The following is a 227,420-nucleotide window of genomic DNA, read 5'->3' as shown; positions in this document are numbered from 1 at the left end:
CGACGCCATCGGCGCCCGGCACACCGAGCGGGCGCCGTTCCTGCCGCAGGCCGTCCCGGCCGAGGTGGTCGACCGGCTGCAGGCCACCGCCGGCGCGTCCCGGGTCTGGGTGAAGCGGATCAGCGGGGAGGACGAGGAGGTCACCACGACCTTCCTGCTGTCCCGCGCCGAGGAGGTCGAGCAGCGCGAGCCCGAGTACCTCGCCGAGCTGCAGCGGTGGATGCGCTCGGACCCGACCGCCCCCGACGGGATCCCGGTCGGGGCGGTGCCCGGGGAGGACCCGTCGACCCGGCCGTCGAACTGGCTGGTCCGCGACTTCGTGGTGGGCTCCCGCCCCGCCGACCGGTCGCACGCCTCCGACCTCGACCCCGACGCCCCGCCACCGCCGGTCGAGCGCCCGACCGTCGTACTCATGGGCACCGACGGCGACGACCGGCAGGCGTGGCTCACCGCCGGGCGGGCGCTCGGCCGGGTGCTGCTGGAGGTGACCGCCGCCGGGCTCGCGGCCTCCCCGCTGACCCAGGCGCTGGACTGGCCGGCCACCCGCACGCAGTTGCGCTCGCGGCTGTCTCTGGTCGGCCACCCGCAGATGCTGATGCGGCTCGGGTACCCGTCCGGGGACCGCAGCCCGACGACCAACCGCCGGCCGGTCACGGAGGTGCTCACCTTCGCCTGACCTATCGGCCTTGACTGATATCAGCGGAGGCTGAACACTCCTCCCGTGCACGCGTTCGACGTCCTGGGCGACCCGGTCCGGCGGCGGATCCTCGAGCTGCTCGCCGACGGCGAGCTCTCGGCCGGGGAGGTCACCGCTGTCGTCCGCCGGGAGTTCGGGATCACCCAGCCGGCCGTGTCCGGGCACCTGAGGGTGCTCCGGGAGAACGGCTTCGCCCGGGTCCGCGCCGAGGGAGCGCGGCGGCTGTACGCCGTCGAGCCCGCCCCGCTGCAGGACGTCGACCGGTGGCTCGAGCGGTTCCGCCGCACCTGGGACCGGCACCTCGACGCACTCGCCACCGAGCTCGCGCGGGGGGAGCGCGAGCGCCGCCTGCGCGCGAACCAGCCCCAGGACCGTCCACCCGAGGAGGAACCGTGAGAGACCTGCTGGCCGAGATCGCCGACACCGCCCGCGAGGTCGCCCGCCGGGGCGGGGGCGACGACGAGCTGGTGGCCGTCACCGTGCGCCGCGAGTACCCGGCCGCGCCCGGGGACGTGTGGGAGGCGGTCACCGACCCGGCCCGCCTGGCCCGCTGGTTCGCGCCGGTCACCGGCGACCTGCGGGCGGGCGGCACCTTCGCCGTCGAGGGCAACGCCGACGGGGAGATCCGCGAGTGCACGCCGCCGTCGACCCTGGTCCTCACCTGGGGCGGGCCGGTCAGCGTCGTCACCGTCTCGTTGACCCCGGCCGGTGGGGGCACCGTCCTGGCGCTCGAGCACACCGTCCCCCTGGCCTTCGCGGGCAGCGGCGCCGGCGCGCTGTTCGTGGGCCCGGGCTGGGACGTCGCGCTGCTCGGCCTGGCGCTGCACCTGCGCGGGGAGGACGTCGGCGACCCGGTCGCGTGGGAGGCGGGCGAGGGCGTGCGGCGCTTCAACGCCGCGTCGGTGGACGCGTGGGTGGACACGGTGACGGCGTCCGGCACGGCCGGCGCCGAGGAGGTCGCCGGTGCCGCCGCCGCGGCGCGGGCGCAGTTCGCCCCGGAGCCCTCGGCCGGCTGAGCCCGGCGGCGCGGTCCCCGGCTGGCCGGGGACCGCGCCGTCGGCCACAGTGGGGCGCCCGCACCCCCCACCCGGAAGGCCCCCCGTGCGCCCCACCGACGACGGCGGTTCCCAGCTCGCGGAGTTCGGCTACCGGCAGCACCTGGACCGCAGCATCGGCCGGTTCTCCAGCTTCGCCGCCGGCGTCAGCTACATCTCGATCCTCACCGGCACGTTCCAGCTCTTCTACTTCGGCTTCGGCGCCGGCGGCCCGGCGTACGTGTGGTCGTGGCCGATGGTCTTCGCCGGACAGCTGATGGTCGCGCTGTGCTTCGCCGAGCTCGCGGCCCGCTACCCCGTGGCCGGGTCGCTCTACAACTGGACCAAGCGCCTCGGCAGCGCGACGACGTCGTGGCTGGCCGGCTGGGTGATGCTCACCGCCTCGGTCGTCACCCTGGCCGCGACCGCGCTGGCCTACCAGATCACGCTGCCGCAGCTGTGGTCGGGCTTCCAGCTGGTCGGCGACGGGACCGGCACCTACGACGTCGCCGTCAACGCCGTCGTGCTGGGCGGCCTGCTGATCACGTTCACCACGCTGGTCAACGCGTTCGGCGTGCGGCTGATGGCGCGGATCAACAGCGCCGGGGTCTTCATCGAGCTGGTGGCCGCGGTGCTGATCGTCGTCGTCCTGGCCGTCGCGATCACCCGCGGGCCGCAGGACGTGCTGCTCGACACCGGCGGCCGGGGCGAGGGGCAGCCGCTGGGCTACCTCGGCGCGTTCCTCGTCGCGGCGCTCGCGTCGGGCTACGTCATGTACGGCTTCGACACCGCCAGCTCGCTCGGCGAGGAGACGATCGACCCGGGCCGCACCGCGCCGCGGGCGATCCTGCGGGCGATCACCGCGTCCTTCGTGCTCGGCGGGCTGATCCTGCTGTTCGGGCTCATGGCCGCCCCCGACCTCACCGACCCACAGCTGTCCTCCAGCGGCGGGGGCCTGCAGTACGTCCTGCTGTCGGTGGCCGGCACCGGGCTGGGGAAGGCGTTCCTCGTCTGCATCGTCGTCGCGGTCACCGTCTGCTGCCTCGCGGTGCACACCGCGGCGATCCGGATGACCTTCGCCATGGCCCGCGACAACGCGCTGCCCGCCGCCGCCCGGCTCGCGCACGTCGACCCGCGGCGGCGCACCCCGGTCGTCCCCGCCGTGCTGGTCGGCCTGCTCGCCGTCGGGGTGCTGCTGCTCAACGTGCGCCAGCCACAGGTGTTCACCGCGCTGACCAGCATCGCCGTGGTGATGATCTACCTGGCCTACCTGCTGGTGACCGGGCCGATGCTGGTCGCCCGGCTGCGCGGGCGCTGGCCCCGGCCGGCGCCGGGCCGGTTCTCCCTCGGCCGCCTGGGCCTGCCGGTCAACGTGCTCGCGGTGCTGTGGGGCGCCGGGATGGCGGTCAACCTGGCCTGGCCGCGGCGGGAGGTCTACAACGCCACCGGGGAACCGCACTGGTACCTGCAGTGGGCCGCGCCGGTGTTCATCGGCGCGATCGTCGCGGTCGGCCTGGCGTGGTACCTGCTGCGCCAGCGGCGGCGCACCGGGGTGCTGCCCGAGCACGCCGCCGTCATCGACGCGACGCCGCCGCCCGCGCCCGCCTGAGACCCCGGGCCGACCCGCCGGCCACCCCGCGCAGCAGCCGCACCCGCTGCGGGGCGGGCAGCGCGGCGAACACCCGGGCCATCGCCGCGGCGACGGCGGCCGGCGGCGAGCCGACGTCCAGGTAGGCCGCCCAGGACCGCTCGGGCAGCGCGAAGAACGCGGCGAAGAAGGCGTCGGTGGCGCGGGTGTCCAGCGGCAGCAGCACCTCCAGGCCCAGGCCCAGCAGCGCCGCCGTCGCCCGGGGGCGGGCCCGCCGCACCACCGCGCGCGGGTCCCCGCCGGCCGCGAGCGCGGCCGCGACCCGCGGGCCCAGCCGCAGCGAGGACGCGACGCTGTAGCCGGTGGCCGGGTGCACCAGCCCCGCGGACGCGCCGAGCGGGGTCCCCGGTCCGGCGGCCCGCGGCGGGGCGTCCAGGGGGATCGCCACCCGCTCGGGCTCCCCGGCCGGGCGCAGGCCGCGGGCGGCGAGGAACCGGCCCAGCCCGGCTCGCAGGTCCGGCAGCGGCACCGGCGGGCGGGCGGCCAGCGAGGTCGCCTCGAGCAGCACGGTGCCGTCGTCGAGGGCCAGGCCGTAGAGGAACGCCGGCGGGGCGGCGGGGTCGGCCAGCGCCGTCCAGTCCATGAGCAGCGCCCCGCCGGGCGGGACGACGTCGTCGACGGGGCCGGCCACCACCTCGCCCCAGGCCCGCTGCTGCGCCGTCCCCGGGCCGCCACCGCGCGCGTCGAGGACCGCGCGGGCGGCCAGCCGGCGCCCGTCGCCGAGGACGGCGACCTCCCCGACGTCCCCGGCCCCCACCGCCGCCACCCGGCCGGTCACCACCTCGCCGCCCGCGGTGTGCAGCCGGTCGAGCAGGGCGGCGGTGACGACGTCGTTGCGCAGCCGCGCGTAGCCGCGGGTCAGCCGCCGCTCCCCGCCGGCCGCGGTGCGCACGACGGTGGGGGCGTACGCGGCCGCGACGGCGGCCGGGTCCAGCCCGAGCGGGGCGGCCGCGGCCGCGAGCTCGTCGGCCCACAGGCAGTAGGTGGCCGGCCACGGGCGGACCGCCGGCGCCACCAGCACCGTCCGCAGCCCCGCGGCGGCGCAGGCGGCGGCCACCGACAGCCCGGCCGGCCCGGCCCCGGCGACGACGACGTCGGCAGCGGGCGGGGACACCGCGGCAGACCACCACACCCGCCCGCTCCCCGCCACACCCGGGCGTCGGTCCGGTCCCCGCCGGGTACCCGGGGGCCGAGCGTCCGAGGAGGGACGGTCGTGCCCGGTGAGGTCCCCGTCGACGTGCCCGCACCCGGGGCGGTGCTGGCCGGGGACCTCGCCGTGCCACCGGCCGCCCGCGGGGTGGTGCTGTTCGCGCACGGCAGCGGCAGCAGCCGGCACAGCCCGCGCAACCGGCAGGTGGCGGCCGCGCTGCAGCGGGCGGGCTGGGCCACCCTGCTGCTGGACCTGCTCACGCCCGCCGAGGAGGAGGTCGACGACCGCACCCGCGAGCTGCGCTTCGACGTCGGCCTGCTGGCCGGGCGGCTGACCGCGGCCCTCGACCGGCTGGGCCGCGCGGCGGTGACCGCCGGGCTGCAGCCGGCGCTGTTCGGCGCGAGCACCGGGGCGGCCGCGGCCCTCCTCACCGCCGCCGACCGGCCCGGCCGGGTGGGAGCGGTGGTGTCCCGCGGCGGCCGGCCGGACCTGGCCGGGGAGGCGCTGACCCGGGTGCGGGCGCCCACGCTGCTCGTCGTCGGCGGTGCCGACCGGCAGGTGCTCGCGCTCAACCGGGACGCCGCCGCGCAGCTGGGCGGGCCGTCCGAGCTCGCCGTCGTCCCCGGGGCGACCCACCTGTTCCCCGAGCCCGGCGCACTGGAGCAGGTCGTCGACCGCACGCTGCGCTGGCTGGACCGCTGGCTGCCGGGCCCTCAGGCGGGGTCGCCGTCCACGTAGACCCAGCGGCCGCCGACCCGGCGGAACCGGCTGTGCTCGGCCTGCACGCGCGCCTCCCCGCCGGCACGCGAGTGCGCGCGGAAGGTCACCGTGCCCTCGGCGTCGAGCAGGCCGCCGCCGGTGGTGGCCAGCACCTCCAGGCCGGTCCAGCGCACCGCCGGGTCGAGCTCCAGCGCTCGCGGCCGGGTGGCCGGGTCCCACGTCTCCTCCACGTAGGCGGCGTCGCCGACGGCGAAGGCGCTGTAGCGCGAGCGCATGAGCTGCTCGGCGGTGGCCGCGGCCGCCGTCCCGTCGTGGAGGCGGCCGCAGCACTCCGCGTAGGCCAGGCCGGTGCCGCAGGGGCAGCGCTTCGGGCTCACGCCCTCAGTCTTCAGCGATCCAGACGGCCGTGTCCGGCGGCAGCGCGACCGAGCGGGCCGAGGTGTGCACGCCCGGGCCGGACTCGAGCAGCACCTGGCCGCGCGAGCGGACCAGCGCGGTGTCGGTGCCCATGTTGACCACGCAGCGGACGGTGCGGCCGCCGCCGGTGCAGCGCACGGTGAGGACGTCGCCGCGGGTGCTCACGGTCGCCTCGCCGGTGCCCAGCGCCGGGTGCTCGGCGCGGACGGCCAGCGCCTGCCGGTAGAGGTGCAGCACCGAACCGGAGTCGCGGGTCTGCCGGGAGACGGCGTGCCGCTTCCACTCCGCCGGCACCGGCAGCCACGGCCTGGCCGAGCGGTCGCGGGAGAAGCCGACGCCGGTGGTGGCGTTCCACGGCATCGGGACGCGGCAGCCGTCGCGGCCGGCGCGCTCACCGCCGCTGCGGAAGAAGATCGGGTCCTGCTTGGCCTCGTCGGGGACGTGCGCCTGGGGCAGGCCGAGCTCGTCGCCCGCGTAGACGTAGGCCGAGCCGGGCAGTGACAGCAGCAGCAGCGCCGCCGCGCGCGCCCGGGCCAGGCCGGTCTCCCCGCCGCCGAAGCGGGTGACCATGCGGTCCTTGTCGTGGTTGCCGAGCACCCACGACACGGGCGCACCCACCTGGCCGAACGCGTCCAGCGCGCTGCCGATCGCCTCGGCGAAGGCCGGGGTGTCCCACTTCGACTTGAGCAGCCGGAACGACAGCGACTGGTGCAGCTCGTCGGGCCGCGAGTAGAGGGCGACCTCGTCGAGGTCGGCCAGGCAGACCTCGCCGACGAGCATGGTGTCCGGGTACTCGTCGCAGATCGCCCGCCAGCGACGCCACACGTCGTGCACCTCGGGCTGGTTCCACGTCATGGCCTGCTCGGGGCCGTGGCCGAACAGGGTGGGGGAGTACTCGCCCGGGTTGTCGCGCAGGCCGGCGTCCTTGTAGAGGCCGTAGGCGACGTCGACGCGGAAGCCGCTCACCCCGCGGTCGAGCCAGAAGCGCAGGGTCCGCTCGAAGTCCTCGGCCACCACCGGGTCGCGCCAGTTGAGGTCGGGCTGCTCGGGGGCGAACAGGTGCAGGTACCAGCGGCCGTCCGGGGTGCGCGACCAGGCCGGCCCGCCGAACAGCGAGCGCCAGTTGTTCGGCGGCTCCTCCGACGGCGGCGCGAAGTGGTAGCGGGAGGCCTCGGGGCAGTCGGGGTCGGCCAGCGCCGCCTGGAACCAGGGGTGCCGGTCGGAGGTGTGGTTGGGGACGACGTCGAGCACGACGCGCAGGCCCAGCCGGCGGGCGTCGGCCACCAGCGCCTCGACGTCGGACACGTCGCCGTACTCGGGGTCCACCGCCCGGTAGTCGACGACGTCGTACCCGCCGTCGGCGCCGCCCGAGGGGTAGTGCGGGTTGATCCACAGCGCGTCGACGCCGAGCCACGACAGGTAGGGCAGGCGGGCGCGCAGGCCCGCGAGGTCGCCGATGCCGTCACCGTTGCCGTCGGCGAACGAGCGCAGGTAGACCTGGTAGACCACGGCCGAGCGCCACCAGGGCTGCTCCTCGGTCGCCGGCGGGGGAACGGGCCGGGACCACGGCTGCTGCGCGGCGGCGTTGCCGGCAGCGACGAGTCGAGCGGACATGCGCCCAGGATCGGCACTCACGGTCGTCGAGAGTGACCATCCCGCCGCCAAAGGGTGACGTGCCCGTCGTCACATCTCGCCGAACGCGCAGGTACGCGGGCTGTCACGTGTCCTCCCACACACGCGGATGGGGGAGCGGCTCGTCCGTGTTGCACCACCCGTCCCACGAGTCACGAGCCGCCGTCAGCCCGGCGGCAGGGAGTACCCGCACCATGTCCAGCACCCCGGCTGACCGAGCCGCCTGCTTCCGCCACCCCCGGCACGTCTGGATCGCCAGCTGCCCCGACTGCACCGCCTGGCACCTCGCCGGCCTCCGCGCCGGCGCCGAGGACCGCCCCGCGGCGCCCCGCCCCCGCGCCACGCGCGGTGACCGGGCGACCACCGCCGCCTAGGACCTGTGCACACGAGCGCCCCTCCGGCCCCCGGCCGGAGGGGCGCTCGCGCGTCCGGGCGCGGACGGCGAGGGGACGCCGGGCGACTGGGGTCGAGAACCGGCCGAGGGTTCCGATACTCCGCAGGAGCGCTTGTTCGATCATCCTCCAGCGACGCAGGAGTGTCCCTCGTGACCCACCCCGACGGGGTTCTGCCGAACCCCTCCGACGACGGCCGGCCCGGCTTCGGGCACCAGCCCGGCTTCCCGCCCCCGGTCGACGACCGGCCCACGGCCGCCTACGCCTTCCCGCCGCCTCCGCAGCAGTTCGGCACTCCCGCGCACGTCGCCGTCACGCAGCAGTTCGGCGCCCCTCAGCAGTTCGGTGCCTCCCAGCCGTACGACGTCACGCAGCAGTTCGGCGCCCCCCAGCCGTTCGGCGCGGCGCAGCCCCCGCCGCCGTACCCGGCGCAGCCCGGGCCCTGGCAGCCGCCCGTCCCGCCCGGCGCGGGGCTGCCGACGCCTCCGGCCCGCCCCTGGTTCAAGCGGAAGCGGTACTCGATCCCGGCCGGCGTGCTGGCGCTCGCCGTGCTCGGCGCGGCCGTGGCGCCGGAGGAGGGCACCGACAGCACCTCGGCGGCCGCCGGCGCCAGCACGTCCGCGGCGGAGACGTCGGCGCCCGCCTCGACGCCGGCTCCTGCCCCGACGCCGCAGGTGGAGGAGGTCGCCCCGACCTCCGCGCCCACGACCGCCGCTCCGACGACTCCCGCACCGGTCCGCACGCCGGCCCCTGCGCCTGCGCCGGCCCCTGCTCCGGCTCCGGCTCCGGCCCCTGCGCCGGCCCCGGCTCCCGACCTGACCCTCGGCCAGCGGAACGCCCGCGAGTCCGCCAGTGACTACCTCGACTTCACCTCGTTCTCGCGGTCCGGCCTGATCGAGCAGCTGGAGTTCGAGGGATACTCGAACGGCGACGCCACCTGGGCCGTCGACAGCCTGGACGTGGACTGGAACGAGCAGGCCGCCCGGTCCGCCCGGGAGTACCTCGAGTTCACCTCGTTCTCGCGCTCCGGGCTCGTCGAGCAGCTGGAGTTCGAGGGCTTCACCCCGGAGCAGGCCGAGTACGGGGTCAGCCAGGCGGGGTTCTGACCCGGGTGACCCCTCCGAGCGCCCCTCCGGCTCCCGGCCGGAGGGGCGCTCGCGCGTGCGGCGGGTAGGAGGCGACTGGTTCACTGGTCGTTGAGCGCTTGACGACCGAGTGCTCGACGACAGGGGCGCCCGCCCCGGGAGGAGGACCGCCGTGCACCTCGGCGTCGACAGCTTCGTGGCGGCGGTGACCGACCCACGGACGGGCCGGCTCGTGGGTCCCGAGGAGCGGATGGCCCACCTGCTCGAGGAGATCGAGCTGGCCGACCGGGTCGGGCTGTACTCCTTCGGCATCGGCGAGCACCACCGCCCCGAGTACTACGACTCCGCGCCGCCGGTCATCCTCGCCGCGGCCGCCGCCCGCACCGAGCGGATCCGGCTCGGCAGCGCCGTCGCGGTGCTGTCGGCGGCCGACCCGGTCCGGGTGTTCCAGCAGTTCGCCACCCTCGACCTGATCAGCCGCGGGCGGATCGACCTCGTCGTCGGCCGCGGCTCGTTCACCGAGGCGTTCCCGCTGTTCGGCCTGTCGCTGGCCGACTACGACGAGCTGTTCGACGAGAAGCTGGACCTGCTGCTGCGCATCCGCTCGTCCGAGCACGTCACCTGGTCCGGCCGGCACCGGCCGGCGCTCACCGGCCAGGGCGTCTACCCGCGCCCGCTGCAGGACCCGCTGCCGATCTGGGTGGGCGTGGGCGGCACCCCGACGTCGTTCGTCCGGGCCGGGCTGCTCGGCCTGCCGCTCATGGTCGCGATCATCGGTGGCGAGCCGCGGCAGTTCGCGCCGCTGGTCGACCTGTACCGGCAGGCCGGCGCGCAGGCCGGGCACGCACCCGAGCGGCTCCAGGTCGGGCTGCACGTGTTCGGCTACGTCGCCGACAGCATCCGGGCCGCCGCGGACACGATCTACCCGGGCTGGCACGAGATGTTCACCAAGGTCTCCCGCGAGCGCGGCTTCCGGGCGCCCACCCGCGCGCAGTTCGACGCCACCAGCGGGCCCGACGGCGCCTTCTTCATGGGCGACCCCGACACCGTGGCCGAGAAGCTGCTGCGGATCTCCGCCCAGCTCGGCGGGGTGGACCGGGTCTCCATCCAGATGACCAACCCGCGCCTGGCCCACGAGGACCTGCTGCGCGGCATCGAGCTGCTGGGCACCGAGGTCGCCCCGAAGGTCGCCGCGGGCTGATCGGGGTCGGGTCCGGGTGCGGTTCCGGGCCTTCCCCGATGTGCCGCTGGGCCCGGCGGCGGAGCCTCGTGCCATGACGACTCCGACCTCGTACACCGGGACCCGGCCGCCGCTGCGGCGCAGCTCCACCGAGCGCATGCTCGGCGGCGTCTGCGGCGGGCTGGCCGCCTACACCGGCGTCGACGCGGTGCTGTGGCGCGCCGCCGCCGTCGCCCTGACCCTCGCCGGCGGCGCCGGTCTGGTGCTCTACGCCGTGCTGTGGGTGCTCACCCCCACCGAGCCCCTGCCGCCCGGCGCGGAGCCGCGCCCGGTCGACCGGTTCGTCGACAAGCTGGCCGGCCGCCTCGACCGGGCCGGCTGACCCCCCTCAGCCCCCGGGCGGGAACAGCGTCGCCAGCCCGACCCGCGAGCGCAGCCCGCGCTTGCGGTAGACGCTGCTCAGGTGGTGCTCCACGGTCTTCGGGCTGAGGAACAGCGCTGCGGCGACCTCCGCGTTCGAGGCGCCCCGCGCCGCCAGGACGGCGATCCGCGTCTCCTGCGCGGTGAGGGGCTCCTCGGGCAGCGGCCGGCGCGGACGCGCGGTCCGCCCGGTGGCGCGCAGCTCGTCCTCGGCCCGCTGCGCCCAGGCGGTGAGGTCCAGCGCGGCGAAGGCGTCGGCCGCCGCGGCGAGCTCCTCCCGCGCCCGCGTCCGCTGTCCCGAGCGGCGCAGCCGCGCTCCGAACAGCAGCCGCGTGCGCGGGGTCTCGAAGGGGTCGGGTGCCAGCGCGTGGGCGGCGAGCGCCCGCTCGAACAGCGCCGCCGCGGCGTCGTCGTCGGGGCAGGGGAGGGCACGGCAGCGGGCCACCAGCGCGGCGGTCTGCGGCAGCGGCGACCGCGACACCCGCTCGTACTCGCCGGCGAGCTCCGCGGCCTCGGCGGCCCGTCCCAGCCCCGTCCATGCCTCGACCAGCAGCGGCGCCACCCCCAGCGGCTCGCCGAGCGGGCCGACCCCGCCGTCGGCGGCCAGCCGCGCCTCCAGCACCCGCGCGACCGTGGCGAGGTCGCCGCGGCACAGCGCGCAGAACGCCTCGTGGACCGGGAGGTGCGCCGCGACGGCGGCCGTGCCGGCGCGGGTGACCAGCGCGCGGGCGCGGTCCAGGTGCGCCGCCGCCTCCGCGTGCCGCCCGCGCATGGCGGCCTCCGACGCGAGCAGCTCCAGGGCCGGTGCGGCGTCGGCGACGTAGCCCAGCTGCTCGGCGAGCTCGACCGCCTCGCCGGCGTCGGCGTAGGCGCCCGCGTGGTCGCCGAGCATCCAGGCGCGGCCGTGGGCGGTCATCGCCAGGACCGCGACCAGCACGCCCAGCGCCCCCACCTCCCGGGCCTCGCGGACCCGCCGCTCGACGACGGGCACGGCGGCCAGCGGGTCGGCCAGCCAGCCCACCGCGATGACCAGGAGCGGCAGCAGCCGGGGCTCGGCGCGCAGCTCCGGCTCCGCCTCCACGCCCTCCAGCGCCCGGCGCAGCCGCGGCCGGCCGCGGTCGGGGTCGCCGGCGTGGAGGGCGGCGACCCCGGTGACCCACGCGGCGAGCACCCGCTGCAGCGGGTCACCGGCGTCCGCGGCGGCCGTGATCCGCCGCGCCGTCGCCTGCATGCCGTCCACGTCGCCGAGCCGGTGCTGGACGACGGTGAGGTCGGTGAGCACCCAGGCGGCGGTGCGGCCGGTGGCGAGGTCGGCGGCCGCACGCAGCAGGTCGCCCGCGGCGGGCACCGAGCCGGCGTCCTGCTCCAGGCGACCCAGGACGTGCAGCACGTCCGCCCGCGCGGCCGCCGGCGCCGCGCCGCGCAGGACGGCACCGGCCAGCGCCCGCGCGCGGGCGGCGTCCCCGCCGACGGCGGCGTCCCGGACGGCGGCCGCCAGCAGTCCCGCGGCCCGGGTGGCGTCCCCGGTCAGCGCGGCCGCGCGCTCCAGCGCCGCCGACGACGCCGCGTACCCGCGCCGCGCCCGGGCCCGGTCGGCGGCCGCGGCCAGTTCGCCGGCCAGCGCCTCGTCGCGGCCGGCGGCGGCCAGGGCGCGGTGCCACACCACGGCGAGGTCGTCGCCGGCCCGGGCGGTCCCGGCCAGCAGGCGGTGCGCACGGCGGCGCTCGGCGGGCGTCGCGCGGCGCCACACCAGGCTGCGCAGCAGCGGGTGCCGGAAGGCCAGGGCGTCCCCGTCGCGCACGACGACGCCCCGCTGCTCCGCGGCGTCCAGGGCCGCGGCGGGGTCGGTGCCCGACCGGGCGAGCGCCGCGGCCACCGCGGCGGCGCTGCCGTCGTAGGCGGCGGCCAGCAGCAGCAGCGCCTCCCGCGCCCCGGCCGGCAGCGCGGCCAGCTCCGGCTCGAGCGCCCCGGCCAGCGCCGGGCCGGCCGGCAGATCGACGGGCAGCGGCTCGGTGCCCGCGCGCTGCGCCGGGGGCAGCGCCGCGGCCACCTCCAGCAGCGCGAGCGGGACCCCGCCGACGCGGTCGACCAGCCGGTGCGCCACGGTGGGGGCGACGGTGCCGGCGAGCAGCGCGCGGGCGGCGTCGGCGGGCAGGGCGGCCACCGGGAGGACCTCGGCGCCGGGCAGCGGGTCGGGATCCGGCCGCCGCGCCACCAGCACCGCGACCCGGTCCCCGTGCACCCGGCGCGCGGCGAACAGCAGCGCGGCCGCGGACTCCGCGTCGGCCCACTGCAGGTCGTCGACCAGGACGAGCACCGGCGCGGTCGCCGCGGCGGCGGCAAGCAGGGAGAGGGTGCCGGCCGCGACCAGGTGCCGCTCGCCCGGGACGTCGGCCGGCCCCCAGCCCAGCGCCGCGGCGAGCGCCGCCGCCTGCCCGGGCGGGACCTCCGGCAGCAGGGGGCGCAGCGGACCGAGCAGCTCCAGCAGGACGGCCTGCGGCAGCGTCGCCTCCGACTCGATCCCGCGGGCGCGCAGCACCGTCCACCCGGCGGCCCGCGCGGCCGCGGCCTCCAGCAGGGCGGTCTTGCCGACGCCGGCCTCGCCCTCGACGACCAGCAGGCCGGGCCGGCCCGCGCGGGCGTCGGCGAGGAGCCGGTCGACGCGCGCGAGCTCCGCCGCCCGGCCCACGAGGTCGCGGGTTTCCCCCGACGCGACGGCACCGCTCCCGGTCCGAGGCTCGTCCGGCAGCCGCTCCGAGGGAGGACGCCATGACCCCGATCCCGACCCCGGCCCGTCAGCCGTCGCCCACCGGCGCCCGGCTGCGGTGGATGGCCTGCTGGTTCGGCGCCCCGCTGGACCCCCGGCTGCTGCCCTGGCGGACACCGCGCTGACCCGCCGCTCAGCCGGCCCGCACGGCGGGGGCGGGCAGGATGCCCCGGCGCTGCGCCTCGAGGACCGCGGTGAGCCGGTCGTGGACGCCGAGCTTCCGGTACAGCCGCGCGGCGTGCGTGGTGACCGTGCGGGTCGAGCAGCCCAGCCGGTGCGCCGTCGCGGTCGCCGTCAGCCCCTCCGCGAGGCACAGCAGGACCGCCGTCTCCCGGCAGGTGAGTCCCGCCTCGCGGGCGTGCTCACCGCCGCCGCCGTCGACGCCGTCCCCGTCCTGCCAGGCCCGCACCGTCCGCACGTGCCGGTCCAGCGCCCGCAGCACCGGCGCGACGCCGCCGAGCAGCGCGAGGTCCGCCGCGGTGAAGTCGCGGCGGGGCCGGCCGAAGGCGAACCCGCAGACCTCGGCCGGGCCGCCGCGCAGCGGCAGGCTGACCACCTGGTCCCAGCCGCACACCGCGGCGATGACGCCCCGGGCGGGGGACCGGCGCCAGCTCTGCCAGCCGCCGGCCGCCTCCTGCGCGGTCGCGGGCGTGAGGTCCCCGGCCGCGGCGGCGGTCAGCAGGGGGTGCACCGAGCGCATGCGGTGCGTGGCGTCGACCAGCAGCTCCAGCTGCCCGGCGCCGAGGCCGGTGGCGGTGATCTCGGTGGCGCCGGTGCGCCAGTCGGTGCGCTGCAGCACCGCGGCGGGCGCCTCCAGGCGGGGGCACAGGACGGCGAACACGGGGCCCGCGGGCAGCTGCGGGCCGACCATGCCGTCGAGCAGGCCCACCACCAGGTCGGTGAGCTCCCGGACCACAGGCTCCACGGCCCGCCTCCGACCATCCTGGGCGGGTCCCCGCCGGTCCCGCGTCGGTCGCGTGTGCAGCCCTCTGTGCAGGACGAGCGTGACCGCTGCCGAGGGCCGGCGTCAACGGAGATCCCCGCGCCGTCAAGGGGGTGCCGCGCCCGGCCGCCTACGCAGAAGTGCGTACAGACGGTGCCGATCGGCCGTCCCTAGCGTCCGTGCCGCACCACCGGACCGACTACCAGGGGGAACCGTGTCTCTCCTCGTGCTGCACATGCGGTGGAACGACGTCGAGCCGGCGCAGTACGAGGTGCTGCGCCGCGCCCTGCCGGAGGACGTCGACCGTCCACTGCACTGCCTGTCCCGCCGGCACGTCCGGCAGCCCCGGTCGGTGATGGTCTACGAGGTCTGGGAGGACGCCCGGGCCGCCGAGGACGAGCTGACCCGCATCCGCGCCCTGGTCGACGCCGGTCCCGAGCAGCCGCAGCGCGTCGTGTTCGTGCTGCCGGACGTGTTCGCCGCGGGCTTCGGCCGCCGGCCGGCCCGCCCGGCGCCCGCGTCGGAGGTCGTCAGCGTGCCGGTGGTCCCGGCGCCGCGGCAGCCGGAGTCCCCGGTCACGGCGCCGCGGCAGCCGGAGTCCCCGGTCACGGCGCCGACGGCCTGAGCGCCGGGACCTCCGCCGGGGGCCGCCCCCGCAGGTGCTCGGCGAACCAGGCGTCGGTCCGGGCCCAGGCGTCGGCCGCGGCGGCGGGGTCCGGCCGGATCCGCAGCACGTCCCGCAGCAGCGGGCGCAGCACCCGCGGGCCGACCGGCGCGTCGTGCAGGAAGCCGTGCCCGACGCCGGGGTACTCGCGCACGTCGTGCCGGACGCCCACCCGCGTCAGCACCGTCGTGAGCTCCGCGGCGGTGCCGCGCAGCCCCGGGTCGCGGCCGCCGTAGCCGGCCACCACGGGGCAGGCGCCGAGCAGCGCGGTGTGCGGGTCCCGCGGCAGCCGCGCGTAGAAGACCGCGGCCGCGTCGAAGCCGCGGGCCGCCAGGTGCAGCGCCAGCCCGCCGCCGACGCTGGACCCCAGCACGCCGACCCGGCCGGTGCAGTCGAGCCGCGCGGCCAGGTGCGCCCGGGCCGCCTCGGCGTCGGCGAACGGGCGCCCGTGCCCGGCGTCCACCGCGCGGAACGTCGGGACCAGGGCGCGGCGCGCGCCGCCGTCGGTGAACAGGTCCGGCACCAGGGTCAGGTGGCCGGCGGCGGCCATCCGCTGCGCCTGCCGTCGCACCACGCCGTCGACGCCGAAGGCCTCGTGCAGGAGCACCAGGCCCGGCCACGGGCCGGGGCCGTCGGGCACGGCGAGCACCCCGCGCAGCCCGGGCGTGCCGCCCGGTCCCGGGGGGATCGCGACGTCGGTCAGGGCGATGCGCTGGAGATCGGTCACGGGCGGCCTCCCCGGGGGCTCCGGTCGGTGCGGCCGATGCTGGCAGACGGGAGGGCGTCAGGGGTTGGCGCGCGCCGCCGGGTGTGGGGGGATGCCGGGCATGACGCGCGCGATCGTGGTGGGCGGCGGGGTGGCGGGACCGGTGGCGGCCATGGCGCTGCAGCGGGTGGGGATCGAGGCGACCGTGCACGAGGCCCACCCGGCTCCCGAGGGCGACGTCGGTGCGTGGCTCGGCGTGCAGGTCAACGGCCTCGACGCCCTGGCGGCGGTCGGCGCCGAGGACGCCGTCCGCGCGGCGGCGTTCCCCACGCCGACCATCGAGTTCCGCAGCGGGACGGGGCGGGTCCTGGCCGCCCTGCCCACCGGGAACCCGTCGGGCGGGCGCGACGCGGGTGTCTCCCTGCGCCGCTCGGACCTCTACCGGGCGCTGCACGCGGAGGCCCTCCGGCGCGGCATCGAGGTCCGGTACGGCTCCCGCCTGACCGCGGCGCACGACACCGGCGACGCCGTCACCGCGGAGTTCGCCGACGGCCGCACCGCGACCGCGGACCTGCTCGTCGGCGCGGACGGCGTCCGGTCGACGGTGCGCACCCTGGTCGACCCCGGCGGCCCGCCGCCCCGCTTCGTGCCGGTCCTCAACACCGCCGGGTACTCCGCGCACGTGCCGGACGGCGCCGAGGTGGGCCGGCTGACCATGGTGTTCGGCCGCCGCGCGTTCGCCGGGTACCTCGCCGCGCCGGACGGCGGGACCTGGTGGTTCGCCAACCCGCCGGTGACCAGCGAGCCGCCGGACGGCGAGGTCGCCGGCACGCCCGACCCGCGCTGGCGGGCCCTGCTCTACGACCTGTTCCGCGGCGACCGGTCCCCGCTGGTGGACCTGGTGGAGGCCACCCCCGGGCCGCTGCGCGGGTGGACCACGTACGACGTCCCCACCCTGCGCCGCTGGTCCCGCGGGCGCACGGTCCTGGTCGGGGACGCCGCGCACGCGACCTCGCCGGCCGCCGGGCAGGGGTCCTCGCTGGCGATGGAGGACGCCGTCGTGCTCGCCCGGTGCCTGCGCGACCTCCCGGTCGACGACGCCCTGCGCGCCTTCGAGCACCGGCGGCGGGCGCGGGCCGAGCGGGTGGTCGCCCAGGCGTGGCGGCGGAGCAGCGCGGCGCCGCCGCCGGCCCCGGGGCGCGCCGTCCGCGACGCGGTCCTGCCGCTGGTCCTGCGCCGCCGCGACCCGGCGGCGTGGGTGCGGACGCACCGGGTGGAGCCGCTCGCCGCCGCCGGGGCCGGGTGACCGCCGTCACCCGATCGGACCGCCGTCGTTGAGCCCGGAGTCCTACCCCCCGGCCCCGATGGAGTGGTCCGTGCGCCGACTGCTGACCGTCCTGCTCGCCGCGCTCGCCGGCGTGCTCCTCGTCGTCCCCCCGGCCTCGGCCGCGCCCCCAGGACCGCTGCGCTACGTCGCGCTCGGCGACTCCTACAGCGCGGCCTCCGGCGTCCTGCCCCCGGACCCCACCGCCGCGCCGCAGTGCCTGCGGTCCACCCGCAACTACCCGCACCTGATCACGCAGGCGACCGGCGCCCAGCTGACCGACGTCACCTGCGGCGGCGCGGACACCTCCGACTTCACCGGCGCGCAGCACCCCGGGGTGCCGCCGCAGCTGCAGGCGCTGTCCCCGGACACCCAGCTGGTCACCATGACCATCGGCGGCAACGACAGCGGGGTGTTCATCGAGTCGATCCTGCGCTGCGGCACCGCCGGGCTGCTGACGCTGGGCCGCGGCAGCCCGTGCCGCGACACCTACGGCACCTCGTTCGAGGACACCGTCCGCACCACCACCTACCCGGCGCTGGTGCAGGCGCTGTCGGCGGTGCGCGAGGCCGCGCCGCGGGCCCGGGTCGCGATCCTCGGCTACCCGGCGATCCTCCCGCCGACCGGCGGCTGCTTCGACCGGATGCCGATCGCCGAGGGCGACGTCCCCTACCTGCACGCCCTGCAGACCACGCTCAACGACGCCGTCCGGCGCGCGGCGGCGGCCACGGGCGTCACCTACGTCGACCTCACCCGCGCCTCGGCCGGGCACGACGCCTGTCAGCCGATCGGCGTCCGCTGGGTGGAGCCGGTGCTGCAGGGCACCAACGCGGTGATCGTGCACCCGAACGCGCTCGGCGAGGCGGAGATGGCCGCGCGGGCGATGCAGGTGCTGCGCCTGGGCTGACCCGGCGCCGGTGCCCCGCCGGCGACCGGGCCGCGTGGCCCGCCGCCGGCGGGGTACGGGGCGGGGCACCACGCACCCGAGGAGGACCGATGAGCGAGACCGACCCGACCCCGCAGGCCGGCCCGGAGGACGAGGGCTCGCAGGCGAGCGTCGGCCCGGACGTCGCCCACGCCGGTGGCGGTCGCACCGCGGGCGAGACCTCGGTCGACGACGCGATCGGCGCGGAGGCCGACCCGCCGCGCTGAGCCGCCTCCGGTGGGCCGTACGCCGACGGAGGGACCCGCCCACCGGGCGGGGTGGGGCGGGCACGTGGACGTGCGCCGGCTGGTGATGGGCGACTGGACGCCGGTGCTGAGGGACGGCATCGACGTCCTGCGGCTGGTGCTGCTCGCGGGCGGGGTCGCCTACGCGCTGGCCGGCCGGGCCGGGGACGCGGCGGTCCTGCTGTTCCTCGGGGCGGTGACCGTCCTGGCGCGGCTGGTCGACCTGCCGCGGGTGTACGACCTCGCGCTGACCGTGGGGATGGTCCTGCAGGGGTTCGGCGAGACGCTGGGCCTCTACGACCGGTTCGTCCGCTTCGACGACCTGGTGCACGTCGTGCTGCCGATGCTCACCGCGCCCGTCGTCTACATCGCGCTCGCCCGCCTCGACGTCGTCCCCGACCCCCGCGACGAGACCCACCTGCGCCACTACGTCGGGATCGCGGTCGTGACGACGGCGCTCGGCGTCACGGTCGGGGCGCTGTGGGAGGTGTACGAGTGGCGGTCCGACGCCTGGTTCGGCACGGGGCTGTCGGAGGGCAACGACGACACCAACGGCGACCTCGTCCGCGACACCCTCGGTTCCCTGGTCGGTGCGGCGCTGCTGGTGGTGTGGGCGCGCTTCGGCTGGGGATCGGTCCGCCGGATCCGGGGGGTGAACACCCACGAGGAGGTCAGTGCCTGAGCGGCACCCGTGCACTGCGCTCTCGCGCCGGCGGCTGCTCCTGACGGCGGGCCGGGTCGCCGGGGCGGCCCTCCTGGGTGGTTGCGCGGCCCGGTTCCCCGGAGTACCCGGCACCGACGGGGCCGCCCACCTGACCGCCCGCCCGACCGCTCCACCGGACCTCCCGCCGCCGCCCCCGGGCACCTCCGCCCTCGGCCTGGAGGAGACGCGCGACCCCCTGCTGCACGTCCCCGCCGGCGGGGTCGCCGGCCCGGCGACGCTCGTCGTCGTGCTGCACGGCGCGGGCGGGAACGCGGAGGCCGGCCTGGGGTTGCTGCGGTCGCCGGCCGACGAGCGCGGCCTGGTGCTGCTCGCCCCCACCTCCCGGGGCTCCACCTGGGACGCCGTGCAGGGGGGCTTCGGGCCCGACGTCGCCGGGATCGACCGCGCGCTGACCGCCGTCCTCCGGCGGGTGCCGGTCGACCCCGGCCGGGTCGCCGTCGCGGGCTTCTCCGACGGCGCGTCCTACGCGCTGGGACTGGGGCTGGCCAACGGCCGGCTGTTCCGGCGGGTCGTCGCCTTCTCCCCGGGGTCCGTGCCGCCGGCGACGCGCACGGGACAGCCGTCGGTCTTCGTGTCCCACGGGACCGGCGACGAGGTCCTCCCCGTCGAGCGGACCAGCCGCGAGATCGTCCCCGCCCTCCGCGCCGACGGGTACGACGTCACCTATCGCGAGTTCGACGGCGGCCACGGGGTCCCGCCCGACGTCGCCCGCGAGGCGGTCGACTGGCTCGGCGGAGCTGGGAGGTGACGGGGTCCGCCCCGGGGGGAGCGGGGAAGCCGCTGCCCGACGTCGTGGCCCCCGGCCTCGACGTCCTGTTCTGCGGCATCAACCCGTCGCTGCTGTCGGCCGAGCGCGGCCACCACTTCGCCCGCCCGGGCAACCGGTTCTGGCCCGCGCTGCACCTGGCCGGGCTCACCCCGCGCCGGCTGGCGCCGGAGGAGGACCGCGAGCTGCTGCGGTACGGGCTCGGGGTGACCAACCTGGTGGACCGGCCGACGCGGACGGCGGCCGAGCTGACGGCCGAGGAGCTGCGCGCGGGCGCGGCGGCGCTGGCCGGCCTGGTCGCGCGCTGCCGGCCGCGGGTGCTGGCGGTCCTCGGGCTCACCGCCTGGCGGCTCGCCACCGGCGCGCCCCGCGCGGGCTGGGCCGCCAGCCGGTGGCGATCGGCGGCGCCGAGACCTGGGTGCTGCCCAACCCGAGCGGGCTGAACGCGCACTTCCAGCTGCCCGACCTCGCCCGGCTGTACGCCGGGCTGCGGCCGCCGGCCGGCTAGTGGACCGGGTCGGCGGCGCGGGTCTCCGTGGCGAGCCGGCCCACCATCGCCACCGCCTCGCCGCGGTCGAGGACCGCGCCCTCGGCCAGCGCGGTGTCGTACTCGACCTCGTCGAGGGCCTCGCGGGTGGCGGTGACGTAGCGCTGCCCGTCCATCGGGTCCATCCGCAGCGGGTCGTAGCCGACCTGCCGGGCGACGGCCTGCACCGCGCCGAGCAGCACCGCGGCGGTGCGCGGCCGGCCCGCGGCGGTGACCGCGCCGACGGCGGCCAGCAGCCCGGCGAGGGTGCCGGTGGCGTCGCCCTCGCGGTGGGTCAGCTCGAGCATCGCCCACAGGTCGGCCAGCGCCTCCGCGGCCCGGCCGACGTCGGTGAGCGCCTTCGCCCGGATCCACAGCACCGAGGAGTGCGCCCACGAGTGGCCCAGCCGCAGCGCGAGCCGCTCGGCGCGGCCGAGGTGCTCCAGCGCGCCGTCGAGGTCGCCGGCGGCCCGCGAGAACTGGCCGAGGGTCATCGCGATCTCGACCTGCACCCACTCGATGCCCGACGCCTGCGCCAGCGCCAGGCCGCGGGCGATGTCCGCCGCGACCTCGCCGTCGGGGTCGGGCTGACCGAGCAGCGCCCGGACGAAGCCGCGGAGCACCAGGGCGAGGGGCAGCACCGGGTCGGCGTCGTCGGCGGTCTCGGCGATCTCGCTGGTCCGCGCCCACAGCGAGGGCACGTCGCCGGACAGGTAGGCCAGCAGCGCGTCGGCGAGCAGCGCGCCGCTGCGGACGCCGGCCGGCGCGCCGGGGGTGGCGTCCAGCGCGGCGGCCAGCCAGCGGCGGCCCTCCTGCACGTGGCCGCGGCGGTACCAGTACCAGCCCAGCGCCCCGCCGATCCGCAGCGCGGCCTCGCCCTGCCCGGTGCCCAGCGCGTGCCCGAGCGCCGCCCGCAGCGCCGGCTGCTCGGCGTCGAGCCGGCGGGCGCTCTCGGTCCACTGCGGGCTGCGCAGCGTCGGCTCCAGCCGCTCGGTGAGCGCCACGGCGAAGCCGGTGAGCCGGTCGCGCAGCCGCCGGGACGCCGCCTCGTCCAGCGCCTGCTCGGCGTACTGGCGCAGCGTCTCGAGCATCCGGTAGCGCCCGGCGGCGTGGTCGAGCTCGACCAGCGACTTGGCCACCAGCACCCGCAGCAGCTCCAGCGCCCGGCCGTCGACCTCCGGCCCGGCCACGGCCTCGACCAGGTCCGGGCCGAAGGTGCCGGGCAGCACCGAGACGGCCTGGAAGACGGCGAGCTCGGCGGGGGCGAGCAGGTCCACGCTCCACTGCACGGTGGCCGCGAGCGTGCGCTGGTGCGGCACCGCGGTGCGCCAGCCGCCCGACAGCAGGGCGAACCGGTCGTCGACCCGGCCGGCGACCTCGGCCAGCGGGAGGGTGGTGAGGCAGGCGGCGGCCAGTTCGACCGCCAGCGGCAGGCCGTCGAGGGCGGCGACCAGCTCGCGGACGTGGCCCAGGTCCTCCGCGGAGGGGTCGGCCAGGTGGGGGGCGGCCAGCCGGGCGCGGTCGAGGAACAGCCGCTCGGCGTCGCTGCCGGGCGCGTCGGCGGGCATCGGGCCGCAGGGCAGCACCGCCTCGCCCGGCAGCCCGAGCGGCTCGCGGGAGGTGGCCAGCACCTGCAGCTCGGGGCAGCGGGGGAGCAGGGCGGCGCACACCGCGGCGGCGGCGTCGACGACGTGCTCGCAGTTGTCCAGGACCAGCAGCAGCGGCCGGTCCTGCAGGGCGGTGGCGACGGCGCCCAGTGGGTCCCCGCCGGCCAGCGTCACGCCCAGCACGGTGGCCACCTGCCCGGCGACCAGCTCGGGGTCCTCGACGCCGGCCAGCTCGACCAGCGCGGCCGGCGGCGACCCGGCCGGCCGGCGGCGCGCGGCCTCCAGCGCCAGCCGCGTCTTGCCGCTGCCGCCGGGCCCGACCAGGGTGACCAGCCGCTGCCCGGACAGCGCGGCGGCCAGCCGGCCGAGCTCGGCGGTGCGGCCGACGAAGGCGGTGAGCGGGACCGGCAGGGGGCCCAGCGCCCGCACCGCCGGCGGCGCCGCGGGAGCCGGCGCGGGCTCCGGCGCCGGGGCGGCGGGCGCGGGCGCCGGGACGGGCCCGGCCAGCGCCGGGTCCTGGCGGAGGATCTGCTCGTACAGCGACTGCAGCGGCCGGCCCGGGTCGACGCCCAGCCCGTCGGCCAGCAGCCGGCGGCCCTCGTCGTAGACCTCGAGCGCCTCGGCCTGCCGGCCGCTGCGGTACAGCGCCAGCATCAGCGAGGCGCGCAGCCCCTCGCGCAGCGGCTCGGCGCGCAGCAGCTCCCGGACGTCGTCGACGATCTCGGCGTGCCGGCCCAGCCGCAGGTCCAGCTCGGCGGCCAGCTCCCGGGCCGCCAGCCGCAGCTGCTCGAGCCGCTCGGACTCCTCGGCGGCGAAGGTGGCCGCGACGTCGGCGTAGGCCGGGCCGCGCCACAGCGCCAGCCCCTCGGCCACCGCCGCGCGGGCGCCCTCGGCGTCACCGCGGGCGGCGAGGTCGCGGGCCGTGCGCAGCAGCTGGGCGAAGCGGAACGCGTCGACGTCCTCGGGGGCGACCTCGAGGCGGTACCCGGGCTCGCGGGTGACCAGGAGCGTCCAGCGGCCGCCGGTGACGTCGGGCTCGAGCTCCCGGCGCAGCCGGGACACGATCGACTGCAGGGTTGCCGACACGGCGGTGGGCGGCTGGCCGCTCCACACGCGGTCGACGAGCAGGTCGACGGGCACGGTCCGCCCGGCGTCGACCAGCAGCGCGGCCAGGACGGCGCGGTGGCGCGGGGACTGCGGGGCGAGGAGCTGCCCGTCGCGCCAGACCTCCACGGGTCCCAGCACGCGGTACGAGGTGGCGGTCATCGCCGCGCAGGCTAGGGGCCCGGGCGCGCCCGCGGGGGTGACCGCGACGCCCCGTGACCTGCCGGTGACCTCCCGGGAGCGCGCGTGACCTGCTGCCCAAGCGGCCGCCAAGGGGACACCAAGGACCGCCGACCACCCTCCGGGTGCACCGATCCCCGCACCTGGAGACGCCCCGTGAGCACCTTGTCCGTCCCCTCGCCGCCCTCGGACCGCACCGTGGACCCACGGCCGGCCGTCCTGCCGCCCGACCTGGCCGCCGCCCTGCGCGCCCGCCTCTCACCGGCGGCCGGACTCGCCGACGGGGCGGTGGTGCGGGTCGCGGAGGACACCGACGTCGTGGCCGCGCTGCGGCTGGCCGGCCGGCACGGGGTGGCCGTGGCCGTCGGGGCGCCCGGCCGCAGCGGCGACGGCGCCCGCGCGCTGCTGGTGGACCCCGCGGGGCTGGCCGGGGTGAGCGTGTCGCCCGCCGGCTGGGCGCGGGTCGGCGCCGGCGTGCGCTGGCGGGACCTGGCCGCGGCGGCCGCCGGGCACGGGCTGACCCCGATCACCGGGTCCTCGGCCGCGGAGCGGGTCGCGGACACGGTCACCGGCGGCGGCGTCGGCCCGCTGGCCCGGACCTACGGCCTGGCCGGGGACCGGGTGCGGGCGGTGGAGGTGGTCACCGGTGACGGCGTGCTGCGCCGGGTCACCCCCACCGACGGCGCCGACCTGTACTGGGGCGTCCGCGGCGGCGGCGCGACGCTCGGCGTGGTCACCGCGGTGGAGGTGGACCTGCTCGCCGCCGGGCCGCGGTGGGGCGGTGAGCTGCGCTGGTCCGCGGCGGACGGCGCGCGGGTGGCGGAGGCGTGGCGGACCTGGTCGGCGGCGCTGCCGCCGCAGGCGGGCACCTCGCTGGCCCTCACCCGGCCGGCGCGGGGCGAGGCGTCGGTGGCGGTCCGGTTCGCCTGGGCCGGCGAGGCCGACGACGGCGATGGGCTGCTCGACGTGCTGCGCGCGGCCGCACCACCGCTGGCGGCCGACCTGGCGCCGCGGGGACCGGCGGGCCTGGCCGCGCCCGCGCTGGAGGCGGGGGTGGAGTCCTCGCTGCTGCTCGACCGGCTCTCCGACGGCGCGGTCGCGGGGCTGCTGCGCGCGGCGGGCGGGAGCCGGCCGCGCACGGTCGAGGTGCGGCTGCTCGGCGGCGCGCTCGGCTGGGTGCCGCAGCAGCCCAGCGCGGTCTGCCACCGCGACGCGCGGCTGGCGGTGCGGGTGGCCGGCGGCGCCGGCGCGGAGGACCGGGCGGCCACCCGGGCCTGCGCGGAGGAGCTGGCCGCCGCGCTCGGCGGCGACCTCGGCGGCCGGGTCCCGGCGCACGGCTGGGGGACGGCGCCGGACGTGCTGGCCCGCACCCCCACGCCCGCCGTCCGGGAGCGGTTGGCCGCGCTGGCCGCCACCACCGACCCGCACCGCATCCTCGAGGGCGCGGCGGGCCGGCGGGCGTGACCGGCGGGGCGGGGAGACCGGGCCTCCCCGCCCCGGTCGCTCAGCGGGTCCCGGGCCGCGCGGGCGTCCCGGCGTTGAACACCTGCAGCGTGTAGGCGTCGAAGCGCCGCAGCCAGCCGCGCAGGTCGCGGCGCGGAGTCGTGCTCGTGGTCGTGCTCATGGCGTCTCCTCGAGGTGGGTCCGGGGGACGTCGTCGTCCGTCGGCCGCGGGTGCGGCCGTCTCCCACGGTCCCCGCCGCGCGTGAAGCCCAGGTGAACGGAGGCCGTGACGCTCGTCGCGTCAGACCGCCCGGCCGGCCAGGGACCGCCGCACCGGCTCGGACGGGCGCAGCACGACCTCGCGACCGCGCCCCGCCGCCGCCTCGAGGACGCCGGCGACGAGCTCGCGGCCCGAGGCCGACAGGGCGGTCACCGAGCGCGCGTCGACGACGTCGACGCGCACCGGCTCCAGGCCGTAGCAGCGCCAGAACGCCTCCACGGCGTCGACGTCGACGACCCCGGCCAGGCAGAGGACCCGCCCGCCGGAGGTGTTGAGCAGGCGGACCACCCCGCGGCGGGCGGCTGCGGACGGGACCACCCGCCCAGTGCGCGCGCGGGCCCGGCTACCGGCCCGCACCCGCCGGCTCCGCCGTCACGCCGGGCGCCGGCTCGGAGGCGAAGTCGGCCTGCCACAGGTCGGGGCCGAAGACCTCGTACTGGATGTCGCGGGCGGGCACGCCCCGGTCGATGAGGCTGCTGCGGACCGCGCGCATGAACGGCAGGGGCCCGCAGAGGTAGTAGGCGGCGCCCTCGGGCAGCTCGACGTCGTCGAGGTCCATGGTGCCGTCGTGCACGCCGTCCACGGGCAGCGTGGTCTGCGCGCCGCGCTCGTACCAGACGTGTGCCGCGGCGTCCGGCAGCGTGCGGAGGTCCTCAAGGACCTGGTGCCGCAGCGCGAAGGACTCCTCGTCCAGGTCGGCGTGCAGCAGCGTGACGGGCAGCGAGGAGCCCGCCGTGGCCAGGTGGGACAGCATCCCGGCCATCGGGGTGATCCCGATGCCGGCGCTGGCGAAGACGACCGGCCGGCCGGAGTCGTCGAGGACGACGTCGCCGAAGGGTGCGGACAGCGTCAGCCGGTCGCCGACCTGCACCCGGTCGCACAGGTGGTTGGAGACCTCGCCGTCGGGCTTGTCGCCGCCGCGCACCCGCTTGACGGAGAACTGGCGGTGCTGGCCGTCGTCGGCGCGGGTGAGGCTGTACTGGCGGGGCTGGCGCACGCCGTCGGGCATCGGCACCTGCACGGTGCAGTACTGGCCGGGCAGCGACGTCTTCACCAGCCGGTCGTCGACCCGGCGGACCCGGAAGGTGACGACGTCGGCGGTCTCCTGGACCTTCTCCGCCACCTCCCACTCCCGCCACACCGTCTCCGGGCGCACACCCCGGGCGCTGTAGAGACCGCGCTCCTGGTGGATCAGCGCGTAGGCCATCAGCCAGTACACCTCGTCCCAGGCCGCGGCCACCTCGGGGGTGACCGCGTCCCCGAGCACGTCGACGATCGCCCAGAACAGGTGCTCGTGGACGACGTCGTACTGGGCGGGGGTGATCCCGAGCGAGACGTGCTTGTGCGCGATCCGCGACAGCAGCTGCTCGGGGAGCTGCTCCGGCGTCTTCACCAGGGTGCTCGCGAACACGGCGACGGAGCCGGCCAGCGCGACCTGCTGCTCCCCGGTGGCCTGGTTGCCGCGGTTGAAGACGCCGTCGAACAACTCGGGGTGGGCGCCGAACAGGTGCCGGTAGAAGCGCCGGGCGATCTCCTGGACGTTGTCGGCGACCACCGGCAGGGTCGCCTCGATCACGGGTCGGGATCGGTCAGACAGCATGGGGTCCTCCTCGGCCGGCCGACGGGCGAACGGTGAGCTGCGGAGTTCCCCGTGTCCGGGCCCGCCCGTCGTCGCCGTCCGCGGGGAGGGGTACCCCGACGGCGCCCCCGCGACCGACCCTGCCAGGAGCGGGTCCCGAAATCGACCGGAGCGGTGCCGGAGAGGTCTAGCCGCCGTCCGGAGGCCTCGCTAGTGTGCGCCAGGTCACAGGCCGAGCCGACGGCACACGGGGGGCGATCGTGGACATCCCTGCCATGCGAGCGAGCTTCGCCAAGGCCGCGGCCGTCGGGGACGAGGCGCCGCTGTGGTTCTACTCGCACCTGTTCCTCGCCCATCCCGAGACCCGGCAGATGTTCCCGGTCTCGATGGCACACCAGCGCGACCGGCTCTTCGCCGCGCTCGGCGAGGTGGTGGCGCGGGTCGACGACCTCGACTCCCTCGTGCCGATCCTGCAGCAGCTCGGCCGCGACCACCGCAAGTTCGGGACGGTGGCCGAGCACTACCCCGCGGTGGGGGCGAGCCTGCTGGCCACGCTCGCGCACTTCGACGAGGACTGGAACGACGCGCTGGCCGCGGACTGGACGGCGGCCTACGAGCTGGTCGCCTCGGTGATGGTCGCGGCCGCTGAGGAGATCGCCGACGAGCCGCCGTGGTGGGACGCCGAGGTCACGGCGCACGAGCGGCGCACCGTCGACACCGCCGTCCTGCGGCTGCGGACGAAGATCCCGCTGTCCTACCGCCCCGGGGAGTCGATCTCCCTGGAGACCGAGCTGCGGCCGCGGCTGTGGCGCTACTACTCGCCGGCCAACGCCTGCCGGCCCGACGGCGAGCTGGAGATCCACGCGAGGGCCCAGGCCGGCGGGCCGGTCAGCACCGCCCTGGTGCGGCAGGTCGACGTCGGGGACGTCCTGCGGCTGGGGCCCCCCGTGGACCACATGCGGTTCGATCCCGACTCCGATCGCGACCTGCTGCTGGTGGCAGGGGGGACGGGGCTCGCGCCGCTCAAGGCGATCGTCGACCACGTCGCCCGCAGCGGCCCGCCCCGGCGGGTGGACCTCTTCGTCGGCGTCCGCGCCGAGAGCGACCTGTACGACCGGGCGGACCTGGCACGGCTCGAGCGGGAGAACCCGTGGCTCACCGTCACCGCCGCCGTCTCCGAGGACGGGGACTCCGGACTGGCGCACGGCGACGTCGGCGAGGTGGTGGCGCGGTCCGGGCCGTGGGGCAGTCGCGAGGCCTACGTCGCCGGTCCCCCGGCGATGGTCGAGGACACCGTCGAGCGGCTGCTGCGGCACGGCCTGCCCCGGGACCGCATCCGCACCGAGGTGTTCGCCCCCAGCCGTCCCGGACCCGATGTCGATGGAGAGGTGACGTCATGACGACCCAGCAGGTGGCCCCCGACGGCCGGCGGCTGACTCCCGCGGACGTGCGCGAGGTGCGGTTCACCCGGTCGTCGATGCTGCACCCGGGCTACAGCGACGCCGAGGTCGACCGGTTCCTGGACCGGGTGGGCGACGAGCTGGCCCGCCTGCACGCGGAGAAGGTCGAGCTGCGCGGCCGGGTGCAGGAGCTGCAGGCCCAGGTGGGCGAGGAGAGGCCCCGGGAGGAGCCGACGGCGCAGGCGGTGAGCCTGCTCGCGGTCGCCCAGCAGACCGCGGACCAGTACGTGGCCGAGGCGGAGACGTTCAGCCGGGTGATGGTCAGCGAGGCGCAGCAGCAGTACGACGAGCAGCTGCGGTCCGCGCGCGAGAAGGTCGGCGCGATGATCCAGGCCGCCCACGAGGCCGCGGCCCGGATCGTCGCCGAGGGCGACGCGCCGGCTGCCGCGGGGGACGCCCGTACCGCCGAGGAGCTGCAGGAGCAGGTGGCCTACCTGCAGGCGTTCGGCCAGGCGTGCCGGACGCAGCTGCGGTCCTACCTGGAGGCGCTGATCGGCGAGGTGGAGCGGGCCTGGGGCCACGCCGACCCGACGGCCGTGCCGGTGGTGGACCCCCGGGCCCCGGCGACCCGGCCGGCTCGGTCACCCGGCGCCCCGGCTCCCGGGGCCGGGCCCGCCCCGGCCCAGGAACCGCCCACGGTCGAGGCCGCCGCGGTGCTGCTCGGCGAGCAGTCGCTGGGACCGGGGTCCGCCAACGGTGCCCCTGGACAGGTGTCGGACACCGGAGCCACCCTCGACCGGCCCTGATCCCGGCCCCGACGGTCCGCGAGACCGTCGGCGCGGTCGGGGAGACTGCGGCGGTGGACCGGGTCCTGCTGCGCCGCCGCGGGGACGCGGTCGCGGTGCACGAGGCCGACGGCGCGGTCGCCGAGGTCCCCGCTGAAGGCCTGGGCGCGCTGGTGCGGGAGCGCGAGCGGGCCGGCGTCCGGTGGGTGTGGGACGACACCACCCGCTGGTACCCGGCGCTGCTGGCCGCCGGCGTCCGCGTGGCGCGCTGCACCGACCTGCGGCTGTGCGCCGCCGTGCTGCGCGGCTCGCCGCACGCCGGTCCCGGGCCGGCGGCCGACCCGGGCTGGGCGGCGCTGGAGCCGGTGACCGCGGACGACCCGGCGCTGTTCGCCCTGGCCGACCCCGCCGACGCGCTCGACCCGGTCGCCGAGGACCGCCGCCAGCAGGCCGTGCTCGCCGCCTCCCCGCAGCGCGCGCGGCTGGGCCTGCTGCTGGCCGCCGAGTCCTCCGGCGCGCTGGCCGCCGCGGAGATGACGCACGCCGGGATGCCGTGGCGCGCCGACGTGCACGACGCGCTGCTCACCGGGCTGCTCGGCCCGCGCCCGGCGGCGGGCCTGCGGCCGGCGGTGCTGGAGGCGCTGGCCGGGGAGGTCCGCGCCGCGCTCGGCGCCCCTGACCTCAACCCCGACTCGCCGGCCGCGCTGTTGCGGGCGCTGCAGGTGGCCGGGCTGCCGGTCGAGGACACCCGCTCGTGGACGCTGGAGCGGGTCGAGCACCCGGTCGTCGCGCCCCTGCTGGAGTACAAGCGGCTGGCCCGGCTGCTCGCGGCCAACGGCTGGAGCTGGCTGGACGCCTGGGTGCGCGGCGGCCAGTTCCGCCCGGTCTACCTGCCCGGCGGGGTGGTCACCGGGCGGTGGGCGTCGTCGGGCGGGGGCGCGCTGTCGGTGCCCGTGCAGGTGCGTCCGGCCGCCGTGGCCGACGACGGGTGGGCCCTGGTGGTGGCCGACGTCGCCCAGCTGGAGCCGCGGGTGCTCGCCGGCATGAGCGCCGACACCGCGCTGGCCGCCGCGGCCCGCTCGCGGGACCTGTACGCCGGCATGGTCGACGCCGGGGTGGTGGCCACCCGCGCCGAGGCCAAGGTCGGGGTGCTGGGCGCGCTCTACGGCGGGACCCGCGGCGAGAGCGGCCGGATGGTGCCGCGGCTGGCCCGCCGCTACCCGCGGGCGATCGGGCTGGTGGAGGAGGCGGCGCGGGCGGGGGAGCGCGGCGCGGTGGTGTCCACCCTGCTCGGCCGCGGCTCCCCTCCGCCGGGCGCCGCGTGGGCGGAGCGGGACGCCGACCTCGGGGAGGCGCCGGAGCCCCGCGGCCGCGACTCCGACCGCGCCCGGCGCGCGTGGGGGCGGTTCACCCGCAACTTCGTCGTGCAGGGCACCGGCGCGGAGTGGGCGCTGTGCTGGCTGGCCGACCTGCGCAACCGGCTCTGGCAGCTGGGGGAGGGGCAGCTGGGGGAGGGGCGGCTGGAGGAGCTGCCGCACCTGGCGTTCTTCCTGCACGACGAGGTCGTCGTGCACACCCCGGCCGACCTGGCCGAGGACGTCGTCGCCGCGGTCCGGGCCGCCGCGGCCACCGCCGGGCGGCTGCTGTTCGGTGAGTTCCCGCTGGACTTCCCGCTCGACGTCGCGGTCGTGCGGTCCTGGGCCGACGCCGGCTGAGCGTCGGGCGGTGGCTGTCAGGCGGCGTTGGTCAGACGGCGGCGCTGGTCTCGAGCAGGCGCCGCAGCGCCTCCTCGAAGTACTCCTCGTAGAGGTCGCGGACGAGGTCGGTGCGGTCCTCGGCGACGGCGGCGTTGACCCGCCGGACGTAGTGCTCGTGCAGCGTGGTCATCGAGGTGTCCACGGCGGTCTCCCTGGAGGTCGGCTGCCTCCAGTGTCCGCCGGTGCGGGACGGCGTGGTCGCAGGTCGGACTGCTCGTTCGGTCACACGCGCGGCCCTCCCGCCCGGCCCAGCGCGGTGGCAGGGTGGGCTGGCCCCGGACAGCGCCGTCCGTCCCGCCCGCACCCCAGGAGCCCACCGTGGACCGCGACCTCTACGGCACCGACGGCACCGACCCCGAGGAGGCCACCGGCCTGCTCGAGGCCGAGGACACCCTCGAGGACCCCCGCCGGCCGCGCGACCTGGACACCGGCTGGTCGCCGCCGGAGCGGCCCTGGGGCGTGGACGACTGGGGCACCACCGAGCGGGAGGAGGCCACCGGCGAGAGCCTCGCCGGGCGGCTGGCCCGGGAGCTGCCGGACCGGTCCTGGGACGACGACGGTCCCGACGGCCTCGGTGACCTCGCCGGCGGCGACGGCGAGCTGCTCGACGACGAGGTCGGCGACGCCCGCGCGGGCCGGCTGACCGAGGTCGGCGACGACGGCGTCGTCGACCGGGAGGACGAGCTGCTGGGCGAGGACCTGGGCATCGACGGCGGGGCGGCGTCGGCCGAGGAGGCGGCGGTGCACCTGGTGCGCCGCGGGGACGAGTAGGGCCTCCCGGACGGGGCTGACCGCCTCCTCGAGGGCGCTGGCGGCCGGGCTACCGGAGCACGGAGTCGGCGACGACCGGGGCGAGGGCGGCGGCCTTCACGATGTGGGTCTGGCCGTCGAGGACGCGGTGGGCGGCGCCGGGCACGACGTCGGCGAGCGCGCGGTTGGCCTCCTGCATGCCCGCCGGTGACCTGCTGCCGCACACGACGAGGGTGGGCACGCGGGCGGCGGCGAAGTCCTCCGCAGGGAGCGGTGCGCCGGTGCCGTGCCGGGCGATCGCGCTGATGTCGAAGGGCAGGGTGTGCGCGACCGCGGTGAGCTTGCGCCACACCGGGAGCAGGCGCACGACGACCCGCGCCGCTACGGGTGTCCCGACCTGAGCCATGAACATCGACACCGCCCGGCCGCGGTGCCCCGCCTCGACCGCGGCACGCAGCTGGTCGGCGAAACCAGGGGGCAACGGCGTGCCCGACCCGGGCACGGTGAACGGCACCTCGTAGGTGACCAGGTGCGTGAGCGGCACCCCGCGCTGCGCGGCCGCCAGCGCGATGGCTCCACCCGAGGACAGGGCCACCGCCGCCGCGGACCCGCCGGCTGCCGCCACCACGGCGGCGAGGTCGTCGACCTCGCGCTGCAGGTCGTAGGGGGCGCCGGCGGCGGCGTCGGTGCTGTCGCCCCGGCCGCGCCGGTCGTAGGTGTACACGGTGAACCGGTCGGCCAGCGCCGCGGCGAGCTCGGCGGACGGCCCGAAGGCGCGCGAGCAGAGCGCGCCGTCGACCACGACGATCGCGGGGCCGCTGCCGCGCCGGTCGTAGGCGATGCGCGTGCCGTCGCGCGACGTCGTCGTGCCGGTCGTGCCCGTCGTCCGGGCGGCGCTCGGGGTGCTCTGCTGCCTGCTCATCGGTCCTCCCCGGGGTGCGGACCCACGCCGGGCGGCTCTGCGCGTCCGAGGTGGTGCGGCGGTGGTGTGAGGTGTCGTCCGTAGGACGCCCGGGGCGGCACGAACTCATCGGTGCGGAACGAGAGGTCTGCCGCCCGTGTGCGCCGCCGGCGGGCTGCCACAGTGGGCACGTGGCCAGGGAGCGGTTCGCGCACGACGCGGTGCTGTCGATGGGACCCGGCGCGGACGACCGTGCACCGGGCGGCGCCATCACCGTCGCACTGTGCGGCAGCTGGGAACACGAGCCGCCGTGCCCGCTCGCTCCGCACCACACCCGGGCCGAGCGGGCGGGGGACGAGGTCCGGCTGCGGGTGCTCTTCGCCGCCGAGCCGGACGACGAACCGTGGGTGCGGGCCGCGATCGACGGCGCGCTGGCCGCGGGCACGGGCGCGACCCCGGAGGGCGGGACCACCTCGTGGCGGCTCGTCCGCTCGTCGGCGTCGGTGGTCCGGCCGGAGGAGCAGGAGCACGCTGACCGTCTGGCGCAGCGCTGAGCTCGCTGGCGCAGGAACGACGCCACATCTGATCGAGCGCTGCCACGTGAACGGTCGGTGCGGCAGGCGCGTACGCAGCGAAGTCCCTCGGGAGCCGCCCCCACCGAGGCACGCAGGACGAGGACTGGAGACCGCCCCCGGCCCGAGTCCGTGGTCGACCGTCAGTGCACCGGAGTGGCGTCGACAGCTCGATTCCCGGCTGTCTCCGTCAGCGGCCACAAGAGGCCCGGGCCCGAGCCAGGCGGCGCCACGGCACGGGCGGGCGGACCGGTCCCCGTGAGCGCAGGTCGGTCCGACAGGCCCGAGGTCTCGCAGCGACCGTTCGCCGACGGTCTCGCGCCCATCAGCCTCCCGAGATGACGAGCCTGCCCGAGTACGTGCCGCCGGGCACGCCGAGGACGCTCTGACTCCGGGTCACGGCGTGGACGTCCGAGAACGCTCCCGTTCCCGAGATGCTGACCGATGTCGCTGAGCATCGACCCGTCGTGAACTCGCAGACGAGGAGTGCGCGGCTGGTGGTAGTTCCCACGCCGTCGATGATGCCTGGGGCCGTGCCAGTCACGACCTGCTCGCCCTGGCACCTGAAGAACTTCGCGTCGACCTGCACGCACCGGTAGTTCGCAGTACCCGTTGCGTTGAAGCTGCCGCTCAGGGTCACCGCGTTCGAGAACTCGAAGAAGGCCGCGTTGCCCGGACCTTCTGGCATCGTGCCGCCCGTCAACACAGTCGTGTACCTACCGCTGATCTCGACCGGCGGCGCCGCCGCAGCGGAGCCTGTCAGCTGCGGCGCGAAGAGCAGACCGAGTGCGATGGCGGCTGAAGCCATTGATCGACGTCGCACGGGAACCCCTTGCGTGGACGCACGGGAGGGCCTCTCGGGCACAGACACCCGTGAGCACGGTAGCGACGACGGGTGGGCCTGTGGACGTCTCGGGACGTCCCCGAGCGTGCGGCGACAGCGACGGTGCGCCGCCACCCCGAGGACAGCGACGTCGGTCGTGCTCGGCTGCCTCACCGACTGCGGCACGGCCTGGTCGTCGTGCCGGTCGTGGTCCTCGGCGGTAGCGCCGACTCGGCCGTCAGACCTGGGTCGAGGACCAACACCACGCATGCCGGAACCGCGGCCTGGCCGTCGAGGACGGTGTGGCACGCAGGACGCGACCTAGTCCCTCCTCCGTCGGGGGCCGAGGCGGGCGGCCAGGGCCTCCTCGGTCAGGACCGCCTGCTCGGTCGTGCCGCGGCCGAGCTCCCGGCCCGCGGCGTCGACCGCGCGGCACGCGCAGGTCAGCCGGTTGCCGCGGACGCCGGTGGCGCGGGCGGTCACCCGGACGTGGTCGCCCACCCACGCCGGCGCCCGGTGCTCGACCGCCACCGCGGTGCCGACGCCGGCCTCGCCCGGCTCCAGGTGGCCGAGCAGCAGCTTCCGCCCGGCCTCCTCGAAGTGCTTGGCCATCGCGTAGGTCGCGTAGACCGGGTGCACCGGGCCCAGCTCGTCGAAGTCGACGGTCATCGCCGCGGTGACGACGACGTCGAGGACCGCGGTCTCGCCGACGGCGACCGGGCGCACGGGGGTCAGGCGTCGAAGTCGACGGTGACGGCGTCCGACCGCGGCAGCGACTGGCAGGTCAGGACGTAGCCGGCGTCGACCTCGGCGGGCTCCAGCGCGTAGTTCCGGCGCATCTCCACCTCGCCGTCGGTCACCCGCGCCCGGCAGGTGCCGCAGACGCCGCCCTTGCAGGCGAACGGCAGGTCCGAGCGCACCCGCTGCGCGGAGTCCAGGACGGGGACGTCGCGGGGCAGCGCCAGCGTCGTCGAACGGCCGTCCAGCACCACCGTGACCTGCGCGCTCGGGCCCGCCACCGTCTCCTCGTCGCCGCGCACCGGCTCGGGCGGGACGTCGTCGACGTAGAACAGCTCCTGGTGCACGCGCGCGTCCGGCACGCCGAGCTCGCGCAGCAGCGCGCGGGCGTCGGTGACCATCCCGTGCGGGCCGCACAGCCACCAGTGGTCCACGCGCTCGGCGTCGACGAGCGCGCCGACCAGCGTGCGCAGCCGGTCGCCGTCGAGCCGGCCGCTGGTCAGCTCGGTGTCGCGCGGCTCGCGGGACAGCACGTGCACCAGCTGCAGCCGGGGGCCGAAGCGGTCCTTCAGGTCGGCGAGCTCGTCGGCGAACATCACCGTGTTGGTCCGCCGGTTGCCGTAGAGGACGGTGACGGTCGACTCGCCGTCGCGCAGCACGGTGCTCGCCAGGCTCAGCGCCGGGGTGATCCCGGAGCCGGCGACGACGAACACGTGGTCGGCCGGCCGCGACAGGTCGGCGGTGAAGGTGCCCGACGGCGGCAGCACCTCGATCGCGTCGCCGGGCCGCACCTCGTGCACCAGCCAGGAGGAGAAGAAGCCGCCGGGCACCTCGCGGACGCCGACCCGCGGCGGGGCGCCCACCGGCGCGCAGATCGAGTAGGACCGCCGCTCGTCGCGGTCGCCGTCGACCCGCCGCAGGGTGAGCGCCTGACCGGGGCGGAACGCGTAGTCCTCGGCGAGGTCCTCGGGGACGTCGAAGGTGACCGCGACCGCGTCGTCGGTGAGCCGCTCGACGCTCGCGACCCGGAGCGGGTGGAACCGCGGACGGCGGCGGGCCGGTGCGCTCACTCAGATCTCCTTCACGTGCTCGAACGGCTCGCCGCAGGCCCGGCAGCGGCGCAGCGCCTTGCACGCCGTCGCGCCGAACTCGCTGATCTCGACGGTGTCGGGGGAGCCGCACAGCGGGCAGGCCGCCGTCCGGCGGGTCGGGCCGAGCTGCAGCGGGATCGGCCCCTCGGGGCGGACCGGCGCCTTGCCGGGCGGCGCGATGCCGGCCGCGGCGAGCTTGCGGCGGCCCTCCTCGGTGATCCAGTCGGTGCTCCACGCGGGGGAGAGCACGGTGCGCACCTCGACGTCGTCGAACCCGGCCGCGTGCAGCGCGTGCAGCAGGTCCGCGCGCATGACGCCCATGGCGGGGCAGCCGGTGTAGGTCGGGGTGATGTCGACGACGACGGTGTCCTCGTGCACGCGGACGTCGCGCAGCACCCCGAGGTCGGCGAGCGTGAGCGTCGGCAGCTCCGGGTCGGTCACGGTCTCGGCGACCGCCCGCGGGTCGGCAGAGACGGCCATCTCTGCCGTCACCAGGTCGCCGCCGGGTGCTGCCGGGCCAGGCCCTGGAGGCCGGCGAGCAGCTCGGCCAGCTCGGGGCCGTGCTCGCCGACCCGGCCGCGCGGCGGCGCGTCGGCCGGCCAGGCGGGCACGGTCAGCGTCGCCCGCACCAGCACGGTGGTGAGCACGCCGCGCACCTCGTCGCGGACGGCGGCCGGGTCGACGGCCACGCCCGCGGCGACCAGCCGGGCCTCGACGTCGGTGGCGGTGAACAGGTCCGCGAGGTGCGGCCACACCGCGTCGACGCCGGCCTGCGCGCGGCGGTGCGACTCGGCCGTCCCGTCGCCCAGGCGCAGCACCCAGCGGGCGGCGTGGTCGCGGTGGTAGGTCAGCTCGTGCACGCCCTTGGCGGCGATCGCGGCGAGGACCGGGTCGCGGGAGTCCCGCAGCCGGGCGAACACCGCCAGCCGGACGGCGGACGCCGCGAGCAGCCGGACCATCGTGCGCGCGAAGTCGCCGTTCTCCGCCGCGACCAGGCCGGTGCAGCGGAACTCGCCGGGGTCGCGGAAGTAGGCGAGCGCGTCCTCGTCGGGGATGCTCGCCGTCGCCCGCTCGCGGGACCGGCCGAGGACGCCGGCCGATCCGGCGCGGGCCAGCAGCAGCCGGGCCTGGCCGAGCAGGTCCAGCCCGACGTTGCCGAACGCGACCTCCTCCTCGAGCTCGGGCGCGGCGGTGATCCACTGGGTCAGCCGCTGGGCGAGCACCAGCGCGTCGTCGCCGAGCATCAGGCAGTAGGCGCCCAGGTCGGCGGGGTCGACGCCGTCGGGGACGGTGGTGTCCACCCCGGCCAGCGGGTCGTCGAACCCGGTGCCGAACGCCCAGTGCCCGGCGTCGTCGTGCGCGTTGGTCAGCGCGTCGTAGACCGTCTCCTCGTGCACGGGAACCCTTCCGGCCCCCTCTCAGGGCCCCGCCGCCCGAGGAACGAGGGTGGTGGGGGGAGAGGGGGTCCTCCTACATGTGGGGGACGTTCTCCGGGATCTCGTAGAACGTCGGGTGCCGGTAGACCTTGTCGCCGCTCGGGGCGAACATCGGGTCCTTCTCGTCCGGGCTGGACGCGGTGATGGCGGCGGCCCTGACCACCCAGATGCTCACGCCCTCGTTGCGCCGGGTGTAGAGGTCGCGGGCGGCGTGGACGGCCATCTCGTCGTCAGCGGCGTGCAGCGAGCCGACGTGCACGTGGTTGAGGCCGCGCTTGCCGCGCACGAACACCTCGTACAGCGGCCAGTCGCGGCGGCTGACCGACGGCGCCGGTGTCGTCGGCACCTCCGGCCCGGTGGGGACCGCGCCGTGCCCGCCCTCGGCGGTCAGGTCGGTGCTCACGCGTGCTTCCCCGCGTACGCCGTGGCCGCCTCGGTCACCCACGCGTTGTCGTCGCGGGCGGCGCGGCGGCGGGCGATCCGGACGGCGTTCATCGGCCCCTCCCCGCTGATCACCCGCTTGAGCTCCGACCAGTCGATCGGGCCGTGCCGCCAGTGCCCGCTCTCCTCGTCGAAGGTCAGGTCCGGGTCGGGGAGCGTGACGCCGAGGACCTGGGCCTGCGGCACGGTCATGTCCACGAACCGCCGGCGCAGCTCGTCGTTGGTGTGCCGCTTGATGCCCCACGCCATCGACTGCGCGGTGTTGGGGCTGTCGTCGTCGGGCGGGCCGAACATCATCAGCGACGGCCACCACCACCGGTCGACGGCGTCCTGCACCATCGCCCGCTGCTCGTCGGTGCCGCGCATCATGGTCAGCAGCAGCTCGTAGCCCTGCCGCTGGTGGAACGACTCCTCCTTGCAGATGCGGATCATCGCCCGGGCGTAGGGCCCGTAGGAGGAGCGGCACAGCGGCACCTGGTTGCAGATCGCCGCGCCGTCGACCAGCCAGCCGATCACGCCGACGTCGGCGTAGGTCGGCGTCGGGTAGTTGAAGATCGAGCTGTACTTCTGCCTCCGCTCGATGAGCTTGTCGGTGAGGTCGGCCCGGTCGGCGCCGAGCGTCTCCGCCGCCGAGTACAGGTACATCCCGTGGCCGGCCTCGTCCTGCACCTTGGCCAGCAGGATCGCCTTGCGGCGCAGGCTGGGGGCGGCGAGCAGCCAGTCGCCCTCGGGCTGCATCCCGATGATCTCCGAGTGCGCGTGCTGGGCGATCTGGCGCACCAGCGTCCTGCGGTACCCCTCGGGCATCCAGTCGCGCGGCTCGATCCGCCGGTCGGCGGCGACCGTCGCCTCGAACTGCTCCTGCAGGGCGGTCTCGTCGACGGCGGCGCGGTCCACGACGGGTGCGGCCATGGCCTTCCTCCCATTTACTGACCGAGCGGTCAGGAATAGTGTGACCCACGGCACCGGGAGAGACAAGCGCGGAACGAGGACGGCGATGACGACCACGACGGCGCAGCGGCTGGGCGAGGCACCGGACCCCGCGACCCTGGACCCCGCCGAGCGGATGGGGGTCGACGAGCTGCGGGCGCTGCAGCTCGAGCGGCTGCGGTGGTCGCTGCGGCACGCCTACGACGACGTGCCCCACTACCGCCGCGCCTTCGACGCCGCCGGCGTGCACCCCGACGACTGCCGGGAGCTCGCCGACCTGGCCCGCTTCCCGACGACGAGCAAGGCCGACCTGCGCGAGAACTACCCGTTCGGGATGTTCGCCGTCCCGCGCGAGCAGGTGCGCCGCGTGCACGCCTCGTCCGGCACGACCGGCAAGCCGACCGTCGTCGGCTACACCGGGCGCGACCTCGCGACCTGGGCCGCGGTCATGGCCCGCTCCATCCGCGCCGCCGGCGGGCGGCCCGGCGACGTGCTGCACAACGCCTACGGCTACGGCCTGTTCACCGGCGGCCTCGGCGCCCACTACGGCGCGGAGGCGCTCGGCTGCACCGTCGTCCCCGTCTCCGGCGGCATGACGCCGCGCCAGGTGCAGCTGATCACCGACTTCGCGCCCCGGGTGGTCATGGTGACGCCCAGCTACATGCTCACCGTCGTCGACGAGTTCGAGAAACAGGGGCTGGACCCGCGGGCCTCCAGCCTGGAGATCGGCATCTTCGGCGCCGAGCCGTGGACCGAGCAGATGCGCCGCGAGATGGAGGACCGCCTGGACATCCACGCCGTCGACATCTACGGGCTGTCCGAGGTGATGGGGCCGGGTGTCGCGCAGGAGTGCGTGGAGACCAAGGACGGCCTGCACGTGTGGGAGGACCACTTCTACCCGGAGGTCATCGACCCGGTCACCGGCGAGGTGCTGCCCGAGGGCGAGGAGGGCGAGCTCGTGTTCACCTCGCTCACCAAGGAGGCCGTGCCGGTCGTCCGCTACCGCACCCGCGACCTCACCCGGCTGCTGCCCGGGACGGCGCGGCCGGGCATGCGGCGGATGCAGAAGGTCACCGGCCGCACCGACGACATGGTGATCCTGCGCGGCGTGAACCTGTTCCCCACCCAGATCGAGGAGGTCGTGCTGCGGACGCCGGGCCTGTCGCCGCACTTCGCCCTCGAGCTGGTCACCCGCGGCCGGATGGACCACCTGGTCTGCCGGGTGGAGGCGCGGCCGGACTGCCCGCCCGAGCGCCGGGAGCCCGCGGCCGCGGAGGTCGCGACGGGGGTCAAGGACACCGTGGGCTGCACCATCGAGGTGCTCGTCGTCGACCCGGAGACGCTGCCGCGGTCGATGGGCAAACTGCAGCGCATGACCGACAACCGCGACCGCCCGTGACGGACGCGCGGGTCCGCCGGGGGCGCCCCGGGCACTCGCTGGACTCGCTGCTCGACGTCGCGGTCGCGGTGTTCAACGAGCGCGGCTACGACGCCACCAGCATGGACGAGCTGGCCGGCCGGCTCGGCGTCACCAAGTCGGCGATCTACCACCACGTGCCCGGCAAGGTCCAGCTGCTGCGGCTGGCGCTGGACCGGGCGCTGGACGCGCTGTTCGCCGTCACCGAGGAGCCCGGCGCGCGCACCGGCCGGGCGATCGACCGGCTCGAGCACGTCGTGCGCGGCTCGGTGCGGGTGCTGGCCGCCGAGCTGCCGTTCGTCACCCTGCTGCTGCGGGTGCGCGGCAACTCCCCGGTGGAGCAGGCCGCGCTGCAGCGCCGGCGGGAGTTCGACGCGATCGTCACCGACCTGGTGCGCGCCGCGGAGGAGGAGGGCGACGTGCGCCCCGACGTCGACCCCGCCGTCACCAGCCGGCTGCTGTTCGGCACCGTCAACTCGCTGACCGAGTGGTACCGGCCCGGCGGCAGCCTGTCCCCGGACGCGCTGGCCGACGCGCTGGTCCGGACGACGTTCGAGGGCCTGCGCGCCCGTCCCTGACGGGCGCGGGCGGGCCTCAGCCCTCGCCGCCGAGCTCGGCGTACTCCCAGTCCGCGAGCAGGCGCCGGTCCTCCTCGAGGTCGGCGGGCTCGTCCACGGGCGGCCCGACGGTGACGTCGGCCGTCGGCCCCCCGGGGGGCTGCAGTGCGGTCGGGTCCGGGTACTGCCACTGGTCGCTCATGGCGGGGTCCCTCGGTCGCCGCCCGGCGGGACCGCCGGGACGGAGGTGGAGGCCGGGTGTTCGGCCGGGGGAGCGGGGGCCGGGACGCGGGCTCCCCGACGACAGCTGCCCGCGCGGCCCCGTGCCCCGGGAGGCTACGCGCGGTCGGGCTCCGGCGCGCCGGTCCGAGGTCCCTGGTCGCCGCCGTCCCGCCCGGCGAGGCGGGCGCGCAGGTCCTCGACCTCGGCGGTCAGCGCGCCGACGCGCTCCGCGGCCTCCCGTGCCGTGGCCTCGGCCTCGCCGGCGCGGCGGGTGGCGGCCTCGGCCCGCTCCGCGCTGCGCGCCACCCCGGTCAGCGCCTCGCGCAGGCCCTGCTCGGCCGCGGCTGCGCGGTCGGCCGCCTCCCGCGCGAGCGTCCGGGCGTCCTGCTCGGCGCGCCGGGCGGCGTCCCGGTCCCGCTCGGCGTCGCGGGCCTGCACCCGGGCGGCCGCGCCGGCGGCGCGCGCCTCGTCCCGGGCGGCCGCCGCCTCGTCGCGCTCCCGCGTCCGCGCCGCCAGATCCGCGGTGAGGGCGCGCTCGGTGACGTCCCACCGGGCGCGGGCCTCGACGAGCGCGTCGTGCTCCCGGGCGGCGTCCGCGCGGGCCCGCCGCCCGTCCTCCCGCGCCGCCGCGGCGTCCCGCTCGGCGGCCCGCTGCCGGTCGGCGGCCTCCTCGGCCTCCCGCAGGGCGGCGTCCCGCTCCTCGCCGGCCCGGTCGCGCGCCGCCTCCGCCTCCGCCCGGGCGGTCTCCGCCGCCCGGCGTGCCGCGTCCGCCTGCGCGACCCGGCGCGCGGCCTCCGCCTCCGCCGCGGCGACCCGGTCCCCGGCGTCGGCGCGGGCGGCCGCGGCGTCCCGCTCGGCCGCCTGCCGCGCCTCCTCGGACCCGGCACGCTGCGCCTCGGCGGCGCGGGCGCGCTCCTCGGCGTCGAGGCGGGCGGCGTGCGCGGCGTCGACGTCGGCCGAGGCGCGGGCGAGCCGGGCCTCCACGGACGACTCGTCGCGGTACTGCTCCAGCGCCTCGGTCGCGGCGGTGAGCAGCGCGGCCTGGGCCTCGGCCGTCCGGGCCGCCTCCCGGGTGGCGTCGGCCCAGCGGCCCACCAGCTGCCGGACCCGACCCTCGGGCGGCAGGTCCTGGACGAGGGCGGCGGTGGTCGCCGCCAGGCGGGCTGCCGCCGAGCCGGCCGCGCGGGCGCGGGCCTGCCGCGCCGACTCGGGGTTGTGGTCGGGCCGCTCGCAGAACCGGGGGGAGGGCCCGCTGCGCCCGGGGGTGCGCGGCCGGGGCGGTGCCGGACAGCCGGGATAGGCGCACGTGGAGGTGGCCGCCTCGGCGGCAGGCTCCGTCATGCCCGTGACGATAGATGGACGCCGCCCATCCATGTATCGGTGGCGGTGTGGAGATCCGCGGCATCACTTCCGAGAAGCCCCTACTCTGCGAAGTGAAATCCGGCGGCGGACGGAGGTGCCCGGCATGGCCGTCCCGGCCGGTCCACACCCGGAGGAGCGGGGCGTCGTCCCCGCGACGGACCTGACGGCGGTCGGCACCTACCTGGCCGCGTCCCTGGCCGAGAGCACCCGGGCGGCCTACGCCCGCGACCTCGCCGCCTGGGCCGAGTGGTGCCGCGGCCGGTCGCTGCCGTCCGCGCTGCCGGCCGACCCGCTCGCCGTCGCCGCCTGGCTCGCCGCGATGGCCGACGCCGGCCACAGCCCGCGCTACGTCGCCCGCCGGCTGTCCGCGCTCAACGACGCCTCGCGCACCGCCGGGCACGCCCCACCCGGGGACAGCGAGGGGGTGCGCCGCACGCTGAGCGGCATCCGCCGCACCGCCGCCCGCGCCGGCGTCCGGCCGCGGCGGGCCCGCGCGCTGGACACCGCGACCGTCCGGGCGCTGGTCGAGGACCTGCCCGACACCCTCGCCGGCGTCCGGGACCGGGCGCTGGTCCTCGTCGGCTACGCCCTGGGCCTGCGCGCCTCCGACCTGGTCGGGCTGCGCATCGAGGACCTCGCCCCGGCCGGGCACGGCGGCCTCGACGTCCTCCTCCGCTACTCCAAGACCGACCAGAAGGGCGCGGGGGAGACCCTCGCCCTCGCGCCGGGCGTGCGCGCGGCCACCTGCCCGGTCCGCGCCGCCCGGGCCTGGCTGGCCGCCCTGGCCGAGCAGGGCGTCACCTCCGGCCCGCTGTTCCGGTCGGTGGGCAAGGGGCGGACCCCGCGGCTGGGCGCCGGCGCGCTGACCACCCGCAGCGTCGACCTGGTCCTCGAGAGGGCCGCCGAGCGCGCCGGGGTGCCCACCGAGGGGCTGTCCCCGCACTCGCTGCGCCGCGGCTTCGCCACCACCGCCTACGCCCGCGGCGTGCCGGAGAAGGAGATCAGCCGCACCGGCCGCTGGCGGTCGCTGGTCGTCCGCACCTACGACGACTCCAGCCGCTGGGCCGACCCCGCCTCCGGTGCGCTCGGCCTCTGAGGGACTCCACGTGGTGGTGCCGCCGGAGTCAGGCGAGGGCGGCCCGGCCGGGCAGGACCGGCAGCCGGAAGGTGGCGATCCGGTGGAGGAAGACGGCGGGGACGGCGACCGTGTGGTCCATCCCGACGCCGACGAGCCCCGCGATGAGCGCGGCCTCGAGGGCGCCCAGCCCGCCCGGCGTCGGTGGGGCCGGGCATCGCCGGCTCCTCCGCACGCCGGGGGCAGGGCTCGCGGCGGGCCGCGGTGTGGCCCGCCGGGCGGGGGCGGGGACCGGACCGCGACGTCCCCTCGACGGGGCGCGGGCGTACTACCGTTCCCCTGCTGCGGCACCACGTCGGGACGCAGGACCGCCCCGGTGCCGGAGCGGGGTGCCGGGTGATGGCGATGAGGACTCCAGCAGCAGCTCCCCTGGCGGTGCTCCTCCTGGTGGCCGCGTGCGGCGGCTCCGGGGGCGACGACGCGGAGGCCGCGGCCACCACGGTGGCCGGCGCGCCGACGCTGCAGGGCAGCGTCGGGACCGAGGACTCGCCGGACGCCTTCGAGATCGCCCTGGTCGACGAGGACGGCGCGCCGGTGACCGAGCTGCCCGCCGGCGAGTACAACGTCGTCGTCACCGACCACAGCGACGTCCACGACTTCCACCTCGACGGCGGGGACGGCGCGGTCGACGAGAAGACCGGCGTGCTCGGCACCGGCGAGACCGTCTGGGTGCTGGACCTCCAGCCGGGCGAGTACCGCTACCTGTGCGATCCGCACCCGAGCATGAACGGGACGTTCACCGTCACCTGACCGGACGGCGGGAGCGCTGTTCGGGCCCCGGCGATCCTCCTAGACTCCGCGCCCAACGGCCGCCAGCCACTCCACCGGGAGGTGGGCCCGTGGACGCCCCGTCCGGCCCGGTCACCAGCCGCCGCGTGCACCCCCCACCGGTGCCGCGGGACGAGCCGTGAGCCGCCCCGCCCTGCTCGCCGTCGACGACGACGGCCCGGTGCTGGCCGCGGTCGAGCGGGACCTGCGGGAGCGCTACGGCGAGCAGTACCAGGTGTACGCGGCGTCCTCCGGGGACCAGGCGCTGGACCTGCTGCGCCGGCTGCGGCTGCGCGAGGAGCCGGTGGCGCTGCTGCTGGTCGACCAGCGGATGCCCGGGATGAGCGGCGTCGAGCTGCTGGCCGCCAGCCGGCGGCTCTACCCGGACGCCCGGCGGGTGCTGCTCACCGCCTACGCCGACACCGACGCCGCGATCAAGGCGATCAACGACGCCGACGTCCAGCACTACCTGCTCAAGCCCTGGGACCCGCCGGAGGACCGGCTCTACCCGGTGCTCGACGACCTGCTCCAGACCTGGCGCCGGCCGCCGCCGGTGGCCAACCTGCGCCTGGTCGGCGACCGCTGGTCGCAGGCCAGCCACGCGGTCCGCGAGTTCCTCACCCGCAACCTGGTGCCCTACCGCTGGCTCGACGTCGAGACCGACCCGCAGGCCCGCGAGCTGCTCGAGGTGGCCGGCATCGACGCCGGCTCGCTGCCGGCCCTCGTGCTCGACGACGGCGAGGTGCTCGTGCAGCCGGACCTGCACGAGGTCGGCGCGCGGATCGGGCTGCGGGCGCGGGCCGAGCGCGCCGCCTACGACCTCGTGGTGGTGGGCGCCGGGCCGGCCGGGCTGGCCGCCGCGGTGTACGGCGCCTCCGAGGGCCTGGCCACGCTGGTGCTGGAGAGCAACGCGCCCGGCGGGCAGGCCGGCACGAGCAGCCGGATCGAGAACTACCTCGGCTTCCCGGTCGGGCTCTCCGGCGCCGACCTCACGCTGCGGGCCCGGGAGCAGGCCGTCCGCTTCGGCGCGGAGATCCTGGTGCCGTCGGAGGTGGTCGGGGTGCGCCGGGCCGACCCGTACACGGTGGTGCGCCTGGACGACGGCGGCGAGGTCAGCGCCGGCACGCTGATCGTCGCCACCGGCGTCGAGTACCGCACCCTCGACGTCCCCGGCGCCGCCGGGCTCACCGGCGTCGGCGTCTACTACGGCGCCGGGCGGGCCGAGGGCGTGGACCACGCGGGCGGCCACGTGTTCGTCGTCGGCGCCGGCAACTCGGCCGGGCAGGCCGCGCTGTTCCTCTCCACGTTCGCCTCGTCGGTGACGCTGCTGGTCCGGGGCGGGGACCTGGCCGGCTCCATGTCCCGCTACCTGGTCGACCGGCTGGCCGCCTCGGAGAAGGTCGCCGTCGAGTACCACACGCAGGTGACCGGCGCGCTGGGCACGCGGCGGCTGGAGGGCCTGCGGCTGCGGACCGGGACCGAGGAGCGCGAGGTCGCCGCCGACGCGCTGTTCGTCTTCATCGGGCAGGCGCCGCGCACCGCGTGGCTGGACGGCCTGGTCCGCCGCGACGACGGGGGGTTCGTGCTCACCGGCATGGACGTCGGCACCTGGGCGCCGGAGTGGCCGCTGTCGACCCCGCCGCTGCCGCTGGAGACGTCGGTGCCGGGGGTGTTCGCCGCCGGCGACGTGCGGCACGGGTCGGGCAACCGGATCGCCGCGGCCGTGGGGGAGGGCGCGATGGCGGTCCGCTTCGCCCACCAGCGGCTGGGCGCCCGGTGACCCGCACGGCCCCAGGCGCCGCGGACGCCGACGTCGCCGCGGCGCTGCGCCGCTCGCGGCTGTTCGAGCACCTCCCGGAGGACGACCTCGCCGCCCTGGCCGACGCCAGCAGCGGCGTCGACCTGGCCGCGGGGGAGGTGCTCATGGCCGAGGGCTCGCCGCCGGAGGCCATGTACGTGGTGCTGGAGGGCGACCTCGAGGTCAGCCGGGAGGTCGGCGGCTCCGAGGTGCTGCTCAACGTGTGCGGCGTCGGCGACCTCGTCGGCGAGCTCGGGCTGGCGCACCGCCGGCCCCGCTCGGCCACCGTGCGGGCGCGGACCCGCAGCCGCGTCCAGCGGATCGGCGCCGACGCGCTGGACCGGCTGCTCACCCACCCCGCGTCGGCCCGGGCGATGCTGCTGGCCGCCACCCGGCGGCTGGACCGCGAGGAGGGCCTGGTCCGCCAGCACGAGCGGATGGCCGCGCTCGGCGCCCTGTCGGCGGGCCTGCTGCACGAGCTCAACAACCCGGCGGCCGCCGTCCAGCGCGGCGTCGCCCGGCTCCGGGCCCTGCTGTCCGGCGACGACGACCCCGACGCCCCGCTGCGCGCACTCGCCGGCGCGGTGCCCGTGCCGGACGACCCGCTGGCGCGCGGGGACGCCGAGCGGGCGCTCGCCGACGTCCTCGACGCGGCCGGCGTCGACCGCGGCTGGGCGGTCGCCCCCGACCTCGTGCGGCTGGGCGTGGACCCGGCGGCCCTGGCCGGCGAGCTGGCCGGGCTACCGGCCGCCGGGCGCGGCCGGGCGGTGCGCGGGCTGGCCCGCTCGGCCGAGGTCGCCGCCCTGCTGGAGGAGGTCTCGGCCGGCGCCGACCAGCTGTCCCGGATCGTCTCCGGGGTGCGCCCGCTGGCCTACTCCTCCGACCAGTCGCTGGCCGACGTCGACGTGCACGCGAGCCTGGAGCAGGCGCTGGTGCTGCTGCGCCACGCGGTGCCCCCCGGCGTCCGGGTGGTCGTGGACCTGGACCCGCGGCCGCAGACGGTGCAGGGCTGGGCCGCGGACCTCGCGCTGGTGTGGACGAACCTGCTCGACAACGCGCTCGCCGCGGTGGACCCGGACGGCACCGTGACGGTGCGGACCCGCGGGGAGGACGACGCCGTGGTGGTCGACGTGGAGGACACCGGTCCGCCGGTGCCCCCGGAGGTGCTCGCGCGCGCGTTCGACCCGTTCTTCACCACCAAGCCGGTCGGCCAGGGCACCGGGCTGGGCCTGGCGACGTCGCTGGCGGTGGTCGCGCAGAAGCACCGCGGCCGGCTGACGCTGACCTCCGAGGACGGCGTGACCCGGGCGCGGGTGGTGCTGCCGCGCCGCCGCTGAGCGCCGGTCAGCCGGCCGGCAGCGCGTCGGCCGCGGCCGTCTCGGGGGTCACCGTCGTGGCCGGCAGGTCCGCGCGCGCCTCCGCGACGAGGGTGCGCCAGTCCTCCGGCCGGACCTCCGCCGGCAGGCGGGCGAGGTCGAGGGCGGCGCGCAGCCGGGACAGCCGGGCGCCCTGCGCCGTCGCGGTCCACAGCGCCTCGGTCAGGTCGGCCGCCGCCCGGGCGGGGTCGCCGCCGCGGGCGAGCGTGGACCGGGCCCGCTGGCGCAGCAGCTCCGGCAGGTGCAGGTCCTCGCCGCTGTCCCTGGCCGCGGCGAACGCCGCGGCCAGGTGCTCGTCGGCCCGGTCCGGCTCGCCGGCCTCCTCGTCCAGCCGGGCGAGGAGGGCCAGGTGGCAGGCGGCGAAGGCCCGCTGGCCGATGAGCTCCAGGGCCGCGAGGGACTCCTCGAGGAACACCCGGTCCGGGGCGCCGCCGGGGGTCCCGGTGGCGGCCCAGGCCGAGCCGAGCGCCGTCCACAGGGCGTAACCGTGCTCCCGGCCGATGGCGACGGCCTCCTGACCCAGGCGCCGGGCCTCCCCGTCGTCGCCGAGCAGCCGACGGACCCAGGCACCCCAGGCCACCCGGGCGAAGGCGCGGCTGTACGGGCCGTGCGGAGGACCGAGCGCCTCGGCCCCCCGGACGGCCTGCTGCTGCACGCGCTCGCCCTCGGCCACCTCACCGCGCGCGGTGAGCACGGCGGCGAGGGCGGCGGCCACGCCGGAGACCGGGTCGTTGGGCAGCGGCCAGATCGGGGAGACCGGTCGTCCGGCGGGCCGGGCGGCGAAGCCGGCCAGCGCCCGCTCCAGGTGCTCCTGGGCCGTGACCAGGTGCCCCCGGTAGAACTCGTGGACGCCCGTGACCGCGTCCAGCTCCGGCCCGAAGGCGGCGAACGCGGGCTCGCGGACCATGGCGGTGAGCTGGTCGAGCACGCCGCGCCCGGTGGTCAGCCGGCCGCTGGTGAGCCAGTACGCCCACAACGCGATCAGCGCGGGCAGCGCCTCCGGGCGCCCGAGCCGGGTGGCGAGCTCCTGCGCCCGCCGGTAGTCGGACTCCACCTCGGGATCCGCATAGCCCCGCATCGCGCTCCTGGACAGGCCGCGCAGCATCCGGGCGCCCAGCTCGGCCGCGTCTCGGTCCTCGGACGGGGGCAGGGGGGCCACCAGCTCCAGCGCCCGGGTGAGCAGCCGCGCCGCCTCGGCGTGGGCGCCCCGGGCCTGCTCGGACTGCGCGGCCTCGACGTAGCGGCCCGCGGCGGGCATCGCCGCACCCGCCAGGTCCAGGTGCTGGGCGATCAGTGCCGGCTCGGCACCGCGCGCGGCCAGCGCCTCCGCGACCGCGGCGTGGGTGCGGCGGCGCACGTCGAGCACCTGGGTCTCGTAGGCCGCGTCGCGCATCAGCGCGTGCCGGAACCGGTAGGCGCCCGTCGCCAGCCCCGCCGGCTCGACGACGCCGAGGTCGGCGAGCACCGTCATCTGCTCGGCCACGACGTCCGGGTCGCCCACCGCCGCGGCGACGGTCGCCGGGTCGAAGGTGGGCCCGATCGTGGCGGCGGCCTGGACCACCCGCAGGTCGACCCCGGGCGCCTTGAGCCGCCAGGTCAGCAGCTCCTGCAGCCGCAGCGGGATCGGCTCGGCGCGCCGCGCCTCCATGCCGGAGCGGGTGAGCTCCTCGACGAACAGCGGGATCCCCTCGGCGTGCTCGACGATCGCCGACCGCACCGCGTCGTCGAGGTCCCGGCCCGCCGTGAGGTTGCCGACCAGCCGGTCGGCGGCCCGGTCGTCGAGCCGCCCGAGCGGGACCACGCGGGCGGCGCCCCGCCACGGGACCGCCGTCTCGTCGCGGCTGGTGGCGAGCACCAGCAGGCCCGGCGGGCGGCGCGCGGCGAGGCGGCCCAGCAGGTCGACGGTGGAGGGGTCGGCCCAGTGCAGGTCCTCGGCCACGAGCAGGTGCGGCCGCCGGACGGCGGCCGCGGCCATCCAGTCGACGAGCCGGTCGAGGGTCTCGTCGAGGAGGGCGCCGGGGTCCAGCTCGGGCGCCGGGAACTCCGGCGTCGGGGGCAGCCCGGCCAGCGGGCCGATCAGCGGGACGACGGCCGCCGGGTCCAGCCCGAGGGACTCCAGGTGCGCGACCAGCGGGCGCAGCCGGTCCCCGCCCTCGCCGGCCCGGCTCACCAGGCGCTCGATCATCCGCGCGATCGGCCAGAGCGAGACGTTGGCGTGGTAGGGCAGGCAGGCGGCGCCGACCACCCGGCCGCCGCTGGCCTCCACCCGGTCGAGGACCTCCGCCGCCAGCCGCGACTTGCCGATGCCCGGCTCGCCGACGACGAGGAACGCGGCGCCGGTGTCGCCCCGCCGCACGGCGTCCCACGCGCCCAGCAGGCGGGCGCGGGGCTCGTCCCGGCCGACCAGCCCGGCCTTGCGGTACCGCTCGGACTGGAAGCGGGCCGCGGCGTAGCGGGGCCGGTCGACGCGGAACACCTCGACCGGCCGGCTGATCCCCTTGAGCGCGCGCTCGCCCAGGGACTGCAGGTAGAAGTCGGCGTCGACCAGCTGCTGGGTGACGTCGCTGATCACCACCGTGCCGGGGTCGGCGGTCTGCTGGACCCGCGCGGCGAGGTTGGGCACCAGGCCGACGACGGAGTCCCGCTCGGCGACGGCGCCGTCGTCGACCAGGTCGGTGACCACCACCCGGCCGGTGTGGATCCCGACCCGGACGTCGAGGGCCACGCCGAACCGGTCGGTCAGCCGCGCCCGGGCGTCGTGCAGCGCCACCACCAGGTCCAGGCCCGCGAGCACCGCCCGCCGGGCGTCGTCCTCGTGCGGGACCGGGTGGCCGAAGCCGGCGAGGATGCCGTCGCCGGAGTAGTGCATGAGGGTGCCGCCGTACCGGTCGACGGCCTCGCGCGCCGCCGCGCGGTAGACGGCGAACAGGTCCCGCAGCTGCTCGGGCTCCACCTGCTCGGACAGCAGCGTGGACCCGACCAGGTCCGAGAACAGCAGGGTCATCAGCGCCCGCTCGCCGGCCGGGCCGACCTGGCGGCCGGCCACCCGCTGCAGGACGAGCGCGGCGCGCCGGTTGTCGGGGTCGACCGCGCGCACCTCCTCGGCCGTGGTGCGCGCGGGCTCCAGGTCCCCGGCGGCCAGCGACGCCTCGGCGGCGGTGAGCAGCCGCTCCAGCAGGCGCGCGAGCCGGGTCTCGGCCGAGAGCGCCACCCCGGCGGTCACGCCCGGCCGCCCGGGGGACCGGGGAGCGGTGGCGTCATGGGGACCCGCCTCGCTGCACGCGTCGAGCATCGCTGGGTGGAGCACTGCCGGGTTCGAGCATCGGCAGGACGGCCCGCCGCGCCGTAGAGGCGTAGGTCCCGAGGGCGGTACCGGACGGGGACGGAAGTCCGGTGACAGCCCCCGGCGCCGGTGCTCCAATGGGGCGCGCACGGGGGCGGAGCGACCACGGAGGTCCGCGGTGGACCCTGCCCCCACGGCCGTGCGGCGGCCCGCGACCGGGCGGCGCGAGCTGCTGCCGGCCATGCGGGCGCTGCTGCTGGCCTTCAGCGTCCTCACCGCGCTCGGCTTCGTCGCGCTGTTCGTCCTGTCGACGCGGACCAGCGAGAGCTTCGCGTGGACCATCCAGCCGCCGGCGACCGCGGCCTTCCTCGGCGCCGGCTACGCGGCCGGCTTCACCCTGGTGGTGCTGTCGCTGCGCGACCCGGTGTGGGCGCACAGCCGGGTGCCGGTGCTCACCATCCTGGTGTTCACCGTGCTCACGCTGGTCGCCACGCTGGTGCACGTCGACCGGTTCCACTTCCAGGCCGAGTTCGCCGCGGCGCCGGCCCTCGCCCGCGGCGCCGCCTGGTTCTGGACCGCCGTCTACGTGGTCATCCCGCTGGCGATGCTCGTCGTCCTGCCGGTCCAGGAGCGGGCGCCGGGCACCGACCCGCCGCGGACCCGGCCGGTGCCGATGGTCCTGCGGGCGGCGCTGGCGGTGGAGTCGGTGGTCCTGCTGGCCGTCGGCGCCGCGATCTCGGTCGCGCCGTCGTCGGCGACGACGCTGTGGCCCTGGACGCTCACCCCGCTCACCGCCCGGGTGGTGGGCGCCTGGCTGGTCGCCTTCGGCGTCGCCACCGCGCTGGCCGCGCTGGCCGGGGACCTCGAGCGGCTGCGCACCGCGACGATCGCCTACACCGTGTTCGGCGTCCTGGAGCTCGTGGTCGTCCTGCTGCACCACGGCGACGTCGCGTGGGACCGGCCGGCGGCCTGGCTGTACGTCGCCGTCGCGGCCGCGATCGCGCTCACCGGCGCGACCGGCTGGCGCCTGGCCCCGCGACCCGGGGGGCTCCACCGCTCCTGAGGGTCGCGGCCCTCGTGGCCGCTGCCGGGCTGCTCGCGGCGTGCACCTCCTCCGCCGGTGGTGACGGGGACGAGGCCGCACCGACGGCCGCGGCCGCGCTCGAGGAGCAGGTCGCCCGCAGCGAGGCGCTGCTCCAGGAGGTCCTCGCCGCCGACGAGCCGGGCTGCTCCGCGGCGGTCGGGATCGACGGCGAGGTGGTCTGGGCGGCCGCCCGGGGCCTGGCCGACACGGGGACGGGACGCCCGCTCACCACGGAGACCACGTTCGACGTCGGCTCGGTGGGCAAGCAGTTCACCGCGACGGCGGTCCTCCTGCTCGAGCAGGACGGCGTGCTGTCGCTGGAGGACCCGGTGTCCCGGTGGCTGCCGGACCTCCCGGCCTGGGCGGACGAGGTGACCCTCGACCAGCTGGTGCACCACACCAGCGGCATCCCCGACTTCCTCGCCGACCTCGAGGCGGCCGGGATCGGGGTGACCGACCGGGTGACGCAGGAGCAGGCGGTCCAGGCGATCGCCGCCCACCCGGAGCTGCCCGGGACGGGGGGCTTCGCGTACTCCAACTCCAACTACGTCCTGCTGGCCGAGGTCGTCCGGGCGGCGTCCGGTCAGCCCCTGCCGGAGTTCCTGCGCGCCCGCGTCTTCGAGCCCCTCGGTCTCGCCATGGTGGTCGACCCGTCCGCGACCGACCCCGACGCCGCCGACCCGTCCGCGGCGCGCGGACACGTGAAGGACACCGCCACCGGACCGTGGCGGCCGGCCGGCTCGCGGTTCGAGCTGGTCGGCCCGGGCTCGGTCCGGACGACGCCGTCGGAGCTGGTGCGCTGGGCCGACGAGTACCGCACCGGCCGCCTCGGCGGCGAGGACCTGCTCGCGGCCCGGCTCGAGGACCCCGCGCCGGTCAACGCGGCGCTGGACTACGGCGCGGGCCTCTTCGTCACCCGGGCCGGGGCGGTGGAGCACGAGGGCAGCTGGGCCGGGTTCCGCAGCGTCTTCCGCGTCTCGGCCGACCGGCACACCGCGGTGGCGGTCACCTGCAACGGCGACGAGCCGGGCGTGGCCGACGTCGACCGGATCTGGCGGGTCCTGCCCGGCGTGTGGCTCTGAGCCCCGGCCGCCGGGCGGGCGGCCGGGGCCGCGGGCCTCAGGCCCGGCCGAACAGCTTGCGGTCGTACCAGGCCGACAGCACCGGGTAGCGGGCCGGCAGCAGCCGGACCAGCCGGTCGACCAGGACGGCGTCCTTCCCGACCCGCACCCGCGGCTTCCCGGCCTCGACGCCGTCGACGACGATCCGCGCCGCCTGCTCCGCGGGCATCGTCAGCAGCTTCTCGTTGTAGACGCGGTTGCGGGTCAGCTCCGCGGGGGAGAGCTCGAGGCCCTGCGCCTGCGCCTCGGCCACCGTCGCCGACGCGATGTTGGTCTTCACCCCGCCCGGGTGGACGACGGTGACCTGCACCGGGTGCCCGCCGGCGATCATCTCGGTGCGCACCACCTCGGTGAACCCGCGGACGGCGAACTTGCTCGCGCAGTACGCCGACAGCGTGGGCTGGGCCATGAACCCGTTGAGGCTGGAGACGTTGACGACGTGCCCGTCGCCGGAGGCGATCAGGTGCGGCAGGAACGCCTTGGTGCCGTTGATGACGCCGTGCAGGTTGACCCCGAGCGTGCGGTCGTAGGTCTCCCAGTCGGTGTCGAGCACCGAGCGGCCGCCGCCGGAGATGCCGGCGTTGTTGTAGACCTGGTGCACCACGCCGAAGTGCGCGGCCACCGCCTCGGCGTAGGCGACGACGGCCGCCCGGTCGCTGACGTCGAGCCGCGCGGTGTGCACCTCCGCGCCCAGCGCCTTCGCCCGGTCGGCGGTCTGGCCCAGGCCCAGCTCGTCGACGTCGGACAGCGCCAGCCGCGCCCCCCGCTTGGCCAGCTCGAAGGCCAGCTGCCGGCCGATGCCGGACCCGGCGCCGGTGACGACGGCGACCTTGCCGCGCACGCTGCTCATCGGTTCTCTCCCGTCAGGTGGGCGCCCGCTCCGCGGGCGGTGTCGCTGCGGCCCGCTCCGCGGGCGGTGTCACTGCGGCCCGCTCCGCGGGCGAGGTCGGTGGTGAGCTCGACGAGCCGGTCGACGACGCCCGGCGCGAGGTGGTGGCCCATGCCGGGGATCTCGACGTGCCGGGCGCCGGCGATCGCGTCGGCGGTGGCCCGCCCGCCGCTGGGGTGGACCATCCGGTCGACGTCGCCGTGGACGACCAGCGTCGGCGCGGTGATGCGCGCCAGGTCGGCGGTGCGGTCGCCCGAGGCCTGGATGGCGCCGATCTGGCGGGCCACCTCCCGCGAGCGGTCGCCGCCGCCGCGCTCCCACACCGCGGCCGCCCAGGCGCGCTCGAGGTCGTCGTCGGGCGGGAAGCCGGGGCCGCCGATGTGGCCGAGCATCGCCAGGTGCCGCTCGACCGACTCCTGGACGGTGCGCGGCGCGGCCTTCGCCAGCCGCAGGATCGTGGAGCGGGCCGGCTGCCCGACCCGGCGCGACCCGGTGGTCGAGAAGATCGAGGTCAGGCTGGCCACCCGGTGCGGGTGCCGGGCCGCGACCACCTGGGCGATCATCCCGCCCATCGACATGCCGACCAGGTGCACCCGGCCGAGGCCGAGGGTGTCGAGGACGCCGACGGTGTCGGCGGCCATGTCGGTGAGGTCGTAGGCGTCCGGCCGGGGCCGGGCCAGCAGCTGCCGCGCGCGGCCCGGCGGCGGGGTGGCGATGCGGCCGGACCGGCCGGCGTCGCGGTTGTCCAGCCGGACCACCCGGAAGCCGCGGCCGGTGAACCCGTCGACCATGCGCCGCGGCCACGAGGTGAGGTCCAGCCCGAGGCCGGCGACCAGCACCAGCGGCTCGCCGTCGTCCGGGCCGTCGACGCGGTAGCAGATCCGCGGGCCGGCCGGCAGGTCGGCGAAGCGGTCCTCCCCGGTGGCCGCCGGGCGGGCCGGCGCCTCGGCGGCGGTCACGCGGGCACCGCCTCGGCGGCGGTCACGCGGTCGGCCGCCCGGGTGAGCCGGAGCTCGGGGTCGACGACGCTGTCGGCCCGGAGCAGCTTGACGTCGGAGTGGTAGTCCATCGAGGTCAGCCACGGCATCCGGTCGCCCTGCCGCGGCAGCTGGCCGACGGCGCGCTGGATGTAGCCGGCGGCGAAGTCGAGGAAGGGCCGGGTGGGCATGGCCGGGTCGGCGAGCACCGGCCGCGCGGTGTCCAGGCCGCGCTCGTCCATGTGCCGCAGCAGCCGGACGAAGTGCTCGCAGAGCAGGCCGACCTTCAGCGTCCAGGACGAGTTGGTGTAGCCGATCGCGTAGGCGAGGTTCGGCACCCCGGACAGCATCATGCCCTTGTAGGAGACCGTCTCCGACAGTGTCACCGGCGCGCCGTCGACGGTGATCGCGACCCCGCCGAAGGCCTGCACGTTGAGCCCGGTCGCGGTCACGATCACGTCGGCGTCCAGGTGCCGCCCGGAGGCGAGCTGGATGCCGGTCTCGTCGAAGGTGACGACCCGGTCGGTGACGACGTCGGCCCGGCCCTCGCGGATGGCGCGGAACAGGTCGCCGTTCGGGACGGCGCACAGCCGCTGGTCCCACGGGTCGTACGGCGGGTTGAAGTGCGTGTCGACGTCGAAGCCCTCGGGCAGCTGCTTGGTGTTGACCCAGCGGATGACCCTGCGGGCGGCCTTCGGGTGCTTCTGGCAGAAGCTCCAGATCGCGCGCTGCTGGGCGATGTTCTTGCGGCGGGTCAGCGCGTAGCCGCGCTCGTCGCCGAACCACTTCCGCAGCAGCGCGGCGACCTTGTCCTCGCGCGGCACCGGCAGCACGTAGGTGGGGGTGCGCTGCAGCATCGTCACCGACGCGGCCGTGTCGGCGATGGCCGGCACGATCGTCACGGCGGTGGCACCGGAGCCGACGACGACGACCCGCTTGCCGGTGAGGTCGAGGTCCTCGGGCCAGGCCTGCGGGTGCACGATCCGGCCGCGGAAGCGGTCGCGGCCCTCGAAGACCGGGGTGAAGCCCTCGTCGTAGCGGTAGTAGCCGCCGGCGCAGAACACCCAGCCGGCGGTCAGCTGCAGCCGCTCACCGGTGTCGGTGCGCTCGACGTCGACCGTCCAGCGGGCGTCCTCGCTGGACCACGCCACCGCCAGCACCCGGTGGTGGTAGCGGATCTTCTCGTCCAGGCCGTTCTCGGTGGCGGTCTCCCGCAGGTAGGCCAGGATCTTCGGGGCGTCGGCGATCGCCTGGCGGTCCCGCCACGGCTTGAACTCGTAGCCGAAGGTGGACAGGTCGGAGTCCGAGCGGATGCCGGGATAGCGGAACAGGTCCCACGTGCCGCCGGAGGCGCCGCGCGCCTCGAGGATCGCGAAGCTCTTCGCGGGCAGCTCGGTGGTCAGGTACCGGCCGGCGCCGATGCCGGAGATCCCGGCGCCGACGATCAGCACGTCGAGGTGCTCGACCGGCGTCTGCGTGGTGGTCAATGCGGTGCTCCGTCCTCGGGACACGGGTGCAGCGGCCCACGACACTGCGTGGTCCCGGTCACCCGGTGCAATGACGAACTGCACCGCCCCGATACTGGGGCGGTGCAGAGTGCTCCAGGGAGCGTCGAGTGGCCGGCCGTCTCGCCCCGCACGCGGGAGCTGTTCCGCCGGGGCGCGGAGGTGGCGCTGGACCCCCGCGCCGACTGGATCGAGGAGCTGCACCGGGCGTCGCTGGGCACCGAGCGGATGCGCCCGGTCGCCGAGGACCCCGTGCTCGCCGCCGCCACCCGCCGGGCCAACCTCGCGAACCTGCTGCACTGGGCGGCGGCCAACGTGCAGCACCCCGGCCGGCGGGTGCCGGCCAACACCGGCGGGGAGGTGCTGGACGCCGCCCGCGACCTGGTCCGGCGCGGGCTGGACCAGAGCGGGCTGGACGCCTACCGGACGGCGCAGGGCGTGGCCTGGCGGCGGTGGATGGAGATCTGCTTCGAGCTGACCGGCGACCCGGCCGAGCTGCGCGAGCTGCTCGACGTCTCGGCGCTGTCGATCACCACGTTCATCGACGACACGGTCGCGGCCCTGTCCGAGCGGATGGCCGCCGAGCGGGCCGAGCTGACCCGCGGCGCGCACGCCGAGCGCCGGGCCACGGTCACCCTGCTGCTGGAGGGCGCGCCGATCGGCCGGGCCCGCGCGGAGGCGCAGCTGGGCTACGGGCTGACCGGGCCGCACACCGCCGCCGTCGTGTGGACCGGGTCGGGCAGCGCCGCGCCGGGCCAGCTGGAGGCCGCCGCGGAGGCGGTGATGCGGGCGGCGGGGGCGACCCGGCGGCTGACCGTCGTCGCCAGCGCGGCCGCGCTGTGGGTGTGGCTGCCGGTGGGGACCGCGCCGCGGGCGGCGGAGCTGGCCGGGCCGCTGGCCGCGCACCCCGACGTCCGGGTGGCGGTGGGCCGGCCGGGCCGCGACGTCGACGGGTTCCGCCGCAGCCACCTCGACGCGGCGACGGCGCAGCGGATGCTGGCGCGGCTGACCTCCCCGCAGCAGGTGGCCCGCTTCGAGGACGTGCAGCTGGTGTCGCTGCTGACCACCGAGCCGACCCAGCTCGAGGAGTTCCTGGCCGGCACCCTGGGCCGGCTGGCGACCGCCGACGCCGACACCCGCCAGGCGGTGCTGACCTACGTGCGGGAGCTGGGCAACGCCTCCCGCACCGCCGAGCGGCTCTACACCCACCGCAACACCGTGCTGCGCCGGCTGGCCCGCGCCGACGAGCTGCTGCCCCGGCCGCTGGCCGAGAACGTCCTCGGCGTGGCCGCGGCGCTGGAGGTGCTGCGCTGGCGCGGCGCGGCGGACTGACGGGATGCGGACGACCGTGGACCGGTACCCGGTCGTGACTCCGGTCACATTCGGGTGGACGATGGGTGGACAGCAGGTGTCGTGCAGGGGGGAGCCCGCCGATGCGCGTCCTCCACCGCGCCGCCACCGCCCGGCGCGCCCTCGCCTCCACGGCGCGCCTCGCGGTGACCGGCGCGCAGGTCGCCGCCGCGCCGGCCGTGCTCACCGCCGGCCTGCTCGGCGTCTCCACCCGCGCCGCGGTGCGCACGGCGGAGGGCCTGACCAGCCGGATCGCCGGCCGCCCGGTCGACCTCACCCAGGCCGCCGTCTCCGGCGTCCGGGCCGCCGGCACGCTGCTCACCGGCGCCGACCCGCTGCCCACCGGCCGGCTGCGGGAGCTCGCGCGGGTCGCCGCCGGCATGTTCGAGCCCGACGGCGGGCGGCACACGCCGCGGGTGTGGGCCGACGCCGGCCTGGTGCAGGTCGAGCTGCCCGAGTGCGCCCCCGGCGCGCCGCCCGACGCCGGCCGCACGCTGCGCGCCCGCCTCGAGCGGCTCGACGGCGTGCAGTGGGCCACGGTCAACGAGGTCCTCGGCCGGGCACTGGTCGCCGTCGACACGCGGCGGGTGGGCGTGGACGACGTCCTCGGCACGGTGCGCACGCTCCAGGATGCCGGCGACCGGCGGGACGTCCTGCGCGAGGCGGCCGACCACCCCGCCGACCTCGAGCCGCTGCTGGCCACGGCGACCGCGCTGGCGGTGGACGCGCTCGGCGTGCTCACCGCGCTCACCGCCCGGGCGCTGCCCGTCCCGGCCCTGTCGCGGCACGCCACGCTCGCGGTCACGCTCATCGACACCCAGGACTGGATGACCGAGCTGCTCGCCCGGCGGATCGGCCGGTACGGCACCCGGCTGGTCCTCGAGGGGCTCTCCGCCGTGCTGCACTCGGCCACCCAGAGCCCGGTCATCCCCGCGCTCAACGCGGCCGCCTCCGCCCAGCAGGTGCTCGAGGTCCGCGCCCGGCGGCAGGTGTGGCGGCGCCGGGAGGAGCAGCTGTGCCGGCCCGAGCCGGACGGGGCCGAGCCGGAGGACGCGGCCCCGGCGGCCCGCGCCGGGGAGCGGCCGGTGCCGCTCCCGCCCGGCGTCGTCGACCGCTACCAGGGCCGGATGGGCCCGACGACGACCGGCGCCGTCCTGGCCGTCCTCGCCCTGACCGGCCGCCCCGCCCGCGCCGCCGACCTGGTCAAGGCACTCACGCCCAAGGCCGCGCTGGCCGGACGCGAGTCCTTCGCCGCCACGCTCGACTGGCTGCTGTGCCGCGCCGGCGTGCTGCCCCTGGACGGCACGGCCTACCGCCGGCTCGACCGCGTGGACTGCGTGGTGGTCGACGGGGCGACCCTGTGCACCGGCCCGCCGGTCGTCCTGGAGGCCACCGCGGAGGCCGGCGGGTGGGATCCCGCCGCCGTCTGGACGGCCGCGGCGCGGCTGCTGGCCGACGGCCGCGGCGCGGACGGCACCCGGCTCGGCCCGCCGCGGGAGGCGCCGGACGCGCCGGGGGCCGCCCTGCGCACGCTGTACGCCGGGCGCCGGCGGGTGGGCACCGTGCTGGTCGCCCCCGAGCTCGACCCGCACGCCGAGGCGCTGCTCACCACCGCCGCCGGCACCGGCGCGCGCCTGGTGCTCACCCCGCACGCCGGCACCCGGGAGATCGCCGGCGTGGCCGGGGAGGTGGCGCCCGCGGACGAGCCGCCGGTCGCCGTCGTCCGCCGGCTCCAGGCCGACGGGCACGGGGTGCTGCTGGTCTCCTCCGGCGACGCGGCCGCGCTGCTGGCCGCCGACGTCGCGGTGGCCCCCGTGCGGCCGGACCGGGCGCCCGCCTGGGCGGCGGACCTGGTGACCGGGGCCGGCCTGGCCGACGCCTGCCGGGTGGTGCGGGCCGTGACCGACGCGCGGCGGCTGACCCGCCGGTCGGTGCAGAGCGCGGTCACCGGCAACGTGCTGGGCGGGCTGCTGGCCGCCGTCGGCTCGGCCCGCGGCGGGCAGCGGCGGGCGACGACCCCGGGCAAGACCGCGGCGCTGTGGACGATGCTCGACGGCACCGTGACGGCGGTCCGCGCCGCCCGCCGCCCCCCGCCGCCCCCGTCGGTGCACACGCCGTGGCACGCCCTCGACCCCGACGACGTCCTGCGCCGGCTGGCGGACCTGCCCCGGGACGACGACGCCCCACCCGGCCCGCTGACCCGCGCCTGGCGGCGGGGGACCGGCACGGCCGCGGTCCGGGTGCCGCTCCGGTTCGGCCGCACCGTCGCCGCGGAGCTGTCCGACCCGCTCACCCCGGTCCTGGGCGCCGGCGCCGGCGCCACCGCCGTGCTCGGCGAGACCGCGGACGCGTTCCTGGTCGGCGGGGTGACGGTCGGCAACGCGCTGCTCGGGGCGGCGCAGCGGATGCGCGCGGAGACGGCGCTGGCCTCGCTGCTGCTGCAGCAGGACGCTCCCGTCCGCCGCGAGGCCGACGGCGGCGCGGAGGAGGTGCCGGCGAGCGCGCTGCGGGTGGGCGACGTGGTCCTCGTCGGGTCCGGCGACGTGGTGACCGCCGACGCGCGGCTGCTGGCCGCCGAGGACCTCGAGGCCGACGAGTCCAGCCTGACCGGCGAGTCGCTGGCGGTGGCCAAGTCGGTGGCGGCGACACCGGGCGCCGAGGTGCCCGACCGGCGCTGCATGCTCTTCGACGGCACGACCGTCGTCGCCGGCAGCGGCCGCGCGGTCGTCGTCGCCGTCGGGCCGGCCACCCAGGCGGGCCGGGCGGCGCGGGCGGCCGGGCGCGGGGCGCCGCCGGCCGGCGTCCAGGCCCGGCTGGCCGAGCTCACCCGCTCGGTGCTGCCGCTGACGCTGGCCGGCGGCGGGACCGTGGCCGCGCTCGGCGTGCTGTGGCGGCGGCCGCTGCGCGAGGCGGTCAGCTCCGGGGTGGCGGTCGCCGTCGCGGCCGTCCCCGAGGGGCTGCCGCTGGTCGCGACCGTCGCCCAGCAGGCGGCGGCCCGGCGGCTGTCGCGGGACGGGGTCGTGGTGCGCAGCGCCCGGGTGCTGGAGGCGCTCGGCCGGGTGGACACCGTCTGCTTCGACAAGACCGGCACGCTCACCGAGAACCGGCTGCGGGTGGCCCGGCTGCTGCCGCTCGGGGACGACGACGGGGACGAGGAGGGCCTGCTGCGCCTGGCCGCTGCCGGGATCGGGGCCGGCGACACCGACGCGCACGAGACCGACCGCGCCGTCGACGCCGCCGCCACCGAGCGCGGTGTCGCCGGCGACGGCGAGCCGGAGGCCTCGGTGCCCTTCGCCACCGGGCGCGGGTTCTCGGCGGCGCTGCGCTCGGGCCGGCTGGTGGTCAAGGGCGCGCCGGAGGTCGTGCTGCGGCTGTGCACCGACCCGGGCGACGCCGCGGACCGGGTGCGGGAGCTGGCGTGCGACGGGCTGCGGGTGCTCGCCGTCGCCGACCGCGCGGTGGACGGCCGGCCCGACGACCTCGAGGCGGCGGCGACCGGGCTGACCCTGCGGGGCCTGGTGGGCCTGGCCGACACGGTGCGCGGCTCCTCGGCCGCGGCGGTCGAGCAGCTGGCCGCGGCGGGCGTCCGGGTGCTCGTGGCCACCGGCGACCACCCGGAGACCGCCGCCGCGATCGCTGCCGAGGCCGGGGTCCCCGGTGCCGGCCGGGTGGTCACCGGCGCACGGCTGGCGCGGGCGTCGGAGTCCGAGCGGACCGCGCTGGTGCGTGAGGCAGCGGTGTTCGCCCGGCTGACGCCGGAGCAGAAGGTGCTGCTCGTGGGCGCCCTGCGCCGCGCCGGCGCCACGCTGGCCATGACCGGCGACGGCATCAACGACGCCGCCGCGATCCGGCTGGCCGACGTGGGGGTCGGCGTCGCCGGCGCCGAGTCGCCCGCCGCCCGCAGCGCGGCCGACCTGGTCATCACCGACCGGGACCTGACCCGGCTGGTCGACGCCGTCGCCGAGGGCCGCGCGCTGTGGTCCCGCGTCCGGGACGCCGTCGCCATCCTCGTCGGGGGCAACGCCGGCGAGGTCGCGTTCACCGTGCTCGGCTCCGCGCTGGGCGGCCGGGCGCCGCTGGGCACCCGGCAGCTGCTGCTGGTCAACCTGCTCACCGACATGTTCCCGGCGCTCGCCGTCGCCGTGGCCCGGCCGTCCGCGGCCGCCCCGGCCTCGGACGACGGGCCGCTGGCCGGCCACCCGCTCGCGCCGGTGCTGCTCGCCGGCCCGTACCGCGGCTTCGCCGACGCGGTGCGCCGCCTGGTCGCCGTCCGGGGGCTGGCCACCACCGCCGGCGCGACCGGCGCGTGGGCCACCGGCCGCGTCACCGGCCCGCGCCGGCGGGCCAGCACGATGGGGCTCGCCGCGCTGATCGCCACCCAGCTCGGGCAGACCGCCTGGGCCGGGCGGCGCAGCCCGCTGGTGCTGGCGACCGCGGCCGGGTCGCTGGCCGCCCTGGCCGCGGTCGTGCAGACGCCCGGGCTCAGCCGGTTCTTCGGCTGCACCCCGCTGGACCCGCTGGCCTGGCTGGTCGTCCTCGGCTGGGCCGCGGCCGGCACCGCCGGCGCGGAGGTCGTCCCCGCCCTGGTGCGCCGGCGGGCGGGTCAGGACGCGACGCGCTCCGGCGCCCCCGACCGGGAGGACCGGGTCATCGCCCAGCCGGCCAGCGCGGCCACCGGGAACATCAGCACGCCGTAGACCGCCGCGGGGACGGCCAGCTCCACGCTGCCGAGGACGCTGATCGCCACCGTGATCGCCAGCGTGCTGTTGTGCACGCCGATCTCGAAGGCGCAGGCGACCGCCTGCCGGTGGCCGACGCCCAGCGCGCGCGGCACGGCGAACCCGGCCAGCAGGCTCAGCGCGCAGAAGGCGAGCGCGACCAGCCCGACCTCCCGCAGGTACCCGGCCACGTTCTCCCGCTCCGCGACGACGGTCCCGGCGATCACCAGCGCGAGCACGACCGCGGACAGCACCCGCACCGGCCGGTCCGTGCGCTCGGCGAACGCCGGCGCCGCCCGCCGCACGAGCATGCCGAGCGCCACCGGCACCAGCACGATCGCGAACACCTGCACGGTCTTGCCGAACTGCAGCCCGATCGACCCGGCGCCGGGCGGGTCGAAGACGGACACGGCGAGGTTGGTCACCAGCGGCAGCGTGACGACGGCGAGCAGCGAGTTGACCGCCGTCAGCGAGACGTTGAGCGCGACGTCGCCGCGGAACAGGTGGCTGAACAGGTTCGCCGTCGTCCCGCCGGGCGAGGCGGCGAGCAGCACCATCCCCACCGCGAGCACGGGCTCCAGGCCGGCGGCGACGACGAGGCCGAGGCACAGGGCCGGCAGCACCAGCAGCTGCAGGCCGAGGGCGACGACGGCGGCGCGCGGCCGGCGGGTGACCCGGACGAAGTCGTCCACGGTGAGCGACAGCCCCAGCCCGAACATGATCACGGCCAGGGCGGCCGGCAGGGCGACGGTGCTGAGGGTCGAGTCCACGGGCGACCTCCGGAACGGCCGCGGCCCCGTTGCCGCGGATCGCCCGGATCCTGGCGGACCGGGGGCCGGCCGGGCGAGCACCGGCACGCGACCGGGGACCGGCGGTGCGCGGTTCGGTGGTTGACCGGCCCCCCGGCCGGGAACCGACACAGGGTCGGCCGCCCGGCGGGGGGAGCGGTCGCGGAGCTCCCGGTGGGGGCCGGAGAGGCGGAGCGCACCCCGCGGCGTCGGACGGGACGGAGTCACGCAGTGACCACGGTGGAGCAGGGGAGACGGACCCTGGGGGACCGCTACGAGCTGCAGGAACTCATCGCCACGGGTGGCATGGGCCAGGTGTGGCGGGGCCGGGACCACCTGCTGGCCCGGCCGGTCGCGGTCAAGGTGCTGCGCAGCGAGTACGCCGACGACCCGACGTTCCTCGCCCGCTTCCGCAACGAGGCCCGGCACGCCGCCGCGCTCACCCACCCGAACATCGCCGCCGTCCTGGACTACGGCGAGGGCACCGACGACGCCACCGGCGAGCACCTCGCCTACCTGGTGATGGAGCTCGTCGAGGGCGCGCCGCTGTCGACCCTCATCCAGACCGAGGGCCCGCTGGACACCGACGCCGCGATGTCCGTGCTGCGCCAGGCCGCGGCCGGCCTCGCCGAGGCGCACCGCCACGGGGTGGTGCACCGCGACGTGAAGCCCTCGAACATCCTCGTCCGGCCCGACGGGCGGGTGAAGCTCACCGACTTCGGCATCGCCTGGTCGGCCGAGTGCGTGCCGCTCACCCAGACCGGCCAGGTCATCGGCACCGCGCAGTACATGTCCCCGGAGCAGGCCGCCGGGGAGCGGGTCAGCCCGGCCAGCGACGTCTACGCCCTCGGCCTGGTCGGCTACGAGTCGCTGACCGGCCACGCCGCCTTCACCGGCACCAACCCGGTCACCGTCGCGCTCAAGCAGGTCCGCGAGCAGCCCCAGCCCCTGCCCGAGGACCTGCCGCCCGACGTCCGGGAGCTCATCGGTGCCGCGCTCACCAAGGACCCCGGCGCCCGCCTGCCCGACGGTGCCGCTTTCCTGTCCGCCGTCGAGGAGACGCTCGACCACCAGGCCGCCCCGGTGCCGCCCACCCGCCCGGTGGCGGCCGCCGCCCCCGCGCCCGAGGCGGCCCCCGCCCCCGCGCCCGTCGTCGGGCCGGAGCCGCACCGGCGCCGGCGGGCACTGGTCCTGCTGCCGCTGCTCCTCGTCGTGCTCGTCGCCGGCGGCGTGCTGTTCACCGTGACCCGCGCCGGCGACGCGCCGGTGGCCGACGCGGCCGAGACGCAGCAGGCCGGGATCGTGCTGCGGGCCGCGGACTACGTCGGCCGCCCGGTGGCCGAGGTCGCCGACGACCTGACCGCCCTCGGCCTCACCGTCGGGCAGCGCAGCGAGCAGACCGCGGACGCGGCCCCGGGCACCGTCGTCCGGCTGGACCCGGTGGACGTGGAGCTCGCCGCCGGCGACCGGGTGCAGGTGTTCGTCGCCGTCGCCCCCGACACCGCGGTGCCCGAGCCGGAGACGACCGCCGGTGGCGCCGGTCCCGGCTCGCCCGGCGAGGCCGCGCCGGAGTCCCCGGCGGCGACCCCCGAGGCGCCCTCCGGGGACAGCGGCACCCCCGAGGCCACGACGCCGGAGGCGACGAGCCCGGAGGCCGGGACCCCGGGGGCTCCCGCCCCGGAGGCCACGACCCCGGAGGCCACGACCCCGGAGGCCACCACGCCCGAGGCCACGACCGCGGAGGGCACCGGGTCCGCGGGCGCGACGCCGGAGGGCACCCCGGAGGCGACCGGGACCCAGCCGTTGGGCGGCACGACGCCGGAGCCTCCCGCGCCGGCGACCGGGACGCCCGGGGACACCGCCGCGCCCACCACCGAGGAGCCCCCGGCCCCCGACGCGGGGACGACGTCGACGGGCGAGGCGCCGGCGACCTCCCCGGCACCGGACGCCGGCACCGCCCCCCCGACCGCTCCTGGCGAGCCGGCCCGGGACGGCTCCCCGGCGGGCGCCGCGGGGTGACTCCGGGGCTAGGGTCCGACGCCATGTCGACGAGGTCGCGGGGCGTGCCGGCGGGGAGCGTGCGGGAGCTGGGCCTGCCCGCGCGGGCGGTGGGCGCGCTGACCCGCGCCGGCGTCACCACCGTCGAGGAGCTGTCCGCGCTGACCCGCCGCGAGCTGGCCGCCGTCCCGGGGCTGGGGCCGGCGATGGTGGCCGCCGTCCGCGCGGTCGTCCCCGAGCCGGTGGCGGTGGGCCTGTGGCCGCTGCCCGACGAGGACGACGCGCCGCCGTCCCCGGCGATCCCGTCGTTCGACTCGCTGCGCGCCCCGCGCCGCCGCACCGCGTTCGACGTCCTCGTGCCCGAGGAGGACCCGGGGGAGCCCGTGCCGTCGGCAGCGCTGCCGGCGGACGGGGCGACCGGCGGGACCCCGGCCGACGACGAGGAGCCGACCCCCGCCGGGCCGCCCTCCGCGGCCGCCCCGGCGCCGCGGCCGGCCGAGTGGGCCGACCTGGCCGCCCTCGGCGCGCGCGGCGTCCGGGCCGCCGCGGTCCTGCCCTGGCGGGTGACCGGGTGGTGGCTGCGCCTGCCGCTGCGCGTCGCCGGGCGGCTGCTCACCCGCCCCTGACCGGGACGTGGTCCGCGCCACGGAACACGGCCGCGGTTTGTCACGGACGCATAACGGCCGTTACCGTGGCCGAGGCCGTCCGGCCCCGTCCCCGCCAGGGGACCCGGGCGGTCGCCGCCGAGTCGCCCCCTGGGCGAGCCGGGGACCCACCGCAGCACTGGGGTGAATCCCGCACCGGACCCGTGCGTCCGGGCGGGTAGGGCCGCTTCCCGCCCGAACCCGTCAGCTAACTCGGTAGGCGGCTGACGGGAGACCTGCAGCCATGCCCTCGAGCACCACCCCCGGCCGCCCCGGCGCGGCCGTGAACCGTTCCCACCGCCGCCGTCCGCTGGCCGCGCACCGCCGTCCGGGTCTGTACCTGGGCGTCGCCGCCGCCGGCGCGGTCCTGGTCAACGTCCTGGTCGGCTCGCAGCCGGCCGCCACCGCCGAGGCCGGGACGGCGAGCGAGTCGGTCGCCGTCGCCGAGGCGCTGGGGCTGTCGGCGCAGTCCGGCCCGGTGGCCGCCACCACCCCGCCGGACCTCGCGCCGCTCGAGGACCTCGCCGCGACCCGCAGCTCGCGGGAGGCCGCCGAGACCGCGGCGCAGCAGTCGCAGGCCGCCGCCGACCAGGCCACCGTCGACCGGCAGCGGGCCGAGGCCGAGGCCGCCGCCCGCGCCGCCGCCGAAGCCGCCGCTGCCGCAGAGGCCGCCGCTGCCGCAGAGGCCGCCGCCGCTGCCGAGGCCGCCGCTGCCGCCGAGGCCGCCGAGGCCACGGAGACCGCCGCGGCCGCCGGGACCACCACGGCCACGGACGAGGAGGAGGCCGGCCCCGCGGAGACCGCGGGCACCACCGCCGTCTCGGTCGTCGCCCGGATCACCAACAGCGCCGGTCCCGTCGAGTCGCAGGTGCAGGCCGCCGCGAACGCCGTGGTCAGCAACGTGCCGGGGGCGGACTCGATCACGCTCGGCGGCACCCGCGCCAGCGCGGCCGACCCGGGCGGCCACCCCTCCGGCAAGGCGCTGGACTACATGGTCATGAGCGACGCCGCCCTCGGCGACGCGATCGTCGCCTACCACCGCGCGCACTGGGACGAGCTCGGCGTCGACTACCTGATCTGGGAGCAGCGGATGCTGTCGTCGCCGAACGGGTCGTGGCAGACGATGGAGGACCGCGGCGGCACGACGGCCAACCACTACGACCACGTGCACGTCAACTACCGCTGACCGCCCTCAGCGCTCGCCCGGGTAGGGCGGCGCGCTGTCGGCGACCACCGCGCCGCGCTTCCCGAGCGGCCGCTCGGGGCCCACGGTCGAGTCCCGGGCGGTCTGCCGCTCGGTCTCGGCGTTCACGACCGCGCCGACGATCACGAGGAAGACCGTCGTCCAGAGCCAGAACATGCTGATGGCGACGCCGGCGAGCGACCCGTACGTCGCGGAGTAGTCGCCCAGGCTCCGGACGTAGCTGAAGAAGCCGATCGTCGTCGCCAGCCACAGCCCGGTGGTCAGCACCGCCCCGGGGGTGATCCACCGCCACCGGGCCTGCGCGCGGTCGGGACCGAAGCGGTAGAGCACGGCGAGCACCGTGCTCATGAGCACCGCGGCGAGCACCCAGGTCACCACGGGGGCGACGTCGCGGACGGCGCCCGGTGCCCCGGCGAGCGCACTCGAGACCTCGCCGGCACCGGCGATGATCCCGCCGAGCAGGACCGCACCGCCGAGCACGAGGACGAGGGCCAGCGCGCTGCGGCGGAGGAAGCCCCGCGTCTCGGTCTCGTGGTAGGCGAGGGTCAGCCCGTCGAGGAGGTAGGTCATCGCGGTCGTCGCCGTCCACAGCGCCGCGGCCAGGCCGCCGAGCCCGCGCCAGGTGTTCACGTGCGTGGAGGCGGTGGTGATCGTGGTCAGCTGGTCGACCACCAGCGACCGCAGGTCCTCCGGCAGCATCCCCGCCACCCCGGACAGCTGGTGCAGCGCGTCCTCGGGGGTGTTGACGACGCCGTACACGGACACCGCCGTGACCAGCACCGGAGCGACCGACAGCAGCGCGAAGAACGCCACCGCCGACGCCTGCACCATGAGCCGGTCGCTCAGCACGTGCCGCGCGACGCGGCGCAGCACCCGGCGCCAGTCGCGGGCGGTGAGCCGGTGCGGCGAGTGGGCGTCGGTCGCCGTCACACGGCCGGGCGGCTCCTCGTCCCGGGTGTGCGCCATGCCTGATCGCACCGCCGGACGCCACCGGCCGCAACGCGGCTCCCCGGACCCGGCGCCGGCGTCCGCCCCGGCGTCGGGGAGGCTGGCCGTCCGTGACCGCATCGGGACCCGCGCGTGACTGACCTGCTCCTCCCGGAGGGTCTGACGCCCTCCCTGCTCGCCCTCGTGCTCGTCGCCGCGCTGGCCGCCGGCTGGGTGGACGCCGTCGTCGGCGGCGGCGGGCTGATCCAGCTGCCCGCGCTGCTGCTGGTACCGGGCCTGGCCCCGGTGCAGGCGCTGGCCACCAACAAGTTGGCGTCGGTGTTCGGCACCACCACCAGCGCGGTCACCTACCAGCGGCGGGTGCACCCGGACCTGCGGACCGCGCTGCCCATGGCCGCGGTCGCCCTGGTCGGCTCGTTCTGCGGGGCGTCGGTGGCGGCGCTGCTGCCGGCCGCGGTGTTCAAGCCGGTGATCGTCGTGGCGCTGGTCGGCATCGCGCTGTTCACCGCGTTCCGCCCGGCGCTGGGGGAGGTGACGGCGCTGCGGCACACCGGGCGCCGCCACCACGGCACCGCGCTCGCCGTCGGGGCGGTGATCGGGTTCTACGACGGCGTCCTCGGCCCCGGCACCGGCTCGTTCCTCGTGTTCGCCCTGGTGTCCCTGCTGGGCTACGACTTCCTCAACGCCAGCGCCAAGGCCAAGATCGTCAACGTCGCGACCAACGTGGGCGCGCTGGCGTTCTTCGTGCCGCACGGGTCGGTGGTCTGGGGCCTGGGCCTGTGCCTGGGCGCGGCCAACACGCTCGGTGGCTACGTCGGCTCCCGGACGGCGACCTCCCGCGGCACCGGCTTCATCCGGGTCGTGTTCCTCGTCGTGGTCACCGCGCTCGTCGTCCGGCTGGGCTGGGACGTGTGGACGGAGAACGTGCGCTGACCGGCCCGGTCGTGCTCCGGGGCCCTTGTCCCGGCGGGGGCGACGCGTCAGCCTGGGACGCCGGTGCAGGCACGGTGCCGGTGCGCGCGAGCCCGATCGACAGGCGGCAGCGGATGGAACCCGTCGCACCGCGGACGCCGGACCCCGCCGAGGAGGTCCGCCCGGGTACCCGGTGGCTGCTGACGGCCTTCCTGGGGCTCACCCTGCTCGCCGTCTCCGAGCTGCTCCTGCTCGCCGACGTCGCCGACCGCTTCTGGGCCTGGTCGATCCGCACCGAGGCGACCGCCGCGTTCCTCGGCGCCGCCTACACCGCCGGCGCGGTGCTGTCGGTGCTCTCCCTCCGGGAGGACCGGTGGAGCCGGATCCGGGTCCCGGTGCTCACGGTCACCCTGTTCACCGTCCTCACCTGCGCCGCGACGCTGATCCACACCCACCGGCTGCACCTGCTCACCGGCGGGCCGGTCGCCCGGGCGGCGGCCTGGATCTGGCTGGCCGTCTACCTCGTCGTCCCGGCGCTGTGCCTGGCGGTGGTCCTCGGGCAGGAGGTCCGCCGGGGCGGGCGCCTGCCCGTGCGGCTGCCGATGCCGGCCCGGCTGACCGGGCTGCTGCTCGTCGAGGGGGTGCTGCTGGCCGCGGCGGGCGGGGTCCTGTTCGCCGGCGGGCTCACCGTGCACCACCACGTGGAGACCGTCGCGTCGTTCTGGCCGTGGGAGATCACGCCGCTGAGCTCGCAGGTGATCGGCGCCTGGCTGCTCGCCCTCGGGTTCGCCGCGGCGCTGTCGGTCCGGGAGCGGGACCTGGACCGGCTGGGGGTCGCGGCGGTCACCTACACCGTGTTCGGTGCGCTCGAGCTCGTGGTGGTGCTCTGGTACCGCCGGGACGTCGAGGCCGGCGACCCGTGGCTGTGGGCCTGGGTGGCCCTGCTGGTCGCGGTCGTGGGCACCGGCGCGGCCGGGATCCGGGCCGCCCGTCCCGCGCGGGCGCGCCGGCCGGGCGCGCCGGTGCGGTGACCGGGTCCCCGCCCCGGGGGGGAGCGGGGACCCGGCCGGGGTCAGGTCCCCCGCAGCTCGCGGCGGAGGATCTTGCCGGTGACCGTCTTCGGCAGTTCGTCGAGCACGACCACGCTGCGCGGGTACTTGTAGGCGGCCATCCGCTCCCTGCAGTGCGCGATCAGCTCCTCCGGGGTGGTGCCGGCCCCCGGCTTCAGGCTGACGAACGCCTTGACCGTCTCCCCGCGCTTCTCGTCGGGCACCCCGACGACGGCGGACTCGCGGACGGCGGGGTGCTCGGCCAGGACGTCCTCGACCTCGCGCGGCCACACCTTGTAGCCCGACGCGTTGATCATGTCCTTCTTGCGGTCGACGATGAACACCCAGCCCTGCGGGTCCATGAAGCCGACGTCGCCGCTCCTGAGCGCCCCGCCGGGCAGGTTGGCCGCCGTCTCCTCGGGCTTGCCCCAGTAACCGGCCACCACCTGCGGGCCCTCGGCCACGATCTCGCCGACCTCGCCGAGCGGCAGGTCCTGCCCGTCGTCGCCCTGGATGCGGACGATCGTGTTCGGCGCCGGCACGCCGACCGACAGCGCGCCCGAGGTCGGGTCCACCGGCGAGGGTGACCCGAACGGCGTCACCGTCATCGGCGACGTCGTCTCGGTGAGGCCGTAGGCGTTGTGCACCTGCTTGCCGGTGGCCTCGAAGAACCCGCGCTCCGCGGCCGGGGAGATCGCCGCCCCGCCGGAGTAGATCGACGTGAACGAGTCGAAGTGCTCCTTGGAGAACCCCGGGGCGTTGAGCAGCGCGCTGAACGCGGTGATCGCGCCGATGGTGAACGTCGGCCGGTGCTCGAGGAACGCGTCGAGCACCACCTGCGGCTCGAACCGGTAGGCCAGCACCAGCGGCGCCGGCACCAGCATGCTCACCGCCACGTGGCCGATCAGGCCGGTGATGTGGAACAGCGGCGCGATGCCGAAGATCGCGCCGTCCCGCCCGGCGTGCACCCAGTCCCGGTAGACCTGCGCCGTGAACACGACGTTGCGGTGGGTGTTCATCGCGCCCTTGGGCACGCCCGTCGTCCCCGACGTGTAGGTCAGGAACGCGACGTCGTCGGGGCCGAGCTCCACCGGCGGCGGGGTCTGCCCGCGGTACCGCTCGACGAACTCGAGCAGGTCGGTGGTGCCCTCGTGCCGCTGCCGGGTGACGCCGGCGAACAGCCGCTCGTCGTCGCGGGTCTGCAGGTCCAGCCCGCTGGTGGTGAGCACCAGGCGGACGTCGGTGCCCGGGACGACGTCGCGGGCGACCTCGTCGTAGAGGGTGTCCAGGCACAGCAGCACCGTCGCGCCGGAGTCGGCCAGCAGGTAGGACAGCTCCCGCGCCCGGCTCATCGGGTTGATCGACACCATGACGCCGCCGGCCTTCCAGGTGGCGACCATGGCCATGACGAACTGCGGCACGTTCTGCAGGTAGACCGCCAGCCGGTCACCCGGCCGGAAGCCCGACTCCAGCAGCCCGGCGGCCATCGCGTCAGTCAGGGCGTCGAGGTCCCGGCGGACGACGGTGCCGTCGAAGTACCGCAGCGCGTCGCCGTCGGGGTCGCGCTGCACGCCGGCGCGGAACATCGACAGCGCGTCGCCGAACTCGATGTCGTAGTCCGGCGGCTGGTCGCCGTAGAGCGCCAACCAGGGGCGGTCGTCGTAGACGCTCACGAGGGCCTCACTTGAGGACGACGGGGTTGACCGGCGAGCCGCTGCCCTTGTGCACCTTGAGCGGCGCGGCGACGTAGAGGCCCTCGTACTGCCCGTCCTCGGCCGAGTCGGCGGCCAGCGCCTCCAGGTCGGCGATCTCGGTGAGGGTGACGCCGAGGTTGCGCATGAGCGCGTTGTGCAGCACCAGCGCGACGCCGTTGTTCGGGTCGGTGGTGACCTCGTTGGCGATCGTGTCGGTGACCAGGTTGGGGATCTCCATGTCCTGGAACCACTGCACCAGCTCCGGGCTGTAGACCAGGCCGGGCTCGTTGAAGCCGTCGTAGAAGGCGTCGCCCTGCTCGAAGAACAGCTGCAGGAAGTTGGTCCGGATGATCAGGATGTCCCGCTTCCGGATCTCCACGCCCTGCTCCTTCGCGCAGGCCAGCAGGTCCTCGTGGGTGAACGTCTCGCCCTTGTCGAGGGTGGGCTTGCCGCGGAAGCGCGCCATGTCGAGCAGCACGCCACGGCCGACGACGCCGCGCTGGGCGATCGGCTCGACGCTGGCCTTGTCCAGCCCGCCGACGGTGGTGCGGGCGTCGTAGCCGTTCCAGATCTTGCCGCCGTACCAGACGTGGCCGAGGCCGTCGTACTGCGTGGAGCCCTGCAGGAAGGCGTTGATCTTGTCGTCGGCGTAGTGCAGGCCGCCGGGGTACTGCGGCGCGTCGTCGGAGTCCCAGGTGGACTCGTCGAGGATCTGGGTGCGCTCGGCGGGGGAGCGGCCGGGCCACACGGGGTCGCCCTTCGGGTCGCCGATCAGCCGCTGCAGCGTGAAGACCTTGCCCTGCCGGACCAGCCCGACGGCGGCCAGCACCTGCTCGGGGCCGAGGTAGTTGAGGGCGCCGACCTCGTCGTCGTCGCCCCACTTGCCCCAGTTGGTGGGGGAGTCGGCGAGCAGGTCGTCGAGGGCGGGGACGGCGGTGGTCTCGGGTTCTGCGGTCACGGCTGACCTCCAGGGGGAAGGTTGGTGGGCGCACCCGACCCTGCCTCGCTGTGGTCCCGGCCACAAGGAGGGTGCAACGATCCGTGCAACCGGGATCCGCCCGAGCCGAGGAGGCCGACATGACCGCCGAGTCCGTGTTCACCTACGGGGCGCCGCAGCTGAAGTTCGGCAGCGGGGCGTCGGAGGAGATCGGGTACGACCTCAGCCGCTTCGGCGTGCGGCGGGTCCTGGTGGTCACCGACGCCGGCGTGTCGGCCACCGGCCTGCCGCAGCGGGTCGCCGACCAGATGGGCCGCTTCGGCATCGAGGCGCGGATCTACGACGGCGTGCACGTCGAGCCGACCGACGTCAGCCTGACCGAGGCGATCGAGGCGGCCCGCGACTCCGGGCCGTGGGACGCGTTCGTCGCCGTCGGCGGCGGGTCGAGCATCGACACCGCCAAGGCGATCAACCTGCTCACCACCAACCCCGGCGAGCTGCTGGACTACGTCAACGTGCCGGTGGGGAAGGGGCAGGCGCCGACCGAGCAGCTCAAGCCGCTGGTCGCCGTCCCGACGACGACCGGCACCGGGTCGGAGAGCACGACGATCTGCGTGATGGACGTGCTGGCGCAGCGGGTGAAGACCGGCATCAGCCACGCGCGGCTGCGGCCCACCCTCGCCGTCATCGACCCCGACCTCACCGTCACCCAGCCGCCCGGGGTCACCGCCGCGGCCGGGATGGACATCCTGTGCCACGCGCTGGAGAGCTACACCGCGCGCTGGTACACGACCTACGACCGCAAGGCCCCCGAGCAGCGGGTGCCCTACTGCGGGTCCAACCCGATCTCGGACATGTGGTCGGAGAAGGCGCTCTCGTTGCTGGCCGGCTCCTTCCGGCGGGCGGTGCGGCACGGCGACGACACGCAGGCGCGGGGGGACATGGCGATGGCCGCCACCTTCGCCGGCATGGGCTTCGGCAACGCCGGGGTGCACGTCCCGCACGCCAACGCCTACCCGATCGCCGGGCAGGTGAAGGACTTCCACCCGAAGGACTACCCGGCCGGCGAGCCGATGGTGCCGCACGGCATGTCGGTGGCGCTGACCGCGCCGGAGGCCTTCCGGTTCACCTTCGAGGCGTCGCCGGAGCGGCACGTCCGGGCCGCGCAGCTGCTCGCCCCCAACGCCGGGCAGCCCGACGACCCGGCCGAGTTCCTGCCCACCGTGCTCACCGACCTGATGCGCGACATCGACATCCCCAACGGCATCGCCGCGGTCGGCTTCGACGAGGGCGACGTCGACGACCTCGTCGAGGGCACGATGAAGCAGCAGCGGCTGCTGGCCACCTGCCCGCGGGAGGTCACCGCCGAGGACGTCGCCGGCATCTTCCGCCGCTCGATGTCGCTCTGGTGAGCCCCGTCAGCCCGGCCGGCCCGCCGGGACGATCGTCTTGGTGACCTGCGCCGAGGCGACGAGGGCGCCGTCCACCGTCGCCTCGGAGCGCAGGAACGCCACCGCGCGGCCGCGGCGCAGCACCGAGCCGGTGACGTCGACCCGCGCGCCGGCGCGCACCGGCCGCAGCAGCGACGCGGTGAGGTCGTGGGTGACCGCGTGCTCGCCGTCGCCCAGGGAGGGCAGCAGCGCGAGGAAGGCCGCGACGTCGAGGAAGGTGTAGACGACGCCGCCGTGCAGCAGCGCGGCCTGGTTCTGCGCGGCGGCGCCGACGGGGAACCAGATGCCGGCGGTCGGATCGGCGGGGTCGCGCAGCTGCATGCCCAGGTGCCGGTGCAGCGGGATGTCGAGGACCGCCTGCACCCGCGCGGCGGCCACCTCCGGCGAGCTCACGCGCGCGCCAGCAGGTCGAGCACCCGGCGGGTGAGCAGCGCGGCCGCCTCCGGGTCGTGGGAGGGCAGCGTGCGGTCGGCGAAGTAGTGCCGGTCGCCGGGGTAGAGGAACACCTCGGCGTCGTCGGCCTGCTCCGCGAGCGCCCGGGCGGCGTCGAGGTCGCCCTCGTCGACGAACAGCGGGTCGGCGTCCATGCCGTGCACCTGCACCGGGACGCCGGCCGGCCAGGAGCCGAACTCCTCCGCCGGGAGGCACGAGTAGAGGAGCACCGCGCCGCGGGCGCCGGGCCGGGTCTGCGCCAGCCGCTGCGCCGGGAGCACGCCGAGCGACATGCCCGCGTAGACCAGGTCCTCGGGGAGGTCCGCCACGGCGCGGGCGCCGCGGTCCACCACCTCGCCGAGGCCGACCTCCCGCGCGTGGGCGACGCCGTCCCCGACCGAGCCGAACGTGCGGCCCTCGAACAGGTCGGGGGTGTGCACCGTGTGCCCGGCCGCGCGCAGGTCGTCGGCGAACGCCGTGACGCCGGGCGTCAGCCCCAGTGCGTGGTGGAACAGCACGACCTCGGCCACGGGCGGCTCCTTCGTCGGGCGGTGGTCCGGCGTCGGACCGTAACCCGCGGGTCCGGCGCCGCCCCGCTCGGGCCGTCAGGCGCTGAGCGGCATGCTGCGGCGGGCCAGGCGCACCCGCCGGCGCTCGCGCTCGGACAGCCCGCCCCAGATGCCGAAGCGCTCGTCGTTGGCCAGCGCGTACTCCAGGCACTCGGTGCGGACGTCGCAGCCGGCGCACACGCGCTTGGCCTCGCGGGTCGAGCCGCCCTTCTCCGGGAAGAAGGCCTCGGGGTCGGTCTCGGCGCACAGCGCGTCCAGCCGCCAGGTGGCGTCGCCGCCGGACAGGACGCTCCAGGCCGAGCCGGCGAGGGCGTCGGGCTGCGCGGAGGACTCGGTGATCAGGCTGAGGCGGGAGAACGGCACGGGGAGCTCCTCGGGGTCTCGGAGGTGGCGCGACCCGTGCGTGACGGACGGGTACGCCCTGACTGCTGACAGTGACGTTACGGACTCCCCGCCGCGTCGCGCACCGTCAGAACATTCGCGGAACCCGGCCGTCCGGTTGTCAGATCATGCCGGAGACGGGGCGGCGCGAAGTCCTTCCGCGGGAACTGTCGATCTGGTGCGGTGCTGCGTGTCGTAGAGGTGGAGGGCCCGGCAGGCGGGCCCCCGGAGCCCGGAGGACACCATGACGAAGTACCTGGTCCTGATCTACGAGGACGAGGCGCAGTACGCCACCGCGACCCCCGACGTCTACGGCGAGATCACGGCCGAGCACGACGCCTTCTCCGCGGGTGTGGAGCGGCACGGCGCGAAGCTGCTCGGCGGCGAGGCGCTGGAGCCGACGACGACGGCGACCAGCGTGCGCGGCGGCGAGGTCACCGACGGCCCGTTCGCCGAGACCAAGGAGGCCCTCGGCGGCTACTACCTCATCGACGCCCCCGACCTCGACACCGCGCTGGCCGTCGCGCGGACGGTGCCGGCCCGCTTCGGCGGCGTCGAGGTCCGCCCGGTGATGACCTTCGACTGACCGGTGTCCTCCCCGACCGCCGGCCCCCTCGGCCCCGCCGTCGCGGCCGCGGTCGCCGACGCGCACCGTCGCGAGTGGGCCTTCGTGCTCGCCGCGACGGTGCGCGTCACCCGCGACCTCGACCTCGCCGAGGAGTGCGTCCAGGACGCCTTCGCCGCGGCGCTGACCGACTGGGCCGCGCACGGCGTCCCCGCCCGGCCCGGCGCCTGGCTGACCACGACGGCGCGGCGGCGGGCGCTCAACGTGCTGCGGCACCACGGCGTCGAGCGCCGGCACCTGCCCTTGCTCGTCGAGGAGGACCGTGTCGACGGCGGGATCGCGCCTGCCCTCGTCGACGAGGCGCACGGCTACCCCGACGACCGGCTGCGGCTGGTGGTCACCTGCTGCCACCCCGCGCTGGACCGCCCGGCGCAGGTGGCGCTCACCCTGCGCCTGGTGTGCGGGCTGAGCACCGCCGAGGTCGCCCGCGCCTTCCTCGTCCCGACGGCGACGATGGCCGCGCGGATCACCCGCGCCAAGAAGAAGATCGCCGTCGCCCGCATCCCGTACCGGGTGCCGCCGGCCGCGGAGCTGCCCGAGCGGGTCGACGCCGTCCTGTCGGTGGTGCACCTGCTGTTCACCACCGGCCACACCACCCCGGCCGGGGAGGACCTGGTGCGCCGGGACCTGGTGGAGCGCGCGGTCGGGCTGGCCCGGATGCTGCGCCGGCTGCTGCCGGGCGACCCGGCGGTGGCCGGGCTGCTCGCGCTGCTGCTGCTCACCGACGCCCGCCGCGAGACGCGCACCGGCGCCGACGGCCGGCTGCTGCTGCTCGAGGAGCAGGACCGCACGCGCTGGGACCGGGCCGCCATCGCCGAGGGCGTCGCGCTGGTCCGCGAGGCGCTGCGCGCCCGGCCGCCGTCGCGGTACGCGCTGCAGGCGGCGATCGCCGCGGTGCACGCCGAGTCGCCGTCGTGGGCCGACACCGACTGGGCGGAGATCGCCGCGCTCTACGGCGTCCTCACCGCGGTGTGGCCCTCACCGGTGGTGGCGCTCAACCGGGCGGTCGCCGTCGGGTTCGCGTCCGGGCCCGCGGCGGGCCTGGCCGCCCTCGACGAACTGGCCGCCGAGCCGCAGCTGGCCGGCTACGGCTACCTGCCGGCGGCCCGCGCGGACCTGCTGCGTCGCCTCGGCCGGGTGGCCGAGGCCCGCGACGCGTACACCGAGGCGCTGCTGCTGACCGAGAACGCCGTCGAGCGGGAGTTCCTCGCCGGCCGGCTGCGCGAGCTGGGCTGAGCGGTCAGGCGAACGCGGCGACCGTGCGGTCCAGGTAGTCGTTGCGGAACGCGCCGCGCGGGTCGTAGCGGCGCACCAGCGCCCGGAAGTCGGCCATCCGCGGGTAGAGCCCGGCCAGCTCCGCGGCCTCCGTGGTGAACAGCTTGCCCCAGTGCGGGCGGGCGCTGAACGGGCGCAGCGCGGCCTCGATCGCCGGCAGCACCGCGGTGACGGCGGGCTGGTCGGGCAGCCAGGTGAAGTGCAGCGCCATGACGTCGCCGCCGGACGCCGGGCTCAGCCACAGCTCGTCGCCGGCGACGGTGCGGATCTCGCTGACCTGCAGCAGCGGCGCGACCCGGTCGGCGAGCCCGCGCAGCGCCTCGACGGCGGCGCGGCCGTGCCGGCGGGGGACGAACCACTCGCTCTGCAGCTCGTCGCCCTTGCTCGGGGTGAACTCGGCGCGGAAGTGCGGGAGCCGCTCGTGCCACTCGCCGGGGACGCCGAGCTGCTGGGTGAGGTTCTCGACCGGGGTGTCCGGGAGCATGTGCGTCGGCTCGGTGGCCGCGCGGGCGCCGAAGAAGTCCTCGGGTGCGGCGGGGTCCTCGGGCCGGGACTTGACCCACACCGAGGTGACCCGGTGCCAGTCGGTGAAGACGCTGACGCTGTAGGCGGCGTCGGCGACGGCGTCGAGGTCGGCGAACAGCCGGTCCCAGGTCATGTCGACGTACACGGTGTTGGCGACGTCGAAGGTCGGCTGGAACCGCAGCGCCACCCGGGTGACGACGCCGAGCGCGCCCAGGTGCACGACCGCGCCGGGCAGGTCGGCGTCGTCCTCGCCGAGGACGACGACCGCGCCGTCGGAGCGCACCAGCTCCAGCCCCGCGACCGACGTCGCGAGCGAGCCGTTGCGGTTCCCCGAGCCGTGGGTGCCGGTGGCGGTGGCGCCGGCGACGGTGATGTGCGGCAGCGACGCCAGGTTGTGCAGCGCCCGCCCGGAGCCGGCCAGCTCGCGCACCAGCTCGCTGTAGCGCATCCCGGCCGGTACCCACAGCACGCCGCCGTCGTCGTCGGCCCGGGCGACCTCGACCCCGGTGTCCAGGTCGTCGAGGACCACGAGGTCGGCGGTCGTGTCGGCGATGTCGTTGAAGCAGTGCCGGGAGCCCAGCGCCTTGACCCGCTCGCTGCCGGCGACGACCTCCTGCACCTCGGCCACCGTCCGCGGCCGGTGCACCCGCGCGGCGCGGTAGGTGAGGTTGCCGGCCCAGGTGCGCAACGGGGTCTCCACCGGCGGCACGCTACGCGGCCTCCTCAGCGGGCGAGGTCGGCGGCGGGGGACCGCGCCGGGGTGAGGGAGACCGGCAGCGACTCCCAGCCGCGCAGGATGACCGTGCTCCGGCGGTGCCCGGCGCCGGCGGCGGCGAGGTCGGGGAACCGCTCGAACAGCGCCTGCAGCGCCACCTCGCCCTCCATCCGCGCCAGGGCGGCGCCCAGGCAGAAGTGGATGCCGCTGGAGAACGCGACGTGGTCGCGGGCGTTGCGGCGGGTGACGTCGAAGACGTGCGGGTCGTCGAACACCCGCGGGTCGCGGTTGGCCGCGGCGAGGACGAGCAGCACCAGGTCGCCCTCGGCGATCGGCACGCCGTGCACCTCGGTGGCCCGCCTGGCCCGCCGGCCGGTCCGCTGCACCGGCGACTCCAGCCGCAGCACCTCGTCGACGGCGTTCGGCCACAGCGACGGGTCCTCGGCGAGCAGCCGGCGCTGGTCGGGGTGGGCGAACAGCAGCGCGGCGCCGTTGCTCACCAGGTTGACCGTCGTCTCGAAGCCGGCGCCGAACACCAGCGCGGCGGTGGCCATGAGCTCCTGCTCGGTGAGCGCGGCGCCGTCGTCGTCGGCCGTGGTGACGAGGTTCGACAGCAGGTCCTCGCCGGGCTCGCGGCGCAGCCGGCGCAGGTGGCCGCGGAACCAGGCGTCGAGCTCGCCGAGGTTGCGCTCGACCTCGCGGTGGGTGCGCCAGGACAGGCCCATGTCCAGGCTCGGCGTGGCGCCGTCGGCCCAGGCGAGGAACTGCTCGCGCATGGCCACCGGGACGCCGAGCACCTCGGAGATGACCGTGACCGGCAGCAGGCTGGCGTAGCGGGCGACGAGGTCGGCCCGCCCGCCGGTGGCCGCGGCCTCGCGCTCGAGGTCGTCGAGCAGGTCGTGCGCGATCTCGCCGGTGCGCTCGCGCAGCCGGGCCACCGCCCGGGCGGTGAAGGCGCGGCTGACCAGCCGGCGGTAGCGGGTGTGGTCGGGCGGGTCGACGGCGAGCATCGACGGCGGGTCGATCGGCCCGACGCTGGGCCGCGGGCCGGCCAGGCGCAGCGCCAGCCGCAGCACCGGCGGCAGGCCCTCGGTGCGGTTGCCGCCGATCTGGCCGAAGTCGTCGCTGCGCAGGACGTCGGTGCAGACGTCGTGGTGCACGCTGACCCGCGCGAACGCGCCGCCGGCGAACGGCGCGGGCGTGCGCAGCCGCTCGTAGTGGGCGTAGGGGTCCTCGCGCACCACCGGGTCGCGGAGGACCTCGGCGTCGGGGTTGCCGGCCCGGGCCCGCGCCTGGATCGCCAGCCGCATCGCGCCGTGTGTCGCGGCCCAGCGGACCGCACTGCGCACCGTCACGTCCTCAGCCCCTCCGGGGTGCCGTCGCCGGCCTCGTCGCCGACGACGGTGCACATCCTGTGACACGGAGCCCACAGGTACCAGTACCGACCCGTATCAGCGGCCGAGGTGCGCCCGGATCGCCGCGACGACCATCCGGTGGTCCTCCAGCTGGGGCAGGCCGGACACCACCACGACGCCGACCGGGCCGACGTCGCGCACGAGCACTGGCACGGCGCCGCCGTGCGCGGCGTAGCGCCGCGGGTCCAGCCCGGAGGACTCCTCGAAGGTGGTGCCGCGCTCGATCCACGACTGCCGGACGTACAGCGAGCTGTGCCCGAAGCGGTGCACGGTCCGGGCCTTGCGCGCGATCCAGTCCGCGTTGTCCGGGGTCGCGCCGGTCAGGGCGGCGGAGAACAGCCGGTGCCCGTTGCGCCGGATCTCGACCGCGACCGGCGCGTCGGCGCGGCGGGCGGTGGCCACGAGCGCCGAGCCGAGGTCCCAGGCGTCGTCGTTGGTGAAGGTCGGGAACCGCAGCTCCTCCTCCTCGGCGGCGAGCTCGGCGACGGTCGGGAAGCCGCTCACGACTCCTGCCCCCCGACGACGACGTTCCACGGCCGGACCGTCCAGCCGGTCACCAGGCCGTGGACGACGTACGGGTCGGACTCGGCGAAGCGCTCCACGACCTCGCGGTCGACCGTCCAGACCAGCACGGCCCGGTCGAACGGGTCGGGCAGCGCGCCGGCCAGCAGCAGCTCACCCCGCTCGTGCGCCGCGCGGGCGAGCGCGAGGTGGTCCTCCCGCAGCGCCGCCCGCCGCTCCAGGTAGTCGTCGGCGAGGGAGTACTCGAGCAGCAGGTACATGGCCGCCACTCTCACACGGGGGCGTGCCCGCCGGGCGTCCCGCGGTCCGGTTGCGGGCCCGGGGACGACGGGACCCCCGCGGCCGGGGGCCGTGGGGGTCCGTGGTGGTGCGGCGGGAGGACGCGGCGCGGTCGCGCCGCGTGCTCCCGGTGGTGCTCAGATCGCGCGGACGTTCTCCGCCTGGGGGCCCTTCTGGCCCTGGGTGACGTCGAACTCGACGCGCTGCGCCTCGTCCAGCGACCGGTAGCCGGAGCCGCTGATCGCCGAGAAGTGGCAGAAGACGTCGGGGCCGCCGCCGTCCTGCTCGATGAAGCCGAAGCCCTTCTCCGCGTTGAACCACTTCACGGTGCCCTGGGTCATGTCGTTCTCTCTTCCGTGCTGGGGTGTCGGTCCGGCAGGTGCCGGCGCCGGGTCGCCGCACCGACCGGCAGGACCGAGAGGAACGTCAGGCAGAGACGACTGCGGACGTCCGAGAACGAAGCAGAGGCACGACAGCGACCGGAGGGGACTGTACCGGCTCCCGGCGGGGGGACGGCGGCCGTCCCGCCGTCGTCACCAGCGGAGCGGGTCGGTCAGCCGGGACTGCGCCGTGCGGCAGACCCGGCAGTTCCCCCAGGTGAGCAGGGACAGCGGTGTGGTGAGGGAGCCGCACTCGGGGCAGTCCACCGGTTCGCCGGACCGGGCCCGCGCGTCGCGCATCTCACTCGCGCGTCGCTCGTGGACGGTCTCGTCGCCCCGGCAGGGGCATCCGAGGTGGGTTTCGGCGCAGCGTCCGCGGTGTGTGGGAACGGGACCTCCTCCGGTCCGCCCCGACGCTACCGGTCACGGACCCTCCCCGGGTGTGTCCCGCGGCCGCCATCCGGTCCGGGAGGGTGGCGGTGCAGGCCGTCCGCGACCATCGGGTCGTGCGCTCCGGACCGCGGGCGGCGCTGGTCGTCGTCGTCCTGTTGGCTGTGGTCGTGGGCCTGCTGTGGACGTTCCAGCGGCGCCTCGTCTACCTCCCCGACGACGGCCCCCTGCCGGCCGCGGCCGTCGCGGTCCCCGGCGCCCGGGACGTCGGGCTGACCACCGCCGACGGCCTGACCCTGGGCGCCTGGTTCGTCCCCGGGCCGGACGCCGGCGCACCCGCCGTCCTGGTGGCGAACGGCAACGGCGGGCACCGCGGGCTGCGCGCGCCGCTGGCCCGGGCGCTGGCGGACGCCGGGCTGGCGGTGCTGCTGTTCGACTACCGCGGCTACGGCGGCAACCCGGGCAGCCCGAGCGAGGAGGGCCTGGCACTCGACGTCCGGGCGGCGCGGACCTGGCTGCTCGAGGAGGCCGGCGTGCCCGCCGGCCGGCTCCTCTACTACGGCGAGAGCCTGGGGGCGGCGGTGGTGACCGAGCTGGCCGAGGAGCACCCGCCCGCCGGGCTGGTGCTCCGGTCGCCGTTCACCGACCTGGCCGCCGTCGGCGCCGAGCACTACCCGTTCCTGCCGGTGCGGCTGCTGCTGCGCGACCGCTACCCGGTCGCCGAGCGGGTCGCCCGGGTGCGGGTGCCGACGACGGTCGTCCTCGGCACCGCGGACACGATCGTGCCGCCGGCGCAGAGCCGGCGGGTGGCCGGCGCGGCCGCCGGTCTCCACCGGCTGGTGGAGGTCCCCGGCGCGGACCACAACGACCTCGTCCTGCTCGACGGCGCGGCGCTGGTGGGCGCCGTGGTCGAGCTGGCCGCGCTCACCGCGGGGGAGTGAGTCAGCGCGGCTCGTCCGGCAGGACGCTGCCGACCAGCCGCCGCCCCACCCAGTGCAGGACCTCGTCCTCGGGCGCGGGGGCCCCGGGATCCGGGTCCCAGCCGTCCGCGGACAGGTACGTCTCCCACAGGTGCACCTGGGCCTGCCAGTAGCGGGTCACCGCCCGCCGGACCCGGCCCGCCGTGCTCGGGGTCAGGATGTCCATGCCCCAGGATCGGTCGCCGCGCCGTGCCGCGACAGGGGTGTCCCTGCCGGGGACCGCAGCGGTCCTGCCGGATCCGGCTCAGGGGCTGGCCGGGGCGTCGGTGGTCGTCTCCCCGGTGGTCGTGCCGCCGGGGGTCGTGGTGCCGCTGCTCGCCGAGGTCTCGGCCGGCGCCGTGGTCGGGGCGGGCGCCGTGGTCGGGGCGGGCGCCGTGGTCGGGGCGGGCGCCGTGGTCTCGGCGGGCGTCGTGGTCGGGGCGGGCGCCGTGGTCTCGGCGGGCGTCGTGGTCGGGGCCGGTGGCGTCGTGGTCTCCGCCGTCGGGGTGGTCGTCTCCGCCGGTGCGGGAGTGGGCCCGGCCGTCGGCGTCGTCGTGGTGGCGGCCGGGGGCGTGGTGGGCGCCGGGGGCGTGGTGGGCGCCGGGGTCGTCGGCGTCCTGGTGGGTGCGGCGGCCGTCGTCTCCGGAGTCTGCTCGGGGGTCTCGGTCAGGGCCGGGGGCACGACCGCGGCCGGGGCGCGGGACTGCTGGGGCCGGGCGGTCTGCGGCGCCCCGGTGAGCGCCGCGGGGGCGGTGCCCGCCATGGGGGCGTCGATGGCCCGCGACAGCGTGTGGGTGAGCAGGACGACCCCGCCGAACACGCCCAGCACCACGCCGCCGGCCAGCAGCGCCTCCACGCCGCGGGGCAGGCGGCGGGTCGGCACCGCCACGGACACCCGCGCCACGCTCACGACCGGCCGGCGCGGCGGCGCGACCGGGCCCGCCCGCCCGGCACGGTGCTGGGCCGTGTGCCGGGAGGGCGCGAGCACGCCGCACAGCAGCGCGCCGCCGAGCAGCACCGCGGCACCGATCAGCAGCGCGGTGGCGTAGCCCGCGCCGAACGCGTCCCGGGCCCCGCCGGCCACCGCGGCGCCGTCGGCACCCGACCGGCCGGCCACCTCGACCGCCTGCGCCAGCCCCGCCCCGGCCCACTCGCGCGCCTGCGCGGGCAGGCCGGAGACCACGGGGACCAGCTCGTCCCGGTAGACGGCGAGCAGCACGCTGGCCGCCACCGCGCCGCCGAGGGCGCCGCCCACCTCGCGGGTCACGTCGTTGACCGCCGCGGCGAGCGTGCGCCGGTCGGCGGGCAGCCCCTCGATGATCAGCGCCGTGCCCGGGGTGAGGGCCAGGCCGAAGCCGACCCCGAACACGAACAGCGCCGCGGCGAAGTGCCACAGCGGCGCGTCGCCGTCGGCCTGGCGGGCGAGCAGGAACAGCGCGGCGCCCATCTGGGCCAGCCCCCACGCCGCGACGGTGCGGGCGCCGAGCCGGCGCAGCAGCACGGGCGCGAGCTGCGCGGTCGGGCCGATGCCCAGCGCCATCGGCGCCAGCCACAGCGCCGCCTGCAGGGGCGAGAGGCCGTGCACGTACTGCAGCCACTGCGGCGCGAGGAAGAACAGCCCGAAGGCGGCGAAGAACTGCAGGAAGACGGCGATGCTGCCGGCGGACAGGCCGCGGTGGCGGAACAGCCGGACGTCGAGCATGGGGTGCCGGCTGCGCAGCTCGTGCACGGTGAACAGGAGCAGGCACAGCCCGCCGGCGGCGAGGGCGGTGAGCGTCGTCCGGTCGGTCCACCCGCGCTCGGGACCCTCGATGACGCCCCAGACGACGCCGCCCAGGCCGGCGAGGGCGAGGAGCCCGCCGAGCGGGTCCAGCGGCAGGTCCGGGTTCCGCGACGCCGGGACGACGACCAGGCACAGCAGCAGCACCAGCCCGGACAGCGCGCCGAACGCCACCTGCACGCTGCCCCACCAGGCGAACTCGAGCAGCACGCCGGCGAGCACCAGCCCGAGCAGCGCGCCCGCGCCGGAGACCGCGGCCCACACGCCGATCGCTGCGGCGCGGCGCTCGGCGGGGTAGGCGTCGACGAGCACCGACAGCGTGGCCGGCATGACCGCCGCCGCCCCGACGCCGGCCAGGCCGCGCAGCACGACCAGCTGGACCGGGTCGGTGACCAGCCCGGACGCCGCGCTGCAGGCGGCGAACACCGCGAGCCCGAGCAGCAGCGCGCCGCGCCGGCCGAAGCGGTCGGCGGCGATGCCCAGCGGCAGCAGCAGCGCGGCGAACGTCAGGGCGTAGACGTTGACCGCCCAGGTCAGCTCGGTCTGGGTGGCGCCGGTGGCGCGGGCGAGCTCCGGCAGGGCCAGGGCCAGCGACGAGCCGGCGCCGATGACCAGGGCCAGGGCCGCGCACATGACGGCGAGCAGCGCGCCGAGCCCGCCCCGGACTCCTCGAGCGTCGGGCATGCTGTGGCTCCAGACGATCGCCTGATACGCCCGTCTCAGGGCGGTGACCCAGGATGGAGGGGCCGTGACCGGGACCGCAACCCCCGCACGGTTGCTGGACGCGGCCGAGGAGCTGCTCGCGACCGCCGGTGCGGCGGGCACCTCGGTGCGTGACGTGCTGCGGCGGGCCGGCGTCGCCAACGCCGCCGCGGTCGGCTACTACTTCGGCGGCAAGGACGGGCTGGTCGCCGCGGTGGAGCGCCGGGTGGTGGACGGTGTCGTCGCCGACCGGGAGCGGGTGCTGGCGGGCCTGGGCGGGGACGCCGGCGTGGAGGCGCTCGTCGACGGCTGGGTGCGGCCGATCGTGGCGCTGCGCTGCGCGGGCCGGGGCCGGTACGCCGCGCGGGTGTTCACCCGGATCTTCGACCAGTCCCCGGACCGCTGGGAGGCCAACGGCGCGGCGGCGGTGCGCGCGACGGCCGGGCGGTACTGCGCCGCCCTCGCGCCGCTGCTCCCGCACCTGGACGCGCGCGAGCTCGCCTGGCGCTGGCAGTGCGTCACCGCGACGACGGACTTCTACGCGATCGGCGCCCTCGACTTCGGCGAGCCGGCCCCCGGCCCGGACGACGTCGACGCGCACGTGCGCCGCCTCGTCGTCCCGGGCGCCGCGCTGCTGCGGGCCGACCCGGCCGGCTGAGTCAGAACGTCACCGGGAGCGCGTCGACGCCGTACACGAACGACAGCCGGCGGAAGGCGAGCCGCTCGGGCGGGACGGCGAGGGCGAGGTCCGGGAACCGCCGGAGCAGCGCGGGCAGGACGATCCGCAGCTCCAGCCGGGCCAGCTCGGCGCCGACGCAGCGGTGGATGCCGTGGCCGAAGGCGAGGTGCCCGCCGCGGGTCGGCCGCCCGGGGGCGAGCGCGCCGGGGTGCGCGCCGGCCCAGGCCGGGTCGCGGTTGGCGGCGCTCAGCGAGACCAGGACGGCGTCGCCGGCCCGCAGCCGGTGCCCGGCGACCTCGGTGTCCTGCCGGGCGAAGCGGGGGAAGGCCACCTGCACCACCGAGAGCAGCCGCAGCAGCTCGTCCACCACCGTCTCGACGTCCCGGCGCGAGCCCTCGCGCACCGGCGCCGCGGCGGCCGGGTCGCGCAGCAGGACCAGCGTGCCGAGCGAGATCGTCGAGGCCGTCGTCTCGAACCCGCCGGTGACGATCCCGTCCGCCAGGCCGGCCAGGTCGGCGTCGGAGACGGCATCGCCGTGCTCGCGGACGATCCGCCCGAGCAGCCCGTCGCCGGGGTCCCGGCGCTGCCGCGCGACCGCGTCGAACAGCAGCCGGCGCTGCGCGGACACCGCGCCGAACGCGCCGGCGGTGCCGCGGGCGGCGTCGAAGCGCCGGGTGGCCAGCCGGGTGACCAGCTGCTCGTCGGGACGGTCGAGGCCGAGGAGGTCGCAGACGGTCCGCATCGGGACCGGGCCGGAGACGTGCCGGGCGAGGTCGGCCGGCGGTCCGGCCGCGGCCAGCTCGTCGAGCTGCCGGGCCACGGTCGCCTCGATCGCCGGCTCGAGGCGCTGCAGGCGGGCCCGGGTGAACTCGGGGGCGACCAGGCCGCGCAGCCGGGTGTGGTCGGGCGGGTCGGTGAACCCCAGGCCGCCGACGTCGTCGGCCGTGGCCGGGCCGGTGCCGCTGAACAGGTGGCGGACGTCGGTGCTGAAGCCGTCGCGGTCGGCGAGCACCGCGCGGGCCTCCGCGGCGCCGGTCACCAGGAGCACGGAGAGGTCGAACGGCAGGTCCAGGCGCCGCACCGGCCCGCCGTCGCGGAGCTCGGGCACCGGGTCGACGTCGACCCGCCGGAGCGGGACCGTCGCGGCGGCCGGGAGGAACGTCAGGCGGGAGAGGTCCAGCCCGCGGCGGCGGACGCGGCGCAGCGCCAGGCGGCCGAGCCAGCTCCGGACGCGCGCCGCCGGACCGCGGCGGGGAGGGGGCGGAGCGGAGGGCTGGGGGAGGTCGAGGGTGCACTCGGGAGCGGACACGGCGCCTCGTCGTCGGGCCACGGGGGTGGAGCCAGGCGGGACGTGACCTCGGACCCGCCGGGCAGCTCGAGCCTCGCGACGGCGCCGCGCGCGGACCATCGGGTGACGCCCCCGAAAGCGCTGGTCGCACTGGGGGTGTCCCCGGACGGGGGCCCCCGGGAGCGGTGGCGCGGTCCTGTCACACCCGCGCGGCAGCATCGGCCCATGACCGGTCCGGTGCGTGTGCAGCTCTCCCGGGCGCGCGGCTGGCGGAAGCCGCCGAACACCGTCGTCGTCGCGCGGCCCTCGCGCTGGGGCAACCCGTTCCGGGTGGGGGAGACCTACCTGTGGCTGCCCGGCGACGACGAGAGCGCGTGGCCGCTGCCGACCGCGCGGGAGCCGGGGGTGCAGGAGGACGGCAGCCGCGTCGTCCGCTGCGCCGACCGCGCCACCGCGATCGAGTGGTTCCGCCGCTGGGCCGCCTCCGGTGACCTCGCCGCCCAGGCCCGCCGGCAGCTGCGCGGGCGCAACCTCGCCTGCTGGTGCCCCGCCGGCGAGCCCTGCCACGCCGACGTGCTGCTGGAGCTGGCCAACCAGGTGCCGGCCCTGCGCTGACCTCGCGCGGCGTCGCGTCCTGTGGCTTGCTGGGCGCATGGACCTGCGCACCCTCGGCCGCAGCGGCTGTGCCGTCTCCTCCCTCGCGCTCGGCACGATGACCTTCGGCGCGGAGACCGACGAGGCGGGGGCGCACGAGCAGCTCGACGTGTTCGTCGAGGCGGGCGGCACGCTCGTCGACACCGCCGACGTCTACTCCGCCGGCGCGTCCGAGGAGATCGTGGGGCGCTGGCTGGCCTCGCGCCCGGCCGACGTCCGCGACCGCGTCGTCCTCGCCACCAAGGGCCGCTTCCCGATGGGCGAGGACGCCAACGCGCTCGGCACCTCGCGCCGGCACCTGCGCCGGGCGCTGCACGACTCGCTGCGCCGCCTCGGCGTCGACTCCGTCGACCTGTACCAGCTGCACGCGTGGGACCCGCTCACGCCGCTGGAGGAGACGCTGCGCTTCCTGGACGACGCCGTGTCCGCGGGGGAGATCGGCTACCCGGGGCTGTCCAACTTCACCGGCTGGCAGGTGCAGCGGGCCGTGGACGTGGCCGAGCGCGCACACCTCGCCGTCCCGGTGACCCTGCAGCCGTCGTACAGCCTGCTGGTGCGGGACGTCGAGGCCGAGATCGTGCCCGCCTGCCTGGCCAACGACCTGGGGCTGCTGCCCTGGGGCCCGCTGGGCGGCGGGTGGCTGTCGGGCAAGTACACCCGCGACCAGCGGCCCGCCGGGGCGACGCGGCTCGGCGAGGACCCGGCGCGCGGGATGGAGGCCTACGACCGGGTCGCCGCGCGGGAGCGGACGTGGGACGTGCTGTCCGCGGTGCAGGACGTCGCGGAGGCCCGCGGCGTGACGATGCCGCAGGTGGCGCTCGCCTGGCTGCTGGCCCGGCCGGGCGTCAGCTCGGTGATCCTCGGGGCACGTACGACCGAGCAGCTGCGCGGCAACCTGGGCGCCGCCGGCCTCGTCCTCACCGAGGAGGAGACCGCGCGGCTCGACGCCGTCAGCGACCCGGGCTGGGCCGACTACCCCTACGGCGAGATCGGCGCGGAGCAGCGCAGCCGCTCGCTGGGCTGACACGGGCGCGCGTCCACCTCGGGCGGTCAGGCGGCGGGGGCGAGGAGTGGGGCGGGGACGGTGATCTCGGTGCCGTCCGGGCGGTAGGTGCGCCAAGTGCCGCTCGGATGTCGTTCGACGCGGAAGCCGTGGTGCACCTTCGTGTGATGGCGCTCGCACAGCAGGGCTGATTGTCGAGGCTGGTGTCGCCGCCGTCGATCCAGTGCACGAGGTGGTGCACGTCGCACCACCACGTCGGGGCGCCGCAGCCGGCGAACACGCACCCGCCGTCGCGGAGTTCGGCGGCGCGGCGGATGTGCCGGCTCATCAGCCGCTGCTCCCGGCCGAGGTCGAGGGGTGCGCCGTCGGGGCCGAACACCACCCGGGAGACGGCGCCGTCGCAGGCCAACCAGCGGGCGCGGGCGGCGGAGATGGTCGCGCCGAAGCCCATCCGCCCGGCGTTCGGGCCGCCGTGCGGGTCGACCAGGTCCTCCAGGTCGATCACGACAGCGACCTGGGGCTTGTGCCCGCGCAGCATCGGCAGGCTCCCGGACGCCAGCACGTTGTCGGCCACCTGCACCAGGGCGTCCCCCAGGCGCTGGGCGCGGGTGCGCTCGTCCCCGGCGGGGCGGTCGGCCTGCACGTGCGCCTCGAGGGCGGTCTGCAGCTTCTCCCCGCCGACCGCGTCGAGGTGGCCGCGGATGGCCAGCGAGCCGTCGGCGTGCCGGGACAGCGTCAACGACCGGCCCTCGGTGGGGTCGGGTTCGGGCCCGTCGGGGTCGAGGTCGGTGCAGTAGTGCTGCACCACCTGCACCAGGTCGGCGTGCGCGCGCTCGATCGCCACGCCGGTGAGGACCGCGTCGATGACCGCCAGGTCCACCCCCGCCGCCGCAGCCGTCACCAGCCGCTCGGGTGTCACCGCCGTCGCCGCGACGGCGACCTGCTCGGCGGACACCAGACCGGCGTCGTGCGCCTCGGCCAGCGCCGGCAGGTGTTCCAGCGCGCGGCCGTTGCGCACCAGCCGCGACGCCTCCGCCGTGGACAGCCGGCAGTGCCCGCGCAACCAGGAGGCCATCGACCTCAGCCCGTCCCGCTCCGGCGCCTGCTGGTTCGCCGCATCACGGACCAGGCGCGTCAGCCGGGCGTCCTCACGGTTGCGCCGGGCGACCGCCGCGGCGACGTCGTCGAGGACGTCCCCGCCACTCAGCTCACCCGAACACATGATCGAAGTCTCGTCGATCAGAGAGCCCCGCGCAGCCTGAATCCCCAGGTCAGCAGCCTGTCCGCAGATTCCGCCGAGGGTTGGCATCTCACCCCCGGGCGGTGGAGCGCAGCTCCCACCACAGCCAGGCGGCGAGCGCGAGCGGCACCGCCACGAACGCGGCCAGTGCCGGGACGGTGCCGAACACCGAGCCCAGCCACGCGAGCAGCAGCGGGGTGCCGAAGCCGACGTAGGCGAAGGCGTAGAAGGCGCTGTTCATCGCCCCGCGGGTGTGCGGCGGCGCGAGCTGCGCGGTCAGCGTCAGCCCCGCCGTCAGGCACAGCCCGCCCCCGGCGCCCATCAGCGCCGCGGCCGGCAGCAGCAGCGGCTCGAAGGTGGTCGCCACCGCCACCACGCCGAGGGCGAGGCCGACGGCGCCGAGCGTCATCCCGAGCGGACCGCCGCCGCCCCCGGCCCGCCGCCCGAGCCGCGCCGCGACCGCGCTCGCCGCCAGCGCCAGCCCGCCCACCAGCCCGGCGTACGCGACGCCGACGCCGTCGGGCACCACCAGCAGCGGCAGCACGGTCGCCGCCACCGCGGGGAAGGCGAACACGCCCGTGGCGGTCGGCGCGAGCACCGCGCGGAACGGCCGCCGCGCCTCCGGCGGCAGGCCGAGGGTCATCAGCCGGCCCGGCCGGCGCTCCCGCACGGTCTCCGGCACGGTCAGCAGCGCGGCCAGCCCCACCAGCAGGACGGCGACGTGCACGAGGTAGGGCAGCGTCGTCGGCGCCGGGCCGTACTCGGCGAGCACCCCGCTCATCGCGGGCGCGATCGCGAAGCCCAGCGACGTCGACACCGCACCGCGGGTGGCCGCCGACTGCTGGCCGGCGGGCCCGGCCAGGTCCTGCAGCCACGCGTTGGCCACCGAGAACACGACGCCGGACACCGCGCCCTGCAGCAGCCGCCCCGCGTACAGCAGCGGCAGGTGCTCGGCCGCGGGCACGAACAGCAGCGAGACCAGCCCGGCCAGCACCGCGAACGGGAGGACGACGGTGCGCCGGCCGAACCGGTCCGAGGCGGCCCCGGACACCGTCAGCGCGGCGATCAGGCCGATCGCGTAGCAGCCGAAGACGGCGGTGAGGTCGGCGTCGGACAGCCCGAGGGTGCGGCGGTAGACCAGCAGCAGCGGCGTCGGGACGTTGGTGCCCAGGGCGACGGTGAACAGCCCGAAGGTGAGGGCGTCCAGCCGCCGCCCGACCTGCTCCGTCGCAGCGTCCGGCACCCGGCGGACGCTACCGGTCCGCTGCCACGATGGGCGTCCGGCGACGAGAGGAGCAGGACCCGTGTCCCTGCACCGCCACTACCCGCCCGACCTCTACCGCGGCACCACCGGCGAGGCCACCGCCTGGCTGCGCCGCACCGACACGCCGCCGGACACCGTCTCGGCCGCCGGCATCACCTGCGAGTTCCTCGCCACCGGGGACCAGACGACCGGCCGGTTCGGCCTCTACCGGTGGACCTTCGGCGCCGACGCGTCCGGCCCCGGCCCGCACTTCCACCGCTCGATCTCCGAGCAGTTCTACGTCCTGCGCGGCGAGGTGGAGCTCTACGACGGGCGGAGCTGGGTGACCGCGGGCGCGGGCGACTTCCTCTACGTCCCCGAGGGCGGGGTGCACGGGTTCCGCGGCGGCGACCACGCCTCGATGCTGCTGATGTTCGCGCCGGGCGGGCCGCGCGAGGAGTACTTCCGGACGCTCGCCCGGGGTGCGCAGATGACGCCGGAGGAGCGGGCGGAGTTCATGCTCCGCCACGACACGTACTGGGTCTGACGGGCCGGCCGCCGCCGGGGGCGGCCGGCCCGCCGTCTCAGCCGCGGAGCAGCTCGCCGAAGCGCGCGCAGCTCTCGTCGATCGCGGCCTGCGCGGCCGGGGACCAGGCGCCCATGTCGAAGAAGCCGTGGATCATCCCGTCGTAGCGGCGCACGTCGGCGGCCACGCCCGCGGCCTCGAGCGCCTCGCCGTAGGCCTCGCCCTCGTCGCGCAGCGGGTCGTACTCGGCGGTGACCACCAGCGCCGGCGGCAGGCCGGCCAGGTCGGCGGCGTGCAGCGGGGACAGCCGCGGGTCGCGGGCGTCCTCCCAGGTCCCGGCGTAGTGGCCGTGGAACCAGTCCATCGTGTCCTGCTCGAGGAAGTAGCCCTTGCCGTTCTCCACCCGGGACGGGTACTCGCCGGCGACGTCGACCGACGGGTAGACGAGGAACTGCGCGGCGGTCTTCGTGCCCTCGTCGCGGAGGACCTGGGCGACGACGGCGGCCAGGTTGCCGCCGGCGCTGTCGCCGGCCAGCCCGAGCCGCGGGTCGCCGCCGAGCTCGTCCAGGTGCTGCGCCACCCAGCGCGCCGCGGCGACGGCGTCCTCGGCGGCGGCGGGGAACGGGTGCTCGGGGGCGAGCCGGTAGTCGACGGCGACGACCACGGCCCCGGCGCCGCGGCAGATGCTGCGGGCCATGTTGTCGTGGGTGTCGAGGTCGCCGATCACCCAGCCGCCGCCGTGGAAGAACACGACCGTGGGGAACGGACCCTCGCCCTCGGGCCGGTACACCCGCGCCCGCAGGTCGCCCTCGGGGCCGGGGACGGTGCGGTCCTCGGCGCTCGCCACCGGCACCACGTGCTCGGGCGAGCGCGCGCCGTGCGTGAGGGCCAGGTACTGGGCGCGGCCGGCCTCGGGCGTGCCCTCCCACATGGGCGGCGCACCGGACTGGGCGAGCAGGGACAGCAGGGCGGCGATGTGCGGGTCGACCGGCACGGGGCAACTCCAGACGGCGTCGTCGGGTGGGGGCGGGGTCGTGTGACCCCGGCCACGGACGGTACCGAGCCGGGACGGCTACAGGTCCCGGCGGGAGAACGCCATCCCCGCGAGCCCCAGGACGACGGCGACCCACAGCGCCGCCCACGCCAGGTAGGTGGCGGTGAGCGGGGCCTCGCCGAAGAACGGCGACCCCCCGAGCTCGGTGAACTGCCCGACCAGCGTCGGGTCCTGGAAGGCGTTCATCGCCCCGCGCCACAGCCCGTCGGTGGGCAGCAGCATCCGCGACACCGCGCCTACCCGCGCGACGCCCTCGTTGCCCAGCGCGTCGCCGATCCCGCCGACGACGCCGGCGATCCAGGTGGCGCCGAACAGGCCGACCGCGACGACGCCCGAGGCCATCGGCGAGATCACCGTGGACAGCAGCAGCGCCAGGGTGAGCAGCACCGCGGTCTGTGCGGCGAGCAGCGCGAGCCCCACCAGCGGCCGCGGCGGCCAGTAGCCGACCGTCACCCGGACGACGACGAACTGCGCCAGGCCCGCCAGCGCGACGAACGCGCTGCCGAACGCCACCAGCCCCAGCCACTTGCCCACCAGCACCGCCGAGCGGCGGACCGGCCGGGCCAGCACCGCCAGCGCCGCGCCGGACTCCACCTCCCCGGAGACGGTGGGGCCGGCGAGGAACGCCGTCCCCAGCGCGGCGATGAGGCTGAACCCGAACATCACCAGGTTGAGCACGGTCGAGGCGGCGATCCGGGCCTCGCCGCTGGTCAACCCGCCGAACTCGGCGTCGAGCCGGGCGAAGCCCCACGCGGACAGCCCCAGCAGCGCCAGCGTGAGCACGGCGAGGGAGCGCAGCACCTTCCGCCGCGCGGCCTCGCGCAGGGTCAGGCCGGCGATCGTCAGCACGACGCGGGCGGTGCTCACCGCTGCGCCGCCGATCCCGAGCGGAGGACGTCGAGCAGCCGCTCCTCCAGGCTGATCCGCCCCGGCTCCACCGCGTGCACCCGGACGCCGAGCGCGACCAGGTCGGCGACCAGCGCCGGCACCGCGGCGTCGGCGTCCTCGGGCAGCGCGACGGTGAACCGGTCGCCGCTGCGGGTCAGCCGGCCGGTGGCGGCCAGCCGGGCCTCGGCGCGGGCGTCGACGCCGTCGAGCCGCAGCCGCACCTCCCGCTGCCCCAGCAGCTCGGCCAGCGTCCCCGCCGCCGCGACCCGCCCCCTGTCGAGGATGACCACGCGGTCGCAGACCCGCTCCACTTCGCCGATCAGGTGCGAGTTGAGCAGCACCGCGACCCCGCGCTCGCGCAGGGACAGCACGACGTCGCGGACGTCGACGCGGCCGATCGGGTCCAGCGCACTGGTCGGCTCGTCGAGCACCACCAGCTCCGGGCGGGCCACCAGCGCCACGGCCAGCCCCAGCCGCTGCTGCATGCCCTTGGAGAAGCCGCCCACCCGGTCGCCGGCGCGGTCGGCCAGGCCGACCAGCGCCAGGGCGTCGCGCTGCCCGGCCGCCGGCACCGCCGCGCCGGACAGCCGCACGTGCAGGGCCAGCACCTCCGCCGCGCTCAGCCACGGCTGGTAGCGGAACAGCTCGGGCAGGTAGCCGACGCGGGCCCGCGCCTGCGGGTCGCGCCCCGGCCGCCCGAGCAGCAGGACCTCCCCGGCGTCGGGCCGGACGAGGCCGAGCAGCATCTTGATGACGCTGGTCTTGCCCGCGCCGTTGGGCCCGAGCAGGCCGAGCACCTCGCCGCGGCCGACGGTGAACGAGACCCCGTCGACCGCGGTCCGCCGTCCGTACCGCTTGCGCAGCCCCTGGCACCACACCGCCGGCGACGGCGGCAGGTCCGCCAGCAGCCGCTCCGCGGCGGCGGTCGGGGAGGTCACTCCCCGAGACCCCGGGCGACGGCGAGCACCTCGTCGGCGCCCAGCGACCCGGCCACCGCGGTGACGACGCCGTCGGTCACCCACACCACGCCGGCGACCGAGCCGTCCCGCGAGGTGAGCACCGTGGCCTCCTCGCCGTCGACGTCGGCGGTCGAGCTGGTCGCCAGGCCCGCCGGCACCGGCAGCGGCAGCGTCCTGCCGTCACCGGAGAAGGACCGCAGCTGCGCGGCGAGGTCCTCGGGCAGGCCGGGCAGGGACAGCAGGTAGTCGCGGGCGGTCGCGAACGGGACGCCCGAGGACTCGGCGGTGGGGGCCACCACCCGGGCGACGACGAGGCCCGGCGCGCCGCTGCCGCTGGACCAGACCGCGGCGACGCCGGGGCCGGCGGTCAGCCGGAACCGGCCGCCGTCGAGCCCGGCCGGCGGGGGCGGCAGCGTCTCGCCGGACGCCGCGGCCGCCTGCGCCGCGCGCTCGGCGGAGAAGGTGAACTCCACCGCTGCCCGGTCGCCGACCTGGTAGGCCGGGTCGCCGCCCACCCCGCCGGGGAGCTCCCCGACCGCCGGGACGGCGAGCCCGGTGACGTCCTCCGCGGCGGCGGCGTCGGCCACCGGGCGCACGTCGGGCTCCTCCAGCACCTGCACGGTGCCGTAGGCGGACAGGTCGGGCAGCGCCACCAGGTCGGCCTGGGTGACGGTGACCGGCGCGATCTCCTCGGTGCGGAAGACCTGCAGCCAGTCCGTCGCGGCGGCGACGCCGCCCCCGGCCAGCAGGGCGACCACGCCGGCGGCGGCCACGAGCGGGCTGCGCAGCCGGGCGCGCCGGCGGCGGGCCGGGGCGGGGGCGGCCGCGCGGCGGCGCTCGTCCCGGGCGACCGCGGACGACAGGCGGTGCCAGGCGGCCCCGGTGTCGGGGGCGGTGCCCGGGGACAGGACCGCGGAGACGGCGGCGGCGTCGCGCTGGGCGGCGGCCAGGCCGGTCAGGCACGTCGCGCAGCCGGCGACGTGCTCGCGGTCGGCGTCGGGGACACCGGCCGGCTCGTCCACGAGCCGGCGCAGCGTGCCCTCAGTCGGATGACGCACGGCGGGTCAACTCCTCGCGCAGGGCGGACTCGGCGCGTCGCACGGTCGTGCCGACGCTGCCGGGGGACAGGTCGAGGGCGGCGGCGACCTCGGCGTAGCTGAGGCCGCTGTGCCGCAGGACGAGCGCGACGGCCTGGCGGCGGGGGAGCCGGGCCAGGGCCGCCCGCACGCGGCGGCGCTCGTCGAGGGTGACGACGTCGTCGGCGACGTCGGGCACCGCGGGGCCGGGGCCGCCGGCCGCCTCCTCGCGGGTGGTGCGGCGGCGGCCGGAGCGGAGGTGGTTGAGGGCGGTGTGGGCCGCGGCGACCGAGAGCCAGCCCGGCGCCTCGCCCGCCGGCACCGTCGTGCGGGCGAAGGAGAGGAACACCTCCTGGGCGACGTCCTCGGCGCCGTCCCGGGAGCCGAGCACCCGGGCGGCGACGCCGACCACGCGCGGGTAGGAGGCGCGGAAGACCTGCTCGAGGTCGGCGCGGACCGCTCCTCGTCCCGACACGGCCCCGCCGTCCTCCCGATCCGCCCGGCCCGCGCGCCGGCTCCGGCCGGCCCGGGACAGGACGGCCGGCACGGCGGCCGCCGGTGCGGGGACACCGTGCCTCATCGCGCTCACGTCCAGGTAGCACCGCCGCGCCCGCGGATGTGACAGCGGCGGTCCGGGTTCCCCCGGCGGGGGGTGCGCGGGAGGATCGGCCGGCACTCCGGGCGAGGGGAGTACCGGGTGGACGACGTCGTGGTGATCGACACCCTGGCCGCGGTCACGGCCGTCTCCCTGCTCGCCGCCGTCCTCGTCGGGCTGTTCCCGCGGCTGCCGGTGCCCCAGGTGGTGCTGCTGCTCGCCGGCGGGATGCTGCTGGGCCCGCACGTCCTCGACGTCGGCACGGCGCAGGACGTGCGGGTGCTCGCCGACGTCGGGCTGGGCTTCGTCTTCCTGCTCGCCGGCTACGAGCTCGACCCGCGGCTGTTCCGGGAGGACGCCGGCCGCCGCGCCCTGCTCGGCTGGACGGTGTCCCTGCTGCTGGCGCTCGGCGTGGTGGGCCTGCTGTCCGCCGGGGACGTCGTGGAGGCGTTCCTCCCGGTGGCGCTCGGCCTGACCACCACCGCCCTGGGGACGCTGCTCCCGGTGCTGCGGGAGAAGGGGCTGCTCGGCGGCCGGCTCGGGCGGTACCTGCTGGCCGCGGGCGGCGTCGGGGAACTGCTGCCGGTCCTCGCGATCGCGGTGTTCCTGGGCAGCCAGGGCCGGGTCGCCGCGCTCGTGTCGCTGGGCGCGGTCGCCGCGCTCGCCGTCGCCCTCGCCCTGCTGCGCCGCGGCATCCGGGACGGCGGCCGGCTCGCCCGGGTCGTCGCCGCGGGCCAGGACGCGACCGCGCAGATCACGCTGCGCGCCACCGTGCTGCTGCTGATCACGCTGATCGCGGTCACCGAGCAGTTCCACCTGGACGCGGTGCTCGGGGCCTTCCTCGCCGGGATGGTGCTGCGGCGCTGGGTCGGCGGGGCGGCGCCCCAGCTGGAGGCCAAGCTCGACGCGGTCGGCTACGGCTTCTTCGTGCCGGTGTTCTTCGTGGCCTCGGGCATGGCGCTGGACCTCGGCTCGATCGCCGACGCGCCGCTGCGGCTGGTGCTGTTCCTCGCGCTGATGCTCGCCGTGCGGGGCGGCCCGGCGCTGCTGGTCTACCGCCGGGTGCTGCCGCTGCGTCAGCGCACGCAGACCGCCCTGGTCAGCGCCACCGCGCTGCCCGTGCTGGTCGCGCTCACCGAGATCGGCCTGCGCAGCGGCCACATGCTCCCGGAGAACGCCGCGGCGCTGGTCGGCGCCGGCGTGGTCACCGTGCTGCTGTTCCCGGCGCTGGCCGTCGCCCTGGACCGGCGGGCGGCCACCCCGGCGCCCGTCCCGGCCTCCGGGGGCGCGGCCGGCCCCGCGTGAGGCGCCCCGGCCGGTGGCGCCCCGGTCAGTGCCGTCCGGGACGCCGGACGGGCAGGCGCACCCGGAGCACCGTCTCGCCGGGCCGCAGGTCGATGTCGATGTCGCCGCCGTGCCGGTCGACGATCCGCCGGGAGATGTCCAGGCCCAGCCCGGTGCCCTCGCCGACGCCCCGCGTCGTGAAGAAGGGGTCGAAGGCGTGCGCCCGGACCTCGGGGGTCATCCCGGCGCCGGTGTCGCCGACCTCCACGACCACCGCGTCCCGGTCCACCCGCGTGGACACCCGCAGCGTGCCGCGGTCGCCCATCGCGTGCAGGGCGTTGTCGACCAGGTGGGTCCACACCTGGTTGAGCTCGGCGGCGCGCGCCTCGATGCGCGGCACGCCGGGCCCGTGGTCCCGGACGACGGTCACGCCGGGCGGCACCCGCGGGGCGAGCATCGCCAGGGTGCTCTCCAGGCCCTCGGCCAGGTCGGTCTCCCGCACGGCGGCCCGGTCGAGCTGGGAGTAGGACCGCACCGCCGCCACCAGGTCGGAGATGCGCCGGGTGGACTCCTTGACCTCCGCCAGCAGCCCGCCCGCCTCCAGGGTGCTCGCCACCCACTCCAGCGCGGGCTCGAGCCGGTCGGCCCCGACGACGCCGGCCACCCGCTCGCCCCAGGCCACGTCGGCGCCCGCCCCGCCGAGCGCGGGGGCCAGCGCCCACTCCCGCGCCACCCCCTGCCGGGACAGCCAGTCGGCGAGGGCGTCCTCCCGGTCGGCGACCTCCAGCGGGTCCCCGCCGGGCCCGCTCCCCAGCTCCTGGCGGAGGGTGTCCAGCCGGGTGAGCTCGTCGGCGGTGACGGGGGCGGCGGCCAGCCGGCGCAGCGACGACAGCATCGCCTCGTGCGCCTCGGCGAGGGCGTCGACCGCCCGGGTCGCGGCCGCGGCCGGGTTGTTGAGCTCGTGCGCGAGCCCGGCGGCCAGCGTCCCGAGCGCGGCGAGGGCCTCCCGCTGCCGGGCCATCGTCTCGTAGTTGCGCGCCGACCGGGACACGCCCTCGGTCAGGTACAGCCCCAGCGGGAAGCGGCTGGTCCACAGCTCCCGCAGCGCGCCGGCCGGCACGCGCAGCACCCGCCCGTCCGTGGCCGCCCGGCCGGTGGCGAGGTAGACGCCGTGCTCGTCCCAGGCCCGGAAGCCGCCGGCCCAGCGGCCGGGCACGTCCATGACCCCGAGCCGGGTCTCCTCCGACCCGAGGTGGCGGACCAGGTCGATGCTGCCCTCCAGCAGCACCCACCAGGACTCCGCGGGGGCGTTCTCCACGAACAGGACGTCGCCGCCGGTGAAGGGCACCTCGGTGCCGACGGCGGCCAGGGTGCGCAGCTGGTCGTCGTCGGTGCCGGCGAACAGCCCGATCCCGCGCAGGGCGGGGACGGCGGGATCGGTGGTCTCGGTCATCCGGGCGACCTCCAGACGCCCGGTCCGCCCGGGCGTGCCCGGAGCATGCCGGGCCCGCCGGGGCCCCGACAGGCCCCCGGGCGCGCCGACCTCAGCCGGTGAGGACGGCCCAGCCGTGCGCGGGCAGCCCGACGTCGCCGCGGCCCACCGACGCGCTGCCCGCCTGCACCGACCCCGCGCCCGGGGCGGGCACGCGCACCGCGGCGTCGGCGAGGTTGAGCGCGACCAGCAGCCGCTGCCCGTCCCCGGCGACGGCGTACACCAGCTGCTCGTTGGCCACGTGCACCTGCTCGGGCGCCGCGGTGTGCAGCCAGCGGTGCCGGCGGCGCAGGCCGACCAGCTCCCGGTGCAGCGCGAACGTCGGCGCGCCGAGCGGCGAGAGCCCGGACGGGTCGGCGGGGAAGGGCGGGCGGACGGCGTCGTCGCCCCCGGCGCGGTGCTCCTTCACCCCGCGGAAGGCGTGCTCGTCGCCGGACCACACCGCCGGCGTCCCACCCACGGTGAACAGCACCGCGAGCGCGTGCGGGAGGTGGCGCACGTCGGGGAGCTGGCTGGCGATGCGGGTGACGTCGTGGTTGCCCACGAACGTCCACGGCACGAAGGAGCGCAGGAAGCCGGCGTGCCGCTGCAGCGACCAGGCCAGCTCGAACAGGTTGCGCTCGGCGACGCCGTGCCAGACCGCCTGCCACAGCTCGTACTGGGTGACCGCGTCCAGCCCGCCCTCGGCCACCAGCCGCGGGTAGTCACCGTGGATGACCTCCCCGACGACGTAGGCCCGCGGGTGGCGGGCGCGCACGGCGGGCAGGACCCGCGCCCAGAACGACGGCGGGACGGCGTAGGCGGCGTCCAGGCGCCAGCCGTCGGCGCCGCGGTCCAGCCAGTGCGTCATCACGCGGGTCACCAGGTCCGCGACGGCGGGGGAGGAGTGGTCGAGCTCGACGAGCAGGTCGTGGCCCTCGAAGACGTCGGCGCCCGGCGCGGTGCCCGGCGTCCAGTCCGGCGGCCAGTGCAGCCGGAACCAGTCCGCCGTCGGGGCGTCCGGTCCCTGCTCGAGGACGGCGCGGAACGCGGGGTGGTCGCGGCCGACGTGGTTGAACACCCCGTCGAGCAGCACCCGGACGCCGCGCTCGTGCGCCGCGGCGAGCAGCGCGTCGAGGTCGGCGTCGTCGCCCAGGCGCGGGTCGACGCGGAAGTGGTCGACGGTGTCGTAGCCGTGGGTGCCGCTGGCGAACACCGGCCCGAGCGCCAGGCCGTTGCAGCCCAGCGCCAGCAGGTGGTCCAGCCAGCGCTGCAGGTGGGGCAGGCGGTGCCGCAGCTGCCCGGGCGGGAGGGCGGCCGGCTCCGCGCCGGTGAAGGACAGGGGGTGCACCTGCCACCAGATCGCGTCGGTCACCCAGTCCGGCACGGCGCTCCTCCCGCGGTCCGCGGCCCCGGGCGGGACCCCCGCCACCCTCCCCGAGCGGGCGCGGTCCCGCAGTCCGGGCGGCGGCTCAGCCGCGGGCCGCGCGCCCGCCGGTGGCGCGGACGAGCAGGTCGGCGGCCGGTGTCCGGCCGAGCTCCGCGAGCAGGTCCGCGGCCTCCCCGTCGAGGCGCACCGCCAGCCGGGCCCGGCCGGCCCACGTGCCGCGCTGCCGCAGCAGCGCCCGGCCCAGCGACCACGCGCGGAACTCCCCGACCAGGCCGCGGGCGTCCGCCGCCGGCGCGGCCGCGACCCGCTGCCGGGCCCGCCGCAGCGCCTCGTCCCGGTCCAGCACGGCCGCGACGTCGCCGGGCAGGTCGGGCCGGGCGGCGACCGCCGCCCGCACGTGCACCAGCGGCGTCGCCGCGACCTCGCCGAGCGCGGCGGCGGGACCGCCGAGCGCGGCGGCCAGCCGGCCCGCGGCGGGGGAGGCGTCGTCGAGGACGGACCGGACCAGCCGCACGACCTGGCCGCCCGCCCAGGGGGAGGCGTCCTCGGCGTGCTCGGCGACGGCGAGCACCAGCGCCGTGGCGGCGACGTCGTCCCCGCGCCAGAGCCCGTGCCGGCCGGCCCACTCCCAGGGGTCCTCGGCGGGGTACCAGCGGGGGGAGGGGCGGTGCGGCGTCACCCGGTCCCATCGGCCGCCCGGACGGGGGAGCTGGAGCCCCCGACGGCGCCCGTCCCCCCGTCGTGGGAGGTGACGGCCCGCAGACCGTGCAGGCGCGCGAGGCGCCGCTCGGTGCGCGCGACGGCGGCCCGGACGACCGGCGCGCGCCGGGGGTGTGCGCGGGCGGTGGCGCTGTCGGGACCGTGCCGGCCGAGCACGTCGGCGAAGCGGTCCTCGACGTCGACGGTGCGGCCGTCGGCGGCCGTGGTCTGGTCGGCGTAGGTCAGCGCGTCGGCCAGCGGCCCGGCGGCACACCCGCCGGGGTCGAGGTCCCGCACCAGCTCCCCGAGCCCGCGCTCGTCGGCGACGAAGCGGGCGCCGGAGTGCTGGGCGACCAGCCCGACGACCACGGGGTTCCAGCCGCGGTCGCGCAGGTACACGGCGCCGTCGAGCGGGTGGAAGCCCGTGCGCCGGACCTCCGGGGCGTAGCCGATGTCGTGCAGCCACGCGGCGGCCAGCAGCAGCGGCCGGTCGGCGGGGGCGACCGCGGCCGCCGCCTCCTCCGCGCGCCGCGCCACCCCCTGCTCGTGCCGCCAGCGCGTCCCCGTGTCCCCCAGCAGCCGGGCGGCCAGCCGGTGCGCGGCCGCGACGAGCAGCGGGGACGGGAGGCGCGCCGGGGCGGTCCCGGCGCGGACCGTCCCGGACGTCTCCTCACGCAGTGGCACGGGTCCTCCCCGGTCGGGTGTCGCGCGCACCGACCCTCCTCCGGCGTCGCCCGCCGGCGCCTCGTCCGCGGGGGACGGCCGGGTCACCGCCGCTGCGCGGCGTGCCGGTACTCGAGGAGGGCGTTGAGGTTGGCCTCGGCCTGCGCCCGCAGCTCGAGGGCCAGTTCGAGGGCCCTCGCGTCGCCCGGCCGCCCGCAGGCGCGCCGCGCGTTCCGGAGCTCGGCCAGTGCCCGCACGATGAGGGAGTCGAGGACGGTGAAGCGGTCCGGGGTCGGCGCCAGGGTGGGCATGGCGGACCTCCCGCCGGTCGTCGCGGCCCGGGGCTGCCGGGGCCGGGGCGCACGGGGCACGGCGTCCCGGTCACCCCGAGCCTGCCGCGCGGTCCGGCGGCGGTCATCGTCCGCCAGGGACGACCGGGGCCGGTGGCCGGTCGTAGACGACCGAGGTCCGCAGCACCAGGTCCTGCACCGACCGGTTGCCCCGGCTGACCAGCACCCAGAGCAGCCCGACGGGGAACGCCACGCACAGCACCGCCCGCACCGCGGACCGTCCCCAGCCCAGCCGGTCCCCGCGGTCGTCGCCGACCCGCAGCCCGAGCAGCCGGTCCCCGTAGGTCCGCCCGGCGTCGGCCCAGGTGACGGTGAGGTAGACCGCCAGCACCCCGAGCGTCCAGGACAGCAGCGTCGACGACGACGGTGCGGGGAAGGAGAAGCGGGCCGGGTCCAGGAGGAACCGGGCGGCCGCGACCGCCGCGTAGCCGCCGACCACCAGCAGCGCGACCACCAGCAGGTCCACCACGTTGGCCAGCGCGCGGGTGACCAGGCCGGCGCGACCGCCCCGCGGTTCCGCGCGCTCCTCCGGCGCCGGTGCCGGGAGTCCGGCCCGCGCGCCCCGACGCTCCTCGGCCCGGGTCACGACGACGGCTCCGGACCGGCGGGGCCGCGGACGCCGTCGCCCGCCGCGGTCCGCCGCGCGTGCCGGCGCAGCAGCCGGTCGACGACCCGCTCCACCGCCCGGTCGGCGTCGGCGCCCTGGTCGCGCACGGAGCGCACCACCTCCGAGGTCACCGAGCCGGTCGAGGCGCGCAGCAGGCCGGGCAGGTCGATGACCTCGACCACGTACCGCGCCAGGCCGGCGAGGTCCATGCGGAGGGCCGCGGCGTCGAGGTCGAGGCGCGCGGCCGCGCGGTCGAGGTCCACCCGGTCCACCGCGGCGTCGAGGTCGACGCGCGCCACGGCGCGGTCCAGGTCCACCCGGTCGACCACGTCGTCGACGTCGACCCGGTCGAGCACCCGGCCGACGTCGATGCGGTCGGCGACGGCGTCGAGGTCGACGCGGGCCACGGCGCGGTCGAGGTCGACCCGTGCCACGACGGCGTCGAGGTCGACCCGGTCGAGCACCCGGCCGACGTCGATGCGGTCGGCCACCGCGTCGACGTCGACCCGGCCGACCGCGGCGTCGAGGTCGACACGGGCCACGGCGCGGTCGAGGTCCACGCGTGCCACGACGGCGTCGAGGTCGACCCGGTCCAGCACGCGGCCGACGTCGACCCGGTCGGCCACCGCGTCCACGTCGATCAGGGCCGCCAGGCGGTCGAGGTCCACGAACTCGCCGACCAGTGCCGGGACGTCGAGGCGGGCGAGCAGGCCCCGGGCCACCGCCGGGACCACGCGGTCGGCCGCCCCGGCCAGCGCGCGCGCCGTCGCCGCCACCGGGTGGGCGAGCGCCCCCGGGGCGAGCCCGGGCCGCGGCAGCCGCGCGGCGACGGCGCGGCGGCGGGTGGCGGCGCGGTCGGCGAGGAGACGGGCCAGCGCGGCGGTCACCTCGAGCACCGCGACCGCCGCCTGCACCACGTCCCGGACCGCGCCGTCGGCGTCGAACCGGTCCGGTGGCTGGGAGACCGGCGGTGCCCCGGCCGGCCGCAGCCCCTCGGCCGGTGGACCGGCGGGGTTCACGGCCACCGGGGGACGCCGCCCGCTGTCAGGACCATGCGCCCTCCCGCCCTCGGAGCCGCCAGCGTCCGGCAGGGGCCCGGGCCGTCCCTCATCCGGAATGGATGAACCCGTCCCTCTGCGGGGAGCGGGAGGCTCCGGTGACCTCCGCCTCGCCACGGCGGGTTCCGTGGACGGGGAGGCCGGTGACCTTCGGCTCTGAGGTCCCGCAGGCAGGACGGTCAGGCTGGGGAAGGGGCCGGTCACTCGTCCGGCCCGGTGAGGCGCCCAGAGGGAGGCTCCGGAACGGGGGACGGCCTGCACCGCACGCGAGAGGACGCGCCATGGCGAGTCTGTCACCGATCCACGCGACCGGGTCGGGGACGGCGGCGCACGCCCCTGCGCGCTCCGGCCCGGCCCTGCTGGCGTCCAAGCTGACCCCGCCCGAGCCGGGGGAGGCCACCGTCCTGCGGCCGCGGCTGACCACCGCGCTGTCCCGGGCGGTGCAGCGGTCGCCCCTGACCCTGGTCAGCGGGCCGGCGGGGTCGGGCAAGACGGTGCTGGCGGCCTCGTGGGCACGCAGCCGGCCGGACGACGACCCGGTCGCCTGGCTCACCGTCGACGACTACGACGACGCGGCGGCGTTCTGGAGCTACGTCGTCGGTGCGCTGGAGTCGGTGGGGCTCGCGCGCGCCGGCCTGTCGTCCCTCGAGCCGGGGGAGCCGGAGCCGCCGGGGTTCGTCCCGTCCCTGGCCGGCCGGGTGGCCGCGCTGCCCCGGCCGGTGACGCTGGTGGTCGACGACGCCGACCACGTGCGGGACCGGTCGATCGGCACCGGGCTGGACCTGCTGGTCCGGCACTCCGGGGGCAGGCTGCGGCTGGTGCTGTGCGCCCGCGCGGACCCCCCGGTGCCGCTGCACCAGTACCGGCTGGCCGGGACCGTCTCGGAGATCCGCGCGGACGAGCTGGCCTTCACCGTGGACGAGACCCGGGAGCTGTTCGCCGCCATGGGCGTGCCGGTGTCGCCGGAGGTCGCCCGGAGGCTCCACGGGGAGGCGCAGGGGTGGGCGGTCGGCCTGCGGCTGGCGGGCGCCGCCCTCGCGCAGGGGGCGTCCCCCGAGCACCTGGTGACCTCGCTCGCCCAGGACGACGGCAGCGTGGCGCAGTACCTGTTCGCGGAGGTGCTGCAGCGGCAGCCGGCCCCGGTGCGGAGGTTCATGCTGCGGGTCAGCGTGACCGCCGAGCTGTGGCCCGACCTGGTGGACCGGCTGTGCGGGCGGCCGATCGGCCGGCGGGTCCTCGCGGGCCTCGCGCGGGCCAACGCGTTCGTCGAGGCCGCGCCCGGCGCGCCCGGCGGGTACCGGGTGCACCCGCTGTTCCGGGAGATGCTGCAGGCCCAGCTGGCCTACGACCACCCCGGCGACGTCGCCGCCCTGCACCGCACCTGCGCGGCCTGGTACGCCGCGGCCGGCCGGGTGCCCGAGGCGGTCGGTCACGCCGCCGCCGCGGAGGACTGGCCGGTGGTCGCGCGGCTGCTGGTCGACGACCTGCTCGTCGCGCGCCTGCTGGCGCACGGCACCGACGCCGCCCTGGACGGGGTGCGCGCGCTGCCCGAGCGGTTCCGCGGCCCCGACGCCGCCGTGCTCCGGACCGCGGTCGCCCTGACCGACGGGGCCGCGCCGGCGGCCGCCGACCTCGCCGACGTCGCGGCGGCCCGCGGGGAGGGCTCCCGGCCGGCGCTGCGCGCCTCGGCCGCGCTCGCCTCCCTGGCGACCGCCGCCGCCTCCGGGGTCCCCGCCGGCGCCCGGCTCGCCGAGGCCGACACCGCGGCCCCGCTGCTGGCCGCGCTCCGGGACGAGGACCGGCAGGACGGCGCGGCGGTGCTGGGCGCCCTGCGCGCGTCGGCGGCCCTCGGCACGGACGAGCCGACCGGGCAGCTGGCCGCCGGTCTGCGCACCGCGGCAGCCGCGGCCCAGGCGGCGGGCTCGCGGCACCTGCGCAGCGGCACCGTCGCCTCCCTCGGCCTGCTCGAGGCCCTGGAGGGCCGGCTCAACCACGCCGTCGAGCTGGCCGGCGAGTCGGAGCGGCTCGCGGCCCAGGAGGGCCGGGACGACGCCACGCGGGAGCCGGCGTCGGCGACCGCGCTCGCGTGGACGCACCTGCGCCGCTACGACCTCCCCGCGGCCCGCGAGTGGCTGGGCCGGGCGCACGCCCGCACGCGGTCCCGGGGCGACGGCACGGCCGGCGCCACCCACGCGGAGCCGCTCCTCGCGGTGCTGCAGAGCCAGCTGCTGCGGCTGCGGCACGAGTACGACGCGGCGGAGCGGTGCCTGGGGCCGCACCTGCGGGGGCCGCGCCTGCCCCGGTGGGTGGCCGAGCCGGTGATCAGCGAGGTGGTCCGGCTCGCGGTCGCCCGCGGGCACGTCACCGAGGGGCTGTCGATGCTCCGGGAGACCCGGGCCGACGAGCCGTGGAGCCGGCGGCTGCGCGCGACGGTGGACCTCCTGTCCGGGGACCCCACGGCGGTGACGCCGACCGAGCCGACGGGGACCCGGGCGCCGGCCGCCGTCGTCGAGGCCCGGGTCATCCGCGCCTGCCAGCTGCTGGAGGGCGGCCACGCGCCCGCCGCGGTGGACGAGCTCGCCGAGGCCCTGGAGCTCGCCCGGCCCGAACTGCTGCGCTGGCCGTTCATCGACACCCCGCCCCAGGCCCGGCGGCTGCTGCGCACGCAGACCCGGCTGCAGGGGCCCGCCGCCTGGCTGAACCCGTCGGCGACCACCCCGCCGCGCCCGGGCGGGACCCGTGCGGCGGCGCCCCGGGCGGTGCCGGACGTGGTCCAGGAGCTCAGCGAGCGGGAGACCGAGGTGCTGCGGCACCTGGCGGGGATGCTGTCCACGGCGGAGATCGCGGCGACCATGTTCATCTCGGTGAACACCGTCCGCACGCACATCCGCAGCATCCTGCGCAAGCTCGCCGTCAGCCGGCGCAACCAGGCGGTCCGGCGGGCCCGCGAGCTCGGCCTGGTCTGACCGACGGGCGCCGCCGGCGGGTGCCGGGTCATGCGGAGCGGACGATGCCCACCCGCTCGCCGCGGCCCCACGCTGCTGCCGCACACGCCCCGGTCCCGCCCGTCGCACGGGCCACCGGGTCCCGGGGCCGGACCGAGGAGGAGAGGCAACGTGACAGACACCTCGCGCGCTGACGCGACGTCGACGAGCACGTCGGTGCCGCGGCCGCGCTACGAGCAGCAACCCCTCGAGGAGCGGCCCAGCGGCTGGGCGGGCTGGGTCGTCTTCGCCGGCGTCATGCTCGTCATGCTCGGCACGTTCCAGATCATCCAGGGGCTCATCGCCGTCTTCGACGACGGCTTCTACCTGGTCGCGGACTCAGGCCTGGCCGTGAACGTCGACTACGACGTCTGGGGCTGGACGCACATGATCATCGGCGCCATCGGGATCGCGGCGGGGCTCGGCCTCCTGGCGGGCAACATGGCCGCCCGCGTGGTCGGCGTCTGCATCGCGTTCCTGAGCGCGCTGGTGAACCTCGCGTTCATCGCCGCGTACCCGGTGTGGTCGGTCCTCATGATCACGATCGACGTCATCGTGATCTACGCGATCATCGTCCACGGGCGGGAGCTGAAGTCCGACTACCGCTGACCGCCGCTCCGCGCGGGGGTGCCCGCCCCGGAGGCGGGTGCCCCCGCGCCGTCGTGCGGATCGTCCGCGCGGGGGGACGTGGACCGGCGGCCCCCGCGCCGACGCTGGGTCGACCGCCGTCCACCCGCACCCCCTGGGGCAGAGATGACCACGGACCTCCAGCAGCCGACCGACCCCGACCTCGACCAGATGGGACCGGTCGACTACCTCGTCGTCGCCTTCCCGGCCGACCGCATGACCGGCGAGGCCCTGCCGCTGCTGGTCGACCTCGTCGACCGCGGCGTCATCCGCATCCTGGACCTCGTGTTCCTGCGGAAGGACGCCGACGGCACCGTCACGGCCCTGGAGCAGACCGACCTCCGGCGGATGCAGGTCCTCGAGGCGGCGCTGTTCGACGGCGTGCGCTCCGGCCTCCTCGGCGACGACGACCTCGCCGAGGCCGCCGCGGCGCTGGACCCGGGCACCGCGGCGGGCATCCTCGTCTACGAGAACGTCTGGGCGGCGCCGTTCGCCCGCGCGCTGCGGCGCTCCGGCGGCCAGCTGGTCGCCTCCGGCCACGTCCCGGTCCAGGCGATCCTGGCGGCGCTCGACGCCCTCGAGGCGGAGCAGCCGGCCCCAGCCGAGCGGACCTGAGCACGCGCCCGGCCGCTCAGGGCCGGGTGCTCCACTCCCGCTCGGCGGCGGTCCAGCCCTCCGTCCACTGACGGTCCCGGCGGGAGTCCAGGGACCAGCACAGGACCACGTACAGCATCCCCGTCACCAGCGGCACGCCGACGAGGACCAGACCCCCCGTCGCCACTGCCGCCGCCGGGATGGTGGCGGGGTCGAGCGGTTCCCGGGTGACCCTGCCGCCGGCGTCCACCCACACGGACACCTCCGTCCCGGCCGGGGCGCCGGGGCGCACGTGCAGGACGCCCTCGCGCGGCTCCCCGTACGGCCCCGGCCAGGTGGCGGGCGCCGGCACCGCCCCGGCCACGCGGTCCCCGGCCTCCTCCAGGTGGTCCACGCCGGGCGCGTCCTCGAGCAGCACGGCGCGCACGAGGTGCCGCTCGGCGGCCTGCGCCGCCGCCTGCGCCTCGAGGGAGTGCCGCGTGCCGGACGTGGCGGCCACCGCCAGGGGTGCGGCGGCCAGCAGGGCGAGGACGACGGCGAGCCGGCCGAGCACCTGGAGCCGGTCGGTGCCGCGCTTGAGCGGCCCCGAGCCCAGGGTGAACCACCGGACGGGGTGCAGCGGGCCGTCCACGGCGGGTCCCGGGGGTCACGCGGGCGGCGCGGGCGCCGGGCGCGGCGGGTGGGGGAGCAGGAAGGCGGCCACCCACCCCACGACGGCGAACCCGCCGACCACCACGATGGCGGTGAGGAACGGGGGGTTGCCCGCGGCGGCCGCGCCCACGAGCACCGAGCCGGCGATCGCGACGCCGAGCGAGGACCCGAGGTTGGAGACGCTGCGCGAGACCCCGGAGATGTCGCCCTGCACGTGCTCCGGCCACGCCGACTGCACCACGTTGACCGACGCGGTCAGCATCGCGCCGACGCCGAAGCCCATGAGGAACAGCCCGGGCCAGAACGTCCAGATCGCGGAGTCCTGGCGGGCCAGCGCCAGCAGCAGCGCGAGCCCCGCGACGGTGAGCGTGAAGCCGGCCCGGATCAACAGACGCTGCGGGTGCCGGCTGGCCATCCGCTGCGCCGCGCCGGAGGACAGCAGGATGCCCACGGTGGCCGGCACCAGCATCAGCCCGGTCTGCACGGCCGAGTAGCCCCGCTCCTGCTGCAGGAAGACCGAGATCACGAAGAACGAGCCCTGCATGACCAGCCACTGCACGGTCTGGGTGGTCAGCCCCAGGTTCGACGTGCGGTTGCGGAACAGCGACGGCGAGACCAGCGGCGTGCGGCCGTGCCGCTCGCGGTTCTGCGCGTGGAGGAGGAAGACGGCCAGGAACACGCCGCCGAGGGCGACCAGGACCCACACCCGGGACGAGGTCCAGCCCTGGGTCCCGGTCTGCAGGATCCCGAAGACGACGAGGAACAGCCCGGCGGCCGACAGGACGGCGCCCAGCAGGTCGAAGCGCGGGCGCTGCGCCGGCAGCGGCGGGTCGTCGATCCGGCGGGCCAGCAGCACGATCAGGGCCACGACCACGGCCTGCAGCACGAACGACGCCCGCCAGCTCACGTAGCTGGTGATCAGGCCGCCGATCAGCGGCCCGGCGGCGGCACCCAGCCCCGCGGCGCCGCTGACGACTCCGAACCACTTGGCGCGGGTCTTCACGTCGTCGAACACGACGGTGATGAGGATGTAGATCGGCGGGATGAGCAGCGCCGACCCGATCCCCTCGAGGAGCGAGTAGCCGACGGTCAGCAGGAGCAGCCCCGGCGCGAGCGCGGCCAGCAGGGCGCCGGCTCCGTACACGAGCAGGCCGAGGACGAAGCAGCGCTTGCGGCCCCAGATGTCGGTGAGCTTGCTACCGGGGATCATCAGCGCCGCCATCGTCAGCGTGAACAGCGTGATGGTGGTCTGGATCCCCGCGACGTCGGTGTCGAGGTCGTCGGCGATCGTGCTGATCGCGACGTTCATGTTCGACGCCGCGTAGCTGGCGATGAACTGCGCGAGGGCGAGCGGCAGGACGACCGCCCCGGCCGTCGCGGTGGCCGCCGCGCCTGCGGCGCCGGTCCTGGTCACGGGAGGACCTCCGGGTGGGGATCGGCGCCGCGGCGGACGGGGTCAGGACGTGCGCTGCTCGGGGATGGCGTCGGCCAGCGCCTCCGCGCCCAGGACGGCGCGCAGGATGTTGCCGGCGGCCGCGGTGATGCGCGGGGTGCCCACCAGCGGGGCGATGGCGACGAGCACGGCCTGCGCCTGCTCGACGGTGACGCCCGAGTCCTGGGCCATGCCGAGGGTGACCGCGTAGGACGCCGGCGGCGCCCCGACGGCCACGAGCACGGCCAGGCGGACGAGCAGGTACGTGTCGGGATCCAGGCCGGAGCGCTCGAGCGCGTCGAGGTTCATGGCGAGGACGGTCTCGATGACCGGGGCGTCCCCCCGGGCGAGGCCGTCGAGGGTGTCGTCAGGGACGGTCTGGGTCATGGCTCCTCCTGGGATGCCTTCGGCGGGGGGTGGACCAGCGGTGCCCAGCCTCGGCACGGCGGGCGCCGCCGGACCTCCCCCTGCGCGGACGACCCGGCCGGCTCAGCGGGCGCCGACGACGTGTGGCACCCGCCCGTCGAGGGCCGCGTCGAGGGTGACGGCCGCGTCGATGAGGGCCAGGTGGGTGAACGCCTGCGGGAAGTTGCCGATCTGCTCGCCGGTGAGGGCGATCTCCTCGGAGTACAGGCCCACGTGGTTGCCGTAGGTCAGCATCTTCTCGAAGGCGGTGCGGGCGTCGTCGAGCCGGCCGGCGCGGGTGAGCGCGTCGACGTAGGCGAACGTGCACAGCGAGAACGTCCCCTCCGACCCGCGCAGCCCGTCGGGGGAGGCCTCGGGGTCGTAGCGGTAGACCAGGCTGTCGGTCACCAGCTCGCGGTCCATCGCCCGCAGGGTCGACTCCCACATCGGGTCGCGGCCGTCGATGAACCCGACGGTGGGCATCCGCAGCAGCGCGGAGTCCAGGACGTCGGTGTCGTAGTGCTGGACGAAGGCGTTGCGGCCGGTGTGGAAGCCGCGGTCGAGCACCTGGCGGTAGACGGCGTCCCGTGCGGCGGTCCAGCGCTCGAGCGAGGCGGGCCGGCCGTGCTCGGTCGCCAGCCGGATGCCGCGGTCGAAGGCCACCCAGCTCATCACCCGCCCGTAGGTGAACGGCTCGCGCCCGCCGCGGGTCTCCCAGATGCCCTCCTCCGGCTGGTCCCAGTTGTCGGCCAGCCAGTCGAGCACCCGGGTGACCGCCGCCCAGCCCTGCGCGGGCAGCGGCAGGCCGGCCCGGATGCCGCTGTAGAGGCTGTCCAGCGCCTCGCCGTAGATGTCGAGCTGCAGCTGCTCGGCCGCGCCGTTGCCGATGCGCACCGGCGCCGAGCCGCGGTAGCCGCGCCAGTGCTCGAGCACGTCCTCCTTGAGGTCGGAGGAGCCGTCGATCCGGTACATGATGTTGAGCGGCCCGCTGTCGCTGCCGGCGCGCTCGCGGATCCGGTCGCCGAGCCAGCGGCCGAAGTACGCCGCCTCCTCGCGCATCCCCAGCCGCAGGAGCGCGTGGACGGAGAACGACGCGTCCCGCACCCAGGTGAAGCGGTAGTCCCAGTTGCGCTCCCCGCCGACCTGCTCGGGCAGGCCCGCCGTCGGGGCCGCCACGATGCCGCCGCTGGGCGCGTAGGTCATCAGCTTCAGCGTGATCGCCGACCGCTGGACGTCCTCGCGCCAGCGGCCGGTGTAGGTCGACCGCTCCACCCACCGCCGCCAGAAGGCGACGGTCTCGGCGAGCAGCGCGCGGACCTCGGACGGGCGGATCTCCCGGGGCCGGACGCCCTCGCCGGTCTGGAGCACGACGCCGCGCAGCTGGCCCGCCTCGAGGGTCAGCGTGGCGTGCACGTCGGTGCCGTCCAGGCTGGCCTGCCCGAGCCGCTCGTCGTCGGGCTCCCGGACCAGGTGCAGGGTGAGCTGCGCGCCGTCGGAGGCGAAGACGGCCCCGCCGGCGGAGGCCTCGACCCGGTGGGCGTGCCGGCCGTAGTCGAAGCGGGGCGCGACGTCGACGTCGAAGGTCATCCGCCCGCGGACGCACTGGATCACACGCACGATGCGGTGGTCGTCGGTGGGGGCGGTACCGGCCGGCGGCATGAAGTCGAGGACCTGCCCCATGCCGCCCGGGGTGAAGAAGCGGGTCACGAGGACGGCGGTGTCGGGCAGGTACATCTGCGAGGACGTGTACTCGGTGCCGGCCGGGCGGATCCGAAAGTGCCCGCCGCGCTCGTCGTCCAGGAGGGCGCCGAAGACGCTGGGGGAGTCGAACCGCGGGAAGCAGAACCAGTCGATCGACCCGTCGGTGGTGACCAGCGCGGCGGTCTGCAGGTCGCCGATGATCCCGTGTTCGGCGATGGCCGTCTCGGGCCGGGCGGTCGTGGGCGGGAGGGTGTCGGTCATGGCGGCGACCGTGCTGCCGGGCGCGGGCGGTCGCCTCATCCCCGGTGGGTGATGAGCCCTGCACCCCGTACCCCCCAGGGTGGGACGCCGTCGGCGGGCGCCCCGCCCCTGCACGGCAGGGAGGTGGGTCCCGTGCGCCGCTTCGCCACCGGACTGCTGCTGCTCGTCAGCACCGTCGCCCTCGTCCTGGCGAGCACGTCGCTGTGGCTCCGCCAGAACGTGGTCGACACGCAGGCGTTCGTGACCAACGTGGAGACGGTCGTGGACCTCCCGCAGGTGGAGGCCCGCGTCACCGAGCAGGTCACCACGACGGTGATGGCCACCACCGAGGTGCAGACCGCCATCGACGACGTCGTCGCGGCGCTGCCCGAGCGGCTGCAGACGTACCGGTCGACGGTGGAGGGCGGCGTCAGCTCGCTCGTGTCGGCCGGCGTGAGCCGGCTGCTGGCCTCCGACCCGTTCCGGCCGCTGACCCAGGCCGCGCTCACCTCCGCGCACGACCAGCTGGTCGCCGGCGAGGCGGTGCGGTTCACGCTCGGGCAGGCGAAGGACCGCATCCCCGCCTCGCTCCGGGACGGCCTGGCCGGCCAGGTCCTCGACCTCGTGCCCGACGACGTCGGCGTCACCCTGCTGACCCCGGCGCAGAACCCGGAGGTCTACAACGCCGTCGACCTGCTCCGGTCGGTCTGGTGGTGGCTGGGCCTGGTGTCGCTCGGGACGCTCGCGGGTGCGCTCGCCGTCTCCCGCCACCGGCGCGGCACCCTGCGGGCGTGGGCGGTGACCACGGCGGTCCTCACCCTGCTGGTCCTGCTCGCCCTGCGGATCGGCCGCGGCCTGGTGGTCCAGGGAGCCCGACCGGACAACCGGGACGCCGTCGGCGCGGTGTACGACGTCTTCGCCGGCGACCTGCGGTCCTGGACGCTGTGGCTGCTGGGCGGCGCCGTGCTCCTCGGCGTGCTGACCGTCGTGTGGGGCCGGCTCGGCCTCGTCGCCGGCGTGCGGCGGGGCACGGCGTCGGCCCGGGACGAGCTGCGGCGCCGCCGCGAGCGGGCGCGGGCGGCCCGGACGGCCACCGCCGGGGAGCCGGCCGACGGCACCGAGCCCGGGGCCGTGGTCACCGCCCGGGAGCCCTGGACGCGGCGGACCGTCGCCTGGACGCGCGCGTTCGCCGACGGTCTGGACCTGCCCGGCCGGACCGCCCGGTGGGGCGCGGCGGTGCGCGACCACCTCGGCCCGGCGCGGTGGGCCGGCATCACCCTCGGTGCCGTGGTGCTGCTCCTCTGGCCGTCGCCGACCCTGTCGGTGCTGATCTGGGTCGCCGCCCTAGTGGCGCTGTGGATCGGTGCCCTGGAGTGGCTGAGCGGCCGCGCGCCGGCCGCGGCCCCGGGCGTGCCGGGACCGGGCGTCCCCGCCGCGGACGGGGTGCCGGCCGGGGTCCCGGCCCCCCGCCCGGGACCGGAGGCGGGCGGCGTGCTGGTCGGTGCCGCCGCCACGGCAGCGGGGACGACGGCAGCGGGGACGACGGCAGCGGGGACGGCGGCGGCAGCCGGGACGGCCGGTGGGCCCGAGGCAGCGGGGCCGCTGCCCGCGCCGGCGCCGGCCCCCGAGGCCGAGCGGCTGGTCCCGGCCCTGCCCCCCGAGGCGATCTCCACGCTCGAGGACCGGCTCGACCTGCTGCTGCGCCTCGGCGCCGCCCGCGACGCCGGCGTGCTGTCCGAGGAGGAGTTCCTCCGGGTGAAGAGCCGGCTGCTGGCCTCGTGAGCGGGCCGGGTCAGCCGTCCCCGCCGGGGGCCGGGCCGCCCGACTGGGTCGCCCGGCGGCGGTCCACCGCGCCGAGGAACAGCTTGAGCACGAGCCCGATGAGCACCAGGTCGCCGACCATCAGCACGGTGGTGAGGACCCGGGCGACGGTGCTGACCGCGCTGATGTCCCCGAAGCCCACCGTGGCGAACACGGTGACCACGAAGTAGACGCCGTCGACGCGGTCCAGCGGCTCGGTGAACGCCCGCGGGTCGCTGCCGGACAGCTGCACGAAGACGGTCGCGAACAGCAGCAGGAACAGCGGCAGCGACAGCGCGATGCCCTCGACCGCCTGCAGCCCCGGGTGCCGGGAACGCAGGATCGCCCGCACCTGCACGACGACCAGCACCCCGACGGCGAGGACCCCGGCACCGAGCGCGAGGACCGTGCCCACGGTGAACGCCCGGTCGAGGGGGAGCAGGGCGTAGACGACGAGCAGCCCCGCCGTCGTGAACAGCGTCCGCGCGGCACCCCGCAGCAGCGGGCCGCGCCCGGGCAGGCCGTGCGGCGACGCCGCCGGCCCGGCGGTGGCGCCGGGTGGCCGGTCGGTGCTCGCCGGGCCTCCCACGTGCGCAGCGTCCCGGTGCCCGTCCGCGACGCGGATCACCCGGCCCGGGTGACCCGGGTCAGACGTCGCGCTGCACGGGCACCCGGCCCGCGGCGGCCGCGTCGGCCAGCTGGCGGTGGTCGCCCTCGGTGACGTCGGCGCACGCCTCCGCGTAGTCGGCGAGCGCGCGCTCGAACGCCGGCGACGAGCCCAGGTAGCCGGCGATCGCGATGCGGTCGCCGGTGCGGGCGTGCGCCCGGGCCAGGCACCAGGCGCACACCGCACCGTAGAGCTCGAGCCCCTCCGGGCGCAGGTCGCCGAGCTCGACCGACCCCTTCCAGTCCCGCAGCTGCCGGATGTAGAAGTCCCGGTCCACGCCGTCGACGCCGGCGGTCTGCTCCCAGCCGAGGAAGACGTCGCTGGCCTGCTGCATGAGGCGCTGGCCGGCCACCACCCGCTCGCCCTGGTGGGTGTAGCGGCTGGACCCGACGAACTCGGCGTGCACCGAGGGGCCGGCCTCCTTGACCTGCAGCAGCAGCGGGTCGTCGTCGTCGCGACCGACGAGCAGCACGACCCAGCAGCGGGTGCCCACGCTGCCCACCCCGACGACCTTGCGGGCCATGTCGACGAACGCGTACCGCTCCAGGAGGGTGCGGCGGTCCACCTGCAGCGAGCTCCGGTACTGCCGGATCAGGCCGTGGAAGGCGCCGGCCGGGTCCGGACCCTCCGCCCCGGGCACGAGGTCGCGCAGCGGCATCAGCAGCGGCGGCTCGGCCTTGATCCGCAGCCGGCCGTCGGCCACCTCGGTCAGCTTGCCGAACGCCTGCAGGCTGTCGCGGGTCCGCGCCTTCTCGAGGGCGCGGGTCAGCCGCTTGCGCCCGCCCGCCCCCAGCATCGGGGCGAGGTCGCGCTGCAGCGCGTCGGCGTCGAGGCTCGCGTACCAGACCTCGATGTCCCGCTGGCCGGCGAACTCCGCCATCGCCGTCCGGTAGCGCGCGCCGGCGGCGACGGTGACCGCCCGGCGCTGCTTGTGCGACAGGCCGTTCTCCCGGGCGGCGAGCTCCAGGCTGGCGACCAGCCGCTGGACGTCGTGCTCGAAGGGGCCCGGCAGGGTCTCGTCGAAGTCGTTGGTGTCGAACAGCAGCCGCCGCTCGGGCGAGCCGAACAGCCCGAAGTTGGCGGCGTGCGCGTCCCCGCACATCTGCACGGTCAGGCCCGAGCGGGACGCGCCGGCCTGGTCGGCCGCCATGACGCGGGCGGCGCCGCGGTAGTAGGCGAACGGGGACGCGAGCATCCGCCCGTAGCGGATTGGCACCAGCTCGGGCACCCGGTCCGCCGCCTGCTCCACGAGCAGGGTGAGCGGGTCGCGGGTGCGCGTGGCCCGCGGGGACTCGGCGAGCGCGTCGAGCGGGGCGCCGGCGCGCAGCGCCTTCCCCGCGGCCCGCCGCTGCTGCGGCGTGGGGCGCGGCGGCCGGCTGGCCCCGTGCGGGGGCCGGTCCTCGACGGCGACCGCCGTCCCGGTCAGCACCTCGTTCCCGTCGAGCACGGTGCCGCCGCCTCCGCGGCGCGCCTCCCGGGTCGGGGTCGTGGTCCGGGCCGTCCGGCGTGCGGCTGCGCCTGTGCTCATGGCCCGACGGTGCCGGGCCGGACCACGCGGTGGCCTCATCCGGCGGGGATGAGGCCGTCCCGGCCCCGGACGGCGACCCTCGGCGCCGGAACGCAGCCGGGAGGAGTACCGCGATGAGCACCGACCTGTCCCGTCCCTCCGTGACCGCCCCGCCCCGGCGCAGTGGCGCACGCGTGGTGGTCGGGCTGCTCGGCCTGGCCGTCGTGGTCCTCGGGGTCGTGCTGCTGGCCAACCCGGTCGCCGCCGCGCGCAGCCTCGCCCTGCTCGTCGGGCTCTCGTTCGTCGCCGGGGGGCTGCTGGAGATCGCCGTCGGGTGGGACTCCGGGCGCTCCCGCGGGGCCTCGGTGCTGCTCGGCGCCGTCCTCGTGGTCGGCGGCGTCCTGGCCGCGGTCTGGCCCGGCGTGACGCTCTGGACGCTGGTGCTGGTCACCGCGTTGTCGCTGCTCGTCCACGGCGCCGGCCGCATCGCCCTCGCCGTCGTCGGGAGGGACCGGGTCGACGGGCGGGGCTGGCTGGCCGCGCTCGGCGTCGTCGACGTCGTCGTCGGCGTGCTGGCCCTCACCTGGCCGGAGGCCACGGTCCTGGTGCTGTGCGTCCTGTTCGGCGTCCAGGTGCTGTTCCTCGGCCTGGCGCTGGTGGCCGTCGCCTTCCTGCGCCCCGCCGGCGGAGCGGCCGTCGGCCGGTGACCCGCAGGACAACCAGCCCTGCCCGCCCCGCACACGGGGGACGGGAACGAGAGGGACAGGACCGAGAGAACAGGAGCCGACATGCCAGGACTGCTCCGCGGCGTCGCGCGCACGGCCGTCGTCGCAGGCACGGCCAGTGCCGTGTCCGGCCGCGTCCGGCGGCGTCAGGCCAACCGGTGGGCGCAGCAGGACGCGGTCGCCGCGCCGCAGCCGCAGCCGGCGGCCGCGTCGGTGCCCCCGCCGCGCACCGACACCGACACCAAGCTCGCCCAGCTGCGCGAGCTGGGCCGGCTGCACGACTCGGGCGTCCTGGACGACGCCGAGTTCGCCCTCCAGAAGAGCCGGATCCTCGACTCCTGACACCCGGGCCGCCGGTCCGGTGCACCCATCCCGAGGAGGAAGTACATGGCCACCATGACCGTCTGGACGTTCCCCACCGCCGGCGGCGCCGAGCGGGCCCAGGCCACGCTCGCCGACCTGCAGCGCCGGGAGCTGATCCGGATCCACGACGCCGCGATCGTCACCTACCCCGAGGGGGCGCGGAAGCCGAAGACCCGTCAGCTGAACAACCTGGCCGGTGCCGGCGCCCTGGGCGGCGCGTTCTGGGGGATGCTGTTCGGCCTGATCTTCCTCGTCCCGCTGCTCGGCATGGCGGTCGGCGCGGCGATGGGTGCCCTCACCGGCAGCATGACCGACGTCGGCATCGACGACGCCTTCATCCGCCGGATGCGCGAGGAGATCCGGCCCGGGACCTCGGCGCTGTTCGTCCTCTCCTCGGACGCGGTCGTGGACCGGGTCCGGGAGGCGTTCGCGGGCCAGGAGATGACCCTGGTGGAGAGCAACCTCAGCAACGACCAGGAGGCCAAGCTGCGCGAGGTCTTCGCCGACACCGAGGCGCCGGCGCCCGCGACGACGGGCTGAGCGCTCCCCGGGACGGGGCCCGGCCGCACACCGCGGCCGGGTCCCGTCGCGTCCGCGGTCAGTGCACGAGCGCCTTCAGCGCGATGAGACCGGCGCCGACGAGGGCGACGAGCGTGCCCCTGACCAGCGCCCGGAAGGTGGACCCGCCGGCCAGCCGCACACCCCAGTAGCCGTAGAACCCGATCAGGCCCACCCCGGACCACTTGGCGACGGTGAACGCGGTGCCGGTCGTGAGCACGCCGAGCGCGGCGAGCAGGAAGAAGACGGCGGGGAACACCACGCCGAACCCGACCGCCGCGGCGTCCTCGGTCATGTGCACGACCTCGGGGCGGGTGACCCGCCGCCGCGCGCGGGTCTCGGTGCCCACCACGTCGCTGTAGACCTCGGCGAGGCCCACGGCCAGGGCGGTCCCCAGCAGCCACACGGCCATGACGCCGGGCGAGGGCGGGTGCTGCTCGACCGCGACGACCAGCGCCAGGCCGATGATCGAGCCGTACACGACCCGGCCGACCTGCCGGGAGCCCAGGTGCGCCTCGAGTCCGGCTCGCATGCGCCGCAGCGTGGGGGCCGCCCGCCGGGCCGCACATCGTCCGCCCGGTGCGATCCCGGCCGCGCGGGAGGCCCCTAGCGTCGGCGCCCCCCAGGTGCGCGCGGAGCCCGACATGACGACCGAACCGGCTGTCCGAGACGCCTCCGTGACGCCTGCCGTCCCCGCACCGCGCCCGGCCCCCGAGGAGGGGCCCCCGCGCCGGCCCGGCCGCCGGTGGCTGCGGTGGCTGCCGCGGTACCGGTGGAGCGGCCTGGCCGGGGCCGTGCTGCTCGGCTGCCTGTCGCTGACGCCGTCGCTGCTGCCGCGCGGCTGGCTCATCCAGGGCCTGGTCGCGGGCATCACCGCGGTGATCGGCTACGGGCTGGGGACCGGCCTCGCCTGGTTCGTCGCGGAGGCCACCGACCGCCGGATGTCCGCGCGGTTCCGGCGCCGCGCCTGGCAGGTGCTGGCCGTGGCCGGGACGGTGCTGGTCGTGGTCTCGCTGTGGCTCGGCGCGCGCTGGCAGCGCGAGGTCCACCTGCTCATGGGGCTCGACCCGCCGCGCGGGTACTCCTCCGCCGGCATCGTCGGCGTGGCGGTGCTGCTCTTCGTGGTCCTGGTCGCCCTGGGCCGGGGCGTCCGGTGGCTGGGCCGCGGGCTGGTGCGGCTGCTGGGCCGCGTCCTCCCGCGGCGCCTGGCCAGGCCGCTCGGTGTCGTGGCGGTCGGGGCGCTGGTGGTGTTCCTGGTCAACGGCGTGCTGTTCCAGGGGCTGGTCGAGGCCGCGAACTCCGCGTTCAGCGTGCAGGACGACGAGACGGGGGAGGGCGCCGTCCGGCCCACCGGCGCCGAGCGCTCCGGGGGGCCGGGCTCGCTGCTGCGGTGGGAGGAGCTCGGCCGGCAGGGGCGGATCTTCGTGGGGTCCGGCCCGACGCCGGAGGACCTCGCCGCGTTCTCGGGGCGGCCGGCCCTCCCGCCGGTGCGCGTGTACGCCGGGCTGGCGTCGGCCGAGGACGTCGAGGAGCGCGCGGACCTCGCCGTCCGGGACCTGGAACGGGCCGGCGGCTTCGACCGGGCGGTGCTCGCCGTGGTCACCACCACCGGGACCGGCTGGGTCGACCCCGCGGCCGGCGCGGCGCTGGAGCACGTGTTCAACGGGGACACCGCGATGGTGTCCATGCAGTACTCCTACCTGCCGAGCTGGCTGTCCTTCCTCGTCGACCAGGCCAAGGCGCGGGACGCCGGGCGGGCGCTGTTCGACGCGGTGTACGGCACCTGGTCCCGGCTGCCGGTGGCCGAGCGGCCGGACCTGCTGGTGCTCGGCGAGAGCCTCGGCAGCTTCGGCGGAGAGGCCGCGTTCAGCGGCCTGGCCGACATCCAGAACCGGGCCGCCGGGGTGGTCTGGGCCGGGCCGCCGAACTTCAACGCGCTGTGGCGGGACCTGGTCGCCGACCGGGACGAGGGGTCGCCGGAGTGGCGCCCGGTGCTCGACGGCGGGCGGACCGCACGGTTCGCCGACGAGCCCGCCGACCTGGCCGCGCCGCCCGCGCCGTGGGGGGACTCCCGGATCGTCTACCTGCAGAACGCCTCGGACCCCATCGTCTGGTGGTCCCCGCAGCTGCTGCTGACCCGGCCGAGCTGGCTGGAGGGGCCGCGGGCGCCGGACGTGTCGGAGGCCATGACGTGGCTGCCCTTCGTCACCTTCTGGCAGGTGACCGCCGACATGGCGTTCTCGACCGGGGCCCCGGACGGGCACGGCCACCGGTACACGGCCGACTACGCCGACGCCTGGGCCGCGGTCGCGCAGCCGCCCGGGTGGACCGACGCCGACACCGCGCGGCTGCGGCCGCTGCTCGCCCGGTACTGACCGGCCGGCGCGGGTCCGTGACGGCGTCCGCCCGCGACCGGCTGCGCAGCGGGACCGTCGTCGCGGTGGTCGCCCTGCTGGCCGTGGCCGGCCCGCTCCTGCGGCCGCCGTGGTGGGTGCGCGGCCTCACCGGCGCCGCCCTGCTCGCGGGGGCGCGGCTGTCCGGGCTCGGCTGGCCGGAGCTCGGCCTGGGCCGCGACCGGCTGGCGGCGGGCTGCAGGTGGGCGCTCGGGGCGGTGGGCGTCGTCGGCGCCGTCTACCTCGTGGGCGTCCTGGTCCCACCGATCCGGCCGGCGTTCCTGGACGAGCGCTACGACCTCCCGCTGCCCGGCCTGCTGGCGAAGGTGCTCCTCAGCATCCCGCTGGGCACGGTGGTCCTCGAGGAGGTCGCGTTCCGCTCGGTGCTCTGGGCGGCGCTGGCCCGGCACTGCCGGCCGTGGCAGGTGCTGGTCACCACCGCGGCGCTGTTCGGCCTGTGGCACGTCCCGACCGTGCTGGCCGCCGAGGGCGGCGACCGCGGCCTCCCCGCCGGCGTGGTGGTGGGCACCGTCGCGGTGACCACCGCGGGCGGCCTGGTGTTCGGCGAGCTGCGCCGGCGCAGCGGCAGCGTCGTCGCCGCGGCCGGCGCGCACTGGGCGACCAACGCGCTCGGCGTCCTCACCGGGCCCCTCGCGCGGCGGCTGGACGCCGCGGCAGGCGGGGGCCCGGGCCTCGTCCTCGGCGGGTGAGGCCCGGGACCGCTCCGTGCCGGGACCGTGGCACGGTCCCGGCACATCCGTCCCCGGGGCGAGGAGGCACGAGATGAGCGTGGTCGCCGAGCCGCTCTCGGCGGACGACGGCGCCGTTCCCGGCGCGGACGCGGTCCTCGGCCCGCTCGTCGCCCGGCTGTCGCAGGAGTACGGCGCCGATCCCGTCGAGGTCCGGGCGCGGGCGGTGGCCGCGTTCGCGGCGTTCGCCGGGGCCCGGGTGCAGGCCTTCGTCCCGATCCTGGTGGAGAAGCGGCTCCGTGAGCGCTACCGCGTCCGGCGGACGGCCGGCTGACCCGGCCGGCTCCCGCCGGACGGGGAGGGCCGGGACGCCGGTCCCGCCCGGGCTCCGGGCGCTGCGCGGCTACCGCCGGGCCTGGCTGCCCCGCGACGTCGCCGCCGGGGTGGTGCTGACCACGCTGCTCGTGCCGCAGGGCATGGCCTACGCCGAGCTGGCGGGGCTGCCGGCGATCACCGGCCTGTACACGACCATCACCTGCCTGCTGGCGTACGCCGTGTTCGGCCCGTCCCGCATCCTGGTCCTCGGGCCCGACTCCTCGCTCGGCCCGATGATCGCGGCGACCGTCCTCCCGCTGGTGGTCGCGGGCGGGGACCCGGAGCGGGCGGTCGCGCTGGCGTCGGTGCTCGCCCTGATGGTCGGGGTGGTGATGGTCGTGGCCGGCTGGACCGGCCTCGGCTTCGTCGCCGACCTGCTGTCGAAGCCGACCATGATCGGCTACATGAACGGGCTGGCCCTGACCATCCTGGTCGGCCAGCTGCCCAAGCTGCTCGGGTTCTCGGTGGACGCCGACGGCGTCGTCGGCGAGGCGGCCGGCTTCGTGGAGGGCGTGGCGCAGGGGCAGGCGGTGCCGGCCGCGGCGGCGGTCGGGCTGGGCGGGGTCGTGCTGGTCCTCGTGCTGCAGCGGTGGTGGCCCAAGGTGCCGGCCGTGCTGGTCATGGTCGTGCTGGCCATCGCCGCCAGCGCGGCGTTCGACCTCGGGGAGCGCGGGGTCGACCTGGTCGGGGAGCTGCCGCAGGGTTTCCCGCCGCTGACGATCCCGTCGGTCGGCTGGTCCGACCTCGGCGTGCTCATCGCCGGCGCGCTGGCGATCGCGCTGGTCTCCCTGGCCGACACCATCTCGACGGCGTCGTCGTTCGCGCAGCGCACCGGCCAGGAGGTGCACGGCGGGCAGGAGATGGTCGGCATCGGGACGGCGAACCTGGCCGCCGGGCTGTTCCAGGGCTTCCCCGTGAGCACCAGCGCCTCGCGCACCGCCGTCGCCGAGCGGGCCGGCGCCCGCACCCAGCTGACCGGCGTCACCGGCGCCGCGCTGGTGCTCGTCATGATCGTCTTCCTGCCCGGCCTCTTCCGCGACCTGCCGCAGGCGGCGCTGGCGGCGGTCGTCATCACCGCGTCCCTGTCGCTGGCCGACCTGCCGGGCACCGTCCGGCTGTGGCGCCAGCGCCGCGTCGAGTTCACCCTCTCGCTGGTCGCCTTCGCCGGCGTGGCGCTGCTCGGGGTGCTGCCCGGCATCGCGGTCGCCGTCGGCCTGTCGATCCTCAACGTGTTCCGCCGGGCCTGGCACCCCTACGAGACCGAGCTGGGCCGGGTCGCCGGCCTGCCCGGCTACCACGACGTGCACTCCTACCCGGAGGCCGGCCGGCTCCCGGGCCTGGTCATCTACCGGTTCGACGCGCCGCTGTTCTTCGCCAACGCCAAGACCTTCCGGGACGAGGTGACCGCGCTGGCCCGCTCCGAGCCCGCGCCCCGGTGGGTCGTCGTCGCGGCCGAGCCGGTCACCGACGTCGACACCACCGCCGCGGACGTGCTGTTCGAGCTGGACCGGACGCTCGCCGGCCGCGGGCAGAGCCTGGTGTTCGCCGAGCTCAAGGACCCGGTGCGCCGCAAGATCGAGCGCTACGGCCTCGCCCGCGAGATCGGCGCGCGGGACTTCTTCCCGACGATCGGGGCCGCGGTCCGGGCCTTCCAGCAGGAGACCGGCGCCGACTGGCCGGACGCCGGCCCGCCCGACGCCTCCCCGCCGTCGCGCGTCCCCGGCCCGCGGGACGCGCCGCCGGACGCGGGCCGCGGCAGCGGCGCTCAGCCGTCCGTGCCGGGTGCCTGAGGGGCCCGGTCCGCGCCGACCGGTGCCGGCCGGGCCGGGGGAGCGGCCGGCTCCACCCGGGGCGGCCGGCCCCGGGCCAGGGACCACAGCGACGACCACTGCACGCGGGCCCGCGGCGCGCGGACGCCGGGGCGGTCCCGCGGCAACCGGACCCGCAGCACCCCCGGGCGGACCGTGCACCGCACCGGCGTGGCCAGCCGCACCGTCTCGCCGTCGATGCCGACGGGGACCTCGGGCACGTCGGCGGTGACCAGCACCTCCCGCGCCTCCGTCGTCCGGATGCCCCGCTGGTGGGCGCCGCGCAGCAGCTCGACGGCCTGCCGCGCGCTGTCGACCCGGATCGCGATCACGCCGAGCACGCCGCGGTCCAGGCGGGACCGGCGGCCGATCCCGGCGAGGTCGGACTCGTCGTAGGAGCCGTTGCTGACCAGCACCGCCTGGGGCCCGTCGACCACCAGCGACCCCGCCTCGGCGCGCAGCTGCGCCCCGCGCCGCCGGCTGAGGAGGTCGGGCAGCGCCGCGAGGGTGGTGCCGGCCTTGTCCTCCCGGTACCCGGGGTCCTCGACGATCTCGGCGTACGCGCCGAAGGACGCGTTGTTCACGAACGGCCGCCCGTTGACCGCGCCCAGGTCGATCCGCGCCTCCACGCCGTCGCGCAGCGCGTCGAGGCAGCGGGACGGGTCCTCCCGGTCCAGGCCGAGGTCGAGCGCGAAGTGGTTGCGGGTGCCGGCGCTGATCACGAGGAACGGCACGCCGTGCTCGGCGGCGACGTCGGCCACCAGCGCCTGCGTGCCGTCGCCACCGGCCACGCCCAGCAGGTCCGCGCCGCGGGCGAGCGCGTCGCGGGCGAGCTGCTGCACGTCGGTCCCCGGCCGGTCCAGCAGCGCCACCTCCGCGCCGAGCTCCTCCGCCCGCTCCCGCAGCGCGAACCGGCCGACCTTGCCGCCCCCGGACCGCGGGTTCATCACGAGGAACGGGTGGCGGGGCGGCGGCACCTCGGTGACCGGCAGCGCCCACGCCGAGGGGTCCGGCCGCAGCGCGGCGCGCGCGGTGCCCAGCGCGGCGGCCCAGAGCAGCGCGGCCAGGACGGCGGACAGCACCAGGTCCTCGACGAGGAAGACGACGACGAGCGCGAGCGGGGCCGCCACCACCAGCGCGAGGGCGAACCAGCGCTTGACCCGGCCGTGGCGCAGGAACCAGAAGACCCCGGCGACGACGGCGACGGCGGTCCCCACCACGAGTGCCATCAGCCACAGGCCGCGTCCGTTGGCGGACTCCAGCAGCACGAGCAGGGCGGCGGCGGCCAGCGCCAGCGCGCCACGGGCCTCCCACCGTCGGGTCCGCGAGGTCTCCACGGCGCACCTCCTCCGGCCGGCGTGGGGGCATGCTGCCCGGCGCGGGGCGGTCCGGGCTCACCCTCCGGGGACGGTTCCCCGGCCAGGGGTGGCGCCGCGAGCCCGGTGTACCGAAACTGGAACGGCCCCGCCGGGCCGGCGACGGAGGGCCTCCGGTCCGTGGCGCGCCGGCCCGGCGGCGGTCTGCGGGGGGAAGGACGGGGTGGCGTGGCGGCGAGCGCGGCGGACCTGCGGCGGCGGTGGGCGGCGGGGGAGCCCGCGCACGGGCTGTGGAGCCTGCTGCCCGGCGCGGTCACCGGCGAGCTGCTGGCGCGCACCGGCGCCGACCACGTCGTCGTGGACCTGCAGCACGGCGCCACCGCCGAGGCCGACCTGCCGGGGACCGCGGCGGCGATCGCCGCCGCGGGCGCGGTGCCGCTGGTCCGGACCCGCAGCCCCGCCTTCGCCGACGTCGGCCGCCCGCTCGACCTCGGCGCCCGCGGCGTGATCGTGCCGAACGTCCGCGACGCCGCGCACGCCCGCGAGGTGGTGGCCGCCACCCGCTACGCGCCGGCCGGGACCCGGTCGATCGGGCGGCTGTCGGGCGGAGCCGACGAGCCCCTGGTCGTGCTCATGGTGGAGACGGCCACCGCGCTCGAGGACCTCGACGCCCTGCTCGCCGTCGAGGGGCTGGACGGCGTGTACGTCGGCCCCGGCGACCTGTCCCTGTCGCTCGGCCTGACGGGGGAGGAGCACCGTGCGGAGCTGCGCGGCGTGCTGTCCTCGGTCGTGGCGCGGGCGGTCGCCGCGGGCGTCCCCGTGGGCGTGCACGCCTACAGCGGGCAGGAGGCCGCGGGGTTCGCCGCCGAGGGCGCCACGATCGTCACGGTCGCCGTCGACGCCGCCGTGCTCGGCGAGGCGGCGGCGGGCCACCTCGGGGCCGCCCGCCGGGGGGCCGACCCCCGCTGACCGGGCCGTCCCCGCCGCGACGGGATACTCGTCCCGGCGGGGTCCGGCGGGCGGTCCCCGGTCGAGGAGGTCCCCGGAGTGCCCAGAGCCCTGCTGCTGGAGAACATCGACCCGGTGGCAGCCGACCTGCTGCGGGAGGCCGGCTACCAGGTGGAGTCCCTCCGGGGAGCGCTGGACGAGGCCGACCTGGTCGACGCGCTGGACGGCGTCGACCTGCTCGGGATCCGGTCCAAGACCCAGGTGACCGCCGAGGTCGTGCGCGCCCGGCCCGGCCTCGCGGCGGTCGGCGCCTTCTGCATCGGCACCAACCAGATCGACCTCGCGGCGGCCGCGACCGCGGGGATCGCGGTGTTCAACGCGCCGTACTCCAACACCCGCAGCGTGGTGGAGATGGCGATCGCGGAGATCGTCATCCTGGCGCGCCGGCTGGTCGACCGGGACCGCGCGCTGCACGCCGGCACCTGGGACAAGTCGGCCGCCGGCAGCCACGAGATCCGCGGCCGCACGCTCGGCATCGTCGGCTACGGCAACATCGGCAGCCAGCTGTCGGTGCTCGCCGAGGCGCTGGGCATGCGGGTGCTGTTCTACGACCTCGAGGACAAGCTGGCGCTCGGCAACGCGGAGCGCTGCGACAGCCTGGAGGAGCTGCTCGAGCGGGCGGAGACGGTGACGCTGCACGTCGACGGGCGGGCCGGCAACGCCGGGCTGTTCGGCGCCGAGCAGTTCGCCCGGATGCGCCGGCGCAGCCTGTTCCTCAACCTCTCCCGCGGGTTCGTCGTCGACCACGAGGCGCTGCGCGAGCACGTCCTGTCCGGCCACATCGCCGGGGCCGCGGTCGACGTGTTCCCCGAGGAGCCGCGCGAGCAGGGCGACCCGTTCGACTCGGTGCTGCGCGGCCTGCCCAACGTCATCCTCACGCCGCACGTCGGCGGGTCGACGCAGGAGGCGCAGCACGACATCGGGCGGTTCGTCGCCGGCAAGCTCGTCGACTACACGACCACGGGGACGACGACGCTGAGCGTCAACCTGCCGACCGTGGCCCTGCACGGGTCGTCGGCGGCCCGGTTCGCGCTGCTGCACCGCAACGTGCCCGGGGTCCTCGCCCGCGTCGACGCGCTGGTCGGCGAGCACGGCCTCAACGTCGACGGCCAGGTGCTGGCCACCCGCGGCGAGCTCGGGTACGCGGTCACCGACGTGAGCGCCGAGCTGCCGGCGGACCTGCTGGCCGCGCTGCGCGCCCTGCCGGAGACCGTCCGGCTCACCACCGTGGGACGCCGGCCCCGCTGAGCCCCGTGGACGCGGAACGGCCCCCCGGCTGAGCCGGGGGGCCGTCCTCGTGCGGCAGGTCAGCCGTTGACGCGGACCTGCATGAACCCGTTGTGAGCGCTGGTGCTCACCACGGTGATGCGGGTGCCGGTCTCCGGCACGTCCACGCCGGTCCAGCCGTTGGCGTCGGGCTGATCACCCGGGGCCACGTACCAGTCCTGCGTGTCGTCGAAGGTCGGCACGGCGGGCAGCCCGCCGTAGGTGCCGGCGATGCCGGTGTCCGGGTCGTGCAGCGTGATCCGGTCCGTCGTCTGCCGCCCGAAGGTGGAGTCGTAGGACTGGATGCGCGGCCGGAACGACTCGCCGTCGGTGCGGTCCGTGCCCTCGTCGTCGGTCGGCTCGTAGAGCAGGCCCGGGTGGGCGTCGACCGGCAGGATCAGCCCGGCACCCGGGTGGGCGCCGACGTTGTTGTCCGCGTACTGGGTGTTCCAGTAGCTGATCAGCAGGCCGTCCTGGTACGGCAGCCGCTCGGCCCAGTCCGGGCGCGCCGGGTCCCCGAAGTTGTACGGGCCGGTCTGCAGGCCGGCGTCGTAGCCGGTGTAGGCGCGGTTCTCGGCGATGTAGGCGTTGAAGAACGACTGCGTCGCCGAGCCCGTGGTGGTGGTGAACCCGTCCAGGGTCCAGGCCGTCACCGGGGTGCCGTCGATGGCCACGGCGTCGACCAGGAAGCCGGGCTCGGTGGCGGCGCCGTCGGTCCAGTAGCGGAAGCCCACCTGGGCGCCCGCCGGGACGCCGGTCAGGTCCGCCGACAGGTCGACCCACTCGCCGTCGGTGCTGCCGGTGATGCCCTGGCCGAAGTTCTGGCCGTTGGGGTCGGTCGCCGTCGACAGGTTCGTCGGCAGCGGGGTGAAGGACTTCCCACCGTCGGTGGTGTAGACGGCGTAGGCGTAGTCCCAGTCCTGCTCGATCTGGTAGCTCACCTTGGCGGTGAGCGTCCCCGCGACGGCGGGCAGCGTGGTCAGCATCGAGTGGTCCAGGTCGTCACCCTGGCCCGAGTACCAGAAGTCGGAGCCCTCGAACGGGGCGCCGACGGTCGTGGTGACCTCGCGGTTCGGCAGCAGCACGATCAGCGCCTGCGCCTGCTTGGTGGTGGCGGTCGACGGGCCGAGGCGGGTGTCGGCCCGGGCGCCCGGCGCCACGACCTCGTAGTCCAGCCAGCCCAACTGGAACTTCTCCCACGCGCCCATGTGGATCGGCTTGGTGCCGATGCCGTCGGCCGGCTGGCCGCTGTTGCCGTAGGAGCCGGAGGACATGAGCGTCCAGAAGGCGGTGCTGTTCTCGGCGCCGCCGCTGTTGCCGGAGGTGTCGTAGAGGTCCGGCAGGCCGAGGTCGTGGCCGAACTCGTGGGCGAAGACGCCGACGCCGCCGTTCTCCGGCTCGACGGTGTAGTCGCCGATCCAGTACTTCGACTCGCCGACCCGCGTGCCGCCGAGCGGGTTCACCGCGCCGTCGACGGTCGGGCCGCCGGCGCCGATGCGGGTGCTCTGGTTGTACCAGCGGTGCGACCAGATGGCGTCCTCGCCGAGGGCGCCGCCGCCGACCTCCTCGCCCATGCCGGAGTGCACGGCCTGGAAGTGGTCGATGTAGCCGTCGGCCTCGTCGAAGTCGCCGTCGCCGTCGTGGTCGTAGCGGTCCCAGACGTCGAACTGCGAGAGGTACTCGTCGATGTCCTCGGTGGTCCTGCCCGAGGCCAGCTGGTCGGCGTACCAGGTGTTGACGGTCTCGTTGACGAACTCCCACGGGCGCCGGCCGTCGTCGCCCTCGCCGTAGTAGGCGGCGGGGTGGTCGTCGAGCGTGACCCAGTCCTCGACCTGACCGGTGACGGTGTAGCGGCCCGAGGACAGCTCCTCGTAGAAGTTCGCGACCGAGTTGACCCCGTCCGCGGAGCTGTAGAGCAGCTGGTCGAAGTAGGGCTGGGAGAAGTCCTCGGCCCAGATCGTGGTGTTGTCCTCGCTCCGGTCGGGCTCGGGGATCTGGTTGTGCGGCAGGGTCTCGAACTCGCCGAGCACGGTCCAGATGGCGTCGCTGTCCTCCTGGGCCAGCTCGACGTACTGGCCCTTGGCGACCTCGACGACCTTGTTGTCGCCGGTCGGCGTGGCCTGGCCGGAGACGACCTGCTCGAGGGCCTCCTGGCGCAGCTCGCGCTGCTTGTCACCCAGCGGGTTGGGCAGGTCGTGCGCCCGGGCGGGGGCCGCGCCGGGGTCCTCCTGTGGTGGTGCCGCGTTCGCGGTCGTGGGCAGGGCGACCGCGACCAGCGCGGCACCCACGACCAGGGGAAGAGCTCTCTTCTTCAAGGACCGTCTCCCATGTCGGACGAGGACTGCCGACCACCGGTGGGGAACCACCGGCGATCACTCTCTGGCAGCCCGCGAAGACGTTAGGTAGCAGGAGTAACTATGTCGACAATTCGTGACCAGATAGTGACGAACGAGACTGCTCAGTCCGTGCGACACGCCCTTGACCTGCGGTGATGGGCGCGCTACGGCGTGTCGCCCGTTGCGCTCAGTGTTGCGCCAACTTCCGCTTTGCGAAGAGCGCAAGTCTCGCTAGGTTGTGGCGCACGGCACAGACCACCTCGGATCGCCGGGCCCGTCCGGGCGCTCCTGAGTGCGACGTGCGCCGTCACTCCCGAGAGGACCGATCGACCCAGTGAGAGACCTGCGACACCTGACGCGAGCCGTGCTGTTGGCCGCCCTGTCCGCACTCCTGTTCGTGGGCCTCGTCGGCCCGGCGAACGCCGCCCCCTCCACCCAGTCCCCGGGGAGTTCCTCCGACTGCGCCGGGCGCGGCGTCCCGGCGAGCAAGATCTCGATCCAGCTCTGGACGTTCGCCGAGTACATCGGCTTCGGGTCCGACGCGGCCACCGTGGAGCGCCTCGAGCACGTCCTCGGTGAGCTCAGTGAGATGGGCTACCGCAACGTCGAGCCGTTCACCCTGAACGGCCTGAGTGCCGAGCAGTACCGCGACCTGCTCCACGAGTACGGCCTCAAGGCCTCGGCCCGGCACGTCGACGTCGGCACGCCGGCGAACCCCTCCGACATCGAGCAGATCCTCGAGGAGAACCGGGTCCTCGGCATCAAGTACTTCGGGTCGGGCGGCACCCCGCGCCTCACGACCGAGGCCCAGTGGATCGCCTACGCCCAGTACCTGGACACGGTGGGCGAGCAGGCCCGCAAGGCCGGCCAGACGCTGATGGTGCACAACCACAACTGGGAGTTCGAGACCGTCTTCGGCGACCGGACCGCCTACGACATCCTGATGACGTACACCGACCCGCGGAACGTCGTCTTCCAGCTCGACCTGTACTGGGCGACCTTCGCAGGCGCCGACCCGGTCGAGCTGATCGAGCAGTACGGCAACCGGATCCAGCTGTTCCACGTCAAGGACATGCGGGCATCCGACCGTCGCATCGAGATCGTGGGGCGCGGCACCATCGAGTTCCCGGAGATCTTCGCCGCCGGCGGCGGGAGCACGAAGTACTTCGTCGTCGAGCACGACCCGCGCTTCGGCGACCCGACGTTCAACCCGTTCCAGGCCGCGCAGGAGGGCTTCGCCTACCTCGCCTGTGTGACCTACTGACGCACGGCATCTGACGCTCGACGAGGGGCGGTCCCGGACTCCCGGGGCCGCCCCTCCGCGCGTCCCGGCGCCAGCCAGGAGACGACGGCGGTCGTCCCGCACACCGCCAGCCCGACGACCGCGACGGCCACGTACCCGCTGTCGCCCGGTGCGGCGCCGGGGCCGGGCGTCGCCGCGCCGAGCAGGGTGGCGGTCAGTGCGCTGCCGAGCGCGAAGCCGACGTAGCGCAGGACCTGGTTGAGGCTCGTGGCGCTGCCGGTCTCCGACGCCGGCACCGCGGCGACCACGAGCGCGGGGAACGCCGCGAACGACGCGCCCACCCCGAGCCCGGCGACGGCCGTGACGGCGAACAGCTGCCACAGGTCGGTGCGGGTCAGCCCGAACAGCACGAACGCGCCGGCCTGCACGAGCGCGGCGACCGGGAGCACCAGGTGCTGCCGCCCGCGGTCGGCCAGCACCCGGGCGAGCCTGCCCCCGAGCACGCTGGCCGCCGAGAACGGCAGCAGCACCAGCCCGGCCACGAGCAGCGAGGCGCCGAAGCCCGGGCCGGGGGAGGCCGGCGTCTGGGCGAGGACGGGCACCGAGGACAGCAGCAGGTAGTTGGACAGGCCGACCAGCAGCGCCGCGACGTGGGCGGTGAGCGCGAGCCGCCCGCGGGCCAGCCGCAGGTCGACCAGCGGCGCCGGAGTCCGCGCCTCCCAGACCGCCCAGCAGGCCAGTGCCGCGACCGCGCCGCCGGCCGGCAGCCACGACGCCGGGGAGGTCCAGCCCTCCGTCTCGGCCTCGCCGAGCGCGACGAGCAGCCCGGCCAGTCCGGCGCCCAGCAGGAGCGCGCCGACGACGTCGAGCGGCCGCCGCGTCGTGGTCGCGGCCGACGGGAGGACCGCGGCCGCGGCCAGCAGCGCGGCGAGGCTGACCGCGGCGCCGGCCCAGAAGGCGGCGTGCACCCCGCCGAGCTCGGCCACCAGCCCGGCCAGCGGGTAGCCGAGGCCCACGCCGGCGACGACGGTGAGCGACAGCGCGGCGATCGTCGAGCGGGACCGCTCGCCGGTGAGTGCCTCGCGGGCGGTGGCGATGGCGAGCGGCGTCAGCCCGAGCCCGAGGCCCTGCAGCGCGCGGCCGGCGACCAGCCACCCCAGGCCGAGGGGGAGGGCCGCCAGCACCCCGCCGGCGGTCACCACGCCCAGCACGGCGAGGACGACGCGGCGCCGGTGCGGCCCGTCGCCGAGCCGGCCCACCACGGGCGTGGCCACCGCGCCGACCAGCAGCGTGGCGGTCAGCGACCACTGGGCGTCGGGCAGGTCGGCGTCCATCGTGGCGGCGATCGCGGGGACCAGCGGCGCGCCCAGGCTGCTGATGACGGCGACGACCGTCCCCACGAAGACCAGGACGGGCACCAGGGCGCGCGGCGGGCGGGGCGGCGTCATGACCTCCAGGGTCCCAGGTGGTTGCTCTCCGCAACGGATGATGCCGGTCGCGCTGCCGGCGCCGGCCCCCCTTGTCCCGGGCCGGGCGGGCCCCGACGATCCATTCCCTGCGACACGCACACCTGGACGGTCGGCGGGGCGATGAGCCATGGACCTGCACCACACGGTCACCCACGGGAAGCACTACCGGCGGCGGTCCCGCCGGCGAGGGGTCGCGCTGGGCCTCGGGGCGGTGGTCCTCGCCGCGGTCGTGGTCGGCGCGCTCCTGTGGTCCGGGGGCTCCGGGTCCCCCGAGCCGCAGGCGGGGGCGGCCGCGACCTCGGCCGGCGGGCACGCGCACGACGGGGACGACGGCGCGCCGTCGTCGGGTGCCCCTGCGTCGTCCGGGGCGTCCGCGCCGGCGGCGAGCGCCGCCGAGCCCGGGGTCGGCCCGGCGGTCCGGGTGGGTTCGTCGCCGCACCACCTCGCGGTCACCCCTGACGGACGCGCCGCCTACGTCGCCGACCCTGCCGCCGGTGCCGTCCTCCGCATCGACCCCGCCACCGCCGAGGTGACGGCGACCATCCCGGTGCCGCAGGCGCCGCCGCAGATGGTCACCACGTCCCCGGACGGGACGCGCGTCTTCGTGTCCGCCTACGACGAGGAGTTCTCCGCCGACGTCGTGGTCACCATCGACACCGCCACCGACACGGTGATCAGCGCCGTGCCGGTGGGTCGCGGCCCGTACGCCATGGCCACCGACCCCGACGGCCGGCTGCTCTACGTGTCCTACTACGACGAGGGGCACCTCGACGTCTTCGACGCCGCCACCGGGGCACTCGTGGACCGGGTCGACGTCGCGCGGTCCCCGCACGGGGTCGCCGTCGCGCCCGACCGCGGGGCCGTCTACGTCACCAGCCACTTCGCCGACGTCGTGACCGCGCTGTCCCTCGGGGACCACCGGGTCCTGGCCACCATCCCCGTCGGCGACGGGCCGCACGGCCTGGAGACCTCGCCGGACGGGACGCGGATCGCGGTGGTCGGCTACATCAGCGACGACGTCACGATCATCGACGCGGCGACGGACGCCGTGGTGGCCACCGTGCCCGGCGTGGGCGTGGGGCCCCAGGACGTCACCTGGGCCCCGGACGGCCGCCACCTCTACACCGCCAACGTGGAGGACGGCACCGTGGCGGTGGTCGACGCCGCCACCGGCGCCGTCACCGCGCGGATCCGCACCGGGGCCGACCCGACGAGCGTCACGGTGACCCCGGACGGGCGCCGGCTGCTCGTCACCAACTCCGGCGACGGCACGGTCCGCGTCCTCGACGTCGCCGGCGCCTGACCGCGCCCGGCACCGGCGGCGGCGGGCGGAACCGGACAGTGCCGTATCACCGGCAGGTCACGGTCCCTGCCCGGCCGGAGCCGCGATCTTGACGTTCCCCCTATCGTCCGTGCGCATGTGGCACACATCACACGGGGTGCTCCGGGAGCCGGTGGCGCCGTGCTGACCGTCGACCGGCTGCAGGTGAGCTACGGCGGCGTCGTCCAGGCCGTCCGGGGCGTGTCGATGGAGGTCCCCGACGGCTCGGTCGTGGCCGTGCTCGGGAGCAACGGCGCGGGCAAGACGACGCTGCTGCGCACCGTCTCCGGCACGCTGCGGCTGCACAGCGGCCGGGTCGACGCCGGCACGGTGCGCTTCGAGGACACCGACCTCACCCGCCGCGACGCCGGCCAGATCGTGCGCCGGGGCGTGGTCCAGGTGCCGGAGGGGCGGCGGATCTTCGGCCGGCTCACCGTCGAGGAGAACCTGCGCGCCGGCGGCATGGGCAACCGCGACCGCGCCGCCAAGGCCCGGGCCGTCACCCGCGTGCACGACCTGTTCCCGGTGCTGCGCGACCGCGCCGGGCAGCGGGCCGGGCTGCTGTCCGGCGGGGAGCAGCAGATGCTCGCCATCGGCCGCGCGCTCATGGCCAGCCCGCGGCTGCTGCTGCTCGACGAGCCGTCCCTGGGCCTGGCGCCCCGCGTCATCGGCCAGATCGGCGAGGTGATCGCCGAGATCAACCGGCAGGGGACGGCGGTGCTGCTGGTCGAGCAGAACGCGACGATGGCCCTCGGCGTCGCCGACCGCGCCTACGTCCTCGACGTCGGCGAGGTGTCCCTGTCCGGCGACGCCCGCGAGCTCGCCGCCACCGACGAGGTGCAGCGGCTCTACCTCGGGCACACCGGCGCCGACCCGGCCGCCGAGCGCGTCGAGCGGGCTCCCCGCCGCACCCTGTCGCGGTGGACGGCGTGACCGCGGCGACCACCCGGGACGACGTCCCGCCGGTCGAGGTCGACGGCGTCAGCGTCGCCTTCGGCGCGATCAAGGCGCTCAACGACGTCTCGTTCACCGTCGCCCCGGGCGCCATCCACGCCGTCATCGGGCCCAACGGCGCCGGCAAGTCGACGCTGTTCAACGTCCTCTCCGGGGTCTACCGGGCCAGCGCCGGGGAGGTCCGGTTCGGCGAGGCCCGCCTGAGCGCGATGCGGCCGTTCCAGATCGCCGGCGTCGGCGTGGCCCGCGCGTTCCAGAACATCGCGCTGTCGGGCACGCAGACGGTGGCCGAGAACCTCATGCTCGGCCGCCACCACCTCACGAAGGCGGGCTTCCTCTCCTCGGGGCTGCGGCTGCCGCGGGCCACCCGGGAGGGGCGGGTCCACGGCGAGCGCATCCGCGAGATCGCCGAGTTCCTCGACCTCGGCGCCAAGCTGCACACCCCCGTCGGGGTGCTGTCCTACGGCGACCAGAAGCGGGTCGAGGTGGCCCGGGCGCTGTGCATCGAGCCCCGGCTGCTGCTGCTCGACGAGCCGGTCGCCGGGATGAACGCACAGGAGACCGACCGGATGGCCGACGCCATCCGGGAGATCCGCTCGGCGCTGGGGATCTCGGTCATCCTCGTCGAGCACGACATGGGGATGGTCATGTCGCTGGCCGACCGGGTGACCGTCCTCGACTTCGGCCGCCGCATCGCCGACGGCACCCCGGCGCAGGTCCAGTCCGACCCCGAGGTCATCCGCGCCTACCTCGGCTCGGGCACCGAGGTCGGCCCCGCGGAGGCCGCCGGCCACCACACCGCCGGCCAGCACCCCGCCGCCCAGCCCACCGCCGAGCAGTCCACCGCCGCCCAGCCCACCGCCGAGCAGTCCACCGCCCACGGCGCCACCGCCACCGACGCCCCGGGGAGCCGGCCGTGACCCAGTTCCTGTCCCTGCTGCTCAACGGCATCTCGCTGGGCGCCATCTACGCGCTCATCGCGCTCGGCTTCGTGATCATCTTCAAGGCCAGCGAGGTGGTCAGCTTCACCCACGGGTCGCTGCTGCTGCTCGGCGCCTACACGATCGCCCGGCTGTCGGGCCCGATCGGCTTCCTGCCCGCGGTGCTCGTCGGCGTCGGGTTCACGGCGCTGGCGGCGTTCCTCGTCGAGCGGCTGGTCATCAACCAGCTCCGCGGCGCCCCGGTGATCAGCCTGGCCATCGTCACCATCGGCGTCGACATCATCATCCTGACGGAGCTGATCCGGCGGATCGGCCCGGACATCCTCAACGTCCCGCACCCGTGGGGCAGCGACTCGGTGCGCATCGGCAGCGTCGGCATCAGCGAGAACCGGCTGATCGCCATGGGCGTCGCGGGCGTCCTGATCGTCGCGTTCTTCGTCGCCTTCAAGTACTCCAGCTGGGGCGTGGCGATGCGGGCCTCGGCCGAGGACGGCGAGGCGGCCGCGCTGATGGGCATCCGGCAGGGCCGGGTGTCGGCGCTGGCCTGGATCGTCGCCGGCGTCCTCGCCGCGGTCGCGGCGCTTTTCCTCGTCGGCGCCCCCACCCCGGGCGTGAGCGCGGCGGCCTACACGGTCGCGCTGCGCGCGTTCCCCGCGGCGATCCTCGGCGGCCTGGACTCCACCGGCGGCGCGCTGGTCGGCGGGCTGCTCATCGGGATCACCGAGGCGCTGGTGGCCGGCTACCAGGAGGAGCTGTCGTTCCTCGGCCGCGGCTTCGGCGAGGTCGCACCCTACGTCGTGATGATCATCGTGCTGCTGGTCCGCCCCTCCGGCCTGTTCGGGACCAAGGAGCTGACACGTGTCTGACACCCTCTCCGCCCCCACCGGGGCCCGGCGCACCGCGGCCGCGGACACGTCCGGGGCCGGCCGCTCCCCGCTGCAGCGGTGGCTCCGGCCGGCGCTGCTCGTGGCGGCCCTCGTCGTGCTGCTGGTGCTCCCGCTGTACGTGGAGGAGTTCTGGCTGCGCACCGGCTTCGCCGTCGCCGGCGCGATCGTCGGCGCGATCGGGCTGAACCTGCTGGTCGGCACCAGCGGTCAGCTGTCGCTGGCGCACGCGTTCTTCCTCGCCGTCGGCGCCACCACCTACACCTACGTCTCCGGCGAGTCCGGCGGCCTGGGCACCCGGGCGGCGCTGCGCGGCCTGGAGCTGCCGCCGATCGTCGGCATGGTGCTCGGCGTGCTGCTCGCCGGGCTGGCCGGGCTGCTGTTCAGCCCGATCGCGGCCCGGCTGCGCGGCATCTACCTCGGCGTCGCCTCGCTCGGGCTGGTGTTCATCGGGGTGCACGTGCTCAACACCTGGACGCCGGTGACCGGCGGCTTCAACGGCCGCAACGTGCCGGAGTTCTCGCTGTTCGGGTTCAGCTTCGGCAACGACGACCCGCTGCTGTTCGTCCTCGGCGTCCCGTTCCGGGAGGCCGAGCGGCTCTGGTACCTGGGCCTGGTCCTGGCGCTGGCCGCCTACGTGTTCGCCCGCAACCTGCTGCGCAGCCGGCCCGGCCGGGCGCTGGAGACGCTGCGCGACAGCGAGGTCGCCGCCTCGGTCATGGGCGTCAACGTGCAGGCCTACAAGGCGCGGGTGTTCCTGGTCAGCTCCATGTACGCCGGGCTGTCCGGGGTCATGTACGCCCTGTCCATCGGCAGCATCGCGCCGGAGTCCTTCGGGCTGATCGTCTCCATCCAGTACCTGGCGATGATCGTGCTCGGCGGGCTCGGCTCGGTGGGCGGCGCGGCGCTGGGCGCGCTGTTCGTCACCGCCCTGCCGCTGGTGTTCCAGCAGTACGCGGACGTGCTGCCGGTCGTGAGCGCCCCCGGTGAGGGCGGTGTGAACGCCGCGCTCGCCGCCCGCTACCTGTTCGGCCTGGCGATCATCCTCGTCGTCCTGTTCGAGCCCGGCGGCCTGGCCGGGCTCGCGCACCGCTTCCGCCGCCGGGGACGCAGACCCGGCCGCGGATCCCCGAGCGCCACACCGGGCTCGGGTGCGAGCACCACCGTCCCCGACCGGTCAGAACCACCAGCGCAAGGGAGCAGCAGCAGATGAGAGCAGGCACGCGTCTCCGGGGAGCCACCGTCCTGGCCGCCGTCGCCGTCGTCGCGGCGAGCGGTTGCAGCACCAAGGCGCCGGACAGCGGGGGCGGCGGGGGAGGAGGCGGCGGCGGCGAGGACGTCACCACCGACGTCGGGATCGAGGGCACCACCATCCGGCTCGGCGTGCTCACCGACCTGACCGGCGTGTTCGCCGCGCTCGGCCAGGACATCACCAACGCCAACACCCTGTACTGGCAGGACAACCAGGTCTGCGACACCTACGACGTCGAGCTCGACGTCCAGGACACCAACTACGTGCCGCAGACCGGCGTGCAGCTCTACAGCGGCATGAAGGACAGCATCCTCGCGATGCAGCAGACGATCGGCTCGCCGATCAACACCGCGCTGGCGGCGGACTACGAGGCCGACACCATCGTCAACTTCCCGTCGGCCTGGGCGCGCACGCTCACCGAGATCCCGGGCACCGGCGTCCTCGGCGCCACCTACGACGTGGAGATCGCCAACGGCTACCAGTACCTGTTCGACCAGGGGCTGCTGCAGGACGGCGCCACCGTCGGGCACATCTACTTCGAGGGCGAGTACGGCGAGAACGGCCTGGCCGGCAGCGAGGCCGTCGCGGAGGCCCGCGGCATCGAGGTGATCCCGGCGCAGATCAAGTCCACCGACCAGGACATGTCCGCGCAGGTCACCCAGTTCGCCTCGGCCGGCGTCGACGCGATCGTGCTGACCGTGGCGCCGCCGCAGACCGCCTCGGTGGCCGCGGTGGCGCAGGCAGCGGGCCTCGACGTGCCGATCCTGGGCAGCAACCCGGTGTTCGCGCCGGGCCTGCTGCAGGGGGCGTCGGCGCAGTGGCTCAAGGACCACCTCTACGTGGCCTCCCCGGTCACCTCGTGGGCCTCGCAGCCCGAGCTGCTCGAGGAGTACCAGGCCGCCTACCCCGAAGCGACCAACCCCAGCCCCGGCGCGATCTTCGGCTACGCGATGGGCAACGTGATGAACCAGGTGCTCGACAGCGCCTGCGAGAGCGGCGACCTGACCCGCGAGGGCGTGCTCACCGCGTTCGGCGAGCTGGAGGACGTCGACACCGGCGGGCTGCTGGTGCCGATCAACGGGTTCGAGCCCGGGGTGTCGCCCAGCACGCAGAGCATCATCCTGCGGCCGGCCGACGTCCCCGGCGGCGCCGAGGTCGTCCAGGAGGCGTTCGAGGGCGAGCTCGCCGCCCAGCTGGCCGGCTGAACCGGCGGACCCGCACCCGGCGCCCGTCCCCTCCGGGGGCGGGCGCCGGGTGCGTCCTCGCCGGCGGCCAGCCGTGGGGGAGCATGCGTCCGTGACGGCAGAGCACGACGACGCCCCTCCCGCGCCGGTGTCCCCGGCCGACGGCACCCCGCGGCTGCTGCGGACCGGGTCGGGGCCGGTCAGCTGCGTCGACGGCGGGAGCGGGACGCCCGCGGTCGTGTTCGTCGGCGGCGCGGGCGGTACGGCGGTGACCTGGGAGCCGGTCCGCGCGCGGGTGGCCGGGACGACCCGGGCCCTGGCGTTCGACCGGCCGGGCTACGGGGAGAGCCCGCGGCGCCGCGGCGGCCCGGTCACCTCGCCCCGGCGGCTGGCCGCGGAGCTCTCCGACGTCCTCGCGGCGGCGGGGACCCCGACCCCCGTGGTGCTGGTCGCGCACTCCTTCGGCGGCTTCGTCGCGCGCGCGTTCGCGGCCGCGCACCCGGAGGCGGTCGCGGGGCTCGTGCTGGTGGACGCCACGCACGAGGAGGAGTGGACCGACCGCTACCCGGAGGCGCACCGCCGAGGCCTGGCCCTCGCGGCCCGCTCCCTCGGCGCCCTCGCCGCGGCCTCGGCCGTGGGTGTGCCGCAGCTGCTGGCCCGGCTGCCGTTCGTGCCGCTGGGGAGCGTGGACCGGCTGCCGCAGCCGTACCGCGCGCGGGCGCGCCGGCTAGGGGCCCGCCGCGGCAGCCTGCGCACCGCCGCGGCGGAGTTCGCCGGCATGGAGGCGGCCGCCCGGGAGATGGCCGGCGTCGGCGGTCTCGGCGACCTGCCGCTCGTCGTCGTCGCGCACGGCCGGCCCGGGCCCGTCGCGCCCGGGGTGTCCGCGGCGGAGGCCGCGGAGATCGAGCGGCTGGCGCAGGCCTCCCAGCGCTCGCTCGCCGCACTGTCCACCCGCGGCCGGCTCGTCGTCGCCGACACCGGGCACGACGTCCACGTGGACGCCCCGGAGGTCGTCGTCCGCGCGGTGCTCGACCTGCTGGACCAGCTGCGGCGGTGAGGGAACGGCCTACAGGCCCAGCCGCTTGGCGATGACCTCGTTCATGATCTCGGTGGTCCCGCCGCCGATGCCGAGGATGCGGGCGTCGCGGTAGTGCCGCTCCACCTCCGACTCCCGCATGTAGCCCAGCCCGCCGAACACCTGCACCGCCTGGTCGACGACGGAGTCGCAGGCGGCCACGGCGGTGTTCTTGGCCATCGACACCTCGCTCACGACGTCCTCGCCGGCGAGCCAGCGCTGCGTCACCGCGCGGGTGTAGGTGCGGGCGACGTCGACCTCCCGGGCCATCTCGGCGAGCTTGTGCCGGATGACCTGGCGGGAGGACAGCGGCCGGCCGAACGTCTCCCGCCGCCGCACCCAGTCCAGCGCCAGGTCCAGGCAGCGCGCCGCGGTGGCGTAGGCCTGCACCGCCAGGCTCAGCCGCTCGGACTGGAACTGCCGCATGATCTGCACGAAGCCGCTGTTCTCCGGCCCGACCAGGTTCGCCGCCGGCACCCGGACGCCGGTGAAGGACAGCTCGGCGGTGTCCGAGCAGCGCCAGCCCATCTTGTCCAGCCGCCGGCCGACGGTGAACCCCGGCGTGCCCTTGTCGATCACCAGCAGCGAGATGCCGGCGTGGCCCGGGCCGCCGGTGCGGACGGCCGTGGTGACGAAGTCCGCGCGCACGCCGCTGGTGATGTAGGTCTTCGCGCCGTCGACCACGTACTCGTCCCCGTCGCGGACCGCCCGGGTCCGCAGCGCCGCGACGTCGGAGCCGGCGTCGGGCTCGGTGACGCCGAGGGACCCGATGAGCTCGCCGGCCAGGGTCGGGCGGACGTAGCGGTCGACCAGCGCCGGGGAGCCGTCGGCCACCACGTGCGGCAGCGCGATCCCGTGGGTGAACAGGCCCGCCGCGACGCCGGTCGACCCGCCGCCGAGCAGCAGCTCCTCGGTGACGATCGCCGAGTCGATCGCGTCGCCGCCCCCGCCGCCGACCTCCTCCGGGAACGCGACGCCGAGCAGCCCGGCGGCGGCCGCCCGGCGGTGCAGCTCCCGCGGCAGCTCGCCGGCGGTCTCCCACTCCTCGACGTGCGGCGCGATCTCGCGGGCGACGAAGTCCCGGGCCAGCCGCCGCAGCGCGACCCGCTCGGGCGTGGTCCACGGGTCGGCGGCGAGCGCGGCCGTCGTCACCGCTGCACGGCCTCCTCGGCGCCGCCGTACTCCTTGCGCAGCGTCGTCTTGAGCACCTTGCCCGTGGCGTTGCGCGGCAGCTCGGGCACGAACTCCACCCGGGTCGGGCACTTGAAGTGGGCCAGCCGCTCCCGCGCGTGGCCCAGCAGGTCCTCGGCCGTGGCCTCGGCGCCCTCGCCCAGGGCGACGACGGCGACCGGCGTCTCGCCCCAGCGCGGGTCGGGCACCCCGACGACGGCGACCTCGCGCACCGCCGGGTGCCGGTAGAGCACCTGCTCGACCTCGATCGGGTACACGTTCTCGCCGCCCGAGATGATCATGTCCTTCTTGCGGTCGACCAGGGTGACGAAGCCCTCGGCGTCCATCCGGCCCAGGTCGCCGGTGTGGAACCAGCCGTTGCGGAACGCCTCCGCCGTCGCCTCGGGCAGCCCCCAGTAGCCGGCGAACACGTTGGGCCCGCGCACCACCAGCTCGCCGACGACGTCGGTGGCGACGTCCCGGTCGTCCTCGTCGACGATCCGCGCCTCGACGTGCATGAGCGCCCGGCCGATCGACCCGGCCTTCTCCTTGACGTGGTCGGCGTCGAGGATCGACACCGCCGGCGCGGTCTCGGTCATGCCGAAGCCCTCCTGGAAGGGCAGGCCCTTGCCCTGGAAGAACTCGATGACCGGCAGCGGGCACGGCGCGCCGCCGGTGACGGCCAGCTCCAGCGCCGACAGGTCGTGCCGGTCGAAGTCGGGGACCGCGGTCAGCGCGGCCCACATCGCCGGGACGAGGAACTGCACGGTCGCCCGCGACCGCGCCATCGCCTCGAGGGTCTGCGACGGGTCGAACGACGGCAGCACGACGTTGGTGCCGCCCAGGTACAGCAGCGGCAGCGTGTGCACCCCGAGCCCGCCGATGTGGAACATCGGCGCGACCGTCACGGTCACGTCGCTCTCCTTGAGCCCGCGGCCGAAGGACAGGACGTTGACGACGTTCCAGAAGTGGTTGTCGTGGGTGAGCATCGCGCCCTTGGGGCGGCCGGTCGTTCCGGAGGTGTACATCAGGCAGGACAGGTCGCTGCCGGCGACGTCGGTGCCCAGCGCCCGCGGCTCGCCGGAGGCCAGCAGCGGCTCGAAGGCGAGCTCGCCGTCGCCCGCCTCGCCGTCGGCGACGACCCGGTGGCGCACGCGGACGCCCTGGGCGCCCAGCGCGGCGCGGGCGACCGGCGCCAGGGGCCCGGACCAGACGAAGACGTCGGCGCCGGAGTCGGCGAGCAGGTAGCTGACCTCCGGCGGCGCCAATCGGAGGTTCATCGGCACGAAGACCGCGCCGAGCTTGGCCGTGGCGAACATGGTCTCGAGGAACGCGGGGCTGTTGAGCAGCAGCCCGGCCACCCGGTCGCCCTGGCGGACGCCGAGGTCGCGCAGCGCGCGGGCGAGGGAGTCGGTGCGCCGGTCGAAGTCGGTGTAGGTGAGCCGCCGCTCCCCGAACACCAGGGCGGTGCGGTCCCCGGAGAGGAACGCCCGCCGCGTCGGCCAGCTGCCGATGCCCCTGTCCATGTCTGCCCTCTCCCGCGCTGCTGTGGCCTGGGTCACGGAGTCTGTCGAGGACCTGACGCGGTCGTCAACTGCCCGCGGCGTGTGTCAGGCTGCCCGGGGCCCGAGGACGCGGAGGTGGGCGATGACCGGCACGCAGGCCGGCGCGGGGCAGGACCAGCTCCCCGTGACCGACCGGGGACGGCGCACCCGTGCCGCGCTGCTGCAGGCCGGCCGGGAGCTGTTCGAGGAGCGCGGGTTCGCCGACGTCCGGATCGACGCGGTGTCCGAGCGGGCCGGCGTCTCGCACGGCACCTTCTACACCTGGTTCGACTCCAAGGAGTCGCTGCTGCGGGCGATCGTCGCGGTCGTGGTCGAGGACCTGTTCACCGCCACCGCGGTGGGCCCGCGGCTGCCGGCCGACGCCCCCTACGAGCGGATCGAGGCGGCCAACCGGCTGTACCTGACCGCGGTCACCCGGCACGCCCGGATCCTGCGCGTCCTGGACTCGCTGGCCGACACCCGCGAGGAGTTCCGGCGGCTGCGGGTCGACGTCCGGGAGGCCTTCGTGCGGCGCGGCATGGAGGGCCTGGAGCGGCTGCAGGAGCTGGGCCTGGCCGACGCCTCCCTGCCGCCGCGCGCCACCGCCAGCGCGCTCGGCGCGATGGTCGAGTCGTTCGCGCACCTGTGGCAGGACCCGGTGGAGGACCTCGACGAGGACGCCGCCGTCGAGGTGCTCACCCGGCTGTGGGCCGGCGCCATCGGCCTGCCGCGCTCGGCCTGGCCCGACGGCGGCCGCCCCTCCTGACGCTCAGGGAGCCCAGGAGGGGCGGCGCCTCTCCAGCAGCGCGGCGATGCCCTCGCGCGCCTCGGCCGAGCCGAACCGCTCCGCCGACAGCGCGGCCATCCGGTCGAGGTCCTCCTGCAGGTCGGCGCCGGGCAGCTCGCGCAGCAGCCGCTTGGTGACGGCGAGCGCCTCCGGTGCGCCGAGTGCCAGCTGCGCCACCAGGGCGTCGACCGTGGCGTCGAGGTCGCCGTCGGCCACGGCGCGGTCGAGCAGGCCGGCCTCGCGGGCGCGGGCGCCGTCGAAGGGCTCGCCGGTGAGGAAGAGCTCGCGCGCCGCCCGCGGGTCCATCCGGCGCAGGCAGGGGACGGCGATGACCGCCGGCGCGACCCCGATGCGGACCTCGCTGAAGCCGAACGTCGCCCCGGCGAGGCCCACGGCGAGGTCGCAGGCCGCGATCAGCCCGAGGCCCCCGGCGCGGGCGGCGCCGTCGACCCGCGCCACCACGGGCTTCGGCCCCTCCATCAGCAGGGTGAGGACCTCCGGCAGGCCGACCGGCCCGGGACCGCCGCCGGCCCGCTGCTCCTTGAGGTCGGCGCCGGAGCAGAACACCGGCCCGGCGCCGGTCAGCACCAGCACCCGCACCGCGTCGTCGGCGAGCGCCTCCTGCAGCGCGGCGTGCAGCTGCTCGAGCAGGGCGCGGGACAGCGCGTTGCGGTTGGTGGGGGAGTCCAGCGTCACCACCGCCGCCGGCCCGCGGCGGGCGAGGGTGACCAGGGGCGCGTCAGCCACGGAACTCGTCGCGCAGCTCGTGCTTCTGGATCTTGCCGGTGGCGGTCTTCGGCAGCCCGGTGCGGACCTCGATCCGCTTGGGCACCTGGAATCCGGCCAGGTGCGCCCGGCAGTGGGCGAGCAGCCGTTCCGCCAGCGCGGCGGGGTCGGCGTCCGGGTCGGCCGGCACGACGACGCCGGTGACCGCCTCGCCCCAGCGGTCGTCCGGGACGCCGATCACCGCGGCCTCGACGATCTCCGGGGACGCCAGCAGCACCCGCTCCACCTCGACGGAGGAGACGTTCTCCCCGCCGGTCTTGACCATGTCCTTGACCCGGTCGGTGAACCAGACGACGCCCTCGTCGTCGAGGTGGCCGACGTCGCCGGAGTGGAACCAGCCGTGCGCGAACGCGGCGGTGTTGGCCGCCGGGTTGTTCCAGTAACCGCTCATCACGTGCGGGCCGCGGTAGACGATCTCCCCGGTCTCCCCCGGCGGCAGCAGCCGGCCCGCCGGGTCCATGACCCGGGTGTCCACGGTGACCGTCGACGGCCCCCACGACGCCGCCTTCGTCTCCTGGTGCGAGGGCCACTGGAACACCGTCGCCGGCACGCACTCGGTCTGCCCCGAGCCCAGCAGCACCTTGGCGTTCGGGAACGCGGCGGCGATCGCGGTGATCCGCTCCTGCGGCATCGGGGCCATCGCGTAGATGCACAGCTGCACCGACGACAGGTCCCGCGTCCGGATGCCCGGGGTGGCGAGCAGCGCGGCGTACATCATCGGCAGCAGCATCAGGTGGGTCGCCCGGCGGCGCTCGACCACCTCGAGGAAGGCCTCGGGGTCGAAGCCGCCGGGCAGGACCGCGGTGCCGCCGGTGAGCAGGACCGGCAGCAGCAGGGTGTCCAGCGCGGTGGTGTGGAACAGCGGCAGCACGATCGGCAGCACGGAGAACTCGTCGCCGCGCCGGTGGCCGACCTGCAGCGCGTTGCTCAGCACGCCGACGTGCACCGCCAGGTGGCTGGTCAGCACGCCCTTGGGCCGCGCGGTGGTGCCCGAGGTGTACAGGCAGTGCACGGTGTCGCGGTCGTCGACGAGCACCTGCACCGGCGTCGGGTCGGCGGCGACGTCGTCCCAGCGCAGCACGTCCCGCCCGGCGACCTGCGCCGGGGCGTCCCCGGTGACGACGACCCGGGTGACCGCGGGCAGCCCGGGCAGCACGGCCTCGAGCAGCGGCAGGAACACCGGGTCGGCGACGACGGTCTCCGTGCCGGAGTCGGCGAGGATCCACCCGACGTCCTCCGGCGCCAGCATCAGGTTGACCGGCAGCGCGACCAGCCCGGCCTTGGCGCAGCCGAAGAAGCTCGCCGCGAACCGCCACGAGTTGCCCAGCAGGAAGGCGACCGGCTCCTGGTGCCGCACGCCGGCGTCGAGCAGGCCGCGGCCGAACGCCTCGGCGGCGGCGTCGAGGCGGGCGTAGGTCACCTCCTCCTCACCGTCGACGATCGCGGTGCGGCCGGCGAACAGCTGCGCGGAACGGGTGAGCAGGTCGCCCACCGAGAACCGGGTGGCGAGGTTCAGCTCCAGGGGGTCGATCCCGGACAGGTCAGGACGCACCGCGGTCTCCTCCGCTCTCGGGGACTGTCGGGGTGACGACCGCGAGCACCGCGCCCGTCTCCACCTGCGCGCCCACGTCGGCGTGCAGGGAGGTGACCACCCCGTCGGCCGGTGCGACCACGGGGTGCTCCATCTTCATGGCCTCGAGGACCAGCACCAGCTGCCCGGCGCGGACCTCGTCGCCCTCGGCCACGGCCACCCGGGTGACCGCGCCGGGCATGCCGGCGGTGAGCGAGCCGGGCGCCACCGCGGCGGACGGCTCGGGGAACCGCGGCAGCTCGGTGAGCGCCGTGGCGCCGTCCGGGCCGTCGACGAAGCTGCGGTCGCCGTCGACGTGCACCTCGTAGGTGCCGCGCAGCCCGCCGGTCTCGACGGCGAGCCGGACCCGGCCGGGCCCGGTGACCTCCGTGCCGAGGACGGCGAGGTCCACCGGCTCGCCGTCGACGTCGGCGGTGACGCCGTCGCGGTGCAGCCGGTAGTGCACGGTGCCGGCGTCGAAGGCGGTGGTCTGCGGCACCGTCGGGTTGTTGCGCCAGCCCGAGGGCAGGCCGGCCAGCGCCGGCGCGGCCGCCCGCCGCAGCGCCGCCCCGGCCAGCGCGGCGGCGACGGCGTGCACGCGGCGGCCGGCGTCGTCGACCAGCGGTGCGGCCAGGACGTCGAGGCCGTGCCGGTCGAGGAAGCCGGTGTCGGTCTCCCCGGCGAGGAAGGCCCCCGACCGCAGCACCCGCACGAGCAGGTCGCGGTTGGTGGTCAGCCCGTGCAGCCGGGCCCGGGCGAGCGCGCCGGCCAGCGCCAGCGCCGCCGAGGTGCGGTCCGGCGCCCAGGCGACGACCTTGGCGAGCATCGGGTCGTAGTGCACGCCGACCTCGTCGCCCGTGCGGAAGCCGCTGTCCAGCCGGATGCCCGGCCCGGGCGGCGTGCGGAACTCCGCGTCGGCGGGGAGCGCGAACTCCGCCAGCCGGCCCGACTGCGGCAGCCAGTCGCGCGCCGGGTCCTCGGCGTACAGGCGCACCTCGATCGCGGCGCCGGACAGCGTGGGGGAGACCGCCTCCGGGGGCAGCGGGCGGCCGGCGGCGACGTCGAACTGCAGCCGGACCAGGTCCAGGCCGGTGACCGCCTCGGTGACCGGGTGCTCGACCTGCAGCCGGGTGTTCATCTCGAGGAACCAGAAGTCGCCGCCCTCGTCGAGCAGGAACTCCACGGTGCCCGCACCGACGTAGCCGATCGCCCGCGCGGCGGCCACCGCGGCGTCCTGCAGCCGCTGCCGCAGCTCCGGCCCGACGGCGGGGGAGGGCGCTTCCTCGACCACCTTCTGGTGCCGGCGCTGGATGGAGCACTCCCGCTCGAACAGCGCCACCGTGGTCCCGTGCCGGTCGCCGAACACCTGCACCTCGACGTGCCGCGGCCGCTCGACCAGCCGCTCGAGGAACACCGTGCCGTCGCCGAACGCCGACGCCGCCTCACGGCCGGCGCCCTCCACCGCCTCGGCGAGCTCCGCGGGCCCGCGGACGGTCCGCATGCCGCGCCCGCCGCCGCCGAAGGACGCCTTCACCAGCAGCGGGTAGCCGACCTCCCCGGCGGCCTTCTCCAGGGTGTCCCCGGACAGGCCGGTGGCGTCGACGCTCGGCAGCACCGGCACCCCGGCCCGGCCCATGAGCTCCTTGGCGGCGAGCTTGCTGCCCATCGCCTCCACGGCGCCGGGGTCCGGCCCGACGAACACCAGCCCGGCGTCCTCCACCGCCCGGGCGAAGTCCGCGTTCTCCGATAGGAAGCCGTAGCCGGGGTGCACGCAGTCCGCGCCGGCGCGCAGCGCCGCGGCCACCACGAGGTCGGCGCGCAGGTAGGTCTCGGAGGGCGTGTTCCCGGGCAGCCGGACCGCGACGTCGGCCTCGGCCACGAACGGCGCCCCGGCGTCGGCGTCGGAGTGGACGGCGACCGTGCGCAGGCCCATCGCCCGGGCGGTGCGGAATACCCGCCGGGCGATCTCGCCGCGGTTGGCGACCAGCACGCTGGTGAGCGGGCGGCTCACAGCCGGAACACCCCCCATCCGTCGTGCAGTCCTCTCACCGGGGCGTTGTGGATGGCCGAGAGGGCGAGGCCGAGGACGGTGCGGGTGTCGCGGGGGTCGATGATCCCGTCGTCGTAGAGCCGGCCGGAGAGGAACAGCGCCAGCGACTCGGCCTCGATCTGCTGCTCCACCGCCGCGCGCATGGCGGCCGCGGCCTCCTCGTCGTAGTCGCGGCCGCGGGCCCGGGCGCTGGCCCGGCCGACGATGTCCAGCACGCCGGCCAGCTGCGCCGGGCCCATGACCGCGCTCTTGGCGTTGGGCCAGGTGAACAGGAAGCGGGGCTCGTAGGCGCGGCCGCACATGCCGTAGTTGCCCGCGCCGTAGGAGGCGCCGATGTTCACGGTGAGGTGCGGGACGGTGCTGTTGGAGACCGCGTTGATCATCTGCGAGCCGGCCTTGATGATCCCGTCCTGCTCGTACTCGGTGCCGACCATGTAGCCGGTGGTGTTCTGCAGGAACAGCAGCGGGGTGTCGGTCTGGTTGGCCAGCTGGATGAACTGCGCGGCCTTCTCGGCGTCCTGCCGGAACAGCACGCCGCGGGCGTTGGCCAGCACGCCGACCGGGTAGCCGTGGATGCTCGCCCACCCGGTGACCAGCGAGGTGCCGTACAGCGGCTTGTGCTCGTCGAACCGGCTGCCGTCGACGACGCGGGCGAGGACGTCGCGCGGGTCCAGCGGCTGCCGCAGGTCGGCGGGGGCGAGGTCGAGCAGCTCCCCGGGGTCGTGCAGCGGCGGGTCGGCCGGCCGGGAGGGGCCGGGGCCCTGCTTGCGCCAGTTGAGGTTCCGCACGATCCGCCGGCCGATCCGGATGGCGTCGACCTCGTCGACGGCGAGGTGGTCGGCGCTGCCGGAGACCCGCGCGTGCATCGCCGCGCCGCCGAGGGACTCCTCGTCGGCCTCCTCGCCGGTGGCCATCTTCACCAGCGGCGGCCCGGCGAGGAACACCTTGCTGCGGTCCTCGATCATCACGACGTGGTCGCTCATCCCGGGCACGTACGCGCCGCCGGCGGTGCTGTTGCCGAAGACCAGCGCGATGGTCGGGATGCCCGCGGCGGAGAGCCGGGTGAGGTCGCGGAAGCCGCGGCCGCCGGGGATGAAGATCTCCGACTGGGTGGGCAGGTCGGCGCCGCCGGACTCCACCAGGCTGACGAACGGCAGCCGGTTGGTGCGCGCGATGTCGTGCGCCCGGGCGGACTTGCGCAGCGTGTACGGGTTGGACGTGCCGCCGCGGACGGTCGGGTCGTTGGCCGACACCACGACCTCGACGCCCTCGACGACGCCGATGCCGGTGACCGTGCTCGCCCCGACCGGGAAGTCGGTGCCCCACGCGGCGTAGGGGGACAGCTCCAGGAACGGGCTGTCGCGGTCCAGCAGCAGCTCGATCCGCTCGCGGGCGGTGAGCTTGCCGCGCTGCCGGTGCCGGGCCAGCGCCTTCTCGCCGCCGCCGGCGGTGGCCAGGCGGAGCTGCTCCTCCAGCTCGGCCAGCCGCTCCAGCATCGCGGCGCGGTTGCCCGCGGCGCGCTCGTCCAGGACCGTCATCCGTCTCCCTCCGGGGGCAGCAGGCGCTCGGGGACGTCGACCACGCGGGAGCGCAGCCACTCGCCCACGGCCTTGGCCTGCGGGTCGAACCGGGTCCCCGCGGCGACGCCGTCGCCGAGCAGCCCGGGCAGCTGGAACAGCAGCGCCCGCAGCCCGGGCAGCAGCTCGCGGGTGACCGGCAGCGCGGCGGCCTCGGGGAGCAGCGCGCGCAGCCGGTCGGGGGTGAGGAAGGCGGCCAGCCAGGCGAAGCCGTCCTCGTCGCGGGCCCAGACGCCGAGGGTGGCCGCGCCGCCCTTGTCGCCGCTGCGGGCGCCGGCGACCCGGCCCAGCGGCACCCGGCGGGTCGGGCCGCCGTCGGTCCAGGCGGGCGGCCCGGCGGGATCCGGGACGTCGGCGGCCGCCGCGGCGGGGACGGCCGACGGCAGCGTCTCGGTGGTCCCGTCGGGCAGCCCGACCACCTGCGGGACCTCGCCGGCCGGCACCCAGGCGGCGGAGTAGACGCCGTACGGGGACGGGCTCGGCGGCGCCGAGGTGGCGTGGAAGCCGGGGATGCTGGCCAGGCCCAGCTCGATGACCGGCACCGTGAACGCCTTGCCGACGCGGCGGCGGTCGCGGTCCTTGACCGTGACGTGCAGCAGCGCCGCGGCCTCCTCCTGCACGCCGGCGTCGGGGGAGTCGGTGCGGGCCAGGGTGACGGTGACGTCCTCGATGCCCTCGAGCGCCGGGGCGAGCTGGCGGCGCAGCAGCCCCGCCTTGCGCTCGACCTCCAGCCCGGTCAGCGGCAGCGTCATCGCGTTGCGGAAGCCGCCGAGCCGGTTGACCGCGACCTTGAGCACCCCCTCCGGCGGCAGCCCGCGCGCGCCGGAGACCTCCACCCGGTCGGGGCCGGCCTGCCGCAGCCGCAGCGTGTCGAAGCGGGTGACGACGTCGGGCCCGCCGTAGCGGCTGCCGGTGAGCTCGTAGAGCAGCTGCTCGGTGACCGTCCCGACCGTCACCGCGCCGCCGGTGCCGGGGTGCTTGGTGATCACCGACGTGCCGTCGGCGGCGATCTCGGCGAGCGGGAAGCCGACGTGGTCGAGCGCGGCGGGGTCGGCGTCGAGGAGCTCGGCGAAGAAGCTGTAGTTGCCGCCGGTGGCCTGCGCGCCGCACTCGAGCACGTGCCCGGCCACGGTGGCGCCGGCCAGGGCGTCGAGGTCGGCCGCGCCCCAGTCGTCGCCGCCCCAGCCGTGGTGCCAGGCGGCCGGGCCGACGACGAGGCTCGCGTCGGTCACCCGGCCGGTGACGACGACGTCGGCGCCGGCCTGCAGCGCCCGCACGATGCCGCGGCAGCCGAGGTAGGCGTTGGCGGTGAGCGCGTCGTCGACGTCGCGGTCGCCGGGCGGGCGGTCGCCGGCGCGCAGCCGGCCGCGCAGCTCGCCGAGGCGGGGGAGCAGGTCGTCCCCGCTCACGGTCGCGACCCGCACCGGGAGCCCGAGCCGCTCCCCGAGCGCCGTGACCGCGGCGGCGAGGCCCCGCGGGTTGAGCCCGCCGGCGTTGGCGACGATCCGGACGCCGCGCTCCAGCGCGGTGCCCAGGCACTCCTCCAGCTGGGACAGGAAGCTGCGCGCCCAGCCCGCCGCGGGGTCCTCGGCCTTCTGCCGGCCGAGGATGAGCATGGTCAGCTCGGCCAGGTAGTCGCCGGTGAGGACGTCGACCTGCCCGCCGTCGAGCATCTCCCGCATCGCCGCGTGCCGGTCGCCGTAGAAGCCCGACACGTTGGCCACCCGCAGCGGCGCGGTCACCGCAGGGGCTCCCGCCCGGCGCCGGGCGGGCCGGCGAAGGCCTGCGCGATGCCCGCCCACTCCTGCGCGGCCGGCCCGGTGACCTCGAGGTCCAGGTCGTCGCGGTGCCGGCGCTGGGTGACCAGCAGGCAGAAGTCCAGCGCGGTCCCACGGACGACGTCGGCGGCGCCGTCGGGCCCCCAGGTCCACGCCTCGCCGCCGGGGCCGGTCAGCTCGACCCGCACCGGGCGGTCGGGCACCGGCAGGCCGCGGACGGCGTGGGCGAACGGCCGCGCGCGCACGCCGATCTCGGCGACCGACCGCAGCCGGGCGGTCGGCTCCCGCGTCTGGCCGAGCGCGTCGACGACGTCCTGCCCGTGCGCCCAGGTCTCCATCAGCCGGGCGGTGACGAACGACGCCGGGCTCATCGGCGGCCCGAACCACGGCACCCGCACGCCGGGGTCGGCCGCGCGCAGGGCGCCGGCGAGCGCCGCCCGGCCGGACCGCCAGGCGGACAGCACGTCGGCCGGGGCATCGGCGCGGCCCTCGCGGGTCAGCCGCTCCACGTAGTCGCCCGCGCCCTCCCCGAGGCCGGCCACCAGCGCGCGGAAGCCGTCGGGGTCGGTGACGGCGAGCAGCGCGTCCCGGTCGAAGAACCGCAGGTGGTTGACGGTGTCGCGGACGTCCCAGCCGGCCGCGGGGGTGGGGGTCAGCCAGGCGGCGTCGTCGAGCGGGGCGACGCGCGCGTCGAGGTCGGCGGACTCCGCCTCGAGGTCGTCGACCAGCGCCTGCAGCAGCGGGGCGCCGCTCACGCGTCGAACCCGTCCATCCGGGCGAGCACCTGCAGCATGACCTCGTCGGCGCCCCCGCCGATCGAGGCCAGCCGGCTGTCCCGGAAGAACCGGGCGGTCCAGGTCTCCTCCATGTAGCCCGTGCCGCCGTGGAACTGCAGGCACGCGTCGGCCACCTCGCGCAGCAGCCGGCCGGCGGTCAGCTTGGCCACCGTGGCCGCCCGGGTGGTGTCCTCGCCGTCCACGTACGCCTGCGCGCACGCGTAGTTGTGCGACTGCAGCAGGTCGACCTGCGCCGAGAGCTCGGTCAGCCGGAAGACGACGTACTGGTTGGCCGCGAGCGGCCGGCCGAACGCCTGCCGCTGCTGCAGGTACTCGCGGGTGCGCTCCAGCGCGTGCCGGCAGCTGCCCACCGCGCCGTAGGCGGCGAACATCCGCTCGACGACGAACTGCGCCATCTGCTGCTGGAAGCCGCGGCCGACCGTGCCGATCGTGTTCGACACCGGCACCCGCACGTCGTCGAAGAACAGCTCGGCGGTGTCGGAGGAGCGGTTGCCCAGCTTGTCCAGCTTCCGGGAGACGGAGAACCCCGGGGTGTCGGTGGGGACGACGATCTGGCTCATCCCGCGGTGGCCGCCCTCGTCGGAGGTGCGGGCCAGCAGGCACAGCCAGTCGGCCTGGGTGCCGTTGGTGATGTAGAGCTTGCTGCCGTTGATGACCCACTCGTCGCCGTCCTGCACCGCGCGGGTGCGCAGCCCGGCGACGTCGGAGCCGGCGCCGGGCTCCGTGACGGCGATCGAGCAGACCGCGGTGCCGCGGATGGCCGGCTCCAGGTAGCGGCGCTTGAGCTCGTCGCTGCCGAACTCGTGCAGCGACGGCGTGGCCATCATCGTCTGCACGCCGATCGCCATCGGGACCCCGGCGCAGCCGGACCGGTGCAGCTCCTCGCACAGGATGACGCTGAACAGGTGGTCGGCGCCCTGCCCGCCGTACTCGGGGTCGTACTCCAGGCCCAGCAGGCCGAGCTCCCCGAGCTTCGGAAACAGCTCGTGCGCCGGGAAGGTGCCGGCCCGCTCCCACTCGTCGACGTGCGGGGCGATCTCCCGCTCGACGACGTCGCGCACCGTCTTCCGGAACGCGGTGTGCTCGCTGGTGAAGCGCATGGGGACCCCCGGCGGAGGCGGCGCGGCGCGGGCCGCGGCCGGACTTGACGTTGGCGTCAGGTCTATCAGGATGGTGTGACCTGCACAACGATCGGAGGGCGCCGTGAGGCTGGGGCTGTCGCTGGGCTACTGGGGCGCCGGCCCGCCGCCGGGTCAGGCGGAGCTGGTCGCGCTCGCCGAGGACCTCGGCTTCGACTCGGTGTGGACGGCGGAGGCCTACGGGTCCGACGCGCTCACCCCGCTGGCGTGGCTGGGCAGCCGGACGACGCGGCTGCGGCTGGGCACCGGCGTCGTCCAGGTGTCGGCGCGCACCCCGACCGCCACCGCCATGGCCGCGCTGACGCTGGACCACCTCTCCGGCGGCCGCTTCGTGCTCGGCCTCGGCGTCTCCGGCCCCCAGGTGGTCGAGGGCTGGTACGGCCAGCCCTACCCGCGGCCGCTGGCCCGGACCCGCGAGTACGTGGCGGTGCTGCGGCAGGCCTTCGCCCGCGAGGTGGTCCGCCTCGACGGCGAGCAGGTCCGCATCCCGTTCCCCGGCGGCACCGGCCTGGGCAAGGCGCTGCGGCCGACCGTCCACCCGCTGCGGGCCGACCTCCCGGTGCTGCTCGCCGCGGAGGGCCCGAAGAACGTCGCCCTGGCCGCGGAGGTCGCCGACGGCTGGATCCCGCTGTTCTACTCGCCGCACGACGACGCCCACTACCGCGCGGCGCTCGCCGAGGGCTTCGCCCGGCCGGGCGCCCGCCGGACCGCGGACGACTTCGAGGTGGCCTGCACCGTGCCGGTGGAGGTCGACGACGACGTCGACGCCGCGGCCGACCGGGTGCGCCCGATGCTCGCCCTCTACGTCGGCGGGATGGGCGCGCGCGGGGTGAACTTCCACTACGAGGTCTTCGCCCGGATGGGGTTCGAGGCCGAGTGCGCCCGCATCCAGGAGCTCTACCTGTCCGGCGCGAAGGCCGAGGCGGTCGCGGCCGTGCCGCTCGCGATGGTCGAGAAGGTGGCCCTCGTCGGGCCGCGCGCCAAGATCGCCGACGACCTCGCGGCGTGGGAGGCGTCGCTGGTCACCACGATGCTCGTCTCCGGGTCGCCGGAGACACTGCGGACGATGGCCGAGCTGGCCGGCTGAGTGGCGGTCCGCCGTCCGGGTGCCACGATGCGGGGCGTGGCAGCGACCGGCGGCACCGCGTTCGTCCTCGGCGGCGGGGGAGTGCTCGGCGCGGCCGAGGTCGGCATGCTGCAGGCGCTGCTCGAGCGCGGCGTCCGGCCCGACCTGGTCGTGGGCACCTCGGTGGGCGCGATCAACGGCGCGGTCGTCGCCGCCGACCCGACGCCGGCCGCGGTGGACCGGCTGCGCGCGGTGTGGCAGGAGCTGGCCTCCCGGCGGGTGTTCGCCGGGTCGGTGCTCGGCCGGGTCGGCACGCTGGTCCGGACCCGCACGCACCTGCACCCGCGCGAGCCGCTGCGCGAGATGCTCGAGGACGCGCTGCCGGTCCGGACGTTCGAGGAGCTGCGCGTCCCGTTCCAGTGCGTGGCGGCGAGCATCGAGCGGGCGGCCGAGCACTGGTTCACCGACGGCGACCTGGTCGACGCGGTGCTCGCCTCCTGTGCCGTCCCCGGGCTGCTGCCGCCGGTGGAGATCGACGGCGAGCACTACCTCGACGGCGGCCTGGTGCACAGCATCCCGGTCGGCCGCGCGGTGACCCTCGGCGCCGCGACCGTCCACGTGCTGCACGTCGGGCGGATCGACCGGCCGCTGTCCCCGCCGTCCCGGCCGTGGGAGGTCGCCACGGTCGCCTTCGAGATCGCCCGCCGGCACCGGTTCACCGCCGACCTCGCCTCGCTGCCGGAGGGGGTCACGGTGCACGTGCTGCCCGCCGGGGACCCGGACCCGCCGGGGGCGGCCAACCTGCGCTACCGCGACTTCTCCGGCGTGCCGGCCCGCATCGAGCGGGCCCGCGCCGCGGCGGGGGAGTACCTGGACCGGGTCGCCGCCGGCCGGGGCGGGGTGGTCTGAGGTGCTGCCCCCGCGCCGCGTCCGCCGGGTCGCCGGCCCGTTGCTGGTGGGGGTGCTCGCGGTCGCCGTCCTGCTGCTGCCGGTGCTCGTCGTCGCGGCGGTGCTCGTCTCGTTCTTCCTGCCCGGGCGGCTGCGCGCGCTGCGGCTGCTGGGCTTCGGGCTGGTCTACCTCGGCCTGGAGGTGGCCGGGCTGGCCGCCGCGGCGGTGCTGTGGGTGGCGAGCGGCTTCGGCCGCCGGCTGGACTCCCCGCGCTCCCGGGCGGCGCACTACACGGTGCTGCGGGTGCTGCTCGACGTCCTCATGCGGACCGCGCAGCGGCTGTTCGCGCTGCGGCTGGTCACCGACGGCAACTCGTGGTCGCCGCTGGACGACGGCGTGCCCGGCTCGACCAACGCCATGGTGGTGCTCTCCCGGCACGCCGGCCCGGGCGACTCGTTCCTGCTGGTGCACACGCTGATGAACCGCGACCACCTGCGCCAGCCGCGGATCGTGCTCAAGGACGTGCTGCAGCTGGACCCGCTGGTCGACGTCTACCTCAACCGGCTGCCCAACTCCTTCGTCTCCGGCGACCCGGCGGCCGGGCGGAGCCCGGAGGAGGCCATCGGCGACCTCGCCCGCGACCTCGGCGAGGAGGACGCGCTGCTGATCTTCCCCGAGGGCGCGAACTACACCCCGCGGCGCAAGGTGCGGGCGCTCCAGCGGCTGCGCGAGCGCGGGCTGCTGGCGGCGGTGCGGCGGGCCGAGGCGATGCGCAACGTGCTGCCCCCGCGCCCGGGCGGCGTCGTCGCGGCGCTGCAGGCCGCTCCCCACGCCGACGTCGTCCTCGTCGCGCACACCGGGCTGGAGCACCTGAGCACGGCCCGGGACGTGTGGCGGGGGCTGCCCATCGACAAGACGCTGCACCTGCGGTGGTGGTTCATCCCGGCCGCGGAGGTGCCGCGCGGCGAGGCGGAGCTGACCGACTGGCTCTACCGCTGGTGGGAGACCATCGACGACTGGATCAGCACGACCTCGGCGACGGTCAGATGACCGATGCCCCGCCGGGCGCGGGGCAACGAGCGTGGGGGGCGGAGCCCGCACTCCCGAGGAGGTCGTCGTGACCGGTGCCCCTCCCGTCCCCACCGTCGTGCTGGTGCACGGCGCGTTCGCCGACAGCTCCGGGTGGAACGGCGTGATCGCGCGCCTGTTCGCGGCCGGCGTCCGCGCGCAGGCGGTGCCCAACCCCCTGCGCGGGATCCCCGCCGACACCGAGTACGTCGCCGCCGCGCTGGAGCAGGTCCCGGGCCCGGTGCTCGCCGTCGGGCACTCCTACGGGGGCGCGGTCGTCACCAACGCCGCCGCCCGCGCCGGCAACGTCGTCGGCCTCGTCTACGTCGCGGGGTTCGCGCCCGACGAGGGTGAGCTCATCGCCGACGTCGAGGGCGGGTCGGTCGACAGCGTCCTGATGACCGCCCTCGAGGAGCGCTCCTACCCGACCCCGGAGGGGCCGCAGACCGAGTGGGCGATCCGCGCCGACCGCTTCCACGAGGCCTTCGCCGCGGACCTGCCCTCCCAGATGACCGCCGTCATGGCCGCGACCCAGCGCCCGGTGTCGGCGCTCGGCTTCACCGTGCCGAACGGCACCCCCGCCTGGCGCACCCTGCCGTCGTGGGCCGTCATCCCGACCGGCGACCGTGCCGCCGGCACCGACGTGCTGCGCGCCATGGCCCGGCGGGCCGGCGCGGACGTCGTCGAGACCGAGGGCTCGCACGCGATCATGATCTCGCAGCCCCAGGTGGTGGCCGACGTGATCCTGCGGGCGCTGGACAGCCTCGCCCGCGGCGTCCCCACGCCGGTCCCGGCCGGCGTCTGACCCCGGCCGGCGCGGGGCTCCCGTGGACGGCGCTCCGGACGCGGTCGGGCTGCGGGCCGCCGACGACCTGGCCGGCAGGCTCACGCGGACCGAGGTGCAGCGCGGGCCGTCGTCGGTGCCGGGCCGGGAGATCGTGCAGGTGCTCACCGAGATCCCGGCGGGCGTGGCGTCCGGCTGGCACACCCACCCCGGCGAGGAGGTCGGCTACCTCCTCGCCGGCACGGTGGAGATGCGGATCCGCGGTCGGGACACGCTGCTCCTGCGCGCCGGCGACGGCTTCCTGATCCTGCCGCGGACCCCGCACGACGCCCGGGACCTCGGCCCGGGCACCGGCCGGATGCTGTCGACCTACCTGGTCGAGGTCGGGCAGCCCCTCGCGACGCTCACCGGGGACCCGCCCGACCCGGCCTGACCGGGGCCGGCGGCGCGGTGGCCCCCGGGGACGGTCAGCCGCCGAAGCGCTCGAGCCGGATCGCGGACGGGTCGTGGCCGAGGTCGACCAGCGCCGTGGCGACGTCCTCGACGAAGTACGTCGGGCCGCAGACGAACGTGCGCGGCCGCACCCCCGGGCCGAACGCCCGCTCCGCCAGCAGCGCGCGGTCGACCCGGCCGGTCGGTCCCGTCCACCCGGCCGGCGCACCGCGGGTCAGGGTCACCGTGGTCTCCGGCCCGAGCGACCCCTGGCCGAGGAGGTCGTCGGCGCTGCGCGCGGAGTACAGGAGGCGGACCGGCGTCGTCCCGCCGGTGCGGCGCCGGTGCTCGAGCATCGACAGGAACGGCGCTACGCCCGCACCGCCGGCCACCAGCTGCACCGGCCGGCGCTCGCCGCGCTCGGAGTCCGCGCGCGCCGACCACACGAAGTACCCGCCGATGGGGCCGCGCAGCTCCAGCACGTCGCCCGCGCGCAGCTCGTCGGTCAGGTAGGGGGACACCTCGCCGTCGGGCAGCCGCTCCACGAGCAGGGAGACCTCCTGCTCCTCGGGCGCGGAGGCGATCGAGTAGCTGCGCTCCACCGTGTAGCCGTCCTCCGCGGTGAGGCGGAGGTCGACGTGCTGGCCCGGGAGGTGCCCGGTCCAGCCGGGCACCTCGAAGGACAGCCGTCGCACCCGGGCCGTCTCGGCGACGCCGCCGGTCAGCGTCGCCGGCAGCCAGGTCAGTCGCCGCTGTACCGCTGTTCCAGCCACGGGTCACCGCGGTCGTGGTAGCCGAACGTCTCCCAGAAGCCGGGCTCGTCGACCCGGCTCAGCGCGAACCCGCGCAGCCACTTGGCGCTCTTCCAGAAGTACAGGTGGGGCACCAGCAGCCGGGCCGGCCCGCCGTGCTCCGGGGGCAGCGGCTCGCCCTCGTAGGTGTCGACCACCCAGGCCCGGCCGCCGGTGACGTCGGCGAGCGGCAGGTTCGTCGTGTACCCGCCGTCGCAGAACGCCAGCACGAACGCGGCCGCCGGCGGCAGGTCGGCCAGCAGCGTGTCGACGGCGACGCCCTCCCACCGGGTGCCGAACTTCGACCACTTGGTGACGCAGTGGATGTCGACCGAGACCGCCTCGCGCGGCAGCGCCCGGAACTCCTCCCAGGTCCACCGGCGCACGCCGTCGACCTCGCCCTGGACGGTGAGGTCCCACTCGGCCAGGGGCGTCCGCGGGGTCGGCCCGGCCGAGAGCACGGGGAAGGCGTCGCCGACGTCGTACTGCCCGGGGGGCAGCCGGTCGGTCGGGGTCGCGGCCGAGGCGCGGTGGCCGAACCCGCGGGAGATCAGGGACATGGCGGCTCCTCCCGACGACGTCCCGACTGTGCCGGGGCGGCCGCCCCGCGGCATCGGTCGATCGACCGCCGTCACCGCTCGGACGGCGGGCGCGGGGTCGGCACCCCGGCCAGCGCGTCGCGGAGCGCGGCGCGGGCGGTGACGCCGAGCTTGGGGAACGCGCGGTAGAGGTGCGCCCCCACGGTGCGCGGGGACAGGAACAGGCGGTTGCCGATCTGCTTGTTCGACAGCCCGGACGCGGCGAGCATCGCGATCTCGTACTCCTGCGCCGTCAGCGAGGCCGGGCGCCCCCCGCCGTCCGTCCGGCGCGCGGACGGCCCCGTCGCCCGCAGCTCCGCCGCCGCCCGCGCCGCCCACGGGGCCGCGCCGAGCCGCTCGAGGACCTCCAGCGCCGCGGCCAGCTGCCCGCGGGCGGCGCCGGTCGCCCGCGCCCGGCGCAGGTGCTCCCCGTAGGCGAGCCGCACCCGGGCGAGCGCGAACGGGTGCTCCTGCGCCCCGGGGACGGCGAGGGCGGCCTCGAAGCACCCCGGCGCCTCCTCCTCCGGCGCGACCAGCGCGGCCGCCCCGGCCAGCAGCAGCGCGGGCCCCGGCGCCGCCCCGGAGACGGGCGCGCGCCGCAGCGCGGCGACGTGGGCGGCGGCCTCGGCCCGCCGGCCGGTCCGCACCGCCGCCTCGACCACGTCCAGCGCGGCGGGCAGCGCGACCGGCGCGTGCGGCGCGAGCCGGCCGGCCGGCCCGATCGCGGCGAGGTGGCGGGCGGCGTCGTCGTGCTCGCCGCGGCCGAGGGCGGCCAGGCCGCGGGCGTGGGCGGCGAGGTGCGCGGCCAGCCCGGCCCCGTGCGCGGCCACCGCCGCGGCCAGGTCGCCGGTGCGGGACCGGACGCCCTCCTCGTCGCCGCGCGCGGCCGCGAGCAGGGCCAGGACGTGGACGGCGGGCAGGCCGAGCAGCCGGTACCCCAGCTCCCCGGCCTCGCGGACCGCCTCCGCGGCGCCGCTCGCGGCCTCGTCCCAGCGGCCGGCGGCGAACGCGTCCTGCGCCAGCAGCGCCCGGGCGCCGAGGACGGCGGCGCGGCTCCGGCCTCCCGCGGCCAGGACCCGACCGAGGGCCGGGCGGCAGGCGGCGAGCCGGCCCGCGGGCGCGGCGGCGGCCGCGACCCGGACGACGGAGACCGGGTCGCCGTCGGTCTGGACCGCGGTCAGCAGGTCCCCGAGCCGGTCGAGGTCGGCGCGGGTGGCCCGGGCGGGGTCCGCGACCGTGCGGGCGGCCACCGACAGCACGGGCGGGACGTCGGTCCCCAGCCGGGCGAGGGCGTCGTCGAACGGGTGCCAGAGGTCCTCCCGGCCGGCGAGGTGGCAGGCGAGCAGCAGGGCCGGGAGGGCGTCCGCGACCGCGGCCGCGCCGGCTCCCTCGTCGAGCGCGGTCCCGACGGCGCGGGCGAGCACGAGGTGCGCGGTTCCGACGTCGCCCGCGGCGTGCAGCAGGTGCGCGGCGGCGGCCGCGGCGACCGCCGGGGAGCGGCCGGCGCGCGGGTCGGCGGCCCGCGCCCGCGCGAGCAGATCCGGCACGGCCGGCAGGTCGCCGGTGCTGTCCACCGTCGCGGCGGCGGCCGCGGCCAGCCGGCGGGCGCGGGCGGGCCCGGGCGGGGTGAGGTCCGCGGCGCGGAGCAGCAGGGCGACCGCGCCGGTCCCGTCCCCGCGCTGCCGCGCCCGGCCGGCCGCCCGCTCGAGCAGGCCGGCCGCCTCCCCGTCCGGCCCGAGCGCGGCCCGCGCGAGGTGCCCGGCGCAGCGCTCCGGGTCCCCGGCCAGCGCCCGGGCCAGCGCGGCGTGCGCCCGCCGCCGGTCGCCGCTGGTCGCGAGCTCCACGGCGGCCGCGCCGGTGAGCGGGTGCCGCAGCGCCACGTGTCCGGCGGCCAGGTCGACGCGGACCAGCCGCGCGCGCTCGGCCGGGGCGAGGTCGTCCAGCCAGCCGTCGTCGGGCTCCCGGCCGCCGGCCAGGGCGGCCGCGCGGAGTGCGCGGAGGTCTCCGGTGCCCTCCAGGGCGGCCAGCAGGAGCAGCGCGCGGGTGGCGGCCGGCAGCGCGCTCACCGGCCGGGCGAAGGCGGCGTGCAGCCGCGTCCCGGGCGGGAGGGGCACCGGCCCGCCGTCGTGGCCGGCCAGGGCGGCGGGCAGCTCGACCAGCGCCAGCGGGTTGCCCCGCGCCGCGTCGAGGACGCGCCGGCGCACGTCCGCGGCCAGCCCGGGCGAGCGGGTGCGCAGCAGCTCCGCCGACGCGGCGTCGTCGAGCGGGCCGAGCTCCAGGCGGGGCAGCCCGGCGTCCAGCAGCAGCGAGCCACCGCCGGTCCGCGCGGCGGCCAGGACGCCGCAGCGGCGGCCGGCGAGCCGGCGGGCGACGAGGCCGAGCACCCGCGCGCTGGACCGGTCCAGCTCCGGCAGGTCGTCGACGACCAGGAGGACGGGCCGCCCCCGGGCCACGCGGTCGAGCAGGGCCAGGACCGCGGTCGCCACCGCCAGCGGGCCGGGCGGCCCCGGCCGGGCGCCGAGGGCGGCGGCCAGGGCGGTGCCGGGCGGGCCCTCGGGCCCGGCGAGCAGCGGCAGGAGGAGCTGGGACAGGCCGGCGGAGCCGACCTCGGTCTCGGACCCCACCCCCGCGGCGCGCAGCACCATCGCGCCGGCCGCGGCCGCCGTCCCCGCCGCCGCGTCGAGCACCGCGGTCTTCCCGACGCCGGGATCGCCGGTCACCACCAGCGCGTCGCCCCGGGAGGCGGCCCGGTCGAGGAACGCCCGGACGGCGCCGCCCTCGGCGTCCCGGCCGACCAGCCCGGTGCCTCCGGTCGTGGTGTCGTCCACGGGGGCCTCCCTCGACTCGCCGCCCGGACGGTCGCTCCGTGCCGGCGTCGTGGTCTCGCCCCGTGGAGGTGCGAGTCTCCCGCAGCGGGCGCGGCGGCGGCAGGGGTGCGCGGCCACCGGGGACGGTCGGATGACCGATGCGCGGCCCGGCGCCCGGCGCGACAGTGGCCGCCACGGCGGCGCCCGCGGCCGGGGGAGGGGACGGCGATGGACCTGTCCGAGCACCCGCCCGACGGGACCGGCGCCGTGCCCTCCGGGGCCGACGAGCGCCGGCTGGACGGCAACGCGGCGGCCGGCGTCCTGGCCGAGGTGCTCACCGCCGAGGCGACCGCGGCCGTGTCCACCTGCACGTACTGCGGCGGCCGCGCCCCGCTGGGGGCGCACCTGGTGTACGCCGACGCGCCCGCCCTCGTGCTCCGCTGCCCCACCTGCATGCAGGTGGTGCTGCGCTGCGGCTCGGACGCCTCCGGCACCCGGCTGGAGATGAGCGGCATCCGGCTCCTGTGGTGGTCCCCGGAGCCGGCCGGCGGGACCGGCACCGGAGCCCCGTCCACCTGAGCCACGTCGAGGAGGTCCGGGGAGATGGTGACTCCCGCGCTGCTGCCCACCGAGGGCCGGATGCCGGCACTCGACGGGGCGACCGGGTGGCTGAACACCGAGCCGCTGACGACCGAGGAGCTGCGCGGCCGCGTCGTCCTCGTCGACTTCTGCACGTTCACGTGCATCAACTGGCTGCGCACCCTGCCGTACGTCCGGGCGTGGGCCGACCGCTACCGGGAGGACGGGCTGGTGGTCCTCGGCGTGCACACGCCGGAGTTCTCCTTCGAGCGGGACGCCGGCGCGGTGCGCCGGGCGCTCGAGGGCCTGCGCGTCACCCACCCGGTCGCGCTGGACAGCGGGTACGCGATCTGGCGCGCCTTCGCCAACCGCTACTGGCCGGCGCTGTACTTCGTCGACGCCGCCGGGCGCATCCGCCACCACTGGTTCGGGGAGGGCGACGAGACGCGGTCGGAGACGGTGGTCCAGCAGCTGCTGGCCGAGACCGGCGCCGACGTCCTCGGCCGCGACCCGGTCACGGTCGTCGGCGAGGGCGTCGAGGCGCCCGCCGACTGGGACGCCCTGGGCTCACCGGAGGAGTACCTCGGCTACGGCCGGTCCTCCGCCTTCGCCTCCCCGCAGGGCACGGCCCCCGAGCGGTCGCACGCGTACGAGGTCCCGGCGCGGCTGCGGCCCGGCAGCTGGGCGGCGGCCGGGCGGTGGACCGTCGGCGTCGAGGCCGCGGTGCTCGACGAGCCGGGCGGCCGTTTGGCCTGCCGCTTCCGCGCCCGCGACCTGCACCTGGTGATGGGGCCGGTCACCCCGGGGGTCTCCGTGCCCTTCCGGGTGCGCCTGGACGGGCGGCCGCCGGGGGAGGCGGCCGGCGGCGACGTGGACGCGCGGGGCCACGGCGTGGCCACCGGGCGGCGGTTGTACCAGCTGGTCCGGCAGCCGGGCCCGGTCACCGACCGGCTGTTCGAGGTCGAGTTCACCGCCCCGGGCCTCGCCGCGTACGTCCTCACCTTCGGCTAGACCGACGCACCCCCAGGAGGGACCCGGCCATGACGACCGCGGCAGCAGGGACCGTCCGCCCGTTCCGCGTGGAGGTGCCCGAGGAGGCGCTCACCGAGCTGCGGCGGCGCGTCGCGGCGACGGTCTGGCCGGAGCGGGAGACGGTCCCGGACACCTCCCAGGGCGTACCGCTCGCGACGATGCGGGCCCTCGCGGACCACTGGGCCACCGCCTACGACTGGCGCGCCTGCGAGGCGCGGCTCAACGCCCTGCCCCAGTTCCTCACCGAGATCGACGGGCTGGACGTCCACTTCCTGCACGTCCGCTCCCGGCACGAGGACGCCCTGCCGCTGGTCGTCAACCACGGGTGGCCCGGCTCGGTGGTCGAGCAGCTCAAGATCATCGACCCGCTCGTGGACCCGACGGCGCACGGCGGGGACGCGTCCGACGCCTTCGACGTCGTCGTCCCCTCGATGCCCGGCTACGGCTTCTCCGGCAAGCCGGCGAGCACCGGCTGGGGTCCCGAGCGCATGGCCCGCGCCTGGGCCACGCTCATGGAGCGCCTGGGCTACGAGCGCTACGTCGCGCAGGGCGGCGACTGGGGCGCGTTCGTCGTCGACCACATGGGGCTGCAGCGACCGCCGGGTCTGCTCGCCCTCCACACCAACTACGCCGGCAGCGTCCCCCCCGACGTGTACCGCTCCCTGCTGGCCGGCGAGCCACCGCCGGCCGGTCTGTCGGACGAGGAACGCAGCGCGTACACCCAGCTGGCCACGACACTCACACGGGTCGCCTACGCCCGGTACATGGCGGCACGCCCGCAGACCCTGTACGGCATCGCGGACTCACCCGTCGGCCTCGCCGCCTGGCTGCTCGACCACGACGACGCCGAGGGCCAGCCTGCGGGCGCGGTCCTCGCGGCCCTCGACCGGACGACGAGCGCGTCCGGCGAGCTGACGCGTGACGAGGTCCTCGACAACGCCACCCTGTACTGGCTGACGAACACCGGGGTCTCCGCCTCCCGCCTCTACTGGGAGTACAAGGGGGGCTTCTGGGATGCCAAGGGCGTCGAGATCCCGGTGGCCGTCAGCGTGTTCCCCGGTGAGGCGTACCAGGCCCCGCGGAGCTGGGCGGAACGCGCCTACCCGCAGCTCATCCACTACAACCGGCTGCCCCGCGGCGGGCACTTCGCCGCGTGGGAGGAGCCGCACCTGCTCGTCGACGAGCTGCGGACCGCGTTCCGGCCGCTGCGCCGGCCCCCGGTGCCCGGCCCGCGCGCGTCGGCCGCCGACGCCGCGGCGCCGCGGACCCCCGCCTGACCGTGGGTCCGCGGGCACCGACCGTCCGGACGCGCCCGCTCCGCACCGCGGCGGCCCCGCGGCGGCCCGCACCCCCTGCCCGGCGCGGCGCCGGACCGCCACGGTGGCGCCATGACGGGTAGCCGCAGCTCGCTCTGGACCGGGGCGCTGGCCGGGTACGCGGCCAGCCGCACCATGGACGCCGCCACCGGCTGGTTCCACGGCCGGCAGAGCCCGGAGTCCCGGCGGCGGGAGGAGGAGATCGCGCCGGGCGGCGCGCTCGTGCAGCTGGGCAAGCAGCTCGGCGCCGTCGCGGGGCGCGACCTCGACGACGCCGCGGCCGGCCGGGTCGGGCTCGCCGTGCACCGCACCCTCGGCGTGACCTACGGGGTGCTCGCCGCGACGCTGGTCCGCCGAGGCTGGTCGCCGCTGGCCGCCGGGCCGGCCGTCGGCGCCGCCGCCCTCCTGCTGGTCGACGAGGGCACCGCGCTGCCGACCATGACCGCCTACCCGCTGGTCAGCCACGCCCGCGGCGTGGTCGGTCACTCGACGGTCGGGCTGGTCATCGGCCTCCTGCTCTGGCTGACCGGCCGCTCCTGACACCGCGCGCCCGACGGCCTCCTCCGGCCGCCGGTCCCGCGGGAGGATGGTCCCCGCGCGGGGGCCGAGTGCGCCGGGGGGCGCCGTGCGGGAGTTCGCCGAGCTGCAGCGGGACCTGGCGCCGGCCTGCGCGGCCAACGCGCCGGGCTCCCCGACCCCGCACGTGCTGGTGACCCTGCCCTCGTTCAGCATCGGCGAGTCGCTGCTGTCCCACTACGCCGACCGGCTGCCGGCCCTGGAACACCGGTACCTGGTCACCGTCCTCCTGCTGCCCCGCGTCCCCGGCTGCGAGCTGGTCTTCGTCAGCAGCGCCCCGCCGCCGCCGGCGCTGGTCGACCACTACCTCTCCCTGGTGCCGCCCGCCGACCGCGCCTCGGTGCGCCGGCGGCTGCGGGTGCTCGTCGTCCCGGACGCCTCCTACCGCCCGGTCGCCGCGAAGCTGCGCGACCGGCCGGATCTGGTCGAGGACCTGCGCCGGCACATCGGCGGCCGGCCGGCCTTCCTCGAGCCGTGGAACGTCACCGCCGACGAGGTGGAGATCGCCCGGCGGCTGGACGTGCCCGTCGACGGCACCGCGCCCGAGCTGTGGCCGCTGGGGTTCAAGAGCGCCGGCCGGCGGCTGCTCGCCGACGCCGGCGTGCCGGTGCCGGCCGGGTGCGAGGACGTGCACACCGTCGAGGACGTCGACCGCGCCGTCGACGACGTGCTGCGGCGGCGGCCGGCCGCGGCGGGCGTGGTGCTCAAGCTCGACGACAGCGGCGCCGGCGACGGCAACGTGGTGCTGCGCCGGGAGGGCCTGCCCGGCTCCGCGGGCCACCTGCGCGACGCCGTCCGCCGGCTGCCCGACTGGTACCTCACCGCGTTGACCCTGGGCGGCGTCGTCGAGGAGTTCGTGACCGGGGACCGGTTCGCCAGCCCCAGCGTGCAGGGCGAGATCACCCCGGACGGGCGCGTCAGCGTGCTGTCCACGCACGAGCAGGTGCTCGGCGGGGACAGCGGCCAGGTGTACCTCGGCTGCCGGTTCCCGGCCGAGCCGCACTACGCCGCGGAGCTGGGGAGGTACGGGCGGGCGGCGGGGGAGGCGCTGGCCCGCTGCGGCGCCCGCGGCCGCTACGGCGTGGACTTCGTCGCGACGTCCGGCCCGGGCGGGTGGACGCTGCAGGGGCTGGAGATCAACCTCCGCAAGGGCGGCACGACCCACCCGTACACGGTGCTGCGCAACCTCGTGCCCGGCCGCTACGACCCGGAGGCCGGCCGGTGGACCGCCGACGACGGCACGGTCCACTGCTACTGCGCCACCGACAACCTCGTCGACCCCGCCTGGACCGGGCTGCCGCCGCGGGAGGTCGTCGACGCGGTGGACCGGGAGGGGCTGCGCTTCGACCGGCGCACCCGCACCGGCGTCGTCCTGCACATGCTGTCGGGGCTGGCGGTCGACGGCCGGTTCGGGCTGACCGCGATCGCGCCGGCCCCCGCCGCGGCGCACGACCTGCTCGAGCGCACCCACGCGTGCGTCGACCGGCTGGCCCGGCAGCCGGTGGCCGCCGGGCCGTGACGGGCGCTCAGACGGTCTCGGGTACCCGGAGGTGGGCCAGGACCAGCTCGAACTCGGCGACGTCGGTGACCTCGGCCCCGCTCTCCCGGCTCGCCCGCTCCCGGATGGCCGCACCGGCCTCCCGGTTGCGCTCCAGGGACGCGCGGTCCGCGTAGGTCACGGTGGTCGCGGCCACGCCCTCCCGGCGGTCGCGCAGCACGCTGGCGCTGCAGAAGCCGTCCAGCTCCTCGAGGCGCGGCAGCACGCCCATCCGGAAGGTGTCCAGGAGCTCGTCGGCGCGCGCGGGGTCCGAGCGCAGCCAGGTGACCCGCGCGCAGGCCCCGGCCGGCGCCTCGTGCGCCCGGTGGAGCGCGGCGATCTCCCAGGTCCGCACCTCCGCCCCGCCGCCGAGGAGCTCCGCGACCCGGTCGCGCATCGGCCGCACCCGGTCGGCCGTGGCGCTCATCGCCTCCTCGGTCTGCCAGGCGGTCGCGATGATGCAGCGGCCGGTGTCGCGGTCGGCGAGGAAGGACAGGCCGACGAAGCCGTCCATCTCCTGGACCGCCGGCATCACCTCGTCGCGCATGTAGGCGACCGCGTCGTCGATCGCCTGCGCCGTGCCGTGGATGGTGGTCGTCCGTGCGTACACGTCACCGCTCCTCTCGTGCGTGCGGCGACGCCCGGTGCGGCACCGCCGCACGAGCGAGCGTTCCCGCGGTCGCCGCGCGTGGCAACGGGCCCGTGCGCGTCCCCCCGATCAGCGCCGCGGGCGCCGCCCGATGCGCGACCCCAGCCAGGTCAGCGGGTCGTACCGGCGGTCCACCACCCGCTCCTTGAGCGGGATGATGCCGTTGTCGGTGAGGTGGATGCCCTCGGGGCAGACCTCCGAGCAGCACTTGGTGATGTTGCAGTAGCCCAGGCCGAAGTCCTCCCGGGCGGCGTCCCGGCGGTCGACGACGTCGAGCGGGTGCATGTCCAGCTCGGCCAGCCGGATGAGGAAGCGCGGCCCGGCGAAGGCGGCCTTGTTGTCCTCGTGGTCGCGGATGACGTGGCAGGTGTCCTGGCACAGCCAGCACTCGATGCACTTGCGGAACTCCTGCGGCCGCTCGACGTCGACCTGCTGCATCCGGTGGTTGCCGTCCGGGTCGCGCGGGCGCGGGGTGAACGCCGGGACCTGCGCGGCCTTCTCGTAGTTGTAGGAGACGTCGGTGACCAGGTCGCGGATCACCGGGAACGTGCGCAGCGGGGTGACGGTCACCGGCTCGTCCTCGGCGAACGTGCTCATCCGGGTCAGGCACATCAGCCGCGGCCGGCCGTTGACCTCCGCGCTGCAGGAGCCGCACTTGCCCGCCTTGCAGTTCCACCGGACGGCCAGGTCGCCGGCCTGCGTGGCCTGCAGCCGGTGGATGACGTCGAGGACCACCTCGCCCTCGTGCACCGGCACGGTGAAGGTCTGCAGCTCCCCGCCGGAGGCGTCGCCCCGCCAGACCCGGAAGGTGGCGTCGTAGCCGCCGTCCCCGTCCCCGCCGCCGTCGGTCCCCCCGATGCTCGGCTCCGCAGGCTCGGTCATGCGCCCTCCTCGAAGACCTCCGCCAGCTCCGGCGGCATCTGCGGCAGCGGCTGCCGGGCCACGGTCACCCCGCCGTCCGCCGTCCGGGTGCAGACCAGGTTGGTGCGCCCCCACTCCGGGTCGGTCGCGGGGAAGTCGTCGCGGGTGTGCCCGCCGCGGCTCTCCTCGCGGGCGAGCGCGGCGCGGGCGACGCACTCGCTGACCAGCAGCAGGTGCGGCAGGTCCAGCGCCAGGTGCCAGCCGGGGTTGTACTGCCGGTGCCCCTCGACCGACAGCGCCGCGACCCGTTCCCGCAGGGCGGCGATGCGGGCCAGCGCCTGCTCCATCTCCGGCGCGGTGCGGATGATCCCGACCAGGTCGTGCATCGTCTGCTGCAGGTCCTGCTGCACGGTGTAGGGGTTCTCGCCGCCCTCCCGCTCGAACGGCGCCAGCGCCGCCCGCGCGGCGTCGGCCACCGCCTCCTCGGCGAGCGTGACCACGCCGGCCCGCTTGGCCGCGTGCTCGGCCGCGGCGGCGCCGGCGCGCCGGCCGAACACCAGCAGGTCCGACAGCGAGTTGCCGCCCAGCCGGTTGGACCCGTGCATCCCGCCGGCGACCTCACCGGCGGCGAACAGCCCGGGCACGGACGCGGCGGCGGTGTCCGGGTCCACCTCGACGCCGCCCATCACGTAGTGGCAGGTGGGCCCGACCTCCATCGCCTCGGCGGTGATGTCGACGTCGGCCAGCTCCTTGAACTGGTGGTACATCGACGGCAGCCGGCGGCGGACGTAGTCGGCCGGGCGGCGCGTGGCGATGTCGAGGAAGACGCCGCCGTGCGGGGAGCCGCGGCCGGCCTTGACCTCGCTGTTGATGGCGCGGGCGACCTCGTCGCGGGGGAGCAGCTCGGGCGGGCGCCGGTTGTTCTTCTTGTCGTCGTACCAGCGGTCGGCCTCGTCCTCGGTCTCCGCCGTCTCCTTGCGGAAGTAGTCCGGGATGTAGTCGAACATGAACCGGTTGCCGGCCGAGTTGCGCAGCACGCCGCCGTCGCCGCGGACGCTCTCGGTGACCAGGATCCCGCGCACCGACGGCGGCCAGACCATCCCGGTCGGGTGGAACTGGACGAACTCCATGTTCACCAGCCCGGCGCCGGCCTGCAGCGCCAGCGAGTGCCCGTCGCCGGTGTACTCCCACGAGTTCGAGGTGACCTTCCAGGCCTTGCCGATGCCGCCGGTGGCCAGCACCACCGACGGCGCCTCCCAGGCCACGAACCGGCCCGACTCCCGCCAGTAGCCGAACGCCCCGGTGACGCCCTCGTCGTCGGTGAGCAGCCGGGTGACCGTGCACTCCATGTACACGTCGACGCCGAGGGCGACGGTGCGCTGCTGCAGCGTGCGGATGAGCTCCAGGCCGGTGCGGTCGCCGACGTGCGCGAGCCGGGCGTAGCGGTGGCCGCCGAAGTCGCGCTGGCTGATCAGCCCGTCGGGGGTGCGGTCGAACAGCGCGCCCCAGTCCTCGAGCTCGCGCACCCGGTCGGGCGCCTCCTGCGCGTGGATCTGCGCCATCCGCCAGTGGTTGAGCATCTTCCCGCCGCGCATGGTGTCCCGGAAGTGCACCCGCCAGCCGTCCTCCGGCCAGGCGTTGCCCATCGCCGCGGCGATGCCGCCCTCGGCCATGACCGTGTGCGCCTTGCCGAGCAGGGACTTGCAGACGACGGCGGTGCGCGCCCCGGCCTCGTGCGCCGCGATCGCCGCGCGCAGGCCGGCGCCGCCGGCCCCCACCACCACGACGTCGTAGGCGTGCCGCTCGAGCTCCATCAGAAGAACCTCACGTCCCGGATCGTGTCGGTGGCGAGCAGGAGGACGTAGAGGTCGGCCAGCGCGACGCTGGCCATCGACGCCCACGCCCACTGCATGTGCCGGGCGTTGAGCCGGGAGACCAGCGTCCAGGCGCGGTAGCGCAGCGGGTGCCGGGAGAAGTTGTTCAGGCGCCCGCCGACGACGTGCCGGCACGAGTGGCAGGACAGCGAGTAGAGCGCCAGCAGCGTCGCGTTGACCAGCAGCACGAGCGTGCCCAGGCCCATGTGGCCCCACTCGCCGGTCTCGTCGCGGAAGGCGAGGACGGCGTCGTAGAAGAGGACGACGTTGATGAGCAGCGCCGCGTAGAGGAAGTAGCGGTGCACGTTCTGCCCGACCAGCGGGAAGCGCGTCTCACCGGTGTAGCGCCGGTGCGGCTCGGCCACCGCGCAGGCCGGCGGCGACAGCCAGAACGACCGGTAGTAGGCCTTCCGGTAGTAGTAGCAGGTCAGCCGGATGCCCAGCGGGAAGACCAGGATGTAGATCGCCGGGGAGATCCACGTCGGGCCGGTGAACAGCTCCGGGAAGGTGTCGCCCTCGCACCGGGTCGACAGGCACGGCGAGTAGAACGGCGAGATGTAGGGCTCGGAGAAGTAGTAGGCGTTCTGGAACGCCCGGAACGTCGCGTAGACGACGAACGCGAGCAGCGCCGCGGCGGTGAGCGCCGGCTGCAGCCACCAGCGGTCGGTGCGCAGCGTGCGCGCCGCGATTGTCGCGCGGCGCGGGGCCGGCCCGCCGTCGCCGCGTCCGGCCGAGGTCGCCCCCGTCCCGCGCGGAGCGGTGGTGGTCACCGGTGGGTGCGGCCGGACCCGCCCAGGCCCTCGTCGTCGCCGTCGCCGTAGACGGCCGCGAACGGCTCCCAGGCCCTGCGCACCCGGGCCCCGCACAGGAGGTCCAGGTCGTCGCGCAGCCGGGCGACGTCGACCCTGAGCCGGCGGGCGTCCACGGTGTCACCGAAGCGACCCGTCAGCGGTGCGCACGCCCGTTCCAGCGCGTCCACCGCGCGGCGGGCCGCCGCCACGTCCTGCTCCAGGGACATCGCCGCCTCCAGACCCTGCTGGCGTCGCCGGGAAGCCGAGGGGGGAAGTGCACCACCGACGCCGGGGCCGGGGAAGGGGGCGCTGCGCCGTCCGGGGTCAGGACGCGCGGTGGCGGCCCCCGCGCAGGAGGTGCGCCCACCGCCGGAGGACCTCCACCCGCCCGCGCGGGAGGGCGGGTGCCGGGCGGTCGAGCAGGTCGAGCTCCGCCCGGAGCGCGGACCGTCGCCGTTCGAGGTCCGCCACCTCCGCCAGGAGGGCGGCGCGGCGCGTCACGGCCTCGTCGTCGAGGCGGTCCCGGGTGGCGGCCGCCTCGGCGTCGGCGCGCCGCCGCTCCTCGCGGCCGGTGGCCAGCATCGCGACGATCTCGGCCCGCGCCCGGACCCGGGCGGCGGCCGCGTCCTCCTCGGCGCGCTGCCGCACCCGGTCGGCGTCCGCGGCGGCGCGGCGCCCGGCCGCCCCGATCTCCTCCAGCCGCGCCGCGGCCTCCGCGCGGGTGGCGGCGGCCGCCTGCTCGGCGTCGGCGAGGAGCCGGGCGGCCCGCGCGGCCGTCTCGGTGACGTGTGCGGCCGCCGCGGCCGCCGTCCGGTCCGCGTCGGCCTCGGCGTCGGCGAGGGTCCGCTGCGCGCGGGCGACGATCCGGTCCGCCTGCTCGGAGGCGGCGGCCCAGGCGGCCTCGGCCTCGGCGCGCATGCCCTCGGCCTCGTCCGCCGCCGCGGCGAGCATCGCCCCGATCCGCCGGGACAGCTGGAGGAACTCCCCGCCCCCGGACGAGTGGCCGAGCAGCGCCCGGGCCTCGTCGAGCGCGGCGCGGGTGCTCAGCAGCCGGGTGACCAGGTGCTCGCGCTCGCGGTCGGCGGTGGCGAGCTGGTCCTCGGCCCACTGCACGTAGGTGTCGACCTGGAAGCGGTCGTAGCCGGCCACGGCGCGGCCGAACATCGGGCCGGCCTCCAGGACCGTGGGCAGGTCCCCGGAGACGTTGGGCCGAGGCCGCTCCGGGCCCGTCGGGCGGAGCTCCTCGTCGACCTGCAGCTCGGCGGTCATCCCGCTGCCTCCCTCCGCCCGGGTCCGTTCCGGTTCCCGGGACGGTAGGGCTGCCCGGCGGGGCGCCGTCCCTGCGCCGGGGGTGGATCACCCGGGAGGCGACGCCGCCGCGCCTGATCGGGTGCCCCCGGCTCCGGGGGTCTCTCTGCGTGACGTCGCCCTCCCGGGTGGAAGTCCGCCGCCGGGCGCCGCCCGGGCGCGCGGTCGGGCACGCTCGGCCCGTGGCAGACGTCCCGACCCCGCCGGACCCGGGGAGCATGACCGTCCCGCTGCTGTTCGGCTGGGAGTCCATCGCCGTCGGCCTGCTGCTGCTCGTGGCCGTCGTCGTGGTCCTGGCCGTGGTCGCCGTGGCCCGGGCGGGCGTCGGCGGCCGGACGGAGTTCCAGGCGTGGCTGGACGCCCGGTCCGTCCGGTCCGCCGGCCCGCACGACGGCACCCCGGGAGCAGCCCGGCGCGGCTGACCGCGCCGCGGCGGCTCACGGCGCCGGAGGCGCCTCCTCCGCGGGCTCGGGAGCCGGCTCAGGCGCGGGCGCTGGTTCTGGTCGGGGCGCCGGCTCGGGCGCCGGGACCGATTCGGCCGCTGGTTCGACGGCCGGCTCGGGCTCGGGCGCCGGTCCGGGTGACGGGGCCGGTTCGGGAGCCGGGGCCGGTTCCGCAGCCGGTGCTGGCTCGGGAGCCGGTGCTGGCTCGGGAGCCGGTGCCGGCTCGGTGGCCGGTTCGGGTGCGGGTGCCGGCTCGGGTGCCGGTGCTGGCTCGGGCGTGGGCGCCGGTTCGGGCGCCGGCTCTGGCTGAGGCGCCGGCTCGGGCGTGGGAGCCGGTTCGGGCGCTGGTTCGACGGCCGGCTCGGGCTCAGGTGCGGGCTCGGGTGCTGGCGCCGGAGCGGGCTCTGGCGCTGGCTCCGGCTCCGGCTCCGGCTGTGGTGCGGGCTCGGGCTGCGGTGCCGGTTCTGGTGCGGGCGTCGGGGCTGGCTCCGGCGCCGGCTCGGAAGCCGGAGGAGCTTCCGGGTCGGGTGCCGGATCCGGGTGGGGCGCCGGCGCGGGCGGGACCTCGGGCTGCGGTGCCGGTGGGTGGTCGTCCGCCGGGGCCGGCGGCTCCTCGGGTCCAGGTGCGGGCACCGGCTGGGGCTCGGGCTGGGGAGCCTGCTCGGACGGAGCTCCAGGCGCCGGCGGCGGTGCCGCATCCGGCTGCGGTGCCGGTTCCGGGGCAGGTGCCGGCGCAGGCGCCTCGTCGGACTGGGGTGCCGGCTCCGGTGCCGGCGCGGGCGCAGGAATTGGCGCCTGCTCCGGTGCGGGGGGCGCTGCGGGCGGGGGAGAGGGCTGGTGTCCCGGCTCCGGTTCGGCCAGTGCCTCCGCCTGCGGTGCCTCCGGCTGCGGTGCGAACGCCGACTCGGGTGCCGGTGCAGGCTCCGGGTCGGGGGCCGGCTCGGGCTGGGGTGCGGGCTCACCGGCCGGCTCGGGCTCGGGTGCCGGTGCGGGCTCGGGTGCCGGTGCAGGCCCGGGCTCCGGCTCGGGCGCAGGACTCGGCTCGGGCGCAGGAGTGGGGGCCGGCTCCGGCGCGGGATCCGGCTGGGGTGCGGCCTCGGGACCAGGGGCCGGCTCCGGTGCGGGCTCCGGTTCCGGGGCCACGGAGGTCTCCGGTGCGGGCTCCGGCTCGGGCTGCGTCTCGGGTGCAGGTACGTGCTCGGGTGGCGTCTCGGGCTCACCCGCCGGGTCCGCTCCCGGCTCCGTCCCCGTCGCCTCGTCGGGTGCCGGCATCGACTCGGACGGCGCCTCCGGCTCGGGGGCCGGCTCGTACTCGGTCGACGCCTCCGGTGCGGGCGGGACCGCGGGCTCGGTCGGCGTCTCCGGTGCCGTCGGCACCTCGGTCTCGGGCGCCGGCTCGTACTCGGTCGACGACCCGGTGTCGGTCGACGGCCCCGACGCGGTCCCGGGCTCCGGCGGCGACGGGACGGACCCGGGAACCGGTTCGGTTCCCGGCTCAGGCACCTCGTCGGCCGCGGTCGGCGGCCCGGCGTCGTCCTCGCTCCCGAATCCGGCCCCGGCCCCGGCCTCGACGTCCGGCTGCGGCACGGCCGGCGGTGCGGACCCGTCGACGGTCGGGGGTGCGGTGTCGGGAGCGGGTGCCGGCTCGCCACCGGTGTCCGGCGCGTCCGCCTCGGGCGCCGGCGGGGGCGCGGCCTCGGTGGTGGGAGCCGCCGAGATCGGCGGCGGCACCCCGACGCCACCCGCCGCGGGCGGCGGCGCCTCACCGGTGGCGGCCGGGACGTCCGGAGCCTGCGGGGCCCCGGCGTCCGCGTCCTCCGGCGCGACCTCGCCCGATGGCGCCTCGGCGGCCGGAGGTGGGTCGGACGGGGCGGGTGGGCTCTCCCAGATCTGGCTGAAGGCGCGGACGATCCCGCCCGTGGCGGGCGTGCCCTGCAGGGCCTGGGCCAGCGAGGCGACGCCCGTCGTGACGAGCAGGACCGCTGCGCCCGTCGCGGTGCGTGCGGCCCGACCGGGGAGCCGGGCCCACCACACCGTCCGCTCGGGGGAGCGCACCCCGGCCGGCCGGGCCGCCGCCGGGCGCCGGCCGCTGACCCACCGCGCGACGAGCGCCGACAGCACCCCGCCGAGGAGCAGCAGGGCGATGCCGAGGACCAGCCACACCGTCGCGGAGGAGGCGGGGTCCGCGGCGGTGTCCGGGCTGGTGACGGAGTTCGTCACGACGTCGGCGGTGCCGGCCACGACCGCGGAGAACAGCAGCGCCCCCGCGACGGTGGCGGCGTCCTCGGCCCGGCGGGGGAGGCGGTGGGACGCCACCCGGGACGCGTCGGGGTCGTGGCTGACGACGGGGCGGCGCCGGGGCCGGCGGGGGCGGACGAGGACCGGCCGCGCGCCGCCTCGGGCACCGGCGGGACGCCGACGTCGTGCACGCATGGAGCCTCCAGGTGGTGGCGGTGCGTGGTCGTCCGAAACCCCGTGCCGCGCCAGCATGCTGGGGCCCGCACGGGGGACGCAACACGTCTCCGACCTCCGACGGGGGGTCGGGACGGCGCCCGTCAGGTCATGTCGACCGCGATCTTGAGCTGCCCCGGCCGGGGCGCGACCGCGGCGCCGAAGGCCGCCTCCACGTCGGCGACCGGGTGGACGTGCGTGACGTAGCAGTCGCGCAGCTCCGGGTGCGCGGCCAGGTACGCGCCGGCGTCCGCCAGCACCCGGCGGCGCTCCAGGGTGACGCCCGAGCGGAGGGTCAGGTTCTTCCGCAGGAAGGTCATCATGTCGAACGGGTAGACCGGGTCGTCCGGGACGCCGAAGTAGAAGACCTGGCCGCCGGGCGCGACGGCGTCCAGCGCGGGCTTGAGCGTCGTCACCTGGTGGCCCACGGCCTCGACGACGACGGCGGGCCGGTCGGCGTCGGACAGCGTGCCCGCCCAGCGCTCGGCGCGCGCCGTCACCGTCTGGTCGACGCCGAAGGCGGACGCGGCGTCGCGGCGGTCCACCGGGTCGACGCCGGTCACCCGCGCCGCGCCGCGCGCCTTGAGCACGTGGCTGAACAGCAGGCCGATCGGGCCCTGGCCGATCACGGCCACCGACTGCCCGGACACGTCGCCGAGCTGCTCGGCGGCGTAGAGCACGCAGGCCAGCGGCTGCAGCATGACCGCGGTCGTGGGCGGCAGCGCGGTGTCGTAGCCGGCCACGCCCTCGCCGTCGGTGACGACGAGCTCGGCGATGCCGTCGAACATCGACGCCCAGCCGACGACGAGGTCGCCCGGGGCGTGGTCGGGGTGCCGGCTGGCGACCACCTCCCCGACGATCTCGTGCATCGGGAAGCCCGGCGCGCGGGTGGCGCCCCAGCCGTCCTCGGCGGCCGGGTGCGGCCACACGCCGCCGCGGAAGTTGGGCAGGTCGCTGCCGCAGATCGCGCCGGCGCGGGTGGCCAGCAGCACGTGCCCGGGCGCCAGCGCGCCGGCGTCCGGGGCCGGGACCTCCACCTCCTCGAACCGGAAGGGACCGCGCAGCGTCTGTGCCCACATGGGTGTCCTCCGTCCAGCCGGGCGCCCCGGCGCCCGGGGCGGCGGCCTCCAGCCTGCAGGATCACCGCGGTCCCGCATCCCGACGGCGCAGTGCCCGGCGCGGCGGACGTCCCGGTGGGCGGGCGGGTCAGGCAGGCGTGCGCGCGAGGTCGTTCCACCGGTCGAGCAGCCGGTCGATGCGGCCCATCGCGTCCACCACCCGCTGCCGGGCCGCGGGCGTGTCCTTCCCCCGCCGCGCCCGCCGTGCGGCGTCGAGCTCCAGGCGCGCGAGGCCGAGCTCGATCCGCAGGTCGTCCTCGGGACCGGTGTGCAGGACGTCCATGACGACCCCCTCGTGCGTGTCGGGACCTGGTGGTCCGCGTCGAGCTCTCGTCGTCGACCGACCACGCGTCCCCCGGAGCGCCCGGAGGACCGGTCACCAGTAGGACTCCCGGCACGGCCGGGACTCACTGCACCAGCCGGGTGCCCGCCGGTGCCGCCGCACTCCCGGGGCCGGGCGGCCCCTCACATCACCAGGTGCGCGGCCTCGCCGGTGGACTGCTCGACGTCGTCCGTCGCGGCCCGCAGCAGCCGGTGGGCCAGGTCCGACAGTGCCCGGGCGACCGCGATCTCGTCGCCGATCTCGGGGACGTCCCGGTCGGCCGGGTCCAGCCGGGCGAACCCGGTCCCGGTGATCGCCGAGGTCTCGCGGGGCTGCAGGTGGGCGACGGCGCGGGTCCGGCCGTCGTGCTCGCCGATGTCGATGCGCACCGTCCAGGTCTTCACCGCGTCCACGTCGGCCTCCTCTCGGTGGTGGGGCTCCGAGGGTGCCCGCCCGGGCGGGCGGCCGACGCGGCCGGAAGGCCGGAGTACCCGGGACCTGTGGCCCGGGGTCACCCGTCCCGGCACGGCGGACCCGCGCGGCGTCCGTACGTCCCGCCCCGGGTCGACCTCCGGCCCTGGGGAGGCGGCCCCGTCCTCCCCAGCATCGGGCCATGACCGAGGTCCGGACCCGCCTCCCGTCGACGGCCGGGCGGCGGGCGAACGCCGTGGCCGCCGTGGTGGCCGACGGGGTCCTGCTGCTGCTGATCCACGTGTGGCCGGGGTGGGAGGTCGTGCCCTTCCTGACCGACGGGACGACCCGGGTGCTGCCCTACGTCGACGCCGCGCTCGTGGCCGGGATCGTCGTGGGGCTCCTGCAGCTGGCGCGTCCCGGGGGTGCGTCGGCGCCGGCGGGGACGCTGGTGACGACGGCCTTCGGACTCGCCGCCACGGTGCGCGTGCTGCAGGTCTTCCCGTTCGACCTGTCCGGGGGCTGGGAGGTCGTCGTCCGCGTGGTCCTGTGGCTCGGCGTCGCCGGCGCCGTGATCGGGCTCCTCGTCGCGCTGGTCGCGCTGCTCCGCCTGCGCCGGGCGCGGGGGTAGTCCCCGCCGGGCGGGCCCGGTGGCACGATCGCGCGATGGCCGATCGTGCGATGGCCGACCTCGCGGCGCTGCTCGCCGACGCGGCCGCCCGGGTGGCGGCCTACCGGGCCCGGGTGCCGGACGTGCCGGTGGCGCCGCCGCCCGACGTGGTCCCCGCGGTGCGGGCGGCCCTGGGGTCGCTGCGCGACGGGCCCACCGACCCCGCCCGGGTGGTCGAGGAGCTCGTGGCGGCGGTGGAGCCGGGCCTCGTGGCCACCACCGGCCCGCGGTACTTCGGGTTCGTGGTCGGCGGGGCGCTGCCGGCCGCCACGGCCGCCGACGTGCTCGCCGTCGGCTGGGACCAGCCGGCGTTCAACGCGGTCACCTCGCCGGCGGCCGCGGCGGTGGAGGAGGTGGCCGGCGCCTGGCTCGCGGACCTGCTGGGGCTGCCGGCCGGCGTCTCCACCGGCTTCGTCACCGGCGGGCAGGGCGCCAACACCGTCGCGCTCGCCGCGGCCCGCCACCGGGTGCTGGCCGACGCCGGGTGGGACGTCGAGCGCGACGGGCTGACCGGCGCGCCCGCCGTGCGGGTGGTCGCCTCCGTCGAGCGGCACGCGACGATCGACCGGGCGCTGCGGCTGCTGGGCCTCGGCACGGGCGCGGTGGTCCCGGTGGCCGCCGACGGGCAGGGGCGCATCGACGTCGCCTCGCTGGCCGGCGTGCTGGACCGGCTGCCACCGGGCCCCCGGGTGGTCTGCCTGCAGGCCGGCAACGTGAACACCGGGGCCTGCGACGACCTCGCCGGCGCCGTCGGGGTGGCCCACCGCGCCGGCGCCTGGGTGCACGTCGACGGCGCGTTCGGGCTGTGGGCCGCGGCCTCGCCGGCCACGCGGCACCTCGTCGCCGGGCTGGCGGCCGCCGACTCGTGGGCGACCGACGGGCACAAGTGGCTCAACGTCCCCTACGACAGCGGCTACGTGTTCTGCGCCGACCCGGCGGCCCACCGGGCGGCCATGTCGTTCACCGCGGCGTACCTCACCGGGCACGGGCAGGACGGCGTGCGGGCGCCCAGCGACCTGGTGCCGGAGTCCTCCCGGCGCGCCCGCGGCTTCGCCACCTGGGCGGCGCTGCGGGAGCTCGGGCGCAGCGGGGTCGCGGGGCTGGTCGACCGGTGCTGCGCGCTGGCCCGGCGGTTCGCCGAGCGGGCGGCGGCGCTCGACGGGGTCGAGGTGGCCAACGACGTCGTCCTCAACCAGGTGCTGCTCGGCGTCGGCGACGACGCGGTGACCGACGCGGTGGTCGCGGCGGTGCAGCGGTCGGGCGAGGCGTGGATGGGCACGACGACCTGGCAGGGCCGGCGGCTGGTGCGGGTGTCGGTGTCCAACGCGACGACGACGGAGGCCGACGTCGACCGGGCGGTCGCCGCGGTGGCCGCCGCCCGGGACGGGGTGCGGGCGGCGCGGTCGCACGCCGGCCGGGAGCCCGGCAGGGACCGAAGGACGCCGCAGCCGGGACCTCCGGCCCGGGGGTGACCGGCCCGCAGGTGTGACGGTCGACCCCGACGGGGCGACCAGGGAGGACCGATGACCGAGAGCACCGCACGGGCCGCGGACGGGACGGCGTTCGGGGAGCCGGTGGAGCGCGACGGCGCCACGGTGATCACCGCGACGCGGTCGACCAGCCACACCGCGACCGCCGGCGACGGCCGCACCGGGCGACGCCCCGCCGCCGAGATGGCGGGGGCCCGGCCGCTGGGCGCGTTCGAGGTCCGCGACGGCCGGGTGCGCTGGCACCCCGTCGTCGACGTCACCCGCGTGGTCACCACCGCCGAGGTCGTGCTCGGCGCCGTCGCCGTGGCGTCCCGGCTCGCGCGGCGGCCCAGCGGGGCCGTGGCGCGGGTGACGATGGGCCCCGGCGGCTGGGTGAGCATGAAGGGCGGCGCGATGGCCGTCCGCCCGGCCCGGCGCCTGTGGCGGCGCGCCCGCCCTCCGGTGCACGTCCGGCGGCCGTGGTGGGCTCGGCTACTGGCCGCCACCGCGCTCGAGCGGCTGGTCGGCTGATCGCCGTGGAGGTCCGCAACCGGGTCGTGAACCCGGTCGTGCGCGCGCTCGCGCGGGGGCCGGCGCACCGCGTGCTCGGCCGGCACCTCGTCGTCCTCGGCTACACCGGCCGGCGCACCGGCCGGCGGTACGAGCTGCCGGTGATGGTGGCGCCGGCCGGCGACGACCTCGTCGTCCTCGTCGGCGGCGCGGCCGGCAAGACGTGGTGGAAGAACCTCGACGGCGGGCCCCGGCACGTCAGCGTCCGGCGGGACGGGCGCGTCCTGGCCTTCCGAGCGCGGCTGCTGCGGCCCGGCACGCCCGGCCGCGACGACGCCGTCCGCGCCTACCGGGCCGCCTTCCCCCGCGTGGCCGTCCCGCCCGCCGACCCGGTGGTGCTGCTGGCGCCGGTCGTGACCTCCCGCGCCCCCGCCGGGCCGTCGGACCCTCCCGGCCGGTGACCCGGAGCCAGGAGCCTGGGGCCGTGTCCGACCAGCCCCCCGCGACCGACCCGCCGGTCGTGCTGTCCCTGGACGTCGGCTCGTCCTCGCTCAAGGCCGCCGTGCGCGACCCCGACCTGCGGCTGCGCGTGGAGGTCGCCGGCCTGCGGGACGAGCCGGGCGGCGAGCCCGCGCGCGTCACCGTCACCGGCACCGGCTCCTTCGTCGAGCACGCCCGGCTGCCCGGCGGCTGGGCCGGCGCCACGGCCGAGGTCGCCGACGCGGTGGCCCGCCGCGGCCTGCACCCGCACGTCGTCGCCCACCGCGTGGTGCACGGCAGCCCGCTGCTCACCGGCCCCCGACGGGCCGACGCCGCGGTGCTCGCGCGCCTGCGGGCCGAGGCGCACCTGGACCCCCTCCACCTGCCGCGCCAGCTGGCGGTCCTGGACGAGGCCCGGACCTGCTGGCCGGCGGCCGAGGTGGTGCTCGTCCCCGACGGCGGCTTCTTCGCCGGCCTGCCCGACGACGCGGTGACCCTGCCGCTGCCGGCCGAGGCGCGGGCCGCCGGGCTGCGGCGCTGGGGGTTCCACGGCCTGGCGGTGCAGAGCGTGGTCGACCTCCTCCCGGGCCTGGGCGGCGCCGTCGTCGTCCACCTGGGCAGCGGCTGCAGCGTCAGCGCGGTGCAGGACGGCCGGCCGCGCTCGACCACCATGGCGCTGAGCCCGGCCGGCGGGATCCCGTCGCTCACCCGCAGCGGCGACCTGGACCCGGAGGTGGTGCTGCGGCTGGTGGAGCTCGCCGACGGGTCGGTGCCGGCCGTCCGCGACCTGCTGCACCGCAGGTCCGGCGTGGCCGGGGTCTCCGGCGGGCGCACCGACGTCCGGGAGCTGCTCGCCGCGCAGGACGGCTCCGCCGATCTCGCGCTGCGGGTGTTCGTCCGCGCGGTGGCGACGGCCGCGGCGGGCGCCGTGACGACGCTGGACTCCTGGGACGCCCTGGTGTTCACCGGGGGCGTCGGCCGGAACTCGGCGGAGCTGCGCGAGCGGGTGTGTGCCCGGCTGCTGCCGCTGCGGCACGTCCCGGAGACCGGCGGCGCGCCGAGCGAGCGGCTGGTCGGCACGGGTCTGCGCGTGCTCGCCGTCCCCGTCGACGAGGAGGCGGTGATGGACCGGCTGGCCCGGCGGGTGGTCGCCGGCCTCCCGGGCGGCCGCGGCCTCGCCGTCCCGCAGCGGTGACCGGCGCCGTCCTCCGGGCGAGCGCGGAGGACCTGGGGATGCGGGCGCTGGGCCGCGGCGGCGCGCCGATGCAGTTCGGCGCGGCGCTCGTCCTCGGCCCGCGGGACGGGAACGGGGACGACGGGCACGGGGACGACGGGGACGGGGACGACGGGGACGGGGACCTCGCCGGCGTCGTCGCCGCGCGGCTGGGCGGGGTGCGGCGGCTGCGGCAGCGGCTGGTGCGGGTGCCCCCGGGCGCCGGCCGGCCGGTCTGGGCGGACGAGCCACGCCCGGACCCGGCGGCGCACGTCCGCACCGTGCCGTGCCCCGGGGACGACCAGGACCTGCTCGACCTCGCCACCGGGCTGGTGGCCACCCCGCTGCCGGCGGACCGGCCGGGCTGGGCGGCCGTCGTCGTCCCGGACCTGCCCGGCGGGCGCAGCGCGGTGGTGGTCGTGCTCTCGCACGTGCTCGCCGACGGGATCGGCGGACTGGCGCTGCTGGCCTCCCTCGCCGACGGCGGCCCGCCGCCCGACCGCACGCCGCCCCGGCCGCTGCCGCCCTACCGGTCCCTCGCGGCCGACGCCTGGCGCCGCCGCGCCCGCGCCGTGGCCCGGCTGCCGGAGGGGGTCCGGCTGCTGCGGGACGCGGGCCGGTCGGCCGGCGGCCTGCGCCCGGCCCGGGCGGCACCGTGCAGCCTGCTGGCGCGCACCGGACCCCGGCGGCGGACGGCGGCGGTGCAGGTGCCGCTCGAGCCGCTGCGGGCGGCGGCGCACCGGGCCGGGGGCACGGTCAACGACGCGCTGCTCGTCGCCGTCGCCGGCGCGCTCGGCGCGCTGCTGGCCGGCCGCGGCGAGTCGGTGGACCCGGTCGCGGTCACCGTCGTCGTCACCGGCCGGCGGGCGGCCGGGGTCACCGAGCTCGGCAACGCCACCACCCCGCTCGTGGTCGCCGTCCCCTCCCGGGGGGAGCCGCAGGAGCGGCTGCGCCGGTTCGCGGGCACGGTCCGGCGGGCCCGCGACGCGGCCACCGGCCCGCCGCTGACCGCGCTCCTGGGGTCGCTGTTCGGGCTGCTCGCGGCGACCGGCGCCTACCGCCGGTGGCTCCGCCACCAGCACCGCTTCCACACCCTGGTCAGCAACGTGCCCGGACCGCCCACCCCGCTGACCCTCGCCGGGCGGCCGGTCGAGCAGGTGCTGCCGGTGGCCTCCGGCGAGGCCGGGAACGTCTCCGTCTCCTTCGACGCGCTGTCCTACGCCGGCACCCTGACCGTCACCGCGATCGCCGACCCCGACCGGGTGCCCGACCTGCCGGTCCTCACCGCGGCGCTGCGCGACCAGCTCGCCGCGCTGGTCACCCCGGCGCCGGCAGGGTCACGCTGAGGGACACCAGCACGTCCCCGCGCCAGTCCCGGCCGGCGAGCTCGACGCCGACGGTGTCGCCGCCGTCGTCGGTGACGGTCACGGTCCCGAACTGCCCGGCGCCGGGGAACGCGCCCTCGCTGTAGGGGCCGCCCTTGACGCTGCCCGGCGAGTCCAGCGCCGCCGCGTGCAGCAGCGGGAACCCGGCGCCGCCGGCGGTGCTGAAGTCGGTGTTCGTGCCGTCGTCGACGGCCACCATGTGGGCGTCCCCGCTGACCATGACGAGGTTCGCGACGCCCGCCGCGGCGAGGGTGTCGGCGATGCGCCGGCGCTCGGCGGCGTACCCGCCCCAGTCGTCGCGGCCGGGCTCGTCCGGGGCCACCCAGGGCTCCGGGTTCACCCAGACGACGGCGGCGTGGGTGCGGGCGGCGGTCACCAGCTCCTCCTCGAGCCAGGCCAGCTGCCGCGCGCCCAGCATCGACGTGGCCGTCCGCTCGGACCGGGTGTCGGTCACCACGACCCGCACCCGCCCGACGGTGAACGCGTGCGCGATCGACCCGCCGCCGCCCTCGGCGAGGACGTGGTGCGGGACGTAGGCGCGGTAGGCGGCGCGCGCCGCGTCCCGGACGGGGGAGCCGGCGCCCGAGGACTCGCCGGCGTAGTCGTGGTCGCTCCACACGTAGTCCACGGGCACCGCCCGGTACAGCGCCGCCTGGGCGGGCGCGGTGAGGACCCGGGTGTAGCGCTCACCGAACGCGGCCGCGTCGGCGTCCGCGGGGACGTCGGAGTAGTGCAGGTCGCCCGTGTGCACGAACAGCAGCGGGTCGACGGCGCGGATCGCGTCGAACACCGCCCCGCTGGAGCCGGTGCGCGCGCACGAGGCGACCGCGAGCGTGAACGAGGCCGGCCCCTCCGGCATCGTGGTGAACCGGCCGGTGCCGCGGGAGCCGTCGGGGTCGCCGTCCACCTCGACGGTCCAGCGGTAGGCCGTGGCCGGCGTCAGCCCGCCGACGGCCAGCCGCACGACGCCGTCGGCCGGGGGGACCACCGCGGCGGAGCGGACCGCGGGCCCGCCGTCCTCGGGGACGACGACCAGCCGGGCCTCCCGCGCGTCCGTCCGGTCCAGCAGGGCCACGACCTGCGCGCCGCGCCCGGTGACCCCGCCCGACCAGGCCCACTCCACGGAGTCGACCGGCAGCGCGAGCTCCGCCGAGCGCGGGTGCAGCGGCCCGAAGAGCTGGTCGTGGACCTCCGCGGCCGCCCCGGTGGTGCCGGCGAGCAGCAGCCCGGTGACCATCGCCAGGGTCACCACCGAGCGCATCGTGCGGCGGTGCTGCCAGGCGAGCCAGAGGCCGACCGCCGGCAGGAGGAACGCCACCCCGATCAGCACGCTGACCCACGGCTGGTAGGTGGTCGCGGCGAAGACGGCCAGCCCGGTGCCCGCCACCGCGGCGATCGCCGCGGCGGCGGCCTGCCAGCGCAGCGACACCAGCAGCGCGAGGGCGGCGAGCCCGAGCAGCGCCAGCTGCAGCCAGCGGGTCAGTGAGGGCCCGATCGTGGCGCCCTCGGGGCTGGTCGGCAGGCCCTCGACCAGCGCCAGCGTGGTGAACAGCGTCAGCATGCCGAGCAGCCAGCCGCGCGCCAGCCGCCGGACGGCGCTCTCCTCGTCCGGCCGCAGCGGGAGCAGGCCCGGTCCCGCGGCGGCGTCGGCCGGGGCCTCCCACGGGCAGCCGGAGCACCCGCGGTGCAGGCGCGGCCGTTCCAGCGCCCACCAGGACGCCAGCACGACGGCGGCGCCGGCCAGCACCCCGGCCACGGCGTCGGAGGGCCACGCGGAGCGGCTGCGCACCACGTCGACGGTGACGACCGCCAGCGCGGCGGCGGTCAGGGCGAGCGTCGCCAGGGCCGGCCCGCGGCGGCGGGTGCGGGCGTACACGGCCAGCGGCAGGAAGCCGGCGAGGAGGGTGGCCTGCACGACCGGCGCGCTGGGCAGCGACCCGGTCAGCCCGGCCAGGGGACCGTCCGGCGGGTACGCCCGCTCCAGGCGGTCGGCCACCACGGCCTGCGCGACCAGGACGGCGGCCGTGACGGCCAGCAGGCCGAGCGCGAGCACCGCGCAGCGCCGGCCGACGAGGCCGACGAGCACGGTCAGGCCGACCGCGACCGGCACGCTGCCCAGCAGGTCCCACGGCAGCAGGGCGTCGCTGCGGCGGCCGACCTCGTCGTCGATCTCGGCCAGCAGCTGCGGCGCCCCCGCGGTGGTGAAGACGAACTGCACCGCGGCGGCGGCCGTGAGCACCGCGGCCCAGCCCAGCAGCAGCACGCCGCGGCGGGTGCGGTCCCCGGGCCGCTGCCCCAGCGGCGTGGCGGCCAGCAGCGGGCGGAGCCGGGCCGGCGGGTCGGGCCAGGTGACCAGCGCGACGGCCGCGCAGGTGGCGACCGCGCCCAGCCCGGCGACGAGCAGCAGCAGCAGCGCGTACAGCCACGCCGTCCCGGCGAACATCCCGACCTCGGGTGCGTAGTTCTTGGTCGCGCCGCGGGCGCCGTAGACGGCGAGGCCGCCCGCGGTGAGGGTCAGGAGCAGGTAGTGCACCCGCGGCCGCAGCCCGGCGGCGAGGGCGGTGTGCGGCGCGGTCCCGGTCCGGACGAAGGCCGCGGCGGCGCGGGCGTGCAGCTCGGTCTCGCGGTCGCGGCCGCGCCGGTGCCGCCCGTGCAGCGCGTCCCGGAGCAGGGTGACGCCGGAGACGAGCAGCCCGGCGCCCATGATCACCGGGACGAAGATCTGCGCGCGGTCGACGTCGGCGTCGTCCCACCAGTCCTCGCGGACCCGGCGGGGGGTCACGCCGGCTCCCCGTCGGGGTGCAGCAGCACGGTGCCGGTGTCGCCGTCGACGGTGACCGTGCGCCCGTCCAGCACCGCCGCCGCGCCGGGCAGGTTGAGCACGGCCGGCAGCCCGAGCTCGCGGGCGACGATCGCCGCGTGCGACAGCGGCCCGCCGCGCTCGACGACGATCGCGCCCGCGCGCAGGAACACCGGGGACCACCCGGCGTCGGTGGCGGCGGCCACGAGCACCTCGCCCTCGGCCAGCAGCTCCGGGCGCGGCTCGGTGAGCACGCGGGCCCGACCGGTGTGCCGCCCCGGGCCGGCCGCCCAGCCGCAGAGCCGGTCGCCGCGGGGCACCGCGGCCGGGGCGGGCGCGGGCACGCCGGTCCACCGCAGCGGCGGGGACGGGTCCGCGGCGCGCTGGTCCAGCCACCGGCGGCGGCGGGCCAGCTCGGCCGGCGGCGGGGGAGCGCCGTCCAGGGCCGGGCCCAGCTCACGGTCGCGCAGCAGGTCGACGTCCTCCGGGCGGGCCAGCGCGCCGGCGGCGGCCAGCCGGCGGCCGGCCTCCAGGTGCACCCGGCGGACTTCGCCGCCGACGGCGAGGACGGCGGCCTTGACGGCCTCGCGCCGGGCCAGCCCCGCGGTGGCGTCGCCGACCTCCCGGCGCAGCACGTGCATGCGGACGTCGACCAGCTGGCCGGTGAGCACGCGCACCCGCCGCCACCGCGGGCGGCTGCGCAGCTCCTCCTCGAGCTCGGCGCGGGCGGCGTCGTGCTCCTCCCGGCGCGAGGGCGGGGCGGGTGCGGCCGCCTGCCCGGTCTCCGCCCAGGTCGGGCCGGCGAACACCGACCGGGACGCCGCCGGCGAGCGGTCGCGGCGGGTCGCCCCGCCCGCGGTCACCCGCTGGGCCCAGGCCGCCGCGGCCTGCTCGCCGAGGTGCCCGGCGAGGCGGGCCTCCAGCTCGCCGTAGGCGGCGACGGCGGCGGAGGCGACGGCGAGCTCGACGGTCGTCGCGCGGGCGCCGAGGTCGACCAGCCGCCGGCGGTAGGCGAGCAGCGCGCCGTCGTCGAGGTCCTCGAGCGCGGGCGGGTCGGCGAGGGCCTCCTCGGCGGCGCCCAGGACGACGCCGGCCTCCACGGCCGCGCGGCGGCGGGCGGTGCCGGCGCGCAGCTGCAGCCGGGCGGTGCGCCACCACGGGGCCCGCCGTCCCTCCGGGGCGCCGGAGACCGGCGCGCCGAGGTACTGCCGCTCCAGCTCGGCCTCGGAGCCGCCGGGCACCGCCCGGGCCGCGGCGCGCATCAGGTCCAGGTCGAGGGCGGCCCGGCCGCGCACCCGGCGCACCAGCTCGTGCGGGCCGGTCCGGTCCGCCGGCAGCCCCCACAGCCGGCCGAGGACCTCGCGCAGCGCCTCCTCGACGAGGAACGAGGCGACGTCCCACACCAGCGGCGGCAGCAGGCCCGGCAGCGTCTCGCCGATGCCCTCGGTGGTGAGCTCGTCGTCGTCGGGTGGGGTGTCGCAGCCGTCGTCGGTGCGCGCGGGCCCGGTGGTGATCGGGCGGGCCTGGACCACCCACGTCCGGGTGCCGTCCCATGCCCACTCGACGTCCTGCGGCCGGCCCTCGTCCCGCTCCACCCGTAGGGCCAGCGCGGCCGCCTCGCGCACCGCGACGGGGAGCCCGGGGTCCGGGTCGCCGCCGCGCGGCAGCAGGAACACCTCCGGGGTGCGCGCGCCGGAGACCAGCGCCTCGCCGAGCCCCTGCACCGCCTCCACCCGCACCCGGTCGGCGGCGCCGCCGGGGTCGACGGTGAACACGACGCCGGCCGAGCGGGCGGGCACCATCCGCATGAGCACCGCGGGCATCGCGACGTCCTCGTCGGGGATGCCCCACGCCCGCCGGTAGGCGACCGGGGCGGGGTGCCACAGCGAGGCCCAGGTGAGCCGGACGGCGTCGAGGACCGCCTCCGGGTCGACGTCGAGCGACGAGCGGTACTGGCCGGCGAAGGACGCCGCGGCCATGTCCTCGACCGTCGCCGACGAGCGCACCGCCAGCGGACGCCCGGCCGCGACCTCACGGGCGGCGGCGACGACGGCGCGGGCCAGCGCGGGCGGGACCGGCACGGCGCGGAAGGCGGCGTCGACCTCGTCGGCCGGCACCGGCGGCCCGGAGCGGAGGGTGTCGAGGAACGCGGCCAGGCGCGGGTCGGCGGCCACGGTGCGGTAGGCGTCCGCGGTCACCACCGCGGTGGGCGGGACCGGGGTGCCGCGCTGCACGAGGCGGTCCAGCGACGCCCCCTTGCCGCCGAGCTGCCCGGGCGGGGCGGGCGTGCCCGCGGTGAGCCGGAGGACGGCGGTCGCAGCCGGCGCCCGGCCCGTCGCGGTGGTCACGACCGCTCGGCCGGCGTCCCGGTCAGGCCCGCCCGGTAGGCGGCGACGCACCGGTCGGCCAGGCGCTCCACCGGCTCACCGGTCGCCGCCGCCTGCTGGTGCAGCCAGCCCGCGAGGTCCGGCCGCAGCGCGACCGCGGAGCGGCCGCGGGCGCGGGCCGCGAGCGCGGCCAGCTGCACGAGCGCCACGGCGCCCAGCAGCAGGAGGAGGTCGCCGTCGGAGCCGCGCAGCGCGTCGACGACCGCGACGGCGACCCCGAGCAGCGCGACGAGCTGGAGGACGACGGTCAGGGGCACGCGCCGAGCGTGCGCCCCGCCGCGCCGGGCGCGCGGCGGCTGACCGGCCCTGGCGCGCGGGACGTTCGGCACTGCGGCCGCGAGCGCCGGGCGCGTGGACTGGGGCGCCTCCGACGGACGGAGTGACCGGGATGCCCGCCGACGCCCCGCGCGAGCGGCTCGACCTCCAGGACGCCCTGCTGGAGCTCAGCCGCGTCGAGCTGGACCCCTCGTCGATGACGGCGACGCTGACCCGGGTCGCGGAGCTGGCCGTCGCGAGCCTCGCCGGGACCGCGGAGGCGTCGGTGACGCTGGTGCGCTCGGCCGGTGCGGTCACCGTCGGCGTGACCGGGCCGGTGGCGGCCGAGCTGGACGAGCGGCAGTACGACGCGGGTTTCGGTCCCTGCACGGACGCGGCCGTGAGCGGCTCCACGGTCACGATCCCGGACACCGCCACCGAGGCGGGCTACCGCGACTTCGCGGCGCTGGCCCGCCGCCACGGCGTCACGGGGGTCCTGTCGGTCGGCATGCCGATCGACCACCGGGTGGTCGGCTCCCTCAACCTGTACCGCACCGACGGCGGGGCCTTCGACGACGCGGCGCTCGAGACGGCGCGCACGTTCGCGCGGTTCGCCGCAGGCGCCGTCGTCCACGCCGCGACCCGTGCCGGGGCCGAGGAGCTCAGCCGCCACCTGCGCCGGGCGATGCAGTCGCGGGCGGTCATCGAGCAGGCGAAGGGCGTGCTCATGGGCCGGCACGGCTGCACCCCCGACGAGGCGTTCGCGATGCTGGCGAGCCAGTCGCAGCGCCGGAACCGCAAGCTGCGCGAGGTGGCCGCCGAGCTGGTCGCCGCCGTCCAGCGGGGCCAGTGAGGCCGGGACCGCTCAGCCGGCGACGGCGTCCGCCCCGGCCGGCGGCGGGGGCAGCGGCACCACCAGCACCGGGCAGCCGGCGGAGTGCACCACCGCGGAGGTGACCGAGCGCAGCGGCCGCCCCAGCAGCCCGTGCCGGCGGTGCCCGACCACCAGCAGCTCGGCGGGGAGCGCGGCGGCCAGCAGGGTCTCCGCGGCCCGGCCCTGGCGCACGACCCTGCGCACGGGCACGTCCGGCCACCGCTCGCGGACCGCGCCCGCGCGGGCCAGCAGGTCGTCGAGGAGGACCTCGGCCCGGCGCTGCGCGGCCTCGTCGTGGACCAGGCGGTCGGCGGCGGACAGGGGGAGCACGGGCCCGCGCGCCCACGCGTGCACGGCCAGCACGCCGGTGCCGCGCAGCCCCGCCGCGTGCAGTGCCTCGGCGAGCACCGCCGCGGACCCGGGTCCGCCGTCGAGGCCGGCCACCACACCGCTGCGGCCGCCGCCGGACCAGCGGCTGCGCAGCGGGACGACGGCGACCGGGCAGGGGGCCGCGCGGAGGACGGCGGCCGTGGTGGAGCCCAGCAGGAGGTCGCGCGCGCTGCCCGAGCCGGAGGTGCCCAGGCACAGCAGCTGGGCGCCGGCCGCGGCGTCGCGCAGGACCTGGACCGCGTCGCCGTCGACGAGCCGGGGGGCGACCGTGAGCCCGGGGCAGCAGCGGCGCAGCTCCGCCGCGGTGGCGTCGAGCACCAGGCCGCACGCGGTGCGCAGCACCTCGATCGCGTCGAGCACCCGGTCCGGCGTCCGGGTCCCGCCGTCGGGGCCGGGGACGGCGAGCAGCAGCAGCAGCGTCGTCCCGCGGTCGTGCGCCTCGCGCGCGGCCAGCCGGGCCGCGGCGAGCGCGTCCCGCGACCCGTCGACCCCGGCCACGACGGGACGGTCGTCGGCGCCGGCCCGCGGGTGCGCGTCCGGCGTCGTCGCCGTGGGCGGCTCGGGCACCGAGGTCACGGGTCCTCCCGTCGGGCCGTCGTCCGGTCGGTCCCACCATGGGCCGGGCGGCTCCGGGGCGCCGGTGCCGCAGGTCCCCCGGGCGCGGGACCTGCGGCACCGGGTCCGCCCGGTCAGCCCGGGCCCGGGGACCAGGTCCAGTCGCGCACCCCGGGCAGGTCCTCGAGCGCGTCGACGACGTACTCGCGGTGCCGGCGCAGCTGCTCGTGGCACAGCCGGGCGAGCGTGTCGCCACCCTCCGGCACCCGGCGCGAGCGGCGCAGCGCCTCGAGCACGAGGTCGTAGCGGCTCATGCGGTTGAGCACGACCATGTCGAACGGCGTCGTCGTCGTGCCGTGCTCGGTGAAGCCGCGGACGTGGAACCGGTCGATGTCGGGCCGGCCGTGCAGCAGCGGGTGGATCGCCCGCGGGTGGCCGTGGAAGGCGACGACGACGTCGACGGTGTCGGTGAACAGGTCGGCGAACCGCTGGGAGGTGAGGGCCGCGGGGTGCTCGCCGGGCGGGAGCAGGCCGAGCAGGTCCACCACGTTCACCACGCGCACCCGCAGGTGCGGCACGTGGTCGCGCAGCAGCTGGGCGGCGGCCAGGACCTCCTGCGTCGGCACGTCGCCGATGGCGCAGAGGACGACGTCGGGCAGGTCGGTGCGGGCCCGGTCGGGCTCCTCGGTGCCGGCCCACTCCCACACCGCGCCGCCGGCGGAGACCAGCGTCCGCGCCTGCTCCAGGTCGAGGTACTGCAGGTGCCGCTGCTTGTCGACGACGACCAGGTTCACCCGGTTCCGGCTGGTCAGGCACTCCTCGGCGACGACCAGCGTGCTGTTGGCGTCCGGCGGGAACCAGATGCGGGTGACCTCGGGCGCCAGCGGCGCGACGGTGTCGATGAGGCCGGGGCCCTGGTGGGAGAAGCCGTTGTGGTCGTTGCGCCACGTCGTGCTGGTCAGCAGCACGTTGAGCGAGGGCACGGGCGGGCGGCCCGGCTCCAGCGCCGACTGCTGCAGCCACTTCGCGTGCTGCACGACCATCGAGGCGCTGACCATCGCGAACGCCTCGTAGGTCGCGAACAGGCCGTGCCGGCCGGTGAGCGTGTAGCCCTCCAGCCAGCCCTCGCACAGGTGCTCGCTGAGCACCTCCATCACGCGCCCGTGCGGGCCCAGCGCCTCGTCGCCGGGCAGCACCGGCAGCTGCGTGCAGCGCTCGGTGACCTCGAGGACGGCGCCCAGCCGGTTGCTCACCGTCTCGTCGGGCGAGAACAGCCGGAAGTCGCCGCCGCCGTCGGCCCGGGCGGTGCGGACGAACAGGTCGCGCAGGTACGTGCCGAGCGGGCGGGTGGTCTCGTGGTGCAGCACGCCGGGGGAGGGGACGGGCAGCGCGTGGTCGGCGAGGTCGGGCAGCGGCAGCGGCCGGACCCGGAACCGCGGCCCGCCGGCGCGCGGCGAGGCGGAGATCCGCAGGTCCCCGGGCGGGGTCAGGGCCGCCAGCTCGGGCACCAGCCGGCCGTCGGCGTCGAAGTCCTCGTCGGCGCGGTAGGAGCGCAGCCACGCCTCCAGCCGGGCGAGGTGCTCGGGGTTCTCGCGCACGCCGGCCAGCGGCACCTGGTGGGAGCGCCAGGTGCCCTCGACCGGCACGCCGTCCACCGCGTGCGGCCCGGTCCAGCCCTTGGGGGTCCGCAGCACGACGGCCGGCCAGCGCGGCGTCCCCTGCTCCTGCCCGGAGCGGGCGGCGTCCTGGACCGCCCGGATGCGGGCGTGCGCGTCGGCCAGGGCGGCGTCGAGGTCGGCGAAGACGCGGGCCGGGTCGTCGCCGGCGACGACGACCGGGTCCCAGCCCTGGCTGCGCAGGTAGCCGCACACGTCCTCGTCCGAGGAGCGGCCGAGGACGGTCGGCCCGGAGATCTTCCAGCCGTTGACGTGCAGCACCGGCAGCACGGCGCCGTCGCGGCGCGGGTCGAGGAAGGCCGGCAGCCGCCAGGACGCCGCCAGCGGCCCGGTCTCGGCCTCGCCGTCGCCGACCACGCAGGCCACCAGCAGGTCGGGGTCGTCGAAGGCGGCGCCGGCGGCGTGCAGCAGCGCGTACCCCAGCTCCCCGCCCTCGTGGATGCTGCCCGGGATGTGCGGCCCGGCGTGGCTGCTCACCCCGCCGGGGGTGGAGAACTGCCGCACCAGCCGGGTGAGCCCGGCGAGGTCCCGCGACACCTCGGGGTGGACCTCGCTGTAGGTGCCGTCGAGGTAGGCGCCGGCGAGCACGGCCGGGCCGCCGTGCCCGGGGCCGGTGACCACCAGGACCTGCTGCCCGGTGCGCCGGATCAGGCGGTTGAGCAGCGCGTGCAGCATGGTCAGGCCCGGGCTGGTGCCCCAGTGGCCCAGCAGCCGCGGCTTGACGTGCTCGGGCCGCAGCGGCTCGCGCAGCAGCGGGTTGGCCCGCAGGTAGATCTGCGCGGCGGTCAGGTGGTTGGCCGCCGCCCACCAGCGCAGGTCGAGGGCCAGGTCCTCCGCGGAGGCGGGGGCCGGGGTGTCGAGCGCGGTCATGGGGAGCCTCTCCGGAGGGACGCGGGTCCCCCCGATCCTCGGGACCGCCGGCCGACGGCGCGGGGGACCTAGGTCCCGACTCCGGGTGCCCTTCGCTCCGACCCACCCCGGTCCGCGCCTCCCTAGCGTCGACCTCCTACCGGGCCCCGCGACGACGAGGAGCGCGCCGTGAGGACGAGACTCCGCCGGCTGCCCGGGCTGGTCGCGGCCCTCGCCGCCGTGACCGCCGCGACCGGGCTGATCCGGCGGCCCACCGGGGAACCGGTGCGGGTGGTCACCCCGCGGGGGCAGCCCGCCGAGCTGGCGGGCAGCGGGCTGTACGCCCACGACACCGTCTTCACCGCGGCCGGCAACACCGCCGTCGACGCCGTCGTGCTGGCGTTCGGGGTGCCGCTGGTGCTCACCGCCTGGTCCGGGCACCGGAGGAGGTCGCCCCGGGGGTCGCTCCTGCTCACCGGCGCCCTCGGGTACCTGCTCTACGTCTACGCCAACTACGCCCTGGGCGTCGCCTACAACCCGCTGTTCCTGGCCTACGTGACGCTGGTGGCGACGGGCCTGGCCGGCTTCCTGTCGGCCCTCGCGGGCACCGACCGGGCGGCCCTGCGCGCGCTGGCCGCGGACCCCCGCGTGCCGCACCGCGCCCTGTCGCGGTTCCTGCTGGCCGCGGCCGCGGTGACCGCCGTGGTCTGGACCACGCCGCTGGTGACCGCCCTGCTGACCGGGGGGCCGCCGGAGCTGCTCGACGTCTACACGACGCCGGTGACCTCCGCGCTCGACCTGGCCGTCGTCGCGCCGGCCGCGGCGCTGGCCGGCCTGCTGGTCCGCCGCCGCGACCCGCGGGGTCACCTGCTGGCCGTCCCCCTGCTCGTCCTGATCGTGCTGCTGCTGCCCACGATCGCGCTCAGCACCGCCCTGCAGGCCGCGGCCGGGATCTCCTTCACCCCGCCGCAGGTCGTCGGCCCGATCGCGGGCTTCGGCGTCCTCGGCGCCGTCGGGGCGTGGCTGCTCACCCGGCTGCTGCGCGCCGTGCCCGCCGCCCGTCCCGTCCCCCCGAGCGAGGTGCCGCATGAGCACGTCCACGTCTGACCGGCCGCGGACGACGGCCCGGCCGCCGGCCGCCTTCACCCGGCGGGTCGCCGCCGCGGGCCTGCGCGCCGGGCCGGTGGATCCCGCGCCGGTGACCGAGGACGACCTCGCCGGCCTGCCGTCCGCCGCGGTCCGGTACATGGAGGCGATGGGCGTGGTCGGCCGGCCGCGCACCCGGTCGCTGCGGGCCCACTTCACCGGCAGGTTCCGGCTGCGGCCCGGGGGGTCGTGGATGGCCGCCGACTCGTGGCAGGTCAACACAGCGGCCGAGGTGGCCCGCCTCTACCGGATGCGGCTGCTGGTCGGCGGTGTCGTGCCGATGTGGGGCTGGGACACCTATCGCGCGGGCCACGGGCGGATGCTCGGCAAGGCGCTCGGCCTGGTGACCGTGGCCGACGGGTCGGGGCCGGCGTTCGACGCCGGGGAGCTCGTCACCTGGCTGAACGACGCCGTCCTGCTGGCCCCGGCGATGCTGCTGCACCCCCGCACCGGGTGGGAGGACCGCGGCGAGGACCGGTTCGCCCTCTCGGTGACCGACGCCGGGCGCACCGTCAGCGCGGTGGTGGCCCTCGACGGCTCCGGCCGGCCCCTGGACTTCTGGACCGACGACCGCTGGGCCGACCTGCCCGGCGGCCCGGTGCGGACGCCGTGGAGCACCCCCGTGACCGGGTGGACGGTCCGGGGCGGCCGGCCCGCCCCGACCGCCGCCTCGGCCGTCTGGCACCTGCCCGAGGGGGACGACCGCTACGCCGAGATGGCCCTCGCCGACCTCGACCTCGACCTCCCGCCGGGGAGGTGAGGGCCGTGCTGCGCGGCCTCCTGCTGGCCGGCGCCGGAGCCGCCGGGCTGCGGTACATGCACCGCCGCCGGGACTGGGGCGCCACGCCGCAGGAGGTGGCCGGCGTCCTGCCCGGCGACGAGCTCGTCCCGGAGCCGGCCGAGCAGACCACCCTGGCGGTCGACGTCGCCGCGCCTCCCGAGGAGGTCTGGGCGTGGCTGGTCCAGATGGGCCAGGGACGCGGCGGCATGTACAGCTACGACTGGCTGGAGAACGCGATCGGCCTGGACATCCACAGCGCCGACGAGGTCCGCGAGGAGTGGCAGCACCTCGCCGTCGGCGACCGGGTCGTCGTCGTCCCCGAGGGGTGGGGGCCGCTGCCGGACGGCTACGCCTTCCGGGTCGCGCGGGTCGACCCGCCGCGGACGCTCGTGCTGCGCCAGGCGCCGCCGGAGCACCCCTGGGACGGCGTGTGGTCCTTCCACGTCGTGCGGGAGGCGGCGGGCGGCTGCCGGCTGCTGGCCCGGTCCCGCACGGCGGCCGACCCCCGGGTGGGCGCGCGGCTCGCCGGCCGGGTGGTGGAGCCGGTCACGCTGGTGATGACCCGGCGGATGCTGCACGGCATCCGCGACCGGGCCGAGCGCCGCGCCCGCCGTCCCGTCGCGGCGCTGCCCGCCGGGGGCGCGACGGCGGCGCCGTGACGACGCCCCGGGGCCGCCGCAAGCCCCTGACGTGCCTGGTGGGCCTGCACGACTGGACGCGCCGCCACCCGCCGGACGAGCGCTCCGAGGGTCCCGACCAGCAGGTGTGCCGTCGTTGCGGCCGCCTGAGGGGACCGTGGGACGTGCCGCCGGCTGCCTTCGGCCCACCCGGCAGTGGCGGCGTGGCCTGAGCGCCGGGCGCCTCAGCGGCCGAGCCGGACGCGGGCGGCGCGCACGCCGCAGGCGTCGGTGAGCAGGTGCGGCAGCACGACGCCGCGCGGGCCGCCGGTCCGCCACGCGACGGCGGTCGAGACGGCGCCGACCACCCCGGCGGCGGCGAGGAAGGGCAGCCGTCCCCGGGCCGAGGGGTGGACCAGTTGGGGTGCCAGGTGCCAGAGGGTGAAGCCGGCCGGCGGCCACAGGGCACCGCGGACGACGTCGTCCCGGACGACGCCGAGGAACGTCCCGCGCCACAGCAGCTCCTCGCCCACGGCGTTGACCGTCGCGGTCGTGACCACGACCGCCGCCACCTCGCGGTCGACGAGGTGCCGGTGCGGCCACAGCTCGGCGCTCACCGCACCGGCCACGGGGACCGCGAGGAGGGCGACGTCGAGCGGTCCGGGACGCCGTCCGCTGCGCAGGGCACGGACGGCGCCACGGGGGCCGAGCACCCAGAGCGGGAAGGCGCCGCACCACCCGAGCCAGTACACGGCGAACCCGGCGGCGTGGGCCGCGCGCGGCGGCAGCCGGCGGCGCAGGACCGAGAAGACGGCCGCCATCGTCGACGGCACCGCCACCGGCACCGCCAGCGTGGCGGTGCGGCGCAGCGCCGGCCCGGTCCTCACCGGGCGTCCCGGCGGTGCCCGGCCTCGGCCCGGTCGCGGATGCCGCGCAGCATCCGCCGCATCATCGGGAAGTCGCCCAGCTCCATGAGCAGGACGCCGACGACGGTGTCCGGCCGGTGCCAGTCGTAGCGGGTCCGCAACCGGGTCACCAGGCGCGTGCGGCCGCCCGCCAGCGGGACCAGCCGCCAGGACCAGGTGCTCGTCGGCGTCCGCCAGAGCATCTCCCGCGGTGCGTCGAACGACTCGACGACGAACGCCGTCCGCTCGGTGGGGCGCGGCGACATCGGCAGCCACAGGCCCCGGTGCAGGTCCTGCAGCTCCGGCACGACCTGCCGCGCGCTCGGGTGGCCGAGGTGGTCGAGGAGGTCGTCGGCGTACCAGCCGGCGCGCAGGCAGCCGACCTGCACCAGCCAGGGCCACACCTCCTCCGGCGGCGCGGAGACGGTGATCGCCCGCGTGCAGCGGTACTGCGCCCGGGGCTCCAGGTCGTCCCCGGGCATCGGCGCGGCCACCTCCGCCGCGGTGGCGCCCCAGTGCCGGTGCCACGGGCGCAGCAGGGGAGCGGCGACGAAGAGGGGCAGGTCGGTGACGACGTCGCGCACCTCCCGGGCCAGGTCGGCGGCGGTCGGCCGGGAGGGACGCGGGCGAGGGGGCAGCAGCGCGCTCACGCGGCCAGCGTCGACCGCGGCCGCCGCTGGGGTCAGGGCCCGTCGGCGTCGTGCGGCAGGGCCGGTGGACCCGGCCGGGACGAAGGTCCCCGGACGCGGGGACGTCGGCCCGCGGACTCCCGCGGGCGGACGGCGCAGGGTCGGAACGGGCCCGGCGGGTGACCGGGCAGGGAGCGGAGGCGGACCGGTGACGACACAGCAGGGGACCAGCGACGCGACGAGGCCGGGCCGCGTGGTCGTCGGCGTGGACGGCTCGCCGGGGGCGCGCACCGCGCTCGGCTGGGGCCTGGCGGTGGCCGCCCGCACCGGGGCGCGGCTCGAGGTGGCCAGCGCCTACCCGGTCGACTTCTACTGGACCGACCCGTTCCTGCTCGACTCCCGGCGGCTGGACGCCATCCGCGCCGACGTCGAGGAGCGGGCCCGCGCGCTGGTGGAGGAGGTCCGCCGCGACCCGGCCGTGGCCGCCGTCCCCGGGACCGCCGAGGTGCAGGCCGACGTCGTGGTGGCCGGCGGCGCGCCGGCCGAGCACCTGGTCGCCCTGGCGGAGGGCGCGGACCTCCTCGTGCTCGGCAGCCGCGGCCGGGGCGGCGTCCGCAGCACGCTGCTCGGCTCGGTCGCCCTGCACTGTGCGGCTCACGCGCCGTGCCCGGTCGTCGTCGTGCACCCGGGAGCGGTCGAGCCCCCGCCGCGCGTCGTCGTCGGGGTGGACGACTCGGCGACGTCCCGTGCCGCCCTCGCCCGCGCCGCGGAGGAGGCCGGGCGACTCGGCGCGCGGCTCGAGGTGGTCGCCGCCTACCAGCCGGCGGCCTACTGGAGCGACCTGTACGCGATCACCGCGCCGCCGGCCTCCGAGACCGAGGAGCACGCCCGCGGCCGTGTCACCGCGTTCGTCGCCGACGTGCTCGGGTCGGTGGCGGGCACCGACGTCCGGGTCGTGCAGGGGTCCCCGGGGGAGGCGCTGGTGCAGCACGCGGACGGCGCCGCGCTGCTCGTCGTCGGGAGCCGCAGCCGCAGCCGGGTCGCCGGGATGGTCCTCGGCTCGGTGGCCCTGCACTCCGCGGTGCACGCGCCCTGCCCGGTCATGGTGGTGCACCCCGAACCGGCCGAGCAGCGGGCGGCCGTCGCGGAGCCCGCCGTCACGAGCGCGGTGCCGGAGCCGTCGGTCTGACCGTCGTCGCCCGTGCCCTTGGTCCCGCCGTCCCCGGGGCCTTGCGCCCCTCCGCCTCCCCGGCCCGGGGGTGCAGGGTCCGGGGCGGATCCGTCCGACGGAGGGAGCAGCCATGCAGACGCGAGAGGTGACGCGGGTGCGCCGCGGAGGCGTGGTCGGCGGGCAGGCGGCCCGCGGACGCCGGGCCGGTCGCGACGCGGCCCGCGGACGCCGGACCGGCGGGCGGGCGCCCCGTGGGCGCGTGATCGGCCCCCTGGCGGTGCGGGCGCTGGCGGTGCGGGCGCTGGCGGTCGGCGCGGTGGCCCTCGGCTCGGCGGCGGTGGGTGGCCTCGCGGTCGGCTCGCTCACCGTGGGACGCCTGGCCGCGGGACGGGTGGCCGTGGCACGCACGGACCTGCGCACCGTGCGCGTGGCGCGGCTCGAGATCGACGAGTTCGTGGTCGGTCGCACCTCGGGACTGCCGACGACGCCGGGCGCGGCCGAGGAGAGCCCGGTCGAGGCGGACGCGGCCGGCAACGGCGCCGGACGGCTCGCGACCTGACCCCGGTCGCAGCCAGGGCGCGCGGGCACGACGTCCCGGGCGTCGGCTCACCTCGTCCAGTGGTGAGCCGACGCCCGCACTGATCCCGGGACTCAGAACGGGGGCGGGTCGTCACCCGGGTCGGCCGGCGGCATCTCGGCGTCCTCGGGCGGTGGGTCGGGCTCTGCTGGTGGTGGTCGCATGCCCGGTGGCCGGGTCGTCCTGGCGATGCCCGACGGTGTCGTCACGGTGAGGACGCCGTCGGCGCTCATGTGGAAGCGCCAACCCTTGGCGAAGGTCTTCAGGCGGTGGTGGCTGCGGCACAGGCAGCACAGGTTGGCGCAGTCGGTCACCCCGCCGTGTGCGTGCGGGATCACGTGGTCGACATCCGCCCAGCCGACTCGCTGGCCGCAGGTGGGGAAGCGGCAGGTCCGGTCGCGGCTGTGCACGAACCGCTGCTGCGGCGCGGAAGGCGCGTAGCGGTCGGTCGGCTCCGGGCGGTCGAGGACCGCGCACGCGCAGTCGGTGTCGGTGTCGCGGTGGTCGGGGCAGCCGCGTCCTGCAAGGCGGCGGAGCTGGTCGAGGGTGGTGGTGGCGCGCAGGGTGCCGTCGTCGTCGACCAGGGCCAGGGTCACCGAGCCGCCCTCGGGCGCCCGCAGCCCCAGGGCGTCGAGCTGGGTGAGCAGCTCGCGCAGGTGGGCGGCGGTGATCGGCAGCCCGTTCACCGCACCCGCCTCCGGCGAGCGGCCGGTCAGCGCGCTGAGCGTGGCGATGACCTGCAGGTGCGCGGTCACCGGCGGCCGGTCGGTCTCCCACGGGCGCTGCAGCAGGTCGGCGTAGACCAGCGTGCGCAGCTGCCCGACCGGGCGGGGATCGCCGTCGGCCTTCAGCATCCGCGCGAGTGTGTCGACGAACGCGAAGCAGGCGGCGGCGACGTCGGCGGGCAGATCCGCCGCCAGGGTGGCCATGCCGTCGAACGGGCAGTCGTACAGCCGCACGTCGGCGTGCCGTTCGGCCTGCTCGCGGCGGGCGTCGATGGCGTCGGCGTCGGCCTCCTGCAGCAACGCCAGCGCCCGTTCCCGCAGCTTGCGCACCGTCAGGCCGGTGGCCTCGGGCAGCAGCCGCGCCTCCAGACGGCGGGCGGTGGCCGCGGTGGTGTGTTCCAGCACGTCGACCAGGGCCTTGGCGCGCGCCTCGTCCAGGGTGCCGGCGGCCAGCGCCGCCCACGTGGCCGGCAGGTGCGAGCGGTACGTCCACGCCCGGTGCGCCAGGTGCGAGGCGGTGCCCCGGCCGACGTTCAGCACCACCGCCAGCTCGGCGGTGAAGAACTCCGACACCCCCGGCAGTTCGGGATCTGGCTTCCACGACCCCGACCGGGCGCCCGGGCTGCCGGGGACGGGGTCGTCATCGGGGGAGTCGTCGGCCAGGCCGAGGACCAGCTCGGCCTCGTAGGCAGCGGTCCTCGCCTTGAGCGCAGCCACCCGCTGCAACTCGGCAGCCCTCTGCTCCCGCGACAGCAGCGACACCGGCAGCCGCCGGAACGGCGCGGGCAGCTCGATCACCGCGTCGAGCAACGCCTGCTCGACCGGCGACCGGTACTCCGCGACCTCCTCCACACCCCGCACGTTACGGCGGGGGTACGACGGTTTCCGCAGGTCGAAGGCGCGTCATGCGGTCTTCGTCTGCAGACAGCTGAGTCGGTCGCGACCGACGCACTCCGGCCCGCGACAGATGGCTCTCGCTGCCCGTCGGCCCTCTGGACAGCAGTTACCGGGCGTCCTGTCGGACGTGCCGTGGGCAGTCGACCCGGCCGGTCAGACCGACGCGGGGACGGTGGCCAGGTGGGAGCGCCGGTCCACCGCGACCCCGACCGCGGAGGGGATCCAGACGGTCAGCGACCGGGTGACGAGGACGGCGGCGCACGCGGCGGCCACGGACGTCCCCATCGCGCCGAGCACCAGCAGCAGCATCGCCTCGGGCGCGCCGGGCAGGGCGGACGGGGGCAGCGCGATCCACACCAGGCGGAGGACGGCGTAGCCGCCGGCGACGGCGAGCACGGGCACCCCGCCGCCGGCCGCCTCGACCGCGGCCGAGAGGACGGCGGCCTCGAACGCGACGGCGAGGGCGATCCAGCCCAGGAGGGCCGCCTGCTGCCGCCGCGGGACCAGGCGGCGGGCGGCGGCGGGCGGGTCCGGCTCGGCACCGCCGCGGCGGGCCGTCAGCTGTCCCGCCCCCACCAGCACCCAGGCGGCCAGACCCGCGGCGGCTGCCGGGAGGACCGCGGTCGGGGACCGCCAGTCCGGGATCGAGCCGTCGAGGGCGGCCAGGGCGACGACCGCTGCCGCCGCCACGGCCGCTCCGGCCAGGCCGGCGACCGCGGTCCGCACCGTCGCCGCGTGCGCGGTCGCCGGGAGCAGCCCCGCCCGCTCCAGCAGTCGGGCGCGGGCGCGGCGCTCGCCGTCGCGGCCGTGCACCAGCCCCACGTTCCGGGCGACCAGCGTGACGACGAGCGCCCGGCCCACCGACACCCGCCGGTCGGCGGCCCGGGCGACGGCGGTCGCGCGGGCCAGGGCCGCCGCGGCGGCCAGCAGCACGGCCCCGCCCAGCCACCGCCACCCCTGCGCCCCGACGCTGTCGACGGCGGCACCGATCCCGGCGACCACCACCGGCCCGGCGAACGCGACCGCGCAGCCGAGGGTCACGAGCACCCGCGCCACCGGCCCCGCGGGCGGGAACACCGGGCGGTCCGGGTCGGGCAGGTCCAGCCGGGCGTGGACGGCGGCCCGCAGCGCGGCCAGACGGGACGGCTCGGCGCGCAGCCGCTCCCGGGTCTCCGACGACAACGCCAGCGGCGTCAGCGACGGCAGCGCCGCCGCGACGGCCGGCTCCCCGAGGACGTCGACCGCCGCGGCCACCAGCGCGACCGGGTCGCAGGGAGTCGCGGGCGCGGCGGCCAGCGAGGCCAGCAGCTCGGCGACGTCGACGGCCTCCTCGTCGTCGGTGGCGCCGGTCCGGGCGTTGCCGAAGTCGACCAGCCACGGCCGGCCCGCCGGGTCGACCAGCACGCTGGCGGCCACCAGGTCGCGGTGCGCCACGTTCGCGGCGTGCATCCGGGCGACCTCGCTCCACACCTCGCGCAGCAGGCCGGGGGTGCGCTCCGCCGGGTCCAGCTCGTCGAGCGGCCGGCCCTCGACGTACTCCTGCACGACGACGGCGTCCCCGGACCCGCCGCGGGCCAGCAGCACCGACGGGACCCGCACACCCCGCCGCTCGACGGTCAGGGCGGCCACCGCCTCGTGCTCGGCCTGGTGCCCCAGGGGGGCCAGCGCGTCGGCGTCCTTCACGTCGCCGACGGCGAACACCCGCCACATCCGGTGCAGCCGGTCGCGCTCGTGCCGGTCGGGCTCCAGGTACTTCACGTACAGCCGCCGGCCGCCGTCGTCGACCGCCGTGAACGGCTGCGAGCTGCGCGCCCGGACCGCGGCCGGCGCCACCTCGGTGACCGGCAGCCCGAAGCGCCGCAGCACGGCCTCGACCCGGCCGGGCGGCACGTCCCGCGGCGGCACCCCGAACACCCAGTGCACGAGCGAGCCGATCGCCCAGCCCAGCGCCACGCCCCCGACGACGTCGAGGGGCAGGTGGGCGCCCACGTACACGCGGGCGAGCGCGACCGACCACGCCAGCGCCCACGCGACGCGGCGTCCCCGCCGGGTCAGGTACGGGGCGGCGGCGGTGGCGAGGGCCGCGGCGACCGCCGAGTGGCCGGACACGAAGCCGGCGCCTCCCACGGTGCCCTCGTGCAGGACCGCGCCGACCGGCAGTCCCGCGGGCCGCTCCCGGCCGACCAGCGACTTCACCAGGTCGGCGGCGAGGTAGGCGGCGAACCCGGAGACGAGGAGGTCCCGCGCCGCGCGGAGGCGGCGGAGCAGGACGGCGACGAGCGCGAGCGCCGGGACGGCGAGGACGTTGCCCAGCTGCATGACCACCCAGACCGCCGGCATGATGCCGGCCGGGAGGTCGTTGAACAGCCGGAACAGGTCCCGCTCGAGGGCGGACAGCTGTCCCTGCCGGGCGATCAGCACGCCGGTGCCCAGGACCACGAGCCCGAGGGCCACGCGGACCAGGTCGGTCGTCAGGCGCTGCGGACGCGCCCGCCCGCGTGCGGCGGGTCGGGCCCCGCGGCCCAGCTGCCCCACGGGGGCGGTGCCGGTGGTCACGGGCCCAGTCCAGCGTCCACCCCTGCGCTCGGGCAGGGTCCTCCGGCCCTGCCGGTCGTGCCGCCGGGCCCACGCGCAGCGGGGACCTGGGACGCGAGCCTGGACCGGTGATCGAGACCGCACGGGGGGCTCCTGTGCTCGAGGGGCACCGGCAGGCGGGACCGGCCGCCGGTCCGGACGTCCGGCCCCGGCGCCCGTCCTGGTCGGCCGGCCCCGGCCGCCGGCGGCCCTCGGGCCGGGAGCGGCTCCCGCGTCAGGTGCCGCCGGCGGTCTGGGGGTGGACGGCGGTCCTCGTCGTCTCCGCGGCGCTCCTGGTCCTCGCCGACCGGCCCGGCGGCCTCCTGGGGCTGGACCGGGCCGTCGCCGACGTGACCGGCCCGCCCGAGCGCCACCGCGGCTCCGCGGAGCTCGCCCGGATCGGCGCGGTGCTCGGCTACCGCGTCCTGTGGGTGCCCGCGGTCGCGGTGCTGGTGTGGACGGCGCGGTGGCGGCACCTGCTCGTGTACGCGGCCACGATCTCGGTCGTCGCCGCGGTCGCGCAGCTCGCGGCCGGCGAGGGCGTGCTGGTCCGGGCCGTCCGCGACGAGGTCATCGGCACCCCCGACGCCGTCGAGCTCTCCGCCTGGCCGGTCCTGGTCCTCGCCACGGTGTCGGTGGCGACGCTGTACGTGCTGGCGCCGCCGGGCCGGGCGCGGCGGTGGGGCCGGCTCGCCGTCGCGGCCCTGCTGGCCACCGCCCTCGTGCCGCGCGTCGTCCTCGGCCTCGACGGTCCCTCCGTCGCCGTCCCCGCGGCGCTCGTCGGCGCCTCGGCCGCGGCGCTGGTGTGCACGGTCCTCGCGCCCGAGGACGCGTTCCCCGTGACCTGGCACCGCCGCGTGGCCGCCCACCTCGCGCTCGACGGGGACCGCGCCGCCCGGATCGGCGCCGCCGTGCTCGACCAGCTCGGGGTGGAGGTCACCGCCGTGGAGCCGTTCCGGCTCGACGGGTCGGCCGGGTCCACCCCGTGCCGGCTCGTGACCGCCGCGGGGACGCCCCTGTTCGGGAAGCTCTACTCGGCGACCCACCTGCGGTCGGACCGCTGGTACAAGGTGCTGCGCGTGCTCCGGTACGGCCGGCTGGAGGACGAGGCCCCGTTCGCGTCGGTGCGCCGGCTGGTCGAGCACGAGGACTACCTGCTGCGGCTGCTCCGCGACGGCGGCGTCCGGGTGCCGGCGCCGATGGGCGTCGTCGAGGTGCTGCCCGGCCGCGAGTACCTGCTGGTGACCGAGCTCGTGCCGCGCACCGTCGAGATCCGCCGCTCCCGGGCGGACGACGCCGTCGTCGACGACGTGCTGCGCCAGGTGCGGCTGCTGTGGTCGGCCGGCGCGGCGCACCGGGACCTGAAGCCCTCCAACGTCCTCGTCCAGGACGAGGCGCGGGTGGTGCTGGTCGACGTCTCGTTCGGCGAGCTGCGCCCCAGCCGCTGGCGGCAGGCCGCCGACCTCGGGAACCTGCTGTTGACCTGCGCGCTGGTCGCGGGTCCCGAGCGGGTGCTCGCCCGCGCCCGCCTGCGGTTCACCGACGCGGAACTGGCCGAGGCGATGGCCGCGACCTCGTCGCTCACCCTGCCCACGCAGCTGCGGCGGCTGCTGGCCGCCGACGGCCGGGACCTGGTGGGGCGCCTCCGCGACCTGCTGCCGTCGCACCCGCGGATCCGGGTGCAGCGGTGGAGTGCCCGGCGCGTCCTGCTGGCGCTGGCGACCGGCGGCGGGGCGGTGCTCACCCTGGTGCTGGCCGCGCTCAACCTGCGAGCGGGGGGCCTGCTGTGACCGCCGCCCCGGCCGCCCGGGCGGAGGCCGCCCGCCCCACGGCGGCGACCGGCCTGACCGGCGCCCAGGTGGCCGAGCGGGTGGCGGCCGGCCGGGTCAACGCGGTGACGACGCGGACCAGCCGCACCGTGGGCCAGATCGTCCGGGCCAACGTGTTCACGTTCTTCAACGGCCTGCTCGCCACGCTGTGGGTGCTGACGCTGCTGACCGGGCGCTGGCAGAACGCCCTGTTCGGCGGGGTCGTGGTGGTCAACTCGGTGATCGGGATCGTGCAGGAGCTGCGCGCCAAGCGGACCCTCGACCGGCTGGCCGTGCTGCAGACCCCGCGTGCCCGTCCGGTCCGCGACGGGGCCGAGCGCGAGGTCCCGGTGGCCGACGTGGTCCTCGACGACCTGCTCGTGCTGCGGGCCGGTGACCAGGTCCCGGTCGACGCCGTCGTGCGGGTGGCCCGCGGGCTCGCCGTCGACGAGTCGCTGCTCACCGGCGAGGCCGACGCCGTCCCCAAGGAGGCCGGCGACCCGGTGCTGTCCGGCTCGATCGTGGTGGCCGGCAGCGGCCGCGCGCAGGCCACCGCGGTCGGCGACGACTCCTACGCGGCCCGGCTGGCCGCCCAGGCGAGGGCGTTCACCCGGACCCGCTCGGAGCTGGTCGAGGGGACGACGCGGCTGCTGCGCTGGATCGCCCTCGGCCTGCTCGTGGTCGGCCCGGCGGTGCTGTGGAGCCAGTTCCGGACCGACGAGAACGCCGACTGGCGCGACGCCGTCACCGGCACGGTCGGCGCGCTGGTCGGCATGATCCCGGAGGGCCTCGTCCTGCTCACCACGCTGGCCTTCCTCCTCGGCGCCGCGGGCCTGGCCCGGCGGCGGACCCTCGTGCGGGAGCTGCCCGCCGTCGAGGGGCTGGCCCGGGTCGACGTCGTGTGCCTGGACAAGACCGGGACCCTCACGTACGGCGACGTCGGCTTGGACCGGCTGGAGGAGCTGGCGCCCGGCCCGCCCGCCGCACCCGCGCTCGCGCTGCTGGCCGCCGCGGACGGCGGCAACGCCACCGCCCGGGCGCTGGCCGCGGCGTTCCCGGACACCGCCGGCGAGCGGGCGGCCGACGCCGTGCCGTTCGACTCGGCCCGCAAGTGGTCGGCGGTGCGCACCGCGGCCGGCACCACCTGGGTGCTCGGGGCGCCCGAGCTGGTCCTGCCCCTCCCCGCGGGGCCGGCGCAGACCGCGGCGCGGGACCGCGCCGACGCGCTGGCCGCCGAGGGACGGCGGGTGCTGCTGCTGGCCTGCACGCCGGCGCCGTGGACCGTCCGCGCCGGGGTGCCGGGGCTGCCCGCCCGGCTGGTCCCGGTGACGCTGGTGCTGCTCGCCGAGCGGCTCCGCGAGGACGCGCCCGACACGCTGCGCTGGTTCGCCGAGCAGGGCGTGGCGCTGAAGGTGCTCTCCGGCGACAACCCGCGCACCGTCGGCGCGGTCGCCGCCGCGGTCGGCCTCCCCGGGGTGTCCGGTGCGGGGGACGCCGTGGACGCCCGCACGCTGCCCGAGGACCCCGACGCGCTCGCCGACGTCCTCGAGTCGGCGTCCGTCGTCGGCCGGGTGACCCCGCACCAGAAGCGGGCCGTGGTGCAGGCGCTGCAGCGGCGCGGGCACGTGGTGGCCATGACCGGCGACGGCGTCAACGACGCCCTGGCGCTCAAGGACGCCGACGTCGGGGTGGCGATGGGCAACGGCTCCCCGGCCACCCGTGCGGTCGCCCAGCTGGTGCTGCTCGACGGCCGGTTCGCCGCCCTGCCGCACGCCGTCGCCGAGGGGCGCCGGGTGATCGCCAACATCGAGCGGGCGGCCAACCTGTTCCTGGTCAAGAACGTCTACAGCCTGGTGCTGTCGCTGGTCACGGTGGTGACGCTGGTCGCCTACCCGCTGGCGCCGGTGCAGCTGACGCTGGTCTCGGCGGTGACGATCGGCGCGCCCGGCCTCGTGCTCGCCCTCGCCCCCGACCGGCGCCGCTACCGGCCGGGCTTCCTGCGCCGCGTGCTCGCCTTCTCCGTGCCGGCGGGCGTCGTCACCGGCGGGGTCACCTACGCCGCGTACGCGCTCACCCGGCAGCTGCAGCCGGACGGCGGGGTGCCGGCGGCCCGGACCTCGGCGCTGCTCACGGTGCTCGTCGTCGCGCTGTGGACGGTGCTCGTCCTCGCCCGGCCGCTCACCCCCGGTCGGGTGGCCCTGGTGGCCGGGATGGCCGCGGTGGTCGTGGTCGTGCTGGCCGTGCCGGTGCTGCGCGAGGACGTGCTGCTGCTGGACCTCACCGCGACCACGCTCCTGCTCGGCGCGGCGCTCGGCGCCCTGGGGGCGCTGCTGGTGGAGCTCGTCTCGCGGACGCCGGGGGCCCGGCTGCCGCGGGCGGCGACGGACGAGGGGGCGGGGAGGCAGCGGCGGTGAGCGCGCCGGACCTGCCCGGCGGGGTCCCGGTCAGGACCAGGGGGCGTCGAGCGGGTCGATGGTCTCGTCGACCGGGCGGCGGCCGGTCAGGGGGACCGGGTCGGCGCTGACCGGCGCCCAGCCCAGCCGCACGAGGGCCTGCGGCATCCCGGGCGCGCCGGGGGAGACGCCGGCGCACAGCGCGGCCAGCCGCGCCCGGGTGCCCGGGACCTCGAGCGGCTGGCTCACCGGGTCGGTGGCGAGGCCGATCGCGGTCGCGGTGAGCAGCACCGCGCTGAGCGCCTCGCCCGCCCGCAGCTCGTCGGCCGGACCGTCCCCGGGGGTGGTGAGGACGGCGAGGACGGTGCCGTCGGACTCGTCCCTGCCGAGCTGGTTCTCCTCGAGCGCGCCGCCGGCGAAGTCCCGCACCGGGACGACCGCCTCCGGTCCGCCCGCCCCGGCGTGCACCGGGACGTTGGCCGCCGGGACGCCCTCCACCGCGCCGCGGGACCGCCCGGTCCAGGCGGCGACCTCCTGCGCCAGGCCCGGCGTGAGTGACTGCTCCACGGCCGCCTCCTCGACCAGCCGCACCACCTGCGCCTGGGCGCGGGGGCCGAGGACGGCCAGCCGGGCCCCCTCCTCGGCCGCGGCGCGCGCGAGGTCGGCGAGCAGCTCGGCCGGGACGGGCCAGGTGGAGAAGACGCGCCGGTCGCTGCGCCGGTGCCCGACCGCCTGCGCGAGGACGAGGTCGTCGGGGCGCGGTTCGGCGGGGGACACCTCGACCGCGGCGAGGTGCGCGAGGTGCGCGGGGTCGGGGAGCCGGTGCACGCGCGAGGACAGGCCGGCGGCCCGCAGCGCCACGCGGAGGTGGTGCAGCGCGGCGCCGCAGCCGATGAGCAGGTCCCGGCTCTGCGGGTCGGTGGCCGGCAGCCAGCGGGACGGGTCGGCGAACAGGTGGACCGACGTGCGCCCGATCCGCCAGCGCCAGGGCTGGGTGTTGTGCAGCGACGGCGCGCGGTTGGCCAGCGCGAGGGCCGCGCGGGCTGTGGTGCGGTCGAGCACGAACGGGGTCACGGCTTCTCCTGGGTGGCGGCGGGGACGGTCGGGGGGTGGGGCGCCGGCAGGCGCCGGCGGGTCCCGGCGAGGTCGCGGGCCACCTGGCGGGCCCACCCGTCGATCGCCGCCCAGTCGCGGTTGTCACCGGGGCGCTGGCCGACCGCGCGGTAGAACAGCCGGCCCCACAGCGGGACGCCGCGGGTCTGCACCACACCGGCGAACAGGCGGTGCGACCGGGGCCGGAGGCCGTGGGGGAGGTCCCGCTCGAGCCGGGCCGCCTCCTGCCGGGCGAGCCACCGGGTCACGCGGCCGCGAGGGTCGATGCCCGCGACGCTGAACAGCCAGACCGGCGGTGTGCCGTCGCCCGCGGCGAGCCGGGCGAGCAGGTCGCGGGCACCGGCCAGCCAGCGCATCGAGTGCACGGCGCTGCCGACGACCGCGGCGTCGTACCCCGACGGGTCGACCTCCGGACCGGCCGGCCGCAGGTCCACGACGTACCCGGCGTCGGTCAGCCGCGCGGCCACCCGCTCGGCCACACCGCGCGTGGAGCCGGCGGCGGTGGCGTATCCGACCAGGACCCGGAGGGGGGTGTCGTCCATGCACCGACGCTCGCGTCCCCGGCCGGGCGGCGGTGAGGGCCGGACGTCCCCGCCCGGCGGGCCGGAGGTCGCCGCCGGGCGGAGGACCCGCAGGCCGGGACCTCCGACCCTGAGCACCGGGTGGGACCGAGGCCCTAGCCTCGGACGGCGAGAGCGACGGGCGGGACGAGGGGACACCGGTGGACACGGACACGCAGCAGGCGCCGATCGGGGTCTTCCTCCTCGACGACCACGAGGTGGTGCGCCGCGGCGTCGCCGACGTCCTGGAGAGCGACCCCGGCATCCGGGTCGTCGGGGAGGCGAAGAACGCCTCCGAGGCCCTGGCCCGCGTGCCCGCGCTCAGGCCCGACGTCGCCGTGCTCGACGTCCGGCTGCCCGACGGCGACGGCGTCTCGGTGTGCCGCGAGCTCCGCAGCCGGATGCCGGAGCTGCGGGTGATCATGCTGACCAGCTACAGCGACGACGAGGCGCTGTTCGAGGCGATCATGGCCGGCGCGTCGGGCTACCTGCTCAAGCAGATCCTCGGCGCCGACCTGGTCAGCGCGGTGCGCACGGTCGCCGCCGGCGGCTCGCTGCTCGACCCCGCGGCCACCACCGCGGTGCTCGAGCGGATGCGGCGGGCCGCGGAGCCGGCCGGGCCGCTGGCGCGGCTCAGCGAGCAGGAGCGCACGGTGCTCGAGCTCATCGGCGAGGGGCTCACCAACCGGCAGATCGGCGAGCGGATGTTCCTCGCCGAGAAGACGGTCAAGAACTACGTGTCCCACCTGCTGGCCAAGCTGGGGCTGGAGCGGCGCACCCAGGCCGCGGTCCTGGCGACCGAGCTGCGCGGCGGGGTCCCCCGCCAGGGCTGACCGGTCAGGACAGCGGCGCCCACCACCGCAGCCGGGTCCCGCCGTCCGCGACCGCCCCGACCTCCAGGCCGCCGCCGCGGCCGGCCGCCCGCTGCTCCAGGTTGCGCAGCCCGCTGCGCGCCGCGCGGGCGTCGATGCCCCGGCCGTCGTCGACCACCTCGAGCACCAGCCCGTCGCCGACGTCGAGGGTGACGGTCACGTGCCGGGCGCCGGCGTGGCGGGCGGCGTTGCTCACCGCCTCCCGGACGACGGCCACCACGTCGGTGGCCAGGTCGCCGGTGACCAGGGTGTCGACCGCGCCGGAGGTGCGCACGGTGGACTCCAGGTCGCCCGCGGTGCCGGCCACCGTGTCCAGCACCTGCCGGCGCACCCCGCCGTCGGGCTGGTCGACGGTGTGCAGGTCGAAGATGCTCGTGCGGATGTCGCGGACGGTCTCGTCGAGCTGGCCGACGACGTCCCGGATCCGGCGCTGCACCTGCGGGTCGGCGACCCGCGGGAGGACCGACTGCAGGCTCAGCCCCGCGGCGAAGACCCGCTGGATGACGTGGTCGTGCAGGTCGCGGGCGATGCGGTCGCGGTCCTCGTAGACGTCGAGCTGGCGGGCGAGGCGCTGCCGGGCGGCGAGGTCGAGGGCGACCGCGGCCTGGTCGGCGAACGAGCCGACCAGCGCGGGCAGCGCGCCGTCGAAGGCCGGCGACCCCGCGTGGCGGGCCGCGATGACCACCGCGGACTCCGCCTCGGTGCCGCGCAGCGGGACGCCCAGGCAGGGGCCCCAGTCGACGTGCGCGTTGGGCCCGTCGTAGGCCAGGCCGGTCATGTCGAGGGTGACGACCTCGCAGGCGTCGCCCATGGCCTGCAGCACCGGGCTGTCGGCCACGGCGACCCGGGTCCCGGTGAGGTCCCGCAGCCCGTCGCCGACCTGGACGCGGACCTGGTAGCGGCCCACGGCGTCGGGGCCGGCCATGATCCACGCCGCCGCGGCGCCGGTGAGCTCGCGGACCCGCTCGGCGACGAGGGCGAGCGTCCGCTCGCCGGAGCCGGTGTCGAGCAGGCTGGCCCGCACGTCGGAGAGGGCGGTGGCCCACCGGCGGCGCTCCTCGGCCTCCTCGTAGAGCCGGGCGTTGTCGACGGCGACGCCCGCGGCGCCGGCGAGGGCGGTCAGCACCGCCTCGTCCTCGGGGGTGAACTCGCCCTGCCGCTTCTCGGTCATGTAGAGGTTCCCGAACACCGTGCCGCGCACGAGGACGGGCACCCCGAGGAAGCTGTGCATCTCCGGGTGGCCCGGCGGGAAGCCGACCGAGGCCGGGTGCTTGCTCAGGTCGGCGATCCGCAGCGGGTACGGCTCGGTGATCAGCTGCCCGAGCACGCCCTTGCCCTCGGGCAGGGAGCCCAGCGCGGCGGCGGTCGCCTCGTCGACGCCGACGTGGATGAACGCGGCCAGCCCACCCTCGGGCGCCAGCACGCCGAGCGCCCCGTACCGGGCGTCGACCAGGTCGCAGGCGCTCTCCACGATGCGCCGCAGGGTGGTCTCCAGGTCCAGGCCGGAGGAGACCGACAGGAACGCGTCGAGCAGGTGCTGGACGCGCTCCTGGCTGCGGGCCACCGCGGTGAGCCGGTCCTGCACCTCGTCGATCAGCTCGGTCAGCCGCATCCCGGCCAGCGCGGACCCGCCAGCGGGCCCGGGCCCGCGCGGCGACACCGGACCGGTCATGTCGGGTCCCCTCACCGAGGCCTGATCTCGCCGGCCCAGCCTGGCACGGGACCCCGGCCGGTGGTACGCGCCCGGCGCTCGCTCCCCGTCCCGCCCCGGCGGGGTCACGCGGCCCCGTCCGGGGACGCCGGGGGGAACGGGGCCTCCGAGGGTGCCGTCCGCCAGCCGCGGAGGACCCCGATGGTCAGGAGCACGAACCGGTGGCCGTCCCCGACGAGCAGCGGCCGGGGCCAGTCCCGGGCGGCGAGGGCGGCCGCGGTGGCGGCGTCGGTGACGGTCCGCGCCGGGCCGACGACGGTCACGGACCACTCGGCGTCGCCGTCGCAGCCGTCCACGCCGAGCACGACGACGGCGCCCCGGGCCGGGGGCAGGTGGTCGCTGTCCGGGGACGCGGGGATGACCACGCGGTCCCCGTCCAGCGCGTAGCGCACCGGTGCGATCGCCGGCAGGGCGTCCCGGGTGAAGGCGAGGTGCCCGTGCGTGCCCCTCCCGAGCAGGGAGCGGCACTCCCCGTCGTCCAGGGAGGTGCGGATGGTCCCCCTACCGGTCACGTGCGTTCCCCGTTCGACGTGCTCCGGGGGCCACGCGGCCCCACGTGCGCCCGGACGGGCGCCGACTCCCCAGGTTGCCCTGCCGGGGGCGGGACCGCACCGGGGCGACGGTCCCGGGAGGAGGGGCCGGGAGGCCCGGGGCCGCGGCCCGGACGGCCCTCCCGCCGGGAGGGGGGCACCGCGGGTCAGGCACCGGGCAGCCCCTGGGGGGCCACGGCCGGGCGGCCCGCGGCGACCGCGCCGGCGATCTCGCCCGCCCACGACCGGACGGCGTCCCAGTCCCGGAAGTCGCCGACCGGGGCGCGCATCGCGGTGACCATCGCGCGCTCGCCGAAGCCGAGCAGGGACCGGTCCAGCCGGCCGGGCAGGACCCGGTGGCCGCGCGGGGCGAGCAGGGCGGCCAGCGCGGCGGCGTCCTGCGGCTCGTCCGGCGGGTACGGCGGGTCGCCGATCGGCCCGCTGGAGAACAGCCACACCGGCCGACGGCGGAGCACCCCCGCGCAGCGGACGGCCAGCTCCTGGGCCGGCGGGAGCCAGCGGCCGGCGTAGACGGCGCTGCCCAGCACCACCGCGTCCCAGGCGGCGGGGTCGGGCCGCGACTCGGCCGGCAGCGCCGCCGCGTAGAGGCCCACCGAGCGCCCGGCCGGAGCCTCGCCCAGGTCGCGGGCCAGGGCCTCGGCGAGCTCGCGGGTCGACCCGTGCCGGCTGGCGTAGGCGACCAGGACCCGGGGCCGGCTCACGGCCGGCTCCCCGGCGCCGGGACCGACAGGGGGCGGACCGGCTCGGCGCCCGCCGCGGCCTCCCCGGCGGGCAGCACGCGGACGTCGGTGATCCCGCCGACCGTGCGGGCCAGCGCGGTCAGCGCGCGGCGCTCGACCTCCTCCGAGCCCTGCGGACCGCCGCGCAGCCGCCGGATCGTCGCGGTGCCGTCGCGCACGTCCACGGCCCAGGCGTCGAGCTCGCCGGTGTAGCCCTCGACGAGGCGCAGCAGCTGCTGCCGGACGTCGTCGTCGGGGCGCGCCAGCAGGTGCAGCAGGTCGCGGCGGCTGACGATGCCGACGAGCCGGCCGCCGTCGGTCACCGGCACGCTGCGCAGGCCGGCGTCGACGAACAAGCGGGCGACGTCGGCGACGTCCGCGGTGACGTCGACCGCCCGCACGTCCCGGGTCATGACGTCGTGCACGAGGGCCGGCGGGGGACCGCCGTCCGCCTCGTCGCGGCGCAGGTGCAGGCGGGGGTCCTGGGGGAGGCGGTGCCGGAGCAGGTCGGCCTCGGCGACGATGCCCACCAGACGGTCCTCGTCGTCGACCACCGGCAGGGCGGCGAAGCCCCGAGCGGCCATCACCTCCGCGGCGTAGTGCACCGCGGTGTGCGGGCCCACCGTGACCACGTCGCGCGTCATGACGTCCCTGGTCTGCACGGCTCCTCCTCGCGGTCGGTGCCCCGGACGCTAGGGAGACCGGCGCGTCCGCCCCCAGGGTCGGCAGCCGCCGTGCGCAGGGACGGAGGTCCCGGGACCCCGGGCCCCTCGCCCCGGGCCGGACGGCCGCCGCCCGGCGCATCGTCGGGGCGCCCGCCCGGGACGGCCCCGGGCCCGGACGTGAGGACCCCCGATGGACGCCATCCCCCAGCAGCAGTCCCGCGCCGGCGCGCCCGTCGTCGTCGCGCCGGTCGTCGTCGGAGTGGACGGGTCGGTCCCGGCCCGTGCCGCCCTGCGCGCGGGGCTGCGCGCCGCCGCGGAGCGCTCCGCCGGGCTCGTCGTGGTCAGCAGCTTCGCGTCCGACCTGTACTGGTTCGGCCACGACGGGGTCCTGGTGCCCGCGGTCGACGACGTCCGGCGCGCGACCCGGGAGCTGACCGACGACCTGGTCGCGGAGGTCCGCGCCGGCGTCCCCGAGGCGACCGGGGTGCCGGTGACCGTGGAGGTCACCGCGGACGCGCCCGCGGCCGCCCTGGTGGGCCGGTCGGCCGACGCGCAGCTCGTCGTCGTCGGCAACCGCGGGCGGGGTGCGGTGCGCAGCGCGCTGCTCGGCTCGGTCGCCCTGCACACGGTCACCCACGCCCGCTGCCCGGTGCTCGTGGTGCACCCGCGGACCGACGAGCCGGCCGCCCCGCCGCGGGTGGTCGCCGGCTTCGACGGCTCCGCGACGGCGCGCGCGGCCCTGGCCGCGGCGGTCGAGGAGGCCGCGCGGACCGGTGCGGAGCTGCACGTGCTGGCCACGTACGTGCTCACCGACTACTGGGTGGACCTGAGCTCGGTCGTCGTGCCCTCGCGGGACGAGATCCGCGGCGAGCTGCGGAGGCGGGTGGACGAGGCCGTCGACGGCGTGCTCGCCGGCCGGCCCGCGGACGCGCCGGTCCCGCGGGTCGACGTCGACGTGGTCGAGGGCGCCGCCTCCGACGTGCTGGTCGACCGCGCGCGCGACGCCGCGCTGCTGGTCGTGGGCGGCCGCGGGCGCGGGGCGGTGCGCGGGCTGCTGGTCGGGTCGGTGGCCCTGCACTGCGCGATGCACGCCGCCTGCCCGGTCCTGGTCGTCCACCCCGCCGGCCGGCGCACCGAGGTCCCGGTGGACACGGCCGAGCCGGCCCGGGCCTGATGGCGGGAGCGCCCGGCGGCCGGGTGGTCGTGGGCTTCGACGGGTCGCCGGCCGGCCGCGCGGCCGTCGTCTGGGCCCTGGCCGCGGCGGAGCGGGCCGGCACCGGCCTCAAGGTGCTCACCGTGCTCCCGGTCGGGGACGCGTGGGACGCCGACCTGCCCGACCCCGCGCGCGTGGACCCGGTGCGCTCCGACGTCGCGGCCCACGTGCGCGACCTGCTCGACGAGCAGCACACGCAGGTCCCGGTCACCACGACCGTGCTCCCCGGCCGCCCGGTCGAGCAGCTGGTCGCGCGCTCGGCCGACGCCGGGCTGCTCGTGGTCGGCAGCCGGGGCCGCGGGGCCACGCGCAGCACGCTGCTCGGCTCGGTCGCCCTCGGCTGCGTGCCCCGCGCCCGGTGCCCCGTCGTCGTGGTGCACCCGGCCGTGCCCGGCCCCGGCCGGCCGCGGGTGGTCGTCGGGCTCGACGACACCGACGGGGCCCGCGAGGTGCTGTGGCGGGCCGCGGCCGAGGCCGGCCGGATGGACGCCGACCTCGACGTCGTCGTCGCCCGCCGCCCGCCCGAGCCCTGGGCGGCCGCCCTCGTCCCCGAGGGGCCGCCGGCGGGCGGGGACGCCGGCGCGCGCGCCGCGGCCCTCGTGCGCGAGGAGCTCGGCGCGCGGCCGGGTGTGCGGGTGTCCGTGGAGCCCGGGCCGCCCGCGGAGGTGCTGGTCCGCTCCGCGGACGGCGCCGCGCTGCTCGTCGTCGGCAGCCGCAGCCGCAGCCGCCTGGGCGGGATGCTGCTCGGCTCCACGGCGCTGCACTGCGTGGTGGCCGCGCCCTGCCCCGTCCTCGTCCTGCACCCCGGGCCGGCGCCGGCCGGGACGACGGTCTGAGGCGGCGCGCGTGCGGGCCTGGGTGGTCGGGACGCCGGCGCCGGCCGACGCGGGGCCGCTGCGCCTCGTCGAGCGCGAGCCGCCGGTCCCCGGCCCGGGGCAGGTGCGGGTCGCGGTCACCTGCTGCGGCGTGTGCCGCACCGACCTGCACCTGGCCGAGGGCGACCTCCCGCCGCGGCGGCCGGGCGTCGTCCCCGGGCACGAGGTGGTCGGCCGCGTCGACGCGCTCGGGCCCGGGGCGGCCCGCTTTTCGCTCGGCGACCGGGTCGGCGTCCCGTGGCTCGGCCGCACCGACGGCAGCTGCCGGTTCTGCCGCCGCGGCGACGAGAACCTGTGCACCGACCCGCGGTTCACCGGCTGGGACCTCGACGGCGGCTACGCCGAGGCCTGCCTGGTCGACGAGCGCTTCGCCCACCGGCTGCCCGAGGCCCTCGACGACGAGGCGGCCGCGCCGCTGCTGTGCGCCGGGATCATCGGCTGGCGCGCGCTGCGCTGCGCCGCGGTCCCGCCCGGCGGCCGGCTGGGGGTCTACGGCTTCGGCGGCAGCGCCCACCTCACCGCGCAGGTCGCGCTGGCGCAGGGCACGCGGGTGCACGTGCTCACCCGCGGCGCCGCCAACCGGGCGCTGGCGCGCGAGCTCGGGGTGGACTCCGTCGGCGGCCCGGCCGACCCGCCGCCGGAGCCGCTGGACGGCGCGGTGCTGTTCGCGCCGGCCGGGGAGCTGGTGCCGGTCGCGCTGCGCGCCCTGGACCGCGGCGGCACGCTCGCCGTCGCCGGCATCTGGCTGTCCGACGTCCCCGCGCTGTCCTACGCCGGCGAGCTGTTCCAGGAGCGCCGGCTGCGCAGCGTCACCGCCAACACCCGCCGCGACGCCGAGGAGTTCCTCGTCCTCGCCGCCCGGCTGGGGGTGCGCGCGACCACGACCGCCTACCCCCTCGACGACGCCCCGCGCGCCCTGGCCGACCTCGCGCACGGCCGCTTCGCCGGGGCCGCGGTGCTGCACGTGTGAGGTGCCGTAGGTCCCGCTGCCCGGGACCGTCGCCCCCTGCCCCGCCGGTCCCGCACCGGCGAGCGTGGGGACAGACGGACCGCACCGCCGGACCGCACCGTGCAGGAGGCCCCGAGATGACCGTGACCGGCACCCCCATCCCCGAGGAGCGCCCGCGCCGGGAGATGTCCGAGGACGAGAAGCTCATCGCGCAGTGGGAGGCGCGGCACGACGTCGCCGCCCGCGGTGCGCACGCCGACCCCCTGGCCGTCCAGCACTACCTGAGCCGGGCGCACGCCGACGAGCGCGGGCACGGGGAGCCGGTCCACCCGGCGGCGCCCCCGGCCGCGGACGCGCCGGCGCCCCGTCCGGCCCGGCCGGCGCCCCGGCGGCCGTGGTGGCGGCGCCTGATCGGCCGTCCGTGACGCCCGGCGGGTCGTTCAGCGCAGCCGGAACCGGTGCGCCCAGAGCGGCTCGACCTCGGCCCACTCGCGGGTCCAGGCGCGGTCACGCGACCGGCCGGCCCAGGCGCAGACGCCGGCGTGGGTGACCGCCGCCGTCGCCAGCCCCAGCAGCAGGGTCAGCACGCCGCTGGTCACGCTGACCACGGCGACGTCGCGGCCGTCGATCGGCGGGCCGGCGCGCCCGCCGTCGGGACCGGTCCACACCGGGACCGTCGCCCCGGCCGGGGTGCCCGGCTCGACCGGGACGGTGTCCTCGCGGGTGCCGCCGTCCGGGGCCTCCCACCGCGCCGGCGCGGTCGCCCGCAGCGACGTCGGGGAGCCGGGCAGCACCTCCGCGTCCTCGAGGACCACCGCCGGGACCTGCTGCCGCTGCGCGGCCTGGCGCTCGGCCAGCGCGCCGGTGTCGGACGCGACCACGCTGCCCACCGCCAGCGCCACCGGCACGACCGCGACGGCGAGCAGGACGCTCGCGAGCCAGGAGACCAGCTCCACCCGGTCGGTCGTGCGGGCGCCGGGGCGCAGGCCCCGCCGCAGCAGCGCGCGCAGGTACCCCGGCGACGGGGCGGGCCCGGGGGTCACGGGTCACCTCGCCGGCGCGACGGCGGCCCGGCGCCGGCGGGCCTCGTCGGGGCGCGGCGGGGGAGGGGGCGGCACGACGAGGACGGGGCAGTGCGCGTGGCCCGCGACCGCCTCGGCGAGGGCGGGGCCGGCCGGGGCGCGCGCCCGCCCGAGGACCAGCAGCCCGGCGTCCCGGGACAGGCGCACCAGCGCCGGGGCGGGGTCCCCCTCGCGGACGTCGACCGTGACCGGCACCGCGGGCCAGCCCTCGTGCACCCGGGCGGCCTGCGTCTCGACGAGCCGGCGCTCGGCCTCGGCGACGGCCTCGGGGACCGGCGCCCCGCTGAGGGCGGCGCCGCCGGGCCACGTGTGCACCACGTGCAGCGGGCAGCCCCGCGTGCCGGCCTCGAGGGCCGCCGCGGCCAGCACCGCCGTCGTCCCGGCCGTGCCCCCCACGCCGGCCACGACCTCGTCGCCCCTGGTGGCGCCCGGCGGGACGGCGAGCACGGGACAGGCCGCGGACCCGAGCAGGCCCCGCGCGACCGGGCCGAGCGCGCCGGCCGTGGTCCCGGTGCCGAGGACCAGCACCTCCGCCCCGGCGGACGCCTCGCGCAGCACCTCGGCGGCGGGCCCGGTGTGCACGACGGTCCGCACCGGGATGGCGGGCGCGCGGGCGGTGAGGTCCCGGCGCAGCGCGTCCAGCCGCGCGAGCGCCCGGTGCCACGGCCCGTCGTGGGCGCGGCCGGGGTCGCGCGCGCCCTCCACCGCGGCCACCAGCAGCAGGGGGCGCAGCTCGCGGTGCGCCCGGTCGGCGGCGGCCGCCGCCACCGCCGGGGCGGACCGGTCGGGGGCGATCCCGGCCACGACCGGGGCGAGCCGGGAGGTCACACCCACGTCGTCCCCCCGCGGCCGTCGGAGACCGGGCGGGTGCCCGGTCCGGGCCGGCCGCTCCTCGACGGGGAGCCGGGGAGCTGGCGCTGGGCGGGGGCGGCGCTGTTCTCGACGACGGTGCCGCGCGGACGGCGGGGCGTCGGCGAGGTGGCCGGCGCCCGGCCGATGCGCAGCACCGACTGCGGGTGCGCGTCCCAGGTGAGCGCCGAGCGCAGCTGGGTGCGGGTGACCGGCACCTCGACGGCCTGGGTGAGCGGCCCGGCCACCCAGCCGCGGGCGGTGAGCTCCAGCAGCACCCGCTCGAGGGCCTCGCCGCAGCGCAGCCACGCGAGCAGGTCGTCGCGGTGCGTCGCGAGCAGCACGAGGGTCTGGTCGGTGCCCGAGCCGGTGTGGGCCGGCAGCAGCCCGGCGCCGGTGGTGTCGAAGTCGCGGACGGGCAGGTCGTCGTGCTGGAGCCCGTCGACGTGCGGGACCACGCTCACCGGCACGCCGTCCCCGGCGCCGGGCTCGCGGGTGGTCCAGCGGCGCAGCTCGGCCCGGTAGGCCGGGTCGGCGTTCTGCACGCGGTCGGCCTGCTGGGTGAGCCGGGCGAGCAGCCGCACGTGCTCCTCGCGGGTGACCGGGACCAGCACCGTCTCCTCCGCGGCCGCCGCGGCGACCAGGATCCGCAGCAGGTCCTCGGGGACGCGGTCGGCGCCGAACCGCCGCCGGTTGGTCCGCCGCCGGCGCACGGCGGGCGCGAGGGCGGCCAGCGCCGGGTCCGGGGGTCCGTCGACCGGGCGGAGGACGGCCATCAACCCCGCGTCGGCGGGGTCGGGCAGCCGGTCGACGCGGACGGCGCGGCCCGCCGCGGCCAGCGCGACGCGGGCGTTGAACAGCGCCGCGCCCACGCTCTGCGCCAGGGCCCGGCCGACGGGGTCCAGCACCACCAGCTGCCGGGTGCGGTCGGCGAACAGCTCCAGCCGGTCGGGGTGCAGCGCGATCCGCCAGGGCTGCGTGTTGTGCACGGAGGGGGCGCGCACCGCGGCGTCCGCGGCCGCCTCCAGCGGTGCGCGCCGCCGGATCCGGGTGGGCTGCAGGTCCGGTGGGGTGGTGCGGCGGGCCATGGGGGGACTCCTCGGGAGGGTGCGTCCCCCCGAGCGTCGTCCGCCCGGGCGCCGCCGTCCGGGGCCCGCGGTCCCCGGGACCAGCGACCAACGTCCCCGGGGGGACCCGCCTTCGCCCGTGTCGCCGCGGCGGTGCGGGCGCCGAGGCTCGGGCCGGCCGCCTGCGCCGGGGAGACGACCCCGGGTCGCCGCGGTGGCCGGAGGAGGTGCGCCGTGAGCGAGCACGTGTCCCCGGTGGCGGCACCGCCGCCCCCCGCCTACCCGGTGCGGGTCGACGGTGCCCTGGACCCACGGCTGTCCCGCGGGCTCTGGCTGGTCAAGTGGCTGCTGCTGGTGCCGCACGTCGTGGTGCTGGCGTTCCTGTGGACCGCGGTGGCCGTCGTCACCGTCGTCGCGTTCTTCGCCGTGCTGGTGACCGCGCACTACCCGCGGCCGCTGTTCGACTTCACCGTGGGCGTGCTGCGGTGGACCTGGCGGGTCCAGCACTACGGCTACTCCGCGCTCGGCACCGACCGGTACCCGCCGTTCACCCTGGCCGACGTGCCCGGGTACCCCGCGCGGCTGGACGTCGCGTACCCGGAGCGGCTGTCCCGCGGCCTGGTGCTGGTCAAGTGGCTGCTGGCGCTGCCGCACTACCTCGTGCTGGCGGTGTTCGTCGGCGGCGGCCTCTGGTTCGGCACGGGTGACTGGGACGGCGAGGGCGTCTGGAGCGAGGGGTGGGCGGCCGGCGGCCTGGTCGCGCTGCTGGTCCTCGTGGCCGGCGTCGTCCTCCTGTTCACCGGCCGTTATCCCCACCCGTTGTACGACTTCGTCCTCGGCATGGACCGCTGGGCCCTGCGGGTGTCGGGCTACGTGCTGCTGCTGACCGACGCCTATCCGCCCTTCCGGTTCGACATGGGCGGCCCGGACCCGGCCGCCCTCGCGGCACCTGCCGCGGCGGCGCCGCCGGTCCCCGCGGGGCAGCCGGCTCCCGCGGTCGTGACGGCGGCACCGGTGGCCGCGCCGGCGACCAGCCGCTGGACCGCCGGGCCGGTCACGGCCGTGGTCGCCGGGGCGCTGCTCGTCACGGTCGCGACCGGCCTGCTCGCCGCGGGCGGCAGCCTGCTGTGGGCCGACACGACGCAGCGCGACGGCGGCTTCGTGACCTCCGAGGCCGCCGGGGTCGACACCGCCGGCCACGCCGCCGTCAGCCAGGGGCTCCTGCTGCAGGGCGACGGGACCGACTGGGTGGTCGACGAGCTGCTGGGCACCGCGCGGGTGCAGGCCACCGCCACCGGACCCGACGACGAGCTGTTCCTGGGCCTGGCCCGCACCGCCGACGTCGACCGGTACCTCGGCGGCGTCGGCCGCGCGGAGGTCGAGCCGGCCGAGGGCGGCTGGTGGTCCGGGGACGAGTGGGCGTGGGCCGTGGACGAGGAGGCCGGCGGGCCGCCGCCGGTCGCGCCGGAGGAGGCCGGCATCTGGACCGCCTCGGCCGTCGGCACCGGGACGGTGACGCTGGACTGGCGGCCGGACGAGGGCGACTGGACCGTCGTGCTCATGCGGACCGACGGCGGCGCCGGCATCGAGGCCGACGTCCGGGTCGGCGCGACCCTGCCCGGGCTGACCTGGGTGTCCGTGTCGCTGCTGGCGGTGGGGGCGCTGCTGCTCGCCGGCGGCGTGCTGCTCGTCGCGCTGGGGGCGAACCGGGCCCGGCCGCTGCCGCCGTCCGGCCCCGTCCCGGCCGCGGGTCCCCCGGTCCTGCCCCGCCCGCGCGGTGTCGAGCCGGAGCCGTCGCCGACCCGCAACCCGCAGCCCTGACCGCGCGCGGTGCCCCGCCGGTGGGCGGGGCACCGCCGCGCCGGGCCCGACGGTCCACCCATGGAGCGGGAGGAGGACGGCACGGGAGCGGACGGCGGAGGCCGGGCGTCGTCGGGTGCCCGCGCCGCGGACGGCGCAACCGGGTGCCCCCCACCGCCCGGGGACGGGCGCCCTGCGCCGCGTGCGGCGCCGACCTGCCCTGGCTGGCGGCCGCCGACGACACGGACTTCGCCGCCGTCGTCGAGGACAGCCGACTGCCGGTGCTCGTCGACGTCTGGGCGGCCTGGTGCGCCCCGTGCCGCGCTGTCGCTCCCCCCCGTCGAGGCGGAGAGGTCACGGCGGGCGGGTCAGCGCGCCGCGGGGGTGTGCGCCGCGGCCGCGGGCGCGGTGCCGAGGACGCGCTCCCTCATGGCGCTCACGACGGCTCCTCCGGGGGAGCCGGGTGCCCCTGCCGGCGGCCCAGCCGGACGGCGATCCGCGCCCGCCCGCCGGCGGGCGGGGAGGGGACCGCGGTGCAGCCGAGGGCCACGGCGGTGCGGGCCACGCGCTGCAGCGCCTCCCCCGTCCGGAGCCACGCGGCGGCGTCGTCGGTGCACCAGTCGAGGACGAGGACCGGCGGCCGCCTCCCGACCGACACGACCGGCGCACCCTCCGCGGCGGCCGCGGCCGCGAGGCGCGCGACCACGCCGGCGGGGACGTCGTCCCCGCCGGGCTCCCCGGCCGGCGCGACCGGGGGGAGGGCGGCGAGGCCGGGGTCCGGCAGGCCGGGCGCGGGGTGCAGGACGGCCAGCGGGCCGCCGGGCCCCGAGGGCAGGCGGTCGACGGCGGCGGCCCGGCCCGCGGCCGCCAGCGCCGCGCGGAGGTCGAGCACCAGGCCGCCGGCGGCGAGCAGGGAGGCCGGCGCAGCAGTCCCGCACGGCCCGTCGACCTCGAGCCGGTCGGGGTGCAGGACCACGCCGGCGGACCGTCCCGGCAGGCCCGCCCGGCCGCGGACGACGGCGGTCGCCACGTCCTCGAGCACGGCCATCAGCGGGGTCAGCCGCGGCTCGGTGTCCTCCGGCGGCCTCCCCGGCGCGGTCGTGGGCCTCACGGGAGCGTCCTCGGGGCCACGGCCGGGACTACCGGCCGGCCGCGGCGGAGGTCGTCCGCGCGCCGAGGTCGCGGCCCCACGCCCGGGCCCGCTCCTCCTCGCCCTCGACGAGCGGCCCCTTCGTGCCGACGACGGAGAAGTGCTCGGCCGGCGCGACGACGCGGGCGCCCAGCCGGCCGAGGAGCTTCTCCTCGGTGCGGGACGCGTGGTCCATCCGCGTGATGACGGAGTGGCCGCTGCCGCGGGTGTCGAACGCCGCCGCGAACACCCCCTCGGGCGCGTGTGCGGACTCCAGCCACTCGTGCAGGCCGGTGCCGGGATCGGGCACCGCGGCGCCGTACTGGTCCACCGCGCTGCGCCGGGTGGAGGGCCGCGGCATGCCGAAGGCGTGGTTGGGGCCGCCGACGACGAGCAGGGTGACGTCGGGGTCGATCTCGGCCGGCGCGTCGGCCGCGGCCACGACGTCGGCCGGCATCGACTCCGCCAGGCCCGCGGCGACCGCGCGGGCGATCGCGGCGGCGTCGCCGAACAGGGACTCGTAGACCACCAGTGCACGGCTCATCGGGACGTCCTCCTCGGGTTCCGGTCGCTGCCGATGCTGCGCGGCGCCGGCGTCCGGCGGTCACGGGCGGAGGGCCCCGGCGGGCGGGCCGGAGGTCGCTGCCGAGGAGGGCCGCTCAGCGGCGGCCCCACACGAACCAGGCCGCGGGACCCACCCAGTTGACGGCGATGACCGCCGCCCACACCGCCCGGCGGCCGTTCACCTGGTCGGGACGGCGGCGCGCCAGGTCGGTCCACGCGGCGACCGCCAGGGACACCTGCACCGCGCCGAGGCCGAGGAGCACGCCCCGCTCCCGCGGTGTCAGCTCCGCCCAGCGGCGTGCCCGGTCCCGGCTCGCGGACGTCGTGCTCGCGGACGTCATGGCGGCCTCCTCGGCACCGGTGCGGGTCCCGTCCCGTCGAGCGTCCGGGGCCGGCCGGCCGGGCGCGAGGGGCGGTGCGCCCCTGCCGGGCGGGACGTTCGGCACTCCGGGCGCCGGCCGCCGCGCTGGACGCTCCGGCAGCGGGAGGAGAGTCGTGCAGGCGCTCGTCTACCACGGTCCCGGCAAGCGGTCCTGGGAGGTCGTCCCCGACCCGCGCGTCGAGGACCCCGAGGACGCCGTCGTCCGGCGGAGCCCGACGTCGGGCTGCTGCTGCCGTGCAACGTCGTCGTCCGGGTCGGCGAGGACGGCGTCACCCGGGTCGCGGCGATGGACCCCGACGTGATGGTCGAGGTGACCGGCCGGGCCGCGCTGGCGCCGGTCGCCGCCGAGGCGCGCGACCGGCTCGCAGACGCCCTCGGCGAGGTCGCTGCGGGCGGGCCGGCCGGCTGAGGCCGCGGCCGGTCAGGAGGCGGGCGCGCCCTCCCCGGCGGGGTCGCCGTGGAGGGCGCCGAAGACGTCGAGCAGCCGCTCGCGGGCCGCGTCGGGCAGCGTCGGCACCGGCAGCGCCCGCAGCGCGGCGGCGGTGCCGCGGACCTGCTCGAGGTAGACGACGCACGGGTCGCACAGCTCCAGGTGCGCGCGGACCGCCCGGTCGACCGGCTCGGGCAGCGCGCCCTCGAGGTGCTCGGTGACCAGCTCGACGAACTCCTGGCAGGCGACCTCCAGGACGTCGTCGGCGGAGGGGCGGGGCGCCGGCAGCTCAGCCACGGCCCTCTCCTTCCCCCGGGGCACCGCGGTACACGTCCTCGAGCCGGGCGCGCAGCCGCGCGCGGCCCCGGTGCAGCAGGATCCGCTGGTTGCCGGCGCTGATGCCCAGCCGCTCGCAGACCTCCTCCGACGTCAGGCCGTGGACGTCGCGCAGCTCGACCACGGTGCGCTGCCGCTCGGGCAGCTCGGCCAGCGCCGTGCGCAGCTCCCGGCGGACCTCGCCGGCCTCGACGGCCTCCTCCGGCGGGGGGTGCCAGGGGCGCGGCACGCCGGCGTCGGTCCAGTGCCGGGGCCACCGGTCCGCGCTGCCGCGGAAGCGGGCCGGGTCGACGGTGGGGCCGGCGTCCGGGCCGTCCTCGTCGGGGAAGGCGGAGGACCACGGCAGCACGCGGACCTCCCGGGCGCCCCGCGAGCGGGCCTGGTTCTCGAGGATCCGGAACACCCAGGTGCGCAGCGAGGACCGGCCCTCGAACCGGTCCAGCTGCCGGATCACGGCCAGCCACGTGTCCTGCACGACCTCCTCGGCGGAGGCGCGCGTCGACACGTGCAGCAGGGCCACGCGCAGCAGCGCGCCCGACCAGGCGTCCACCAGGTCCCCGAAGGCGCCGCGGTCCCCGGCGCGCAGCCGCCCGAGCAGCTCGGCCTGGGCCTCGCTCCCGCCCTCCCGGACGGCGGCGGCGACCGCCGAGGAGCCCGACTCCTGTGGCATGGACCTGCTCCTCGCGCCGCGACGACCGGGGACGGGGAACCGCTGCGGCCATCCTCCGGAGCCGGGAGCGGGGGCGTCAGGGGAGGAGGTCCCGCCGGGACGCTCACCTCCGGGCCCGCTCGGCCTGGTCGATCGCCCACGCGGCGTTGACCAGGCCGATGTGGCTGAACGCCTGCGGCACGTTCCCGAGCAGCTCGCCGGTGGCCGGGTCGACCTCCTCGGCCAGCAGGCCCAGGTCGCTGACGAAGCCGGCCGCCCGCTCGAACACCGCGCGGGCCCGCTCCACCTGCCCGGCCAGCGCGAGGGCCTCGGCCAGCCAGAAGGTGCACAGCAGGAAGGTGCCCTCCTCGCCGGCCAGCCCGTCGACCCCCTCCTCGGTGCGGTAGCGGTAGACCAGGCCCCGGTCGTCGGTGAGCCGGTCGGCGATCGCGTCGATCGTCGCGAGCATCCGCGGGTCGTCGGCGGGCAGGAAGCCGACGATCGGCAGCACCAGGTTCGAGGCGTCCAGCGCGGTGGACCCGAAGGACTGGGTGAAGGCGCCGGCCTCCTCGTTCCACCCCTGCTGCAGCACGGTGTCGCGGATCTCCTCGCACGTCTTCGCCCACTCGTCGACCCGGTCCTCGCAGCCGAGCCTGGGGGCCAGCTCGATGGCCCGGTGCAGCGCCACCCAGCACATGACCTTCGAGTACAGGAAGTGCCGCGGCTCGCCGCGGACCTCCCAGATGCCCTGGTCGGGGTCCCGCCAGCGGACCGCGGCGGTGTCGGCGCAGGAGGCGAGGAACCAGCGGGTCTCCTCGTCGAGGCCGGCCAGCTGGTCGCGCAGCCGCGCGGCCGCGCCGAGCAGCTCGCCGTAGACGTCGACCTGGCGCTGGTCCCACGCGCCGTTGCCGACCCGCACCGGGCGGCTGTCCCGCCACCCGCGCAGGTGGCCCAGCGTCCGCTCGCTGAGGTCGTGCTCCCCGGCGACGCCGAACATGATCTGCAGCGACACGTCCGGGCCGATGCCCCCGGCGCCGGCGGTGGTCATGAACGCGAAGAAGTCCTCGGCCTCGTCGGGGCAGGCCGCCACCCACAGCGCCTCCATCGTGAAGCTGGCGTCGCGCACCCACGAGTAGCGGTAGTCCCAGTTCCGCTCGCCGCCCACGCCCTCGGGCAGCGACGTCGTCGCGGCGGCGACGACCGCGCCGCTGGGCTGGTACGACAGCCCCTGCAGCACCCGCCCGGAGAGGTGGACCAGGTCCGCCCAGGGGCCGTCGTAGGACTGGTGCAGGGCGCACCAGGACTCCCAGGCCTCCAGCGTGCGGTCGAGCAGCCCGGCCAGCTCCGGCTGGGACCACACGTGCGCGGGCACGGGGTCGCCGAGGGTGCTGCGCTGCAGCGCCAGGTGGACGACGTCGCCGGCGCGCAGCCGCAGCCGCGCCCGGGCCCGGCCCTCGTCGAGCTCCGCCGGCACCGGGAGGGTCAGCACCAGCCAGTCCGCCCCGCCGCGCGCGGCGACCCCGCCGTCGAGGTGGGACAGCAGCGGCACGATGAGCCCGTACTCCGGCCGCGGCCGGTAGTCGACGAGCACCTCCACCTCGCCGGCGGTGCAGGCCAGCCGGCGCACCAGCACGTGCGGGGCGTCGATGCCGATGCGGTGCCCGCCGTTGTCCGGCCCGAGCCCGAGCGCGTCGGTGAGCACGAGCTCGCCGTCCGCGGTGCGGAACGTCGTCTCCAGCGCCAGCGAGCGGCCGGCGTACCGGCGGGTGGCCGTGAACTCGCCGTCCGGGTGCACCGACCAGTGGCCGGCGTCGTCGTCGAGCAGGTGGGCGAACACCGCCGGGCCGTCGAAGCGCGGGAAGCACAGCCACTCCACGGTGCCGCCGCGGTCGACCAGCGCGCACGAGTGCCGGTCGGAGAGGAAGGCGAGGTCGGCGATGGGGGTGGAGCTCATGGCGGTCTCCCGGGGTCGAGCGGTCGTGCCTGTGCAGTCGCGCCGCCGCCGGTGCCGTTACGCGTAACGCCCGGCCGGGGGGTGGGGACGGGGACGGCGAGAGCGAGGAGGTCGCCGTGTCCGAGTCCGGTGTGTCCGAGGTGCTCGAGGTGGACGTCGTCGTCGTGGGTGGGGGCCCGGCGGGGGAGGTGGCGGCGGGCCGCTGCGCCGACCGCGGCCTGGAGACCGCCCTGGTCGAGAGCGAGCTGGTCGGCGGCGAGTGCTCCTACTGGGGGTGCATCCCCAGCAAGACGCTGCTGCGCCCGGGGGACGTGCGGGCCGCGGCGGCGCGGGTGCCGGGCGCCGGCGCCGTGCTCGACGTCCCGGTCGACGCCGCCGCGGCATTCGCCCGCCGGGACTACATGACGGCGTCGTGGGACGACCACGGGCAGGAGGAGTGGCTGGCCGACCACGCGATCCGCCTGCTGCGCGGGACCGGCCGGCTCGCCGGGCCCCGCTGCGTGCGGGTGGCGGGCGGGCCGGTCGTGACCGCGCGGCGGGCGGTCGTGCTCGCGACCGGGTCGGTGCCGGTGCTGCCCCCGGTGCCCGGGCTGGCCGACGTGCGGCCCTGGGACAACCGGTCGGCGACGTCGGCGAAGGAGGTGCCCCGGCGGCTGCTCGTCCTCGGCGGCGGCGCCGTCGGGCTGGAGATGGCGCAGGCGTTCCGGCGGCTGGGCGCGGCCGAGGTGACCGTCGTCGAGGGGATGGACCGCCTGCTGCCGCGGGAGGAGCCCTTCGCCGGCGAGCAGGTGCGGGAGGCCCTGGAGCGGGAGGGGGTCGCCGTGCGGCTGGGCACCCTGCTGACCGGCATCCGCCGCGAGGGGTCCGACGGGCCGGTGCGGGCCGCCCTGCACACCGGCGACGAGGTGACCGCCGACGAGGTGCTGGTCGCCGTGGGCCGGCGGCCCCGCACCGGCGACGTCGGGCTGGAGACCGTGGGGCTGACGCCGGGACGGCCGGTCCCGGTGGACGACCGGCTGCGCGCCGTCGGCGTCGCGGGGGAGTGGCTGTACGCGGTCGGCGACTGCACCGGGCTGGCCCCGTTCACGCACATGGGCAAGTACCACGCGCGGATCGCCGCGGACGTGGTCACCGGCCGGGACGCCCGGGACCGCGCCAGCCGCGACGCCGTCCCCCGGGTGACCTTCACCGATCCGCAGGTGTGCGCGGTCGGGCTCACCGCGGCCCAGGCGCGGGAGCGCGGCCTCGCCGTCCGCGTGGTCGACGTGGGCACCGGCGAGGTGCCCGGGTCCTACGTCTCCGGCGAGGGGCTCGGCGGGACGACGCGGCTGGTCGTGGACGAGGCGGCCGGCGTCCTCGTCGGCGTGACCATCACCGGCAGCGGCGTGCAGGAGCTGCTGCACTCGGCGACGGTCGCGGTCGCCGCCCGGGTGCCGCTGGCCGACCTCGCGCACGCCGTCCCCGCCTTCCCGACGGTCGCCGAGGTGTGGCTGCACGCCCTCGAGGCGGCGGGGTTCTGAGGGGTGTGCCGTGCCCGAGGTCTCGTTCACGAACCTGCTGGTGGTCGCGGTGGTCGCCGCGGCGGTGCCGCTGGCGCTGGGCTGGGCGCCGCGGCTGCGCGTCCCGTCGGTGGTCCTGGAGATCGTCGCCGGGGTGGTGCTCGGTCCCTCGGTGCTGGGCTGGGTCGAGGTGGACCTGCCGGTGCAGGTGCTTGCCCTGGTCGGGCTGGCCTTCCTGCTGCTGCTGGCCGGCCTGGAGATCGACCTGCGCGGGCTGCGCGGGCGGTCCCTGGGGACGGCGGGGCTGGGCTACGCGGTCAGCCTCGGGCTGGCCGTGCTCGTGGGGCTGGGCGCCGACGCGCTGGGCTGGACCGCGAGCCCGCTGTTCCTCGCCGTCGCGCTGACCGCCACCGCGCTGGGGCTGGTGGTCCCGGTGCTCAAGGACGCCGGGCAGGTGGCCTCCCCGGTGGGGCAGACCACGATCGCCGGCGCGTCGGTGGCCGACTTCTCCGCCATCGTCCTGCTCACGCTGCTGTTCTCGGCCTCCGGCGGGGGCGCGGGGACGACGGCGGCCGTCCTCGCGGGCCTCGGCGTGCTGGTCGCGGTCCTGGCCGTCGTGCTGGGCCGGGTCGGGATGTCGATGCGCCTGGGTGACGTGCTCGTCCGGCTGCAGGACACGACGGCGGAGATCCGCGTGCGGCTGGTGGTCGTGCTGCTCCTCGCGTTCGTGGTCCTCGCCGAGCGGCTGGGGCTGGAGCTGCTGCTCGGCGCGTTCCTGGCCGGCGCCCTGGTCGGCGTCCTGGACCGCGACTCGGCCACGCACCCGCACTTCCGCCTCAAGCTGGAGGCGATCGGGTTCGGCTTCCTGATCCCGGTGTTCTTCGTGGCCAGCGGGGTGCGGCTGGACCTGCGGGGACTGGTCGAGGAGCCGGGCGCGCTGCTGCGCGTCCCGGTGTTCCTCGCCGTCCTGCTCCTCGTGCGCGGCCTGCCGGCGCTGCTGCACGTCCCGGCGCTGGGCCGGCGGGGCGCGGCCGCCGTCGGGCTGCTGCAGGCGACCTCGCTGCCGTTCCTGGTGACCGCGGTGCAGATCGGGGAGGCCACCGGCCGGCTGGACCCGGTGACCGGGGCGGCGCTGGTCTGCGCCGGCCTCCTGTCGGTGCTGGTGTACCCGGCGGTGGCGCTCGGCCTGCTGGGCCGGCAGCCGCAGGCTCAGCCGCAGCCCGGGCCGGGCGGTCCGCGGCCGGGCGGGACGCCGGCGCCGCGCCCGGCGGAGACCGTGCCGGAGCGGCCTCCGGCCTGACCCGGCGGGACACGCGGGGGGCCGACATGCAGGGGCAAGCGCCCGGAGCGGGGGGGGGGGGGCCCCCGGGGGGGGGGGCGGCCGCGCGCCGCGGGGCCCGGGCGCGGCCCCCCCCGGGCCG

210 protein-coding genes, 3 pseudogenes and 1 riboswitch (1 of these 214 running past the window's edge) are annotated in these 227,420 nt (G+C 77.4%); of the genes and pseudogenes, 104 read left to right on the top strand and 109 right to left on the bottom strand.

Annotated elements, in window-relative coordinates; translation table 11 throughout:
- From ACI79B_RS10890 to ACI79B_RS10875, 4 genes are all read left to right on the top strand, one after another.
- A protein-coding gene (locus ACI79B_RS10890) for an Acg family FMN-binding oxidoreductase (protein ID WP_456927338.1) crosses the window boundary here: on the top strand, nt 1-676 show its 3' portion. Its footprint begins 389 nt before the window's first position; 676 of the gene's 1,065 nt are visible here — the last part of the coding sequence; the start codon falls outside the window, past its left edge; it ends in the stop codon at nt 674-676.
- A 45-nt stretch (nt 677-721) separates the two neighbouring features.
- Nucleotides 722-1,093, top strand: coding sequence for an ArsR/SmtB family transcription factor (locus ACI79B_RS10885; protein ID WP_456927337.1), 372 nt, complete (start codon nt 722-724; stop codon nt 1,091-1,093).
- Nucleotides 1,090-1,713: an SRPBCC family protein gene (locus ACI79B_RS10880; RefSeq protein WP_456927336.1), complete on the top strand. Its 624-nt coding sequence runs from the start codon at nt 1,090-1,092 to the stop codon at nt 1,711-1,713. Before ACI79B_RS10885 ends, ACI79B_RS10880 begins: the two co-directional genes overlap by 4 nt.
- 85 nt (nt 1,714-1,798) lie before the next feature.
- The gene (locus tag ACI79B_RS10875; RefSeq protein ID WP_456927335.1) at nt 1,799-3,340 is read left to right on the top strand and encodes an APC family permease; all 1,542 of its coding nucleotides are present in this window, start codon (nt 1,799-1,801) and stop codon (nt 3,338-3,340) included.
- Here the strand turns inward: ACI79B_RS10875 and ACI79B_RS10870 are convergent.
- The gene (locus ACI79B_RS10870; protein WP_456927334.1) at nt 3,306-4,493 is read right to left on the bottom strand and encodes a lycopene cyclase family protein; all 1,188 of its coding nucleotides are present in this window, start codon (nt 4,491-4,493) and stop codon (nt 3,306-3,308) included. The two genes, ACI79B_RS10875 and ACI79B_RS10870, sit on opposite strands and share 35 nt — an antisense overlap.
- 99 nt (nt 4,494-4,592) lie before the next feature.
- On the opposite strand from ACI79B_RS10870, the gene ACI79B_RS10865 reads away from it, so the two are divergent.
- Nucleotides 4,593-5,267: a dienelactone hydrolase family protein gene (locus ACI79B_RS10865; RefSeq protein ID WP_456927333.1), complete on the top strand. Its 675-nt coding sequence runs from the start codon at nt 4,593-4,595 to the stop codon at nt 5,265-5,267.
- Here ACI79B_RS10865 and ACI79B_RS10860 read toward each other — a convergent pair.
- Together ACI79B_RS10860 and ACI79B_RS10855 are read right to left on the bottom strand one after the other, a co-directional pair.
- Nucleotides 5,243-5,626: a YchJ family protein gene (locus ACI79B_RS10860; protein ID WP_456927332.1), complete on the bottom strand. Its 384-nt coding sequence runs from the start codon at nt 5,624-5,626 to the stop codon at nt 5,243-5,245. The two genes, ACI79B_RS10865 and ACI79B_RS10860, sit on opposite strands and share 25 nt — an antisense overlap.
- A gap of 4 nt (nt 5,627-5,630) precedes the next feature.
- Nucleotides 5,631-7,280 carry a glycoside hydrolase family 13 protein gene (locus ACI79B_RS10855; protein WP_456927331.1) on the bottom strand — a complete coding sequence of 550 codons (1,650 nt, stop codon included), beginning with the start codon at nt 7,278-7,280 and terminating at the stop codon, nt 5,631-5,633.
- A 562-nt stretch (nt 7,281-7,842) separates the two neighbouring features.
- Here ACI79B_RS10855 and ACI79B_RS10850 point away from each other — a divergent pair.
- From ACI79B_RS10850 to ACI79B_RS10840, 3 genes are all read left to right on the top strand, one after another.
- The gene (locus ACI79B_RS10850) at nt 7,843-8,796 is read left to right on the top strand and encodes an Ltp family lipoprotein (RefSeq protein ID WP_456927330.1); all 954 of its coding nucleotides are present in this window, start codon (nt 7,843-7,845) and stop codon (nt 8,794-8,796) included.
- Between the two features lie 151 nt (nt 8,797-8,947).
- Nucleotides 8,948-9,976: an LLM class flavin-dependent oxidoreductase gene (locus ACI79B_RS10845; RefSeq protein WP_456927329.1), complete on the top strand. Its 1,029-nt coding sequence runs from the start codon at nt 8,948-8,950 to the stop codon at nt 9,974-9,976.
- Between the two features lie 73 nt (nt 9,977-10,049).
- Nucleotides 10,050-10,337: a PspC domain-containing protein gene (locus ACI79B_RS10840; RefSeq protein ID WP_456927328.1), complete on the top strand. Its 288-nt coding sequence runs from the start codon at nt 10,050-10,052 to the stop codon at nt 10,335-10,337.
- Nucleotides 10,338-10,343: 6 nt separating this feature from the next.
- On the opposite strand, the gene ACI79B_RS10835 is transcribed toward ACI79B_RS10840, so the two are convergent.
- Nucleotides 10,344-13,064 (bottom strand): AAA family ATPase, encoded by a 2,721-nt coding sequence (locus ACI79B_RS10835; protein ID WP_456927327.1) that lies wholly within the window; start codon nt 13,062-13,064, stop codon nt 10,344-10,346.
- An 80-nt stretch (nt 13,065-13,144) separates the two neighbouring features.
- Between ACI79B_RS10835 and ACI79B_RS10830 the strand changes: the two genes are divergently transcribed.
- On the top strand, nt 13,145-13,267 hold the full coding sequence (locus ACI79B_RS10830; protein ID WP_456927326.1) for a hypothetical protein: 123 nt from the start codon (nt 13,145-13,147) through the stop codon (nt 13,265-13,267).
- 8 nt (nt 13,268-13,275) lie between these two features.
- On the opposite strand, the gene ACI79B_RS10825 is transcribed toward ACI79B_RS10830, so the two are convergent.
- Nucleotides 13,276-14,067 (bottom strand): helix-turn-helix transcriptional regulator, encoded by a 792-nt coding sequence (locus ACI79B_RS10825; protein ID WP_456927325.1) that lies wholly within the window; start codon nt 14,065-14,067, stop codon nt 13,276-13,278.
- Between the two features lie 232 nt (nt 14,068-14,299).
- On the opposite strand from ACI79B_RS10825, the gene ACI79B_RS10820 reads away from it, so the two are divergent.
- A complete protein-coding gene (locus ACI79B_RS10820; RefSeq protein ID WP_456927324.1) occupies nt 14,300-14,710 on the top strand; it encodes a hypothetical protein in 411 nt (136 codons plus the stop codon).
- Here the strand turns inward: ACI79B_RS10820 and ACI79B_RS10815 are convergent.
- Nucleotides 14,691-15,476, bottom strand: a complete 786-nt coding sequence (locus ACI79B_RS10815) for a dienelactone hydrolase family protein (protein ID WP_456927323.1) — start codon at nt 15,474-15,476, stop codon at nt 14,691-14,693. The genes ACI79B_RS10820 and ACI79B_RS10815 overlap by 20 nt on opposite strands.
- A 100-nt stretch (nt 15,477-15,576) precedes the next feature.
- Here ACI79B_RS10815 and ACI79B_RS10810 point away from each other — a divergent pair, with 100 nt between their 5' ends.
- From ACI79B_RS10810 to ACI79B_RS10785, 6 genes are all read left to right on the top strand, one after another.
- Entirely contained in the window at nt 15,577-16,761 is a 1,185-nt protein-coding gene (locus ACI79B_RS10810) for an FAD-dependent oxidoreductase (protein ID WP_456927322.1), read from the top strand.
- 70 nt (nt 16,762-16,831) lie between these two features.
- Nucleotides 16,832-17,686 (top strand): SGNH/GDSL hydrolase family protein, encoded by an 855-nt coding sequence (locus ACI79B_RS10805; RefSeq protein ID WP_456927321.1) that lies wholly within the window; start codon nt 16,832-16,834, stop codon nt 17,684-17,686.
- Nucleotides 17,687-17,775: 89 nt separating this feature from the next.
- A complete protein-coding gene (locus tag ACI79B_RS10800) occupies nt 17,776-17,931 on the top strand; it encodes a hypothetical protein (protein ID WP_456927320.1) in 156 nt (51 codons plus the stop codon).
- 64 nt (nt 17,932-17,995) lie between these two features.
- Nucleotides 17,996-18,631: a hypothetical protein gene (locus ACI79B_RS10795; protein WP_456927319.1), complete on the top strand. Its 636-nt coding sequence runs from the start codon at nt 17,996-17,998 to the stop codon at nt 18,629-18,631.
- The gene (locus ACI79B_RS10790; RefSeq protein ID WP_456927318.1) at nt 18,624-19,421 is read left to right on the top strand and encodes an alpha/beta hydrolase; all 798 of its coding nucleotides are present in this window, start codon (nt 18,624-18,626) and stop codon (nt 19,419-19,421) included. The genes ACI79B_RS10795 and ACI79B_RS10790 overlap by 8 nt, the downstream gene beginning before the upstream one ends.
- Nucleotides 19,418-19,882, top strand: a complete 465-nt coding sequence (locus ACI79B_RS10785; protein ID WP_456927317.1) for a mismatch-specific DNA-glycosylase — start codon at nt 19,418-19,420, stop codon at nt 19,880-19,882. Before ACI79B_RS10790 ends, ACI79B_RS10785 begins: the two co-directional genes overlap by 4 nt.
- Before the next feature lie 61 nt (nt 19,883-19,943).
- On the opposite strand, the gene ACI79B_RS10780 is transcribed toward ACI79B_RS10785, so the two are convergent.
- The gene (locus ACI79B_RS10780) at nt 19,944-22,838 is read right to left on the bottom strand and encodes a BTAD domain-containing putative transcriptional regulator (protein WP_456927316.1); all 2,895 of its coding nucleotides are present in this window, start codon (nt 22,836-22,838) and stop codon (nt 19,944-19,946) included.
- A gap of 174 nt (nt 22,839-23,012) precedes the next feature.
- Between ACI79B_RS10780 and ACI79B_RS10775 the strand changes: the two genes are divergently transcribed.
- The gene (locus ACI79B_RS10775; RefSeq protein WP_456927315.1) at nt 23,013-24,320 is read left to right on the top strand and encodes an FAD-binding oxidoreductase; all 1,308 of its coding nucleotides are present in this window, start codon (nt 23,013-23,015) and stop codon (nt 24,318-24,320) included.
- A 280-nt stretch (nt 24,321-24,600) separates the two neighbouring features.
- Here ACI79B_RS10775 and ACI79B_RS10770 read toward each other — a convergent pair whose 3' ends face one another.
- Together ACI79B_RS10770 and ACI79B_RS10765 are read right to left on the bottom strand one after the other, a co-directional pair.
- A complete protein-coding gene (locus ACI79B_RS10770; protein WP_456927314.1) occupies nt 24,601-24,897 on the bottom strand; it encodes a hypothetical protein in 297 nt (98 codons plus the stop codon).
- Between the two features lie 25 nt (nt 24,898-24,922).
- Entirely contained in the window at nt 24,923-26,179 is a 1,257-nt protein-coding gene (locus ACI79B_RS10765; RefSeq protein WP_456927313.1) for a globin domain-containing protein, read from the bottom strand.
- 254 nt (nt 26,180-26,433) lie between these two features.
- Between ACI79B_RS10765 and ACI79B_RS10760 the strand changes: the two genes are divergently transcribed.
- Genes ACI79B_RS10760 through ACI79B_RS10750 form a run of 3 tightly spaced genes read left to right on the top strand, consistent with a single transcriptional unit; the run spans nt 26,434 to nt 30,058 of the window.
- Nucleotides 26,434-27,558, top strand: a complete 1,125-nt coding sequence (locus ACI79B_RS10760) for a globin domain-containing protein (protein WP_456927312.1) — start codon at nt 26,434-26,436, stop codon at nt 27,556-27,558.
- Complete coding sequence (locus ACI79B_RS10755; RefSeq protein WP_456927311.1) at nt 27,555-28,364, top strand: DivIVA domain-containing protein; 810 nt, start codon at nt 27,555-27,557, stop codon at nt 28,362-28,364. The genes ACI79B_RS10760 and ACI79B_RS10755 overlap by 4 nt, the downstream gene beginning before the upstream one ends.
- A 53-nt stretch (nt 28,365-28,417) precedes the next feature.
- Nucleotides 28,418-30,058 (top strand): bifunctional 3'-5' exonuclease/DNA polymerase, encoded by a 1,641-nt coding sequence (locus ACI79B_RS10750; protein ID WP_456927310.1) that lies wholly within the window; start codon nt 28,418-28,420, stop codon nt 30,056-30,058.
- 31 nt (nt 30,059-30,089) lie between these two features.
- On the opposite strand, the gene ACI79B_RS10745 is transcribed toward ACI79B_RS10750, so the two are convergent.
- Nucleotides 30,090-30,242, bottom strand: a complete 153-nt coding sequence (locus ACI79B_RS10745) for a hypothetical protein (RefSeq protein ID WP_456927309.1) — start codon at nt 30,240-30,242, stop codon at nt 30,090-30,092.
- Nucleotides 30,243-30,418: 176 nt separating this feature from the next.
- On the opposite strand from ACI79B_RS10745, the gene ACI79B_RS10740 reads away from it, so the two are divergent.
- A complete protein-coding gene (locus ACI79B_RS10740; RefSeq protein WP_456927307.1) occupies nt 30,419-30,871 on the top strand; it encodes a DUF5709 domain-containing protein in 453 nt (150 codons plus the stop codon).
- A 49-nt stretch (nt 30,872-30,920) separates the two neighbouring features.
- Here the strand turns inward: ACI79B_RS10740 and ACI79B_RS10735 are convergent, their stop codons facing one another.
- The gene (locus tag ACI79B_RS10735; RefSeq protein ID WP_456927306.1) at nt 30,921-31,772 is read right to left on the bottom strand and encodes an alpha/beta fold hydrolase; all 852 of its coding nucleotides are present in this window, start codon (nt 31,770-31,772) and stop codon (nt 30,921-30,923) included.
- 170 nt (nt 31,773-31,942) lie between these two features.
- On the opposite strand from ACI79B_RS10735, the gene ACI79B_RS10730 reads away from it, so the two are divergent.
- Nucleotides 31,943-32,305: a hypothetical protein gene (locus ACI79B_RS10730; RefSeq protein WP_456927305.1), complete on the top strand. Its 363-nt coding sequence runs from the start codon at nt 31,943-31,945 to the stop codon at nt 32,303-32,305.
- 343 nt (nt 32,306-32,648) lie between these two features.
- Here ACI79B_RS10730 and ACI79B_RS10725 read toward each other — a convergent pair whose 3' ends face one another.
- From ACI79B_RS10725 to paaA, 7 genes are all read right to left on the bottom strand, one after another.
- The gene (locus ACI79B_RS10725) at nt 32,649-33,131 is read right to left on the bottom strand and encodes a hypothetical protein (protein ID WP_456927304.1); all 483 of its coding nucleotides are present in this window, start codon (nt 33,129-33,131) and stop codon (nt 32,649-32,651) included.
- 336 nt (nt 33,132-33,467) lie between these two features.
- Nucleotides 33,468-33,872 (bottom strand): thioesterase family protein, encoded by a 405-nt coding sequence (locus ACI79B_RS10720; RefSeq protein ID WP_456927303.1) that lies wholly within the window; start codon nt 33,870-33,872, stop codon nt 33,468-33,470.
- Nucleotides 33,873-33,877: 5 nt separating this feature from the next.
- Complete coding sequence (paaE, locus tag ACI79B_RS10715; protein ID WP_456927302.1) at nt 33,878-34,954, bottom strand: 1,2-phenylacetyl-CoA epoxidase subunit PaaE; 1,077 nt, start codon at nt 34,952-34,954, stop codon at nt 33,878-33,880.
- Nucleotides 34,955-35,455, bottom strand: a complete 501-nt coding sequence (gene paaD / locus ACI79B_RS10710) for a 1,2-phenylacetyl-CoA epoxidase subunit PaaD (protein WP_456927301.1) — start codon at nt 35,453-35,455, stop codon at nt 34,955-34,957.
- 8 nt (nt 35,456-35,463) lie between these two features.
- A complete protein-coding gene (gene paaC, locus ACI79B_RS10705; protein WP_456927300.1) occupies nt 35,464-36,372 on the bottom strand; it encodes a 1,2-phenylacetyl-CoA epoxidase subunit PaaC in 909 nt (302 codons plus the stop codon).
- A 73-nt stretch (nt 36,373-36,445) separates the two neighbouring features.
- Nucleotides 36,446-36,814 carry a 1,2-phenylacetyl-CoA epoxidase subunit PaaB gene (paaB, locus tag ACI79B_RS10700; protein WP_456927299.1) on the bottom strand — a complete coding sequence of 123 codons (369 nt, stop codon included), beginning with the start codon at nt 36,812-36,814 and terminating at the stop codon, nt 36,446-36,448.
- Nucleotides 36,811-37,764, bottom strand: a complete 954-nt coding sequence (gene paaA / locus ACI79B_RS10695; protein ID WP_456927298.1) for a 1,2-phenylacetyl-CoA epoxidase subunit PaaA — start codon at nt 37,762-37,764, stop codon at nt 36,811-36,813. The genes paaB and paaA overlap by 4 nt, the downstream gene beginning before the upstream one ends.
- Before the next feature lie 85 nt (nt 37,765-37,849).
- Here paaA and paaK point away from each other — a divergent pair, with 85 nt between their 5' ends.
- Together paaK and ACI79B_RS10685 are read left to right on the top strand one after the other, a co-directional pair.
- On the top strand, nt 37,850-39,181 hold the full coding sequence (paaK, locus tag ACI79B_RS10690) for a phenylacetate--CoA ligase PaaK (RefSeq protein ID WP_456927297.1): 1,332 nt from the start codon (nt 37,850-37,852) through the stop codon (nt 39,179-39,181).
- Nucleotides 39,178-39,777, top strand: coding sequence for a TetR/AcrR family transcriptional regulator (locus ACI79B_RS10685; protein ID WP_456927296.1), 600 nt, complete (start codon nt 39,178-39,180; stop codon nt 39,775-39,777). The genes paaK and ACI79B_RS10685 overlap by 4 nt, the downstream gene beginning before the upstream one ends.
- 16 nt (nt 39,778-39,793) lie before the next feature.
- On the opposite strand, the gene ACI79B_RS10680 is transcribed toward ACI79B_RS10685, so the two are convergent.
- The gene (locus tag ACI79B_RS10680) at nt 39,794-39,958 is read right to left on the bottom strand and encodes a hypothetical protein (RefSeq protein ID WP_456927295.1); all 165 of its coding nucleotides are present in this window, start codon (nt 39,956-39,958) and stop codon (nt 39,794-39,796) included.
- 134 nt (nt 39,959-40,092) lie between these two features.
- Entirely contained in the window at nt 40,093-41,319 is a 1,227-nt protein-coding gene (locus ACI79B_RS10675; RefSeq protein ID WP_456927294.1) for a hypothetical protein, read from the bottom strand.
- Between the two features lie 124 nt (nt 41,320-41,443).
- On the opposite strand from ACI79B_RS10675, the gene ACI79B_RS10670 reads away from it, so the two are divergent.
- Nucleotides 41,444-42,436: a site-specific integrase gene (locus tag ACI79B_RS10670; RefSeq protein WP_456927293.1), complete on the top strand. Its 993-nt coding sequence runs from the start codon at nt 41,444-41,446 to the stop codon at nt 42,434-42,436.
- A 28-nt stretch (nt 42,437-42,464) separates the two neighbouring features.
- Here the strand turns inward: ACI79B_RS10670 and ACI79B_RS10665 are convergent, their stop codons facing one another.
- The gene (locus tag ACI79B_RS10665) at nt 42,465-42,650 is read right to left on the bottom strand and encodes a lysylphosphatidylglycerol synthase domain-containing protein (RefSeq protein WP_456927292.1); all 186 of its coding nucleotides are present in this window, start codon (nt 42,648-42,650) and stop codon (nt 42,465-42,467) included.
- 170 nt (nt 42,651-42,820) lie between these two features.
- Here ACI79B_RS10665 and ACI79B_RS10660 point away from each other — a divergent pair, with 170 nt between their 5' ends.
- The 3 genes from ACI79B_RS10660 to ACI79B_RS10650 all read left to right on the top strand — a co-directional run bounded on the left by ACI79B_RS10660 (nt 42,821) and on the right by ACI79B_RS10650 (nt 46,378).
- The gene (locus ACI79B_RS10660; protein WP_456927291.1) at nt 42,821-43,225 is read left to right on the top strand and encodes a cupredoxin domain-containing protein; all 405 of its coding nucleotides are present in this window, start codon (nt 42,821-42,823) and stop codon (nt 43,223-43,225) included.
- A gap of 157 nt (nt 43,226-43,382) precedes the next feature.
- Nucleotides 43,383-45,023, top strand: a complete 1,641-nt coding sequence (locus tag ACI79B_RS10655) for an FAD-dependent oxidoreductase (RefSeq protein ID WP_456927290.1) — start codon at nt 43,383-43,385, stop codon at nt 45,021-45,023.
- Entirely contained in the window at nt 45,020-46,378 is a 1,359-nt protein-coding gene (locus ACI79B_RS10650) for a sensor histidine kinase (RefSeq protein WP_456927289.1), read from the top strand. The genes ACI79B_RS10655 and ACI79B_RS10650 overlap by 4 nt, the downstream gene beginning before the upstream one ends.
- Nucleotides 46,379-46,385: 7 nt before the next feature.
- Here ACI79B_RS10650 and ACI79B_RS10645 read toward each other — a convergent pair whose 3' ends face one another.
- The gene (locus tag ACI79B_RS10645) at nt 46,386-49,640 is read right to left on the bottom strand and encodes an ATP-binding protein (RefSeq protein WP_456927288.1); all 3,255 of its coding nucleotides are present in this window, start codon (nt 49,638-49,640) and stop codon (nt 46,386-46,388) included.
- Nucleotides 49,641-49,878: 238 nt separating this feature from the next.
- On the opposite strand from ACI79B_RS10645, the gene ACI79B_RS10640 reads away from it, so the two are divergent.
- Both ACI79B_RS10640 and ACI79B_RS10635 read left to right on the top strand, forming a co-directional pair.
- A complete protein-coding gene (locus ACI79B_RS10640) occupies nt 49,879-50,763 on the top strand; it encodes a hypothetical protein (RefSeq protein ID WP_456927287.1) in 885 nt (294 codons plus the stop codon).
- 14 nt (nt 50,764-50,777) lie between these two features.
- On the top strand, nt 50,778-51,866 hold the full coding sequence (locus ACI79B_RS10635) for a serine hydrolase domain-containing protein (protein WP_456927286.1): 1,089 nt from the start codon (nt 50,778-50,780) through the stop codon (nt 51,864-51,866).
- A 37-nt stretch (nt 51,867-51,903) separates the two neighbouring features.
- On the opposite strand, the gene ACI79B_RS10630 is transcribed toward ACI79B_RS10635, so the two are convergent.
- The 3 genes from ACI79B_RS10630 to ACI79B_RS10620 are packed head-to-tail and all read right to left on the bottom strand — an operon-like array spanning nt 51,904 to nt 55,258.
- Complete coding sequence (locus ACI79B_RS10630) at nt 51,904-52,755, bottom strand: SDR family NAD(P)-dependent oxidoreductase (protein WP_456927285.1); 852 nt, start codon at nt 52,753-52,755, stop codon at nt 51,904-51,906.
- Nucleotides 52,752-53,753 (bottom strand): alpha/beta fold hydrolase, encoded by a 1,002-nt coding sequence (locus tag ACI79B_RS10625; protein WP_456927284.1) that lies wholly within the window; start codon nt 53,751-53,753, stop codon nt 52,752-52,754. The genes ACI79B_RS10630 and ACI79B_RS10625 overlap by 4 nt, the downstream gene beginning before the upstream one ends.
- Nucleotides 53,750-55,258 (bottom strand): flavin-containing monooxygenase, encoded by a 1,509-nt coding sequence (locus ACI79B_RS10620; RefSeq protein ID WP_456927283.1) that lies wholly within the window; start codon nt 55,256-55,258, stop codon nt 53,750-53,752. The genes ACI79B_RS10625 and ACI79B_RS10620 overlap by 4 nt, the downstream gene beginning before the upstream one ends.
- A gap of 102 nt (nt 55,259-55,360) precedes the next feature.
- Between ACI79B_RS10620 and ACI79B_RS10615 the strand changes: the two genes are divergently transcribed.
- Nucleotides 55,361-56,608 (top strand): PucR family transcriptional regulator, encoded by a 1,248-nt coding sequence (locus tag ACI79B_RS10615; protein WP_456927282.1) that lies wholly within the window; start codon nt 55,361-55,363, stop codon nt 56,606-56,608.
- A gap of 101 nt (nt 56,609-56,709) precedes the next feature.
- Nucleotides 56,710-61,323, top strand: a complete 4,614-nt coding sequence (locus tag ACI79B_RS10610; RefSeq protein WP_456927281.1) for an HAD-IC family P-type ATPase — start codon at nt 56,710-56,712, stop codon at nt 61,321-61,323.
- On the opposite strand, the gene ACI79B_RS10605 is transcribed toward ACI79B_RS10610, so the two are convergent.
- Nucleotides 61,230-62,114, bottom strand: coding sequence for a bile acid:sodium symporter family protein (locus tag ACI79B_RS10605; RefSeq protein WP_456927280.1), 885 nt, complete (start codon nt 62,112-62,114; stop codon nt 61,230-61,232). The two genes, ACI79B_RS10610 and ACI79B_RS10605, sit on opposite strands and share 94 nt — an antisense overlap.
- A gap of 249 nt (nt 62,115-62,363) precedes the next feature.
- Here ACI79B_RS10605 and ACI79B_RS10600 point away from each other — a divergent pair, with 249 nt between their 5' ends.
- The 3 genes from ACI79B_RS10600 to ACI79B_RS10590 all read left to right on the top strand — a co-directional run bounded on the left by ACI79B_RS10600 (nt 62,364) and on the right by ACI79B_RS10590 (nt 65,960).
- Nucleotides 62,364-64,151 (top strand): protein kinase domain-containing protein, encoded by a 1,788-nt coding sequence (locus ACI79B_RS10600; protein ID WP_456927279.1) that lies wholly within the window; start codon nt 62,364-62,366, stop codon nt 64,149-64,151.
- Between the two features lie 23 nt (nt 64,152-64,174).
- Nucleotides 64,175-64,756, top strand: a complete 582-nt coding sequence (locus tag ACI79B_RS10595) for a DNA-directed RNA polymerase subunit alpha C-terminal domain-containing protein (RefSeq protein WP_456927278.1) — start codon at nt 64,175-64,177, stop codon at nt 64,754-64,756.
- A 105-nt stretch (nt 64,757-64,861) separates the two neighbouring features.
- Nucleotides 64,862-65,012, top strand: a riboswitch (cyclic di-AMP (ydaO/yuaA leader).
- A 6-nt stretch (nt 65,013-65,018) separates the two neighbouring features.
- Nucleotides 65,019-65,960: a hypothetical protein gene (locus ACI79B_RS10590; protein ID WP_456927277.1), complete on the top strand. Its 942-nt coding sequence runs from the start codon at nt 65,019-65,021 to the stop codon at nt 65,958-65,960.
- A 6-nt stretch (nt 65,961-65,966) separates the two neighbouring features.
- Here the strand turns inward: ACI79B_RS10590 and ACI79B_RS10585 are convergent, their stop codons facing one another.
- Nucleotides 65,967-66,944: a YihY/virulence factor BrkB family protein gene (locus ACI79B_RS10585; RefSeq protein ID WP_456927276.1), complete on the bottom strand. Its 978-nt coding sequence runs from the start codon at nt 66,942-66,944 to the stop codon at nt 65,967-65,969.
- Nucleotides 66,945-67,058: 114 nt separating this feature from the next.
- On the opposite strand from ACI79B_RS10585, the gene ACI79B_RS10580 reads away from it, so the two are divergent.
- Nucleotides 67,059-67,859 carry a sulfite exporter TauE/SafE family protein gene (locus ACI79B_RS10580; RefSeq protein ID WP_456927275.1) on the top strand — a complete coding sequence of 267 codons (801 nt, stop codon included), beginning with the start codon at nt 67,059-67,061 and terminating at the stop codon, nt 67,857-67,859.
- A 113-nt stretch (nt 67,860-67,972) separates the two neighbouring features.
- On the top strand, nt 67,973-68,869 hold the full coding sequence (locus ACI79B_RS10575; RefSeq protein WP_456927274.1) for a hypothetical protein: 897 nt from the start codon (nt 67,973-67,975) through the stop codon (nt 68,867-68,869).
- 41 nt (nt 68,870-68,910) lie between these two features.
- Here ACI79B_RS10575 and ACI79B_RS10570 read toward each other — a convergent pair whose 3' ends face one another.
- Together ACI79B_RS10570 and ACI79B_RS10565 are read right to left on the bottom strand one after the other, a co-directional pair.
- Nucleotides 68,911-70,560: an AMP-binding protein gene (locus ACI79B_RS10570; protein ID WP_456927273.1), complete on the bottom strand. Its 1,650-nt coding sequence runs from the start codon at nt 70,558-70,560 to the stop codon at nt 68,911-68,913.
- Nucleotides 70,561-70,567: 7 nt separating this feature from the next.
- Nucleotides 70,568-71,539 (bottom strand): cyclase family protein, encoded by a 972-nt coding sequence (locus ACI79B_RS10565; RefSeq protein WP_456927272.1) that lies wholly within the window; start codon nt 71,537-71,539, stop codon nt 70,568-70,570.
- Nucleotides 71,540-71,658: 119 nt separating this feature from the next.
- Between ACI79B_RS10565 and ACI79B_RS10560 the strand changes: the two genes are divergently transcribed.
- A complete protein-coding gene (locus ACI79B_RS10560) occupies nt 71,659-72,930 on the top strand; it encodes a hydroxyacid-oxoacid transhydrogenase (RefSeq protein WP_456927271.1) in 1,272 nt (423 codons plus the stop codon).
- 6 nt (nt 72,931-72,936) lie between these two features.
- On the opposite strand, the gene ACI79B_RS10555 is transcribed toward ACI79B_RS10560, so the two are convergent.
- From ACI79B_RS10555 to ACI79B_RS10545, 3 genes and pseudogenes are all read right to left on the bottom strand, one after another.
- Nucleotides 72,937-73,362 (bottom strand): PaaI family thioesterase, encoded by a 426-nt coding sequence (locus ACI79B_RS10555; protein WP_456927270.1) that lies wholly within the window; start codon nt 73,360-73,362, stop codon nt 72,937-72,939.
- A pseudogene (locus ACI79B_RS10550) lies at nt 73,359-73,937 on the bottom strand (dienelactone hydrolase family protein); the annotation flags it as partial. The pseudogene ACI79B_RS10550 and the gene ACI79B_RS10555, both read right to left, overlap by 4 nt.
- Nucleotides 73,938-74,006: 69 nt before the next feature.
- Nucleotides 74,007-74,333, bottom strand: a complete 327-nt coding sequence (locus ACI79B_RS10545) for a WhiB family transcriptional regulator (protein WP_456927269.1) — start codon at nt 74,331-74,333, stop codon at nt 74,007-74,009.
- Nucleotides 74,334-74,595: 262 nt separating this feature from the next.
- Here ACI79B_RS10545 and ACI79B_RS10540 point away from each other — a divergent pair, with 262 nt between their 5' ends.
- Complete coding sequence (locus ACI79B_RS10540) at nt 74,596-74,937, top strand: YciI family protein (protein WP_456927268.1); 342 nt, start codon at nt 74,596-74,598, stop codon at nt 74,935-74,937.
- Between the two features lie 3 nt (nt 74,938-74,940).
- Entirely contained in the window at nt 74,941-76,212 is a 1,272-nt protein-coding gene (locus tag ACI79B_RS10535; protein WP_456927267.1) for an RNA polymerase sigma factor, read from the top strand.
- Between the two features lie 4 nt (nt 76,213-76,216).
- Here ACI79B_RS10535 and ACI79B_RS10530 read toward each other — a convergent pair whose 3' ends face one another.
- The 5 genes from ACI79B_RS10530 to ACI79B_RS10510 all read right to left on the bottom strand — a co-directional run bounded on the left by ACI79B_RS10530 (nt 76,217) and on the right by ACI79B_RS10510 (nt 80,048).
- Nucleotides 76,217-77,476, bottom strand: coding sequence for a D-arabinono-1,4-lactone oxidase (locus ACI79B_RS10530; RefSeq protein WP_456927266.1), 1,260 nt, complete (start codon nt 77,474-77,476; stop codon nt 76,217-76,219).
- Between the two features lie 23 nt (nt 77,477-77,499).
- Nucleotides 77,500-78,840, bottom strand: a complete 1,341-nt coding sequence (locus tag ACI79B_RS10525) for a cytochrome P450 (RefSeq protein ID WP_456927265.1) — start codon at nt 78,838-78,840, stop codon at nt 77,500-77,502.
- Nucleotides 78,841-78,942: 102 nt separating this feature from the next.
- Nucleotides 78,943-79,410 (bottom strand): heme-degrading domain-containing protein, encoded by a 468-nt coding sequence (locus tag ACI79B_RS10520; protein WP_456927264.1) that lies wholly within the window; start codon nt 79,408-79,410, stop codon nt 78,943-78,945.
- Nucleotides 79,407-79,688, bottom strand: coding sequence for a YciI-like protein (locus ACI79B_RS10515; protein ID WP_456927263.1), 282 nt, complete (start codon nt 79,686-79,688; stop codon nt 79,407-79,409). Before ACI79B_RS10515 ends, ACI79B_RS10520 begins: the two co-directional genes overlap by 4 nt.
- Nucleotides 79,689-79,844: 156 nt before the next feature.
- The gene (locus ACI79B_RS10510; protein WP_012948522.1) at nt 79,845-80,048 is read right to left on the bottom strand and encodes a cold-shock protein; all 204 of its coding nucleotides are present in this window, start codon (nt 80,046-80,048) and stop codon (nt 79,845-79,847) included.
- Between the two features lie 545 nt (nt 80,049-80,593).
- On the opposite strand from ACI79B_RS10510, the gene ACI79B_RS10505 reads away from it, so the two are divergent.
- Nucleotides 80,594-81,418 carry an alpha/beta hydrolase gene (locus ACI79B_RS10505; protein ID WP_456927262.1) on the top strand — a complete coding sequence of 275 codons (825 nt, stop codon included), beginning with the start codon at nt 80,594-80,596 and terminating at the stop codon, nt 81,416-81,418.
- Nucleotide 81,419: 1 nt separating this feature from the next.
- Here ACI79B_RS10505 and ACI79B_RS10500 read toward each other — a convergent pair whose 3' ends face one another.
- Together ACI79B_RS10500 and ACI79B_RS10495 are read right to left on the bottom strand one after the other, a co-directional pair.
- Nucleotides 81,420-81,623, bottom strand: coding sequence for a hypothetical protein (locus ACI79B_RS10500; RefSeq protein ID WP_456927261.1), 204 nt, complete (start codon nt 81,621-81,623; stop codon nt 81,420-81,422).
- Nucleotides 81,624-81,701: 78 nt separating this feature from the next.
- Nucleotides 81,702-83,900, bottom strand: coding sequence for an MFS transporter (locus ACI79B_RS10495; protein WP_456927260.1), 2,199 nt, complete (start codon nt 83,898-83,900; stop codon nt 81,702-81,704).
- 64 nt (nt 83,901-83,964) lie between these two features.
- On the opposite strand from ACI79B_RS10495, the gene ACI79B_RS10490 reads away from it, so the two are divergent.
- Nucleotides 83,965-84,576 carry a TetR/AcrR family transcriptional regulator gene (locus ACI79B_RS10490; protein WP_456927259.1) on the top strand — a complete coding sequence of 204 codons (612 nt, stop codon included), beginning with the start codon at nt 83,965-83,967 and terminating at the stop codon, nt 84,574-84,576.
- A gap of 1 nt (nt 84,577) precedes the next feature.
- Here the strand turns inward: ACI79B_RS10490 and ACI79B_RS10485 are convergent, their stop codons facing one another.
- Nucleotides 84,578-85,906 carry a cytochrome P450 gene (locus ACI79B_RS10485; protein WP_456927258.1) on the bottom strand — a complete coding sequence of 443 codons (1,329 nt, stop codon included), beginning with the start codon at nt 85,904-85,906 and terminating at the stop codon, nt 84,578-84,580.
- Between the two features lie 204 nt (nt 85,907-86,110).
- On the opposite strand from ACI79B_RS10485, the gene ACI79B_RS10480 reads away from it, so the two are divergent.
- On the top strand, nt 86,111-86,500 hold the full coding sequence (locus ACI79B_RS10480; RefSeq protein WP_456927257.1) for a DUF4326 domain-containing protein: 390 nt from the start codon (nt 86,111-86,113) through the stop codon (nt 86,498-86,500).
- A 37-nt stretch (nt 86,501-86,537) separates the two neighbouring features.
- Nucleotides 86,538-87,563: an aldo/keto reductase gene (locus ACI79B_RS10475; protein ID WP_456927256.1), complete on the top strand. Its 1,026-nt coding sequence runs from the start codon at nt 86,538-86,540 to the stop codon at nt 87,561-87,563.
- Here the strand turns inward: ACI79B_RS10475 and ACI79B_RS10470 are convergent.
- Complete coding sequence (locus tag ACI79B_RS10470; protein ID WP_456927255.1) at nt 87,490-88,764, bottom strand: DUF222 domain-containing protein; 1,275 nt, start codon at nt 88,762-88,764, stop codon at nt 87,490-87,492. The genes ACI79B_RS10475 and ACI79B_RS10470 overlap by 74 nt on opposite strands.
- Nucleotides 88,765-88,852: 88 nt before the next feature.
- A complete protein-coding gene (locus ACI79B_RS10465; protein ID WP_456927254.1) occupies nt 88,853-90,025 on the bottom strand; it encodes an MFS transporter in 1,173 nt (390 codons plus the stop codon).
- Between the two features lie 61 nt (nt 90,026-90,086).
- Here ACI79B_RS10465 and ACI79B_RS10460 point away from each other — a divergent pair, with 61 nt between their 5' ends.
- On the top strand, nt 90,087-90,572 hold the full coding sequence (locus tag ACI79B_RS10460) for a cupin domain-containing protein (protein ID WP_456927253.1): 486 nt from the start codon (nt 90,087-90,089) through the stop codon (nt 90,570-90,572).
- 37 nt (nt 90,573-90,609) lie between these two features.
- Here the strand turns inward: ACI79B_RS10460 and ACI79B_RS10455 are convergent, their stop codons facing one another.
- The 5 genes from ACI79B_RS10455 to ACI79B_RS10435 all read right to left on the bottom strand — a co-directional run bounded on the left by ACI79B_RS10455 (nt 90,610) and on the right by ACI79B_RS10435 (nt 95,003).
- On the bottom strand, nt 90,610-91,545 hold the full coding sequence (locus tag ACI79B_RS10455) for an alpha/beta hydrolase (RefSeq protein WP_456927252.1): 936 nt from the start codon (nt 91,543-91,545) through the stop codon (nt 90,610-90,612).
- 78 nt (nt 91,546-91,623) lie between these two features.
- Nucleotides 91,624-92,472 (bottom strand): ABC transporter permease, encoded by an 849-nt coding sequence (locus ACI79B_RS10450; protein WP_456927251.1) that lies wholly within the window; start codon nt 92,470-92,472, stop codon nt 91,624-91,626.
- Nucleotides 92,469-93,431, bottom strand: a complete 963-nt coding sequence (locus tag ACI79B_RS10445; RefSeq protein WP_456927250.1) for an ABC transporter ATP-binding protein — start codon at nt 93,429-93,431, stop codon at nt 92,469-92,471. Before ACI79B_RS10445 ends, ACI79B_RS10450 begins: the two co-directional genes overlap by 4 nt.
- Nucleotides 93,428-94,510 (bottom strand): hypothetical protein, encoded by a 1,083-nt coding sequence (locus tag ACI79B_RS10440; RefSeq protein ID WP_456927249.1) that lies wholly within the window; start codon nt 94,508-94,510, stop codon nt 93,428-93,430. The genes ACI79B_RS10445 and ACI79B_RS10440 overlap by 4 nt, the downstream gene beginning before the upstream one ends.
- On the bottom strand, nt 94,494-95,003 hold the full coding sequence (locus tag ACI79B_RS10435) for a sigma-70 family RNA polymerase sigma factor (RefSeq protein ID WP_456927248.1): 510 nt from the start codon (nt 95,001-95,003) through the stop codon (nt 94,494-94,496). The genes ACI79B_RS10440 and ACI79B_RS10435 overlap by 17 nt, the downstream gene beginning before the upstream one ends.
- A gap of 222 nt (nt 95,004-95,225) precedes the next feature.
- On the opposite strand from ACI79B_RS10435, the gene ACI79B_RS10430 reads away from it, so the two are divergent.
- Complete coding sequence (locus tag ACI79B_RS10430; protein WP_456927247.1) at nt 95,226-96,428, top strand: cation:proton antiporter; 1,203 nt, start codon at nt 95,226-95,228, stop codon at nt 96,426-96,428.
- A gap of 25 nt (nt 96,429-96,453) precedes the next feature.
- Here the strand turns inward: ACI79B_RS10430 and ACI79B_RS10425 are convergent, their stop codons facing one another.
- The 7 genes from ACI79B_RS10425 to ACI79B_RS10395 form a co-directional block, all read right to left on the bottom strand.
- Nucleotides 96,454-97,860, bottom strand: a complete 1,407-nt coding sequence (locus tag ACI79B_RS10425) for an ATP-binding protein (RefSeq protein ID WP_456927246.1) — start codon at nt 97,858-97,860, stop codon at nt 96,454-96,456.
- A gap of 91 nt (nt 97,861-97,951) precedes the next feature.
- On the bottom strand, nt 97,952-99,265 hold the full coding sequence (locus ACI79B_RS10420) for an alpha-amylase family glycosyl hydrolase (protein ID WP_456927245.1): 1,314 nt from the start codon (nt 99,263-99,265) through the stop codon (nt 97,952-97,954).
- Nucleotides 99,266-99,350: 85 nt separating this feature from the next.
- Nucleotides 99,351-99,947 (bottom strand): hypothetical protein, encoded by a 597-nt coding sequence (locus tag ACI79B_RS10415; RefSeq protein WP_456927244.1) that lies wholly within the window; start codon nt 99,945-99,947, stop codon nt 99,351-99,353.
- Complete coding sequence (locus ACI79B_RS10410) at nt 99,944-100,651, bottom strand: HDIG domain-containing metalloprotein (RefSeq protein WP_456927243.1); 708 nt, start codon at nt 100,649-100,651, stop codon at nt 99,944-99,946. The genes ACI79B_RS10415 and ACI79B_RS10410 overlap by 4 nt, the downstream gene beginning before the upstream one ends.
- Before the next feature lie 83 nt (nt 100,652-100,734).
- A complete protein-coding gene (locus ACI79B_RS10405) occupies nt 100,735-100,941 on the bottom strand; it encodes a hypothetical protein (protein ID WP_456927242.1) in 207 nt (68 codons plus the stop codon).
- 103 nt (nt 100,942-101,044) lie between these two features.
- The gene (locus ACI79B_RS10400) at nt 101,045-101,566 is read right to left on the bottom strand and encodes an RDD family protein (protein WP_456927241.1); all 522 of its coding nucleotides are present in this window, start codon (nt 101,564-101,566) and stop codon (nt 101,045-101,047) included.
- Nucleotides 101,563-102,612, bottom strand: a complete 1,050-nt coding sequence (locus ACI79B_RS10395) for a hypothetical protein (RefSeq protein ID WP_456927240.1) — start codon at nt 102,610-102,612, stop codon at nt 101,563-101,565. Before ACI79B_RS10395 ends, ACI79B_RS10400 begins: the two co-directional genes overlap by 4 nt.
- 314 nt (nt 102,613-102,926) lie before the next feature.
- On the opposite strand from ACI79B_RS10395, the gene ACI79B_RS10390 reads away from it, so the two are divergent.
- From ACI79B_RS10390 to ACI79B_RS10380, 3 genes are all read left to right on the top strand, one after another.
- Nucleotides 102,927-105,611, top strand: coding sequence for a LuxR C-terminal-related transcriptional regulator (locus tag ACI79B_RS10390; protein ID WP_456927239.1), 2,685 nt, complete (start codon nt 102,927-102,929; stop codon nt 105,609-105,611).
- Between the two features lie 150 nt (nt 105,612-105,761).
- Complete coding sequence (locus ACI79B_RS10385) at nt 105,762-106,238, top strand: DUF7144 family membrane protein (RefSeq protein ID WP_456927238.1); 477 nt, start codon at nt 105,762-105,764, stop codon at nt 106,236-106,238.
- A 144-nt stretch (nt 106,239-106,382) separates the two neighbouring features.
- Entirely contained in the window at nt 106,383-106,871 is a 489-nt protein-coding gene (locus tag ACI79B_RS10380; RefSeq protein ID WP_456927237.1) for a DUF6325 family protein, read from the top strand.
- A 16-nt stretch (nt 106,872-106,887) separates the two neighbouring features.
- Here the strand turns inward: ACI79B_RS10380 and ACI79B_RS10375 are convergent, their stop codons facing one another.
- From ACI79B_RS10375 to ACI79B_RS10360, 4 genes are all read right to left on the bottom strand, one after another.
- Nucleotides 106,888-107,481, bottom strand: coding sequence for an Rv1733c family protein (locus ACI79B_RS10375; RefSeq protein ID WP_456927236.1), 594 nt, complete (start codon nt 107,479-107,481; stop codon nt 106,888-106,890).
- Between the two features lie 15 nt (nt 107,482-107,496).
- Nucleotides 107,497-108,915: an MFS transporter gene (locus ACI79B_RS10370; protein WP_456927235.1), complete on the bottom strand. Its 1,419-nt coding sequence runs from the start codon at nt 108,913-108,915 to the stop codon at nt 107,497-107,499.
- A gap of 42 nt (nt 108,916-108,957) precedes the next feature.
- The gene (locus ACI79B_RS10365) at nt 108,958-109,320 is read right to left on the bottom strand and encodes a carboxymuconolactone decarboxylase family protein (RefSeq protein WP_456927234.1); all 363 of its coding nucleotides are present in this window, start codon (nt 109,318-109,320) and stop codon (nt 108,958-108,960) included.
- Between the two features lie 102 nt (nt 109,321-109,422).
- Nucleotides 109,423-111,300 (bottom strand): glycoside hydrolase family 15 protein, encoded by a 1,878-nt coding sequence (locus ACI79B_RS10360; protein ID WP_456927233.1) that lies wholly within the window; start codon nt 111,298-111,300, stop codon nt 109,423-109,425.
- Nucleotides 111,301-111,432: 132 nt separating this feature from the next.
- Here ACI79B_RS10360 and ACI79B_RS10355 point away from each other — a divergent pair, with 132 nt between their 5' ends.
- Nucleotides 111,433-113,061, top strand: a complete 1,629-nt coding sequence (locus ACI79B_RS10355; RefSeq protein ID WP_456927232.1) for a hypothetical protein — start codon at nt 111,433-111,435, stop codon at nt 113,059-113,061.
- 10 nt (nt 113,062-113,071) lie between these two features.
- Here ACI79B_RS10355 and ACI79B_RS10350 read toward each other — a convergent pair whose 3' ends face one another.
- Entirely contained in the window at nt 113,072-113,668 is a 597-nt protein-coding gene (locus ACI79B_RS10350) for a potassium channel family protein (RefSeq protein WP_456927230.1), read from the bottom strand.
- A gap of 58 nt (nt 113,669-113,726) precedes the next feature.
- Nucleotides 113,727-115,274, bottom strand: a complete 1,548-nt coding sequence (locus tag ACI79B_RS10345) for a DUF2252 domain-containing protein (protein WP_456927229.1) — start codon at nt 115,272-115,274, stop codon at nt 113,727-113,729.
- Between the two features lie 113 nt (nt 115,275-115,387).
- Here ACI79B_RS10345 and ACI79B_RS10340 point away from each other — a divergent pair, with 113 nt between their 5' ends.
- The 3 genes from ACI79B_RS10340 to ACI79B_RS10330 all read left to right on the top strand — a co-directional run bounded on the left by ACI79B_RS10340 (nt 115,388) and on the right by ACI79B_RS10330 (nt 116,881).
- A complete protein-coding gene (locus tag ACI79B_RS10340) occupies nt 115,388-115,960 on the top strand; it encodes an HdeD family acid-resistance protein (RefSeq protein ID WP_456927228.1) in 573 nt (190 codons plus the stop codon).
- 81 nt (nt 115,961-116,041) lie between these two features.
- The gene (locus ACI79B_RS10335) at nt 116,042-116,320 is read left to right on the top strand and encodes an SHOCT domain-containing protein (RefSeq protein WP_456927227.1); all 279 of its coding nucleotides are present in this window, start codon (nt 116,042-116,044) and stop codon (nt 116,318-116,320) included.
- Between the two features lie 45 nt (nt 116,321-116,365).
- A complete protein-coding gene (locus ACI79B_RS10330) occupies nt 116,366-116,881 on the top strand; it encodes a DUF1269 domain-containing protein (protein ID WP_456927226.1) in 516 nt (171 codons plus the stop codon).
- Nucleotides 116,882-116,939: 58 nt separating this feature from the next.
- Here ACI79B_RS10330 and ACI79B_RS10325 read toward each other — a convergent pair whose 3' ends face one another.
- Nucleotides 116,940-117,431 (bottom strand): hypothetical protein, encoded by a 492-nt coding sequence (locus ACI79B_RS10325; protein ID WP_456927225.1) that lies wholly within the window; start codon nt 117,429-117,431, stop codon nt 116,940-116,942.
- Nucleotides 117,432-117,576: 145 nt separating this feature from the next.
- Here ACI79B_RS10325 and ACI79B_RS10320 point away from each other — a divergent pair, with 145 nt between their 5' ends.
- From ACI79B_RS10320 to ACI79B_RS10305, 4 genes are all read left to right on the top strand, one after another.
- A complete protein-coding gene (locus ACI79B_RS10320; RefSeq protein WP_456927224.1) occupies nt 117,577-119,274 on the top strand; it encodes an alpha/beta hydrolase in 1,698 nt (565 codons plus the stop codon).
- 17 nt (nt 119,275-119,291) lie between these two features.
- Nucleotides 119,292-120,002: a CPBP family intramembrane glutamic endopeptidase gene (locus tag ACI79B_RS10315; RefSeq protein ID WP_456927223.1), complete on the top strand. Its 711-nt coding sequence runs from the start codon at nt 119,292-119,294 to the stop codon at nt 120,000-120,002.
- A gap of 73 nt (nt 120,003-120,075) precedes the next feature.
- Nucleotides 120,076-120,315, top strand: a complete 240-nt coding sequence (locus tag ACI79B_RS10310; protein ID WP_456927222.1) for a three-helix bundle dimerization domain-containing protein — start codon at nt 120,076-120,078, stop codon at nt 120,313-120,315.
- Nucleotides 120,281-122,146 carry a SulP family inorganic anion transporter gene (locus ACI79B_RS10305; protein WP_456927221.1) on the top strand — a complete coding sequence of 622 codons (1,866 nt, stop codon included), beginning with the start codon at nt 120,281-120,283 and terminating at the stop codon, nt 122,144-122,146. Before ACI79B_RS10310 ends, ACI79B_RS10305 begins: the two co-directional genes overlap by 35 nt.
- On the opposite strand, the gene ACI79B_RS10300 is transcribed toward ACI79B_RS10305, so the two are convergent.
- Nucleotides 122,122-123,501, bottom strand: a complete 1,380-nt coding sequence (locus ACI79B_RS10300; RefSeq protein WP_456927220.1) for a diacylglycerol/lipid kinase family protein — start codon at nt 123,499-123,501, stop codon at nt 122,122-122,124. The genes ACI79B_RS10305 and ACI79B_RS10300 overlap by 25 nt on opposite strands.
- A gap of 207 nt (nt 123,502-123,708) precedes the next feature.
- Between ACI79B_RS10300 and ACI79B_RS10295 the strand changes: the two genes are divergently transcribed.
- Nucleotides 123,709-124,449 (top strand): HpcH/HpaI aldolase family protein, encoded by a 741-nt coding sequence (locus tag ACI79B_RS10295; RefSeq protein WP_456927219.1) that lies wholly within the window; start codon nt 123,709-123,711, stop codon nt 124,447-124,449.
- 78 nt (nt 124,450-124,527) lie between these two features.
- Nucleotides 124,528-125,736: a phosphoglycerate dehydrogenase gene (gene serA, locus ACI79B_RS10290; RefSeq protein ID WP_456927218.1), complete on the top strand. Its 1,209-nt coding sequence runs from the start codon at nt 124,528-124,530 to the stop codon at nt 125,734-125,736.
- Nucleotides 125,737-125,795: 59 nt separating this feature from the next.
- On the opposite strand, the gene ACI79B_RS10285 is transcribed toward serA, so the two are convergent.
- Complete coding sequence (locus ACI79B_RS10285) at nt 125,796-128,069, bottom strand: immune inhibitor A domain-containing protein (protein WP_456927217.1); 2,274 nt, start codon at nt 128,067-128,069, stop codon at nt 125,796-125,798.
- Between the two features lie 355 nt (nt 128,070-128,424).
- On the opposite strand from ACI79B_RS10285, the gene ACI79B_RS10280 reads away from it, so the two are divergent.
- Entirely contained in the window at nt 128,425-129,354 is a 930-nt protein-coding gene (locus tag ACI79B_RS10280) for a sugar phosphate isomerase/epimerase family protein (protein ID WP_457000124.1), read from the top strand.
- Here ACI79B_RS10280 and ACI79B_RS10275 read toward each other — a convergent pair.
- Nucleotides 129,348-130,781 carry an MFS transporter gene (locus ACI79B_RS10275; RefSeq protein WP_456927215.1) on the bottom strand — a complete coding sequence of 478 codons (1,434 nt, stop codon included), beginning with the start codon at nt 130,779-130,781 and terminating at the stop codon, nt 129,348-129,350. The two genes, ACI79B_RS10280 and ACI79B_RS10275, sit on opposite strands and share 7 nt — an antisense overlap.
- 148 nt (nt 130,782-130,929) lie before the next feature.
- On the opposite strand from ACI79B_RS10275, the gene ACI79B_RS10270 reads away from it, so the two are divergent.
- The 7 genes from ACI79B_RS10270 (at nt 130,930) to ACI79B_RS10240 (ending at nt 138,395) form a co-directional block, all read left to right on the top strand.
- Nucleotides 130,930-132,105 (top strand): beta-propeller fold lactonase family protein, encoded by a 1,176-nt coding sequence (locus ACI79B_RS10270; RefSeq protein ID WP_456927214.1) that lies wholly within the window; start codon nt 130,930-130,932, stop codon nt 132,103-132,105.
- Between the two features lie 159 nt (nt 132,106-132,264).
- On the top strand, nt 132,265-133,056 hold the full coding sequence (locus ACI79B_RS10265; RefSeq protein ID WP_456927213.1) for an ABC transporter ATP-binding protein: 792 nt from the start codon (nt 132,265-132,267) through the stop codon (nt 133,054-133,056).
- Complete coding sequence (locus ACI79B_RS10260) at nt 133,044-133,997, top strand: ABC transporter ATP-binding protein (RefSeq protein ID WP_456927212.1); 954 nt, start codon at nt 133,044-133,046, stop codon at nt 133,995-133,997. The genes ACI79B_RS10265 and ACI79B_RS10260 overlap by 13 nt, the downstream gene beginning before the upstream one ends.
- Nucleotides 133,994-134,884, top strand: a complete 891-nt coding sequence (locus tag ACI79B_RS10255; protein ID WP_456927211.1) for a branched-chain amino acid ABC transporter permease — start codon at nt 133,994-133,996, stop codon at nt 134,882-134,884. The genes ACI79B_RS10260 and ACI79B_RS10255 overlap by 4 nt, the downstream gene beginning before the upstream one ends.
- Nucleotides 134,877-136,115, top strand: a complete 1,239-nt coding sequence (locus ACI79B_RS10250; protein WP_456927210.1) for a branched-chain amino acid ABC transporter permease — start codon at nt 134,877-134,879, stop codon at nt 136,113-136,115. Before ACI79B_RS10255 ends, ACI79B_RS10250 begins: the two co-directional genes overlap by 8 nt.
- A complete protein-coding gene (locus ACI79B_RS10245; RefSeq protein ID WP_456927209.1) occupies nt 136,112-137,359 on the top strand; it encodes an ABC transporter substrate-binding protein in 1,248 nt (415 codons plus the stop codon). Before ACI79B_RS10250 ends, ACI79B_RS10245 begins: the two co-directional genes overlap by 4 nt.
- Nucleotides 137,360-137,450: 91 nt before the next feature.
- Nucleotides 137,451-138,395 carry an alpha/beta fold hydrolase gene (locus ACI79B_RS10240; RefSeq protein WP_456927208.1) on the top strand — a complete coding sequence of 315 codons (945 nt, stop codon included), beginning with the start codon at nt 137,451-137,453 and terminating at the stop codon, nt 138,393-138,395.
- A 9-nt stretch (nt 138,396-138,404) separates the two neighbouring features.
- Here ACI79B_RS10240 and ACI79B_RS10235 read toward each other — a convergent pair whose 3' ends face one another.
- Together ACI79B_RS10235 and ACI79B_RS10230 are read right to left on the bottom strand one after the other, a co-directional pair.
- A complete protein-coding gene (locus ACI79B_RS10235) occupies nt 138,405-139,565 on the bottom strand; it encodes an acyl-CoA dehydrogenase family protein (protein WP_456927207.1) in 1,161 nt (386 codons plus the stop codon).
- Entirely contained in the window at nt 139,562-141,109 is a 1,548-nt protein-coding gene (locus tag ACI79B_RS10230; protein ID WP_456927206.1) for an acyl-CoA synthetase, read from the bottom strand. Before ACI79B_RS10230 ends, ACI79B_RS10235 begins: the two co-directional genes overlap by 4 nt.
- Before the next feature lie 121 nt (nt 141,110-141,230).
- On the opposite strand from ACI79B_RS10230, the gene ACI79B_RS10225 reads away from it, so the two are divergent.
- On the top strand, nt 141,231-141,893 hold the full coding sequence (locus ACI79B_RS10225) for a TetR/AcrR family transcriptional regulator (protein ID WP_456927205.1): 663 nt from the start codon (nt 141,231-141,233) through the stop codon (nt 141,891-141,893).
- Nucleotides 141,894-141,896: 3 nt separating this feature from the next.
- On the opposite strand, the gene ACI79B_RS10220 is transcribed toward ACI79B_RS10225, so the two are convergent.
- Genes ACI79B_RS10220 through ACI79B_RS10190 form a run of 7 tightly spaced genes read right to left on the bottom strand, consistent with a single transcriptional unit; the run spans nt 141,897 to nt 151,572 of the window.
- Nucleotides 141,897-142,661 (bottom strand): enoyl-CoA hydratase-related protein, encoded by a 765-nt coding sequence (locus tag ACI79B_RS10220; protein ID WP_456927204.1) that lies wholly within the window; start codon nt 142,659-142,661, stop codon nt 141,897-141,899.
- Nucleotides 142,654-144,252 (bottom strand): class I adenylate-forming enzyme family protein, encoded by a 1,599-nt coding sequence (locus ACI79B_RS10215; RefSeq protein ID WP_456927203.1) that lies wholly within the window; start codon nt 144,250-144,252, stop codon nt 142,654-142,656. Before ACI79B_RS10215 ends, ACI79B_RS10220 begins: the two co-directional genes overlap by 8 nt.
- A complete protein-coding gene (locus ACI79B_RS10210; RefSeq protein ID WP_456927202.1) occupies nt 144,242-146,281 on the bottom strand; it encodes an ATP-binding protein in 2,040 nt (679 codons plus the stop codon). Before ACI79B_RS10210 ends, ACI79B_RS10215 begins: the two co-directional genes overlap by 11 nt.
- Nucleotides 146,278-147,858: an acyl-CoA carboxylase subunit beta gene (locus ACI79B_RS10205; RefSeq protein WP_456927201.1), complete on the bottom strand. Its 1,581-nt coding sequence runs from the start codon at nt 147,856-147,858 to the stop codon at nt 146,278-146,280. Before ACI79B_RS10205 ends, ACI79B_RS10210 begins: the two co-directional genes overlap by 4 nt.
- On the bottom strand, nt 147,855-149,639 hold the full coding sequence (locus tag ACI79B_RS10200; RefSeq protein WP_456927200.1) for an acyclic terpene utilization AtuA family protein: 1,785 nt from the start codon (nt 149,637-149,639) through the stop codon (nt 147,855-147,857). The genes ACI79B_RS10205 and ACI79B_RS10200 overlap by 4 nt, the downstream gene beginning before the upstream one ends.
- The gene (locus ACI79B_RS10195; RefSeq protein WP_456927199.1) at nt 149,636-150,430 is read right to left on the bottom strand and encodes a TIGR03084 family metal-binding protein; all 795 of its coding nucleotides are present in this window, start codon (nt 150,428-150,430) and stop codon (nt 149,636-149,638) included. The genes ACI79B_RS10200 and ACI79B_RS10195 overlap by 4 nt, the downstream gene beginning before the upstream one ends.
- Nucleotides 150,427-151,572, bottom strand: coding sequence for an acyl-CoA dehydrogenase family protein (locus tag ACI79B_RS10190; RefSeq protein ID WP_456927198.1), 1,146 nt, complete (start codon nt 151,570-151,572; stop codon nt 150,427-150,429). The genes ACI79B_RS10195 and ACI79B_RS10190 overlap by 4 nt, the downstream gene beginning before the upstream one ends.
- A gap of 103 nt (nt 151,573-151,675) precedes the next feature.
- Between ACI79B_RS10190 and ACI79B_RS10185 the strand changes: the two genes are divergently transcribed.
- The 5 genes from ACI79B_RS10185 to ACI79B_RS10165 all read left to right on the top strand — a co-directional run bounded on the left by ACI79B_RS10185 (nt 151,676) and on the right by ACI79B_RS10165 (nt 155,851).
- Nucleotides 151,676-152,698, top strand: a complete 1,023-nt coding sequence (locus ACI79B_RS10185) for an LLM class F420-dependent oxidoreductase (protein WP_456927197.1) — start codon at nt 151,676-151,678, stop codon at nt 152,696-152,698.
- A gap of 36 nt (nt 152,699-152,734) precedes the next feature.
- Nucleotides 152,735-153,586 (top strand): patatin-like phospholipase family protein, encoded by an 852-nt coding sequence (locus ACI79B_RS10180; protein WP_456927196.1) that lies wholly within the window; start codon nt 152,735-152,737, stop codon nt 153,584-153,586.
- A gap of 1 nt (nt 153,587) precedes the next feature.
- On the top strand, nt 153,588-154,616 hold the full coding sequence (locus ACI79B_RS10175) for a lysophospholipid acyltransferase family protein (RefSeq protein ID WP_456927195.1): 1,029 nt from the start codon (nt 153,588-153,590) through the stop codon (nt 154,614-154,616).
- Between the two features lie 67 nt (nt 154,617-154,683).
- Complete coding sequence (locus ACI79B_RS10170) at nt 154,684-155,439, top strand: alpha/beta fold hydrolase (protein ID WP_456927194.1); 756 nt, start codon at nt 154,684-154,686, stop codon at nt 155,437-155,439.
- Between the two features lie 22 nt (nt 155,440-155,461).
- Nucleotides 155,462-155,851, top strand: a complete 390-nt coding sequence (locus ACI79B_RS10165; RefSeq protein ID WP_456927193.1) for a cupin domain-containing protein — start codon at nt 155,462-155,464, stop codon at nt 155,849-155,851.
- Between the two features lie 34 nt (nt 155,852-155,885).
- On the opposite strand, the gene ACI79B_RS10160 is transcribed toward ACI79B_RS10165, so the two are convergent.
- From ACI79B_RS10160 to ACI79B_RS10150, 3 genes are all read right to left on the bottom strand, one after another.
- Nucleotides 155,886-156,623 carry a ferredoxin reductase gene (locus ACI79B_RS10160; protein WP_456927192.1) on the bottom strand — a complete coding sequence of 246 codons (738 nt, stop codon included), beginning with the start codon at nt 156,621-156,623 and terminating at the stop codon, nt 155,886-155,888.
- Entirely contained in the window at nt 156,593-157,201 is a 609-nt protein-coding gene (locus ACI79B_RS10155) for a molybdopterin-dependent oxidoreductase (protein ID WP_456927191.1), read from the bottom strand. Before ACI79B_RS10155 ends, ACI79B_RS10160 begins: the two co-directional genes overlap by 31 nt.
- A gap of 71 nt (nt 157,202-157,272) precedes the next feature.
- Nucleotides 157,273-160,047: an AAA family ATPase gene (locus ACI79B_RS10150; protein WP_456927190.1), complete on the bottom strand. Its 2,775-nt coding sequence runs from the start codon at nt 160,045-160,047 to the stop codon at nt 157,273-157,275.
- A gap of 207 nt (nt 160,048-160,254) precedes the next feature.
- Between ACI79B_RS10150 and ACI79B_RS10145 the strand changes: the two genes are divergently transcribed.
- The 5 genes from ACI79B_RS10145 to ACI79B_RS10125 all read left to right on the top strand — a co-directional run bounded on the left by ACI79B_RS10145 (nt 160,255) and on the right by ACI79B_RS10125 (nt 165,048).
- A complete protein-coding gene (locus ACI79B_RS10145) occupies nt 160,255-160,605 on the top strand; it encodes a DUF6510 family protein (protein WP_456927189.1) in 351 nt (116 codons plus the stop codon).
- Between the two features lie 24 nt (nt 160,606-160,629).
- Complete coding sequence (locus tag ACI79B_RS10140) at nt 160,630-161,616, top strand: thioredoxin (RefSeq protein WP_456927188.1); 987 nt, start codon at nt 160,630-160,632, stop codon at nt 161,614-161,616.
- A 29-nt stretch (nt 161,617-161,645) separates the two neighbouring features.
- Nucleotides 161,646-162,914: an epoxide hydrolase family protein gene (locus tag ACI79B_RS10135; protein WP_456927187.1), complete on the top strand. Its 1,269-nt coding sequence runs from the start codon at nt 161,646-161,648 to the stop codon at nt 162,912-162,914.
- A 111-nt stretch (nt 162,915-163,025) separates the two neighbouring features.
- Entirely contained in the window at nt 163,026-163,493 is a 468-nt protein-coding gene (locus ACI79B_RS10130) for a hypothetical protein (protein WP_456927186.1), read from the top strand.
- An 85-nt stretch (nt 163,494-163,578) separates the two neighbouring features.
- A complete protein-coding gene (locus tag ACI79B_RS10125; protein WP_456927185.1) occupies nt 163,579-165,048 on the top strand; it encodes a peptide ligase PGM1-related protein in 1,470 nt (489 codons plus the stop codon).
- A 7-nt stretch (nt 165,049-165,055) separates the two neighbouring features.
- Here ACI79B_RS10125 and ACI79B_RS10120 read toward each other — a convergent pair whose 3' ends face one another.
- The 6 genes from ACI79B_RS10120 to ACI79B_RS10095 all read right to left on the bottom strand — a co-directional run bounded on the left by ACI79B_RS10120 (nt 165,056) and on the right by ACI79B_RS10095 (nt 170,510).
- Nucleotides 165,056-165,676, bottom strand: coding sequence for a hypothetical protein (locus tag ACI79B_RS10120; protein WP_456927184.1), 621 nt, complete (start codon nt 165,674-165,676; stop codon nt 165,056-165,058).
- A 108-nt stretch (nt 165,677-165,784) separates the two neighbouring features.
- Nucleotides 165,785-166,597 carry a succinate dehydrogenase/fumarate reductase iron-sulfur subunit gene (locus ACI79B_RS10115; RefSeq protein ID WP_456927183.1) on the bottom strand — a complete coding sequence of 271 codons (813 nt, stop codon included), beginning with the start codon at nt 166,595-166,597 and terminating at the stop codon, nt 165,785-165,787.
- Nucleotides 166,594-168,390 (bottom strand): fumarate reductase/succinate dehydrogenase flavoprotein subunit, encoded by a 1,797-nt coding sequence (locus ACI79B_RS10110; RefSeq protein WP_456927182.1) that lies wholly within the window; start codon nt 168,388-168,390, stop codon nt 166,594-166,596. The genes ACI79B_RS10115 and ACI79B_RS10110 overlap by 4 nt, the downstream gene beginning before the upstream one ends.
- A complete protein-coding gene (locus ACI79B_RS10105) occupies nt 168,390-169,220 on the bottom strand; it encodes a hypothetical protein (protein ID WP_456927181.1) in 831 nt (276 codons plus the stop codon). Before ACI79B_RS10105 ends, ACI79B_RS10110 begins: the two co-directional genes overlap by 1 nt.
- Entirely contained in the window at nt 169,217-169,468 is a 252-nt protein-coding gene (locus ACI79B_RS10100) for a hypothetical protein (protein ID WP_456927180.1), read from the bottom strand. Before ACI79B_RS10100 ends, ACI79B_RS10105 begins: the two co-directional genes overlap by 4 nt.
- Nucleotides 169,469-169,565: 97 nt before the next feature.
- The gene (locus tag ACI79B_RS10095; RefSeq protein ID WP_456927179.1) at nt 169,566-170,510 is read right to left on the bottom strand and encodes a hypothetical protein; all 945 of its coding nucleotides are present in this window, start codon (nt 170,508-170,510) and stop codon (nt 169,566-169,568) included.
- 221 nt (nt 170,511-170,731) lie between these two features.
- Between ACI79B_RS10095 and ACI79B_RS10090 the strand changes: the two genes are divergently transcribed.
- Nucleotides 170,732-170,971 (top strand): hypothetical protein, encoded by a 240-nt coding sequence (locus tag ACI79B_RS10090; protein ID WP_456927178.1) that lies wholly within the window; start codon nt 170,732-170,734, stop codon nt 170,969-170,971.
- 2,576 nt (nt 170,972-173,547) lie between these two features.
- Here the strand turns inward: ACI79B_RS10090 and ACI79B_RS10085 are convergent.
- From ACI79B_RS10085 to ACI79B_RS10075, 3 genes are all read right to left on the bottom strand, one after another.
- A complete protein-coding gene (locus ACI79B_RS10085) occupies nt 173,548-174,522 on the bottom strand; it encodes a zinc-binding dehydrogenase (RefSeq protein ID WP_456927177.1) in 975 nt (324 codons plus the stop codon).
- A gap of 127 nt (nt 174,523-174,649) precedes the next feature.
- Nucleotides 174,650-174,844 (bottom strand): hypothetical protein, encoded by a 195-nt coding sequence (locus ACI79B_RS10080; RefSeq protein WP_456927176.1) that lies wholly within the window; start codon nt 174,842-174,844, stop codon nt 174,650-174,652.
- A gap of 182 nt (nt 174,845-175,026) precedes the next feature.
- On the bottom strand, nt 175,027-175,296 hold the full coding sequence (locus ACI79B_RS10075) for a DUF1876 domain-containing protein (protein WP_456927175.1): 270 nt from the start codon (nt 175,294-175,296) through the stop codon (nt 175,027-175,029).
- Between the two features lie 200 nt (nt 175,297-175,496).
- On the opposite strand from ACI79B_RS10075, the gene ACI79B_RS10070 reads away from it, so the two are divergent.
- The 6 genes from ACI79B_RS10070 to ACI79B_RS10045 are packed head-to-tail and all read left to right on the top strand — an operon-like array spanning nt 175,497 to nt 180,982.
- Nucleotides 175,497-175,925, top strand: coding sequence for a hypothetical protein (locus ACI79B_RS10070; RefSeq protein WP_456927174.1), 429 nt, complete (start codon nt 175,497-175,499; stop codon nt 175,923-175,925).
- 35 nt (nt 175,926-175,960) lie between these two features.
- On the top strand, nt 175,961-177,436 hold the full coding sequence (locus tag ACI79B_RS10065) for a pyridoxal phosphate-dependent decarboxylase family protein (RefSeq protein ID WP_456927173.1): 1,476 nt from the start codon (nt 175,961-175,963) through the stop codon (nt 177,434-177,436).
- Nucleotides 177,437-177,487: 51 nt separating this feature from the next.
- Nucleotides 177,488-177,964 carry a hypothetical protein gene (locus ACI79B_RS10060; protein ID WP_456927172.1) on the top strand — a complete coding sequence of 159 codons (477 nt, stop codon included), beginning with the start codon at nt 177,488-177,490 and terminating at the stop codon, nt 177,962-177,964.
- 5 nt (nt 177,965-177,969) lie between these two features.
- Complete coding sequence (locus ACI79B_RS10055; protein ID WP_456927171.1) at nt 177,970-178,404, top strand: nitroreductase/quinone reductase family protein; 435 nt, start codon at nt 177,970-177,972, stop codon at nt 178,402-178,404.
- A gap of 23 nt (nt 178,405-178,427) precedes the next feature.
- Entirely contained in the window at nt 178,428-179,618 is a 1,191-nt protein-coding gene (locus ACI79B_RS10050; RefSeq protein WP_456927170.1) for a hypothetical protein, read from the top strand.
- A complete protein-coding gene (locus ACI79B_RS10045; protein WP_456927169.1) occupies nt 179,615-180,982 on the top strand; it encodes a wax ester/triacylglycerol synthase domain-containing protein in 1,368 nt (455 codons plus the stop codon). The genes ACI79B_RS10050 and ACI79B_RS10045 overlap by 4 nt, the downstream gene beginning before the upstream one ends.
- Here the strand turns inward: ACI79B_RS10045 and ACI79B_RS10040 are convergent.
- Genes ACI79B_RS10040 through ACI79B_RS10030 form a run of 3 tightly spaced genes read right to left on the bottom strand, consistent with a single transcriptional unit; the run spans nt 180,954 to nt 186,465 of the window.
- Nucleotides 180,954-183,803 (bottom strand): alkaline phosphatase D family protein, encoded by a 2,850-nt coding sequence (locus ACI79B_RS10040; protein ID WP_456927168.1) that lies wholly within the window; start codon nt 183,801-183,803, stop codon nt 180,954-180,956. The genes ACI79B_RS10045 and ACI79B_RS10040 overlap by 29 nt on opposite strands.
- The gene (locus tag ACI79B_RS10035) at nt 183,800-186,169 is read right to left on the bottom strand and encodes a PEP/pyruvate-binding domain-containing protein (protein WP_456927167.1); all 2,370 of its coding nucleotides are present in this window, start codon (nt 186,167-186,169) and stop codon (nt 183,800-183,802) included. Before ACI79B_RS10035 ends, ACI79B_RS10040 begins: the two co-directional genes overlap by 4 nt.
- Nucleotides 186,166-186,465 carry a hypothetical protein gene (locus tag ACI79B_RS10030; protein ID WP_456927166.1) on the bottom strand — a complete coding sequence of 100 codons (300 nt, stop codon included), beginning with the start codon at nt 186,463-186,465 and terminating at the stop codon, nt 186,166-186,168. The genes ACI79B_RS10035 and ACI79B_RS10030 overlap by 4 nt, the downstream gene beginning before the upstream one ends.
- A 131-nt stretch (nt 186,466-186,596) precedes the next feature.
- On the opposite strand from ACI79B_RS10030, the gene ACI79B_RS10025 reads away from it, so the two are divergent.
- A complete protein-coding gene (locus tag ACI79B_RS10025) occupies nt 186,597-187,316 on the top strand; it encodes an ANTAR domain-containing protein (RefSeq protein WP_456927165.1) in 720 nt (239 codons plus the stop codon).
- Between the two features lie 12 nt (nt 187,317-187,328).
- Here ACI79B_RS10025 and ACI79B_RS10020 read toward each other — a convergent pair whose 3' ends face one another.
- Nucleotides 187,329-188,303: a universal stress protein gene (locus ACI79B_RS10020; protein ID WP_456927164.1), complete on the bottom strand. Its 975-nt coding sequence runs from the start codon at nt 188,301-188,303 to the stop codon at nt 187,329-187,331.
- A 113-nt stretch (nt 188,304-188,416) separates the two neighbouring features.
- Entirely contained in the window at nt 188,417-190,828 is a 2,412-nt protein-coding gene (locus ACI79B_RS10015) for a phosphoketolase family protein (protein WP_456927163.1), read from the bottom strand.
- 168 nt (nt 190,829-190,996) lie between these two features.
- Here ACI79B_RS10015 and ACI79B_RS10010 point away from each other — a divergent pair, with 168 nt between their 5' ends.
- The 3 genes from ACI79B_RS10010 to ACI79B_RS10000 are packed head-to-tail and all read left to right on the top strand — an operon-like array spanning nt 190,997 to nt 193,393.
- On the top strand, nt 190,997-191,914 hold the full coding sequence (locus ACI79B_RS10010; RefSeq protein WP_456927162.1) for a hypothetical protein: 918 nt from the start codon (nt 190,997-190,999) through the stop codon (nt 191,912-191,914).
- Complete coding sequence (locus ACI79B_RS10005; protein WP_456927161.1) at nt 191,895-192,713, top strand: DUF6544 family protein; 819 nt, start codon at nt 191,895-191,897, stop codon at nt 192,711-192,713. The genes ACI79B_RS10010 and ACI79B_RS10005 overlap by 20 nt, the downstream gene beginning before the upstream one ends.
- Nucleotides 192,714-192,718: 5 nt before the next feature.
- Entirely contained in the window at nt 192,719-193,393 is a 675-nt protein-coding gene (locus ACI79B_RS10000) for a hypothetical protein (RefSeq protein ID WP_456927160.1), read from the top strand.
- A 203-nt stretch (nt 193,394-193,596) separates the two neighbouring features.
- Here the strand turns inward: ACI79B_RS10000 and ACI79B_RS09995 are convergent, their stop codons facing one another.
- Nucleotides 193,597-194,238 (bottom strand): CPBP family glutamic-type intramembrane protease, encoded by a 642-nt coding sequence (locus ACI79B_RS09995; protein ID WP_456927158.1) that lies wholly within the window; start codon nt 194,236-194,238, stop codon nt 193,597-193,599.
- Nucleotides 194,235-194,906 carry an SRPBCC family protein gene (locus ACI79B_RS09990; protein ID WP_456927157.1) on the bottom strand — a complete coding sequence of 224 codons (672 nt, stop codon included), beginning with the start codon at nt 194,904-194,906 and terminating at the stop codon, nt 194,235-194,237. Before ACI79B_RS09990 ends, ACI79B_RS09995 begins: the two co-directional genes overlap by 4 nt.
- A 187-nt stretch (nt 194,907-195,093) precedes the next feature.
- On the opposite strand from ACI79B_RS09990, the gene ACI79B_RS09985 reads away from it, so the two are divergent.
- Nucleotides 195,094-196,074 (top strand): universal stress protein, encoded by a 981-nt coding sequence (locus tag ACI79B_RS09985; protein ID WP_456927156.1) that lies wholly within the window; start codon nt 195,094-195,096, stop codon nt 196,072-196,074.
- Nucleotides 196,075-196,315: 241 nt separating this feature from the next.
- The gene (locus ACI79B_RS09980) at nt 196,316-196,615 is read left to right on the top strand and encodes a hypothetical protein (protein WP_456927155.1); all 300 of its coding nucleotides are present in this window, start codon (nt 196,316-196,318) and stop codon (nt 196,613-196,615) included.
- Between the two features lie 92 nt (nt 196,616-196,707).
- Here the strand turns inward: ACI79B_RS09980 and ACI79B_RS09975 are convergent, their stop codons facing one another.
- Nucleotides 196,708-198,210: a DUF222 domain-containing protein gene (locus ACI79B_RS09975; RefSeq protein WP_456927154.1), complete on the bottom strand. Its 1,503-nt coding sequence runs from the start codon at nt 198,208-198,210 to the stop codon at nt 196,708-196,710.
- 198 nt (nt 198,211-198,408) lie between these two features.
- Nucleotides 198,409-200,811: a phosphatase PAP2 family protein gene (locus ACI79B_RS09970; RefSeq protein WP_456927153.1), complete on the bottom strand. Its 2,403-nt coding sequence runs from the start codon at nt 200,809-200,811 to the stop codon at nt 198,409-198,411.
- A 107-nt stretch (nt 200,812-200,918) separates the two neighbouring features.
- Between ACI79B_RS09970 and ACI79B_RS09965 the strand changes: the two genes are divergently transcribed.
- Nucleotides 200,919-202,619, top strand: a complete 1,701-nt coding sequence (locus ACI79B_RS09965; protein WP_456927152.1) for a lipopolysaccharide kinase InaA family protein — start codon at nt 200,919-200,921, stop codon at nt 202,617-202,619.
- Nucleotides 202,616-205,051 (top strand): HAD-IC family P-type ATPase, encoded by a 2,436-nt coding sequence (locus ACI79B_RS09960; RefSeq protein WP_456927151.1) that lies wholly within the window; start codon nt 202,616-202,618, stop codon nt 205,049-205,051. The genes ACI79B_RS09965 and ACI79B_RS09960 overlap by 4 nt, the downstream gene beginning before the upstream one ends.
- Nucleotides 205,052-205,081: 30 nt before the next feature.
- Here ACI79B_RS09960 and ACI79B_RS09955 read toward each other — a convergent pair whose 3' ends face one another.
- Together ACI79B_RS09955 and ACI79B_RS09950 are read right to left on the bottom strand one after the other, a co-directional pair.
- Nucleotides 205,082-206,104, bottom strand: a complete 1,023-nt coding sequence (locus ACI79B_RS09955) for an Acg family FMN-binding oxidoreductase (protein ID WP_456927150.1) — start codon at nt 206,102-206,104, stop codon at nt 205,082-205,084.
- Complete coding sequence (locus ACI79B_RS09950) at nt 206,101-206,685, bottom strand: flavodoxin domain-containing protein (protein ID WP_456927149.1); 585 nt, start codon at nt 206,683-206,685, stop codon at nt 206,101-206,103. The genes ACI79B_RS09955 and ACI79B_RS09950 overlap by 4 nt, the downstream gene beginning before the upstream one ends.
- 179 nt (nt 206,686-206,864) lie before the next feature.
- On the opposite strand from ACI79B_RS09950, the gene ACI79B_RS09945 reads away from it, so the two are divergent.
- Nucleotides 206,865-207,536: a response regulator gene (locus tag ACI79B_RS09945; RefSeq protein WP_456927148.1), complete on the top strand. Its 672-nt coding sequence runs from the start codon at nt 206,865-206,867 to the stop codon at nt 207,534-207,536.
- A 4-nt stretch (nt 207,537-207,540) separates the two neighbouring features.
- Here ACI79B_RS09945 and ACI79B_RS09940 read toward each other — a convergent pair whose 3' ends face one another.
- From ACI79B_RS09940 to ACI79B_RS09925, 4 genes are all read right to left on the bottom strand, one after another.
- Nucleotides 207,541-209,247 carry a GAF domain-containing protein gene (locus ACI79B_RS09940; RefSeq protein WP_456927147.1) on the bottom strand — a complete coding sequence of 569 codons (1,707 nt, stop codon included), beginning with the start codon at nt 209,245-209,247 and terminating at the stop codon, nt 207,541-207,543.
- A 104-nt stretch (nt 209,248-209,351) separates the two neighbouring features.
- Nucleotides 209,352-209,798, bottom strand: a complete 447-nt coding sequence (locus tag ACI79B_RS09935) for a pyridoxamine 5'-phosphate oxidase family protein (protein ID WP_456927146.1) — start codon at nt 209,796-209,798, stop codon at nt 209,352-209,354.
- Between the two features lie 185 nt (nt 209,799-209,983).
- A complete protein-coding gene (locus ACI79B_RS09930; RefSeq protein WP_456927145.1) occupies nt 209,984-210,538 on the bottom strand; it encodes a flavodoxin domain-containing protein in 555 nt (184 codons plus the stop codon).
- Nucleotides 210,535-211,218 (bottom strand): CBS domain-containing protein, encoded by a 684-nt coding sequence (locus ACI79B_RS09925; protein ID WP_456927144.1) that lies wholly within the window; start codon nt 211,216-211,218, stop codon nt 210,535-210,537. The genes ACI79B_RS09930 and ACI79B_RS09925 overlap by 4 nt, the downstream gene beginning before the upstream one ends.
- A 193-nt stretch (nt 211,219-211,411) precedes the next feature.
- On the opposite strand from ACI79B_RS09925, the gene ACI79B_RS09920 reads away from it, so the two are divergent.
- From ACI79B_RS09920 to ACI79B_RS09905, 4 genes are all read left to right on the top strand, one after another.
- Complete coding sequence (locus tag ACI79B_RS09920) at nt 211,412-212,395, top strand: universal stress protein (RefSeq protein WP_456927143.1); 984 nt, start codon at nt 211,412-211,414, stop codon at nt 212,393-212,395.
- Nucleotides 212,395-213,270 (top strand): universal stress protein, encoded by an 876-nt coding sequence (locus tag ACI79B_RS09915; RefSeq protein ID WP_456927142.1) that lies wholly within the window; start codon nt 212,395-212,397, stop codon nt 213,268-213,270. Before ACI79B_RS09920 ends, ACI79B_RS09915 begins: the two co-directional genes overlap by 1 nt.
- A 10-nt stretch (nt 213,271-213,280) precedes the next feature.
- Nucleotides 213,281-214,279 carry a zinc-dependent alcohol dehydrogenase family protein gene (locus ACI79B_RS09910; RefSeq protein WP_456927141.1) on the top strand — a complete coding sequence of 333 codons (999 nt, stop codon included), beginning with the start codon at nt 213,281-213,283 and terminating at the stop codon, nt 214,277-214,279.
- Nucleotides 214,280-214,395: 116 nt separating this feature from the next.
- Nucleotides 214,396-214,683 (top strand): hypothetical protein, encoded by a 288-nt coding sequence (locus tag ACI79B_RS09905; RefSeq protein ID WP_456927140.1) that lies wholly within the window; start codon nt 214,396-214,398, stop codon nt 214,681-214,683.
- Between the two features lie 15 nt (nt 214,684-214,698).
- Here ACI79B_RS09905 and ACI79B_RS09900 read toward each other — a convergent pair whose 3' ends face one another.
- From ACI79B_RS09900 to ACI79B_RS09890, 3 genes are read right to left on the bottom strand one after another with little or no spacing between them, the layout of a single operon-like run.
- Nucleotides 214,699-215,301, bottom strand: coding sequence for an Rv1733c family protein (locus ACI79B_RS09900; protein ID WP_456927139.1), 603 nt, complete (start codon nt 215,299-215,301; stop codon nt 214,699-214,701).
- A gap of 3 nt (nt 215,302-215,304) precedes the next feature.
- The gene (locus ACI79B_RS09895; protein ID WP_456927138.1) at nt 215,305-216,168 is read right to left on the bottom strand and encodes a universal stress protein; all 864 of its coding nucleotides are present in this window, start codon (nt 216,166-216,168) and stop codon (nt 215,305-215,307) included.
- Nucleotides 216,165-217,277, bottom strand: a complete 1,113-nt coding sequence (locus tag ACI79B_RS09890; RefSeq protein ID WP_456927137.1) for an Acg family FMN-binding oxidoreductase — start codon at nt 217,275-217,277, stop codon at nt 216,165-216,167. Before ACI79B_RS09890 ends, ACI79B_RS09895 begins: the two co-directional genes overlap by 4 nt.
- A gap of 213 nt (nt 217,278-217,490) precedes the next feature.
- Here ACI79B_RS09890 and ACI79B_RS09885 point away from each other — a divergent pair, with 213 nt between their 5' ends.
- Together ACI79B_RS09885 and ACI79B_RS09880 are read left to right on the top strand one after the other, a co-directional pair.
- Nucleotides 217,491-219,077 carry a DUF4389 domain-containing protein gene (locus ACI79B_RS09885; protein WP_456927136.1) on the top strand — a complete coding sequence of 529 codons (1,587 nt, stop codon included), beginning with the start codon at nt 217,491-217,493 and terminating at the stop codon, nt 219,075-219,077.
- A gap of 20 nt (nt 219,078-219,097) precedes the next feature.
- Nucleotides 219,098-219,379 (top strand): annotated as a pseudogene (locus tag ACI79B_RS09880) (thioredoxin domain-containing protein); the annotation flags it as partial.
- 113 nt (nt 219,380-219,492) lie between these two features.
- Here the strand turns inward: ACI79B_RS09880 and ACI79B_RS09875 are convergent.
- From ACI79B_RS09875 to ACI79B_RS09865, 3 genes are all read right to left on the bottom strand, one after another.
- Nucleotides 219,493-220,167, bottom strand: coding sequence for a hypothetical protein (locus ACI79B_RS09875; protein ID WP_456927135.1), 675 nt, complete (start codon nt 220,165-220,167; stop codon nt 219,493-219,495).
- A 28-nt stretch (nt 220,168-220,195) separates the two neighbouring features.
- Entirely contained in the window at nt 220,196-220,729 is a 534-nt protein-coding gene (locus ACI79B_RS09870; RefSeq protein WP_456927134.1) for a hypothetical protein, read from the bottom strand.
- A 115-nt stretch (nt 220,730-220,844) separates the two neighbouring features.
- A complete protein-coding gene (locus tag ACI79B_RS09865) occupies nt 220,845-221,090 on the bottom strand; it encodes a PLD nuclease N-terminal domain-containing protein (protein ID WP_456927133.1) in 246 nt (81 codons plus the stop codon).
- Here ACI79B_RS09865 and ACI79B_RS09860 point away from each other — a divergent pair.
- Nucleotides 220,986-221,414 (top strand): annotated as a pseudogene (locus tag ACI79B_RS09860) (DUF302 domain-containing protein); the annotation flags it as partial. The gene ACI79B_RS09865 and the pseudogene ACI79B_RS09860 overlap by 105 nt on opposite strands.
- Before the next feature lie 3 nt (nt 221,415-221,417).
- Nucleotides 221,418-221,540 (top strand): hypothetical protein, encoded by a 123-nt coding sequence (locus tag ACI79B_RS09855; protein WP_456927132.1) that lies wholly within the window; start codon nt 221,418-221,420, stop codon nt 221,538-221,540.
- A 12-nt stretch (nt 221,541-221,552) separates the two neighbouring features.
- Here ACI79B_RS09855 and ACI79B_RS09850 read toward each other — a convergent pair whose 3' ends face one another.
- The 3 genes from ACI79B_RS09850 to ACI79B_RS09840 form a co-directional block, all read right to left on the bottom strand.
- Nucleotides 221,553-221,858: a zf-HC2 domain-containing protein gene (locus ACI79B_RS09850; RefSeq protein ID WP_456927130.1), complete on the bottom strand. Its 306-nt coding sequence runs from the start codon at nt 221,856-221,858 to the stop codon at nt 221,553-221,555.
- A complete protein-coding gene (locus ACI79B_RS09845) occupies nt 221,851-222,567 on the bottom strand; it encodes an RNA polymerase sigma factor (RefSeq protein ID WP_456927129.1) in 717 nt (238 codons plus the stop codon). Before ACI79B_RS09845 ends, ACI79B_RS09850 begins: the two co-directional genes overlap by 8 nt.
- A gap of 103 nt (nt 222,568-222,670) precedes the next feature.
- The gene (locus ACI79B_RS09840; RefSeq protein WP_456927128.1) at nt 222,671-224,500 is read right to left on the bottom strand and encodes a glycoside hydrolase family 15 protein; all 1,830 of its coding nucleotides are present in this window, start codon (nt 224,498-224,500) and stop codon (nt 222,671-222,673) included.
- A 116-nt stretch (nt 224,501-224,616) separates the two neighbouring features.
- Between ACI79B_RS09840 and ACI79B_RS09835 the strand changes: the two genes are divergently transcribed.
- Together ACI79B_RS09835 and ACI79B_RS09830 are read left to right on the top strand one after the other, a co-directional pair.
- Nucleotides 224,617-226,020, top strand: coding sequence for a dihydrolipoyl dehydrogenase family protein (locus ACI79B_RS09835; protein ID WP_456927127.1), 1,404 nt, complete (start codon nt 224,617-224,619; stop codon nt 226,018-226,020).
- 10 nt (nt 226,021-226,030) lie between these two features.
- Nucleotides 226,031-227,299 (top strand): cation:proton antiporter, encoded by a 1,269-nt coding sequence (locus ACI79B_RS09830; protein WP_456927126.1) that lies wholly within the window; start codon nt 226,031-226,033, stop codon nt 227,297-227,299.
- Nucleotides 227,300-227,420: the final 121 nt, after the last annotated feature.

The organism is Geodermatophilus sp. SYSU D00879 (assembly GCF_054050375.1).
Note: the sequence above shows the minus strand (reverse complement) of the source record. Positions and strands in the feature narration are given on the sequence as shown.

Bases quoted from the DNA above. Each gene is read 5' to 3' on its own strand.
- ACI79B_RS10855 (WP_456927331.1), bottom strand. From the start codon at position 7,280: ATGTCCGCTCGACTCGTCGCTGCCGGCAACGCCGCCGCGCAGCAGCCG.
- ACI79B_RS10840 (WP_456927328.1), top strand. From the start codon at position 10,050: ATGACGACTCCGACCTCGTACACCGGGACCCGGCCGCCGCTGCGGCGC.
- ACI79B_RS10830 (WP_456927326.1), top strand. From the start codon at position 13,145: ATGACCCCGATCCCGACCCCGGCCCGTCAGCCGTCGCCCACCGGCGCC.
- ACI79B_RS10810 (WP_456927322.1), top strand. From the start codon at position 15,577: ATGACGCGCGCGATCGTGGTGGGCGGCGGGGTGGCGGGACCGGTGGCG.
- ACI79B_RS10800 (WP_456927320.1), top strand. From the start codon at position 17,776: ATGAGCGAGACCGACCCGACCCCGCAGGCCGGCCCGGAGGACGAGGGC.
- ACI79B_RS10780 (WP_456927316.1), bottom strand. From the start codon at position 22,838: ATGACCGCCACCTCGTACCGCGTGCTGGGACCCGTGGAGGTCTGGCGC.
- ACI79B_RS10765 (WP_456927313.1), bottom strand. From the start codon at position 26,179: ATGCTGTCTGACCGATCCCGACCCGTGATCGAGGCGACCCTGCCGGTG.
- ACI79B_RS10760 (WP_456927312.1), top strand. From the start codon at position 26,434: ATGCGAGCGAGCTTCGCCAAGGCCGCGGCCGTCGGGGACGAGGCGCCG.
- ACI79B_RS10755 (WP_456927311.1), top strand. From the start codon at position 27,555: ATGACGACCCAGCAGGTGGCCCCCGACGGCCGGCGGCTGACTCCCGCG.
- ACI79B_RS10735 (WP_456927306.1), bottom strand. From the start codon at position 31,772: ATGAGCAGGCAGCAGAGCACCCCGAGCGCCGCCCGGACGACGGGCACG.
- ACI79B_RS10725 (WP_456927304.1), bottom strand. From the start codon at position 33,131: ATGGCTTCAGCCGCCATCGCACTCGGTCTGCTCTTCGCGCCGCAGCTG.
- paaD (WP_456927301.1), bottom strand. From the start codon at position 35,455: ATGGCCGTCTCTGCCGACCCGCGGGCGGTCGCCGAGACCGTGACCGAC.
- paaA (WP_456927298.1), bottom strand. From the start codon at position 37,764: ATGGCCGCACCCGTCGTGGACCGCGCCGCCGTCGACGAGACCGCCCTG.
- paaK (WP_456927297.1), top strand. From the start codon at position 37,850: ATGACGACCACGACGGCGCAGCGGCTGGGCGAGGCACCGGACCCCGCG.
- ACI79B_RS10680 (WP_456927295.1), bottom strand. From the start codon at position 39,958: ATGAGCGACCAGTGGCAGTACCCGGACCCGACCGCACTGCAGCCCCCC.
- ACI79B_RS10675 (WP_456927294.1), bottom strand. From the start codon at position 41,319: ATGACGGAGCCTGCCGCCGAGGCGGCCACCTCCACGTGCGCCTATCCC.
- ACI79B_RS10670 (WP_456927293.1), top strand. From the start codon at position 41,444: ATGGCCGTCCCGGCCGGTCCACACCCGGAGGAGCGGGGCGTCGTCCCC.
- ACI79B_RS10660 (WP_456927291.1), top strand. From the start codon at position 42,821: ATGAGGACTCCAGCAGCAGCTCCCCTGGCGGTGCTCCTCCTGGTGGCC.
- ACI79B_RS10630 (WP_456927285.1), bottom strand. From the start codon at position 52,755: ATGAGCAGCGTGCGCGGCAAGGTCGCCGTCGTCACCGGCGCCGGGTCC.
- ACI79B_RS10610 (WP_456927281.1), top strand. From the start codon at position 56,710: ATGCGCGTCCTCCACCGCGCCGCCACCGCCCGGCGCGCCCTCGCCTCC.
- ACI79B_RS10595 (WP_456927278.1), top strand. From the start codon at position 64,175: ATGTCGACGAGGTCGCGGGGCGTGCCGGCGGGGAGCGTGCGGGAGCTG.
- ACI79B_RS10590 (WP_456927277.1), top strand. From the start codon at position 65,019: ATGCCCTCGAGCACCACCCCCGGCCGCCCCGGCGCGGCCGTGAACCGT.
- ACI79B_RS10585 (WP_456927276.1), bottom strand. From the start codon at position 66,944: ATGGCGCACACCCGGGACGAGGAGCCGCCCGGCCGTGTGACGGCGACC.
- ACI79B_RS10575 (WP_456927274.1), top strand. From the start codon at position 67,973: ATGGAACCCGTCGCACCGCGGACGCCGGACCCCGCCGAGGAGGTCCGC.
- ACI79B_RS10560 (WP_456927271.1), top strand. From the start codon at position 71,659: ATGACCGCCGAGTCCGTGTTCACCTACGGGGCGCCGCAGCTGAAGTTC.
- ACI79B_RS10540 (WP_456927268.1), top strand. From the start codon at position 74,596: ATGACGAAGTACCTGGTCCTGATCTACGAGGACGAGGCGCAGTACGCC.
- ACI79B_RS10515 (WP_456927263.1), bottom strand. From the start codon at position 79,688: ATGTACCTGCTGCTCGAGTACTCCCTCGCCGACGACTACCTGGAGCGG.
- ACI79B_RS10510 (WP_012948522.1), bottom strand. From the start codon at position 80,048: ATGACCCAGGGCACCGTGAAGTGGTTCAACGCGGAGAAGGGCTTCGGC.
- ACI79B_RS10500 (WP_456927261.1), bottom strand. From the start codon at position 81,623: ATGGACATCCTGACCCCGAGCACGGCGGGCCGGGTCCGGCGGGCGGTG.
- ACI79B_RS10495 (WP_456927260.1), bottom strand. From the start codon at position 83,900: ATGCCCGACGCTCGAGGAGTCCGGGGCGGGCTCGGCGCGCTGCTCGCC.
- ACI79B_RS10480 (WP_456927257.1), top strand. From the start codon at position 86,111: ATGACCGGTCCGGTGCGTGTGCAGCTCTCCCGGGCGCGCGGCTGGCGG.
- ACI79B_RS10475 (WP_456927256.1), top strand. From the start codon at position 86,538: ATGGACCTGCGCACCCTCGGCCGCAGCGGCTGTGCCGTCTCCTCCCTC.
- ACI79B_RS10470 (WP_456927255.1), bottom strand. From the start codon at position 88,764: ATGTGTTCGGGTGAGCTGAGTGGCGGGGACGTCCTCGACGACGTCGCC.
- ACI79B_RS10425 (WP_456927246.1), bottom strand. From the start codon at position 97,860: ATGACCGAGACCACCGATCCCGCCGTCCCCGCCCTGCGCGGGATCGGG.
- ACI79B_RS10405 (WP_456927242.1), bottom strand. From the start codon at position 100,941: ATGCCCACCCTGGCGCCGACCCCGGACCGCTTCACCGTCCTCGACTCC.
- ACI79B_RS10390 (WP_456927239.1), top strand. From the start codon at position 102,927: ATGGCGAGTCTGTCACCGATCCACGCGACCGGGTCGGGGACGGCGGCG.
- ACI79B_RS10380 (WP_456927237.1), top strand. From the start codon at position 106,383: ATGACCACGGACCTCCAGCAGCCGACCGACCCCGACCTCGACCAGATG.
- ACI79B_RS10365 (WP_456927234.1), bottom strand. From the start codon at position 109,320: ATGACCCAGACCGTCCCTGACGACACCCTCGACGGCCTCGCCCGGGGG.
- ACI79B_RS10360 (WP_456927233.1), bottom strand. From the start codon at position 111,300: ATGACCGACACCCTCCCGCCCACGACCGCCCGGCCCGAGACGGCCATC.
- ACI79B_RS10345 (WP_456927229.1), bottom strand. From the start codon at position 115,274: ATGAGCACAGGCGCAGCCGCACGCCGGACGGCCCGGACCACGACCCCG.
- ACI79B_RS10340 (WP_456927228.1), top strand. From the start codon at position 115,388: ATGAGCACCGACCTGTCCCGTCCCTCCGTGACCGCCCCGCCCCGGCGC.
- ACI79B_RS10335 (WP_456927227.1), top strand. From the start codon at position 116,042: ATGCCAGGACTGCTCCGCGGCGTCGCGCGCACGGCCGTCGTCGCAGGC.
- ACI79B_RS10330 (WP_456927226.1), top strand. From the start codon at position 116,366: ATGGCCACCATGACCGTCTGGACGTTCCCCACCGCCGGCGGCGCCGAG.
- ACI79B_RS10325 (WP_456927225.1), bottom strand. From the start codon at position 117,431: ATGCGAGCCGGACTCGAGGCGCACCTGGGCTCCCGGCAGGTCGGCCGG.
- ACI79B_RS10310 (WP_456927222.1), top strand. From the start codon at position 120,076: ATGAGCGTGGTCGCCGAGCCGCTCTCGGCGGACGACGGCGCCGTTCCC.
- ACI79B_RS10275 (WP_456927215.1), bottom strand. From the start codon at position 130,781: ATGACGCCGCCCCGCCCGCCGCGCGCCCTGGTGCCCGTCCTGGTCTTC.
- ACI79B_RS10270 (WP_456927214.1), top strand. From the start codon at position 130,930: ATGGACCTGCACCACACGGTCACCCACGGGAAGCACTACCGGCGGCGG.
- ACI79B_RS10245 (WP_456927209.1), top strand. From the start codon at position 136,112: ATGAGAGCAGGCACGCGTCTCCGGGGAGCCACCGTCCTGGCCGCCGTC.
- ACI79B_RS10230 (WP_456927206.1), bottom strand. From the start codon at position 141,109: ATGGACAGGGGCATCGGCAGCTGGCCGACGCGGCGGGCGTTCCTCTCC.
- ACI79B_RS10225 (WP_456927205.1), top strand. From the start codon at position 141,231: ATGACCGGCACGCAGGCCGGCGCGGGGCAGGACCAGCTCCCCGTGACC.
- ACI79B_RS10205 (WP_456927201.1), bottom strand. From the start codon at position 147,858: ATGACGGTCCTGGACGAGCGCGCCGCGGGCAACCGCGCCGCGATGCTG.
- ACI79B_RS10190 (WP_456927198.1), bottom strand. From the start codon at position 151,572: ATGCGCTTCACCAGCGAGCACACCGCGTTCCGGAAGACGGTGCGCGAC.
- ACI79B_RS10155 (WP_456927191.1), bottom strand. From the start codon at position 157,201: ATGTCCCTGATCTCCCGCGGGTTCGGCCACCGCGCCTCGGCCGCGACC.
- ACI79B_RS10145 (WP_456927189.1), top strand. From the start codon at position 160,255: ATGGACCTGTCCGAGCACCCGCCCGACGGGACCGGCGCCGTGCCCTCC.
- ACI79B_RS10140 (WP_456927188.1), top strand. From the start codon at position 160,630: ATGGTGACTCCCGCGCTGCTGCCCACCGAGGGCCGGATGCCGGCACTC.
- ACI79B_RS10135 (WP_456927187.1), top strand. From the start codon at position 161,646: ATGACGACCGCGGCAGCAGGGACCGTCCGCCCGTTCCGCGTGGAGGTG.
- ACI79B_RS10130 (WP_456927186.1), top strand. From the start codon at position 163,026: ATGACGGGTAGCCGCAGCTCGCTCTGGACCGGGGCGCTGGCCGGGTAC.
- ACI79B_RS10115 (WP_456927183.1), bottom strand. From the start codon at position 166,597: ATGACCGAGCCTGCGGAGCCGAGCATCGGGGGGACCGACGGCGGCGGG.
- ACI79B_RS10110 (WP_456927182.1), bottom strand. From the start codon at position 168,390: ATGGAGCTCGAGCGGCACGCCTACGACGTCGTGGTGGTGGGGGCCGGC.
- ACI79B_RS10100 (WP_456927180.1), bottom strand. From the start codon at position 169,468: ATGTCCCTGGAGCAGGACGTGGCGGCGGCCCGCCGCGCGGTGGACGCG.
- ACI79B_RS10095 (WP_456927179.1), bottom strand. From the start codon at position 170,510: ATGACCGCCGAGCTGCAGGTCGACGAGGAGCTCCGCCCGACGGGCCCG.
- ACI79B_RS10085 (WP_456927177.1), bottom strand. From the start codon at position 174,522: ATGTGGGCACAGACGCTGCGCGGTCCCTTCCGGTTCGAGGAGGTGGAG.
- ACI79B_RS10080 (WP_456927176.1), bottom strand. From the start codon at position 174,844: ATGGACGTCCTGCACACCGGTCCCGAGGACGACCTGCGGATCGAGCTC.
- ACI79B_RS10070 (WP_456927174.1), top strand. From the start codon at position 175,497: ATGACCGAGGTCCGGACCCGCCTCCCGTCGACGGCCGGGCGGCGGGCG.
- ACI79B_RS10065 (WP_456927173.1), top strand. From the start codon at position 175,961: ATGGCCGATCGTGCGATGGCCGACCTCGCGGCGCTGCTCGCCGACGCG.
- ACI79B_RS10060 (WP_456927172.1), top strand. From the start codon at position 177,488: ATGACCGAGAGCACCGCACGGGCCGCGGACGGGACGGCGTTCGGGGAG.
- ACI79B_RS10025 (WP_456927165.1), top strand. From the start codon at position 186,597: ATGCCCGCCGACGCCCCGCGCGAGCGGCTCGACCTCCAGGACGCCCTG.
- ACI79B_RS10015 (WP_456927163.1), bottom strand. From the start codon at position 190,828: ATGACCGCGCTCGACACCCCGGCCCCCGCCTCCGCGGAGGACCTGGCC.
- ACI79B_RS10005 (WP_456927161.1), top strand. From the start codon at position 191,895: ATGAGCACGTCCACGTCTGACCGGCCGCGGACGACGGCCCGGCCGCCG.
- ACI79B_RS09950 (WP_456927149.1), bottom strand. From the start codon at position 206,685: ATGGACGACACCCCCCTCCGGGTCCTGGTCGGATACGCCACCGCCGCC.
- ACI79B_RS09940 (WP_456927147.1), bottom strand. From the start codon at position 209,247: ATGACCGGTCCGGTGTCGCCGCGCGGGCCCGGGCCCGCTGGCGGGTCC.
- ACI79B_RS09920 (WP_456927143.1), top strand. From the start codon at position 211,412: ATGGACGCCATCCCCCAGCAGCAGTCCCGCGCCGGCGCGCCCGTCGTC.
- ACI79B_RS09915 (WP_456927142.1), top strand. From the start codon at position 212,395: ATGGCGGGAGCGCCCGGCGGCCGGGTGGTCGTGGGCTTCGACGGGTCG.
- ACI79B_RS09905 (WP_456927140.1), top strand. From the start codon at position 214,396: ATGACCGTGACCGGCACCCCCATCCCCGAGGAGCGCCCGCGCCGGGAG.
- ACI79B_RS09890 (WP_456927137.1), bottom strand. From the start codon at position 217,277: ATGGCCCGCCGCACCACCCCACCGGACCTGCAGCCCACCCGGATCCGG.
- ACI79B_RS09870 (WP_456927134.1), bottom strand. From the start codon at position 220,729: ATGAGCCGTGCACTGGTGGTCTACGAGTCCCTGTTCGGCGACGCCGCC.
- ACI79B_RS09865 (WP_456927133.1), bottom strand. From the start codon at position 221,090: ATGACGTCCGCGAGCACGACGTCCGCGAGCCGGGACCGGGCACGCCGC.
- ACI79B_RS09855 (WP_456927132.1), top strand. From the start codon at position 221,418: ATGGACCCCGACGTGATGGTCGAGGTGACCGGCCGGGCCGCGCTGGCG.
- ACI79B_RS09845 (WP_456927129.1), bottom strand. From the start codon at position 222,567: ATGCCACAGGAGTCGGGCTCCTCGGCGGTCGCCGCCGCCGTCCGGGAG.
- ACI79B_RS09840 (WP_456927128.1), bottom strand. From the start codon at position 224,500: ATGAGCTCCACCCCCATCGCCGACCTCGCCTTCCTCTCCGACCGGCAC.